This window comes from Pseudogemmobacter lacusdianii (assembly GCF_030848395.1).
GTDB lineage: Bacteria > Pseudomonadota > Alphaproteobacteria > Rhodobacterales > Rhodobacteraceae > Pseudogemmobacter > Pseudogemmobacter lacusdianii.
Genome location: NZ_JAVDBT010000009.1, coordinates 1 through 185,766 on the forward strand (window position 1 = coordinate 1; position 185,766 = coordinate 185,766).

The 185,766-nt window shown below is 62.2% G+C and carries 158 protein-coding genes, 2 tRNA genes and 1 other RNA gene; 66 read left to right on the top strand and 95 right to left on the bottom strand.

Going from position 1 to position 185,766, the window contains the following annotated elements:
* The first annotated feature begins 38 nt into the window (after window positions 1–38).
* The 5 genes from Q9295_RS17980 to Q9295_RS10465 all read left to right on the top strand — a co-directional run bounded on the left by Q9295_RS17980 (window position 39) and on the right by Q9295_RS10465 (window position 3,214).
* Window positions 39–242 carry a Com family DNA-binding transcriptional regulator gene (locus Q9295_RS17980; protein WP_373457452.1) on the top strand — a complete coding sequence of 68 codons (204 nt, stop codon included), beginning with the start codon at window positions 39–41 and terminating at the stop codon, window positions 240–242.
* Between the two features lie 286 nt (window positions 243–528).
* The gene (locus Q9295_RS10450) at window positions 529–1,032 is read left to right on the top strand and encodes a type III secretion system chaperone family protein (RefSeq protein WP_306680511.1); all 504 of its coding nucleotides are present in this window, start codon (window positions 529–531) and stop codon (window positions 1,030–1,032) included.
* A 90-nt stretch (window positions 1,033–1,122) separates the two neighbouring features.
* The gene (proC, locus tag Q9295_RS10455; RefSeq protein ID WP_306680512.1) at window positions 1,123–1,935 is read left to right on the top strand and encodes a pyrroline-5-carboxylate reductase; all 813 of its coding nucleotides are present in this window, start codon (window positions 1,123–1,125) and stop codon (window positions 1,933–1,935) included.
* Window positions 1,932–2,264 carry a tRNA-binding protein gene (locus Q9295_RS10460; protein ID WP_306680513.1) on the top strand — a complete coding sequence of 111 codons (333 nt, stop codon included), beginning with the start codon at window positions 1,932–1,934 and terminating at the stop codon, window positions 2,262–2,264. The genes proC and Q9295_RS10460 overlap by 4 nt, the downstream gene beginning before the upstream one ends.
* Window positions 2,264–3,214 (top strand): 2-hydroxyacid dehydrogenase, encoded by a 951-nt coding sequence (locus tag Q9295_RS10465; RefSeq protein ID WP_306680514.1) that lies wholly within the window; start codon window positions 2,264–2,266, stop codon window positions 3,212–3,214. The genes Q9295_RS10460 and Q9295_RS10465 overlap by 1 nt, the downstream gene beginning before the upstream one ends.
* Before the next feature lie 313 nt (window positions 3,215–3,527).
* On the opposite strand, the gene Q9295_RS10470 is transcribed toward Q9295_RS10465, so the two are convergent.
* From Q9295_RS10470 to Q9295_RS10505, 8 genes are all read right to left on the bottom strand, one after another.
* On the bottom strand, window positions 3,528–5,711 hold the full coding sequence (locus Q9295_RS10470; RefSeq protein ID WP_306680515.1) for a 3-hydroxyacyl-CoA dehydrogenase NAD-binding domain-containing protein: 2,184 nt from the start codon (window positions 5,709–5,711) through the stop codon (window positions 3,528–3,530).
* Window positions 5,704–6,186 carry a cupin domain-containing protein gene (locus Q9295_RS10475; protein WP_306680516.1) on the bottom strand — a complete coding sequence of 161 codons (483 nt, stop codon included), beginning with the start codon at window positions 6,184–6,186 and terminating at the stop codon, window positions 5,704–5,706. Before Q9295_RS10475 ends, Q9295_RS10470 begins: the two co-directional genes overlap by 8 nt.
* A complete protein-coding gene (locus Q9295_RS10480; RefSeq protein WP_306680517.1) occupies window positions 6,186–7,397 on the bottom strand; it encodes an acetyl-CoA C-acetyltransferase in 1,212 nt (403 codons plus the stop codon). The genes Q9295_RS10475 and Q9295_RS10480 overlap by 1 nt, the downstream gene beginning before the upstream one ends.
* A 247-nt stretch (window positions 7,398–7,644) precedes the next feature.
* Window positions 7,645–8,277 carry a glutathione S-transferase family protein gene (locus tag Q9295_RS10485; protein WP_306680518.1) on the bottom strand — a complete coding sequence of 211 codons (633 nt, stop codon included), beginning with the start codon at window positions 8,275–8,277 and terminating at the stop codon, window positions 7,645–7,647.
* A 303-nt stretch (window positions 8,278–8,580) separates the two neighbouring features.
* Window positions 8,581–8,793, bottom strand: coding sequence for a hypothetical protein (locus Q9295_RS10490; protein ID WP_306680519.1), 213 nt, complete (start codon window positions 8,791–8,793; stop codon window positions 8,581–8,583).
* A 69-nt stretch (window positions 8,794–8,862) separates the two neighbouring features.
* The gene (locus Q9295_RS10495) at window positions 8,863–10,635 is read right to left on the bottom strand and encodes an acyl-CoA dehydrogenase C-terminal domain-containing protein (RefSeq protein ID WP_306680520.1); all 1,773 of its coding nucleotides are present in this window, start codon (window positions 10,633–10,635) and stop codon (window positions 8,863–8,865) included.
* Between the two features lie 73 nt (window positions 10,636–10,708).
* Window positions 10,709–11,119 (bottom strand): MerR family transcriptional regulator, encoded by a 411-nt coding sequence (locus Q9295_RS10500; protein ID WP_306680521.1) that lies wholly within the window; start codon window positions 11,117–11,119, stop codon window positions 10,709–10,711.
* Window positions 11,120–11,382: 263 nt separating this feature from the next.
* On the bottom strand, window positions 11,383–11,763 hold the full coding sequence (locus Q9295_RS10505) for a MerR family transcriptional regulator (RefSeq protein WP_306680522.1): 381 nt from the start codon (window positions 11,761–11,763) through the stop codon (window positions 11,383–11,385).
* Between the two features lie 178 nt (window positions 11,764–11,941).
* On the opposite strand from Q9295_RS10505, the gene Q9295_RS10510 reads away from it, so the two are divergent.
* Genes Q9295_RS10510 through Q9295_RS10520 form a run of 3 tightly spaced genes read left to right on the top strand, consistent with a single transcriptional unit; the run spans window position 11,942 to window position 13,313 of the window.
* A complete protein-coding gene (locus tag Q9295_RS10510; protein WP_306680523.1) occupies window positions 11,942–12,367 on the top strand; it encodes a PaaI family thioesterase in 426 nt (141 codons plus the stop codon).
* The gene (locus Q9295_RS10515; protein WP_306680524.1) at window positions 12,364–12,804 is read left to right on the top strand and encodes a PaaI family thioesterase; all 441 of its coding nucleotides are present in this window, start codon (window positions 12,364–12,366) and stop codon (window positions 12,802–12,804) included. The genes Q9295_RS10510 and Q9295_RS10515 overlap by 4 nt, the downstream gene beginning before the upstream one ends.
* Window positions 12,805–12,857: 53 nt before the next feature.
* Window positions 12,858–13,313, top strand: a complete 456-nt coding sequence (locus Q9295_RS10520; protein ID WP_306680525.1) for a universal stress protein — start codon at window positions 12,858–12,860, stop codon at window positions 13,311–13,313.
* Window positions 13,314–13,326: 13 nt separating this feature from the next.
* Here the strand turns inward: Q9295_RS10520 and Q9295_RS10525 are convergent, their stop codons facing one another.
* The 6 genes from Q9295_RS10525 to Q9295_RS10550 form a co-directional block, all read right to left on the bottom strand.
* Window positions 13,327–14,553 carry a glycosyltransferase family 4 protein gene (locus Q9295_RS10525; protein ID WP_306680526.1) on the bottom strand — a complete coding sequence of 409 codons (1,227 nt, stop codon included), beginning with the start codon at window positions 14,551–14,553 and terminating at the stop codon, window positions 13,327–13,329.
* A 10-nt stretch (window positions 14,554–14,563) separates the two neighbouring features.
* A complete protein-coding gene (locus Q9295_RS10530; protein WP_306680527.1) occupies window positions 14,564–16,174 on the bottom strand; it encodes an ABC transporter ATP-binding protein in 1,611 nt (536 codons plus the stop codon).
* Entirely contained in the window at window positions 16,171–17,280 is a 1,110-nt protein-coding gene (locus Q9295_RS10535; protein WP_306680528.1) for an ABC transporter permease, read from the bottom strand. The genes Q9295_RS10530 and Q9295_RS10535 overlap by 4 nt, the downstream gene beginning before the upstream one ends.
* A gap of 3 nt (window positions 17,281–17,283) precedes the next feature.
* On the bottom strand, window positions 17,284–18,447 hold the full coding sequence (locus Q9295_RS10540) for a microcin C ABC transporter permease YejB (RefSeq protein ID WP_306680529.1): 1,164 nt from the start codon (window positions 18,445–18,447) through the stop codon (window positions 17,284–17,286).
* A gap of 23 nt (window positions 18,448–18,470) precedes the next feature.
* Window positions 18,471–20,444 carry an extracellular solute-binding protein gene (locus Q9295_RS10545; RefSeq protein WP_306680530.1) on the bottom strand — a complete coding sequence of 658 codons (1,974 nt, stop codon included), beginning with the start codon at window positions 20,442–20,444 and terminating at the stop codon, window positions 18,471–18,473.
* Between the two features lie 195 nt (window positions 20,445–20,639).
* The gene (locus Q9295_RS10550; RefSeq protein WP_306680531.1) at window positions 20,640–21,158 is read right to left on the bottom strand and encodes a c-type cytochrome; all 519 of its coding nucleotides are present in this window, start codon (window positions 21,156–21,158) and stop codon (window positions 20,640–20,642) included.
* A gap of 121 nt (window positions 21,159–21,279) precedes the next feature.
* Between Q9295_RS10550 and Q9295_RS10555 the strand changes: the two genes are divergently transcribed.
* Window positions 21,280–22,125: a prephenate dehydratase gene (locus Q9295_RS10555; protein ID WP_306680532.1), complete on the top strand. Its 846-nt coding sequence runs from the start codon at window positions 21,280–21,282 to the stop codon at window positions 22,123–22,125.
* 60 nt (window positions 22,126–22,185) lie between these two features.
* Here the strand turns inward: Q9295_RS10555 and Q9295_RS10560 are convergent, their stop codons facing one another.
* Window positions 22,186–22,659, bottom strand: coding sequence for an SRPBCC family protein (locus Q9295_RS10560; protein ID WP_306680533.1), 474 nt, complete (start codon window positions 22,657–22,659; stop codon window positions 22,186–22,188).
* 95 nt (window positions 22,660–22,754) lie between these two features.
* A complete protein-coding gene (gene nudC / locus Q9295_RS10565; protein ID WP_306680534.1) occupies window positions 22,755–23,705 on the bottom strand; it encodes an NAD(+) diphosphatase in 951 nt (316 codons plus the stop codon).
* A gap of 266 nt (window positions 23,706–23,971) precedes the next feature.
* On the opposite strand from nudC, the gene Q9295_RS10570 reads away from it, so the two are divergent.
* The 3 genes from Q9295_RS10570 (at window position 23,972) to ffs (ending at window position 27,060) form a co-directional block, all read left to right on the top strand.
* On the top strand, window positions 23,972–26,038 hold the full coding sequence (locus tag Q9295_RS10570; RefSeq protein ID WP_306680535.1) for a 5'-nucleotidase C-terminal domain-containing protein: 2,067 nt from the start codon (window positions 23,972–23,974) through the stop codon (window positions 26,036–26,038).
* 194 nt (window positions 26,039–26,232) lie between these two features.
* Window positions 26,233–26,859: an HAD family hydrolase gene (locus tag Q9295_RS10575; RefSeq protein WP_306680536.1), complete on the top strand. Its 627-nt coding sequence runs from the start codon at window positions 26,233–26,235 to the stop codon at window positions 26,857–26,859.
* Window positions 26,860–26,963: 104 nt separating this feature from the next.
* Window positions 26,964–27,060, top strand: an RNA gene (gene ffs / locus Q9295_RS10580) — signal recognition particle sRNA small type.
* Window positions 27,061–27,071: 11 nt separating this feature from the next.
* Here the strand turns inward: ffs and Q9295_RS10585 are convergent.
* Window positions 27,072–27,563 (bottom strand): protein-tyrosine phosphatase family protein, encoded by a 492-nt coding sequence (locus Q9295_RS10585; protein WP_306680537.1) that lies wholly within the window; start codon window positions 27,561–27,563, stop codon window positions 27,072–27,074.
* Window positions 27,564–27,655: 92 nt separating this feature from the next.
* On the opposite strand from Q9295_RS10585, the gene Q9295_RS10590 reads away from it, so the two are divergent.
* From Q9295_RS10590 to Q9295_RS10615, 6 genes are all read left to right on the top strand, one after another.
* Entirely contained in the window at window positions 27,656–29,419 is a 1,764-nt protein-coding gene (locus Q9295_RS10590; RefSeq protein WP_373457453.1) for a DNA polymerase III subunit gamma/tau, read from the top strand.
* 3 nt (window positions 29,420–29,422) lie between these two features.
* On the top strand, window positions 29,423–29,917 hold the full coding sequence (locus tag Q9295_RS10595) for a GNAT family N-acetyltransferase (protein WP_306680539.1): 495 nt from the start codon (window positions 29,423–29,425) through the stop codon (window positions 29,915–29,917).
* A gap of 72 nt (window positions 29,918–29,989) precedes the next feature.
* Window positions 29,990–30,343 carry a YbaB/EbfC family nucleoid-associated protein gene (locus Q9295_RS10600; RefSeq protein WP_306680540.1) on the top strand — a complete coding sequence of 118 codons (354 nt, stop codon included), beginning with the start codon at window positions 29,990–29,992 and terminating at the stop codon, window positions 30,341–30,343.
* 38 nt (window positions 30,344–30,381) lie between these two features.
* Entirely contained in the window at window positions 30,382–30,984 is a 603-nt protein-coding gene (gene recR, locus Q9295_RS10605) for a recombination mediator RecR (RefSeq protein WP_306680541.1), read from the top strand.
* A 233-nt stretch (window positions 30,985–31,217) separates the two neighbouring features.
* The gene (gene accD / locus Q9295_RS10610) at window positions 31,218–32,138 is read left to right on the top strand and encodes an acetyl-CoA carboxylase, carboxyltransferase subunit beta (protein ID WP_306680542.1); all 921 of its coding nucleotides are present in this window, start codon (window positions 31,218–31,220) and stop codon (window positions 32,136–32,138) included.
* Between the two features lie 44 nt (window positions 32,139–32,182).
* The gene (locus tag Q9295_RS10615; protein ID WP_306680662.1) at window positions 32,183–33,421 is read left to right on the top strand and encodes a bifunctional folylpolyglutamate synthase/dihydrofolate synthase; all 1,239 of its coding nucleotides are present in this window, start codon (window positions 32,183–32,185) and stop codon (window positions 33,419–33,421) included.
* Window positions 33,422–33,432: 11 nt separating this feature from the next.
* Here Q9295_RS10615 and Q9295_RS10620 read toward each other — a convergent pair whose 3' ends face one another.
* Together Q9295_RS10620 and Q9295_RS10625 are read right to left on the bottom strand one after the other, a co-directional pair.
* A complete protein-coding gene (locus tag Q9295_RS10620) occupies window positions 33,433–34,044 on the bottom strand; it encodes a TetR/AcrR family transcriptional regulator (RefSeq protein WP_306680543.1) in 612 nt (203 codons plus the stop codon).
* Between the two features lie 61 nt (window positions 34,045–34,105).
* The gene (locus Q9295_RS10625) at window positions 34,106–34,261 is read right to left on the bottom strand and encodes a hypothetical protein (RefSeq protein WP_306680544.1); all 156 of its coding nucleotides are present in this window, start codon (window positions 34,259–34,261) and stop codon (window positions 34,106–34,108) included.
* Window positions 34,262–34,430: 169 nt separating this feature from the next.
* On the opposite strand from Q9295_RS10625, the gene mbfA reads away from it, so the two are divergent.
* The 6 genes from mbfA (at window position 34,431) to Q9295_RS10655 (ending at window position 39,729) form a co-directional block, all read left to right on the top strand.
* Complete coding sequence (gene mbfA / locus Q9295_RS10630) at window positions 34,431–35,408, top strand: iron exporter MbfA (RefSeq protein ID WP_306680545.1); 978 nt, start codon at window positions 34,431–34,433, stop codon at window positions 35,406–35,408.
* A 312-nt stretch (window positions 35,409–35,720) separates the two neighbouring features.
* Window positions 35,721–36,551, top strand: coding sequence for an S-formylglutathione hydrolase (gene fghA / locus Q9295_RS10635; RefSeq protein WP_306680546.1), 831 nt, complete (start codon window positions 35,721–35,723; stop codon window positions 36,549–36,551).
* 157 nt (window positions 36,552–36,708) lie between these two features.
* Window positions 36,709–37,155: a YaiI/YqxD family protein gene (locus Q9295_RS10640; protein WP_306680548.1), complete on the top strand. Its 447-nt coding sequence runs from the start codon at window positions 36,709–36,711 to the stop codon at window positions 37,153–37,155.
* 90 nt (window positions 37,156–37,245) lie between these two features.
* Window positions 37,246–38,229 carry a DMT family transporter gene (locus Q9295_RS10645; RefSeq protein ID WP_306680549.1) on the top strand — a complete coding sequence of 328 codons (984 nt, stop codon included), beginning with the start codon at window positions 37,246–37,248 and terminating at the stop codon, window positions 38,227–38,229.
* On the top strand, window positions 38,201–38,827 hold the full coding sequence (locus Q9295_RS10650; protein WP_373457454.1) for an HAD family hydrolase: 627 nt from the start codon (window positions 38,201–38,203) through the stop codon (window positions 38,825–38,827). The genes Q9295_RS10645 and Q9295_RS10650 overlap by 29 nt, the downstream gene beginning before the upstream one ends.
* Window positions 38,824–39,729 carry an ornithine cyclodeaminase family protein gene (locus Q9295_RS10655; RefSeq protein ID WP_306680550.1) on the top strand — a complete coding sequence of 302 codons (906 nt, stop codon included), beginning with the start codon at window positions 38,824–38,826 and terminating at the stop codon, window positions 39,727–39,729. The genes Q9295_RS10650 and Q9295_RS10655 overlap by 4 nt, the downstream gene beginning before the upstream one ends.
* A 41-nt stretch (window positions 39,730–39,770) precedes the next feature.
* Here Q9295_RS10655 and Q9295_RS10660 read toward each other — a convergent pair whose 3' ends face one another.
* The 12 genes from Q9295_RS10660 to leuC all read right to left on the bottom strand — a co-directional run bounded on the left by Q9295_RS10660 (window position 39,771) and on the right by leuC (window position 64,834).
* Window positions 39,771–40,064, bottom strand: a complete 294-nt coding sequence (locus Q9295_RS10660) for an SH3 domain-containing protein (protein ID WP_306680551.1) — start codon at window positions 40,062–40,064, stop codon at window positions 39,771–39,773.
* A gap of 228 nt (window positions 40,065–40,292) precedes the next feature.
* Window positions 40,293–43,898, bottom strand: a complete 3,606-nt coding sequence (locus Q9295_RS10665) for a TonB-dependent receptor (protein WP_306680552.1) — start codon at window positions 43,896–43,898, stop codon at window positions 40,293–40,295.
* A 3-nt stretch (window positions 43,899–43,901) separates the two neighbouring features.
* Window positions 43,902–50,663, bottom strand: coding sequence for a CLIPPER-2 domain-containing protein (locus Q9295_RS10670; protein WP_306680553.1), 6,762 nt, complete (start codon window positions 50,661–50,663; stop codon window positions 43,902–43,904).
* Window positions 50,660–56,437: a DUF11 domain-containing protein gene (locus tag Q9295_RS10675; RefSeq protein WP_306680554.1), complete on the bottom strand. Its 5,778-nt coding sequence runs from the start codon at window positions 56,435–56,437 to the stop codon at window positions 50,660–50,662. Before Q9295_RS10675 ends, Q9295_RS10670 begins: the two co-directional genes overlap by 4 nt.
* 817 nt (window positions 56,438–57,254) lie before the next feature.
* Window positions 57,255–57,331: transfer RNA gene (locus Q9295_RS10680), tRNA-Pro, on the bottom strand.
* Between the two features lie 176 nt (window positions 57,332–57,507).
* Window positions 57,508–58,377, bottom strand: a complete 870-nt coding sequence (locus Q9295_RS10685; protein ID WP_306680555.1) for a DMT family transporter — start codon at window positions 58,375–58,377, stop codon at window positions 57,508–57,510.
* Between the two features lie 112 nt (window positions 58,378–58,489).
* Window positions 58,490–59,596 carry a 3-isopropylmalate dehydrogenase gene (leuB, locus tag Q9295_RS10690; RefSeq protein ID WP_306680556.1) on the bottom strand — a complete coding sequence of 369 codons (1,107 nt, stop codon included), beginning with the start codon at window positions 59,594–59,596 and terminating at the stop codon, window positions 58,490–58,492.
* A 115-nt stretch (window positions 59,597–59,711) separates the two neighbouring features.
* Window positions 59,712–60,707 (bottom strand): endonuclease/exonuclease/phosphatase family protein, encoded by a 996-nt coding sequence (locus Q9295_RS10695; protein WP_306680557.1) that lies wholly within the window; start codon window positions 60,705–60,707, stop codon window positions 59,712–59,714.
* Between the two features lie 50 nt (window positions 60,708–60,757).
* Complete coding sequence (locus Q9295_RS10700) at window positions 60,758–61,594, bottom strand: hypothetical protein (RefSeq protein WP_306680558.1); 837 nt, start codon at window positions 61,592–61,594, stop codon at window positions 60,758–60,760.
* Window positions 61,595–62,203: 609 nt separating this feature from the next.
* Window positions 62,204–62,809: a 3-isopropylmalate dehydratase small subunit gene (leuD, locus tag Q9295_RS10705; RefSeq protein ID WP_306680559.1), complete on the bottom strand. Its 606-nt coding sequence runs from the start codon at window positions 62,807–62,809 to the stop codon at window positions 62,204–62,206.
* A 12-nt stretch (window positions 62,810–62,821) separates the two neighbouring features.
* The gene (locus Q9295_RS10710; RefSeq protein WP_306680560.1) at window positions 62,822–63,337 is read right to left on the bottom strand and encodes an HdeD family acid-resistance protein; all 516 of its coding nucleotides are present in this window, start codon (window positions 63,335–63,337) and stop codon (window positions 62,822–62,824) included.
* Between the two features lie 75 nt (window positions 63,338–63,412).
* Window positions 63,413–64,834: a 3-isopropylmalate dehydratase large subunit gene (leuC, locus tag Q9295_RS10715; protein ID WP_306680561.1), complete on the bottom strand. Its 1,422-nt coding sequence runs from the start codon at window positions 64,832–64,834 to the stop codon at window positions 63,413–63,415.
* A gap of 669 nt (window positions 64,835–65,503) precedes the next feature.
* On the opposite strand from leuC, the gene rsfS reads away from it, so the two are divergent.
* Window positions 65,504–65,899, top strand: coding sequence for a ribosome silencing factor (gene rsfS / locus Q9295_RS10720; protein WP_306680664.1), 396 nt, complete (start codon window positions 65,504–65,506; stop codon window positions 65,897–65,899).
* The gene (rlmH, locus tag Q9295_RS10725; RefSeq protein WP_306680562.1) at window positions 65,899–66,369 is read left to right on the top strand and encodes a 23S rRNA (pseudouridine(1915)-N(3))-methyltransferase RlmH; all 471 of its coding nucleotides are present in this window, start codon (window positions 65,899–65,901) and stop codon (window positions 66,367–66,369) included. Before rsfS ends, rlmH begins: the two co-directional genes overlap by 1 nt.
* Window positions 66,370–66,371: 2 nt before the next feature.
* On the opposite strand, the gene Q9295_RS10730 is transcribed toward rlmH, so the two are convergent.
* Window positions 66,372–68,306, bottom strand: a complete 1,935-nt coding sequence (locus Q9295_RS10730) for a lytic transglycosylase domain-containing protein (RefSeq protein ID WP_306680563.1) — start codon at window positions 68,304–68,306, stop codon at window positions 66,372–66,374.
* 184 nt (window positions 68,307–68,490) lie between these two features.
* Here Q9295_RS10730 and dapA point away from each other — a divergent pair, with 184 nt between their 5' ends.
* The 8 genes from dapA (at window position 68,491) to gdhA (ending at window position 76,335) form a co-directional block, all read left to right on the top strand.
* A complete protein-coding gene (dapA, locus tag Q9295_RS10735; protein WP_306680564.1) occupies window positions 68,491–69,366 on the top strand; it encodes a 4-hydroxy-tetrahydrodipicolinate synthase in 876 nt (291 codons plus the stop codon).
* A gap of 53 nt (window positions 69,367–69,419) precedes the next feature.
* Window positions 69,420–70,262: a DMT family transporter gene (locus Q9295_RS10740; RefSeq protein ID WP_306680565.1), complete on the top strand. Its 843-nt coding sequence runs from the start codon at window positions 69,420–69,422 to the stop codon at window positions 70,260–70,262.
* Window positions 70,263–70,545: 283 nt separating this feature from the next.
* The gene (locus Q9295_RS10745) at window positions 70,546–71,142 is read left to right on the top strand and encodes a Hint domain-containing protein (RefSeq protein ID WP_306680566.1); all 597 of its coding nucleotides are present in this window, start codon (window positions 70,546–70,548) and stop codon (window positions 71,140–71,142) included.
* Between the two features lie 86 nt (window positions 71,143–71,228).
* Window positions 71,229–71,711, top strand: a complete 483-nt coding sequence (smpB, locus tag Q9295_RS10750) for an SsrA-binding protein SmpB (protein ID WP_306680567.1) — start codon at window positions 71,229–71,231, stop codon at window positions 71,709–71,711.
* Between the two features lie 107 nt (window positions 71,712–71,818).
* Window positions 71,819–72,685: a 3-mercaptopyruvate sulfurtransferase gene (gene sseA / locus Q9295_RS10755; RefSeq protein WP_306680568.1), complete on the top strand. Its 867-nt coding sequence runs from the start codon at window positions 71,819–71,821 to the stop codon at window positions 72,683–72,685.
* 18 nt (window positions 72,686–72,703) lie between these two features.
* Window positions 72,704–73,882, top strand: a complete 1,179-nt coding sequence (locus Q9295_RS10760; protein WP_306680569.1) for an amino acid aminotransferase — start codon at window positions 72,704–72,706, stop codon at window positions 73,880–73,882.
* Window positions 73,883–73,888: 6 nt separating this feature from the next.
* The gene (locus Q9295_RS10765) at window positions 73,889–74,767 is read left to right on the top strand and encodes an EamA family transporter (protein WP_306680570.1); all 879 of its coding nucleotides are present in this window, start codon (window positions 73,889–73,891) and stop codon (window positions 74,765–74,767) included.
* Window positions 74,768–74,976: 209 nt separating this feature from the next.
* Complete coding sequence (gene gdhA, locus Q9295_RS10770) at window positions 74,977–76,335, top strand: NADP-specific glutamate dehydrogenase (RefSeq protein ID WP_306680571.1); 1,359 nt, start codon at window positions 74,977–74,979, stop codon at window positions 76,333–76,335.
* Between the two features lie 166 nt (window positions 76,336–76,501).
* Here the strand turns inward: gdhA and Q9295_RS10775 are convergent, their stop codons facing one another.
* Complete coding sequence (locus Q9295_RS10775; protein WP_373457458.1) at window positions 76,502–77,857, bottom strand: ammonium transporter; 1,356 nt, start codon at window positions 77,855–77,857, stop codon at window positions 76,502–76,504.
* A 25-nt stretch (window positions 77,858–77,882) separates the two neighbouring features.
* The gene (locus Q9295_RS10780; RefSeq protein ID WP_306680573.1) at window positions 77,883–78,221 is read right to left on the bottom strand and encodes a P-II family nitrogen regulator; all 339 of its coding nucleotides are present in this window, start codon (window positions 78,219–78,221) and stop codon (window positions 77,883–77,885) included.
* Window positions 78,222–78,623: 402 nt separating this feature from the next.
* On the opposite strand from Q9295_RS10780, the gene Q9295_RS10785 reads away from it, so the two are divergent.
* Window positions 78,624–80,900, top strand: coding sequence for a transglycosylase domain-containing protein (locus Q9295_RS10785; RefSeq protein WP_373457455.1), 2,277 nt, complete (start codon window positions 78,624–78,626; stop codon window positions 80,898–80,900).
* A 102-nt stretch (window positions 80,901–81,002) separates the two neighbouring features.
* On the opposite strand, the gene Q9295_RS10790 is transcribed toward Q9295_RS10785, so the two are convergent.
* Together Q9295_RS10790 and Q9295_RS10795 are read right to left on the bottom strand one after the other, a co-directional pair.
* A complete protein-coding gene (locus tag Q9295_RS10790; protein WP_306680575.1) occupies window positions 81,003–81,605 on the bottom strand; it encodes an MlaC/ttg2D family ABC transporter substrate-binding protein in 603 nt (200 codons plus the stop codon).
* Window positions 81,605–82,372 carry an MlaA family lipoprotein gene (locus tag Q9295_RS10795; RefSeq protein ID WP_306680576.1) on the bottom strand — a complete coding sequence of 256 codons (768 nt, stop codon included), beginning with the start codon at window positions 82,370–82,372 and terminating at the stop codon, window positions 81,605–81,607. Before Q9295_RS10795 ends, Q9295_RS10790 begins: the two co-directional genes overlap by 1 nt.
* 248 nt (window positions 82,373–82,620) lie before the next feature.
* Here Q9295_RS10795 and Q9295_RS10800 point away from each other — a divergent pair, with 248 nt between their 5' ends.
* From Q9295_RS10800 to Q9295_RS10830, 7 genes are all read left to right on the top strand, one after another.
* Window positions 82,621–84,357, top strand: coding sequence for a type I secretion system permease/ATPase (locus Q9295_RS10800; protein ID WP_306680577.1), 1,737 nt, complete (start codon window positions 82,621–82,623; stop codon window positions 84,355–84,357).
* On the top strand, window positions 84,354–85,652 hold the full coding sequence (locus tag Q9295_RS10805; RefSeq protein WP_306680578.1) for an HlyD family type I secretion periplasmic adaptor subunit: 1,299 nt from the start codon (window positions 84,354–84,356) through the stop codon (window positions 85,650–85,652). The genes Q9295_RS10800 and Q9295_RS10805 overlap by 4 nt, the downstream gene beginning before the upstream one ends.
* A 266-nt stretch (window positions 85,653–85,918) precedes the next feature.
* A complete protein-coding gene (locus Q9295_RS10810) occupies window positions 85,919–86,953 on the top strand; it encodes a fatty acid desaturase (protein ID WP_306680579.1) in 1,035 nt (344 codons plus the stop codon).
* 136 nt (window positions 86,954–87,089) lie between these two features.
* The gene (locus Q9295_RS10815) at window positions 87,090–87,551 is read left to right on the top strand and encodes a RidA family protein (protein ID WP_306680580.1); all 462 of its coding nucleotides are present in this window, start codon (window positions 87,090–87,092) and stop codon (window positions 87,549–87,551) included.
* Entirely contained in the window at window positions 87,548–88,333 is a 786-nt protein-coding gene (locus Q9295_RS10820; protein ID WP_306680581.1) for a glycerophosphodiester phosphodiesterase family protein, read from the top strand. The genes Q9295_RS10815 and Q9295_RS10820 overlap by 4 nt, the downstream gene beginning before the upstream one ends.
* 111 nt (window positions 88,334–88,444) lie before the next feature.
* A complete protein-coding gene (locus Q9295_RS10825; protein WP_306680582.1) occupies window positions 88,445–89,602 on the top strand; it encodes a GNAT family N-acetyltransferase in 1,158 nt (385 codons plus the stop codon).
* Window positions 89,603–89,618: 16 nt separating this feature from the next.
* A complete protein-coding gene (locus tag Q9295_RS10830; RefSeq protein ID WP_306680583.1) occupies window positions 89,619–89,993 on the top strand; it encodes a 4a-hydroxytetrahydrobiopterin dehydratase in 375 nt (124 codons plus the stop codon).
* Window positions 89,994–90,086: 93 nt separating this feature from the next.
* Here Q9295_RS10830 and Q9295_RS10835 read toward each other — a convergent pair whose 3' ends face one another.
* Window positions 90,087–90,575, bottom strand: a complete 489-nt coding sequence (locus Q9295_RS10835) for a peroxiredoxin (RefSeq protein WP_306680584.1) — start codon at window positions 90,573–90,575, stop codon at window positions 90,087–90,089.
* An 88-nt stretch (window positions 90,576–90,663) separates the two neighbouring features.
* Between Q9295_RS10835 and Q9295_RS10840 the strand changes: the two genes are divergently transcribed.
* From Q9295_RS10840 to Q9295_RS10855, 4 genes are all read left to right on the top strand, one after another.
* Window positions 90,664–91,866: an NAD(P)/FAD-dependent oxidoreductase gene (locus tag Q9295_RS10840; RefSeq protein WP_373457456.1), complete on the top strand. Its 1,203-nt coding sequence runs from the start codon at window positions 90,664–90,666 to the stop codon at window positions 91,864–91,866.
* Entirely contained in the window at window positions 91,863–92,441 is a 579-nt protein-coding gene (gene rsmD / locus Q9295_RS10845) for a 16S rRNA (guanine(966)-N(2))-methyltransferase RsmD (protein ID WP_306680585.1), read from the top strand. Before Q9295_RS10840 ends, rsmD begins: the two co-directional genes overlap by 4 nt.
* 26 nt (window positions 92,442–92,467) lie before the next feature.
* Entirely contained in the window at window positions 92,468–93,133 is a 666-nt protein-coding gene (locus Q9295_RS10850; RefSeq protein ID WP_306680586.1) for an HAD family hydrolase, read from the top strand.
* A 135-nt stretch (window positions 93,134–93,268) separates the two neighbouring features.
* Window positions 93,269–95,296: an NADPH-dependent 2,4-dienoyl-CoA reductase gene (locus Q9295_RS10855; protein ID WP_306680587.1), complete on the top strand. Its 2,028-nt coding sequence runs from the start codon at window positions 93,269–93,271 to the stop codon at window positions 95,294–95,296.
* 65 nt (window positions 95,297–95,361) lie between these two features.
* Here Q9295_RS10855 and Q9295_RS10860 read toward each other — a convergent pair whose 3' ends face one another.
* On the bottom strand, window positions 95,362–95,676 hold the full coding sequence (locus tag Q9295_RS10860; protein WP_306680588.1) for an EF-hand domain-containing protein: 315 nt from the start codon (window positions 95,674–95,676) through the stop codon (window positions 95,362–95,364).
* A gap of 310 nt (window positions 95,677–95,986) precedes the next feature.
* On the opposite strand from Q9295_RS10860, the gene Q9295_RS10865 reads away from it, so the two are divergent.
* Window positions 95,987–96,892: a LysR family transcriptional regulator gene (locus tag Q9295_RS10865; protein WP_306680589.1), complete on the top strand. Its 906-nt coding sequence runs from the start codon at window positions 95,987–95,989 to the stop codon at window positions 96,890–96,892.
* 89 nt (window positions 96,893–96,981) lie between these two features.
* Here Q9295_RS10865 and Q9295_RS10870 read toward each other — a convergent pair whose 3' ends face one another.
* Genes Q9295_RS10870 through Q9295_RS10880 form a run of 3 tightly spaced genes read right to left on the bottom strand, consistent with a single transcriptional unit; the run spans window position 96,982 to window position 99,414 of the window.
* Window positions 96,982–97,974 (bottom strand): OmpA family protein, encoded by a 993-nt coding sequence (locus Q9295_RS10870; protein WP_306680590.1) that lies wholly within the window; start codon window positions 97,972–97,974, stop codon window positions 96,982–96,984.
* A 4-nt stretch (window positions 97,975–97,978) separates the two neighbouring features.
* Entirely contained in the window at window positions 97,979–98,686 is a 708-nt protein-coding gene (locus Q9295_RS10875) for a GNAT family N-acetyltransferase (protein ID WP_306680666.1), read from the bottom strand.
* Window positions 98,687–98,694: 8 nt separating this feature from the next.
* Entirely contained in the window at window positions 98,695–99,414 is a 720-nt protein-coding gene (locus Q9295_RS10880; protein WP_306680591.1) for a competence/damage-inducible protein A, read from the bottom strand.
* 126 nt (window positions 99,415–99,540) lie between these two features.
* Between Q9295_RS10880 and map the strand changes: the two genes are divergently transcribed.
* Window positions 99,541–100,350, top strand: a complete 810-nt coding sequence (gene map / locus Q9295_RS10885) for a type I methionyl aminopeptidase (RefSeq protein ID WP_306680592.1) — start codon at window positions 99,541–99,543, stop codon at window positions 100,348–100,350.
* A 46-nt stretch (window positions 100,351–100,396) separates the two neighbouring features.
* On the opposite strand, the gene Q9295_RS10890 is transcribed toward map, so the two are convergent.
* The 3 genes from Q9295_RS10890 to Q9295_RS10900 all read right to left on the bottom strand — a co-directional run bounded on the left by Q9295_RS10890 (window position 100,397) and on the right by Q9295_RS10900 (window position 102,329).
* Complete coding sequence (locus Q9295_RS10890; RefSeq protein WP_306680593.1) at window positions 100,397–100,771, bottom strand: hypothetical protein; 375 nt, start codon at window positions 100,769–100,771, stop codon at window positions 100,397–100,399.
* Between the two features lie 3 nt (window positions 100,772–100,774).
* Complete coding sequence (locus Q9295_RS10895; RefSeq protein ID WP_306680594.1) at window positions 100,775–101,548, bottom strand: DUF6478 family protein; 774 nt, start codon at window positions 101,546–101,548, stop codon at window positions 100,775–100,777.
* A gap of 139 nt (window positions 101,549–101,687) precedes the next feature.
* A complete protein-coding gene (locus Q9295_RS10900) occupies window positions 101,688–102,329 on the bottom strand; it encodes a hypothetical protein (RefSeq protein ID WP_306680595.1) in 642 nt (213 codons plus the stop codon).
* Between the two features lie 380 nt (window positions 102,330–102,709).
* On the opposite strand from Q9295_RS10900, the gene pheT reads away from it, so the two are divergent.
* A complete protein-coding gene (pheT, locus tag Q9295_RS10905) occupies window positions 102,710–105,127 on the top strand; it encodes a phenylalanine--tRNA ligase subunit beta (protein ID WP_306680596.1) in 2,418 nt (805 codons plus the stop codon).
* 64 nt (window positions 105,128–105,191) lie between these two features.
* Here the strand turns inward: pheT and Q9295_RS10910 are convergent, their stop codons facing one another.
* From Q9295_RS10910 to panB, 11 genes are all read right to left on the bottom strand, one after another.
* Window positions 105,192–107,321, bottom strand: a complete 2,130-nt coding sequence (locus tag Q9295_RS10910) for a Hint domain-containing protein (protein WP_306680597.1) — start codon at window positions 107,319–107,321, stop codon at window positions 105,192–105,194.
* 213 nt (window positions 107,322–107,534) lie between these two features.
* Window positions 107,535–108,206: a DUF1523 family protein gene (locus tag Q9295_RS10915; RefSeq protein ID WP_306680598.1), complete on the bottom strand. Its 672-nt coding sequence runs from the start codon at window positions 108,204–108,206 to the stop codon at window positions 107,535–107,537.
* 4 nt (window positions 108,207–108,210) lie between these two features.
* Window positions 108,211–108,483, bottom strand: coding sequence for a hypothetical protein (locus tag Q9295_RS10920; RefSeq protein ID WP_306680599.1), 273 nt, complete (start codon window positions 108,481–108,483; stop codon window positions 108,211–108,213).
* Window positions 108,484–109,857, bottom strand: coding sequence for a DUF6638 family protein (locus tag Q9295_RS10925; RefSeq protein ID WP_306680600.1), 1,374 nt, complete (start codon window positions 109,855–109,857; stop codon window positions 108,484–108,486). It abuts the gene before it with no gap.
* Entirely contained in the window at window positions 109,854–110,564 is a 711-nt protein-coding gene (locus Q9295_RS10930) for a hypothetical protein (RefSeq protein WP_306680601.1), read from the bottom strand. Before Q9295_RS10930 ends, Q9295_RS10925 begins: the two co-directional genes overlap by 4 nt.
* A 122-nt stretch (window positions 110,565–110,686) precedes the next feature.
* Entirely contained in the window at window positions 110,687–112,627 is a 1,941-nt protein-coding gene (locus Q9295_RS10935; protein ID WP_306680602.1) for an AAA family ATPase, read from the bottom strand.
* Between the two features lie 103 nt (window positions 112,628–112,730).
* A complete protein-coding gene (locus tag Q9295_RS10940) occupies window positions 112,731–113,858 on the bottom strand; it encodes a hypothetical protein (RefSeq protein ID WP_306680603.1) in 1,128 nt (375 codons plus the stop codon).
* Window positions 113,848–114,207: a hypothetical protein gene (locus Q9295_RS10945; protein WP_306680604.1), complete on the bottom strand. Its 360-nt coding sequence runs from the start codon at window positions 114,205–114,207 to the stop codon at window positions 113,848–113,850. The genes Q9295_RS10940 and Q9295_RS10945 overlap by 11 nt, the downstream gene beginning before the upstream one ends.
* A gap of 4 nt (window positions 114,208–114,211) precedes the next feature.
* Window positions 114,212–115,282 carry a coiled-coil domain-containing protein gene (locus Q9295_RS10950; RefSeq protein WP_306680605.1) on the bottom strand — a complete coding sequence of 357 codons (1,071 nt, stop codon included), beginning with the start codon at window positions 115,280–115,282 and terminating at the stop codon, window positions 114,212–114,214.
* A gap of 268 nt (window positions 115,283–115,550) precedes the next feature.
* Window positions 115,551–116,390 carry a pantoate--beta-alanine ligase gene (gene panC / locus Q9295_RS10955; RefSeq protein WP_306680606.1) on the bottom strand — a complete coding sequence of 280 codons (840 nt, stop codon included), beginning with the start codon at window positions 116,388–116,390 and terminating at the stop codon, window positions 115,551–115,553.
* Window positions 116,387–117,217 (bottom strand): 3-methyl-2-oxobutanoate hydroxymethyltransferase, encoded by an 831-nt coding sequence (panB, locus tag Q9295_RS10960; RefSeq protein ID WP_306680607.1) that lies wholly within the window; start codon window positions 117,215–117,217, stop codon window positions 116,387–116,389. The genes panC and panB overlap by 4 nt, the downstream gene beginning before the upstream one ends.
* 157 nt (window positions 117,218–117,374) lie before the next feature.
* Here panB and Q9295_RS10965 point away from each other — a divergent pair, with 157 nt between their 5' ends.
* Window positions 117,375–117,716, top strand: a complete 342-nt coding sequence (locus Q9295_RS10965) for a cupin domain-containing protein (RefSeq protein WP_306680608.1) — start codon at window positions 117,375–117,377, stop codon at window positions 117,714–117,716.
* 68 nt (window positions 117,717–117,784) lie between these two features.
* Here Q9295_RS10965 and Q9295_RS10970 read toward each other — a convergent pair whose 3' ends face one another.
* The 5 genes from Q9295_RS10970 to Q9295_RS10990 all read right to left on the bottom strand — a co-directional run bounded on the left by Q9295_RS10970 (window position 117,785) and on the right by Q9295_RS10990 (window position 123,865).
* A complete protein-coding gene (locus tag Q9295_RS10970) occupies window positions 117,785–118,681 on the bottom strand; it encodes a L,D-transpeptidase (protein ID WP_306680609.1) in 897 nt (298 codons plus the stop codon).
* Between the two features lie 326 nt (window positions 118,682–119,007).
* Entirely contained in the window at window positions 119,008–121,506 is a 2,499-nt protein-coding gene (locus Q9295_RS10975; protein WP_306680610.1) for a GcvT family protein, read from the bottom strand.
* Window positions 121,507–121,642: 136 nt separating this feature from the next.
* Window positions 121,643–122,434, bottom strand: coding sequence for a metal ABC transporter permease (locus Q9295_RS10980; protein ID WP_306680667.1), 792 nt, complete (start codon window positions 122,432–122,434; stop codon window positions 121,643–121,645).
* Window positions 122,427–123,269: a metal ABC transporter ATP-binding protein gene (locus Q9295_RS10985; protein WP_306680668.1), complete on the bottom strand. Its 843-nt coding sequence runs from the start codon at window positions 123,267–123,269 to the stop codon at window positions 122,427–122,429. The genes Q9295_RS10980 and Q9295_RS10985 overlap by 8 nt, the downstream gene beginning before the upstream one ends.
* A gap of 71 nt (window positions 123,270–123,340) precedes the next feature.
* Entirely contained in the window at window positions 123,341–123,865 is a 525-nt protein-coding gene (locus Q9295_RS10990; RefSeq protein ID WP_306680611.1) for a transcriptional repressor, read from the bottom strand.
* Between the two features lie 66 nt (window positions 123,866–123,931).
* Between Q9295_RS10990 and Q9295_RS10995 the strand changes: the two genes are divergently transcribed.
* A complete protein-coding gene (locus Q9295_RS10995; protein ID WP_306680612.1) occupies window positions 123,932–124,891 on the top strand; it encodes a zinc ABC transporter substrate-binding protein in 960 nt (319 codons plus the stop codon).
* A 163-nt stretch (window positions 124,892–125,054) separates the two neighbouring features.
* Window positions 125,055–125,468, top strand: coding sequence for a CopD family protein (locus tag Q9295_RS11000; RefSeq protein ID WP_306680613.1), 414 nt, complete (start codon window positions 125,055–125,057; stop codon window positions 125,466–125,468).
* A gap of 159 nt (window positions 125,469–125,627) precedes the next feature.
* Here Q9295_RS11000 and Q9295_RS11005 read toward each other — a convergent pair whose 3' ends face one another.
* Genes Q9295_RS11005 through Q9295_RS11020 form a run of 4 tightly spaced genes read right to left on the bottom strand, consistent with a single transcriptional unit; the run spans window position 125,628 to window position 132,366 of the window.
* Complete coding sequence (locus Q9295_RS11005; RefSeq protein ID WP_306680614.1) at window positions 125,628–127,706, bottom strand: hypothetical protein; 2,079 nt, start codon at window positions 127,704–127,706, stop codon at window positions 125,628–125,630.
* On the bottom strand, window positions 127,703–130,486 hold the full coding sequence (locus tag Q9295_RS11010; protein ID WP_306680615.1) for a DUF4159 domain-containing protein: 2,784 nt from the start codon (window positions 130,484–130,486) through the stop codon (window positions 127,703–127,705). Before Q9295_RS11010 ends, Q9295_RS11005 begins: the two co-directional genes overlap by 4 nt.
* Window positions 130,487–131,365 (bottom strand): DUF58 domain-containing protein, encoded by an 879-nt coding sequence (locus tag Q9295_RS11015; protein WP_306680616.1) that lies wholly within the window; start codon window positions 131,363–131,365, stop codon window positions 130,487–130,489.
* Entirely contained in the window at window positions 131,362–132,366 is a 1,005-nt protein-coding gene (locus Q9295_RS11020; RefSeq protein ID WP_306680617.1) for an AAA family ATPase, read from the bottom strand. Before Q9295_RS11020 ends, Q9295_RS11015 begins: the two co-directional genes overlap by 4 nt.
* 256 nt (window positions 132,367–132,622) lie before the next feature.
* On the opposite strand from Q9295_RS11020, the gene Q9295_RS11025 reads away from it, so the two are divergent.
* The 4 genes from Q9295_RS11025 to polA all read left to right on the top strand — a co-directional run bounded on the left by Q9295_RS11025 (window position 132,623) and on the right by polA (window position 137,483).
* Window positions 132,623–133,198, top strand: a complete 576-nt coding sequence (locus Q9295_RS11025) for a DUF1285 domain-containing protein (RefSeq protein WP_306680618.1) — start codon at window positions 132,623–132,625, stop codon at window positions 133,196–133,198.
* Between the two features lie 60 nt (window positions 133,199–133,258).
* Window positions 133,259–134,032 (top strand): hydroxypyruvate isomerase family protein, encoded by a 774-nt coding sequence (locus tag Q9295_RS11030; RefSeq protein WP_306680619.1) that lies wholly within the window; start codon window positions 133,259–133,261, stop codon window positions 134,030–134,032.
* Between the two features lie 241 nt (window positions 134,033–134,273).
* The gene (locus Q9295_RS11035; protein WP_306680620.1) at window positions 134,274–134,459 is read left to right on the top strand and encodes a zinc-finger domain-containing protein; all 186 of its coding nucleotides are present in this window, start codon (window positions 134,274–134,276) and stop codon (window positions 134,457–134,459) included.
* A 198-nt stretch (window positions 134,460–134,657) separates the two neighbouring features.
* The gene (gene polA, locus Q9295_RS11040; protein ID WP_306680621.1) at window positions 134,658–137,483 is read left to right on the top strand and encodes a DNA polymerase I; all 2,826 of its coding nucleotides are present in this window, start codon (window positions 134,658–134,660) and stop codon (window positions 137,481–137,483) included.
* 86 nt (window positions 137,484–137,569) lie between these two features.
* On the opposite strand, the gene Q9295_RS11045 is transcribed toward polA, so the two are convergent.
* A complete protein-coding gene (locus Q9295_RS11045; protein WP_306680622.1) occupies window positions 137,570–137,953 on the bottom strand; it encodes a histidine triad nucleotide-binding protein in 384 nt (127 codons plus the stop codon).
* A gap of 3 nt (window positions 137,954–137,956) precedes the next feature.
* Entirely contained in the window at window positions 137,957–139,534 is a 1,578-nt protein-coding gene (locus Q9295_RS11050) for a DUF5928 domain-containing protein (RefSeq protein WP_306680623.1), read from the bottom strand.
* A gap of 150 nt (window positions 139,535–139,684) precedes the next feature.
* On the opposite strand from Q9295_RS11050, the gene Q9295_RS11055 reads away from it, so the two are divergent.
* Window positions 139,685–140,503, top strand: coding sequence for a sulfotransferase family protein (locus Q9295_RS11055; protein WP_306680624.1), 819 nt, complete (start codon window positions 139,685–139,687; stop codon window positions 140,501–140,503).
* A gap of 66 nt (window positions 140,504–140,569) precedes the next feature.
* On the opposite strand, the gene ilvD is transcribed toward Q9295_RS11055, so the two are convergent.
* A complete protein-coding gene (ilvD, locus tag Q9295_RS11060; protein ID WP_306680625.1) occupies window positions 140,570–142,414 on the bottom strand; it encodes a dihydroxy-acid dehydratase in 1,845 nt (614 codons plus the stop codon).
* A gap of 162 nt (window positions 142,415–142,576) precedes the next feature.
* Window positions 142,577–143,803 (bottom strand): urate hydroxylase PuuD, encoded by a 1,227-nt coding sequence (locus Q9295_RS11065; protein ID WP_306680626.1) that lies wholly within the window; start codon window positions 143,801–143,803, stop codon window positions 142,577–142,579.
* 139 nt (window positions 143,804–143,942) lie between these two features.
* Between Q9295_RS11065 and Q9295_RS11070 the strand changes: the two genes are divergently transcribed.
* Window positions 143,943–144,860 carry a LysR family transcriptional regulator gene (locus Q9295_RS11070; RefSeq protein ID WP_306680627.1) on the top strand — a complete coding sequence of 306 codons (918 nt, stop codon included), beginning with the start codon at window positions 143,943–143,945 and terminating at the stop codon, window positions 144,858–144,860.
* Window positions 144,861–144,966: 106 nt separating this feature from the next.
* On the opposite strand, the gene Q9295_RS11075 is transcribed toward Q9295_RS11070, so the two are convergent.
* Entirely contained in the window at window positions 144,967–146,472 is a 1,506-nt protein-coding gene (locus Q9295_RS11075; protein ID WP_306680628.1) for a DUF2125 domain-containing protein, read from the bottom strand.
* Window positions 146,473–146,584: 112 nt separating this feature from the next.
* On the opposite strand from Q9295_RS11075, the gene Q9295_RS11080 reads away from it, so the two are divergent.
* On the top strand, window positions 146,585–147,352 hold the full coding sequence (locus Q9295_RS11080) for an alpha/beta hydrolase family protein (protein WP_306680629.1): 768 nt from the start codon (window positions 146,585–146,587) through the stop codon (window positions 147,350–147,352).
* Here the strand turns inward: Q9295_RS11080 and uraH are convergent.
* Window positions 147,349–147,717 (bottom strand): hydroxyisourate hydrolase, encoded by a 369-nt coding sequence (gene uraH / locus Q9295_RS11085; protein WP_306680630.1) that lies wholly within the window; start codon window positions 147,715–147,717, stop codon window positions 147,349–147,351. The genes Q9295_RS11080 and uraH overlap by 4 nt on opposite strands.
* A gap of 179 nt (window positions 147,718–147,896) precedes the next feature.
* Here uraH and puuE point away from each other — a divergent pair, with 179 nt between their 5' ends.
* The 4 genes from puuE (at window position 147,897) to Q9295_RS11105 (ending at window position 152,322) form a co-directional block, all read left to right on the top strand.
* Window positions 147,897–149,312 carry an allantoinase PuuE gene (puuE, locus tag Q9295_RS11090; protein ID WP_306680631.1) on the top strand — a complete coding sequence of 472 codons (1,416 nt, stop codon included), beginning with the start codon at window positions 147,897–147,899 and terminating at the stop codon, window positions 149,310–149,312.
* On the top strand, window positions 149,309–150,163 hold the full coding sequence (locus Q9295_RS11095) for a bifunctional allantoicase/(S)-ureidoglycine aminohydrolase (protein WP_306680632.1): 855 nt from the start codon (window positions 149,309–149,311) through the stop codon (window positions 150,161–150,163). The genes puuE and Q9295_RS11095 overlap by 4 nt, the downstream gene beginning before the upstream one ends.
* 82 nt (window positions 150,164–150,245) lie before the next feature.
* Complete coding sequence (locus tag Q9295_RS11100; protein ID WP_306680633.1) at window positions 150,246–150,722, top strand: ureidoglycolate lyase; 477 nt, start codon at window positions 150,246–150,248, stop codon at window positions 150,720–150,722.
* A 112-nt stretch (window positions 150,723–150,834) separates the two neighbouring features.
* Window positions 150,835–152,322: a nucleobase:cation symporter-2 family protein gene (locus tag Q9295_RS11105; protein ID WP_306680634.1), complete on the top strand. Its 1,488-nt coding sequence runs from the start codon at window positions 150,835–150,837 to the stop codon at window positions 152,320–152,322.
* Between the two features lie 135 nt (window positions 152,323–152,457).
* On the opposite strand, the gene Q9295_RS11110 is transcribed toward Q9295_RS11105, so the two are convergent.
* Together Q9295_RS11110 and Q9295_RS11115 are read right to left on the bottom strand one after the other, a co-directional pair.
* The gene (locus Q9295_RS11110; protein WP_306680635.1) at window positions 152,458–152,664 is read right to left on the bottom strand and encodes a cold-shock protein; all 207 of its coding nucleotides are present in this window, start codon (window positions 152,662–152,664) and stop codon (window positions 152,458–152,460) included.
* Window positions 152,665–152,984: 320 nt separating this feature from the next.
* Window positions 152,985–155,261 (bottom strand): adenosylcobalamin-dependent ribonucleoside-diphosphate reductase, encoded by a 2,277-nt coding sequence (locus Q9295_RS11115; RefSeq protein WP_306680636.1) that lies wholly within the window; start codon window positions 155,259–155,261, stop codon window positions 152,985–152,987.
* A 190-nt stretch (window positions 155,262–155,451) separates the two neighbouring features.
* Here Q9295_RS11115 and Q9295_RS11120 point away from each other — a divergent pair, with 190 nt between their 5' ends.
* Window positions 155,452–155,877, top strand: coding sequence for a DUF1489 family protein (locus tag Q9295_RS11120; RefSeq protein WP_306680637.1), 426 nt, complete (start codon window positions 155,452–155,454; stop codon window positions 155,875–155,877).
* A 6-nt stretch (window positions 155,878–155,883) separates the two neighbouring features.
* Here the strand turns inward: Q9295_RS11120 and Q9295_RS11125 are convergent, their stop codons facing one another.
* From Q9295_RS11125 to xdhA, 10 genes are all read right to left on the bottom strand, one after another.
* Entirely contained in the window at window positions 155,884–156,702 is an 819-nt protein-coding gene (locus tag Q9295_RS11125) for a glycoside hydrolase family 25 protein (RefSeq protein ID WP_306680638.1), read from the bottom strand.
* Between the two features lie 78 nt (window positions 156,703–156,780).
* Complete coding sequence (locus Q9295_RS11130; protein ID WP_306680639.1) at window positions 156,781–157,404, bottom strand: DUF938 domain-containing protein; 624 nt, start codon at window positions 157,402–157,404, stop codon at window positions 156,781–156,783.
* Window positions 157,401–158,498, bottom strand: a complete 1,098-nt coding sequence (locus tag Q9295_RS11135; protein WP_306680640.1) for an NAD(P)/FAD-dependent oxidoreductase — start codon at window positions 158,496–158,498, stop codon at window positions 157,401–157,403. The genes Q9295_RS11130 and Q9295_RS11135 overlap by 4 nt, the downstream gene beginning before the upstream one ends.
* 197 nt (window positions 158,499–158,695) lie before the next feature.
* Window positions 158,696–159,787: a BMP family ABC transporter substrate-binding protein gene (locus Q9295_RS11140; RefSeq protein ID WP_306680641.1), complete on the bottom strand. Its 1,092-nt coding sequence runs from the start codon at window positions 159,785–159,787 to the stop codon at window positions 158,696–158,698.
* 52 nt (window positions 159,788–159,839) lie between these two features.
* Complete coding sequence (locus tag Q9295_RS11145; protein ID WP_306680642.1) at window positions 159,840–160,772, bottom strand: ABC transporter permease; 933 nt, start codon at window positions 160,770–160,772, stop codon at window positions 159,840–159,842.
* Window positions 160,772–161,866 carry an ABC transporter permease gene (locus Q9295_RS11150; RefSeq protein WP_306680643.1) on the bottom strand — a complete coding sequence of 365 codons (1,095 nt, stop codon included), beginning with the start codon at window positions 161,864–161,866 and terminating at the stop codon, window positions 160,772–160,774. The genes Q9295_RS11145 and Q9295_RS11150 overlap by 1 nt, the downstream gene beginning before the upstream one ends.
* A 140-nt stretch (window positions 161,867–162,006) precedes the next feature.
* Window positions 162,007–163,566, bottom strand: coding sequence for an ABC transporter ATP-binding protein (locus Q9295_RS11155; RefSeq protein WP_306680644.1), 1,560 nt, complete (start codon window positions 163,564–163,566; stop codon window positions 162,007–162,009).
* Complete coding sequence (gene xdhC / locus Q9295_RS11160; RefSeq protein WP_306680645.1) at window positions 163,520–164,494, bottom strand: xanthine dehydrogenase accessory protein XdhC; 975 nt, start codon at window positions 164,492–164,494, stop codon at window positions 163,520–163,522. The genes Q9295_RS11155 and xdhC overlap by 47 nt, the downstream gene beginning before the upstream one ends.
* Window positions 164,494–166,878, bottom strand: a complete 2,385-nt coding sequence (gene xdhB, locus Q9295_RS11165; protein WP_306680646.1) for a xanthine dehydrogenase molybdopterin binding subunit — start codon at window positions 166,876–166,878, stop codon at window positions 164,494–164,496. The genes xdhC and xdhB overlap by 1 nt, the downstream gene beginning before the upstream one ends.
* A complete protein-coding gene (gene xdhA, locus Q9295_RS11170) occupies window positions 166,875–168,293 on the bottom strand; it encodes a xanthine dehydrogenase small subunit (protein WP_306680647.1) in 1,419 nt (472 codons plus the stop codon). Before xdhA ends, xdhB begins: the two co-directional genes overlap by 4 nt.
* A gap of 292 nt (window positions 168,294–168,585) precedes the next feature.
* On the opposite strand from xdhA, the gene dnaE reads away from it, so the two are divergent.
* Window positions 168,586–172,089, top strand: a complete 3,504-nt coding sequence (dnaE, locus tag Q9295_RS11175) for a DNA polymerase III subunit alpha (protein ID WP_306680648.1) — start codon at window positions 168,586–168,588, stop codon at window positions 172,087–172,089.
* A 3-nt stretch (window positions 172,090–172,092) separates the two neighbouring features.
* Here the strand turns inward: dnaE and Q9295_RS11180 are convergent, their stop codons facing one another.
* The 10 genes from Q9295_RS11180 to Q9295_RS11225 all read right to left on the bottom strand — a co-directional run bounded on the left by Q9295_RS11180 (window position 172,093) and on the right by Q9295_RS11225 (window position 183,395).
* Window positions 172,093–172,827, bottom strand: coding sequence for a pseudouridine synthase (locus Q9295_RS11180; RefSeq protein ID WP_306680649.1), 735 nt, complete (start codon window positions 172,825–172,827; stop codon window positions 172,093–172,095).
* A 136-nt stretch (window positions 172,828–172,963) separates the two neighbouring features.
* Window positions 172,964–174,271: a type III glutamate--ammonia ligase gene (gene glnT / locus Q9295_RS11185; RefSeq protein WP_306680650.1), complete on the bottom strand. Its 1,308-nt coding sequence runs from the start codon at window positions 174,269–174,271 to the stop codon at window positions 172,964–172,966.
* Between the two features lie 44 nt (window positions 174,272–174,315).
* Window positions 174,316–175,641, bottom strand: a complete 1,326-nt coding sequence (locus Q9295_RS11190; protein WP_306680651.1) for an FMN-binding glutamate synthase family protein — start codon at window positions 175,639–175,641, stop codon at window positions 174,316–174,318.
* Window positions 175,642–175,648: 7 nt separating this feature from the next.
* Complete coding sequence (locus Q9295_RS11195) at window positions 175,649–176,338, bottom strand: GXGXG domain-containing protein (RefSeq protein ID WP_306680652.1); 690 nt, start codon at window positions 176,336–176,338, stop codon at window positions 175,649–175,651.
* 4 nt (window positions 176,339–176,342) lie between these two features.
* Complete coding sequence (locus tag Q9295_RS11200) at window positions 176,343–177,239, bottom strand: class II glutamine amidotransferase (RefSeq protein WP_306680653.1); 897 nt, start codon at window positions 177,237–177,239, stop codon at window positions 176,343–176,345.
* 293 nt (window positions 177,240–177,532) lie between these two features.
* Window positions 177,533–178,192, bottom strand: a complete 660-nt coding sequence (locus Q9295_RS11205; protein WP_306680654.1) for a helix-turn-helix domain-containing protein — start codon at window positions 178,190–178,192, stop codon at window positions 177,533–177,535.
* A 192-nt stretch (window positions 178,193–178,384) separates the two neighbouring features.
* Window positions 178,385–178,948 (bottom strand): sarcosine oxidase subunit gamma, encoded by a 564-nt coding sequence (locus Q9295_RS11210; protein WP_306680655.1) that lies wholly within the window; start codon window positions 178,946–178,948, stop codon window positions 178,385–178,387.
* A complete protein-coding gene (locus Q9295_RS11215) occupies window positions 178,941–181,853 on the bottom strand; it encodes a sarcosine oxidase subunit alpha family protein (protein ID WP_306680656.1) in 2,913 nt (970 codons plus the stop codon). Before Q9295_RS11215 ends, Q9295_RS11210 begins: the two co-directional genes overlap by 8 nt.
* The gene (locus Q9295_RS11220) at window positions 181,850–182,134 is read right to left on the bottom strand and encodes a sarcosine oxidase subunit delta (protein WP_306680657.1); all 285 of its coding nucleotides are present in this window, start codon (window positions 182,132–182,134) and stop codon (window positions 181,850–181,852) included. Before Q9295_RS11220 ends, Q9295_RS11215 begins: the two co-directional genes overlap by 4 nt.
* 10 nt (window positions 182,135–182,144) lie before the next feature.
* Entirely contained in the window at window positions 182,145–183,395 is a 1,251-nt protein-coding gene (locus Q9295_RS11225) for a sarcosine oxidase subunit beta family protein (RefSeq protein WP_306680658.1), read from the bottom strand.
* Window positions 183,396–183,609: 214 nt separating this feature from the next.
* Here Q9295_RS11225 and Q9295_RS11230 point away from each other — a divergent pair, with 214 nt between their 5' ends.
* Window positions 183,610–184,341: a hypothetical protein gene (locus tag Q9295_RS11230; protein WP_306680659.1), complete on the top strand. Its 732-nt coding sequence runs from the start codon at window positions 183,610–183,612 to the stop codon at window positions 184,339–184,341.
* 114 nt (window positions 184,342–184,455) lie between these two features.
* Here Q9295_RS11230 and Q9295_RS11235 read toward each other — a convergent pair.
* The 3 genes from Q9295_RS11235 to Q9295_RS11245 form a co-directional block, all read right to left on the bottom strand.
* Window positions 184,456–184,531 (bottom strand) — tRNA-Trp (locus tag Q9295_RS11235).
* 160 nt (window positions 184,532–184,691) lie between these two features.
* Window positions 184,692–184,931, bottom strand: coding sequence for a hypothetical protein (locus Q9295_RS11240; protein WP_306680660.1), 240 nt, complete (start codon window positions 184,929–184,931; stop codon window positions 184,692–184,694).
* 178 nt (window positions 184,932–185,109) lie between these two features.
* Window positions 185,110–185,325, bottom strand: coding sequence for a hypothetical protein (locus tag Q9295_RS11245; protein WP_306680661.1), 216 nt, complete (start codon window positions 185,323–185,325; stop codon window positions 185,110–185,112).
* Window positions 185,326–185,766 lie beyond the last annotated feature (441 nt).

A 185,766-nucleotide genomic window follows, 5' to 3' on the forward strand; every position in this document is an offset into this window, starting at 1 on the left:
TCTGTCAGTCTCCTCGCGGAGCCTGAATCACGCCGCGAGTGGATAATCAATGGGTCCTGACCCTAGAAGCTCGCTGTTGCGAATGTCGGCGTTTGCTATTCAAAGTGACAGTGGGCGCCTTACGGGGCTTAGTGCAGATCAAATGCCCGCGGTGTAACGCCTGCAATGATGTGAGGCCCGATGGCCCTAACCAGCCGCGGCAAGCTAGCAACGGAACTGGTGCCGCGTGTGGCCTTCGTTGAATGAGCTTTAAAGGGGGGCCTAACGGCCCCCTTTACACTCCCGCCCCCGCGAGCTTAGAAAACGCCCTGCTGCAGACTCTAGTGTCAAAATGTGCAAACTCTGGTGGCGAGCCACAAGTAATACATGGCTTTTCCACAGAAGATTTGCCGCGAAAGAGCTTTACAGGCTTCCCCGACCCCCTCACTATATCTAGTAAGGTCACAGTCCGGCACACGCTGCACCTTGCCAGACACCCTGCCTATAGCGGTCCCTAACTCCGCTCAGGCACCATAGTGAGGCCGGGCAATGTCGTTTTCTGAAGATTTCCTGTTCAATGAAGATCTGCACCCGATCGACATCGTCGAGACGCTGGCGGCAGAGCATGATTGGGAGTTCGATCGGGTCACGGATGACCAGATTGCGATGGCGGTTGAGGGCCAGTGGCGGACCTATTCGCTGACCCTGGCTTGGAGCGCCTCGGATGAGACGCTGCGGCTGATCTGCACCTTCGAGATGGAGCCGCCGGATGCGCGGGTTCCGGCGATCTACGATGTGCTAAACCGTTGCAACGACATGGTTTGGAACGGCGCTTTCACCTGGTGGGCTGAGCAGAAGCTGATGGTGTGGCGCTATGGCCTGTGCCTTGCGGGGGGCCAGATGGCCAGTTCCGAGCAGATCAACCGGCTGATTGCAGGGGCTGTCAATGCCTCCGAACGGTTCTACCCCGCCTTCCAAATGGCTGCTTGGGGCGAGAAAACCCCCGTTGACGCGATGAAAGTCGCCATGGCCGAGCCCTACGGGCGCTGCTAACCGCTCCAAGAAACGCCGCTTTTTGCGGGGCTTGGGCTTTATTACCATCCCTTGCCGGTCTAACCTCTCCCTCAGAATATGGGGGTGTGCATGACACTGGACGTAGTGGCCCGCGACGGGCTTGTGCTCTTGGGTTGCGGCAAGATGGGCTCGGCTTTGCTGGCCGGATGGCTGAAAGCGGGGCTGCCGGCGGCTTCGGTCTGGGTGATTGAGCCGCATCCGAGCGACTGGCTGCAAGCCAGCGGCGTGCATTTGAATGCCGGTGTGCCCCCTGCCCCTGCGGTGGCTTTGCTGGCTGTGAAGCCCCAGATGATGGGGGACGCGCTGCCCGCCCTACAAGCACTGGGCAATGGATCAACCCTCTTCATCTCGATTGCGGCGGGCACTTCGATCGCGACCTTTGAGGCTGTCTTGGGCGCGCAGACCCCGATCGTGCGCAGCATGCCCAACACTCCAGCGATGGTGGGGCGCGGGATCACCGCGATCATTGGCAATGCCAATACCGGTGCGGCTGATCTGTCTTTGGCGCGTGAGCTGATGGCGGCGGTGGGCCAAGTTGTTGAATTGCAAAGCGAAGATCAGATCGATTCCGTGACCGCTGTCTCGGGCTCGGGCCCGGCTTATGTGTTTCACCTGATCGAAGCGATGGCCGATGCGGGTGTCGCTTTAGGGCTGACGCCTGAGGTGGCGATGCAATTGGCCCGCGCAACCGTCTCGGGCGCTGGGGAGTTGGCACATCAATCCCATGATTCCGCTGCACAATTGCGGATCAACGTCACCTCTCCGGGCGGGACCACGGCGGCGGCTTTGGGGGTCTTGATGGATGCGGCGTCAGGCTTCCCGCCCCTGCTGAAGCGCGCGGCACAGGCGGCCTCGGACCGTGGCAAGGAGTTGGGCAAATGATCACTTACGGCGATTTTGAGAAGGTCGATATCCGCGTTGGCGTGATCGTTAAAGCCGAGCCTTTCCCGGAAGCGCGCAAGCCTGCCTTCAAGCTTTGGGTGGATTTTGGCGGTGATTTGGGGGTGAAACGCTCTTCGGCGCAGATCACAAAACACTATACGATTGAAGGGCTTATCGGGCGTCAGGTCATGGCGGTGGTCAATTTCCCGCCCCGGCAAATTGGCCCGGTGAAGTCCGAGGTTTTGGTGCTGGGCGTGCCGGATGAGGCGGGCGAAGTGGTGCTCTTGGCCCCCGGCCATGAAGTGCCTTTGGGCGGGCGGATGTTCTGATGCGGCTTCTCATCACCCGCTCGATGCCCGAGGCGGTTGTGGCGGCTGCCGCAGCGCGGTTTGATCTGGTGCTACGCGACAAGACCAGCGTGATGTCTGGCGAGGAATTCCGCGAGAGCCTTCGGGATTTTGATGTTATTCTTCCGACACTTGGCGATCTTTACCGGGCGGATGTTTTTGCCGATGTGCCAGCCCCTCGGGCCAAGCTTTTGGCCAATTTCGGGGTGGGCTATAACCATATCGACGTTGCTGCCGCTGCGAAGGCCGGGGTGCAGGTCACCAACACCCCCGGCGCGGTGACGGATGCCACGGCGGATATCGCTATCTCTTTGATTCTTATGGCCGCCCGGCGGCTTGGAGAGGGCGAGCGGCTGGTGCGGTCTGGAAACTGGGCAGGCTGGGCGCCGACGCAGATGCTGGGCACGCATGTCTCGGGGAAAACCGTTGGTATCTTGGGCTTTGGCCGCATTGGCCAAGCCATTGCGCGGCGTTGCCATTTTGGTTTTGGCATGAAGGTGGTGTTCCACAACCGGTCAAAAGTTGAGGTGGATTTCCCGGCAAGCCAAGTGGAAATGGCCGAGGTGATGGCGGCGGATTTTGTCGTGGCAGCGGTGCCCGGTGGGCCTGCGACCCGGCATCTGGTAGATGCCAAGGCTTTGGCTGGCATGAAGAAATCCGGGATCTTGGTGAATATCTCGCGCGGGGATGTGGTGGATGAGGCGGCCCTGATCGCCGCCCTGCAAAGCCACCGGATCGCCGGGGCTGGCTTGGATGTCTACGAGCAAGAACCCGTCGTGCCAGAGGCCTTGCGGACCTTGGAGAATGTCACCCTGCTGCCGCATCTTGGCACCGCCTGTTTGGAGGTGCGTGAGGCGATGGGGATGATGGCGGTGGAGAATTTGATCGCCTTTGCCGAAGGGCGCGCGCTGCCGAACCTGATTGCGGTCTAAGCCGCTTAAAAGGTTCAAAATTCTGGGTATGGTTTTGCGCTGGTTTACGTATGGCTTTGATATGGTTTGCGTGGGGCTGTTTGTTTGATCTGGTCGCCGGGGGGCTTTGCGCCCCCCGGGCCCCCCGCAGGATATTTAAAGACAGAAAATGAGGGAGGGCGCGGTCTGGTTCGGGCCGCGTTTTTGAGTATTTGGGTCAAGGTGAAATGAGAAAGGCGCGCCCCTTGGGGGACGCGCCTTTTTAGTTTGGGGTGGGCGGCTCTTGAGGGGGCCGCGCCGGGGATGGTTTGGGCCTTGAGTTTGGCCCTGCCGTTTAAGCGGCTTTTTGGCTGGCGAAGCGGGTGTAGAAGGTCTCGCCCTTCTCGGCCATCTCGCGCAGGAGGTTCGGCGCTTGGAAGCGGGGGCCGAATTGTGCAGTGAGGCCGCGGCAGATTTCGACCGCGCGCGGCGCGCCGATGATGTCGAGCCAACTGAAGGGGCCGCCCGACCAAGGCGCAAAGCCCCAGCCGAGGATGGCGCCGACATCGCCTTCGCGGATGTCGGTGAGCACGCCCTCTTCCAACGCGCGGACGGCCTCCAGCACTTGCGCCATCAAAAGGCGGTGCTGCACATCCGAAAGGCTCAGCTGCATCTTATCGGTCGGGTATTTCGTGGCGAGCCCGTCCCAAAGGCCGAGGCGTTCGCCGCGATCGGAATAGGCGTAGAAGCCTGCATTGGCTTTGCGGCCCATCCGGCCCTGATCGGCCATCCAGAAGAGCACATCATCCACCGCGCCATCGGGGTAATCGGCACCCATCGCCGCCTTGGTCGCCTTGGCGATTTTGACGCCGAGGTCGATTGAGGTCTCATCAACCAGTTGCAAGGGGCCAAGCGGCATGCCGACAAGGCGGGCGGCGTTTTCCACCAGCGCCGGTTCGACCCCTTCGGCGACCATGCGGATGCCTTCGTTGATGTAAGGGATGATGCAGCGGTTGGCGTAGAAGAAGCGCGCGTCATTGACCACGATCGGCGTCTTGCGGATCTGGCGCACGAAGTCGAGCGCTTTGGCCACGGCTTTTTCGCCGGTCTCTTTGCCGCGGATGATTTCCACCAGCATCATCTTATCGACGGGCGAGAAGAAATGGATGCCGATGAAGTTTTCCGACGCCGAGGAGGCGGCGGAGAGCGCGGTGATCGGCAGGGTCGAGGTGTTAGTGGCATAGATCACGCCGGGGGCGGCGGCTTCGGCCTTCTTGGTGACCTCGGCCTTGACCTTGGGATCCTCGAACACGGCCTCGACGATCAGATCGACGCCTTTGAGGGCGGCGTAATCGATGGTGGCGCTGATGCGGGCAAGGGTCTCGGCTTTCTTCTCAGCCGTGACTTTGCCGCGTTTCATGCCTTTGTCGAGGATGGACTCGGCATGGGCTTTGCCGCGGTCGGATGCCTCTTGGGTGGCGTCGATCAGCACGACCTCAATCCCCGCATTGGCGGCGACATAGGCGATGCCTGCGCCCATCATGCCCGCACCAAGCACGCCGAGTTTCTTGACCGATTGGTCTTCGACTTTCGGGCGGTTGGCACCTTTCTCAAGCGCTTCTTTGTTGATGAAAAGCGAGCGGATCATCGAGGAAGACGAGGGGTTGAGAAGGACCGAGGTGAAGTGGCGTGCCTCGATCTTCAGCGCGGTGTCGAAGGGGACGAGCGCGCCTTCATAGACGGCGGCGAGGAGCGCTTTGGCGGCCGGGAAGACGCCTTGGGTCTTGCCGTTGACCATGGCCGAGGCGCCGACGAAGGTCATGAAGCCTGCGGGGTGATAGGGCGCGCCGCCGGGCATTTTGAAGCCCTTCTCGTCCCAAGGTTTGACAAGATCGGCCTCTTTGGCGCTGAGGACCCATTCCTTGGCGCGGGTGAGGAGCTCCTCGGCGGGCACGACCTCATCGATCAACCCGGCGGCTTTGGCGGCTTTGGGGTCGGAGAGTTTGCCTTCCAAGAGGAAGGGTGCGGCCATCATCGCGCCGAGTTTGCGGGCAAGGCGGGTGGTGCCGCCCGCGCCGGGGAAGATGCCGACCATGATTTCGGGCAGGCCGATCTTGGCCTTGGGATTGTCGGCGGCGATGATGCGGTGGCAGGAGAGCGGCAGCTCAAGCCCGATGCCAAGCGCGGTGCCGGGGAGTGCTGCCACAATCGGCTTGCCGCCCTTTTTGGTCTTGGGGTCCATGCCCGCGCGTTCGATCTTGCGCAGCACATTATGCATCATCATGACGCCATCGAAAATCGCCTCGGCGCCGCCTTTGCGCATCTCGGCGATGACATTCAGGTCCATGCCGCCGGCGAAATCTTTCTTGGCGGAGGTGATGATGATGCCCTTGCAGGCGGCATCCGCCAGCCCCTGATCGACGAGATCAGAGAGCAGTTGGAATCCGTCGGTGGACATGACGTTCATCGATTTGGCAGCGACATCCCAAGTGATGGTTGCCACGCCATCGGCGTCAAGCGCATAGGTGAAATCAGCCATTGTTCTCTCCCTCGGGCTGGTAGGGCCGCCCGTCTTTATGGGTAAATGTCGTGACGCCGTCCGTGCTGCGCAGCAGGAGGTCAACATCCGTATAGGTGACGGTTTCCTCGGCAGCTTTGGAGCCGATGACGAGGAAGACGGCGGGTGTATCGCCGCGATTGATCAGGTGGTGGCCATCGGGCTGGCCTGCGGGGAAGCCCACGCAATCGCCCTGCCGCATGGTCTCTTCCCCGGCATCGGTGACAAGCACGCATTCGCCAGCCATGACCATGATGAACTCATCCTCGGCCTTGTGCCAATGGCGCAGCGAGGACAAAGCGCCGGGCTTCAGCGTCACCAGATTGACGCCGAACTGCGTCAGCCCTGCGGCTTGGCCCAGACGCAGCGACGAGCGGCCCTGCATCATCTCGGCATAAGGCTCGGGATAGAGCGAGCCTGCCTTCAGCGGCACCTTGGTAAGGTCAAGCTTGCGCATCAGAGCCGCTCGATGATGGTGGCGGCCCCCATGCCCGAGGCGATGCAGAGCGTGGCAAGGCCGGTGCCTTTGCCGGTCCGCTCCAACTCATCAAGGAGGGTGCCGATGATGATCGCGCCGGTGGCGCCAAGGGGGTGGCCCATGGCGATGGAGCCGCCGTTGACGTTGACCTTTGAGGCATCAACTTCAAAGGCCTGCATGAAGCGCAGCACCACGGAAGCGAAGGCCTCGTTCACTTCGAAAAGGTCGATGTCCGAAATGTGCATGCCGGCGTCTTTGAGGATCTTCTCGGTCACCGGGACGGGGCCCGTGAGCATGATTGTCGGATCCGTACCAATCTTAGCGGTGGCGCGGATGCGGGCGCGGGGTTTTAGCCCATGGGCTTTCCCAAATTCTGCATTTCCGATCAGAACCGCAGCGGCGCCATCGACGATGCCCGAGGAGTTGCCAGCGTGGTGGATATGTTCGATCCGTTCAAGATGCGGGTATTTCATCAGCGCGATCTTGTCGAAACCGGGCATCACCTCGCCCATGGCTTTGAAGCTGGGATCAAGCTTGGCCAGCGCCGCCATATCGGTGCCGGGGCGCATGAATTCGTCATGGGCAAGGATGGTCAGACCGTTGCGGTCTTTGACCGGGACGATGGATTTGGCAAAGCGATTGTCGGCCCAAGCGGCGGCGGCGCGGCGTTGGCTTTCCACCGCCAAAGCATCGGCATCGGCGCGGCTGAAGCCATATTCGGTGGCGATGATATCGGCCGAAATGCCTTGCGGCACGAAATAGGTCTTCATCGCAAGGGTCGGATCAACGGCGATCGCCGCCCCGTCCGAGCCCATAGCGACGCGGCCCATCATCTCGACCCCGCCAGCGATATAAGCCTGACCTGCACCGCCTTTGACTTGGTTGGCGGCCAGGTTCACCGCCTCCATCCCAGAGGCGCAGAAGCGGTTGATCGCAAGGCCGGGGATCGACTCGTCAAGGTCTGACAGAAGCACCGCCGAGCGCGCAAGGCAGCCGCCCTGCTCACCCACTTGGGTGACATTGCCCCAGATCACATCCTCGACCGCATGGCCTGTGAGACCGTTGCGCTCTTTCACCGCGTTGAGGATGCCTGCCGAAAGGGCGACCGAGGTCACCTCATGCAATGAGCCATCCGCGCGGCCCTTGCCGCGAGGGGTGCGACAGGCGTCGTAGATGAAGGCTTCGGTCATGGGTCTTTCCTCCGTCATGCTTTGAGACTGCGGCGGGTCGGCCAAGGCAGTCCCTATCTTTTGCGCGCCGCCTTGGGGCTTTGGTCAGCTCTCCAACCCTTGGCCGTTTCAGGCAGCGTCCTTTCATCTCTTTCTCACCCCGCGCTGGGGCGTCGTGCAATTCTTCCGCTGCGTCACAGGCTGCAGCGGCAAGGCTGGCAGGCTGCTTGCAGCGATGGCCTGGCCAAGTCCGGGGGCTAAGCCTTTGTCAGCTGGGCGGAAATGCCCGGGGCATCAAGTCGTAAGGCGGGCGCCAGCCGGGCAGCATTGCGATCCGGTCCAGCCAGCGGTCGATCCCGGGATAGGCGTCTCGGCTGAAGCCAAAGGGCTCATCATAATAAAGATAGGAGCAGCAGGAGAGGTCGGCAATGGTCGCCCCCTGCCCCACGATCCAGTCGCGGCTTGCAAGGTGCTCTTCTAAGGTTTGGTATGCGGCTTTGAGGCGGTTTTGCAGGAAGGGGACCACGCCCTCGGGGCGCTTTTCCGGGGCAAGGAAGTTCATCAAAAAGCGGCAGGCGCCGATTTGGGTGGAGAGTTTGTGGTTGTCCCAAAGGATCCAGCGCCAGATTTCCTTGCGCTCAGCCTCATTCGTGCCGCCGAGCTGGCCGGTTTTCGCGGCGATATGCTGTAAGATGAGGCCGGATTGGCTGAGGGTCTCGGCGCCATCGATGAGCACCGGAATTTCGGCCATTGGGTTGATGGCGCGAAAGGCGGGGCTGCGCGCCTCGCCCTTGAAGAAATCGACAAAGCGCAGCTCCCAAGCTTGGCCGGTCAGCTCGAGCGCCAGCGCGCATTTATAGGCATTGCCGGATTCGCCGAAGCCGTAAAGTTGCACTGCCATTCCTGCGCCTTTCTCTTGGCTGGGGTCGAGGGCGGGGGTTTCACACCCCCGCACCCCCGTGGAGTATTTTCCTCAAGATGAATAACGAAGTTTTAACCTATCTCATGCGACACAGGGTTTGCGGTACAGGCTGGAGAGCCGATGACCGCTCAAGGTGAAGAAGCCTCCCGATCCGCGAGAGCGACAGCGCCAATCGGCCGGATGCCCTAGGGCCAGTGCCGCCGGATCGGGACGCCCTTGGTTTTTCATCTTGATCTAAATACTCCCCCGCCGGAGGCGTCCGCAGCTTGCCCCTGCGCGCGCTTAGCGTTTGCGCGCTTCAAGCTCGGCGTTGAAGAGGCGCATGCGGTGGGTGAGGTTTTCGGTATCAGTGACGGAATCGAAGTTCTCGAACAGGAAGGAGAGAGCCTCGCCCTCATCAAGGCCCGCTTCATTGGCAAAGCGCCGCAGCCGGCGGTAGCCGTCTTCGGTCATGGCCACGGGAAAGCGGCGGGTAAGGCGAAAGCGTTTGGGCATGGGCGGCTCCGGTGCGAGGGGGCCGCCGGCCTTTTGGATCGGCAGACGGCCCCGCAGGTTTGCGCCAGATTAGAAGGCTTCGGCGTCCAATGCCATGACGGTATCAGCGCCGCTTTCGATCCGCGCCAGATGCGCACCGCAAAGCGGCAATTGGCGCGCCATATAGAACCGGCCGGTGGCGACTTTGGTCTCGAGATAGGACTTGTCGCCGCGGCCTTCATCCAAGCAAACCAGTGCGGCTTTGGCCATGCGGGTCCACATCAGGCCAAGGCAGACATGGCCCATGAGATGCATGAAGTCATAAGAGCCGGCCAGCGCTGCATTGGGGTTTTTCATGCCGTTTTGCATGAAGAACATGCCGGCGGCCTGCATCTGCTTGGAGGCGGTCTTGAGCGGCTCGACAAAGGCTGTCATGCGCGCGTCGCCGTCATGGGCTTTGCATTCGGCCTTCACCATCTCGAAGAAGGCCATCACATGCTTGCCGCCATCGGAGGCGAGTTTGCGGCCCACGAGGTCCAAAGCCTGCACGCCATTGGCGCCTTCATAGATCTGGGCAATGCGGGCGTCGCGGGCAAATTGCGACATGCCTTGCTCTTCGATATAGCCGTGGCCGCCGTAGATTTGCTGGGCGTTCACCGCCGTCTCAAAGCCCTTGTCGGTCTGGAAGCCTTTGATCACCGGGGTCAAAAGCCCGATCAGACCATCGGCGTCTTTGTCGCCATTATGGGCAGCGTCGATCAAGGAGGCGCCCCAGAAGGTCAGCGCGCGCGCACCTTCGACGAAGCTTTTCTGCTCCATCAGGTTGCGGCGGATGTCGGGGTGGACGATCAGCGGATCGGCGGGGCCGGTGGGGTTCTTGGCCCCGGTGACATCGCGGCCTTGCAGACGGTCTTTGGCGTAAATCACCGCATTCTGATAGGCGGCTTCGGCCACGGCATAGCCTTGCAGGCCCACACCCAGACGCGCTTCGTTCATCATGGTGAACATGGCGCGCATGCCTTTGTGCAGGTCTCCGAGCAGCCAGCCGGTGGCGCCGTCATAATTCATCACGCAGGTGGCATTGCCGTGAATGCCCATCTTCTCTTCGATCTTGCCAACCGAGACCGCGTTGCGCGCGCCAAGCGAGCCGTCGTCATTCACCATGACTTTCGGCACGATGAAGAGCGAGATGCCCTTGGTGCCTTCGCCGCCACCGGGGGCTTTGGCGAGCACGAGATGGATGATGTTTTCCGCCAGATCATGGTCGCCGGCCGAGATGAAGATCTTTTGGCCGGTGATCTTATAGCTGCCGTCGTCCTGCGGCTCGGCCTTGGTGCGCATCAGGCCAAGGTCCGTGCCGCAATGCGGCTCGGTCAGGTTCATCGTGCCGGTCCAGTCGCAGGTGACCATTTTCGGCAGATATTTGGCCTTTTGCTCGGCCGTGCCATGGGCATGGATCGCCGAATAGGCGCCGTGGGTCAGGCCTTGATACATGTTGAAGGCCATATTGGCCGAGACGAAGATCTCACCCACCGCCGATTGCATCAGATACGGCAGGCCTTGGCCGCCATAGTCTGGGTCGCAATCCAAAGCGGTCCAGCCGCCCTCTTTCATCGCATCAAAGGCGGCTTTGAAGCCGGTCGGCGTGCGCACGGTGCCGTTTTCCAACACGCAGCCTTCGCGGTCGCCAACGGCGTTCAGCGGCGCGAGCACATCCGTTGCCAGCTTGCCCGCCTCTTCCAGCACCGCTGCGGTGAAGGAGGGTTCCAGGTCGCCGTAACCCGGCAAAGCACTGGCGGGGGCTTTCAGCACCTCATGCAGCAGGAATTGCATATCGGCGATTGGGGCTTTGTAGCTGGGCATCGGTCTCTCCCTCCGGTGGTCTTATTGGAACCCCGGCGCGGCAGAACAACCGCGCCGGTCGTTGCTGCAATCTCTACTCAGCGGCCTTGGCCACGGCGGCCAGAAGGGGCGTGCTGGCCTCAAGCTCGCGCTGTAATTCGTCGATGGCAATGTCGAGTTCGGCCCGCTGGGCGCGCATCGCCTCAAGCCGTTCCTGCGCCAAGATCCAAGTGCGTTGCAGCTGCACCACATTGCCACTTTCGCGGTCGTAAAGATCCAGCGTTTGGCGGATGTCTTCGAGGCTGAAGCCAAAGCGTTTGCCGCGCAGGATCAGCGCCAGACGGGCGCGGTCCCGGCGGGTGTAAAGCCGCCGCGTGCCTTGGCGAATTGGCATAAGCAGTTCTTTTGCTTCGTAAAATCGCAACGTGCGTGGCGTTACATCATAGGCATCACACATCTCGCGGATGGTCATGACGTCTTGATGGGAGGGATCCTTAAAGGTCATCTCGGTCTCGCTTCAGCTCAACTCGTAAAAGGCGCAGGTGGGGTTTGATGGCCCGAATACTAGCGTGCTTGACGTTAAGGTAAGCGTAACGTCACGTCACGCGGGCCGGGAACGCAGGGTCGCTTTGACGCAAAGCACCGCGCGGTGAGGGGACTGCGCGGTGAGGGCCGCCCGGTCAAGGCTGTGCTGCGCGCAGCACGCATGCGCCCAGTCCCGCCGAGGCGGGTGGCAGGGCCGCAATCAAGGGTTGCACGTCTAAAGTGTTATTCTGGCAAGCGGGCCATTTCGGCCACGGCCGTAGCACGCAGAGCTTTAAGGTCGGCAATGCTGACATCAAGCTCAGCCCGCTGACGCTCCAACTCGACCAATTGGCGGTCGGCCAGCACCAGCCATTCATCCAGCTGATGCTTCTCGCCCGCTTGGCCATAGACGAGGAGCCATTGCCGAATCTCTTCAAGGCTGAAGCCGAAGCGGCGGCCCCGCAAAATCAGCTTCATCCGGGCCACTTCGCGCGGGCCATAGAAGCGCGAGCGGCCCTCTTTTTCAGGAGAGAGCAGCTCAATATACTCGTAATAACGCAAGGTGCGCGGCGTTACGTCAAATTTGGCGCACATTTCTTTGAAGGTCAGCCGTTCGGTTGTCATTCAATCCTGCCACTCACCAGAGCCAACGTTCCCCGAAAGTTAAGCACCCGCGAGGGCAATCTCAACCGCTTTACGCTAAGTTAGCGGCGCAATGCTGCCTTGCACCAGCCGCAACGGGGTTGCAGAGCGCGCGCGATGCGCAAATAACCGAGGCGCATCTGTCAGAAGGGGTTGTGCGATGGCCGGACCGGAGCTGAGTGCCGCGCAGGCGTTCATCATGGCTTTGCCACAGGCGCAGGCCCTGGGGCTGCAGATCGAGGCGCTGGGCGATGGCCGCGCCGAGATTGTGATGCCGTATCATCCCCAGTTGATTGGCGATCCGGCGACGGGGGTGATCGCGGGGGGCGCGGTCTCGACATTGATGGACACCGCTTCGGGCGCGGCAGTGATGAGCCATCCGCAGGCCAGTGGTGTCACCGCGACCTTGGATTTGCGGATCGATTACATGCGCCCGGCAACGCCCGGTCAGGCGATCCGCGCGCGGGCGGAATGCCATCACGTCACGCGCTCAGTCGCTTTCGTGCGGGTGACGGCGAGCGATGAGGATGAGGCGCGCCCGGTGGCAATGGCCACAGGCGCCTTCACGGTGGAGGGCAAGAAATGAGCCACCGGGGCGAGATTTTGAACCAGATGGCGCAGCGGATTCCCTATCTGCATTTTCTGGGCCTGCGGTTCGAGACGGCGGGAGAGCGGCTGACGGCGGTGCTGCCCTTCTCGCCGATGCTGATCGGCAATCCGGCGATCCCGGCCTTGCACGGCGGGGTGACGGCGGCATTTTTAGAGACCACGGCGATCGTGGGGCTTCTCTGGACCGGCCTGCCGGAAGGCGAGGCCGTCGCCCTGCCCGCTTTGCCGAAAACCATTGATCTGACGGTGGATTACCTGCGGCCCGGACTGTCGCGCGACAGCTTTGCCGAAGCGCGGGTGGTTCGGCAGGGGCGGCGCTATGCCTCGGTGCATGTCGAGGCATGGCAAGACGACCGCAGCCGGCTTTTCGCGCAAGGCACCGGGCATTTCCTGATGCCCGAGGGCGTGCGCTAACGCTTGCGTTTCGGACGCGTCGCGGGAATGATCCGGCCAAAGGGGAGAGAAGAATGCGGAAGTTTCTCGTCGTTCTGGACGACAGCCGCGAATGCCTGAATGCCATGCGTTACGCGGCTTTGCGGGCGGCCCATACCTCGGCCGGGGTGGTGATCTTGTCGATCATCCCGCCCGAGGAATACCAGCATTGGATGGGGGTCTCGGATCTGATGCGCGCCGAGGCGCGCGAGCGGATCGAGGCGCATTTTGAGGTTTTTGCCAAATGGATGCGCGACAAGCAGGGGGTGAACCCTGAGCTTGTGGTGCGTGAGGGCGATCCGGTGACCGAGATTTTGGCGCAGGTGCAAGAAGACCCTTCGATCGGGATTCTGGTCTTGGGCGCTTCGACGGAAAAGCACGGGCCGGGGCCTTTGGTCACCGCGATGAGCCGCAACTCGGGCTCTTTGCCGATCCCGATCACGATTGTGCCGGGCGATATTCCCAAAGAGCGGCTGGAGAAGATCACCTAAACCTGCCGACGGCTTAGGCTCTGGGGCCAAGGCTTTCGACAAGCTCGATGAGCTTCGGCAGGCAGATGCGGTTGAGATCATAGCGCTCTTGCACGGTGCGGCGGGCGGCTGCACGCAGAGGCGCATGGGCCTTGGGGTTGGCCAGCGCCTCGATCAAAGCCGCGTTCCAGCCTTGGACATCGAAGAAATCCACCAGCTTGCCGTTGTCGCCATCGCGCAGAACCTCGGCCACCGGGGGGACGTTGGAGCCCACCACCATGCAGCCCGCCGCCATCGCCTCGAGCATCGACCATGACAAGACGAAGGGATAGGTGAGATAGGCGTGGACCCGCGAGATCTGCAAAGCGGCGGTGAATTGCGGATAGGGCACGCGGCCAAGGAAATGCACGCGGGCGGGGTCGATCTGGTCGCGGACCTCGGCCAAGAACTGCTCTTTCCAGTTGCCCGATTTCGGGGCCGGGCCGTAAGAGACCTCATCGCCGCCGATGATCACCACCTGCGCATTGGGCCGCGCGGCGAGGACAGCGGGCAATGCGCGCATGAAGATGTGATAGCCGCGATAGGGTTCAAGGTTGCGGTTGACGAAGGTTAAGACCTCATCCCCGGCGCGGAGGGTCTGGCCGTTGGGCAGGGTCAGTTGCGCCTCTGGGTTGGGCGCCATTGCATCGGTGTCAACGCCGTCGAAGATCACATCAATCATCGCGCGCAAAGCGGGTGGATAGGTCGAGGCCTGCCAGAGGGTCGGCGAAAGGCCTTTGTCGGCATGGGCCAAAGCTTGGCCGAGATGCGCGGTGCGGCCTTGGGCGATCATCACCTGATCGAAATTTGGCGCGCCAAACTCGGGGTCAAAGCCGACATCGGCCCCCCGCCCGCGATAGTAGAACTCGGCATAGACCAGCAGCTTGGCCTCGGGCCAGACCTCTTTGAGAAAGAGCGTCTCGCCCCAGCCGGAATGGCCAAGGATCACATCCGGCACATAACCCTCGCGCTGGCGCAGTTGCAGCGCGGCGCGGGCGGTGGTGACGCCGCGGTCGGACATGGTGGTGTAATTCCGCCCGAGCCTTGTGGCGGCGGGGTCGACCTTTTCGGGGCTGTGCTTGTAGCGCCAGACCGGGATTGGCGAGGATCTGGTGTTGCCGCTGTCCGTCAGCGCGCGACACTCATGGCCGCGCGCCTCAAGCGCGGGGGCAAGGCGCAGGAATTGGCCGGGGAAGTTTTGGTGAACGAAGAGGATCTTCATGCCGCGGCCCTCATGCCGGTTTGGTGCCACCCAAGGAATGATCGGTCAAAGCCGCCGCCAAAAGTTTGCGGGTATAGTCCTCGCGCGGCGCATCATAGATCTGATCGGCCGTTCCAGCCTCGATCACATCGCCGTCTTTCATCACCATGACCTGATGCGACATGGCGCGGACGACGCGCAGATCGTGGCTGATGAAGATATAGGCCAGCCCATATTTGCGTTGCAGCGCGCGCAAAAGCTCAACGATTTGCACCTGCACGGTCATGTCGAGGGCCGAGGTCGGCTCGTCCAACACCACAAGTTTCGGGCGCAGGATCATGGCGCGGGCGATGGCGATGCGCTGGCGCTGGCCGCCGGAGAACTCATGCGGGTAGCGGTGCATATGGCTGGGGTTAAGCCCCACTTCGGTGAGGATTTCTTCGACCATCTCGCGGCGGTTGCGGCCCTCGGGCGTGCCGTGGACGCCAAGGCCCTCGGCGATGATTTCCTCGACCGTCATGCGCGGGGAAAGGCTGCCGTAGGGGTCTTGGAAGACGATTTGCATGTCTGATCGCAGGGCGCGCAAGGCATTGCCGCGCAAGCCATCAATGCGTTGGCCTTGGAAGTGGATTTGGCCTTCGGAAGCGATCAGCCGCATCAAGGCCAGCGCCAAAGTGGTCTTGCCCGAGCCACTTTCGCCAACGATGCCAAGGGTTTCCCCGGCACGCACGGTCAGGCTGGCGCTGTTGACCGCCTTCACATGGCCCACGGTGCGCTTCAAAAGGCCCTTTTGGATCGGGAACCAGACGCGCAGATCCTTGGCGCTCAGGATCTCGGGCGCGCCGGGGGCGATGGGTTCGGCCCGGCCCGTAGGCTCGGCCGCGAGGAGCTTTTGGGTATAGGGGTGCTGGGGATTGGCGAAGATCGTTTCCGCAGGCCCCTGCTCAACGATCTCGCCGCCTTGCATGACGCAGACCCGGTCGGCGATGCGGCGCACGATGCCAAGGTCATGGGTGATGATCAGAAGGCTAAGGCCTTCGGAGCGTTTCAGCTCGGCCAGAAGGTCAAGGATCTGCGCTTGGATGGTGACATCAAGCGCGGTGGTGGGCTCATCGGCGATCAGGAGTTCGGGGCCATTGGCAAGGGCCATGGCGATCATCACGCGCTGACGCTGGCCGCCAGAGAGCTGATGCGGATAGGCGTTAAGGCGGCTTTCCGGGTCGCGGATGCCGACTTTGGTCAAAAGCTCGATGATGCGGGCGCGGGCGGCTTCGCCCTTTAGCCCTTGGTGCAAGGCAAGGCTTTCCCCCAATTGCCGCGCGATGGTGTGCAGTGGGTTCAGCGAGGTCATCGGCTCTTGGAAGATGAAGCTGATGTCATTGCCCCGGATGCGGCGCAGCACGGCTTCGGGCGCGCCCAGCATCTCTTGATCGCGCCAAAGGACCGAGCCTTCGGTCAGCGCATTGTCGGACAAAAGCCCCACGGTCGACAGAGCCGTCACCGATTTGCCCGAGCCGCTTTCGCCGACCAAAGCGACGGTCTCCCCCTTCTCCACCGCAAAGGAGACGCCCTTCACGGCATGGATCAACTGGCCCTCTTGGGAAAAGCGGATGCCCAGATCTTTGACGGTCAAAAGGCTCATTTGAACGTCTTTCGCGGATCAAAAGCATCGCGGACGCCTTCGAAGATGAAGACGATCAGCGTGAGCATGATGGCATAGGTGAAGAAGGCCACGAAGGCGAGCGAGGGCATTTGCAAGTTCTGCTGCGCTTGCCGCGCCAGTTGGCCAAGCGAGGGGGCCGAGGCGGGTAGGCCGAAGCCCAAGTAATCAAGCCCCGCCAGCGCCGAGATGGTGCCGACGATGATGAAGGGCAGGAAGGTCAGCGTGGCGACCATCGCATTGGGCAGCACATGGCGGAACATAATCGCGGTATTGCTGACGCCCAAGGCCTTGGCGGCGCGGACATATTCGAAATTGCGCGCCCGTAGGAATTCAGCCCGGACAAGGGCGACGAGGCCCGTCCAGCCGAACATCACCATCAAGACCACCATCAGCCCGACCGATCTTGTGAAGACGGCGGAGAGGATGATGATGACGTAAAGCGAGGGGATCGAGGACCAAATCTCGATCACGCGCTGGAAGATGAGGTCGGTGAGACCACCGAAATAGCCTTGGATCGCGCCGGCGATGATGCCGATGACGGAGGAGACCAGCGTGACGACCAAGGCAAAGGTGATCGACAGGCGGAAACCGTAGATCACCCGGGCCAGAACGTCGCGGCTGGCATCATCGGTGCCGAGCCAGTTTTGCGCGGTGATCGGCCCCGGCGCGACGGTGCCGGTGTTGACGATGGTGGTGTAGCTGTAGGGAATGGGCGCCCAGAGGATATAGCCTTTGTCGACCGGCTCTCCCAGCACGGTGCCTGTGGAATTGACCTCGGCCAGAATGCCCTCGGGGTCGTCCCAGCAATCAAGCGCGCCTGCGGACATGATCAGGCATTGCACTTCGGGCAAGGAATATTCGGCTTCGGTCCGCAGATCGCCGCCGAATTTTTGCTCGGGGTAGAACTGCAAGAAAGGTGCGTGCCATTCGCCTTGGTAACGCACCGCGAGGGGGCGATCATTGGCCAAAAGCTCGGCGAAAAGTGACAGGCCGTAAAGCAGGCCCATCAGGATCAACGACCACATCGCGCGGCGATTGGCTTTGAAATTGCGCCAGCGGCGCTGGTTCAGGGGAGAGAGCGCCATCACTTAGCCCTCTCGATTGGCGAAATCGATGCGGGGATCGACCAGCACATACATCAGGTCCGACAAAAGCCCGATCACGAGGCCCACGAGGCCAAAGGCGAAGAGCGTGCCGAACATCACCGGGTAGTCGCGTTCAACCGCGGATTTGAAGGCCAACTGGCCAAGGCCATCCAGCGAGAAGATCGTCTCGATCAAAAGCGAAGAGCCGAAGAAGACGCCCATGAAGACCGCCGGGAAGCCAGCGATCACCAGCATCATCGCATTGCGGAAGACATGGCCGTAAAGCACGCGGGTCTCAGAAAGGCCCTTGGCGCGGGCGGTCAGCACATATTGCTTTTTGATCTCGTCCAAGAAGCTGTTTTTGGTCAGCAAAGTCAGCGTGGCAAAGCCCGAGATCATCTGCGCGGTGACGGGCAGGATGATGTGCCAAAGGTAGTCTTTGACCTTGCCGAAGACCGAAAGCTGCGCCCAGTTCTCGGAAGTGAGCCCGCGCAAGGGGAACCATTGGAAATAGCTGCCGCCGGCAAAGACCACCATCAAAAGGATCGCGAAGAGGAAGGAGGGGATCGAATAGGCGGCGATCACGATGCCGCTGGTCCAAGTGTCAAAGCTGCTGCCGTCGCGCATCGCCTTGCGGATGCCAAGGGGGATCGAGATCAGATAGGCGAGCAGCGTCGACCACAGGCCAAGCGTGATCGAGACCGGCATTTTCTCAAGGATCAGATCCGTCACCGAGATCGAGCGGAAGTAGCTTTGGCCGAAATCGAAGGTCAGATATTTGCCCATCATGATCAGGAAACGCTCGGTCCCCGAGATCATTTCCTTCTCGCATTGCTCGGACCGCGCCATGACACGGACAGCGGTCGAGCCGGTGTAATCAGGCTCGCAAATGAAGCGGGCAAAGCCGAATTCAACCTCCAACTCGGCCAGAAACTCGGGCGGCAGGCCGCGGGCGCCGGAATAGCTGGAGCCGCCGCTGTCTGTGGGCATACCGTCAGAATTGGCGCCTGTCAGGTTGCCAAGGCTGTCGCCGCCGCCTTCAAGCTGGGCGGCGACCTGTTCGATCGGGCCGCCGGGCACGAATTGCGTGAGGGCAAAGTTGACCAGCATCACCCCGAACAGGGTCGGGATGACCAGCAAAAGCCGTCTTAGAATATAGGCGCCCAAGTATCCTGTCCGCTTTCACTTCGTTACTTTAGCACGCCCTTGGCCTTTAATGCCGCGGCTTTGTCGGCGTTATACCACCACAGAGAGGTCTCGCCCAGAACATAGAGCGGAAGTTCCGCAGGATGCTCATACATATTGTAATAGGCCACCCAATGCTTGTTGTTAAACCATTGCGGAATCCAGAAAGATTCAGCGCGCAGCACCCGATCCAGCGCGCGGGTGGCGGTTTCCATCTCATCGCGGGTGGTGGCGGCGATCACCGTCTCGATCAGACGATCCACGGCGGGTGAGCGCAGACCCATGGCGTTGAACACCGAGATATCGGCGGTTTCGCCGCCGAAATACTGCTTCAACTCGGTCCCCGGTATGTAGCTGGTTTGCATGTGATCGGTGATCAGATCGAAGTTATATTCGGGGTTGCGAACCCGAACCTCCATCTCGGCGCCGTCGATATTGACCAGTTTGGCATCGACGCCCAAGGCAACAAGGTTTTCCACGAAGGGCGAGATCAGCCGGTCGAATTGCGAATTGTCGTTCAGGATCTCAAGCGTCAGGAGCTTGCCTTCGGCATTGCGGCGCTTGCCATCACTGCCAACCTCCCAACCCGCAGCATCAAGAAGGTCCGAGGCGGCGCGCAGGTTGCGCCGGTCGAGCTGGCGGTCGGGCGAGGATTGCGCGGGCAGCACCGCCGGGGCGGTCAAGATCGTGGCGGGCAGCAGGCCTTCGTCAACCAAGGGCTGCAAGAGTGCGGCTTCGCCTGCGCTGGGCGCGCCTTTAGCGGCCATTTCGGTATTGTCCCAAAAGCTGGTGACGCGAGCATAAAGCCCGTAGAACAAGGTCTTATTGCTCCATTCAAAATTGAACATCATGCCGATGGCTTGGCGCACGCGCGCATCCTGCCACGCGCCGCGCCGCAGGTTGAAGACGAAAGCCTGCCCCGGCGCCTTGGCGCCCGAAGTGAGCTCGGCCTTGACCACATCGCCCTCTTTCAGCGCTGGGAAGTCATATTGCGTTGCCCATGCTTTGGACGAGCTTTCGCGGCGGAACGTATAGGCCCCGGCCTTGAACGCCTCGAATGCGGCATTGGAATCGGAGAAGAATTCGTAGCGGATGGCGTCGAAATTGTTCTGCCCGATGTTCATCGGCAGCTTTTCGCCCCAATAATCGGGGTTGCGCCGGTAGGTGACACTTCTGCCGGGCTTCACATCCTTTGGATCGGCCGAATAAGCGCCCGAGCCGAGATAGGGCGTCAGCGTGCTTTCGGCGAGATCAAGGCCATTGGCCTCATAATGCGCTTTGGAAAAGACCGAGAGCCCCCCCACCATCTCGGGCAAATCGCGGGTTGGCACGCCTTCGACAAAGGTGAACTTGATCCGGTGCGGGTCCAAAACCTCGGCATCGGCGACATATTGGTTAAAGACGACGCGGAAGTCGTTCAGCCCCTTGGTGCGCAGGGTGTCAAAGCTGAAGAGCACGTCTTCGGCGGTGAGCGGCGTGCCGTCTGAGAAGCGCACATCCTCGCGCAGATTGAAGATCACCCAAGAGCGGTCTTCGGGATATTCCATCGTGGTGCACAAAAGGCAGTAAGCCGCGCCGATCTCATCCGCCGTGCCCGTCAGGATGCTTTCAAGCATGATGGTCGAGCCAAGCGCGGCGCGGCCTTTCACGGTGAAAGGGTTCATCGAATCAAACCCGCCAAGCCAAGCTTGGCTCATCTCGCCGCCCTTGGGGGCTTCGGGGTTGACGTAAGGCAGGTGTTTGAAATCGGCGGGAAGTTTCAGATCGCCAAAGGTCGAGATGCCATGCGAGGTGATCACGGGTGAAGCGGCGGCAGGATCGGCGGTCTCAGCCCGTAGGCTGCTGGCCAAGACTGTGGCACAAAGGGCGGCACCGATGGTCAGGCCCAGCGCTTTAAGGCCCAGCGCCGCAACCTGCTGCCCCTGCCCCACGGTGGCAACCTTGGCTTGCGCCGCTTTTCGCGCTTTCGGTGCTGGCATGTTTGTAGATCCTCCGCCCTTTTGGTCGATATTGACCATGCTAGGGCGCGTCTTGCCAAGGGCAAAGGGGGCGAATGGCCCACCCGCGAGACTGTGATCTGCCGCGCGTAGAAAATCCGCCCCGAAAAAGCAAAAGGCCGCCCGGATGGGGCGGCCTTTGGTCTTGTGAAACCCTGTCCTAGCCTGCGGCCTGGATCACTTGGTGGCGAGGAAGGCCACGAGGTTCGAAATTTCTTCCGGCTTCGGGATACCGCCGAAGGCCATTTTGGTGCCCGGCATGTAGCCTTTCGGGCTTTGGATGAAGTGGTAGAGATTCTCGGGCGTCCAAGTCTCTGCCGACATCGCTTTCAGCGCTTCGGAGTAGTTGTAGCCAGCAACCGCGCCTTTGCCACGGTTCACAACACCGTCCAGATGCGGGCCGGTGCCGTTCGAGCCGTCGAGCTTGTGGCAGGCTTTGCACTTGCCAAAAGCTTTCTCGCCAGCAACCGCGTCGCCAGCGGCGAGCAGAGCTGCCACGTCAACTGCGGGGGCCTCTTCGCCGCTCGGAGCCGCAGCACCGGTATCGATCGCATAGGCTTGGGTCAGTTCACCCTCAGCCCCATGACCACCGCCCATAGCGTAGAGGTCGGTTGCAGCCCATTTACCCAGCAGGAAGACGAGCAGAGCGCCACAGACACCCGCCGTTGCCTTGGTCATCGTCATCGTGTCGAACATCACGCGCATCCCTTGGTCGTCAGTTGTCGGTGGTTCTACCCGCTTCCCACAGGTCTGCGCAAGGTGTAGGAGCGCGACCGATTGACCCTTATCACGGCAATTTCGGCCGAAGGAGACGGAAATGGCAAAGCGCATCGCGTTTCAAGGCGAATTGGGAGCCTATTCGCACCAAGCCTGCTCTCAGGCGCGGCCGGATTTTACCCCGGTGCCAGCCCAGACCTTCGAGGATGTCGTCGAGATGACCCGCTCGGGCGAGGTTGAGCTGGGGATGCTGGCGGTCGAGAACTCGACCTATGGACGGGTGGCGGATGTGCATTCGCTGCTGCCAAAGGCCGGGCTGAAGATCGTCGATGAGGCTTTCGTGCGGGTGCATGTGAACCTGTTGGGCGTGAAGGGCGCGAAAGTGGCAGATATCCGCGAGGCGCATGGCCATGTGGTGATCATCCCGCAATGCGCGACCTATCTAAAAGCGCATAGAATCAAGGGTGTGGTCAGCAGCGACAACGCCCGCGCCGCGCGTGAGGCGGCCGAGGCGAATGACCCGGCGCATGGCGCTTTGGCCAGCGAATTGGCGGCCGAGATCTACGGTTTGGATGTGCTTGACCGCCATATCGAGGACCACAAGAACAACACCACACGGTTCTTGGTGATGGCGCGCGAGGCCGATCACAGCCGCCGCGCCGAGCATATGATCACCACCTTCACCTTCCGGGTGCGCAACATTCCGGCCGCGCTTTATAAAGCGATGGGGGGATTCGCGACCAATGGCGTGAACATGACCAAGCTGGAAAGCTATATGGTCGGCGGCAGCTTCACCGCGACCGAGTTCTATGCCGATATCGAGGGCCATCCCGAAGACCCCGCCGTGGCGCGGGCTTTGGAAGAGCTGCGGTTTTTCACCACGCATATCAACATGTTGGGCGTTTACCCCGCCGACCGCCCGCGCCTGCGGGTGGATGGGGTTTAAGCCAGCCGATCAAAGGCTGAGGATGAAAAGCGGGGGGCAGCCCCCGCTTTTTTTTTCGCTTTAGCGGCTTGCAGGCGCGCGATGCTGTTGCTCGATCAAGCCAGCCAACTTGCCGCTCGATTGATCCAGTTTTTTCTGCACCCGGCCCTTGGCCAGTCGCAAAGATTGGAAAAAGAGCCGCGCGGGCAGCGTTTTGGGCCGCAACTCGCTTTGGATCGTCAAGCGGGTGCGCCGAGGCGAGAGCGCCAAGAGTTCGATCCGTGCCTCACCCGCAACCGAGGGGCTGTCCAACTCAAATTGCATCGCCCCGCTCGGGTCCGCCCCGATCAGCCGCACCAACAGTTTGCGCGGCTTGCCGCGATAGGCAAAGCGCAAGCGCCACCCCATGCCGGGGCCGGGTGCGGAAAGCCGATCGGTGCGCTCGATCTCGGCGCCGCGCCGCATCACCATCCGCTCAAACTGTTCGTAATCGGTCAGCCAATCATAAACGGCTTGCAGCGGTGCCTCGACATCTTGTCGCGTTGTGAACTTCATCCAAGCCCTCTGCCCTTTGTTTTCACCCAAGTTTCTTTCGCAGGCCCCGCTTTCGCGCCATCAGGCGAGATGCCGCAGATAGGGGCAGAGTTGCCTCAATCCAAGCGATCGGCAAGCCATGCGTTCAGGATAAATTGCGCGATGGAGCCACGCCGCGCCGGCATCACTTGTGGGTGATCGCCAGCAAAGGCCTGAGCAAGCTCCTCGCGGCTTAACCAGAGCGCATCTTCCAACTCTAAAGGATCAAGGGTGATATCGTCGTTCAACGCCTCGGCGCGGCATCCGATCATCAAGCTTGCCGGGAAGGGCCAAGGCTGGCTGGCAAGGTAAGAAACTGCGCCCAATTGAATGCCGCTTTCCTCATGCACCTCACGCCGGGCGGCGGCTTCGACCGACTCGCCGGGTTCGATGAAACCGGCAAGCAGCGAATACATCCGCTCGGGCCAGCCGGGGCTGCGGCCCAAAAGCACCCGATTGCCATGCGTCACCAGCACGATCACCACCGGATCGGTGCGCGGGAAATGCGGCGCCGCGCAGGCCGGGCAATCGCGCTGCCAGCCGGCATGGGTCATCACGCTGGCGGTGCCACAAGCGGCGCAAAAGCCGTGGATCCGGTGCCATTCGATCAGCGCTTTGCCGATGATCGCCAGCTCGGCCTGCCGGGGCGTGAGCTGCGTCATCAGGCTGCGCAGATCGGCAAAGCCCAAATCGTCCGGCAGGTCGGGATGGGATTGGCGGTCGGTGTCAAACGGCCCCGAGCTGATCGTGCCCGCGGCCATCGAGGTCGAGACATCGGCGGCGAAATGGAGCTGCCCCTCGTCGCGGCCCAGAAGCACCGGATCAGCTTTGGCCACCAAAGGATGGCTGCCGCGCAGCCAGATCAAATGCGCCGCATCCGCCGGGCCTCCGACCAAGGGGCGACCGCGCCAAAAAGCCAGAACCGGCGCATCGGGATAGGCCAAGGCCAGCGCCTCGGTCTCTTTGCGCATAAGCTGCGCGCGGTCGAGGCCCGAGCCTCCGAAAGTCACTTGTTCCGCGTTGCGCATCGCTGTTTCATCCCGCTTCGCGCCCGGATCGGCGCCTTGACCTGTGCCCTAGCGGCAACAGGCCGCGCTGGCACCACTCTGATGCCATGCCTGAACCGCTCGCGCAAACCCTTGAGATGGCAATGCGCTTGGCGGCAAGCTGCACGTTGTCTGACACCACTATACTACAATCTTAGGTTGAAATTTCTCGCCCCACTCCCGCTAAAGTCTATTCGCTTGGGGACTTTGCTGCCAGATTGCCGCTCCGAGATATCTGACAGGTTTGCATGGTGCAGGCACAAGATCCGTTTCGCATGGGCGAAGGCTCGGCTTCATTAACAGAACTCCAAGACAACACCTCGGCCACAGGGGAGGCCGTCACACGCGCGCATGGCGCCTTGCAGCGCAGCATCTTGCAGCTGCGGATCATGGCGACCAGCGATGTGCATGCCAATCTTCTGTCTTATGACTACGCCGCGAACCGGTCGCTACATGGGGTGGGGCTGGCAACGATGACGGCATTGATGGCCAAAGCCCGTGCCGAGGCGAAGGCGGCTTGGGGCGATGAGGCGGTCCTCTTGCTCGACAATGGGGATTTCCTGCAAGGCACAGCGCTGGCCGATCTGCGCGCGCAAGAGCAAAGGCGGCGCGGTCATCCGGTGATCGCCGCGATGAACGCGCTTGGCTATGATGCCGCCACTTTGGGCAATCACGAGTTTAACTACGGCCTTGCTGCGCTAGAGCGGGCGCTGGCCGAGGCGCGGTTCCCGGTGGTCTCGGCCAATGTCTTGCGCAAGGGCGGGCCGCTTTCGCCGATAGAGGCGCGCGGGCTGGTGCCGCCCTATACCCTCCTGACGCGCCAGTTGCGCGATGCCGGCGGTCTGACGCATCAGCTGTCTATTGGCGTACTGGGGCTTACCCCGCCCGAAACCGCGCTTTGGGACAAGATGCATCTGAGCGGTCGCATCGAGATCCGCCCGATGCTTGAGACAGCGCAGGAATGGTTGCCCAAGCTGCGCGCGGCAGGGGCAGATCTCGTGATCTGTCTGGCGCATATTGGGCTGGACCGCTGCGGGATGAACCCGGCCAATGATGGGCTGATTGCCGATCTTGCGGCGCTGCCGGGGATGGATGCCTTGGTACTGGGGCACAGCCACGCCACCTTTCCCAAACGCAACGCCGCAGCGCATTCTGACCGGCGGATCGATGCGCAGGCGGGGCGGATTTCCGGCATCCCTGTGGTGCAGCCGGGCTATTTCGGCTCGCACCTAGGGATCATCGATCTGAAACTGGCGGTCGAGAGCGGGCCTGCCTTGGCCCATGCCGATGGCCTCCCCTGCCCGCGCCCCAAGGCGCGCTACAAAGTGTTGGATGCGCAGGTGCAGGCGCAAAACGTGTCGGAGGTCGCGGCGGGCCTTAGCTCTGCGGAGCTGCGCCGCCATGCCGCGCCTTTGCGTCGGGCGCTGTCGCAAGATCACCGCATGGCACTGGACTGGGCGCGGCGCAGCCTTGGGCAAACCGAAGTACCGCTGGCCTCGGCCTTCTCACAGGTGGCCGATACGGCGGCGATGCGGCTCTTGGGTTTGGCAAATCTGGACCATCTGGAAGGGATCGTTGCCGGCACCCACCTAGCCGATCTGCCGCGCATCGCCGCCGTCACCCCGCATCGCAGCGGCGGCGCGGGCGGGCCGCTCAACTTTACCGAGATTGCAGCCGGACGGCTTTCGATCCGGCATATCCTTGATCTGCACCCCTTCCCCAACACCTTTTGCGCCCAGCTCATCACCGGCGCGGAGCTGCGCGAAGAGTTGGAACGTGCGGTCTCGATTTTTCAGCAGATCAAGCCCGGCGGGTTGGACCAAAGGCTGATGGATCCGGGGTTTCCAAGCTACGCCTTCGCCTCGATCGTCGGGGTCAGTTACGGCGTCGATCTCAGCCAGCCTGCCCGCTACAATGCCCATGGCCAGCTGATCCGGCCGAGAGCCCATCGGGTGACAAAACTGCAGCGCGGCGGCCGACCCGTTCAGAACGACGACCGCTTCATCATGGCCACTGACAGCTTTCGCGCCAGCGGCGGTCTGGGCGGGGTGCCTCCAGCAGCTGATCGGCTGATCGGCGATGGCACCCAGCTCTGCAGCGAGATCTTGCGCCTTTACCTGCAGCGCATCGGCCTTTTGCGTGCCGAGGCTCTGGAGTTGAACGAGCGTTGGCAGCTTTGCCAACTGCCCGGTGCCTCTGTCCTTTATGAGGCGGGGCCGAATGCGCTGCTGTACAAATCCGAGGCGGCGCATCTGAGACCCGAAGCTGCGGGCCTGAATGAAGACGGCTTTCATCTGGTGCGACTGCATCTCTAGCCGCCGCAACTGGTGCGCTTCTTCCGCGCAGGCCCCAGTCAAAACAGGCCCCAGTCAAAACAGGCACCTGTCAAAAGCTGCACCATTTTTGAGCAGGTGTCGCATGAACGCCGCCCACGGCTCGGCTTGGGGTTTTACCGGGCGGCCGGGCGTGGCAGGAAGGGCTTGCCCCTTTGTAAAGCCGGATGTTTGCTATGTATGATGCCTTGTTCTTCGACCTTGACGGCACTTTGGTGGATACCGAAGCTTTGGCCATCGCATCCGGTCTGGAAGCTTTCCGCGCCCACGGCCATCCAGTGGAGGAACGCTTCTTGCATGATTTGATCGGCAAGGACGCCCCCACTTCAGAGGCGATCATCCGCGCGAAGATGCCCGGCGCCGATCTTGAGGCGGTGCAGCGCGATTGGCAGGCGGGCTTTGTCGCGGCGGTCGAGGCGGGGCTGACCCTAAAACCCGGCGCGGCCGAGCTTCTGAGCGCACGGGTGGCGCCGATGGTTCTGGTGACCTCCTCAGGACGTGAAGGCGCGCATCGCAAGCTGAAGATCGCCGGGATCGCCGAGCATTTCGCCCATGTGGTGAGCTTGGATGATGTGACGGCGGCCAAACCCGACCCGGCACCCTATCTTTTGGCGGCCAAGCTTCTGGGCGTCGATCCGAAGCGCTGCTTGGCTTTTGAAGACAGCGAGACCGGCGCCGAATCAGCGCATCGTGCCGGCTGCACCGTGGTGCAGGTGCCCGACATCCTGCCCTCCGAAGGGCAATGGGCGGATCATCTGGCACCAGATCTGATCGCAGGGGCGCGGATGGCAGGGCTTTTGTGACCGGCCCTGCGGCGGGGCAATGCCCCATCGCAGCCCAGACAGCGAAGCTTTGGCCTTAACCCAAAGACTTGCGCATCACAAAGCTGCCGCCTATATGCAGCCTTGAGAGGTTGGCGCGGGCGAACGCCTTGCCAACTCGGTCAGGTCCGGAAGGAAGCAGCCGTAACAAGATCCGTTTGGGTCGCTGTCCAGCCTCTCACCCTCCCCCCATTTTACCAACCCCGGCCCAGCGCGGCCCAGTTGAATTGCGCGTCGGTCTCTACCGCGCAAGGACGGGCTTGGCGCAGGCGGCGAAGTGCCTCGTCGGCGGGCTCTCCGGCCTCGACCATCAGCCGCAAAACCGCCATGCCCGAGCGGCCACAGCCCCCCATGCAATGGACCAAGACCCGCTCGCCTTCCGCCAAAATCTCATGAATCTCGGCCGAAATTTTGGGCCATGCGCCGCCTTTCGGCCCGCCCGCAGGCACAGAGTAATCTTGCACCGGGCAATGCCGCCACAGGATGCCGTGATCGGAAAGGTCACTCTCCAGCCGCTCGGCGCCCTTGGCCTGTAGCTCGCCCAAAGTGGTCATGCTTAGCACCAAAGCCGGGCCAAAGCGCAGGATCTCGCGCAGATCGGCGTCATAAACGCCGCCGCGCCCCGGCATGGCAGAGATCGCCAGCATCCCCGCCCCGACCTTTAGCTTCGCAATCGTGAAAGCCATCGCCCTGCCCTTCCCTTCGCGGTGGACCTTGGCCGCCCGTGGCCCTAGTCTGGCGCCCGAACCAAAGCCCCCCAACAAGCCGCCGAGTCACAATGTCCGAGACGCCCGAGAAAGCCTATCAGGTTCTGGCCCGAAAATATCGGCCGGAAACCTTTGCCGATCTGGTGGGCCAAGATGCGATGGTGCGCACGTTGCGCAATGCTTTTGCCGCCGACCGCATCGCGCAAGCCTTTGTGATGACGGGGATTCGCGGCACCGGCAAGACCACCACGGCGCGGATCATCGCCAAAGGGCTGAACTGCATTGGCCCCGATGGCACCGGCGGCCCCACGACCGAGCCTTGCGGCAAATGCGAGCATTGCGTGGCGATCATGGAAGGCCGCCATGTCGATGTGATGGAGATGGACGCCGCCTCGCACACCGGCGTTGGCGATATCCGCGAGATCATCGATTCGGTGCATTATCGCGCCGCCTCGGCCCGCTATAAGATCTATATCATCGACGAAGTGCATATGCTCTCGACCTCGGCTTTCAACGCTTTGTTGAAGACGCTGGAAGAGCCGCCGGCGCATGTGAAGTTTATCTTCGCCACGACCGAGATTCGCAAAGTGCCGGTGACGGTGCTGTCACGTTGCCAACGCTTTGATCTCAAACGCATTGAGCCTGAAGTGATGATCGCGCTTTTGCGCAAGATCGCCACGGCGGAAGGCGCTGAGATCAACGATGACGCTTTGGCCTTGATCACCCGGGCGGCGGAAGGCTCGGCCCGGGATGCGACCTCGATCTTGGACCAAGCCATCAGCCATGGCGCGGGTGAGACGACGGTGGATCAGGTCCGCGCCATGCTGGGGCTGGCCGATCGCGGCCGGGTCTTGGACCTTTTCGATATGGTGATGCGCGGCGATGCGGCGCAGGCCTTGTCGGAACTGGCATCGCAATATGCCGATGGGGCCGATCCGATGGCGGTTCTGCGCGATCTGGCCGAGGTGACGCATTGGATCTCGGTCCTGAAAATCACGCCCGAGGCTGCCGAAGACCCGACCGTGCCGCCGGATGAGCGCGCGCGGGGCCTCGATATGGCGGGGCGGCTGCAAATGCGCTCGCTGACGCGGATGTGGCAGATGCTTTTGAAAGCGATGGAGGAGGTGGGCCAAGCCCCCAATGCCATGATGGCCGCCGAGATGGCGGTGATCCGGCTGACCCATGTCGCCGATCTGCCCGACCCCGAGACGCTGATCAAACGGCTGAATGACGGCCCGCGCCCGCCCTCGGGCGGCGGCATGCCGGGCGGTGCGCCTGCGGGCGGCCAAGGCTCGGGCATGGTCCATAGCGCGATGCGGGCGCCGATGCGGGGGCCGTCCTCTGGGCCGACGATGACAGCGGCGGCTCCGGTGTTGGCCGAGGGGCAGTTGCAGGTCTATGCGACGTTTGAGGCGCTGATTGAACTCATTCGCGACAAGCGCGACATGCTCTTCCTTAAAGAAATCGAGGATTGCCTGCGGCTGGTGCGCTATTCCCCCGGCCGGATCGAGTTCGAGCCGACGCCGGATGCCAAGCCCGACCTTGCCGCCCGTTTGGGGCAGCGCTTGCAGGGCTGGACCGGCTCACGCTGGGCGATCTCGGTCACCAAATCGGGCGGGGCGCCGACCATTGCCGAGGCCCGCACTGCCGCCGAAGCCGCCGAGCGCGCCGAGGCCGAGGCCAATCCTTTGGTGCAAGCCGTGATGGCCGCCTTCCCGGGCGCCGAGATCGCCGAGATTCGCGCTGCCGAGGATATGGCCGCCCGCGCCGCCGCCGAGGCTTTGCCCGAGGTCGATCCCGAGATCGACGACGATTGGGATCCGTTCGAGGAGTAAGGCGTGCATAAGCCGCTTTTGCGCCGCGCCACGCCGGGCGATGCCGCCACTTTGGCGCGGCTGCATCACCATCTGCAAAGCTGGCATGCCGCGACCTATCCGCAGGTCTTCTTCGCCTCGCCCGATCCGACGGCTTTGACCGCGCATTTCGAAAAGCGTCTGCGTGAGCCTTCGACCACCTGCTTTCTCGCCGGTGAGACCGAGGGTGACCCGGCTATGGGCTATGCGCTTTGCACCCTGCAACAGCGGCCCCTGTCGCTCTTCTCTCCGCCAATCAGACGCATCTTGATCGAGCATATCGCCGTCGCCCCAGAAGCCCGCCGCCAAGGCCTTGGCGCTGCCCTACTGCAAGAAGCGCGCAGGCTTGCGCATGACCTTTCTTGCGATGAGATCCTGCTCGACACTTGGGAGGGCAACATTGAGGCGCATGCCTTCTTTGCCGCCAATGGCTTTGCGCCGCGCCGGATGCTGTTCCGCGCTGTGCCGCTTGAAGCCTGATCCGCAGGGCGGACCCTTGCGCCACGCCCGCGCGGATCGTATCTCAGACCAAAGAACAAATGGAGATTGCGGATGCTGAAAGGTCTTGGAGGCCTCGCCGGTCTGGGCGACATGGGCAAGATGATGAAAGCGGCGCAGGAGATGCAGTCGAAACTGGCCGAGTTGCAAGAGGAACTCGCCCGCACCGTGGTGGTGGGTGAGGCCGGTGCAGGGCTGGTGAAAGCGCGCGTCACCGCCAAGGGCGAAGTCACCGGGCTCGACATCGACCCGACCATCCTTGTGCCTTCGGAAAAGGAAGTGATCGAGGATCTGATCCTTGCCGCGATCAAGGATGCGCAAGGCAAAGCCACCGCCCGCCATGCCGAGGAAATGCGCAAGATGACCGAAGGCCTTGGCCTGCCGGCCGATATGAAGCTGCCCTTCTGAAAATGGCTGCTTTCGCCGCTAAGGCCGGGGTTTAACGCATGGCACGGGCCGATGATCCGGGCATCGAGGCGCTGATCGAGCTGATGGCGCGACTGCCCGGGCTTGGGCCGCGCTCGGCCCGGCGTGCGGTGCTGGCGCTTTTGGGCCGACGGGGCCAGCTGATGGCCCCCTTGGCCCAAGCCATGGCGCATGTGGCGCTGACGGCGAAGGATTGCCGGGTCTGCGGCAATATCTCGACCGAAGAGCTTTGCCCGATCTGCGCCGATCCCGCCCGTGCCAATGGCGAGGTCTGCGTGGTGGAAGATGTCGCCGATCTCTGGGCGATGGAGCGCGCCAACGCCTTCCAAGGCCGCTATCATGTGCTGGGCGGCACACTCTCGGCACTCGACGGCGTCGGCCCGGTCGAGCTTGGCATCCCGCGCCTTGTGCGCCGCGTGGGCGAAGAGGGGCTGACGGAAGTCATCCTCGCCCTCGCCGCCACCGTCGATGGCCAGACCACCGCGCATTACCTTGCCGATGCTTTGGCCGAGACCCCGGCGCAAATCACCTCGCTCGCCCAAGGCGTTCCGGTGGGGGGGGAACTCGACTACCTTGACGATGGCACCATCGGCGCCGCCCTGCGCGCCCGGCGCCGCTTCTAACCCGCCCGCCTCTGGCCAAGCGCGGAGCCTCCGGCGGGGATATTTTCATTCTGAAAGAGCCCCCTCTTTCAGAACCTAAATATCCCGGGGGAGCGGCTGCGCAGCAGCTTCGGGGGCAGCGCCCCCTCTTCTTCTCCCCATATAACCCCCGAAGCGACGCCTGCCGATTGCAATTGCCCCCCCAGCGGACTATCTCGGAGGCTCTAAAAAGCGACCGGAAGGGCCGAAGCGGCATGAACTGGATCACCAACTACGTCCGCCCCAAGATCAACTCGCTGTTCTCACGCCGCGAGGTGCCTGAGAATCTGTGGACCAAATGCCCCGAATGCGGGACCATGCTGTTCCACCGCGAGCTGAGCGCGAACCTCAATGTCTGCTCGAATTGCGATCATCATATGATGATCACCCCGCGCGAGCGCTTTGGGGCTTTGTTCGATGGCGGCATCTTCACCGAGGTGAAAGTGCCCGAGGCGCCCGTGGACCCCTTGGGCTTCCGCGACCAAAAGAAATACCCTGACCGGATCAAAGCCGCGCAGAAATCCACCGGCGAGAAAGACGCGATGCTGGTGGGTGAAGGCGAGATCGGCCGCACCGGCGTGGTCGCCGCGGCGCAAGATTTCAGCTTCATGGCGGGCTCGATGGGGATGAATGTTGGCAATGCCATCATCGCCGGGGCCGAGCGTGCGGTGCAGATGAAAAAGCCCTTCGTGCTCTTCTCCGCCTCGGGCGGGGCGCGGATGCAAGAAGGTATGCTCTCTTTGATGCAAATGCCGCGCACCACGGTGGCGTTGCAGATGCTGAAGGAAGCGGGCCTGCCTTATGTGGTCGTGCTGACCCATCCGACCACCGGCGGCGTCACCGCCAGCTATGCGATGCTGGGCGATGTGCAGATTGCCGAACCCAATGCGTTGATCGGCTTTGCTGGCGCCCGCGTGATCGAGCAAACCATCCGTGAAAAGCTGCCCGAGGGCTTCCAGCGTTCGGAATATCTCTTGGATCACGGCATGTTGGACCGGGTCATCCACCGCAAGGATATGCGCGATGAGTTGGTGACCATCCTGCGGATGCTGACCGGCCTGCCGCCTGCGGTGCGCGCTGATCTGGCTGCCCCCGCACCGGAAGCGGCCGCTTCCAGCGAGGAGACCTCGGCTTGACCACCACGCCTACGCCCGCCGGATCTGACGCCATCCTCGCCCGGATGATGGCCTTCCATCCCAAGATCATCGACCTGACCTTGGACCGCTCGCACCGGCTGTTGGCCGCTTTGGGCAATCCCGAGCGGCGCTTGCCGCCCGTGATCCACCTTGCCGGCACCAATGGCAAAGGCAGCACGCAGGCGATGATCCGGGCCGGGCTTGAGGCTTCGGGCGCCAGTGTCCACGCCTATACCTCGCCGCATCTGGCGCGGTTCCATGAGCGGATCCGGCTGGCGGGTGAGTTGATCTCGGAAGAGGCGCTGACCGCGCTTTTGGATGAATGCGTGGCGGCCAATGGCGGCGCCTCGATCACCTTCTTCGAGATCACCACGATTGCGGCCTTCTTGGCCTTCTCGCGGGTGCCGGCGGATTACACCTTGCTTGAGGTGGGGCTTGGCGGGCGGCTTGATGCGACCAATGTTGTCGATCATCCAGCGCTGACCATCATCACCCCGGTTTCGGTCGACCATCAGCAATATCTGGGTGAGACCTTGCCCGAGATTGCTGGCGAGAAAGCCGGGATCATCAAGCGTGGCGTGCCTTGTGTGGTGGGCCCGCAAAGCCCCGAAGGCCTTGAAGTCATTGAGGCGCGTGCCGCCAAGCTGGGTGCACCGCTTTGGGTGCATGGCCAGCATTGGAACGCTTGGGAAGAGGCCGGTCGGCTGATTTACCAAGACGAGAACGGCCTTCTCGACCTGCCGCTACCGAACCTTCCCGGTCCGCATCAGGTGCAAAACGCCGGGGCGGCAGTGGCGGCCTTGCGGCTTTTGGGCAAAAGCGCCGAGGCATGTGAGGCGGCTGTCTCGAAAGCCTATTGGCCCGCCCGGATGCAGCGTTTGCGCCAAGGCCCGCTGGTCGAAAGCGCGCCCGAGGTCGAGCTTTGGCTGGACGGTGGCCACAACCCGGCAGGCGGCGAAGCGGTCGCAGCGACGCTGGCACGGATGCCCAAGCGTGAAACGCATCTCATCTGCGGCATGCTCAACACCAAGGATGTCACCGGCTATATGCGCCCGATGGCAGAGCATGTTACTAAGCTCTGGGCGGTGTCGATCCCCAATGAGCCCAACACCTTACCGGCCGAGGTCACCCGAGATTCCGCGCTTGCCGTGGCGATCCCGGCTGAAGCTGCCGCTTCGGTGGATGCGGCTTTGCGCCAGATTGCCGCGCAAAGCCCCAGCGCGCGGGTGCTGATTTGCGGCTCGCTCTATCTGGCGGGACAGGTGCTGAAAGAGAACGGTTAACGCCGTTCTTTTCACACGCCGTAACGGGCCAAGAACATCTCAACCGCACCGCGGATGGTGCGGTCGACATCCGCGGGCGTGATCTCATCGGCAAGGCCGAAGAGCAGCCTTTCGTGGATATGCGCCTTGCAGAGCTGGGCAAATTGCTCGGCGGCCAGATCGGGATCGTCCAGCCGCAGCATGCCCTTTTCCACCATATGGCCCAGATGGTGGCTCAGACGGGCGTGGATGAACCCCGGCCCGTTGAGGAAAAACACCCGGCCGATTTCGGGAAAGCGGCTGGCTTCGGCCACCACCAAACGGAACATATTGCGGCCGAAATCCGACATCAGAAAGCCGGTGATCCGCGTGGCCGCGAGGGTCAGGATCTCTTCCGCCGAGGCGTCTTCGGCGATCTCCAGCTCGGCCTGCTCGACCTGACGGCGGCATTCGTCATTGCAGATCTCGGTGAAAAGCAGCCGTTTATCAGCGAAGTAGCTGTAAAGCGTGGCCTTGCTGACCCCGGCCTCACGGGCGATCTCATCGACCGAGGCGCCGTCAAAGCCGTCGCGCAAAAAGACGCGCCGCGCCCCTTGCAGCACCTGATCGAATTTGCGGCCCTTGCGGATCTCTGGCTCTGACATTCTGCCCCCGGTTTGAGCGGTGAGCATAAGCGAGGCAGGCAAGGCGGGCAATGCGAGCCGCTTAAGGGGCGGTCTTCGTCGCCGGACCTTGGGTCGAGACCGTGACGCCATCCGCGGGCCAAGTCAGCCGTGGCAGCGTGGTGTCGACCGAAAAAGCCAATGCGGGCAAGGCGGTAAGGGTAAGCACGGCAAAAGCAGAGGCAAGCATCTTGGTCATCGTCAGCTCCTGATCCTGTGGGTTACAGGCCCACAACTAAACTGAACGGTTCAGTTCGTCAATCGGGTCATTCTGTCACAGAAATGACGTGCGTTGATGCCCCCTTGCACTTGGTTTGCGGATGATTAGTTTGGAATCATTCTAAACTAATCATCCTCGCAGGTCAGATATGTCGCTTGCCCTCGCCTCCCGCCGCCGCTTTGACGAGCTGTCAGAGCAAGAGATTTTGGCTTTGGCCATCTCATCAGAAGAAGATGACGCGCGGATTTACCGCTCGTACGCTGGGCGTTTGCAGCAAGATTACCCCGGCACAGCGGCGGTTTTTAGCGGCATGGCGGCCGAGGAAGACACCCACCGCCAGCAGCTGATTGCTTTGCACCAAGCCCGGTTTGGTGAGGTTATCCCCTTGATAAGGCGCGAACATGTCGCGGGCTATTATGCCCGCCGCCCGGTCTGGCTGGCGGCGAATTTGCCGCTGGAAACCGTGCGGGCTGAGGTGGCGGGGATGGAGCAGCAGGCGGCGGATTTCTATGCGCGGGCGGCGGCGCGCAGCACCGATGCGGCGACGCGCAAGCTGTTGGGTGATCTGGCGGCGGCAGAGGCTGGGCATGGGGTGACGGCTGAGGGGCTACAAAATACCCATTTGCCGCAAGGGGTTAAGGGTGAGGAAGATGCCACGGCGCGGCGGCAGTTCATTCTGACTTGGGTGCAGCCGGGGTTGGCGGGGCTGATGGATGGCTCGGTCTCAACCCTCGCGCCGATCTTCGCCACCGCCTTTGCCACGCAAGACACTTGGACCACCTTTCTGGTGGGGCTTGCGGCCTCGGTTGGCGCGGGGATTTCGATGGGCTTCACCGAAGCCGCGCATGATGACGGCGTTCTCTCGGGTCGCGGAAGCCCTTGGAAACGCGGCATTTCCTCGGGCGTGATGACGACATTGGGCGGGCTTGGCCATGCCCTGCCCTATCTCATTCCGGACTTTTGGCTGGCGACCTCGATCGCGATTGCGGTGGTCTTTGTCGAGCTTTGGGCCATCGCTTGGATCCAAAACCGCTATATGGAGACGCCCTTCCTACGGGCCGCTTTGCAGGTGGTTTTGGGTGGGGCTTTGGTTTTTGCAGCCGGGGTGCTGATCGGCGGTGGATGAGGGGTAAGCGGCTGAAAACCCCGCAAAAACCGCGTATGGTTTGCGTATGATCTACGTCTGGTTTGCGTATGGCTTTGGTATGGCTGTCGGCATCTGCCAATTAGAACCCAGCTAAAGCCACCCCCTCACCGCGACTGGCATCGACCGACGGGCAGAATGCGCGCCGCTGCGCCTTGCCGGGGGCGGGGAATGCGTCCATTCTGGCACAAGCCAACGGCGTGGCCCCTGCAACGGGTGCCGACCGCCCCTTTCGATTTCCACCACCCTCTCCGTCCTGACGGGCTGGGCGGTGATTGCCTGACTGGAGATGACATGAAGACGATTTCAGAGAACCGCTGTTTTGGGGGCGTGCAGGGGGTGTATTCGCATCCTTCCCAAGCCACTGGGACAGAGATGACCTTTGGCCTGTTCCTGCCCGAGGGCGCGGAAGAGGGCCCGGTTCCGGTGCTTTGGTATCTCTCGGGCCTGACCTGCACGCATGAAAATGCGATGACCAAGGCGGGCGCGCAAGCTTGGGCGGCAGAAGCGGGCATCGCTTTGGTCTTCCCCGACACCAGCCCGCGCGGCGAGGGTGTGGCCAATGATGACGCCTATGATCTGGGCCAAGGTGCTGGCTTTTATGTGAACGCCACGCAGAACCCTTGGGCGCCGCATTTCCGCATGTGGGATTATGTGACGGATGAGCTGCCGTCGCTGCTGTTCGGTGCCTTCCCCCTGGCCGAGGGCGCGCAGGCGATCACCGGCCATTCGATGGGCGGCCACGGCGCTTTGACGATTGCGATGAGCTTCCCGGGCCGGTTCCGCTCGGTCTCGGCCTTCGCACCGATCTGCAACCCGACCGGCAGCGATTGGGGCCGCAAGCAGTTCAGCGCCTATCTGGGGCCGGATGAGGCGGCTTGGGCGGCGCATGATTCGAGCCTTTTGATGAAGAAATACGGCTTTGACGGGCCGATGCTGATCGATCAGGGCACGGCGGATCAATTCATCGATCTTCTGAAGCCCGAGGCTTTGGCGAGCGCCATGGCCGAGCGGCGTCAGGGCGGCACCTTGCGGATGCAGAAGGGTTACGATCATTCGTATTACTTCGTGCAGACCTTCATGCCCGACCATATCGCCTTCCACTCCGAGGCTTTGCGGGGCTGAGGTGGTTTAAGAAGTCTGAGAAGGCGTCAGGGGAAACTCTGGCGCCTTTTGCTTGCTAAGGATTTAACGAAGCGCGACCCACGGCCAAAGGGCTTGCGCTCTGGCCTTGTGGGGCCTGTCGGGTTAGTCGGAGATCTGTGTCCCGCCGGAGGTTGCCATGACGCTTTACATCGATGCCGATGCCTGCCCGGTGAAGGAAGAAGCCGAGCGGGTGACGACGCGGCTGAAGGTGCGGATGGTGCTGGTGTCGAATGGCGGCATTCGCCCCTCGGCCAACCCATTGGTGGAAAGCCATTATGTCGGCGCGGGGCTGGATGAGGCGGATCGCTGGATCGCCGATCATGCCGGGCCGGGCGATGTGGTGGTGACCTCGGACATCCCGCTGGCGGCGCGGGTGATCGAGGGCGGCGCTGCCGTGGTGAAGCCCGACGGCACGGAGTTGACCGCGACCAATATCGGCCAAGTGCTGGCGACGCGCGATCTGATGAGCGATTTGCGCAGCGCCGATCCTTTCCGGCAAGGCGGCGGGCGGCCGTTTTCAAAGGCAGATCGGTCGCGGTTTTTGGATGTGCTGGACCGGGTGATGCGGCGGGTGGCGCGGTAGGATCGCAGGCCCATTGCAGGGCATTATACGACGCCTCATGTCGCGGATAAGCGCGCCATATAGCAGAAGTTTTGGTCTCTTAGCCCTATCATGACGGCCCCAGTTTCCTCATCCGGCGGCAGCGCCTCGGCACAGAGTGGCATTTTCTTGGCCCTAGGCGGAGGCATTATCCTTTCGCTGAATGATCTTGCGATCAAAGCCTTAGCGGCGACGGGCTATCCTTTGCATCAAATCGTGCTGGTCCGGGCTTTGATCGGGATCACTCTGGTGTTGCTCGTGATGGCGGTCTCGGCGCGGGGGCTGGCGCAGATCTACTCGCGGCGCAAAAAAGCGCATCTTTTGCGGGTCTGCATCGTCGTTGTGTCGAATATGACCTATTTCGTCGGCCTGTCGCTGATGCCCTTGGCCGATGCGGTGGCGATTGCCTTTGTCTCGCCGCTGATCGTGACCGCGCTTTCAGCGCTGATCTTGGGCGAAGCGGTGGGGCCGCGCCGTTGGGCGGCGGTGGCTGTGGGGCTTTTGGGCGTGGTGGTGATGACGCGGCCGGGTTCGGGGATGATCCAGCCGGCGGCGGTGCTCGTGCTGATTTCGGCGGTTTGCTACGCCTCGAGCCACATCATGACACGCCAAATGCGCGACACGGAATCGGCGGCCACGTTAAGCTTTTACGTGCAGCTGGGCTTTCTGGCGGTCAGCTCGATCATGGGATTGATGTTTGGCGATGGCCAGATGGCGCTGGCCCCCGACAGCACCTTTGAGTTCCTGTTCCGGCCTTGGGTTTTGCCGCCGTTGGCCGATTGGTGGGCCTTCCTGGCCACCGGGCTGTCGGTTGGCATTGGCGGGCTGATGATGAGTCAAGCTTACCGCACCACCGAGGCGGCCTTGGTGGCGCCTTTCGAATATATCGCGATTCCAATGGCGATCCTGTGGGGCGTGTTGGTCTTTGGCACTTGGCCCGATCATATCGCTTGGCTCGGGATTGCGCTTATCTGCGGCGCGGGTCTTTATACGCTCTGGCGCGAGACGGTACGCAGAAAGGTTTCCGATGTTGCAACCCCAGGCAGTGATCTTTGACATCGGCAATGTGCTGATCGGTTGGCAGCCCGAGGCCTATTACGATGCCCAGATTGGCCCCACGCGGCGGCAGGCGTTTTTCGATGCGGTGCCGATCCATGCGGTGAACCTTGAGATTGACCGCGGCGCGCCGTTTCTGGGCAGTTTGCAAGAGCTGGCAGGCGATTACCCCGATTGGCGCGATGAGATCCTAGGCTGGCACAAGGGCTGGCTGCAGATGGTGCAACCGGTGATTGAGGAATCCGTCGCCACTTTGCTGGCGCTGAAGGCCAAGGGCGTGCCGGTCTTTGCGCTGACGAATTTCGGCGATGAGACCTTTGAGATCGCGCTGAAGGCCTTTCCCTTTTTGCATACCTTCGACCGGGCTTTCGTCTCGGCCCGGTTGCGGTTGATCAAACCCGACCCGGCGATCTATGCCCATGTTGAGGCCGTGACCGGGCTCAAGGGCGATCAGATCCTCTTCACCGATGATCGGCCCGAGAATATCGCGGCGGCGGCCGAGCGGGGCTGGCAGACACATCTCTTCACCGGCTGGCGCGCTTGGGCGCAACAGCTTGTGGCAACAGGTTTACTGACGGAAAAGGAGGCCGGGCTGTGAGTTTGCGTATCATCGGGCCAGAGGCGGAAGCGAAACTGACATGGGGCGGGCTGTTGCAGGCCTTTGAGGCGGGCCACCGGCTGGCGCAACCCGATATCAAGGATCTCTTCGTCTATCGCGGCGGCGATACTGTGCTGGACCGTGCGACGTGGATCGACGGGATTGGCGCTTTGGTCAAAGTGGCAACCATCGTGCCGGGCAATGCGCAGCGCGGGTTGCCGACGATCAATGGCATCGTGACTTTGTATGACGATGTCACGGGTGAGCTGACAGCTTTGGTCGATTTCCATCTGGTGACGAAATACAAAACCGCCGGTGACAGCCTTCTGTCGGCGAGCCGTTTGGCGCGCAAAGACAGCCGCAAGTTCTTGCTGGTCGGCGCGGGCAATGTGGCGCGCTCGATGGTTGAAGCCTATCGTTCGATCTTCCCCGATGCCGAATTCACCATCTGGTCGCGCAGCCTTGCCTCGGCCGAGGCGATGGCCGGGCCTTTGGGGCTGAAGGCGACGGCGGATCTTGAGGCGGCGGTGGCCGAGGCGGATGTGATCTGCACCTGCACCATGGCGACCGCTCCTTTGATAAAGGGCGAATGGCTGCGCCCCGGCCAGCATTTGGACCTCATTGGCGCCTACCGCCCCGATATGCGCGAGTTGGACGATGCGGCGATCGCGCGGGGGCGGCTTTTCGTCGATGCGCGCGCCACCACGGTGCATCATATCGGCGAGATCATGGCGCCGCTGAAATCGGGTGCGATCACCGAAGGCCATATCTTGGCCGATTTCTACGATGATCCGGCGCTGTTCACCCGCCGTTCCGACGATGAGATCACCATCGCCAAGAACGGTGGCGGCGCGCATCTCGATTTGATGACGGCCGATTACATCGTGAAGGCCAGCGCCTAAGGCGTTCAAGGTGGGCGTTCGCGCCCGCCCTTCCCCCCGGCTTATTTCTTGCGCAGATAGGCGCTGGAGACATAGCCTTTCAGCCCGCGCGCGGCCTTCAGCGACACCTTACACCAGCTGGTGTTGCCCGAACGCTCGCAGCTTTGCACCCAAACCTCGGCGCCATTGGGCAGACCCACGATCACGGTATAGCCGACGCCGGGTCCGCTGCGCAGTTTCAGCATATCTTCGCCTTTGACGCCCACGACCTCATGGATGCCGCGTTGATCGGCTAGGGCGGTTTGGGGGCCAAGCGAGAGGAGCCCAAGGGAGAGGGCCAGAAGGGTGTTGCGCATCTTTGTGTCGCCTGTGTTTGAACTGCTCGGCGATCATTTACGCCCCCCCGCCCCTGCCATGCAACCGCGCCGCAGTCGCGGTGCGGCGGGCATCGGCGAAAGCCTGCGAAGGGGGGCGTTTGGAAGGTGCAAAGGAATGCGCTTGCGCAATGGAATGACGGGTCGCATGAAAAACCCCGCCACAATGGGCGGGGTTTCGTCATTTTCTATGCTTGGACTTGGGCGGTTTTAGAACTTGGCCAAGAGGTTGATATGCATGCCCTCACGCTCGCCCTCGATCAGGCGCAGGTCGTCCGAGACTTCGCCCCAAAGATAGCCCACGCCCAGCTTCACGTTTGAACCGAGGTGACGATAGACCGAGATCAACCCGGCATTCTCGGTCACCTCATGCTCATGCAGGCGCATGCTGCGCAGTTCGGCCATCACATCCCAATTGTGCACGAAGTTGTAATCGGCGCGCAGGATGGCGAGCGTCGCGGCATTGTCGACCAATTCGCCGGTGCCACGGGTCTCGACCGTGCCAGAGCGGTGACCAAGCTTGGCGCCGATCGTCCATTGCGTGTTCAGATCGTAATTGGCGTCGATGCTGAAAATATGGCTGCGCTGGCGCGGACCTTCGATATCGCCGGCGACGTTGACCTGATCGGGACCCGGCAGGTCTTCAAGCCAAGTGTAGCGCAGCAGAAGGTTCAGCCGGTCGTCCATCACCGGGCGGAAGGCATAGCCGATGTTGGCCTCGATATAGCGGCCATCGCGCAGGCTATCTTGGCTTGAGGTCGAGACGGCGGCGGCGAGATCAAAGAGCAAGCGTTGCTCTTCGTCAATCTTCCACGTCACGCCAGCGTCGATCAGCCAGTTTTCGCGGTCAAGCTTGCCATCGGTCGAGCGGTCCACACGGTATTCGCTGCGCAAAGCGGCATCGATCCCATCCTTCTCGGCGTAATGCACGCCAGCGGAATAGCCCAAACGGCGATAGGTGCCGTTCTGCTCGGTCTCGGTCGAGCCGTAGTCGATGCCGCCGGTCCATGTCCAAAGATCGCTGGGGCGATAGGAGACGCCGTAGGTGTTGGTCAGCGCCGGATTGGCGCCCAGACGGTCGAAACGCGCTTCGGTTTGCAGGCTGACAGCCTCGCTTAGCTTTTGCGAGGCGCCGGTGACGAAGGTGCCGCCGTCACGGCCGGTGAGCGTTTGGTCATAGCGGCGCAGCGGATCAAGCGCATAGCCGATGTGGTAGGACGAACCCGCGCCATTGTCTTGGGTAAGCGCCAGTCGCCCTGCCCCGCCAAGGCTGCCGGTCGAGACCTCGCCTTCGACGCCGTAACGTTCAGACAGCTGCCAAGCGCCGCCAAGGCCGAAGCGGTCATTGGTCTCCATCGTGCCGGTTTTGCGCAACGTGCCTTGGGCAAAGGCCCATAGCGCGTGATCCTCATCGCGCTCCCACACCAGACGCATGCCGCCATCGGTGCGCAGCCCGCTTTCTTCGCGGGTGCTGCCGCTGTCGATGCGGCGGCTGTGGGCGATGCCGGCTTCAAGCCGCCATTGCTCGGTCAACTGGGTGATGAAGCGCAGATCGGCGCTGTCATCGCGTTGGCCGTCGGCGTCGCTGAAGGCTTCAAGGTTGAAGCCAAGGCTGTAGCGGTCGGAGAAGGCGATCTTGCCCGAGAGGCCGTAGTTCGATTGCGTGGCGGCCACGTCATGATCGGCCGAGACAAAGCCGCGCTCGCGGCGTTCGGCGAAGCCTGCGATCTCGCCCGAAAGGCGGGAGTTGCTGAGCTCTGCCAGATCGGCGGCAAAGTTCAGCCCATAGGCGCGGCCCTTCAGGCCAAGCGCACCGTTCGAGGGCTTGCCGCTGGTTTCAGCGGCACGAGGGTCATTGTCCAAGCCGCCGTTGAGCGAATGGCTGGCGCCAAAGCCCGGCCCTTCGCTTTGCGCCAGATCGAGCCGCAGCCAAGTGGCCTCGGACTGGCGCAAGAGAAGATCGCCGCCCGCAGCGGTATTGTCGGACACGCCCGAGGTGTCGCGCTGGCCGCTGACGCCAAGGCGCAGGTGCTCGCCGATCCATGCCTCGGCCCGTCCGCCGGTGGAGTAACCATCCACATCGCCAATCGTCGGCACATATTCATATTGCACCACCAGATTGGCCTCGGCGCCGCCCAAGGGACGGTCGGTCAGGAAGCCGTCGCCGACCGACGAACTGAGCGGGCGGCGCAGGATCACGACGCCTTGGTAGAAGTCGATCTCGTAATCGGTGTCTTCGGCCAGTTGGCGCCGCTCAATCACCCGGCCCGAGATTGGGTCGCGCATCTCGACCCAGATGGTTTCCGTGCCCGGCAAGATGTCTTGGCGGCGCAGGAAATAGGCCGAACCGCCGGTGCCGCGCAGCACATCGCGCTGGCTGAGGCGATCGGGGTTGGCGGCATGCAGCGTCACCATCGCGGCGGCTTCACCGGATGGGGTCACCTGCGGCGAGACCCATTTGCCTTGCGCGCCATAAAGCGTGCGGTCCGAGCGGATCAGCGGCGAAGACCCGGGCGTGGCTTGGAAATCGCCCCACATCAGATGCGAATTGCCGTGATCGACGCGGGCATAAAGCTTGCCCGAGGTCGGCGCGTCATCGATCATCTGGCTGTCATCGCCAAAGGTCGGATAGACATCATCGCCGGCGATGCGGGCCTGCACGCGGTCGGGGTTCTTTTCGTCCAGATCGCGGATCAGATCGCGCAGCTCACCCTCGCGGGTGTCAGCCGACAGCCGGAACGTATAGCCCCCCGCCGTGACGCCTTTGGCATAGCCAGCAAGGCGACCCAAAGCGTAGGACCCTTCGGTCTTATCGGTGCCGTAAGTCAGGTCGGCTTGGCCGACGTAGAACCAATCGCTGACCGGGATTTCCACCCGGCGTGCGGGGCCGTTTGCTCCGGCGCGGATGGTGTGGACGCCGGGCGGCAAGATCCGCTCGATGACAAAGCGCCCCGAGCCATCAAGTGCCACACGCTCGCCCATCACCTCGATGCTGGACGCACCCTCCGGGCCGCTGCCCGAAACGGTGACGGTGCCACCCCGCACCGGAATGGCGCGGCGGCGGGTCATGTCTTCCCCGTCATCGCTTGCATAAAGCGGGGCATTCTTCGGCTCGGTCGGTTGGTCCTTGGCAAGGCGGCTGAGCGTGACGGGCGTGGTCTCATCAAAGCGACCGGCGGCGTCATAGACGCGCAGCACGACGACATAGTCGCGCACCTCAGCGGTGTCGGGCATCACCCATGCCGCCTCGTGGTTCAGCGTCACCGGCAGTTTGGCCAAGGGCACATGCGGGCGGGCGGCATCGGCGATGCGCAGCTCGGCCGAGGTGACCCAAGCGGGATAGTTCGCAGCAGGGCGCAGGCCGATGCGGCTGCCCGCCACATAGCCCGCGCGACCATCCGAGGTCACCAAAGACAGACGGCGCGGCGTCTCGAGCCCGCTGAAGCTGACTTGGATGTCATCACTGGCCAGCAAAAGATCGGCCTTACGCTCGGTCGCACCGTCAAGGCTGGGCGCGGGGCGCTTGGGCTCTTCGATGGTGATGCGGAAGCCTTCGGGCGCCGCGATCGGGGCGACGCCGTCTTTCTCGGTGTTTTTGCCGGGCGCGAGCGGGATGATATGCCCCGCATCGGGCCGCGCGCAATTGTCAGGCAATTGGCCGCCAATCAGCGGGCAGCCGTGGATGCCTCCGGTTTTCACCGAAGGCGTCTCGGCCCAGCTGGGCGCTTGCAGGAGGCAGAGGAGGCTGCCTCCTGTCATCAACGCAGCGATGGATCTACGGGCGAAAGCACGGGTCGTCATAGAAAACGCAGTCATCGCTTAGTTCTTCTTCTCGTCGGGCTTTTGGATCATGGTTTCAAGCAAGAGGCCGTAACGGCCGCTGCCTCTCCAGATCTGCTTCAGCTCACGCTCAATCAGCTTGAGACGGGATTTCACCACACGCTCACGCTCGCCGGTTTGGAGGTAGACGATCCGCATCACCGAAGGCGTGTTGCGGATCTGGCGGGCCACATCCTTGAGGCTGTCGCGCAAAGCGTCATTCAGGGTCTCTTCGCCGTCTTCGAGCGCGAAGGCACGGGCATCGATGTCCAGCCGCACAAGGCGGGCCATCGAGGCACCGAAGTTCAGCTCGACCATCTTGCCGGCGGTCAGACGCACATCACCGGGGTTCTCGGTGGTGATGCGGTAGCCGGTCGGCAGGCTGCGATCATCCAGCTTCAGCACATAGTTGGTGCCGATATCGCGCGGCAGATCGGCACAAGGCACATGGTAGCGCCCGTGGCGGTCTGTCGTGATGATCGTGCCGCGCACCGTCACCAGTCGGGCGCCCGCAATCCCCGGCTCGCCGGGGTTTTGGTAGCCGTCAAGGTTGTAGTCGTCAAAGACGGTGCCGATGACGGTGCCGCAGTCGAAGACCGGATCGGCATCGACCATGATCGTCGCGGTTGCCTCACGCGAGTTCGGCCGCCCGGTGACCGGGTTGAAGCTTTGCGCGCGGTTGACTTGCGGACCGGGTTGGACCGCGCCCGAGACCAAGACTTGCAGTTCGATGATGGTCGAGGCGCCGGGGGCAAGCTCGATATCGCGGAACCACAGGGTTTGGCCCTTGCGTTCAGGCTCTTGCATCAGGCTGCCGACGCGGCCGGTGCCTTTGCGGTAGATCAGCCCATCCGGCAGGCGGTCACGCACATCAACGCGCACCGTCAGCTGGTTCGAGGCGTTCTGCACACGGATGCTATAAGGCACCAGCTGGCCCGAACGCACGGTGCCAAGCCCAGCGGTCTTCTCAACGAAGATGCCTTCGGCTGCACTGAGCGAGGTGACGGTGGTGCTTTCGTTGGACTGCGCCGTTTCCGGTCCGAAGATCGCCTCGGCCGAAGCTTGCGCGTTCAACTGCACCTCACCCGCCTCGACATCGGCTTTGGTGACGATGTGGCTGGTGCCGGTGCAGCTGATCACCGCGCTTTCGCCCGGCATCAGCGTCAGCGGCGCGCAGACCATACCCGGCAGCATCGCACCATTCACGGGCGAGGTGAGCAGCGGCAGCGTGACATTCTCAACCGGCACCGGACCATCATTGGTCACGGTGAAGCGGTAGTGAATCTCATCGCCCTCGCCCGTCAGCCCGTCACCGTCGCGATCGTCGATCCTTGTGATCTCGGTCTTCAACAAGATCGATGGCGGCGCGGAATAGTCGAGCGAGACCGTAGCCTCGTTCGAGATATTCCCGTCATTGTCTTTGACGGTGTATTGGATCGGGGTTGGGCTGCCGTAATAGCCAGGGTTGGGTGTGAAGGTGATGGCCCCAGTTTCGGGATCCACCGTCCAACGGCCCTCGCCTGCGACAACCTTCACGCGGCCAAAGTTGTCGCCGCCAACGATCTGAACCGAGGTCGGATCCAGCCAGCCATCCGCATCCCCGTCTTTGCCGACGGGATCTGCGCTGCCTTCGACTTTGGTGCCGCCCAAGACATCGACCGTGATGGGGCGGGTCACCTCGGCTTTAAGGCCAAGGTCATCCTGCGCCACCGGCGGGACCGGAGTATAACCGATCGTCACCTTGGCCGCGTTCGAGACGTTTCCGTCGTTATCTTCCACGGTGTAGCGGATCGGCTCGGGGCTGCCGGTGAAGAGCAGACGGTCCGAACTGTCGCGCAGAGGGTCAAAGGAGATGTAAGTCTCATCCCCTTCGATCTCGACACGCCAAGTGCCTTGGCCCGGGATCACCAGCTCTTTGCCATTGCCCGGCGCGCCGATGATCTTGACGCTTTCGGGATCCAGCGAGCCATCCGGGTCATAGTCCTTCAGCGCCGGATCGCCCGGCGGGTTCAGCACCGGCACCGAAACTTTCTCACCGGTTTTCTGGCCCGTAACGCTGTCGTCCTGCGCCACCGGCGGAACCGGGGTGAATTTCAGCGTGATCGTGCCGGGCTCGGAGACCGCTTTTTGGTCTTCGGGCGCGTCTGCCGGGCCGTCTTTGATGACATATTCCACCACTTTAGGATCAGCGGTGAAGCCGTCTTCGGGGGTGAATTCGATATAGGTCTCGCCGGTCGCGTCATTGACTTCGACCGTCCAGACCCCCTCGCCCGGAACCACGAGCCGGTCGGTTTCTTGGCCGTTGTCGTCCAAGAGTTTGACCGAAGCGGGGTCAAGCTTGCGCAGATCATCTTTGTCGGGATCGCTGTCATTGCGGGCGACATAGATGCTGACGGGCGTGCCGGTGGTCAGATCTTCCAAAAGATCATCCTCGGCCACGGGGCGGCGATTGAGATCGCTGACCGTGGGCGTGCCGGGGGTGCCGTCGGCGCTGGAGGTGGTGCTGATCTCGCCGCCACCGGGCACGCGGCCCTTCACAGTGGCGGTGTTCTCAACCCGGCCCTCGGCCAGCATATCGGCGGTCGGTGCAAAGGAGACCGGGCCGATCGATTGCTGTGCGCCGGGCGCCAGAGTGGCGATATGGCCGATGTTCGAGGCCCCAAGCATCGGGTCAGTGAGGCGCAGATCGCTCAGCGTCACATTGCCGGTGTTCTCGACCACGAAGCTATATTCGATGTGGTCGCCCGCATCCATGAACTGGTTGGCGTTCACATCCACAACAAGCGCGGTTTTGAGCAGCGTCAGACCGGGCGTGAGTGTGATCTTCAGCTCTTCATCATCGGCGTCATTGACCCGTTGGCCGCTGGCCGCATTGCCGGTGACGAGGGCGGTGTTGAGCACACGGCCTGCGTCGATCTGGCTTTGCGTCAGCGTCAAGGTCAGCGGCGCTTGCACGACATTATCGGCATCGCTTTGGCCTTTGACCGGCTGGAAGACCTGCGAGGCCCCCGGCGCGAGCGTGTCGATCTGGTTGCTCCAACCGATCAAAGCATCGCTGACCGTCAGCGCGGTAAGCGTGACATTGCCGGTGTTGCGCACGACGATGGTGTAATGCGCCACATCCCCCGCTTTCAGCGCATAGCCAGAAGCGCTGCCCGCAAGGCTTGCCCCGTTCCGCTCAACCTTTTGCAAGGTCTTCTCGATCTCGACTGAGGGTTCGCGGTTCAAAGGCTCGGTCGTGGGGCCGAAGGTTTCGGGCGAGGGTTGCGAGGGCAGTTCCGGCAAGGGGCCCGAGGGCGTGTTCGCCGTCACGAAGGCTTGGTTGGGCAAAAGCGACAGCGTGTTGATGTCGTCTTGCGTCACCACATAATCCCGCTCGATGCTGATGGTCTGCGGGACCACTTTGCCATCCGCGCCGTAGCGCGGCGTCAGCGTGAGGTTGCTGACGATCGGATCAGCGCTGATCAGCGGATCGCTGAGCGAGACATTCGTCAAGGTGACGTTGCCGCTGAACCGCAGATCGAACTGATAGGTGATGCGATCGCCGACTTCGGTCGGGCGTTCGGTCGAAAGACCGGCTTTCACCGATTTGATCAGCCGCAAGCCCGCATCCTGCGGCTCAAGATCCGTGCTGACTTGCGCGGTCTTGGGCCCAACCGGCGTGCCTTGCGGCGTCACGGCCTGCCCCGAGGCGGTGTTCGTCAGCTCACCGCGGTTGAGATCGGCTTGGGTGACAAGATAGCTGCCGGTGCAGATCAGCGCCGCTTGCGGCGCAAGCGTGGCGGCGGTGCTCGAGACTTGGCTTTGCGGCGCAGGCACCACCTCACACAGCAGAGCCGAGAGCATCGGATCGCTGATCGTTGCATTGTTCAGCGAGACATTGCCGGTGTTGGTGAGCGTGATCGTATAGAGCAGCTCATTGCCCACCCCGATGTCTTGGGCTGCAACCAGCCCAGCATCGGTCTTCAGCTCGACAGATTTTGCCAAGGTGAAGGCGGGGGTCTGCACAGCCTCGGCCCGAGCGGTTGCATAGGGGCTATCCACCGTGGTGGTGGCGTAGCTGCCCTGCGCATAGGCCGGGGTCTCGACATAGCCGCGATCGATATCGGCTTGGGTCACGGTGCTGGTGTAAAGGCAAACCATCGTCGCAACGGTTGCATCCACGCCGGGCTCGGCATCCAGATCCACCGAAGCTTGCGGGGACAAGACCGGGGCCTCGACCTCGCAGGTCAGCGCACCTGCCGTGATTTGATTGAGCGGATCGGCTTCGATCAGCGCATCATAAATCGTGACCGAGTTGCTCAGATCGCGCCAGCCGCTGTTGGTGATGCGGTATTCCCACACCAGCGTATCGCCGACTTCCGCATAGCCATCGCCTTCCACCAGCGTTTTGACGAGCGAAAGCTCGGCCGGCAGATCACCCGGCACCGTGGTCGAGGAAGGCGTGGTCACGACCGAGCCAATCGCGGCGGTCGCGGTGTTGGTCAACCGCGCGCCACTTTCTTCGCCCGTCGTATCCTCTGGGGTCAGAAGATAGGGGATTTCGCAGACCACGGCCCGGCCCGGAGCCAGCGCGATGCTTTCCGAGGAGGAGAAGCTGCGCTCGATCAGTTCTGCCGGGATGTCCCCATGCCGCTCGGTCGGGAGCGAAGCGCCGGAATTGAGCGCATGGCATTGGAAGGCCGAAGTGACGGCGCCATCTGGGGCAGTGCTGAGCTTGCGGTCATAGATCGTGACCGGGCCTTCCAGCGTGGTGTTGCCGGTGTTTTCCACCCAGAAGCGGTAAAGCACTTCGGTTCCAGCCGTGAAGACGGTCGGCGCACGCTCGGGGGTGAGGTCGTCCTCATCGCGCGGGCTATAGCCAAGATCCCAGTTCGAGAATTTGGTCAGCGCCAAGCCGGGGCGTTGCACTGCCGGCACCGACGCCGCCGCATTGCTTTGCGCGGTCAGCGGCGTGTCAGAGCCCGCCGGCGTCAGCGTGACCGAAGCGGTCGCGGTGTTGAAGACGCCGCCTGCGTTCACGTCATCTTGCGTCGTGGTGTAGCTCACATCGCAGATCATGCTTTCACCCGGCGCAAGATTGCGCGCGGTGCCAGTGTCGTTGCGGCACAGCATTTGCGGCTGCGGCGCATCATCTGGGCGCGGCTGGTTGTCCGAGGTGACAAGCACATCGGCCAGCGTAAAGCCGTTGCGATAGGTCACGTTGCCCGTGTTGGTGACGGTGAGCTGGAAGCTGAGCGCCGCGCCCGGACCCGAGAAGGACAAGGGGGCCTTGGCCTCTTTCACCAGCGAGATCGCCAGTTTCGGCGCGATGGGCGCGGTGACGGTCGAAGCTTCGCTCGTGAGCGGGGTGCTGGTGGTCACATCGCGGCCCGAGACGGTCGCGGTATTGGCCAAAACGCCCGAGTCGATATCGGCTTGCGTGACCTTATAGACGGCGGGCGCCGAGGTCGTGCTTTCGCCGGGGTTCAGCTGGCGGACCTCAAAGAGCGGCGCGACGGCCAGTTTGGGGTCGTTGATCTGCAAGCTGTCGACCGGAACGTTGCCGGTGTTGGTGACGGTGAAGGTATAGCTCACTTCGAACCCGGCCTTGATATCGTCCAAGGACGGCGCGGGATCGGTGGCGAAGGCTTTGAGCAACGACAGACTTGGCGCGCGCGGCAGCGCGGTCGTGGTCGGGTCGTTGGTCTGATCGGTGCTGCCCGAGACATCGGTGGTCACAGCGCCTTGCGGCGTCTTGCCCTGCCCTGTCGCCGAGTTGACGACGCGTCCGGCGTTGATGTCGGCTTGAGTGACCGTATAGCCAAGGCGCGACGCAAGCTCTGGCCGATCCGCCGGGATATCGATGCTTTCGCCCGGCAAAAGGCTGACACCTTCAAGCACGATCGGTCCTCCCGCCAAAAGCGGGTCGGTGATCTCAAGCTGGTTGAGCGTGACATTGCCAGCGTTGGTCAGGGTGAAGCTGTAGCTGATCACCTCGCCCAATGCGGCTGCCTCGCCCTCCATCTGCGGGTCGCGGCTGGCCGATTTGACCAAGGTCAGTTTCGGCAACTGCGGGATTTGGGTCACCGTGGGTGTGTCATTGCCCGTGGTCGTGCCCGAGGTATCGGTCACAGGCGTGCCACCGGGGGTTTGGCCGCTCACCGAGGCTTGGTTGCGCACGCTACCTGCATCGATATTGGCTTGGCTGAGCGGATAGTCGCGGCTGATCGTGGCGGTTTGGCCCGGAGCCAGCCCGGCAAGCTCTCCCTCGGCCGGTTCGGCCAGCGGGACGATGATCGCCGTATCGCTGAGCATCGCATCAAGGATCGCGACCGAGGTCAGCGTCTGCGTGCCGGTGTTGGTGACGGTGAACGTATAGGTCAGCCCGTTCTCGCCGCTGAGTGCGGCCTCTTTGACCAGCGCAATGCCAGCGCGGCCCGAGATGGTTTCGGTGACCGCATCTTTGGCCGTAACTGGGTCTTGGCCGTTGGCGGGCGTGGCGGCGGCAGTGGCCTCATTGGTCACAAAGCCTGCATCCGCATTGGCCTGCGTTACGACATAGACAAGCTGCGGGTAGCTGCTGGCGCGCAGCACTTGGGTTGCACCCGGTGCAAGTGTTGGGATGGTGACAAGGCGACCGCCGAGCAGCGGATCGTCCACCGTGATGCTGTTCAGCGTCACGCCGCCAAGGTTCTTCACCGTCAGGCGATATTCGATCTCATCGCCCTTGTCGGTGACGCCATTGCCGTTGCGATCGCGCACCGCGACGGCCTCTTTCACCAAGCTGTTGCGGGCTTGGGGTCAAAGGTGGCGCGGGTGGGATCGTCATCATCGGGGCTGTTGCCCGAGGTGTCGCGGACCGGCGTGTTGTTGGGATCAACGGCCGTGGCGGTGGCCGAGTTGTCAAAGACTTGCAGCCCTTCGCTGTCTGCAGGGATCTGCGCATCGATATGGGCTTGGGTCAAAGGCATCAGACGGCTGAAGCTTTGGCTTTGGCCCGGTGCCAACGTCAGGTTCTGCGCCACGATACTGGGCGAGAGCTTGACGTCGCTGACCGTGACCTGGCCCAGCGTCACGTTGCCGGTGTTCTCGACCGTGAAGCCAAAGAGGATCTGGTCGCCCACATCGGCAAAGCCGTTGGAATTGCTGTCGATATAGCGCGAGGTTTTCACCAAGGTCAGCGCCGGGGCGGGTGCTTCCGGTTTGTAAGTCTCGGTCGCGGTGCCATGCACTGCGCTGCCGCTTGGCGTGGTCGCGCTGGTGTTGGCGGTGTTCGACACCAAGCTTTGGTCGACATGCGATTGCAAAATCACTTCCGAGCCGATGCAGACAAGGCTGGCCTTCGGCGCAAGCTCGGTCGTGTTGGCAGGCTCACAGGTCAAATCAGCAAGCTGCGGATCGGTGACACGCAGATTGCGCAAGGTCACATTGCCGGAATTGGTGGCAACGATCTTCCAGCTGAGCCGCTCGCCCACGCCTTTGGCGACGGACGTGTCTTCGCCCTCTTCGACAAAGACCTCTTTGGTCAGGCTGATCGCGCCGCGCTGGACCGCTTCGGCCTCATCTTGGGCCGAGGGCGATTCCACGAAGATCGGATCGCTGCCGCGCGGGGCGAAGATCGAGCTGGCATAGGCCGTGTTAAGCACTTTGCCGGCGTCAAGATCTGCTTGGGTGACCTCATAGACCGCCTCACAGACGGCGCGGCCTTTCAGCGGCACCAAGGAGAACGGGTCAAGCGAAACCGTGCCGTTGCGGCTGTCATGGCAGACCAGATCGCCACCCAAGAGCGGGTCATGGATGATGACATCCGAAGCAAAGCTGACGTTGCCGGTGTTGGTGACGGTGAATTTCCAGACCAAGCGATCGCCGACTTCGTCAAAACCATCGCCCTCGATCAGCTCTTTGATAAGGCTGAGCGCTGGTTTTGCATTCGGCGGCACCACATAGGAAGACGGGATGGAGGTCGCCGTCTCGCCCGTTTCGGGGTTCTCGAAATGGGCGGTGGCGTTGTTGGTGACGCTGCCGACGGCCACGTCGCCAACGTTCAACAGATAAAGTCCCTCACAGACAAGAGTTGCACCCGGGGCAAGGCCCTCGGCCGGCAAGGCCGGGCAGCTGACGGTCGGGATCAAATTGTCGCGGATCGACATCACACCGTTCAGCGTGACGTTGCCGGTGTTGGTAACCGTGAAGGTATAGGGCACTTCGGTGCCCGGCGCGAAGTAAGAGGTCTCGGTCCAAACGGCGGCCTTTTCCAGCGCCAAGGCGGGGCGCCGGATCACCGGCACGCTGGCTTCGCCCGGCTCAGACGTGACGGTGGTGCCGGTCGGGGCGCCGCCGATGGGGGCGGTCGTGCCTTTAGCGGTGGCGATGTTCACCATCGCCTCGGCGTTGAGATCGGCCTGCGTCGCCGCTTGAGTGGCAAGGCAGTTGACCGAGGCACCGGGGGCCAAACGGCCCAGCGGCAGCGCCGGGCAGCTGACCGAAGTGGCGGTCGGATCGTCGATGGTGATCGCACCCACAAAGCTGGTGTTGCCACTGTTGGTGACTTTGAGATCAAAGGTCACCACCTCGCCCAGCTCTTGCACCGTCAGCGGCGAAACTGCGGTTTTCTCCAGCGTCAGTTTGGGCCGTTGGGGCACCGAGACGGTGGTGCTGCCTTCGGCCGGGGGTACAGCACTGCCGCCGGGGCGGGTGCCGCTGACGCGGGCGGTGTTGAGGATCTGACCTGCATCGATCTGCGCCTGCGTCAGGACGGTTTCGGCCGTCACATTAACGCTTTCGCCCGGTTGCAAAGTCGCGATGACGCCGACGAGTTGCGGCACAAACATCGGGTCTTCCACCCGCAGACCGGTCAGGGTGAGGTTGCCGATATTGGTGACCTTCAGGGTGAAGACGACCGGATCGCCGGCTTTGGTCTCATGCGCGGGGTTTGCCACCACGCGCGGCAGGGTGCCGGTTTTCACCAGCTCATATTTCGCGATCTGCGGCAGCTCTGAGATGGTGGGCAGGTTGTCGTTATTGGTCAGACCGGAGATGTCGGTGACCACAATGCCGCTGGGAGACTGGCCCGTTGCGGTGGCGGTATTGCTGACCGTGCCCCCGTTGAAATCGGCCTGCGTCAGCAGATAGCGCACCAAGGCGCTTTCGCTTTCATTGCGCGGCAAGGTCACGCTTTCGCCGGGTGCCAGCGTCAGACCACCGCCCTGCTCAGGCCGTTCAGGATCGGCCAGAACTTGGATCGGAGCGCTGCCCAGTTTGGCATCGCTGATCGCAAGGTTCGTCAGCGTCTGATTGCCGGTGTTGGTCAGAGTGAAGCGATATTCCAGCACATCCCCGGCTGCGGGCAGCTCCAAAGGCTCGGCCAGATCGAGCAAGGTTGCGGATTTGACCAAGCGCAAAGAGGGACGCGGCGGCAATGGCGTGACAGTGGGGGTGTCATTGTCCATCGCGGTGCCAGAAAGATCTGTCACAACTGGGCCCGGATCTTGCGGATCGTAGCTGCGCGAGAAGGCTTCAACCCGCGCTTGGTTGCGGACCGAGGTCGCGTCGAAATCTTCCACCGTCAGCGGATAGCCGAATTCTTCGGGATCAAGATCGACGGTGACGTTCTGGCCGACGGCCAGCTCGGCAAGGGTCCAAACCGGCGTATCACCGCCCAAGGGAGCGTCGAAGATCTGCAGATTCACCAGCTTGCTGTTGCCGGTGTTGCTCACCTCAAAACTATAGGCGACGCGGTCGCCAAGGCCGATTTGGCCATCATTGTTGTAATCGACAACCCGTGCGGTTTTGACAAGGCTGACGCCAGCCTTCTCTTCGACCGTGCTTTCCACCGTCAGAATATCGCCTTCGGTGTTGGGGTCTTCGTAAAGCGCAGAGCGCGCAGCGGTGGTCACGTTGACGATGGTTTCACCGCCAAGGTTTGCCGGCACCGCGCCACGCAGGGTCAGGGTCGCCGTCGCGCCGGGCGCAAGTTCGGGGATCGACCACAGGCCATCCGCCGCCGCATCATAGGTGCCATAGGTCACAGCACCATTGCCGCCAGCGGGGACAAGCGCAGCCGGAAGGCTGTCGTTCAGCGTGATCAGACGCGCGGTCGCCGGACCTTTGTTCTCGACGGTGATCTTATAGGTGACGACATCATGGTCTTGCAAAAGAGCAGCCGGGTCGCGGCCTTCGATGACCTTTTTGGTCACCAGATCAGCGCTGGGCGCATAGGTGTTGGTGACCGTGCAGTCCAACCTTTGGCCGTAAAGCGGCGTCACAACCCATGCGCGGCGCGATTCGGGCGGGGTGGGCACATCGCCCGCGGCGGGCGTTTGGCCGACCAGCGTTTCGCCTTCATAGACCAAGCAAGAGATATCGCTGAGGTAGTTGTTGGGGTTCGCACCGCCGCCAAATTGTTCAGCGATGGTATAGGGGACGGCGGCAGGCACGTTGCGCGACAGAACGCTGTCGCCCAAGGGGCTTTCGGCGCCCGGCGTCACCACCGAAGCATTGACGCCCGCGCCGGTGATGCTGAGCATGAATTGATCGCTGGCGCTGTCGCGGAAAAGCAGCAGATCTTCGGTCTGACCTTCGCCCAGCTCTGCCGCCGGCACGATGAAGGGCAGCAGCACTTTCTTGACGTTGATCTGCGGCAAAGCGACCGGGATGGCGCGCTTTGCCGCGTTATTGGCTTTGGTGGGAGCGGTCTCGGTTACAGAGCTGGTGACACCGGTCAGCGTTTCTTGCGTCTTATTGGCTTGCTGCGCCTCGGCAGCGGTCAGCCGATAGGTGAAGCCGCAAGTGATCGCCGCATCCTTGGCCAGCGAATAGCCGGGCTGAGCGGCGAGATCCGGCGTACAGGTCAGCCCTTCGATCGTGCCGATCGCAGCCGTCACCGAGCAAGTCGGGTCAAGCGCGGCACCCGGACCTTTGTTGGTGCAAGTGACCGTGCCGTTATAAACAATCCCCTCGGGCGTGATCTGAGGCGACGCGGTGCCGTCAAGCGTCAAGGGCCCCACAACCGGAACCATGTCGGCGTCGTTTTGCTGATAGGGAACAGCCCAATCCTCAACCTCGCCCATGACGTTCCAATTGGTGCCAGTTGGTGCGACCGTGACGCCTTCCGGAGCGATCATCAGGCGAAGGAAGGTGTTGCCGCCAAGATCCGCAGCGACTTGCGCGGCCTTCTCGGTGCTGATGAGCGGAGCCGTCCAAGCGTCGGTTAGCGTGAAGGTGCCGCGGCCGTAGCGGCGGGTCACCGTGGTCGACCCGCCCTGCCCCGGCACGGTTTCAACAACTTGACCAAGGCTTGCATCGGCCTGGGTCACCACACAAACGGCGGTGCGATATTCGGATGCGGGGTCAAACTGGCCGTCGGCGTTGACGTCGAGCCAAGCATGCACAACAGCGTTGCCGTTCACCGGCCCGGTGCAGGTGCCATTGACGCTGTAAAGGCTATCCGCTGCACCCAGAGCCGGCAGGGCACTGGAGAAGGCATCATCGGCATCTTGGTCGATCACCAGCGGGCGCGACTCGTAGGTGGCGTTGCGACCCAGCGCCAAACGAGGCGCGCTGAGCCCAGCATAAACGCCGCTTGCCGTTGCACCGTCTTGGCGGGTGTCTTTGGGCAGCGCCCTAGCGGAGGAGCTTTGCGGCAACCGCTCACCAACGACCTGACGGTCAAAAACAAAGCCCGAAGACCCGTACACGCTGGGCGCATCGCTGAAATCAGACGAAGGCATCAAGACGCCGATGGCAATGGCTTGATAGCCATAGCCCCACAGGTCAAAGCCGACCGATGTCGCATCGGTGAAGCCGACAAAGACGGGGTTGCCGTGCTTGCCTATCTCTGAGACCGCGTTGCCTGAAGGCTTACAGTCGCGCGTGCCGCTGATGTAGGAAAACTCATAGGATTGCGCGTTGGCGGATTTCCAACCCGTTTGGGTATTACAGACGTCGTTCTTATAAGATTCGATCAGGTAAAAGCTTTTGTTCGCGCCAATACGAACGCCGATCTTTTCCTCAGCGTAGCTAAACGTTTCCGCATCAGCGAGCACCAAGCCAGCCAAGGGGAAGTTGCTGCCATCCGCGCGCTTTGCCGCGCATTTCACATCGAAAGAGACGCGCTGGCGATCCAACACCGTCACGATGCCGTGGTTCAGGCTGTTGTTGCTGTTTGCCGAACCCTGACCATACAAGAAGGGCAGAGAGTCAGCCGTCCACGCGCCCGGACGATAGCTGGAAATTCGCGGTGTAGCGCTGGTTGGGAGCGACGGATCTCGGTCCGCACCTTTGGTAAGATTGCTAATGCCGCATTCGGCTGTGACGCGATCACCGGCAACGTCAAAATTCCCACGGAACGTGTAGCCGTTGGTGATCGACACCCCTGACGATTTCCAAGAAAACCACGCGATCTCGTTTCTATATTTCCCAACCCCAGTGGTCGCGAAGCTCAGCTGATCCGTCAGGGCTGGCTGGGCGGCTCCGACCAAGGTTGCAAGCGCGACCAGCGGCACTTTCACAGAGTTACGAAGGCTGACAAGACGGCTCGAGATCGGTTTAGTCACGACAAACGCCCTTAGACCGCTGGCCATAGGGTCAACGGATTGCGATTTAGAACAATGATTTACGAGGGGTGAGCGGGTGGGAAAGAATCGTAAACCAGATTTGCGCGCTATCAATCATAGGCCTTTACAAAAGGCCAGAGAGACCGCTGCGATGGAATGCAGCGCCCTTGTGCGGGCGGCTTGTGGCGCGGGCCTTTAGGGGCGTTTGATGCCCATTGAGGGCGCTACAAGCTGGGACCGATCGCAGGTCAGTCTGCGTGATAACGCGATAGGCTGGGAACGAAAGCGATACAATCCTGGATTGCACTTCATGCCATTGCCGCTGAAGCCCGCGCAACCCGCGACTTAGCACATTGCGCAACGCCAGTTGGCGCCGCATCGATTGCAACCCTGAGGAGCACACTACCCAGAGATGTATGCAAGCTTTACGACTCTAAACCCAAGGCAGGACTTGGCCGCTTCTTGTCGCGGCTGTCCAGTGGCGGCTTGGCTGCGATCAAATCGCGGAGTTAATCGACATGCAGCACGGGCTTTGGGCCGTGATGTTTTTACATCAGTCGCCTGCAGGACGCCCATTCAGCATTGCAAGGCGACACCTCCGCGTCATGAAGTTCAGCTACGATACTTATTTAGAATTTCTAAATGAAATACAACTTATCCCGCACGCAGTTGCCAGTGCATGAGAAAGCCCCCCCTCCCCTCTCGCCTCAACCATGACGCTGAATTGACGACAAGACCTGCGATGGGAAAGGCGCAGAGGACTGGCTTGTCGGAAATGAAAAAAGCGCCCAAGGGCGCTTTCTTTTCATCGGGAATATGGTCGGAGCGAGAGGATTCGAACCTCCGACCCCCTGCTCCCGAAGCAGGTGCGCTACCAGGCTGCGCTACGCTCCGACCGTGAGCCGGGGATTAAACGGGGCGCGCGGGTTTGGCAAGGGGGGCTTGCGAAGATTCCGTGTAAAGAGCGTGAGATAACTGCGCAAAATCTGGCGGCCCAAAACGCTGAAGGCGAAATGGCGACACCTGTCAGAGCGCGTTGCCGCCTTTTACGCTTGCCGTCGCGCCTGCCCTTAGGCCTTGGCTGCGCTTCGGTTTTGCCGGGTTACCACCAGCACCCCCGCAAGCGCCACCAGCGCCGCACCAAGGAAGATACGGCTGCTTTGCGGCTCATTAAAGAGCAAGGCACCGCCGAGCGCGCCCCAGACGATTTGCGAGTAATGCATCGGGGCGACCACGACCGCTGCCGCCTTACGATAAGCAGCCAAAAGCGCCATCGTGCCAAGGATATAGGCCAAGGCCATGCCAAGCCCGATGCCAAGATCGCCAAGCTGCATCGGCTGATAGTAAAGCGGCATGGTGGCAGAGATCACAGCAAGAAGCGTGAGTTGCGGCCAAAGAAGCATCACCGACATCCGCTCAACCGAGCCGGTCTTGCGGACCAAGACGAAATTCACCGCCCCGGCCAAAGAACCAACAAGCGCGCAGGCATGGCCCAGACCCGGCGAGGTGGTGGTGGGATCAAGCGCATAGATCACGCCCCCAAGACCAAGCAGCACGGCGACGATCCGAACGCCGTCAAGCTTTTCGCCCAAGACCGGCACGGCGATCAGCGCGATCATCAGCGGCGTCGAGAAGAGGATGACATAAGCCTCGGACATCGGCAGAAGCGTGAAGGTAGAAACGCCACCGGTGAAATTGATCACCGTCATCACGCAGCGCAAAGCCATCAGACCGGGACGATTGGGTCGCAAACTGCCGGGCTCACGGTCGAGCATGGCGTAAAGCATCATCATCGGAAGCACGAAAAGCGAGGTCATCGCGATGATCTGGAACGGGTGGTAGCTCCAACCCAGCACCTTCGCGCCCACGTCATAGACCGAGTAAAATGCAAAGCCGAGGATGCCAAGCAGCGCGCCTGACACGGTGGGAGAAAGCGCCATAACGGCCCCGGATGATCAGAAAAGAACGGGGCGGCGCGGGATTGCGCCGCCAAAATGGCCAGCCGCATGGGCTGGCCTTAGGCCGGGGCCGGGACCCCAGATCCGTGGCGGATCAGAGGCTTGCGTCCAAAGCTGCGAGGATCGCATCGCCCATGGCCGAGGTGCCAACCGGGGTGCCGCCTTCCGGGCCCAAAAGATCGCCGGTGCGCACGCCATCGGCGAGCACTTTTTCAACGGCTTTCTCGACGCGGGTTGCCTCATCGCCCATATCGAAGCTGTAGCGCAAAGCCATTGCGAACGACAGGATGCAAGCGATCGGGTTGGCTTTGCCTTGGCCCGCGATATCGGGGGCCGAACCGTGCACCGGCTCATACATGGCTTTCGGGCGACCATTGGCCATCGGCGCGCCGAGGCTGGCCGAGGGCAGCATCCCAAGCGAGCCGGTCAGCATGGCAGCGGCATCCGACAAGAGGTCGCCGAACAGGTTGTCGGTGACGATCACGTCGAACTGCTTGGGCCAACGGCAAAGCTGCATGGCGCCAGCGTCGGCATACATATGGCTCAGCTCAACGTCCTGATATTCGGCTTGGTGCACTTCGGTGACGACATCACGCCACAGGATGCCCGATTCCATGACGTTGGCCTTCTCCATCGAGCAGACCTTATTGCCACGGCGACGGGCCAGTTCGAAGGCCGAGCGGGCGACGCGGGCGATCTCAGACTCGGTGTAGCGCTGGGTGTTGATGCCGACGCGCTCACCGCCTTCGGTGAAGATGCCGCGCGGCTCACCGAAATAGACGCCCGAGGTCAGCTCGCGCACGATCATGATGTCGAGACCGGCAACGACGTCTTTCTTCAGCGAGGAGAAATCGGCCAGAGCGTCAAAGCATTGCGCGGGGCGCAGGTTGGAGAAGAGGTCCATCTCTTTGCGCAGGCGCAGGAGGCCGCGCTCGGGCTTTACCGAGAAGTCCAGCTTGTCGTATTTCGGGCCGCCCACGGCGCCCAAAAGCACAGCATCCACTTCTTGGGCGCGGGCCATCGTGGCATCGGTCAAAGGCGTGCCATGCGCATCATAGGCGGCGCCGCCCACCAGATCCTCGGAGACATCAAAAGTGATGCCGCGTTTGTCGCCCATCCAAGTGATGATCTTCTTCACCTCGGCCATAACTTCGGGGCCGATGCCGTCGCCGGCGAGGATCAAGAGGGAGGGATTTGCCATGTCCAAGTCCTTGGAAAAAAGGGGTCCGGGCTGGCGTAGCCAATGCGTGCTGTGCGGTCAAGTTCGGGTCGTGGCGCGGCGTCACTTTCCCAAGCGCTGAGCGGAAATTTGTGCGTTAGGGCAGCGTGAGGTCCACCCAAACTGGCGCATGACGCGAGGCTCTTTGCAGGGTGGCGGCGAACGGGTCCTCGGGTGGCGGCCAGAGGGTGCCTGCGGCGGTGACAGTTAGGTCAGCCGAGGGCAGAACGTAATCGACCCGGAGCCCTCCGAAATCGTAAAGCGCAGTGTCTAGAGCGGGATCGCCGAACTGGTGCGGCTCATTGGGCCGGTTGTGGGTGCCGCGCGGGCGCGGGTCTTGCAAGGCGGGGTCGGCCAGCAGGCTGCGAATGGCGGCGGTGCGGCCATCGCCGTCTTCGGGATCAAGATTGGCATCACCGAGGATGACGAAAGGATCGACGGGTGGCGAGAAGGGCAAAGCCCCTTGCAAGAGAAGCTGCCAGAAGCGCGTCTCATCATGGTTGCGACGGCCGTTGAAATCCTCGGCCCCGTCGAAAACCGGAGGCGTCGCGTGAAAGGCAAGGAGGGTCAGCGGCCCTTGCGGCGTGGTGACGGCGACTTGCCAATGGCCGGTGGTGGAAAGGCGCAAGGCCTGACGCGTGGCCTCGGGGGTGTCGGGCGGCATCAGATGCCCCGGCAGATCGGCCCAGAGAAAGCTTGAGTAATCTTGGGCCATCGCGGCTTCGATCGGCAGGCGGGAGAGCAGCGCCATGCCTGCCTCACCGGCAAAGCGCCCCCAGCCGATGGCATCCTCGGGCTCGCCAAGGCGACCGTCTTGGTCAAGGTCGAGCCCGATTTGCCAGCCGGTGTTGGGGCGCAAAGCAAAGAGATGCGGATAGGGGTGACCTGCCTTGGTCAGCTCGGCTTGCAGCAGCTGCAAGGCCACAAGCCCGTGATCATAATCGACCGAGGTCAGCAGCAAGATATCGGCATCGACGGCAGCGATCACCACCAAAGCCGCCTGCACTTGGGGATCATCGCCCCGCGCAATGTCACGGGCCAAAAGGCCGGGACCTTCGCGCGACAGGTCTGCATTCCAAGTGGCAATGCGCAAGCTCTCGGCCCCTGCCCCGCTGGCAAGGCCAAGGCTCAGCGCGGCGGCGCTTAATGCGCGGCGGCAACCGCGCCGGAGATTGCCTCGTTGTGGGCGCGCTTTTCGCGGATCATCGAGGCGATGCGCCCCATCGCAATGCCGCGCATCAATAGGCTGACCGGCAGGAAGGCCCATGCTGTCATCGTCCAGATCAGGGTTTGCGGCGAGGTAAGCGTTAGCGGGCGGAACCCCATCGAGCCAAAGCTGACCACGGCGGGGATGAGGAAGGACAAAAGCACGCCCAAGGCAAGGTTGGCGCGGGCGTCGCGCTCCAGCCGGTCGACCACATCGCCGCCGGCGGTCGGCTCAAAGGTCGGCAGATTGACCCATACGTTGAACGCCTGATGACGACCGGGCCAGCCGTGCAGCTTGAAGATCAGCACGAAGAAAGCCAGCGCGATCAGCGACAGGATATAGGCGGTGCCGGCGGCGGTGCGCACGGCAAGCATCTGCTCGGGCGAGGCGCCTTCGGCCATCATCAGCGTGGCCAAGCGCACCGGCGAATAGGGAAAGTCCAACGCATGGCCGATCAGCACGGCCAGCGCCTCGAACAAACGGGGCAAAGCGGCATCGCTGGTCTTTGCCGAAGCCACCATCGACAGGGTGAAGACAATGGCGAAAAGCGTGGCGTAACGGATGCGATTGAAGGGCGGCGCATCACGGAATTCGACGAGACCGGGGAAGGTGGCGTTATATTCGGCAAAGGTGAGGGCAGCAGCAAACAGAGCCACCAAAGCGACCATTTGCTTGGTATCCGTACCGATCCCCGGCAGGATCGCCGAGGGGACCGCCACAAGAACCATCACCAAAAACGCGCGCGTTGCCGCACCGGCCAACCGGGTCACCACTGCCTTTGCACCTTCGAAATGGACGGATGCGATACGATGCCGCGCCCTTGTTCCAACGAGCTCCCGCACGTTATGGCGGATTGCCTCAATCTTGCCCAATTTGTGCCTTCTTTCTCACCGGGTCGCAACCGTTGGGCTGGTCGAACGGCAAAACGAGATGCTTTCCCTACGGTAGTGTTGCAGGATTGATCCAATGCGACTCTCCTATTGCGATAGGATTCGGGCCAAAGAATGGCGTGCAGCGCATCGCAAGAATTCCGCATTTAATCTAATGAGTTGAGTGGCATACCTCATCTGGTCGCTGACACAAATCCCCCCTCATTTGCCCCTGAATGGCGCGGAATCGCCCCGAGTCGCTCCAAAGTGTTGCAGCTCTGCCATCTCGGCTGATCTGACGCGAAACCCCGCTCTGATCCATCCAGGACGGAGCGTCATTTGGCGCGACTCGGGCATATATCGACGGCCCGGCCGTAAAGTGCGGCCGACAAATGACAAACGCCCAGTCCAATTGGACCGGGCGTTTGAGAATTGATTGCAGCCAAAGCCTGTGCCTTCAGCCCCGGCGCTTCCGCACTCTGCACCAAGGTGCCGGAGTGACCCCCCTTGGGCTTATGCCCAAGGACGCAGAGCGGCGTTCTTGGCTTCGAAGCTGGAGATCGAGCTGGCTTTCTCCAACGTCAGGCCGATGTCGTCGAGACCGTTCAGCAGGCAATGCTTGCGGTGCGGGTCGATCTCGAAGCCAAAGCTTTCGCCATCCGAGGTGGTGATGGTTTGCGCTTCCAGATCCACCGTCATCCGCGCATTGGCGCCTTTGCGGGCATCGGCCATCAACACATCGATCTGCTCTTGCGGCAGCACGATCGGCAAGATGCCGTTCTTGAAGCAGTTGTTGAAGAAGATATCGGCAAAGCTGGTCGAGACGACGCAGCGGATACCGAAATCCAACAGCGCCCAAGGCGCGTGTTCGCGCGACGAGCCGCAGCCGAAGTTATCGCCAGCGACGATGATCTCGGCCGAACGATAGGCGGGCTGGTTCAGCACGAATTCGGGGATCTCTTCGCCTTCCAGCGTGTAGCGCATCTCGTCAAAGAGGTTCTTGCCAAGGCCCGAACGCTGGATCGTCTTCAGGAACTGCTTGGGGATGATCATATCGGTGTCGATATTGACCAGCGGCATCGGGGCCGCGATCCCGGTCAGGGTGGTGAATTTTTGCATCAGTTTCCCTCCTCAGGGAGTGTTTCGAGCCTTGAGGCCAAGCGCGATCAGCGCGGCACCCTCGGCAATAAGTTCAATGCCCAACAGAAGGCCCAGCAAGGAGCTGGCCGCTTCGGGAAGCCAGATCAGGATCAAAACGCCCAAAACCGCCGAGGCCGCGCCTGACAAAAGCAGCAGCCAGAAGAGCGGGCTGCCCTTCAGGGCAAAGGCGCCGATGATCCGGGCAATGCCGGTCACCAAGAACAGGATCGCCAGAAGGATCGTCAGAGAGACAAGCCCTCCCAAAGGGTTGGCCAGCAGGAAGACCCCCGCCAACACGCCCATCAGCCCGACGATGCCGTTCCACAGCCGATGCGGCTGGGCGGCATCGCGGAAGGCGAACCACAGCTGCAAGACGCCGCCGATCAAGAAAACCACGCCGGTGAGCGAGGCCACCGCCAGTGAGGCCGCGAAAGGGTTGGCCAAGGCCAAAATCCCACCAAGGGCGAAAAAGCCCCCCAGCAGCATCAGGATGGTCGAGGTCTTCATAGCCGCACTCCTGCTTTGCATCACGTTTCGATCTGGAGACAAAGGGCGGGGGTTGCCCCCCTGCCCTTTGCAGGCTCAGGCGTTCTCCACCATCAACTCACGCACATCCGTGAGGTGCCCGGTGATCGCAGCAGCGGCCGCCATGCCGGGGCTGACGAGATGGGTGCGACCGCCGCGGCCCTGACGGCCCTCAAAGTTGCGGTTCGAGGTCGCGGCACAGCGCTCACCCGGTTGCAACTGGTCGGGGTTCATCGCCAGGCACATCGAGCAGCCGGCCAGACGCCATTCAAAGCCCGCATCGATGAAGATCTGGGCGAGGCCCTCTTCCTCGGCTTGCGCGCGCACAAGGCCCGAGCCCGGCACGACCATGGCCCGCATACCGTCCTTGATCTTCTTGCCCTTCAAGATCGCCGCCGCAGCGCGGAGGTCTTCGATCCGGCCATTGGTGCACGAGCCGATGAAGACGGTGTCGATCTTGATATCGGTGAGCTTTTGACCCGGCGTCAGGCCCATATAGTCCAGCGAGCGTTGCGCCGCTTCGACTTTGCCGCCAGTGAAATCGCTGGGCGAAGGCACAACGCCGGTGATCGGCAGCACGTCTTCGGGGCTGGTGCCCCAAGTCACGACCGGAGCGATATCCTCGCCTTTCAGCGTGACGACTTTATCCCAATGCGCGCCCTCATCCGAGAAGAGCGTCTGCCAATAGGCAACAGCGGCCTCCCATTTGGCCCCTTTCGGCGCATGCGGGCGGCCCATGCAATAGGCAAAGGTCTTCTCATCCGGCGCGATCAGGCCAGCGCGGGCGCCGCCTTCGATGGCCATATTGCAAACCGTCATCCGGCCTTCCATCGAAAGCTCACGGATGGCTTGGCCACAATATTCGATAACATAGCCGGTGCCGCCCGCGGTGCCGGTGGCGCCGATGACGGAAAGGGTGATGTCCTTAGCGGTGACACCGGGGCGCAAGGAACCGGTGATCTCCACTTTCATATTCTTGGCCTTGCGCTGGATCAGCGTCTGAGTGGCCAGAACATGCTCAACTTCCGAGGTGCCGATGCCATGGGCAAGGCTGCCGAAAGCGCCATGCGTTGCGGTGTGGCTGTCGCCACAGACGACGGTCATGCCGGGAAGGGTCCAGCCCTGCTCGGGGCCAACAATATGCACGATGCCTTGGCGAACGTCCGAGACCGGGTAGTAGTTGATCCCGAAATCCTTGGCGTTCTTGTCCAAGGCGGCCACTTGGATGCGGCTGTCCTCGGTCATCGTCGCGGCGTTTTCGCGATCGAGCGTGGTCGGCACGTTATGATCCGGCACCGCAATGGTCTTTTCCGGCGCGCGCACTTGGCGACCCGTCATGCGCAGGCCTTCAAAGGCTTGCGGGCTGGTCACCTCATGCACGAGGTGACGGTCGATATAGAGCAGGCAGGTGCCGTCATCGGCCTGATGGACGACGTGGTCGTCCCAGATCTTGTCGTAAAGCGTGCGGGGAGCGGACATGGCTCTGGTCCTTGGCTGCGGCCTTGCGGCCTATGGGCTTGGATTGGGAATGCGCAACAAAAGCGCCCGCGCAGGGGCGACAGACCGAGACTTAAAGTCGGGCCAGAACGGTGCGGGTCATGCCGAAAAAGCGTGCCGGAAGGCGCGCATGATCGGTGATGTTGAAATAGATGAACCCTTGCATGGCCCTTCAGATACGCCTTTCCGCCCTTTGGATCAAGCGGGGAACCTCACCAGCTGCGCCGCGCAATGCCCCGATCCGCGCCCAGCGCTTTGCGGCCCGTCTTGGGGGCGCTTCGCCCCCCAAACCCCCAGAGGATATTTAGAGACAGATGAATAAACTCCGCTCTAGCGCTTTCATCTGCCCCACAATATCCCCGCCGGAGGCCGCCCGAGCCGGTTGCGCCGCAGGCGCAGAGGCGAGAGAAAAAGAATGCGCCGCGAGGCGCTCCACTGGATCTTTTCTGCCTTGTCACGCAGCGGCGCGCAGGAAAGCGGGCGGCGGCGCTTGCATCTGCGCCGAATCGTCGCTATTCGCCCCCGCTTTCCGGAGCGTGTTGAGATTGACCGCATTGAGGGTTACCCTTGCCGGATCACCCAGCGCCGGGGCCGGATCGGCGCGACTTTCGGAGGACCCACGTCCTGTCTCACTCAGACCCCACGACCGGACTGCCGGTCGCCCCGCGCGAAGAGCGTCCCGCTCCCGCCAAATACACCGCCCAACAGGTTCTCGAAACCGTGTTGGCCTCGCTTGATGACGACAAAGCCGAAGAGATCGTCGAGATCGACCTGCGCGGTCGTTCGGACGTGGCCGATTACATGGTGATCTGCTCGGGCCGTTCGTCGCGCCAAGTGGCGTCGATCGCAGAAAAGCTCACCGAGAAGTTGAAGGAGCACTTCAACATCTATGCCCGCATGGAAGGCAAAGAGACCGGTGACTGGGTGCTGATCGACAGCGGCGATGTCATCATCCACGTCTTCCGCCCGGAAGTCCGCGACTTCTACCAGCTTGAGAAGATGTGGCTGCCCGGCGGCCACACCGGCACGCGTCCGCTGGAAGGCTGATGCGGCTGCACCTGTGCACCGTGGGCCGCCTGCGGGCTGGCCCAGAGCGGGCATTGGTCTCAGACTATCTGGACCGATTGGGCAAAACCGGGCGGGCGTTAAGCCTCGGCCCGGTTTTTGAGCATGAGGTTGAAGATAAGCGCGGCGGCGGCATGGCGGCGGAGGGCGAGTTGCTCTCGCGCGCCGTGCCGGCGGGTGCGGTGCTTTGCGTGCTGGATGAGCGCGGCAAGGTGATGTCCTCACCCGATTTCGCAGCACAGCTGGCGAAATGGCGTGATGGCGGGCGGCAGGATGCGGCCTTTGTCATCGGCGGCGCGGATGGGATTGATCCTGCCTTGCGGGCGCGGGCCGATCTGGCGATCAGCTTTGGCGCGATGGTTTGGCCGCATATGCTGGTGCGCGTGATGCTGGCCGAGCAGCTGTACCGCGCGGCCACGATTCTCTCCGGCTCACCCTATCACCGGGTCTGAGGTCAGCCCTTCAGCTCGGAGGTGATGCGCACCGGACCCACCTGCCCTTTCAGCTTGGCGCGGTAGATCACCACGCCTTCGACCACCCGCATCACATAAGTGCGGGTCTCGGCAAAGGGCACGGTTTCGACCCAATCGACCACATCGGTATTGGCAAGGCGGGGATCGCCAAACTCCTCGATCCAGCGTTTGGGGCGGTTCGGCCCGGCGTTATAGCCGCTGGCGACCAGCGCGATCGAGGGGCCGAATTGGTCCACCATTTTCGCCAGATACCCGGCCCCCATGATGACGTTAAAGGCCGGATCACTGATCAGCTTGCCCGCTTCATAGTCCAGCCCCAGCTCTTTGGCGACGATCTGGGCGGTGCCGGGCAGCACCTGCATCAGCCCGCGCGCATCGGCATGCGAGCGCGCGGCGGGGTCAAACTCGCTTTCGCGGCGCGAGATCGCCAGCGCCAAGGCCCGGCTGACCGCCAACCCATCGGGCACCATGCCCGGCACCGGGTAATAGGCGCTGGGCAGGATGATGCCACGCTCGGCCGCAGCTTTGCCGATCAGCACCGCGATATGCGGCTCATCCAGTTCCAGGGCAAGATCGGCAAGCTGGGCCAGACCCGTGGCATCCAAGCTTTCCCCCACCTGCAAGAAGAAGCGCTTCGACAGCGCCAGATCACCGGCCTTTTGCAACAAAAGCGCGGCTTGCAGCACGGAAGATTTGGCAAAGCCTGCTTGCCGCCAATCCGATGGGCGGCTGGTGTCGAGCAGCGCAGCATCCAGCGACAGGCCCAGCTTTTCCGCCGCCAAAAGCCCGTAATAGGCGGTCTGATGCCGCGCGGCGGCCTTGTAATGCTGGTTTGCGGTCTCGGCCTTATTCTGCGCCTCGGCGGCGCGGCCAAGCCAATATTCGGCGCGGGAAAGCGAGATCGGGGTCGAGACCCCGGCCTTCAATGCCGCAAAATGCTTTTGCGCGGTGGCCGCATCATTGAGTTTGCGCAAGGCAATGAAGCCCGCGACGAATTCAAGATCGGCAAAGCCGCTGCCCGAGGTCAGCCCATGCCGGGCGGCCACGCGGTAGGCGTCTTGCGGGCGGCTGTTGCGCATCAACCAGCGCGCCATCAAAGCGCGGCGATCGGCCCAGAGCTCGGGCTTGCCAAGGTTTTCAGCCGGGGTGTCCAAGAGAAGCTGCACCGCATCATCATAGGCGTCGCGGCGCATCCGCCACAGAAACCGCTCATAATTGAGGCCCGGATCGGCTTTCAGCGCCGTTGGCACGGCATCGATCAAAGCGGTGGTGCCCGATTGATCGGCGCGCAGCCCTATGCGGGCGGCGGCCAGCCTTTGCCAATCGGCGCTGACGCGGGGCAGCATCCGCAAGGCCTCGGCCCGGCGGCCCGCCCAGAGGAGCGTGTCGAGCCGCAACTGGTGGACGCGGGCGACCGCATCGGGGGCAAGGCTGAGGAGCGCCGCCTCTTCCTCGGCGGTAAACTCAAGATCGACCCAAGCGCGCATCGCCTCGGTCTCGGCCAGATCGCGTTGACCATTGGCTTGCAAGGCCGCGACCAAGGAGATCGCGCCCTTAGCGGTCTGGGGCAGATCCTTGCCGAAATAGCCGATGATCCGCGACGGCGTGGTGGAACGGGCCACCGCCTCTTCGCCCTTTTCTTTCAGCAACGGGAGCCCCGGCCAATCGGGGCGGCGGGCGAGGAAATCCTCATATTCCCCCAAAGACCCGGTCCCCGCGCGCAGCTGCTGCCACAGCACCAGATCGCGCCCCACCCCTGCCGGAGCGGCGGCCAAAGCGCCCGTCCAATCTCGGCTGGCGGCCAGCCTTTGCGCGGTTTTGAGAGAGGCAACCTCATCCGCAAAAGCCACGCCCGCAAGCGGGGTGAGCAGCGAAAGGCAAAGCAGGACACGGGGGAACAAGGAACGGCTGATCATGGTGCTGAATCTGCCAAAGCCTGCTGCCCGCGACAAGCCACGTTGGCGTCATCGGCGCCGCATAAGGGCTTGCACAAGATACCCCCCTTGCCCTTAAGCGGCGCTTGGCAAGGGCCAGCGCGGGCGTTAAGGGTGGCGCGTTTCCAACCGGCCGAGTCTCGGCCCTGCGACAGGAGTGCGCGCCATGTTTAAGGGATCTCTCCCTGCCCTGGTCACGCCGTTTAAAGACGGCAAAGTGGACATGGACGCGCTCAAGAAGCTGGTCGATTGGCATGTGGAAGAGGGTTCCGCAGGTCTGGTGCCGGTGGGCACGACCGGGGAAAGCCCGACGCTGAGCCATGAAGAGCATCGCGCCGTGGTTGAGGCCGTGGTGAAATTCGCCGCAGGCCGGGTGCCGGTGATCGCGGGCGCTGGATCGAACAGCACCATGGAAGCGATCGAGCTGATCCAGCATGCCGAACGTGCCGGTGCCGATGCCGCTTTGGTGGTGACGCCCTATTACAACAAGCCGACCCAAGCCGGGCTGATCGCGCATTTCACGGCTGTGCATGACGCCTCGAACCTGCCGATCATCATCTACAACATCCCCGGCCGCTCGGTCGTGGATATGTCGCCTGCGACGATGGGTGAGCTGGCCAAGCTGCCGCGCATCATTGGCGTCAAAGATGCCACCGGCGATCTGGCGCGCGTGCCGCGCACCCGCATCACCTGCGGTGAGGATTTCGTCCAATTGTCGGGAGAGGATGCCACGGCTTTGGGCTTCAATGCCCATGGCGGTGTGGGCTGCATCTCGGTGACGGCAAACGTGGCGCCTCGGCTTTGCGCCGAGCTGCAAGCGGCGACGCTGCAAGGCGATTACCGCCAAGCTTTGGCGTTGCAAGATCGCTTGATGCCGCTGCATGATGCGATCTTCATCGAGCCGGGTCTTGTCGGCGCGAAATACGGTCTGTCGCTTTTGGGCCGGGTCGCCGATGATGTGCGGCTGCCGCATGTTGGCCTGACCGAGGGCACCAAAGAGAAAATCCGCGCGGCCATGCGCCATGCGGGGCTTTTGAACTGACACCGACCCCCACCAGTTTTGCAGATCCCCGTGCCGGAAACCGGCGCGGGGCTTTGTTTATGGTGGCTTCGATGGCGGGCTTTGCCGTCGAGGATATGCTGCTGAAGACCGCCGCGCAGCATATGCCTGTGGGCCAAGCGATGATGATGATCGGGCTGTGCGGCATGGCAGTTTTTGCGCTGATGTCGCGGCGCATGGGCGAGCCGATCCTGCCCCGGCTGATCGCCTCACGCGCGATGGCGATCCGCTCGGTGCTTGAGGTCGCGGGGCGGCTGTTCCACGCTTTGGCGATTGCTTTGACCACGCTTTCGGCAACCTCGGCGATCCTGCAAGCCTCGCCCTTGTTGGTGCTGGCCGGAGCGGCGGTGCTCTTTGGGGAAAAGGTGCCGCTCTCGCGTTGGATCGCGGTGGCGGTGGGGTTCTTGGGGGTCTTGCTGATCTTGCAGCCGGGCTCGGCGGGGTTCTCGGCTTTGTCGCTGCTGGCCGTGGCCGGGACCATCGGCTTTGCCGGACGGGATCTGGCAACGCGGGCGGCACCTAAGGGGCTGTCGAACCGTCAGCTCGGGACTTTGGGCTTTGCCATGCTGGCCGTGGCGGGCGGGCTGATCTTGTCGGTCACCGGCGGGGCGCAGATGCCCGATGCGGCGGGCTTTGCGCTGGTGGCGGCAACGGCGGTCTTTGCCGTCCTTGGCTATCACGCTTTGACGGCGGCGATGCGCACGGGCGAGGTCTCGGCTGTCACGCCCTTCCGTTACACGCGGCTCGTGTTCGCGCTGATCTTGGGCGCGGTGATCTTTGGCGAGCGGCCCGATCTGCCGATGCTTTTGGGCGCGGTGCTGGTGGTGGGCGCAGGGCTTTCGGGGCTGCGGGTCGGAGCGCGGCGAATCGCCCGCTGAAGCGCCGAAAGATGCGGCGCTCGATCTGGCTGAGTCCTTGGAATGTCACAGAAAATCGGTTGATGAAATCTTAACGACGGCAGGTCTTACGGACAATGCGGGGCTTGGGCTTTCGGCGTTTCCGCTGGCCCGCCAATGCCGGGAATTCGCCTTTTGCACGGCGTAAAAAGGGCATGAATGGCCTGCGAATTGGGCGGCAGGCGGTCCGGGCAGCCACAAGGCTTAACGCCATTCCAAAGCCTTGGACCGCAAGTGCAACCGCAACCGAAGCGAGGATCTGACCATGTTCATGCAAGATATCAGCCGCCTTTCCGCCGAGCCTGTCAGTGCTGAACCGATCGCAAGCCCAGCCCTGCCCCGCCCCACCGCGCCACATACCCGTGCCGCGCTGGCGATGGGGATGTTTGGCCCGACTTTGGTCGAAACCGAGAAGGGCTGGACGCCGGCCTCTGAGCTGCGGATTGGGGATCGGCTCCATACTTTAGACGGAGGTTTGCAGCACATCGCCGCCCTGTCGCGCCGCGCGGTGCTGCCGGCCGAGCGCGCGGTGAAGATCAAGGGCGGGCATTTCGATGCCTGCGATGACCTGATGCTGTTGCCGGGCCAGCCGGTGCTGTTGCAAACGGTCAGCCTCATGGCGGCCCCTTACGCAAGGCTGAAGGCCAGCGCCTTGACCTCCACCATCGGCGCAACCATTACGCTTGCCCCACAGAAAGCCGAGATCATCACCCCGATCTTTGCCGAGGAAGAGGCGATCTGGGCGCAATCAGGGGTGCTGCTTCTTTGCCCCGGCATCCGCGACAGCCTCAGCGCCTATCCGGCCGTGGATGACACCCTTGCAAGCTTTTTCCTGACCGAGCGCCAGCGCCGCTTTGGGTGAGGCTTGCGGTTTTCGCATCCCAAGACGCCGGTTCCAACGGCGGGCATCTGGACAGCGCGCCCGCCGCCGCCTATCTGGTGGGGATCATGGCAGAGAAATCCGATCCCAATTCCAAGCTGATCGCCGAAAACCGGCGCGCGAGATTCGATTACCATATCGAATCTGACCTTGAGGCCGGGATCATGCTTCTGGGCTCTGAGGTCAAAAGCCTGCGCAAAGGTGGCTCGAACATTGCCGAGAGCTATGCCTCGGTCGAGAATGGCGAGCTGTGGCTGATCAACGGCTATATCGCGCCCTATTTGCAGGCCAACAACTGGGGCCATGAAGAGCGCCGCCGCCGTAAGCTCTTGGTGAGCCGTAAGGAACTGTCGCGACTGTGGAATGCCACCGCACGCGAAGGCATGACCATCGTGCCGCTGCGGATGTATTTCAACGAACGCGGCATGGTGAAGCTGAAGCTGGGCATCGCCAAGGGTAAGAAGCTTGCAGATAAGCGCGAAACCTCGGCCAAGCGCGACTGGAACCGCCAAAAGGCGCGGATCATGAAACAGGGCCATCAAGGCAACTGACGGCTTTAGGCCTCGGACCGGGCCTCTGACGGCACTTCCCTCCTGTCGCCCTTGCGCCCCTGCCCCGCGCCGCGCTATGGGCGGATCAGTTGCAGAAGGACCGATCCATGCCCCCTTCCCCCGCTGACGATCCCAAGACGCTTGTCTCGACCGAGTGGCTGGCCAAACATCTGAAAGATCCCGATCTGCGGATCTTGGATGCAAGCTGGTTCCTGCCCGCCGCTGGCCGCGATGGCCGCGCGGAATATGAGGCCGGTCATATCCCCGGCGCGCGCTTCTTCGACATTGAGGAGATCTCGGATCAGCGGTCCGAACTGCCGCATATGGCGCCGCCGATCGAGAAATTCATGGCGCGGATGCGGGCGATGGGTGTGGGCGATGGCCATCAGGTCGTGGTCTATGACGGCTCGGGCCTGTTCTCGGCTGCGCGGGTCTGGTGGACCTTCCGGCTGATGGGCAAGACGGATGTGGCGGTGCTCGACGGTGGCTTGCCGAAGTGGAAAGCCGAAGGCCGTGAGCTGGAAGACATGCCGCCGATCGTGCGCGACCGGCACATGACCGTCTCGCGTCAGGCGGGGCTGGTTAAGGATGTGACGCAGGTCGCCCATGCCGCCAAGCTGGGGCTGGCCGAGGTGATCGACGCGCGCGGGCCTGCGCGCTTTGCCGGCGCCGAGCCTGAGCCGCGCCCCGGTCTGCGCGCGGGCCATATTCCCGGCTCGAAGAATGTGCCCTTTGGCACGCTTCTGAACGCCGACGGCACCGTGAAAGATCCCGCCGCTTTGCGTGCGCTTTTCGAAGCCGCAGGCGTCGACCTTCGCAAACCCGCCATCACCTCCTGTGGTTCGGGCGTCACGGCTGCCATTCTGGCGCTGGCGCTGGAGCGGATGGGCCACCGGGACTGGGCGCTCTATGACGGCTCTTGGGCCGAATGGGGCATGTATGAAGACCTTCCGGTTGCGACCGGCGCTGCCTGAAGACAGAGGACGAAGAAGATGCTTGAGACGCTGAACCCGCAGCCGCAGGATAAGATCCTGGCCCTGATCGCTATGTTCCGTGAGGACAAGCGCACCGATAAGATCGACCTTGGCGTCGGCGTCTATAAAGACCCGACCGGGCTCACCCCGGTGATGCGCGCGGTGAAAGCCGCCGAGCAGAAGATCTGGGCGGATCAGACCACCAAGGCCTATACGGGTCTGGCCGGTGAGCCTGCGTTCAGCGCCGCGATGATCGAGATGATCCTTGGCGCAGGCTACGAAGACCGCGCCGCCGCGATCTCGACCCCGGGTGGCACGGGCGCCATCCGTCAGGCTTTGGAGCTGATCCGGATTGCCAATCCGAAGGCAAAAGTCTGGCTCTCGAACCCGACTTGGCCGAACCATCCCTCGATCATCAAATTCCTTGGCATGACCTCGGTCGAATATCGCTATTTCGACGTGGCCACCTCAGGCATCGATTTCGATGGGCTGATGGCGGATCTTGACGGCGTGGCCGAGGGCGATGCGGTCTTGCTGCATGGCTGCTGCCACAATCCGACCGGGGCCAACCTGACCTCGGAACAATGGGATCAAGTGATCGCACTGCTGCAAGCCAAAAAGGCCGTGCCCTTTGTTGACCTCGCCTATCAAGGCTTTGGCGACGGGCTTGAGGCGGATGCCGAAGCCACGCGCAAAGTGGTTGCGGCCTTCCCCGAAGTGCTGCTGGCGGCCTCTTGCTCGAAGAATTTCGGCATCTACCGTGAGCGGACCGGCATTCTGGTGGCGATCACCTCGGCGGATCGCAAAGCCGTGGTGCAGGCGAACCTGAACTTCCTGAACCGCCAAAACTACAGCTTCCCGCCCGATCACGGCGCGCGGATCGTCAGCACCATCCTTGAGGATGCCGCGCTGACCGCCGATTGGAAGGCCGAGTTGGAAGAGGTGCGGCTCAACATGCTGGGTCTGCGCACCCAACTGGCAGAAGAGCTGCGCCGCGCCACCAATTCGGATCGTTTTGACTTCGTGGCCGATCACCGTGGCATGTTCAGCCGTCTTGGCCTGACCGAAGCGCAAGTGACCACCCTGCGCGAAGATCACGGGATCTATATAGTCAGCGACAGCCGGATCAATATTGCCGGTCTGAACACCAAGACCGTGCCGGTTCTGGCGGCAGCCATCGCCAAGGTGATCAGCTAAGTCCCAATGATGTTGGCCGTCTTTCTGTCTCTGGCAGCGGCGGCCACCTTCGCCGCTTCGGGCCTGTTTATTGACCGGGTCAGCCCGAAAGTCAGCGCGCTCCAAATGGCGCGCTGGCAAAATTCCATCGGTTTTGCCTTTACCGTCAGCGCGATGCTGGCCTTGGGCAGCTGGCGCAGCCTGACGGCCGAGCAAATGCTTTGGCTGGCCGCCTCCTCGGTCACCGGGATCATGCTGGCCACCACCACCTTCATTGCCACCATTCAGCTGGTGGGCGCGCGGCTGAATGCGCTGCTTTTCACGCTTGCTGTGCCTTTCGCGGTCGTCTTGGGCTATATGTTCCGAGGCGAGACCATCGGCGCGCTGCAAAGCGCGGGCGTGGCGCTGATCCTTACGGGTATCGCCTGCGCCATCCTTGGCCCCGGCGGGACCGAGGGGCTGCGCAAGCCCAAGGCCCTGCTGCCCGGCCTTGCGCTTGGTCTGCTGACGGCGCTTGGTCAAGCCACCGGCAACCTGCTTGCCCGCCCTGCAATGGAATCCGGGGCCGAGCCCTTTGCAGCGATGGCGCTGCGCTCCGGCCTTGGCGCGGTCTTCTTCGTGCTGCTGCTGGCCATTCCCCGCTTGCGCCCAGATGCGCGGCCCTCGGCGCGGGATTTAGGGCTGATCGGCGGCTCTGCCGTCGTGGGGATCTTCTTTGGCATGTCGCTTTTGATGGCGGCTTTGGCAGTGGGCGATCTGGGCATCGTCACCACACTATCCTCGACCGCGCCGATCCTGATCCTACCGATGCTTTGGGCGATCAGCCGCGAGCCACCCCGCGCAGCGGCTTGGACGGGGGCTGCCTTGGCTGTGGCGGGCACGGCGCTCATCACGCTGGGGGCGTAAGGGCGCGGGGGCCTCCCGCCCTTCGCAACGCCCCAAACGCCCCCGAATTGATCAAAATGACCAAAAATTATGCGGTATTTTGCGTCATATTGCCGAAACCAGCGGCAGAATTCGCCTTTTCTGTCGCTTTGGCCCTTCAATTTGCGCAAGAATTACCCTAGTCCCGCGACCGACGCCTAGTCATTGGGCGAAATGCGAAGGTCGTAACAATGCAATTGACTGAGAAACTTGAGGCCATTTTGGCCGAGGTCACCCGTCGCAATGCCGGCGAAGCCGAGTTCCATCAAGCCGTCCGCGAAGTGTTGGAAAGTCTTGGCCGTGTGATCGCCAAACGCCCCGACTTCGCCGATGACGCGCTGATCGAACGGATCTGTGAGCCGGAGCGTCAGATCATTTTCCGCGTGCCGTGGATTGATGACAACAATCAGGTGCGCATCAACCGCGCCTTCCGCGTCCAGTTCAACTCGGCGCTTGGCCCCTATAAGGGCGGCATCCGCTTCCACCCTTCGGTGAACGTGGGCATCATCAAATTCCTCGGCTTTGAGCAGACCTTCAAGAACGCTTTGACCGGCATGCCGATCGGCGGCGGCAAGGGTGGCTCGGACTTCGACCCCAAGGGCAAGTCTGACCGTGAGATCATGCGCTTCTGCCAGTCCTTCATGCTGGAACTGCACCGCCACATTGGTGAATACACCGACGTGCCGGCGGGCGACATCGGCGTGGGCGGCCGCGAAATTGGCTATATGTTCGGCCAATATAAGCGCCTGTCGAACCGCTATGAGGCAGGCGTGCTGACCGGCAAGGCTTTGTTCTACGGCGGCTCGCGTGCGCGGACCGAGGCCACCGGCTACGGCAATACCTATTTCGTGCAATCGATGCTTGGCACCAAAGGCACCAGCTTTGACGGCAAAAAAGTCGTCGTCTCCGGCTCGGGCAATGTCGCGATCTATACCGTGGCCAAGGTGCATTCCTTCGGCGGCAAGGTCATCGCGATGTCCGACAGCTCGGGCTATATCGTCGATGAGAACGGCATCGATCTGAAGCTGATGAAAGAGCTGAAAGAAGTGCGCCGCGCCCGGATCTCGGAATATCTGCGCATCAAAGGCGAAGGCAAAGGCGTCTATTTCATCAAGGCCGGCGAAGGCTCGATCTGGGATGTGGCTTGCGATGTGGCCATGCCCTCGGCCACGCAGAACGAGCTGACCGGCAAGGATGCCAAATCGCTGGTGAAGAACGGCGTGATGGCGGTGGGCGAAGGCGCCAACATGCCGACCACCCCCGATGCCGTGCGGATCTTCCAAGAGGCGGGCGTGCTCTTTGCGCCGGGCAAAGCCGCGAATGCGGGCGGCGTGGCCACCTCGGCTTTGGAGATGCAGCAAAACGCCAGCCGCGACAGCTGGACCTTTGAGCAGACCGAAGGCCGTCTGGCGACGATCATGCGCAACATCCATGACACCTGCGCCGCCACCGCCGACGAATACGGCGCACCGGGCGATTATGTCATGGGCGCCAATATCGCAGGTTTCGTGAAAGTGGCCGAAGCGATGCGCGCACTTGGCGTGATCTAAGCCCTTACGTTCAGACCATGAAAAAAGGCCCGTACTTTGCGCGGGCCTTTTTTCATGCCCAATCTCTGGGGCAAAAAAGACCCACAAGACAAGCTTGTGGGCCTTGAGGTGACACGGCAGACCGGAAGGAGGGCCCGCCGTGGTGGTAAGCCAGAATGCAGACCGCTCAGCTGTGGTAAGCGCGCTCACCATGCGAGGTCAGGTCCAGCCCTTCCCGCTCGGCATCCACCGAGACGCGCAGGCCCATGACCTTATCGATCAGCTTGAACAGGACGTACGAGACCAGAGCGCACCAGATGATGGTGATGATCACGGCCAGCGCCTGTACATAGACCTGCGAGGCCATCGTGTGCTCACCGCCGAAGCCTTGGCCTCCGAAGGAGGGCGACGCCAAGATGCCAGTGCCGATCGCGCCAAGGATGCCCGCAACGCCGTGGATGCCGAAGACATCAAGGCTGTCGTCGTAGCCGGCTTTCACCTTCACCACCGAGACGAAGTAGTAAGCCACAGCCGAGCCAGCCGCGCCAAGGATGATCGCACCCACCGGGCCAACAGCGCCCGCTGCCGGGGTCACGGCGACAAGACCTGCGATGATGCCCGAAGCCGCACCCAAAGCCGAGGATTTGCTGCGGAAGAGTTTTTCCAGCACCAGCCACGCCACGGTCGCACCCGCCGTCGCGGTGAAGGTGTTGAGCATCGCCAAAGTGGCCGAGGTTGAAGCGCCCAAAGCCGAACCGGCGTTGAAGCCAAACCAGCCAACCCAAAGCATCCCTGCCCCAGTGATTGCCAGCGGCAGCGAATGCGGCGCCATATTGTCTTTGCCATAGCCAGTGCGCTTGCCCAAGACGAGCGCGCCCACGAGACCCGCAACGCCAGCATTGATGTGCACAACCGTGCCGCCCGCAAAATCAAGCACTTCCCAGCCGAAGAAGAGGCCGTTCGGATCCCAAGCCATATGGGCGATCGGGAAGTAGACCAGCGTCGCCCAAAGCACCGAGAAGACCATCAACGCCCCGAATTTGATGCGCTCGGCAAAGGCGCCGACGATCAGCGCAGGCGTCAGGGCCGCGAAGGTCATCTGGAAGGCGATAAAGAGATATTCCGGGATCGTGCCCGATTCCGATTGCGCGGTGACGCCCTTGAGGAAGATCTTGTCGAAGCCGCCAAAATAGGCGCTGTCCGAGCCGCCAAAGGCAAACGAATAGCCGTAAAACACCCAGATGATCATCATCATCGCGGCGATTGCGGTCACTTGGACCAGCACCGAGAGCATGTTCTTGGCGCGCACAAGCCCGCCGTAAAAGAGCGCCAGACCCGGCAGGATCATGAACATCACCAGCGCGGTGGCGGTGATCATCCAAGCGGTATCGCCGGTGTCGAGACCCGAGACCGGAGCGGCCTCAACCACTTCAGCGGCAGCCTCAGTCACAGCCTCGGTCGCCTCTTGTGCCCATGCGGGCAGGGCCGTGAGCAGAGCTGTAGGCAGCGCCGCCAGGCCAGAGAGTTTCCATTTGCTTTGCATCATTTTCTTCCCTCTTATCCGACCGTTACAGCGCGTCATCATCGGTTTCACCGGTGCGCACCCGCACGGCATGTTCGACATCGAGAACAAAGATCTTGCCGTCACCGATCTTGTCGGTGCGGGCGGTGCTGCGGATCGCCTCGACCACTTGATCGGACAAGGCGTCGGCCACCACGACCTCGAGCCGCACTTTCGGCACGAAGTTCACGGCATATTCGGCGCCGCGATAGATCTCGGTATGGCCAGATTGCAGGCCGAAGCCTTTGATTTCAGTGACCATCATCCCGCGCACGCCGATCTCGGTCAGCGCCTCGCGAACTTCGTCCAGTTTGAACGGCTTGATCGCCGCAATAATCAGTTTCACGTCCCAATCCCCTTCACTTGCAGATGCGTTGATTGGGGCCCGGGGTTGGGCCCTTGCTGGAAAAAAAGCCGCATTTCGCAGGTGCAGCACAAGGAAGCGGCCTGCGATTGCGAGCCCATCCAGAGCGGATGCGCAAAATTCTTGCATCCCACTGAAGCGGTGGTGAAATTATGTGCGCTCGGCAGAAGCGGGGCAGCGCCGCAACGCAGCGACTGCCGCTGAACGCAGCCATGCGCGGGACTGCACCTCTCGCCGGGCCGCGACATAAGGCTGGCACGGCTACCACGCTTCGGCGCAATCCCGCCGGTCCCCTTCGCTTCTTATCCGTTCCGCGTTATGGTCCGGCTCAACCGGGCACCCAAAGGGTGCCGTGCAGCGAACAGGCAAAAAGCAGGCGGGTCTATGGTAAGTGGTAAGGGTGGCGGCGGGCGTCTTGTGGCCGATAGGCGGTATCCGCCTGCGGGGGCAGCACCACCTGCCGCTGGTCGCAGCGGCCCGCAATCTGGCGCGGCAAAGCAACCGCCCCGGCAGCCACCAAAGCAGCCCCCCTCTCAGCCACCCCGCAAAGGCCAGCCGCCGCGCGGCCCGTCAAAACCGCCGCGCAAACGGGGCTTCTTTGCCTCGATTCTCCTCTTCTTCTGGCGGATCATCTGGGGCGTCATGTGGCGGGTGACGGCGGTGACCTCGTTGGTGGTTGGCGCCATCGTGCTTTACTTCTACGCGCATCTGCCGCCAGTGACAGATCTGCTGGATGGCCGCGCGCGCGGCTCTGTCACCATGCTGGACGAGAACGGCGCGGTCTTTGCGTGGCGGGGCGAGACCTTCGGCGGCCAGATCACCCCCGACAATGTCTCGGTCGATTTGCATGATGCGGTGATCGCCACCGAGGATAAGCGGTTCTACTACCACTTCGGCATCTCGCCGCGCGGCATCGCCAGCGCGATTCGGATCAACTTGTCCGAAGGGCGCGGCGCGTTTTCGGGCAACGGCGGCTCGACCATCACCCAGCAGGTGGCCAAGCTTCTTTGCCTTGGTCAAAGCTACGACCCGGCGGTCTGGAAATCCGAAGCTGAATATGAGCGCGACTGCCGCTCGGGCGGGATGGTGCGCAAGCTGAAGGAAGTGCCCTTCTCGATCGCGATGGAACTGAAATACTCCAAGAAAGACATCCTGACGATCTACTTCAACCGTGCCTATCTGGGTGCGGGCGCGCGCGGCTTTGAAGCCGCCTCGCAGCGCTATTTCGGCAAATCGGCGGCCAATGTCGGCCCGGCTGAGGCAGCGATGCTGGCGGGGCTGTTGAAAGCCCCCTCGACCTATGCGCCCACTGGCAACATCAACCGCGCCCGCGACCGGGCGGCGGTGGTGATTGGCTTGATGGAAGAGCAAGGCTATCTCACCAAAGCCGAGGCCGATGAGGCCCGCGCCAATCCGGCCGAGTTGTCGGAAGCCGCACGGCAAAAGATGGGTGGCTTCTTTGCCGATTGGGTGATGGAGACCACGCCCGATTATCTGGCAAGCGCCACCACCGAGGATGTGGTTATCCAGACCACCTTGAACCAAAAGATCCAAAACCAAGCGCAAGAGGCGCTGAAATGGGTCTTCGACAATAAGGTCAAAGCGGGTTCTAAAGCCCAAGCCGCGATTGTGGTGATGAGTGCCGATGGTGCGGTGCGTGGCATGGTCGGCGGGCGTGATCTGCCGCAAGCGGGCGATTTCAACCGCGCGACGCAAGCTTTGCGGCAGACCGGCTCGGCCTTTAAGCCCTTCATCTATGCCGTGGCGATGGATCTGGGCTACAGCCCGATGGATCTGGTCGACGACGCGCCTTGGTCGATCAACGTGCCCGGATCAGGCATCTATGCGCCGAAGAACTATGACAACAAGTTCAAGGGCCTCATCAGCCTGACCCAAGCTTTGGCCGAAAGCCGCAACATCCCGGCGGTGAAAATCCAAGAGATGGTGGGCCGCGATCTGGTGAAGCAGGTCGCCACCGATTTCGGCATTGCCACCAACCTTGCCGATGGCCCTGCACTGGCCTTGGGTGCCTCAGAATCGACGCTGATTGAGATGACGGGCGCTTATGCGGGCATTCTCAACGGCGGCTCTGCAGTGACGCCTTACGGCCTCGTCTCGCTGAAATTGCAGCATGAGGATGAAGAGCTGTTCGGCCAAGGCGGCGGTATCGGCGAACGGGTGATCTCAGAGACGGCGGCGCATGCGCTGATCTACATGATGACGCAGGTGATTGAGAATGGCACCGGCGGACGGGCGCGGCTGCCGGGATTTGAGGTGGCGGGCAAGACCGGCACCACCAACTCGGCCCGCGATGCGTGGTTTGTGGGCTTTACGGCGGATTATGTCGTGGGGGTTTGGATCGGCTATGACGACAACAAGCCCCTGACCGGCGTTACCGGTGGCGGGCTTCCGGCCGAGATCTTCCATGAGGTGATGGTGCGGATCAACGAAGGCGTGACGCCCAAGCCCTTGCCGCAAGAGATCCCGATGAACACGGTCACTTTGCCCGAGGGCACCCAGCCCTATAACCCCGATGACTTCGTCCAGCCCGAGGATGTGCCCTATTTCGACGGTTCCAATCCCAATCAGCCCGGCATGACCGAGGATGATCTGGCGCAGCAGATCTTGAATGAGCTGCTGGGGGTCAATCGCAACAACTGAACTGGGCTTTAAGCCAAAGGAAAAGCCCGCCCCTCACTGGGGCGGGCCTTTTTATGCCGCTTGGATCAGGTTGCATCAGAGGGCCAAAGGCCCCCGCCCAGCTTAGGACTTTTGCAGATCGGCGATCAGCGCATCAAGGTTGCCCTTGCGCTTATCGAGCATGGCGCCAATCTCGGTGCGCTCAGAGGCGAGCATGTTCACACCTTCGATGATGATATTGAAGAACTGGCTGCGCCCGCCTTTGTCCGTGACATGCCACCGCACCTCAAAGGGGCTTTCGCCCTTCAGATAAGCGGTCGAGATCACCTCGAAATAGCTTTTCAGCGGACGTGCGCTTTCCACCTCGATCCGGCCGCCAATGAACTCGCGGAAACGACGGCCATATTTGCGGCTGATGTAGACTTGGAACGCTTTGGTGAAAGCGCTCATCTGCGCGGCGCTTGCCGATTTCGCGGTCACACCCAAAGCCGAGCGCGCGATCGTCGGAACATCGGCATATTTGGCGAAGATCTGCTCGAACTGGCCAAGCATCGCGCTTTCCGAGCGGCCCGAATTGATCACCGCATTGATATCGCCGACGGCTTTATCGATCAGCGCCTTGGCCTGATCGGTGTTCAAAGCCGCAGCAGGCAGAGCCGCGGCGACAAGACCGCCGCCGAGAACAAGGCCAAAGCCACGGCGCGTCAGAGTGGTGTCACTGGTCATTACTGATCCTCGTAAGGGTCGATGAAGCCTTCGTCTTCCGCAGCGCCATCGGCCGAAGCCGCCCCGCCGCGTGTCAACTCAAACCGGCGGCTTTGCAGGTAAAGCAACCGCGCCTGAGCATAGCTGTCGGCACTGTCATATAGGATCGAGTCGAAGGTGTTTGAATAGCGCGCACGATCATTCAACCGCGCTAGGAGCTTTGCCGCCGTCGCTGCCGTCGCCGCATCACCCGAGGTGGCGCGGCTTACCGGGTTCATCACCAGATCGACCACCGTCCCCACCGCATCCCGCGCGGTCGAGGGGCCAAAGCCCGGCATCTCGACATAAGGCCCCTCGCCAATGCCCCAGACATGTAGGGTCTCGCCGAAATCGGTGCTGTCGCGCGGCATACCGGCAGCGGTGGCAACATCCATCACCCCGCCAAGTCCGAAGACCACATTCACGCCAAAGCGCAAGAAATTCGTCGTCGCCTCACCGATCCGGCCTTGCAGCAGGTGGTTGGCCATATCGCCGGGCAGATCCAGCGTATCGGCGACATTGTTCACTCCTTGGCGCACCGGCTCGGGCACAAAGCCGTAGGCTTTGGCGCCGGGACGCAGCAAGACCGAATCAAGCCCCTTGTTGACGCTGTGAATGCCGCGGTTCATCGGCTCCAGCGGATCATTCACGCCGCTGGGCTGCGCTGCAGGACCACACCCCGCCAAAAAGGCCGAGGTTGTTAAGGCAAGCGCAACACCATGCCGTGTAAAAAGGAATGGAAAACGCACGCCCTACTCCCTAACGTCACCAAAATTGGCCAGCAGTTGAGGCCGCCGCAAAGGGCAGCCTAAGACCATATTTCTTTAGGCGCAGCACCGCGCCAAGACAACCACCCCGTGCCTAATTTGATGCGCCTGTGGCAGGAAGCAGCCCGCTTCTCGCATAGGATCGACCAGCAAATCTGTCACCGAAGGCCGCTTGGCCGGAAGAAGGGGCCTGCCATGCCGATGCAGCAGCTGAACCAAGGCGCCGCGCCATGAAAAGCGCCGAGACGAACCGCGGCGTCTTGGAGATTCGCGCCCTGCGACGGCGCTCTCACCGCGCCCTGTTCGCGGTGATGATCTTCTCCATTTTCGTCAATTTGCTGATGCTGACCGCACCGCTTTACATGCTGCAGGTCTATGATCGGGTGCTGATCTCGCGCTCGGAAGAAACCCTGCTGGCGCTTTCGGGACTGGTGGCCTTTCTCTTTCTGGCGATGGGGCTCCTGGACCATGCGCGCAGCCGGGTGGCGGTGCGGGTCGGTGCGCGGTTGCAAGATGAGCTGGATCACCGCGTCCTCTCGGCCGCCTTCCGCAAGCTTGCTGTCACCCCGCAAGACGTGGCCGCGCATTCGGCCCAGCGCGATCTTGAGGCGATGGCCCGCATCTGGTCCTCTCCTGCCCTGATGGCGCTTTTCGATCTGCCTTGGACGCCGATTTTTGCGGCTGTGATCTTCATTTTTCACCCGATCTTAGGCTGGACGGCTGTGGCAGGCATGGTCGTGCTGGTGGGCACCACGCTTCTCAGTCAAAGCCTAACGGAAGCCCCGGTGGCCGAAGCTGTTGCCTCGGGTCAGCAGGCGGACCGACAGGCCGATAATCTCAAATCCGAATCCGAGCTGATCCGCGCCCTTGGTATGACCCGCGCCGCCTTTCAGCGCTGGCAGACCCTGCGCAATAGGGCAGCGCGGCAATCGCTGGCGGTGGCCGATACCGCAGGCGCCTTCGCCACCGGCACGCGCAGCTTTCGACTTTTCCTGCAATCGGCAATCCTTGGCATCGGCGCTTGGCTTGTCTTACGCAATGAGCTTTCCGCAGGCGCGATGATCGCGGGATCGATCTTGATGGGCCGCGCGCTGCAACCCATTGAAATCTTGGCCAGCCAATGGCCCAGCCTCACCTCGGCCCGCCAAGCCCAGCGCCGGGTTGAGGGGCTTTTGGCCCAAGTTCCAGCGGAGAAACAGCGCACCCCCCTGCCCCGTCCCGCCGCCAAGCTTGAGCTGCGCAACGTGATGCTCACCGCTCCGGGGGAGCCCAGACCCGTCCTGCGCGGGTTAAACCTCACGCTCGAACCGGGGCAGGCTTTAGGGGTGATCGGCCCCTCAGGCTCGGGCAAGTCCTCGCTGGCGCGGGCGCTGATTGGCGCATGGGCACCGGCCTCGGGCACGATTCGGCTCGATGGTGCGACTTTGGACCAGTATGATCCCGACACCCTTGGCCGCTACATCGGCTATTTGCCCCAAAGGGTGACGCTTTTTGACGGCACGATCGCCGAGAATATCGCAAGGCTTGATGCCCAAGCCGACCCCGCCGCCATCGTCGCCGCCGCCGAAGCCGCCGCCGCTCATGAACTGATCAAGGCGCTGCCGCAGGGCTATGACACACAAGTCGCCAGCATGGGATCACGGCTTTCGGGCGGGCAAGTGCAGCGCATTGGGCTGGCGCGGGCGCTTTACGGCGATCCGGTGTTTTTGGTGCTCGATGAGCCAAATTCCAACCTCGACAATGATGGCTCCAACGCGCTCAACACCGCGATCCGCACCGCGAAAGCCAAGGGTCATTCGGTGCTGATCATGGCGCATCGCCCTGCCGCCATTCAGGAATGTGACCTGCTGATGGTGCTGCATGACGGCGCCGCCGTGGCTTTTGGCCCGCGCGATCAGGTGTTGCGCGGCATGGTCAGCAACGCGCAAGAAATCACGCGCAGCGCCACCAAAGGGGGGGTGGTATGAGCACGCCTTACTGGTCAATGCGCCGCCCGCTGCTTTTGGGCGCCGTCACCTTGCTCCTCCTCTTGGGCGGCTTTGGCCTTTGGGCCACCACGACAGAGCTTTCTGGCGCCATCGTCTCGCCCGGCCGCATTGAGGTGGAGCTGAACCGACAGATCGTCCAGCACCCCGATGGCGGCGTTGTCGCTGCGATCGAGGTGGTCGAAGGGGCCAGCGTCCGCGCAGGCGATGTGCTGATCCAGCTGGACGGCACGCTGCTGCAATCTGACCACGCGCTCTTACGCGATCAGATGCAAGAGCTTGCCGCCCGCCGCGCCCGGCTTTTGGCCGAACGCGATGGGCTGGACGCCCCGAGCTTTCCGGCTGAGCTGCAGGCCCTTGCCGCGGAACTGCCCGCGATGGCCGATCTGATCGACGGCCAGACCCGGCTTTTTGCGGCCCGCCGCGCCACCTTTACCACCACCAATGACCAGCTGGGTCGCCGCATCGACCAGATCACCGCGCAGATCGGCGGCATCGATGCCCAGATCACCGCCTTGGACAGCCAGCTGCGGCTGATCCGTGATGAGCTGACCGCCCAGCGCGCGCTTTTGGCCAAGGGTTTGGCGCAGGCCTCTGCCGTGCTGGCGCTGGAACGCGAAGAGGCGCGGCTGCAAGGCCAAGCGGGTGAACAACACGCCGCCCGCGCCCAAGCCGAAGGCCGCGTCACCGAGATTGAGCTTGAGATCGTTCGCCTCACCGGCGCCCGCATCGAAGAGGCCGAGCGTGAGTTGCGCGAGATCGGCCCCTTACTGATGGAACGGGCCGAAAAACTGGCCGTGGTGCAAGAGCGCATCGCCCGGCTCGACCTCCGCGCCCCGGTCTCGGGCGTGGTGCTGGGGCTGGCCGTCACCACCCCCCGCGCGGTGATCCGCCCCGCCGATGCGGTGCTTTACATCGTGCCGCAAGACCGCCCCTTGCTGATCACCACCCAAATCCCGCCAATCCATGTTGACCAAATCTACATCGGCCAGCCGGTCGAGCTGGTCTTCTCGGCCTTCAGCGCCCGCGATACCCCGCATCTTAAGGGAAAAGTCTCGGTCGTCTCGGCCGATGCCTTCACCGATCCCGCCACCCATGCCGCCTTTTACCGGGCCGAGATCCTGCTTGATCCCGGTGAAATCGCCAAATTGGGTGGTCAATCCCTGCTTCCCGGCATGCCGGTTGAGGCCTTCATCCAGACCGAGGCGCGCACGCCACTCGCCTATCTCATCAAGCCCTTCACCGATTACTTTGCGCGCGCTTTTCGCGAAAGCTAGGCCTGCCCCTACGGCATCATCCGCAAGGATCACGCGATGCGTCCAAATCCCTGCGGCATAACGCAGCGGAACAAGTCAAATCCGGCTTTTAGAATGGATTTCCCACGCACAATCACCCAATCTAAACCCCTTAGTTCTGTTGAAGATTTCGTGGGTTCCCCCATCGCTCCCCCGCCTAGAAAGCTCTGCTTGCTCATTCGGGGCGCAGATGATCCAAGGCAGGCGCAACGACAACGGGCCGACCCGGCTCTGATCAACAGGCTTACATGACTGATTCCTCTGCTTTGAATTCCGCCCAAAAATCGGCCCGCGAATGGCTCAGCACGCTGGCCCGCTACCGTGAACCCTCGACCCGCCGCAGCCTGTTCGAGCTGGCTGCCACCTTGGTGCCCTTCTTGGCACTTTGGGTACTGGCTTGGATGGCACTTTCGGTCAGCCCTTGGCTGGCACTCGCAGTCGCGGTGCTGAACGGCGGCTTTTTGGTGCGGATTTTCATCATCCAGCATGATTGCGGCCACGGCTCTTTTCTGGCCAACCGTCGCGCGCAAGATTGGGTTGGGCGCATCCTTGGCGTGCTGACGCTGACGCCCTATGCCGTCTGGCGCCGCTGCCATTCGATCCACCACGCCACCCATGGCAACCTTGACCAGCGCGGCATCGGCGATGTGCTGACCCTCACGGTCGAGGAATACCGCGCGCGCTCACGCTTTGGTCGGCTGATGTACCGGATCTACCGCCACCCGGTGGTGCTCTTCGTGCTGGGGCCAAGCTACCTCTTCATCTTGCAAAACCGCCTGCCGATGGGGCTGATGAAATCGGGCTGGCGCTATTGGACCTCGGCTATGGGCACCAATGCGATGATCGGCATCGCGGTCGGGCTGATCATCTGGTTCGGCGGGCTCGCGCCGGTGCTCTTGATCCTGCTGCCGACCTCGGTGATCGCCGCCACCATCGGCGTCTGGCTCTTCTACGTCCAGCACCAGTTCGAAGACACCCATTGGGCCAAGGCAGAGGATTGGCAGCTGCACCATGCCGCACTTGAGGGCAGCTCGCATTACGTCCTGCCGCAACCTCTGCGCTGGCTGTCGGGCAATATCGGCATCCACCATGTGCACCACCTTTACTCTCGCATCCCCTTCTACCGGCTGTCGGAAGTTTTGCGCGATCACCGCGAGCTGGCCGAGGCCAAGCGCCTCACCATCCTGGAAAGCATCCGCAATGCGCGCCTGCATCTCTGGGATGAGGCCGAGGGCCGCCTGACCTCTTTCGCCGAGGCACGCCAACGCTATGGCATCGCCTAAGCCTTTGAGAGGCATCACAATCTGACAAGGGCCGCCGCAAAACCTGCGCGCGGCCCTTCTTCTTTGCCGCCGCGCCTTTGCCCCGCTTGCCCGGACCCGCCGCCCTCGCTAGGGTCAGGGCCATAGGAGAACCCATATGTCCGATATCGAATCCCGCTTGGCCGAGCTTGGCGTCACTTTGCCCGACGCTCCGGCCCCCGCCGCCAACTATGTGCCCTTCGTCACCGTGGGCAATCTGGTCCATATTTCGGGCCAAATCTCGCAAGATGAAAACGGCATGATCAAAGGCCGCCTCGGCGATGATATGAGCATCGAAGACGGCGCTGCCGCCGCCAAACGCTGCGCCATCTCGCTGCTCGCCCAGCTGAAAAAAGCTGCCGGAGGCGATCTGTCGCGCGTCTCCCGCGCCGTCAAACTGACCGCATTTGTCAATTCGACCCCGGATTTCCTGGACCAGCCGAAAGTGGTCAATGGTGCGTCGGACTTCCTCGTCGCCGCTTTGGGCGATGCGGGCCGTCACGCCCGCTCCGCCGTCTCGGCAGCCTCGCTGCCCTTCGGCGTTGCCGTTGAAATCGAAGGCATTTTTGAGCTGAAATGATGCAAGAACCCCGGAGAACCCCGCTTCCCTCCGGGTTTCTGACCCGGCCCATCGCCCATCGCGCTTTGCATGATCGGGCGGCGGGCCGGATTGAAAATTCCCCCGCCGCGATCCGCGCCGCCATCGCGCATGGCTACGCGATCGAGATCGACCTACAGCTCAGCCGCGACGGCGTGGCGATGGTCTTTCATGATGAAACGCTTGAGCGGCTGACGGATGAGACCGGCTTCGTCTCCGAACGCAGCGCGACGGAGCTCGGCCAAATCCGCCTCAAAGACAGCAGCGAGAACATCCCAACGCTCACCGAAGTGCTCAAGATCGTCGCGGGCCAAGTGCCGCTTCTTATTGAAATCAAAGACCAAAGCCTTGTGATGGGCCCGACCGATGGCAGGCTTGAGGCCGCCACCGCCAAGGCGCTCGCAGCTTACACGGGCGAAGTCGCGCTCATGTCCTTCAACCCCGCCTGCATCTACCATCTGGCCAAACTCGCGCCCAATCTGCCGCGCGGCCTCACCACCGCCGCCTATGACGAAGAAAGCTGGGCGCCGCTGCCGCCTGAGGCTTGCGAGCATTTCCGCGCCATCCCGGATTACGACGCCACCCTCTCCAGCTTCATCAGCCATGAAGCCGCCGATCTCGCTTCCCCCCGCGTGGCCGAACTCAAAGCCAGCGGTGCCGATATCCTATGCTGGACCATCCGCTCCGCCGCCGAGGAAACCAAAGCCCGGGCCGTTGCGCAAAACGTCACCTTCGAAGGCTACCTCTCGCCCCTTCCCGCCTAATCCGCCAAGCCGCCCCCATTTTCTGTCTGCCAAATATCCTGCGGGGGTGCGGGGGCGCAAAGCCCCCGCCGAAAACAACCGCCTCCGGCTCCCCAAAGGACCACGCCCGGAATGAGTGACCCAGCCGCGCAAATCACCCTCCTCGACAGCCTGACCGAGATCTCAGCCGCCGAATGGGACGCGATGGCCGCACCAGAACAGACGAGCGGCCGCCCCGAAGACCCTTTCACCACCCACCGTTTCCTCCTCGCCCTCGAGACCTCCGGCTCCACCGGCAAAGGCACCGGCTGGCTGCCGAAACCCTTGATCTTGCAGCAAAACGGCAAACCCTCCGCCGCCTTGCCAATGTTCGTGAAAACCCACAGCCAAGGCGAATATATCTTCGACCACTCTTGGGCGGACGCCTATAGCCGCGCCGGCGGGCAATATTACCCCAAACTGCAGGTCGCCGCCCCCTTCACCCCGGTCCCCGGCCGCCGCTTCCTTGGACCAGACGCTTTCCGCAAGCCCCTCGCCTCCGCCGCCGTGGCCCTGACGGAGGGCAACGGCCTCTCCTCACTGCACATCACCTTCTGCACCCCCGAAGAGGCCCGCGACCTTGCCGGCCACGAAACCCTTCTTCACCGCATAACTCACCAATATCACTGGCAAAACAACGGCTACGCCTCTTACGAAGACTTCCTCTCCGACCTCTCCAGCCGCAAACGCAAAGCCCTGCGCAAAGAGCGCCAAAGCGCCACCTCTGCCGGCCTCACCATCCGCGCCCTCACCGGCGACGCGATCGAGCCGCAGCATTGGGACGCCTTCTGGGCTTTCTACCAAGACACCGGCGCGCGCAAATGGGGCCGGCCCTATCTCACCCGCACCGCTTTTGACGCTCTCCACGCCACGATGCGGCAAGACATGCTCTTGGTCCTCGCCTTTGACGGCGAACGCCCCATCGCCGGCGCCCTCAATTTCATCGGCAGATCGGCGCTTTACGGCCGCTATTGGGGCGCCATCGAAGACCACCCAGCACTGCATTTCGAACTTTGCTACCATCAGGCCATCGACTGGGCCATCGCCCATGGCCTGCAACGGGTCGAAGCCGGCGCGCAGGGCGATCACAAACTCGCCCGCGGCTATCTGCCGGTTGAGACCCATTCGCTGCACTACATCACCGACCCGGGTTTCCGCCGCGCCGTGGCCGACTACCTCACGCAAGAATCCCGCGCCGTCACCGAAGAGATCGCCGCCCTCGCCAGCTACGGCCCCTTCCGCCAATCCTAAATGTCCCGGAGCCCCAATGCCCGCATCTAAACTCACCGAGGCCGAACGCCAAACCGCCCTGCCCCCCTTGGCCGAAACTGGCTGGGCCGCGATCCCAAACCAAGATGCAATTCGCAAGATCCTGAAATTCAAAAGCTTCTCCGAGGCTTGGGCCTTCATGACCCGCACAGCCCTCCGCGCCGAAAAGACCAACCACCACCCCGAATGGTCCAACAGCTACAATGTCGTCGACATCACCCTGACCACGCATTCCTGCCAAGGCCTCAGCCAACTCGACATCGACCTCGCCACATTCATCGACAAGATCACCCCCCAAGCCGAGGTCCAGCGCAACCACGGCGAGCCGGTCTCCTCGCTCTGCCAAGCCCGTTACGCCACCCGCCAAGCCTAAAAAAGCCGCGCCCATAGACGCGGCCTTTCTCATTTTCTGCCCCTAAATATCCTCAGGGGGTCTGGGGGCAGAATGCCCCCAGCGCCGGCCAGCTCAAAGCTGCGCCAACAGTGCTTCACCGCCCGAAATCTCACAAACCCCAGCCGATTCTTCCAAGTTCAAGAACTTGACCACACCATCCTCGGCATAAAGCGAATAGCGCTTGGAGCGGTCGATGAAGCCAATCGCCGGCACGGAAAATTCCATCCCCACAGCCTTGGTGAAAGACGAATCCGCATCCGCCAGCATCGTGATCCCAGCCGCCGCAGCGCCGGTATCCTTGCCCCAAGCCTGCATCACAAACGCATCATTGACCGAAACGCAGATCACCTCATCCACGCCTTTTTCGGCCAAAGCCGCGCGCACCCGCATGAAGCTTGGCACATGCGCGGTCGAGCAGGTGCCGGTATAGGCCCCCGGCAGACCGAAAATCACCACTTTGCGCCCGGCCAGCTTATCGGCCAGCGCCACCGCCTCGGGACCATTTGCCCCCACTTGCGACAGGGTGGCCGCGGGCAGCTTCTCTCCGACTGCAATCGTCATTTTCGTCTTCCTTTCCTCAGGGCCCGCATTGCGCGGGATGCCCCACGGTTATAGGGTCAGCCCCGCGCTTTGCCAGAGGGGGAATGTGATGCGGGTGGTGATCGTCGGTGCCGGTCAAGCAGGGGCCGCGCTCGCGGCAAAACTGCGGGCCTTGGGCCATACGGGTGAGATCGTGATGATCGGCGATGAGCCCTCTCCCCCCTATCAGCGCCCGCCTTTGTCCAAGGCCTATCTCCTTGGCGAGATGGAAGAAGAGCGTCTCTGGCTGCGCTCGGCCGAGTTCTATGCCGAGAACAATATCACTCTGCGCCTGGGCCAAAAGGTCACCGCCATCTCACCCGCCGCGAAGACCGTGACCTTGGGCGATGAGGTCCTCTCTTACGACCATCTTGCCCTCACCACCGGCTCCACCCCGCGCATTCTGCCCGCTGCCATGGGCGGCACTCTGCAAGGCGTCTATGCCGTGCGCACTTTGGCGGATGTCGATGCGATGCGGGGCGAGTTCCAGCCCGGTCGCCGCGCCGTCATCGTCGGCGGCGGCTATATCGGGCTTGAGGCGGCTGCTGTCGCCGCGAAACTCGGCGTCCATGCCACCGTGTTGGAGATGGCCCCTCGCATCTTGCAACGCGTGGCCGCACCCGAAACCTCGGCCTATGTCGCCGCCCTCCACCGCAGCCACGGCGTTGAAATCTTGGAAGAAACCGGCCTCGACCGGCTCTTGGGTGAAACCCGCGTCACCGGCGTGCTGCTCGCCAATGGCACCGAACTTCCAGCCGATTTCGTCATCACCGGCGTTGGCATCCTACCCAACGACCAACTCGCCGCCGCAGCCGGCCTTACCATCAACAACGGCATCGAGACCGACGCCCAAGGCCGCACCTCTGACCCTGCGATCTGGTCGGCCGGCGATTGCGCCTCCTTCCCCTATCGCGGCAGCCGCATCCGGCTGGAATCCGTCGGCAATGCCATAGATCAGGCTGAGACCGTCGCCGCCAATATCCTCGGGCAAGGCAAAGACTACCAAGCCAAACCTTGGTTCTGGTCCGACCAGTTTGACCTCAAACTGCAAATCGCCGGGCTCAACTCCGGTTATGACCGCATCGTGACCCGCCCGAGCGAAGGCGCCTCGGTCTCTTTCTGGTACTATCGTGGCGACGAACTCCTCGCCGTCGATGCAATGAATGACCCGCGCGCCTATATGGTCGGCAAGCGCTTGATCGAGGCTGGAAAATCCCCCTCGCCAGAGCTGCTCGCCCAGACCCCCGAACTTAAGGATCTCTTGAAAGCATGAGGATCATCGGCGGTGCCAGACGCGGGCTGATCTTGGCCGATGTGGGAGCCGGAGACGCCGCCGCACATTTGCGGCCCACCTCAGACCGGGTGCGCGAATCCATCTTCAACCTCTTGATTAACGGCGGCCACACCGGCCCATCGGGCGGCAATCCCGTCACCGGTGCGCGGGTCTTGGACCTTTTCGCCGGCACCGGCGCCTTGGGGCTTGAGGCTTTGTCACGCGGTGCCAGCCGCATCGCTTTCGTCGATGACGGCACCGCCGCCCGCGCCCTCCTGCGCAGCAATATCGAGAAGATGCAGGCGATGGGCAGCACCGATGTCTGGCGCCGCGATGCCACCAAGCTCGGCCCCAATCGCGGCCCGGGCTATGACCTCATCTTCCTCGACCCGCCTTACGGCAAAGCCTTGGGCGAGGCCGCTTTGGCCTCGGCCATAGCCGGAAACTGGCTCAGCCCCGGCGCGCTTGTGGTCTGGGAGGAAGGCACGCCCCCCCTGCCCCCCGAAGGCTTCGCCCAACTCGACCAGCGCAAATACGGCGACACTTTCGTCACGCTTCTGCGCGCCCCCGGCTGACCCGCAAAGTCTCGAAGGATCCCGCCATGCCCCTGCCCCAGCCGCCGAAAGCGGTGATCTTCGATTGCGACGGCGTGCTCGTGGACAGCGAGGGCCCGACCTTCGCGCTGCTCCTCACGAACCTCGCCCAACACGGCCTGCCACTGACGCTCCACGCACTTGAGACCGACTACATCGGCGGCACGATTGAGACCGTCGCCACCCGCGCCCGCGCCGCCGGCGCCAATCTGCCAACAACTTGGGTCGCCGATTTCTACACCGAGATGTATGCGATGCTCGCCAATGGCACCCCGCTGATGGCAGGCGTGCCCGGCCTTCTAGACCGGCTCGACGCGGCCAAGATCCCCTTTGCCGTCGCCTCCAACGGCTCTTCACAAAAGATGCAGATCACCCTTGGCCAGCACGGGCTCTTGCCGCGCTTCCGCGCCGCGCTCTCCGGCCCCGAGATCGGCGCCCCAAAGCCCGCCCCCGATGTGTTCCTTGCCGCCGCAAAGGCGTGCGGAGCCGCCCCGGCTGAGTGCGTGGTGATCGAAGACAGCCCCACCGGCGCCCGTGCCGCCCTCGCCGCCCATATCCCCTGCCTCGGCTACGCCCCGCATGGCCCCGACACTGCCACCGCCAAAGCCCTCACAGACCTCAACATCCCGCTTTTCCACAGCATGGATGACCTCCCCCGCCTCCTCACCCTCTGACCCATTTTCTGTCCAAAAATATCCCACGGGGGTCCGGGGGTGTGAAACCCCCGGCCGCCATCCGCCCCCTGACGCCGCGTCCCAGATGACAGCCCCCGCGCCCTTCGCCATGCTCATCCGCAAGGGAGATCGCCAATGACCAGCCATCCAAACCTGCTCAGACCACTGCAGATCGGCAGCCGCACCTTGCGCAATCGCAGCCTGATGGGGTCGATGCATACCGGGCTTGAGGAGACCGGCGACTGGTCCCGCGTCGCCGCTTTCTATGCCGCCCGCGCCAAGGGCGGCGCTGGCCTGATCGTCACCGGCGGCATGGCGCCCAATGCCGAAGGCGGCGTCTTCCCCGGGGCGGCTGGACTTTTCTCCGACCAAGACATCGCCAATCATCGCCGCGTCACCGATGCCGTCCATGCCGAAGGCGGGCTCATCGCCATGCAAATCCTGCATGCGGGCCGCTACGCCTATTCGCCGCATTGCGTCGCCCCTTCGGCGATCAAATCGCCAATCTCGCCCTTCCCGCCGCAAGAGCTGGATGAGGACGGCATCGAGAAACAGATCCAAGACATCGCCACCGCCGCCGCCCGCGCCATCATCGCCGGCTATGACGGGGTCGAGATCATGGGCTCCGAGGGCTATTTCCTCAATCAATTCCTCGTCACCCATACCAACCGTCGCCAAGACCGCTGGGGTGGGAGTTTCGAGAACCGCATGCGGCTTCCCCTTGAAGTGGTGCGCCGCGCCCGCGCCGCCAGCGGCCCCGATCCGATCCTGATCTTTCGGCTCTCGCTCATCGACCTCATCCCCGATGGCTCTACATGGAACGAAGTGATCCAACTCGCCAAAGCCGTCGAAGCGGCCGGCGCCAGCCTCATCAACACCGGCATCGGCTGGCATGAGGCGCGGGTGCCCACCATCGCCACCTCGGTCCCGCGCGCCGCTTTCGCCGATCTCACCGCCAAACTCCGCGCTGAGGTGAGCCTCCCGGTCATCACCTCCAACCGCATCAACACCCCCGATGTGGCCGAAGAGATCCTCAGCGCGGGCCAAGCCGATATGGTCTCGATGGCGCGGCCTTGGCTGGCCGATCCCGATTTCATCGCCAAGACCATGGCCGGACGCAGCGCCGATATCGCGCCCTGCATCGCCTGCAATCAGGCCTGCCTTGACCATACGTTCTCGGGCAAGCTCACCTCTTGTCTCGTGAACCCGCGCGCCTGCCATGAGACCGAACTGCGGCTTGCCCCCACCGACCAGCCCAAACGCATCGCCATTGTCGGCGCAGGCCCCGCCGGCATGGCCGCCGCCATCGCCTGCGCCGAGCGCGGCCACAAAGTCTCGCTCTTTGAGGCCTCAGACAAGCCCGGAGGCCAGTTGCATCTGGCCGCAACCATCCCCGGCAAAGAGGAATTCAAGGGCTTGATCGACTGGTTCACGGGCCAGCTTGCCCATCCCAACATCACCCTGCACCTCAACACCAAAGCCACTCCGGCCCTTCTTGCAGGCTTTGACGAGAGGATCATCGCCACCGGCGTCACCCCGCGCGATCCCGCGATCCCTACGGAAACCGTCCCCGATGCCCCGCAAGTGCTTTCTTATATTGATGTGCTAAAGGGCGCAGCCGTTGGGGAGAGAGTTGCAATCATCGGCGCGGGCGGCATCGGTTTTGACGTCGCCGAATACCTTGTGCATCACGGCACCAGCCCCAGCCTCGACAACGCCCTTTGGCGCCGCGAATGGGGTGTGGTGCCAAGCTGGCAGGCGCGCGGCGGCCTTACCACCCCCGCCCCCGAAGCCCCCGCCCGGCAGGTCTGGCTCTTGCAACGCAAGCCCGAGAAACCCGGCCGCCGCCTGGGCAAAACCACCGGCTGGATCCACCGCGCCACCCTTGCCGCCAAGGATGTGCAGATGATCGGCGGGGTGAATTACGAGCGCATCGACGCCCAAGGCCTCCATCTCAGCCACGGCCCGGCGCGCGAGCGTCCCGAGATCCTTGCCGTCGACACCGTGGTGCTTTGCACGGGCCAAAACCCCGCCCGTGATCTGGCGGAAAGCCTCAGCGCGCAAGGGCTGACCCTGCATCTCATCGGCGGCGCAGATGTTGCGGCCGAATTGGATGCCAAACGCGCCATCGATCAGGCGACCCGCCTCGCAACCACGCTCTGAAACGCGAAAAGGGGCCGGGCGAGACGCCCGACCCCTTCCACAAGGCAAAGACGAGATCCCGAGCCTTAGCCCGCGTTGCCGGCTTCGCCGTCTTTCTTCTCGTCAGCATTGCCGTTCTTGTTCTCTTTCAGAACGCTTTGCTGCTCCCATGCCGACTTCAGCTCATCTTCGCTGACGAAACCATCGGCATCGACATCGATGACCTTATAGTCGTCATCGCTCAGCTCGACCCAGACCACCCGCAGATCTTCGACGGTGTAGCGACCATCGCCGTCGCTATCGACAACCACCGGCATGGTGTTCACCACCACGGTTTCCTGAGCCAAAGCCGGGCCAGCCAACAAAGCCACAGCGGTCAAGGTCAATGAAAGGCGCTTCATGATATCTTCCTTATCTTATCCAGTAGGGAGGAACGGCTTGGCCCAATGCGGGCCGCCCCGTCGGTGACGCGCCGTTCCCATGCAGAGCTTGCCGATTGCGCACCGGCAGGCTTTGCGTGGAAATTGCAGGAGGATGAACTGGAGGCGACGCAGAACGTTCCCAATAGATCACATGTTCAAACCTTCATCGGCGTTTCCTTGCCTTCAACGATCCGCCGAATTACCCCGGATAGGTCGCGTGTCTGCCGCGATCCCGCCTGATTCCGGCGGCAAAAGGGGCCGACGCCGACCAGAATGCTTGGGGAGACCGATGGACCGACTGACCGAAATGGAAGCCTTCGCCACCGTGGTGGATCAAGGCGGCTTCACGGACGCGGCCAAAAAGATGGGCATCTCGAAATCTGCGGTTTCGAAACATGTCTCGGCCCTTGAGGCCCGGCTCGGCGCACGGCTTTTGAACCGGACCACCCGGCGGGTCAGCCCGACCGAGATTGGACTGGCCTATTACGACCGCGCCCGCCGGGTTTTGAACGATGCAGGCGAGGCGGATGCCTTGGTGACATCGATGCAATCGGCGCCTTCGGGCCTTTTGCGGATTTCCGTGGCCACAGATTTTGGGGTGAACCTGCTGTCGCCAATCTTGGGCGAGTTTTTGCTGGAATATCCGGACATTACGGTGAACATGGTCCTCAACAACCGCTATGTTGAGCTGATCAGCGAAGGGTTCGACATGGCGATCCGGGTTGGAGACCTGGAAGATTCCAGCCTGCGCGCCCGCAAGCTGACCGAGACCAGCAAGCGCATGATCGCCAGCCCCGCCTATTTCCAGAAATACGGCCGGCCTGTCAAAATCGACGATCTGAACGAACATAAGCTTTTGCACTATTCCAACCAAGCCAATGGCAATGTGTGGAAAGTGACCGCGCCCTCGGGCGAAAAGCGGCAGGTGCGCTCGAATGGCTGGCTGACGGTGAATGACGGCCAAAGCCTTCTGAATGCGGCGATCTCCGGCCTTGGAATCGCCTATCTGCCCAGCTTCCTTTTCGCCGATGCTTTGCGCCAAGAGCTGATTGAAGAGGCCATTCCCGGCCTTCCGGCTGAAATCCTTGGCATCTATGCCGTCTACCCGCCGGGTCGCTTCACCCAGCCGAAAGTGCGCGCCTTCATCGACTTTCTGGCCCGTCGTTTCATCGACAAAGGGCCGGACAATTGGTGAGCGGCCAAGCCTAATTTTGCGTGCCTAACGCCTGCATCCAACCTTGACCGGCCGCCTTCGCGCGCCGGTCTTTTTTTGAATTATAGGGGTTAGCGCGGCAGAACCGCCACGGCCTCAACCCGGCGATTGGCCGTGCGCCCGGCTTCCGTTTGGTTGCTCTGGCGCGGCGCCAAGGGGCCGACGCCCTCGGCCGAGACCTGCCCCGCCGCCACGCCATGCGCTTTCAGCAAAGCCTGCCGCACCGCCTGCGCGCGCTTTTTCGACAAAGCGATATTGCTCTCAAGCCCGCCGGAAATATCGGTATGGCCCACCAAGATCACCCCACGCGCCGGATCCTCGGCCAGCCATGCCGCCACTTCAGCAAGCGAGGCATAATCCCCCGCCTCCAAGGCCCCCGCGCCCGAGCCGAAGACCAAATCTTCAAGCACGGCCGAGCCTTTGCCCGACAAGGCCGCCGCGACATCGGCTGTCGGCGGCACAGGCGCCTCAACCGGCGCAGGCATTGGCACCAAGGGGACGGCACGGTCAGTCTCAGCCTCATCAGGCGCAGCCGCAACGGGGCCTTCTGCCAGCGGAGCGGGTGCCACCCTCGTCAGCTGGACAAAGCCATAGCCCTGCGAGCGGCTGATCAGAAGGTTGACCACCTCAGGCCCCTTGCGCGCCGCGATAAAGCGGAAATCGCCCAAGTCCACATGCATCCCTGGCTCGGGCATCACCTCGATGCCAAAGCGGAAATCAAAGCCGCCACAGGCGCGGCTTTCACAATCGAAAACCAGCGTGAAGCCTTGCGCTTCCAGCTGCGCCCGCAAAGGTTCGGCCAATTCGGTCAGCGCCATGCGCGGCGCATCCAGCTGCCAAGCCCGACGGTCCAATGCGCCCGTCACCCGCTCCACCGGCAACGCGCCGCCCGCAAAAACCCCCACCGGCAGCGCAAGACTGGCCGGGGCTTGGCTCAGGCTTTCTTGCCCTACAACCCGCGCCGGCATCGTCAGATCCAGCGCAAAAGTGGGACTGCCCAGCGCCATTAGCCCAGAGATGGCAAAAGAAAACAAAGGGTTCAAAGACACTGCCAGCCTGCGCATTGGATCAGCCTTTGCGATAATGATAGCGGCCCACCTCGACCATGCCCGCCTGCTCATAAAGTGCCCGCGCGGCAGAATTTCGCTCGGTCACCACCAAGGACAGGCTCTTGGCCCCCGCCTCTGCCGCCCAATTCGCCGCCGCCCGCAGCAGATGCCGCGCCAATCCGCGCCGACGATATGCGGGCCGCACCTCCAAAGCATGCAGCATCGCCACCCCGTCATGCAGCGCCACGAAAGCCGCGCCTGAGGGCCGATCCTCGATCCGCCCCAGCAAAGCCGCATGCGGCCCCTGCACCCGCGCCATCACCGCAACCCGCCCGGGGCCAATGCCCCCCTCGGCCCAAAGGCCCCGCGCCGCCTCCAAGGGCGGCCAATGCGGAAAGGCCGTCAGATAAGGCAACTCCCCGGTCAGGGCCGAGACCGGTGCCGCATAGGCCACCACCGGATCATGCAGCACAAAGCCCTCAGCCGCCAAAGCCGCATCCAAGGCCTGATCCACCGCCCCCCGCTCGGGGTAGATGGCAAACAAAGGCGCATCCATCGCCGCAATCGCCGCCTGCAATTCAGCCGCTGAAAACCCGGCCTCAGCCGTCGCCGCCGAGACCCGCTGCCCGCCGCCCGCGCCTTCGCGCAAGGTGAACGGCCCCAAAGCCACGCGCTTTTCAGCCGGCCAAGTGGCCTCCATCACCGCAGCCAAAGCGGCAGGCGACAGCCTGTCGCTCATCCGAAAAGCCGGTTCAGCTGCACCATCGCCTGCGAGATCATCGCCGGATCGGTGCCACGAATCACCAGATTGGTGCCATGCGCACCGTTCAGGTTGAACGGATAAGACCCCATCGAGAGGTCCGGATATTCCGCCGCCAACCGGCCAAACTCGGCGGCAATCTCCCCCTCGCCCCGCAGCACCCGCAGGGTCTGCGACAGCAATGGTGCGCCCCCGGTCAAGGTCGGCAGAACGCTGGCCAGCATCGCCTCAAAGATCTTCGGCACCCCGGCCATCACATGCACATTGCCGATCGAAAACCCCGGCGCGATCGAGACTGGATTGTCGATCAAAACCGCCCCATCTGGGATCCGCGCCATGCGTTGGCGTGCGGCGTTGAACTCTTGCCCTTGGCGGTCGTAATGCGCCTGCAACAAGGCCGCCGCATCGGCGCGCACCCCAATCGCCGCCCCCATCGCCTCGGCCACCGCATCGGCGGTGATGTCGTCATGGGTGGGGCCAATGCCGCCGCTGGTGAAGACATGGTCATGGCTTGCCGAAAAGGCCCGCACCGCCGCCACGATCTCGGCATGGGTATCGCCCACCACCCGCGCCTCGCGCAGATCAATGCCCACGCGGGTCAGCTCTTGCGCCAGATAATAAAGGTTGGAATCGCGGGTCCGCCCCGAAAGGATCTCATCCCCGATCACCAGCATTGCGCCCGTTGGATTGCCCATCACCTGCCCCTATCGCTCATTGGTCTCAGCTATAATCCTGCCGGGGCGTCAATCCAACCGCCCTCTGGCCATTCACCGCCTTTCTGCCTATGTAAGCCCCGTTCTAAGGCCCGAAAGGATCCTGCCATGAATGAGTCCCGCGCCCAAACCACCAAAGACGGCATCCGCATCTACCAAGAGGTGGATTTTGCCGGCATGGCCAAGGCGGGCCAATGCGCAGCCGAGATCCTTGATCTGGTCGCCCCCTTGGTCAAACCCGGCGTGACCACCGCCGTTCTGGATGATTTCATCCGAGACGAGATCGAGCGGCGCGGCGTGACCTCGGCCACCATTGGCTACAAGGGCTATCAGCACGCCTCCTGCATCTCGGTGAACCATGTGGTCTGCCACGGAATTCCGGGCGGCAAGGTGCTGCAAGACGGCGATATTCTCAACATCGACGTGACGGTGATCGTCGATGGCTGGTTCGGCGACACCTCGCGGATGTATGTGGCAGGCAGCCTACCGCGCAAGGCCGAGCGGCTGATCGAAGTCACCCATGAGGCGCTGATGCGCGGCATTGCCGCCGTGAAGCCGGGCAATACCTTTGGCGATATTGGCCATGCGATCCAAGAATACGTCGAGGCCAACCGCATGTCGGTGGTCCGTGATTTCTGCGGCCATGGCTTGGGGCTGGTGTTCCACGCCCCGCCGAACGTGCTGCACTACGGGCGCAAAGGCTCGGGCCCTGTCTTGGAAGAGGGCATGTTCTTCACCATCGAGCCGATGGTGAACCTTGGCCGGCCCGAGACCAAGGTCTTGGCCGATGACTGGACCGCCGTGACCCGCGACAAATCGCTCTCGGCGCAATATGAGCATTCGGTCGGCGTGACCGCCACGGGTTGCGAGATCTTCACCCTCTCGCCCAGCGGCAAGTTTTTCCGCACTTGGGAGTGACGATCAGGGGCCTGCGGGCCCCTTTTTGCTGTCCTCGCTGCGAAACCTAGCCCGCCGTCTCCAGACAATGCCGCCGGAACGCGCGTTTCAGCATGTCCAGCTCGGCCCGCAGCAGGTCAATCTCGGCACGCAGATCATCTTCCATCGGCACCCCGGTGATGATGGTGAAATGCGCCAAAGTTAGTTCGCCCTGACGGATCAAGAAGGTCTGCACCCCCTCGCTAAGAAGCTCCACCGGGATCGGCAGCTTCACCTCATAATCGCCCGACTGCCCCGGCACCGGGGTCACGACCAGCCCGGGCAGGCTGCGCTCCAGATGCAGCACCTGCAACTGAGGCACCACGGCTCCGGCTCCGGTCAGCACCCCCTGCCAGACCCCAGCGCGGATCCGCGTCTGCACCAGCTTTAGATTGTCTGGCATCGGTTACAACTCCGCTCTCGGCCTGCGGCTGACGGTCACGTCGCGCAGGATGATCTGGTTCATCTCGGGGCCCTCAAAGATCAAATCGAGCCAGAGCTTCTCGACCCGCTTTTCATTGACCTTGGTATAGGCAAGGTCAAATTCGACCATCACCTCGGCTTCATTCAAGGGCAACTCGCGGACGATCTGCTCCACGTTAGGGCCGTGTTTGATGTTTAATCTGGCAAAGATTTCAAGGGGTTTCTCCATCTCTACAATGGCCTCAACCCGGATAAGGTGCCGCAGCTTTAGCCCCTCAGCCGCCTCGGCGGGCAGGTCCAAAACCAAAGACAGAAAGCTGCCGTCAAAGCGAAAGACATCCATCCGAAAGCCGAAAGGTGCGATGTCTTGCTCTTGGGTATTGCGCATCTGCCGCACTGTCAGCTCGGACCGGCGGCAGTCGTGGAAGATGGTCACGCCCTCGCTGATCGCCGCCCGTCCCGGCACAGTCGAGAAGCCCGGCACCGGGATTTGCCCGCGCCAAAGCGGCGGTCGCCAAGCCCAGTCGGTGCCCATTGGTTTACGGATCGCGGTGACGCCGATCACCGGCAGTGCCAAGCGATATTCCGCAGTATGGATCACCCGATCCAACTCACGCCGCAGCTGGCGCGCGCGGCTGCGCAGGGTGCGCAAGGCCGACAGGCTCATCGCGGGAGCCCGGTCCGCAGACTTGCGCCAACGCGCCAGTGCACGCCGGAAAACCAGCAGGTCCAACAGCTTATCAAACCGCCCCGGCATTGTTTTCCTTGACCTGCACCTTCACCAATCGGCCCCATGCCTGCGACCGGATGGAACCTTGCGCCATATCACCGAAAAACCCTTAACAAGCCAAGTCCTTCCCTAGAGAGCGGGCGCAAATCATTGCGCCAGCGCCCGGTTAGGGTGCGGCATTGACCCGCCGCAGGACCGTGATTGCGCGCTCCAAGATCCCGCGCCCCTCGGCCGGCTGCAATCCGCCCTGCCCCGGCGGCGTGACCGAGATCATCACCAAACGCCCCTTCACCCCGAAAGCGCCGCGCCAATAGCCGCCGCTCCGACGATCCTCCAGCCGCATCAAGAAGGCGCCGTCCCAGACCAAGGTCTCGCGCACCGCGACCGAGCTGGCCCGGCCGTCACGCGCCAATGCCGCCCGACCTGCCGGGCTGCGCGCCCATTCCGACAGCGCCCGCGCGCCCGATTGCAGCACCGACGAAGAGCCCTCGGTGCCAAAACTGATCGTCAGCACCGCCGGCGGCACCGGCCTGTCACTGGCGCAGCGCCCGGCAATGATCAGTGCCGCGTCGCCGCCGCCTTGGCTGGCCTTGGGGTCAATGCAATAGCCCGCGGGCACGGCGACCTTCGCAGCCCCTCCCAAGACCGAGCTGACGCCGGACGAGCCGCCTCCCTGCACGCATGCCGCCAAAAGCAGCACCGCCACAAGCGCTTTGCGCGGGGTCAAAATCGGCCATGATCTGGGCACAAGAGGCGCGGCAGTCCGGCGGCTCCAGAGCGCCACCTTAGAAAGCACGGCAATCGCCATGTCACATCTCCCGACAGGCTATCCTTACGCCTCTGGGGATAATCCCCACGCCGCGCCGCCGCAAGACGTTGCAGAGCCGCTAAAGCGCCTACGGCAAAAATGTCTGAGAATAATGGACCCAAAGCGCCAGAAAGCTGCCCCCCATCAAAAGGCAGCGCAGCCACAGCGACATGCCGCGCGGGTGGTCTGGAAGGGCAAGCCATTGGTCCATCCCGAAGGCTTACCACAACATAGGCGACGGAATCGCCCCTCACGACCAAAACAGAACGTTTCCCCAGCCGCACCAATGGCCATATCCCGTCCCGGAACGCCGCGCCGCCCTTTTCCTTTTGCCGCCCATGCGCTATGGGCTTTTGCGTTAGATTCAAGGACCGCCGCAGATGAAATTCACCCTTTCCTGGCTTCACGATCACCTTGAGACCGAGGCCTCTGTCGAGACGCTGACCGAGACGCTGACCGATCTGGGGCTTGAGGTCGAAGGTGTTGCGGATCCCGCCGCCACTTTGGGCGCCTTCCGCATCTGCAAAGTGATCGAAGCCGTGCAGCACCCCAATGCCGATCGGCTGCGGGTTTGCCGCGTGGCAACCTATCCGGGCGGCCCCGGCTCGACGATGGTCGAAGTGCAGGTGGTCTGCGGCGCGCCCAATGCCCGCACCGGCCTTGTCGGCGTTTTCGCCCCCGTCGGCACCCATGTGCCCGGCACGGGCGTTGATCTGAAACCGGGCAATCTGCGCGGCGTGGACTCGAACGGCATGCTCTGCTCTGAGCGTGAGCTGCTCTTGTCCGACGACCATGACGGCATCATCGATCTGCCCGAAGATGCGCCGCTTGGCGCGCGCTTCATCGATTATAAGGGCCTCAACGACCCGGTGATCGAGATCAAGATCACCCCGAACCGCCCCGATGCGCTTGGCATCCACGGCATCGCGCGCGATCTTGCCGCACGCGGCCTTGGCAAGCTGAAGGCTCCGCAACTGCCCGAGATTGCAGGCCACTTCCCCTCGCCCATCAAGGTGGAAATCTCCGATGAGCTGAAGGCCAAAGGCTGCCCGCATTTCGCTGGCCGTCTGATCCGTGGCGTCAAGAACGGCCCCTCGCCCGAGTGGTTGCAGACCCGGCTGAAATCCATCGGTCTGCGCCCGATCTCGACGCTGGTCGACATCACCAACTACTTCACCTTCGCCTATAACCGCCCGCTGCACGTCTTTGACGCCGATAAAGTCGCAGGCGGCGTGCTGCGGATCGCAGCGGCCAAGGGTGGCGAAGAGTTCCTTGCCCTCGACGGCAAGACCTACACCCTCTCCGCCGGTCAAATGGTCATCAGCGATGACAATGGCGTGGAATCCCTCGCCGGCATCATGGGCGGTGAGGCCTCGGGCTGCACCGATGACACTGTCAATGTCTTCTTGGAATCGGCCTTCTGGGATCCGATCACCATCGCCACCACGGGCCGCGCGCTGAAGATCAACTCGGATGCCCGCTACCGGTTTGAGCGCGGCGTCGATCCGGCCTTCACCCTGCCCGGCCTTGATATGGCCGCACAAATGATCGTCGATCTTTGCGGTGGTGAGGCTTCGGCCGTGGTGCAAGACGGTGCCGCCTTGGACACCAAACGCGCCTATAAGCTGAACCCGGCCCGCGTGATCAGCCTTGTCGGCATGGAAATCCCCGAGGCCGAGCAGCGCCAAACGCTGACCGCGCTTGGCTTCCAGATGAACGGCCTCATGGCCACCCCGCCCAGCTGGCGCCCCGATGTGCTGGGCGAGGCAGATCTGGTGGAAGAGGTCGCCCGCATCGCCTCGCTCGCCAAGCTCAAAGGCGCGCCGATGGCCCGCGTGGTGCCGGGCGTGCCGCGCCCGATCCTCACGCCCTTGCAGCAGCGCGAGAAGGCTGCGCGCCGCCAGATCGCGGCTTTGGGCTACAACGAATGCGTGACCTATAGCTTCATCGACAGCAAATCCGCCGCGCTCTTCGGTGGCGGCTCGGATGCGGTGCGGATCGAAAACCCGATCTCGTCGGAGATGAGCCACCTGCGCCCGGACCTCCTGCCCGGCCTTCTGGCCGCTGCCGCCCGCAACCAAGCGCGTGGTTTCATGGATCTGGCCTTGTTCGAGGTTGGCCCGGTCTTCACCGGCGGTGAGCCCGGCGATCAACAGCTGCAAGCCACCGGCATTCTGGTCGGCTCCGCAGCACCGCGCGACACGCATGGCTCGCGCCGCTTGGTCGATGTCTTCGACGCCAAGGCCGATGTCGAGGCGGTGCTCGCCACGCTCGGCGCGCCTGCCAAGGTGCAGATCAGCCGCAAGGTCGCGGGCTGGTGGCATCCCGGCCGCTCGGGCGCGATTGGTCTGGGGCCGAACACCATGGCGACCTTCGGCGAGGTGCACCCCCGCATTCTGGCCGAGATGGATGTCAAAGGCCCGGTCGTGGCCTTCACCGTCCTTATCGCCAATGTGCCGCAGCCCAAGGTGAAAACCCCGACCCGCCCGGCCTTGGCGATTTCGGCCCTGCAAGCGGTGGAGCGTGACTTTGCCTTCGTCGTTGGCGCCGAGGTCGAAAGTCTGACGGCGGTGAATGCCGCCCAAGGTGCCGATAAGGCGCTGATCGAAAGCGTGCGCGTCTTCGACCAATTCACCGGCCCGAAAGCCGAGGCGCAGATGGGTGAGGGCAAGAAGTCCATCGCTTTGACCGTGCGCCTGCAGCCCGGCGAGAAGACCCTCACAGACGCCGAGATCGAGGCCGTATCGGCCAAGATCGTCGAGAAAGTCACCAAGGCGACCGGCGGCACTTTGCGCTAAGCCTGACAGATAAAACGAACAAAGGCCGCCCCAAGGGGCGGCCTTTTGCTTTGCGGCAGATCACTCAGTGCGCCGGTGCAGCTTCGGCGACCAGCAAAAGTTTTGCTTCAAAACTTTTGAGCGTCGGACGGGCGGCCGGGTAGTGCCTCTGTTCGGCAAGCTCGGGGAAAAGCCGCAAGACCTCCTCCCGCGTCGCCTCGCCCATGCCGGCCAAAGTGCGCTCACCAGGCTGGAAGCTCTCGCTCCAAGCGCCATCTGACAGAACCACTTCATGGCGGTCAAAGAGCAAGTGGATGTAGCAAATCTCCTCGGCCGCCAGATCGACCACACCGGGCAGATGCAAAAGATGCTCGGCCTGCACCAACACCTCTTCCGAGCCGAACATCAACGCCGCGCGCGGATCGCAAATCAGCATCCGGTGCTGGCGGCTGACCTTCATATCCCGCTCGGGCAGGCCCTGCCCCAAGGCCCCGGCGCGGATCAAGATCGGATGCAACCGTGGATCTGCCTGCATCTCGGCCAGCCCCAGCTGCTTACGCCCGACCCAGCGCAGCTCTTGCAGCCCGTGATCGCGCGTCATCACCCGGTCGCCAGCCCGCAGGTTCTCCACCCGACGCTCACCACGCTCGCATAGGATTCTGGTGCCACGCGTGAAGCAAGGAATGACCTTCTCGATGTTGCGGAAGGTCATGCTGCCCGAGATTTGACCCTTATCGTCATAGAAGGTCACCGTGCCATTCTCGGGGTTCGTCGGATCATAGGCGACCTTCAACGGGCCAAGCCCGCTCAGATCCAGCACGTCCCATTCGGTCTTGCTTTCCCCGCCATCGATGTACCCACCCGGAGCCCCAAGGAAGGTATCAGTGCCACCGCCGCCATAGATCGCCGCCGCGCCCGAACCGGTGTAGAGGTTGTCGCCCTCACCGCCATAGATCGTATCGCCCGCGCCTGCGGTGATGCTGTCATCGCCCGCACCGGCATAGATCAGATCCGCGCCCTCGCCGCCGATGATGATATCGTCACCCTCGTCAGCATAGATCGTATCTGCGCCGGCCCCGCCATAGATCGTGTCACTGCCCGCACCGGCATAGATCAGATCGCGCCCCTCGCCGCCGCTGATCCAATCCTCACCATCCTCGGCAAGGATCTTGTCATCGCCCGCACCGCCGTCGATGCTGTCATTGCCGGCACCGCCGTAGATCAGATCGTTGCCGGCGCCGCCGTCCAGAGTGTCATCGCCCGCGCCGCCGAAAAGCTGGTCATGCCCCTCGCCGCCGAACAAGAGATCCTCACCGGTCTCGCCAAAGAGGATATCGTTGCCCGCGCCGCCATAGATGGTGTCACGCCCATCGCCCCCAGCCAGCCAATCATTGCCAGCACCGCCGTCAATGCTGTCGTTACCCTCGCCGCCCTCGGCCGTGTCATCGCCTGCGCCTGCGATCAGCGTGTCATTGCCGGTGCCGCCATAAAGGCTGTCATTGCCGTCTTTGGCGTCGATGTAGTCATTGCCGCCGCCGCCATAGAAAAGGTTGGTATAGGCATCGCTGCCAGACCCCATCTGATCAAAGCCAATCAGCGTGTCATCGAAAGCCGAGCCGATGACCCCATCGACCCCGCTTAAGACATCGCCCGCCGCATGGCCGCCGCTGGCGGTCATGTTGCTTAGATTGATCGAAACACCGGCGTCGGAGTCGGTGTAATCCGCAAGATCAAGGCCTTCCGCACCGGTCAGCGTGTCCGCCCCGGACCCGCCCCGCAATGTGTCATCGCCAACACCGCCGTAAAGCGCATCATTGCCGGTGCCGCCGCTTAGAAAGTTGTCTGCGGCATCGCCGGTCAAGGTATCGGCAAAATCCGAACCAATGACATTCTCAACCCCCGAGAGCGTGTCGCTGGCCGCATCGCCACCACTGCCGCGCCCGGTGCTGAGGTTGACATTCACCCCCGCGCCCGAGCTGGAATAATCCGCCGTATCAATGCCATCGCCGCCGAAAAGCCGGTCTGCGCCCGCGCCACCAATCAGCGTGTCATCGCCCGCGCCACCGTAAAGCTGGTCATTGCCGGTGCCGCCATCGAGCACATCATTGCCCGCGCCGCCGTAAAGCGTGTCGCGCCCAGACAGGCCCGAGATGACATCGTTTTCATCCCCACCGTTAAGGGTGTTGTTGCCGCTCGTCCCCGTAATCGTCGTCACTGCCAGACCGCCTCATCCGCAGCGGGTTAATCCCGCCTGCTTCGCTTGCTATTGGTGAATAGATTCTGCCCAAATTATCTTGATATTTAGACATTTAGCGCAGCGCAAGCGAGCGAAACGTCACATTTTTGCGCGCCCCTTGGCAGCGCGTGGATGAGCCTCGTCGCCCAGCCGCCGCATTGCAGAGCGGCCGGGCGCAGATGCCTGCCGCGCTTAACGGCGCGGCTTGCTTTTCCAGCTGCCAAGCCAGCCCGTGAAGCGCCCCCAAGCGCCCCGCGCGCCCGCCGCCGCCTCATCGGCCCGCGCATCCACCCGGTCCCACGCATCACCAGCCCGGTCAAAAGCCGGATCAATCGTGCGCTCTCGGAACTGCAGCCACATGCGGCGGATGAGCAGCAAAATAAAGCCCAGCATCACGAAGAAGAAGATGTTGAACCACGGGATGATCGTCACATCCGGCCCTTCAACTTGCTTCACCCCCACCGCGTTGGGGAAGATGGTGAAAAGCTTGTTGCGCCAGCCGTAATGCGTGATCGACACCCAAACCGGCGCCTGCGCGGTCGAGACCATATCCTTGGCCTTGGTCATCAGCCCCGCGCTATCGACCTTGAAATAGGGCGGCCAGCCCCAGCCGGTATCCTCATTGCGAAACTCCATGGTCTTGCCATCGGGGTAGCGCGCATTGATGAAATAGACATCGCGGCTGGTCGAGTTGACCATGCCAACCTCGGCCCGGCTCCAGAAGATCGAGTTCTCGCCCACATCCACCCGACGGTTCTCGGTGCCGACGATCCGCACGATATCGTGCTGCGGCAAGGTGTAATGCAGAAAGCCGCCCACCAGCAAAAACACCAGCAGCCAGAGGGTCCATTTCACATAACGCATCCGGTCAATCCCAGTTCACATAAAAGAAAATCAGCGAGAAGCCGATCATGGGCAGGATATAGATAAGCCAAAGCAGGCGCTTTTTCAGCCCCCCTTCATAGGCTTTCATCCCCGCCTCGATCCAAGCATCCCGGTCGCCCTGCATCGCATCATGGGCCCAACGCTTCTCCAGCGCTTCGCGTTGCAAGGACCGCCAATAAATGCCGATCAAGACATAGACCACCGTCAGCACCACCATCGCCACCAAAGCAAGCCGCAGCCAGCCAAGGATCATCATCTACCGCCCTCCCCAAGGTCCAACCGCAGCGCCCCGGTTCAACGGCCCGGTGCCGCGCAAGGCCCAGGAAGCCGCACCGCCCGAGGTTGGAGCCAAGTCATCCATCCCCGGCTCCGCCCCAAACAACGCCTGCCGCGCGCCTTCTCGGTCCAGCTGATACTCGCGGGCAAGGAAATCCGCCACATAGGTCTTTTTGGCCTCATTCCAGCCCGCGTAATCTTCGTAAAACCGCTCCTTATGGGTGATGAACAACTGCCGCACATCCATCGGCGCCAGCTCAGCCAGCAGCATATTCACCAAATCCCGGTCCCGACCCGGCCTTGCCCGCAACGTATAGAAATAGGCCGGATGCTCGCTGGAAATTCGCGGCCAATCGCCCGCGCCTTCCACCCAGCGCAGCATCTCGGCCAGCCCGAGGAACTCGGCGGGCAGGCCCGCGCCCAAGCGGTAAGCCAATTTCCGCAGCTCCCCCCGTCGCGCATCGCCCATCGCAAGGCCCAGCCGGTCCGCCGCATCGACAAGGATGAAATCCATCTTCTGGCGCAAGATCGCGCCCGCATCCGCGCCCCGCGCCTGCACGATCGGCTCGACCAGCTGATTGCGCGCCAGCCAATCGGCAATCTGGTTGCGATGGCTGAAATCCATCACCTCCGCCGCGGGCATCGCCCCAAGACTGCCAAGGCTTTGCCGCGCGATCACCGCCGGCTTCGGCATATCACGAAACACATAGATGCCGCCGAAATGGCTGGTCCAGAAATTGCCCTGCTCAAAGCTCATCGCCGGCAGGCTGATCGGCACCCGCGTCACATCGCCCGTCTTGCGGGCCAGAGCAATCATCTCAGCAATCAGCGCCTCATCGCGCCAGCCCTCGGGCTCGCCGCGAAACCGCTCGATCAGCTTGGCCAGCTTGCCCGCATCGGCCACATGGCCGCCAATCGTATCGGCCTCGACCGTGACCTGCCGAATGTCAAAAAGCCGCGCCGGACTGTCGACCGTATAGACCGAGCCTTGCAGCTCTCCCGCCACCACATCCCGCGCGGTCAGCGCAAAAAGCTGCGCCTCATTGCGGGCGATGAATTGGTTCAGGATCCCACGCGAGGTGGAGAATTTGATATTGAGCAGCGGCGCATCCTTCTGCGCCGTCGAGAGCAAAATAAACTGCCGATTGGCCCCGGTCGGGTTAAGGTAAAACCGATCCCCCAACTCATCCCCAATCTCCGGCGAAAACCCCGAAAGATCGATATGGAAATCGCTAAGCGTGGTTTCCCTGCCCGTGAGATGCCTCAGCGCCCGATTATACCGCGCAACGAGTTGCGGCGAGGAAACTTCGATGAGATTGCCAAACATAAGGCCGCGGGAGATGAGGTGTTTCATGTGTTACCCTCACTCGGACGCCAATAATCTCCATCTATAATCTTACCAATCTCAGAAATAGCCTCTTCAATAGGAACTCTTGAGAAAAACTCACGACCACTCGGAGACAAAAACTCTTTTAGCTCTGCGATACCAACCATCATCGCTTTAAGTTGATCGAAACCAAAATCCCTTTTTGGATAGGATGTTATGTGACCGCTCGACTTCAGGCCTGCCAACTCGCGACAATTTTCAATAATGACCTGACAAACGAAAGAGTAAAGTGCGTCCCCTGTTTTCCGTGTGTTCTGGTGATAGTAAAGCTCTTGCCGTCCTTTGGTTCGACCGCCAGAGCTGTTTGGAACACTAAATGGCCACGTTTCGAAATTATACGACGCTAGGAAATCAACCATTGCTTCCGCTCTTTGTGCGAGCAGAATCGCATTCTCTTTTTGAAGCTCCGCCGCTTCGTCTCGCTCAGACCGGTCAGCCTGCACCTTCATCGACCTCGCCATATCTTGGGTGGCCTGTCGTTGCTGCCGGATTTCTTCCCGCGTCGCCTGAAGTTCTTCGCGCTGGTACCTAAGCTGCGTTGCTTGGAGAGAAACCGTCACAATCACCCAAATGAATGCCAGACTTCCCGCCAAACCAGCGAGGGCGTCCCCGATTTCATTGGGCCGGGCCGCAATAAAATCGTGCCATTTGACAACGCAGTTCTCGCCGAACATCAGCGATGTCTCGCAGACAGGCGTTAGAGACAAGAGGACCACCGGAACTACGACGAGTGCGGAAGCGACCCACCCCCAAACCACTGGATTTTTCCAGAACGAAGTTTTCGGCTGTTCCTCCCTCACCCCCGCCCCTCCAAATACCGCTTCTTCGCCGCTTCCATCCGCTGCATATCCCGCACGGCGGCCTCAATCGCCACCTCATCCGATTTATCGCCATAGCGGAACTCGGAATCGGCGTAGCGGTTGATCTCTTGCACCACCATCTCCACCGTGATCGGCTGCATCAAGCCTTTGATCATCGCCAGTTTCTCGTCATAGTCCTTAAAAAGGAACAGATCCGGCTCCTCCATCCACGCATCCGGCAGCTCAAAATCCATCGCCCGCACCTTCACCGCATCGGTGATGTTCTTGATCGCCCGCCCGGTGAAGCGCTCATCCGCCTGCTGGATCGCCTTCAGATAGGTGCCGATCTTGGCGATCGTATCCAAAGGCCCAAGCTCTGCCGCGACCTTTTCCCAGACCCGCATCAGCCCCGCTTCCTGAGGCCGCGCATGGCCCTCAAAGCTGGCCGCCACCGCCTTTTTAATCTCTTGCGCGGCGAAAAGATCATGGCTTCCCAAGGGGATCGCATGGTTCTTGCCTAAGAGAAGCGAGAGGATATCGATGTAATCCTCGCGGCTTTGCGGCCCATCGACCAAGAACCGCGCCCCAGCCCGCTGACGCAAAGCGTCATCCACATTCTCCGGGTAGTTCGAGAACATCCCGAAGGTGCAATTGCCGCGCACCACCGTCCCCGCCCCGGCAAAGGCCTGCATGAAAACCGCCGTCACCTCTTGCTGCCCCGCGCTGGACTGTCGGTCGCCGCGCTTGCCCGCCACTTGGTCGATGTCATCGATGGTGCCAAAGCCGATCACCGAAGGGTCCAGCACCGCATCGATAAAGGCCTTCGCATTCTGCCCCGACTTGCCCTGATAGCTATCTATCTGATCAATCGAGAAATTCTGATAGCGGAACGGATAGCCCGCGACCTTGCAATAACCATCCAGCAAGCCCGCCATCATCTGGATCAGCGTGGTCTTCCCTGTCCCCGGCTTGCCATCCCCCATAAAGGTAAAGATGAAACCACCCAGCTCGGCAAAGGGATTGAGCTTACGCTCAAAATCATAGGCCATCAGCATCTTCGCCAACCGCAGGCTTTGATATTTGGCGATATGGTTGCCCACCACCTCATGCGGTTTTTTGAAAGCCATGGCGATCTGGCCGCCCTTCGCCGCCTTCGCAGGTTTAAAGCCCGCGATCACCAGCCCATCCGCCTCAACCTTCCAAGTGCCTGAGGTAAAAGACGACAGCCAAGCCCCCCCGGCTGTCCCCGCCTCCGCCCGCAACTGCACCTGCGCCATCAAAGCCTCGGCAAAGGCGGAAATCGCCGCCACCAGCCGCGCATCATCCGAAGCTAAGGCGGCAATGTCTTGGTCCAACTCCCAAAGCGCGCCTTGCAAAGCCAAGGGCGCGTTGTCGGTCAAAACCTCCTCCACCGCACCCAGCTCAACCGATTGCGCCCCCAGATGCGGTGCGATCAAATAGGCCGTGGCATTGGCAAAGGTGAAAAGCACCACCAAAGCCTCGGCCTGTAACAAAGCGCCAAATTCCGCCCGCCGCGCCTCGGCCAAGCGGCCCTCAAGATTGGCCCGCTTCAACTCGGCCAATCCCGATTGCGCGGCAAATGTCTCGCCCATCGCCAAAGCAATCGCCAAAGCCCGCCGCAACGCATTCAGCGCCGCCGCCTGCTCGGGCGACAAAAGCCCATCCGACAGGCCCTCCACCCGCTCGGCAATCCGCACCCCACCCGGCCGCGCCGTCGATCGCGCCGCCATCCCCGGCACAGTCGAGCGGAACCGCGGCCGCGCCCCCAGCCCCGGCGAGCGCTCCGCCCCCCCCACAACCTCCAAAGGCCTCGCCAGCCGCGGCGCGTGATCAAAGCCCGAGATCAGAGCCAAAGCCGCCTCATACTGGCCCCGGATCGCCTCTTCCTTCAGCTCCATCATATCGCGCGCAACCATCGCCTCACCCTTTCATCTTGATCTAAATACTCTGGGGGGCGCGGGGGGCTGCCCCCCCGCCTTAAAACCGTGGTGCGGGGGGCTGCCCCCCCGCCCTTCACACTCACCGCCCCGGGATCAACCGCCCCCCAGCCCCCACGATAAACTTGCGAAGCCCCTGAAATCCCACGGGATCTTGCTCCACCATCACCTGATAGGGCCGCTCGGGCAGGATGATCATCCGCTCCAGCGCCGTCACCCCGGTCTCTGCCCCGGTAAACTCATCCAGCTTGAACACCTGCCGCAGGCGCGAGGAAAACCAGCCCTCTTTCACCACCTCTTCCCGGTCCGAGAGCAAATCCTCGACCGTCCAAACCAACGCCCAATCCTGCCCATCGGGCGCGCGCGCATCGATCAACACCTGACTGATCGGGCCCGATTGCAGGGTGAAGCTTGATGAATACATCGGCCCCAAGGTGATCCGCCGCAGGCGTTTGGGGTGCAGAGCGTCGAAATCAGCGTCAAAGCCGGTGGCGATGGTCAAAAGCTTCAACCCCGCCACCGATTGCGCCAAGATCTTCTGCTGCACCGCAGGCCAACGGTCTTCATCCGTCGGCAAAGGCTTTTTGCCGGAATCTTCCACATCCAGCAGATAAACCACCGGCAGATTGGTGCCCGAATCCCAAACCGCCCAATGGATCAGATACTTACGCCGCGCGCCCGCCTGGCCCAGCCATTGCGCATCCGGATCATTACGCAGCCAGAAAAGCCCACCGGCCTGCAAAGCCTCATAATACAGCCGCTGCGACAAAGCGTATTGCAGCCCCACCGGCAGCTTCAGATCACTAAGGATCACCCGCAGCATCCGGTCCTTCAGCTCCGCCTCCGAGCCGATGCCGCCCAGATGCTTCGCCGCCTGCTGCGCATCCACCGCCATCAGCATCAACTCTTGCGCCACCGGAAAGCCGCTCTCATGCCGGTCGATGGTCAGCCGCGAGGCCGCTTCGGCCTTGCCGGTCATCAAATATTTGTGGTTCAGCGCCCGAAAAGTCGCCACCACCCCCGCGACATAGCCGCCCAAAATGCGCGCCTCGACGCGAGAAAGCGTGCCCTCCTGCTCCAATTCGGCGGCAACCTTGGCAAGATAGCCGCCAATGGTCTGGAATTTGGCGAAATAGCGTCGCGCGACGATGGCGTCGTAAAGCTCTGTATGGTCCGAGGTCAGGGCCTCTTTGACGCTGCTATCTTGCATCCCTGCTTAGGCCTTCTTCATCCACCCAAAACCACCAGCGCAACCAAGCCCGGCGCAAGGCAAACTGCCGCAAAGCACCGCCGGGAATGCCGGCATGAAACATCGCTGCATGCCACGGCCGCATCAGCCCGAAGACCAAGGCCCCCATGGCGCCAAAGCCGATCAGCCCCATCGAGGCCCAAGCCATCAGCGCCTCAAACCCGCCGCCCCGATCCGCCCCGCCGCTCATCGCGCCCGAGACGGCAGCGGTGATAACCGCCAAAACCATGCCAAGCGCGAAGGCGCCAAGGCCCAGCCGCCAAGCCTTGGCCCTTTGCGCTTGCAGCCCGGCCGATGGCACCCGAGCCATGGCCTCAGCCGCCGTAAGAGTTGCGGTCGTGCTTTTCCACGATCGCGGCAAAACGGCGGGCAAAGCGCTCATCTGCCTTGGCTTTGTCCTCCAAGATCTTGCGGGCAAAGACCATCTGGCCCTCATGCGCCTCTAGCATATCGGCCATTTTGGCATTGGTCGCGGCACCGATCCCGGCCATCGCGGCCTGCGCCTCTTGGTCGGTCTTCACGCCGATCTCGTTGATCCGGTGCGCCACATCTTGCTGCTGCGCCGTCTTCAAAGACGAGGTCAAAGCGTCATACAGCACCACGCGCTGCTTAGTGTCGGTTTGCAGTTTGTTGATCAGCACCAACTGGGTCGCGGCTTGGTTGGTCAAGGAATCCACCCAAGTCTTGCCCTTCTCAATATAGCGCTCCAGCGTCTGGCTGCGGGCCAGCTTCACCTGCTCATCCTGCACGAGTGCATTGTGTTTGGCGTTCTCCAAAGCCAACTCGGTCTCAAGCTTGGTGCGCGCCGCCGCATCGGTTTCCACCGCGATCTTATTTTCCAACTCAATCAGCTTTGGGTCCATCGCCGCGATCTGGTCGCGCACCGATTGCAGCGCGCCAACCGTTGCCTCTCGGTCGGTCAGAGTGCCGGAAAGATTGGCCTCAACCTTGGCCTTTTGGCCATTCAGCAGATCCAACTGGCCCTGCAACAGCCTGACGATCACATCCGATTTCGCGATCAGATCTTGCAGCTTGTCATCGATCGAAGCATCGCGCAGCCGCTCTTGCCGCAGGCTTTCGGACTTGCCGCGCGAGAAAATCCCGATGAAGCTTTCCCAGCCGGTTTTCGACCGCATCTCGTCGAAATCTTTGGAAAATCCGGCCGTTACATCATCAAGCCCCATGATCAGCTCGGCGATATTGGCGTTCATCACCTCGGTGTGCTTATGCACATCCTCCAGCGTGGCATTCTCGACATCCAATGAGGCCGCCGCATCCAAATTGACCCGCGAGCGTTCAATCGTCTCGGTGATGGCGGTGATTTTGGCCTGCGCCTCGGCCACTTGGGCTTGGCTTTGCTTAATCTGAGTCTCGAAATCGGCCATCGCGCACTCCGTTGTTCAATCATCAAGAGATATGAATGTAATGACCCATTACATCCCCCGTCAGCGGGAATTTTTAACGCCCTGCGTCACAAACAAAGGGCAAAATCCCCAAGGCACAGCCCGATCCTGCCGCAGCACGGCCTTTGCGCCAAGCGACAAATGCAGTCATGTCAAAAGACCCCTGCGGCCAGCAGATCGCAAAAAGGCCCCGCGCGAGCAGGGCCTTGCTTCCTCTTTCAAACGCCGTAGCGCGCCAAAGCGCTCCCGGTCAGACCGGAATATTATCGATCAGCCGCACGCCATCGATCCAAGCCGCCGCCAACATCCGCCGAGGCCGCGCCGGATCGTCCGAGGGCATCAGCGTGCCGGCATCGCGCAGTTCGATATATTCCACCCGCTCAAAGCCCGCATTGCGCATCGCTTCGGCCGCCTCGCGGATCGCCATCCGGTCCGATTGCCCGGCGCGAATGTCAGCCGCCGAGGCCGTCAAAGCGCTATAGAAGACCGGAGCCTTCGCCCGCCCTTCCGGCGTCAGCCGCACATTGCGCGACGACATCGCCAGACCATCCGCCTCGCGCACCGTCTCGCAACCGATGATCTCAATTGGCAGGTTCAAATCGCGCACCAGTGCCAGAACCACTTGCAATTGCTGCCAATCTTTCTGGCCGAAGTAACCGCGATCGGCCAAGGTCATGCCGAAAAGCTTGGTCACCACCGTGGCCACGCCATCGAAATGCCCGGGCCGCATCCGGCCCTCCAAAGGCTCGGCCACGCCCGAGACCGAGACCTTCGACACAAAGCCCTCGGGGTAGACCTCAGCCGGGGTTGGCGCGAAAAGCAGATCCGCTGGCACCGTCGCCAGCAAAGCCGCATCGGCCTCTTCGCTGCGCGGATATTTCTTCAGATCCTCGGGATTGTTGAACTGCATCGGGTTCACGAAGATCGTGGTGATCACCCGGTCACATTCTGCCCGCGCGCGCCGCACAAGGCTTAGATGCCCTTCATGCAAAGCGCCCATGGTCGGCACCACGCCGATGGTTTCGCCCGCCGCTTTCCAGCCGCGCGCAAGGGCGCGCAACTCGGCAACCGTCCGAAGGATAGGAGTCATTTCTTTACCGGCAGTTCATCAGGGAAGGAATGTTCCGCCGCCGGGAAGGCGCGGGCACGCACATCGGCGGCATAGGCGGCAATCGCCTCATCGGCGGCTTTGCCCAGCTCGGCATAGCGTTTGACGAATTTCGGGCGGAAGTCGGTGAAAAGCCCCAGCATGTCATCGACAACCAAGACCTGCCCATCGCAATGCACCCCGGCGCCGATGCCGATGGTGGGGATGCTGAGGCGTTCGGTGACGCGGCGCGACAGCCCCTCGGGCACCTTCTCCAATACCACCGAGAAGGCACCGGCGGCTTCCACCGCCAAAGCATCCGCCATGACCTTTTCGGCCTCAGCCGCGCGGCCCACGACTTTATAACCGCCAAGCGTGTTCACCGCCTGCGGGGTCAGGCCGATATGCGCCATCACCGGCACACCGCGCGCCGTCAAAAACGCAATGGTTTCGGCCATATGTTGGCCGCCTTCCAGCTTCACACAAGGCGCGCCGGTCTCGGCCATCAGCCGCGCCGCATTGCGGTAGGCCTGCTGCGGACTTTCTTCATATGAGCCAAAGGGCATATCGATGATCGGCATCGCCTTTTGCGTGCCGCGCACCACCGCTTGGCCGTGCAGGATCATCATCTCCATCGTCACGCCAAGGGTCGAGGGCAGGCCGTGGATCACCATGCCGACCGAATCCCCCACCAGAACCATGTCACAATGGGCATCGACCAGCCGGGCCACCGGCGTCGAATAGGCGGTCAGCACCACCAAAGGTGCGCCGCCTTTGCGGGCCAAAATATCAGGCGGCAGCACCGGCCTGACGGGAGAGGTGGCGCTCATGGCAGGCCCTTCCATACGAAAACTGCGTATAATTAGTGCATAGCACAGGGGGGCTTGCAAGGCGATAGCGCCGCAGTGCAGCACAGATGCGCCTGCGGTGAGCCCTTGACGCTGCGGCCTGACTTCGCGGTAATAGCTGCGAATGAAAGGAAATCTCATGTCGCTGCTGCAACGCGTTGCCCAAGAGGGCGTCACCCCTGAAGTCACCCGCCCCGCTGCCGAGCTGGTCATCTCGGGCGATTCCGTCCACACCACTTGGAGCCTTGAAGAGACCGATGGGCTTTACTCGGGCATGTGGCAGGCCACCCCCGGCAAGTGGAAGGTCGATTACGCCGAATGGGAATATGTCTATATTCACAAAGGCCATTCGATCATCACTGATGAGGCGGGCAAAGAAACCCATCTGCGCGCGGGTGACAGCTATATCATCCGGCCCGGCCTGAAAGGCACTTGGGAGGTGGTTGAGACCACGCTGAAGGATTATGTCATCCGCGAGTGATCGCCGCGATGATCGCATAAAAAAGGCCGCCCAAGGGCGGCCTTTTTTACTTTGGAATGGCGACAGGCTCAGCCCGCAACGTCGCTGGCCTCTCCGGCCAGAACGATCTCTTCCAACTCCAGCGCCGGGCAATCTTCTTCCAAAATGCCCTGACGGCGGCATTTGCGCAGATGCTTTTCCTTGGCAGCCTCGGCAGCCACCCGGTCGCTCTCGAACTTGGCGGCGATCTTGGCCTCATCCTCGGCGCGCTTGCGCTCGTTCTCGGGGGTGGCAGGGACCACGCGGCCGAAAGCGTCATCCATATAGGGACCTTCGATGGCCAGGCTCTCCGCCTCGGTGCGCACCTTCACCTTGGTGCCATTGCTGGCCTTCTCAAAGAGATCGATGGCATCTTGGTTGAAGAGCCGGATGCAGCCGGCGCTGGTGGCGCGACCGACGCTGGCATTGTCGATGGTACCGTGGATGCGGAACATCGTGTCACGACCACCGCGATAAAGATAAAGCGCCCGCGCGCCCAAGGGATTCTCCAACCCGCCCGGCAGACCACCGGCGTATTGGGCATACATATCGGGCTGGGTGCGGATCATATTCTGCGTCGGGGTCCAGCTTGGCCATTGCGCCTTGCGGCCCAGATAGCCGTTGCCGCGGAAGTTGATGCCTTCACGGCCCACGGCAATGCCGTAGCGGGTTGCGGTGCCATCGCCATGCACCCAGTAAAGCTTGCGCGCATAGGTATCGACCACGATCGAATTGGCCGGATCATCGGCCGTATAGGGCACGACGGTCTTCACATTGCCTTCGATCAGATAGCGCGGATCGACCGCCGGGATCAGATATTCGCCATCCTGCACCGCTTCATAGCCGGCGACAGAGGTGGGCGGAGCCTCTTGCGTGGTCCGAGGGCCGCAGGCCGCAAGGACAGGAAGCACGAAAAGCGCGGCAAGGCGCAGGGCAAAGCTGTTCACGATAGGACTCGATGCTTGCAACGGGAATGACGAAGGCACCTTGGCCCCGAGCGCCCCCCCTGCGTCAAGACCAGTTTTGCAGTTTTCCCCATGATGCGCCGCGGAATCCCCGCAATTGCCCCGCCTGACGCGGCTTGCTTGCAAAATGACGCCGAAGTGATGCAGGCGCGATGACAGGAAATCGCCGAAACCCGGGAGAACTTGGCGCCAACGAATCCCCCCGCCTCCAATAAAAAGAGCCCACCGCTGCCGGGAGGCCCAAAAATCTTGCAAGATTTTTGAACGGAGCCTTTGCAGGCTCCGTCCGATCTTTTCACAAAGATCGGTCAGCCGTCGATGCGGATGCGCGCGTTTGACGGGTCGAAGGGGCTGTCTTCCACCACCACCGCATCCCATTCCTCGCGCAGCATCTTCACCTTCAGCTTGGTGCCGACCTCGGCCAGATCGGGGCGCACATAGCCCATGCCGATCTGCTTGCCGAAAGCCACCGAATAGCCGCCCGAGGTCAAACGCCCAACCTTCTCGCCATTGACCAGCAGCGCCTCCTTGCCCCAAGGATCGGCATCCGCCGGACCGTCGATCAGCACGGTGACGCATTTCGACCGGATGCCGGTCTCCAGCATCTTGGCCTTGCCGCGGAAGTCTTTGTTCAGGTCCACAAAGCGGTCCAAAGCGGCTTCCAGCGGGGTCGCATCACGCCCCAACTCATTGCCAAAGGCGCGGTAGCTCTTTTCTTGACGCAACCAGTTCTGCGCCCGCGCGCCCACGCCCTTCAGCCCATGCTTCTCACCCACGGACCACAGAAGATCCCACAGGTAGCGGCCAAATTCGATCGGGTAGTGCAGCTCCCAACCGAGTTCCCCGGTATAAGCCACCCGGATCGCGCGCACCGGGCACATCCCGAGCTCAATGTCGCGATAGCTGAGCCAGGGGAAGCGCTTGTTGCCCAGAACCGTCGCCGGATCGGCATCTTTGACGAGATCCTTCAGCAAAGCCCGCGCATTCGGGCCTGCCAAGGCAAAGACACCCCATTGCGTGGTCACATCATGGATATCGAGATAGCCGCCGCCATCCGCCATCCAATCATCCGCGCATTTTTGCAAGAAATCATAGTCATAGGCGGTCCAAGCCCCGGCCGAGATGAGGTAATACTCATTCTCCTTCAACCGCACGATGGTATATTCCGTGCGCGTCGTCCCGGCTTCCGTCAATGCATAGGTCAGGTTGATCCGACCGACATTCGGCAGCTTGTTGCAGGTGAAGTGATCCAAGAAGGCCGTCGCCCCCGGCCCACGCAGCAAATGCTTGGTGAAGGCCGAGGCATCAATTACCCCAACCGTATTGCGCACCGCCTCGGCTTCCGCCTTGGCATAGGGCCACCAAGTGCCACGGCGGAAGGACCGCCCGTCATGGTCAAAGCCTTGCGGCGCGTCTTTCGGGCCGTAATAGTTCGGGCGCTCCCAACCATTCACTTGGCCCATCTGCGCGCCCATCTCTATCTGGCGATCATAGGCCGGAGCGGTCCGGAGCGGGCGGCAATCTTCGCGCTCTTCATCGGGGTGGTGCAGGATGAAGACGTGGTTGTAGCACTCTTCATTCTTGCGCGCGGCATATTCCGTGGTCATCCACGCGCCGTAGCGCTTGGGATCAAGCGAGGCCATGTCGATCTCGGCCTCGCCTTCGGTCATCAGCTGCGCCAGATAATGCCCGGTGCCGCCGGCGGCGGTGATGCCAAAGCTGAAACCTTCCGCCAGCCACATATTGCGCAGACCCGGCGCCGGGCCCACCAGTGGGTTGCCATCCGGCGTATAGCAGATCGGGCCGTTGAAATCGTCCTTCAGACCCACGGTCTCGGACGAGGGCAGACGGTGGATCATCGACATATATTCCGCCTCGATCCGCTCCAGATCCAGCGGGAAGAGGTCCGCCCGGAAGCTGTCCGGCACGCCATATTCGAACCGCGCCGGGGCGCCATATTCATAAGGCCCAAGGATCCAGCCGCCGCGCTCTTCGCGCACATACCATTTGGCATCGGCATCGCGCAAAACCGGGTGCTCGCCATGGGTCTTGCGGTATTCCACCAGCATCGGATCGGGCTCGGTCACGATATATTGGTGCTCGACCGGGATCGCCGGGATCTTGATGCCCAAAAGCTTCGCCGTGCGCTGCGAATGGTTGCCCGTCGCGGTCACCACATGCTCGGCATGAATCTCATATTTCTCTTCCGAAGGCAGCAGCATGCCGCCGCGCTCTTCCATCCGGGTGACCGAAACGATCCATTCCGAGCCGGTCCAGCGATAAGAATCCACTTGGATCTTCCGCTCAATCGTCACGCCATGCTGGCGCGCGCCTTTGGCCATCGCTTGGGTCACATCGGCGGGGTTGATGTAGCCATCCTGCGGGTGGAACAAGGCGCCCTTCAGATCATCGGTGCGCAGAAGCGGCCAACGCTCTTTCATCTCAGCCGGGGTCAGGAACTCATGATAGACCCCGGCGGTTTCCGCCACCGAGGAATAGAGCATATATTCATCCATCCGGTCTTGGGTCTGCGCCATCCGCAGGTTGCCCACCACCGCGAAACCAGCGTTCAAGCCGGTCTCTGCCTCCAGCGATTTGTAAAAATCGACCGAGTATTTGTGGATATGGGTCGTCGCATAAGACATGTTGAACAGCGGCAAAAGCCCCGCCGCATGCCAAGTCGAGCCGCTCGTCAACTCATCGCGCTCGACCAGCATCGTGTCCCAGCCGGCCTTGGCAAGGTGATAGGCAATGCCCGTCCCCACTGCGCCACCGCCCACCACAAGCGCCTTCACATGCGTCTTCATTGTCCGACTCCCGGGAAAATCTTTGGCTCATATCTGACAGAGCGCCAGTTATGAGGCAAAGCTCACCCGACTTATCGCGTCCGAAAACGACATAGCGCACATGTCGTGGCCAGACCAAAGCGCGGCAGAAGGCGCCTCAGGCCCCGCGCACCCGGCCCATCAGCGCTGAGACGGCAAAAGCTGCCGCCGCCGCAACCACAATCGAAGGCCCGGCGGGCGTGTCTTGCCACAAGGAAAGCGCCAATCCCGCCAGCGCCGCCAAAGCGCCAATGCCAATCGCGCCCGCCGCCATCCCCTCGGGGCTGCGCGCCAGCCCGCGCGCCGCCGCTGCCGGGATGATCAACATGGCCGAGATCAGCAAAGCCCCCACCACTTTCAGCGCCACGGCCACAACCACTGCCAAAGCGATGACCAGAACCAAGCGTTCCCGCTCGGGCCGGATGCCGGTGGAATGCGCCAGATCTTCGTTCAAAGTCGCGGTCAACAGCGCCTGCCAACGCCAGGCCAGCAAGCCCAGAACCAAAGCCGCCCCGCCCCAAATCAGCGCCAGATCGCCTTTCGACACTGCAAGGATATCGCCGAAAAGCCATGCCGAAAGATCGGTGCGCACGCCGGGCAGAAAGCTCACCGCCACCAGGCCAAAGGCCAAAGCTGAATGCGCCATCACCCCCAAGGTGGTGTCCAAAGCCCAGCCCCGCGCCGCCAGCCCGGCAACCGAGATCGCCATTGCCAAGGCCACCACCAAAGTGCCCGCCACGATCGGCAGATCCGTCGCCAAAGCCAAAGCCACGCCCAAAATCGCCGCATGGGCGGTGGCATCGCCGAAATAGGCCATCCGCCGCCAGACCACGAAGGCCCCCAAAGGCCCGGTGGCCAAAGCCACCCCCACCCCCGCCAAAGCCGCGCGGATCAGGAAATCATCAAGCATCATGCCGCTCGTCTTTTAGAGGTGTCGAATGGGTATCTGCATGGTCATGGTTATGCCCATGATTATGCCCGTGCCCATCGCTATGCGTATGGCCATGAGAATGCCCGCAAACATGGTCATGCGGGGCCGTGTGATCGTGGTCATGCTCATGGCGATAAAGCGCCAAAGCGCCTTGCGTCCCCAGACCAAAGAGCGCGCGATATTCCGGCGCGCTCGACACCACCTGGGGCGAGCCTTCGCAGCAGACATGCCCATTCAGGCAAATCACCCGGTCGCTCGCCGCCATCACCACATGCAGATCATGGCTGACCATCAAGACAGCCACGCCCGTCTCAACCCGAACCTCTTCAATCAGCCGGTAGAACGCCGCCTCACCCGGTTGGTCCAAGCCTTGCGTCGGCTCATCCAGCATCAAAAGATGCGGCTGCCCCAGCAGCGCCCGCGCCAGCAGCACGCGCTGCAATTGCCCGCCCGACAGCCCCGCCATCGGCAAAGCCTCACTCCCCGCCATGCCAACCCGCGCCAGCACCGCCTGCGCTTCGGCATCGCTCACGCGCTTTGGCAAAGACAAGAACCGCCGTACCGAGATTGGCATCGTCCGGTCGATCTGAAGCCGTTGCGGCACATAACCAATCCGCAAGCCCGGCGCATGAACCACCGCCCCTTCAGCCGCTGGCAAAATCCCCAAAAGCGCGCGCAAAAGCGTCGACTTGCCCGAGCCATTGGGCCCGACCAAAGTGACAATCTCGCAAGGCTTCAAGCTCAGCGTGATATTGTGCAAAATCTCCGTGCCGCCCAAACGCACGCAAAGATGCCGCGCCTCGATCAGCGGCAAAGCCGCATCCCCTGCACCAGCACTGACAAATGCCTGCCGCGACGACAGCCGCGGTGAAAGCTGCCCCTTGTTCATTTTCCGGCCTCGCGGCAGGCGGTGCACAGCCCCAAAGCCTCGATGTTTGAGCGCTCAACCGTGAAGCCCAAAGCCGCGCCCGCCCCCTCAAGCGCGGCCCGCACCTTGTCCGCAGGCGCTTCTGCCACCGCATCGCAGCCGCGGCAAATCAGGAAGGCCGGCGCATGCGCCTCTCCGGGATGCATGCAAGCGGTAAAGGCATTCAGCCGCTGCACGCGGTGCACAAAGCCTTGCTCCACAAGGAATTCCAACGCCCGGTACGCCACGGGCGGCTGATGGCCAAACCCCTCGGCTGCCAAGCGTTGCAGCACATCATAAGCGCCCAGCGCCTTATGCTCTTCCAGCAAGATCTCCAGCACACGCTTTCTCACGGGCGTGAAGCGCGCGCCCTGCTCGGCCGCCAAAGCCTCGGCCCGTGCCAAGACATCTGCGGCACAATGCCCATGGTCATGGCTGGCAAAAGCCGCGCCGGGATCGGCACAGCCAGCGCAACTGTCGGCGGACGAATGCTTATGGGCCATGATCTTCCCTTGACACGTTATGGTATAACATACATAGACCTCTCCCAGTGCAGATCGAGGCTCTTCATGCGTTATATCATATCATTTCTTTTGACCAGTGCCGCCAGCCCCGCTTTGGCCGAGGTGCCCCATGTCGTCACCGACCTGCCGCCCGTGCATGCGCTGGTGGCTGCCGTGATGGGCGATCTCGGCACCCCTGATCTTTTGCTGCAACAAGGCGCCTCGCCGCATGGCTTCCAACTGCGCCCGAGCCAGATGCAGGCCGTGACCTCGGCCGATCTGGTGCTGTGGATCGGCCCCGAAATCTCGCCTTGGCTGGAAAAGGCTCTCGCCAATCGCCCCGACACCAGCCCCGCACTGGCGCTCTTGGCGACCAAGGGCACCCAGCTGCGCAGCTATGCGACAACGCATGAGGACGAGGCCGACCACTCTGGCCACGACCATACCAGTCACGACCACGACCACGACCATACCGGTCACGATCATGACCACCATGACCATGCCCATACCGGCACCGACCCGCATGCTTGGCTGGACCCGAACAACGCGCTGCATTGGACGCAAGTCATCGCCGAGGAACTCGCCAGCCTTGACCCGGCAAATGCCGAGATCTACCGCCAGAACGCCGCAGCCACCGCCACTCGCATCCGCGCCGCAGATGAGGAAGCCAAAGCCCTCCTCGCCCCGGTGCAGGCCCGCCCCTTCGTCACTTTGCATGACGCTTACGGCTATTTCACCGCGCATTACGGCCTCACTTTCGCCGGTGCGGTCTCTTCTGGCGATGCCGCCTCCCCCGGCGCGCGCCACCTTAAGGAGCTGCAAGCCAGCCTTGGCCCCGATGCCCAGACCTGCCTCTTCCCCGAGGCGCAGCTCGACCCCGCCCATCTGCAACAATTGGCCGAGGCGACCGGCGCCAAAATCGGCGGCGCGCTCGATCCCGAAGGCTCAACCCTGCCGCCGGGCCCTGATCTCTACCCTGCGCTGATCACCAATCTGGCGAAGACCTTGGCCGCCTGCCAAGCCTAACCCAAAGCGGCGCCGCTCCAAGTTTCCACCTGCAACGTGCCTTTCCATTTCTGTCCCCAAGACAGCTCCGCCTTAGTGTTAACGAGTTGCCTTCTTATCCCGGCGGCGGGTGCGGCCAACCGGCCCCTTGCATCCGCCGCCGATTTACAGTCAGCCTCTCGGCATGGACTGGATCAAAATCATACATCTTCTTTGCGTGATGGGCTGGATGACCTCCATCTTCGCCGTGCCGCGCGCCCTGATCTTCTGGCGCCGCGAATGGGAGCGTTTGGGCGAATTCGGCCCGCTCGGCGACCTCACCATCCGGCTTTACCGCTTCTCGGCGGGCCTCGGCGTCATCGCTGCGATCACCGGCTTTTGGCTCGCCATCGCCTATTGGGGCTTCCAGCCTTGGCTGCACCTCAAACTGACGCTCGTCGCAGTCCTTGCGGCGCATTATATCTGGACAGGCATCCTCGTCGTCCGGGCGAAACGCGGTGAGTTCGGCAAATCCGACACCTATCTGCGCATCTTCAATGAGCTCAGCGTGCTGGCCGTGGTCGCCATCCTCTGGGCCGTCGTCGTCAAACCCTTCTAAAGACAAAGGCGGCAGCCCCCTAAGGGACGACGCCGCCTTTTCATCTTGACCAAAATACTCCCGCCGGAGGCTCCCAGCGCTGCCAGAGGCGCGCCCTCCGGCCCTCCTCTCCCCGGCTTTCATCTTGATAAAAATACTCCCGCCGGAGGCTCTTCTCTTTTAAACCTTCGCCCCCTTGCGCCCCTCGATCAGCCAAGCAGCCACCGCCAATCCGGCGGCAAACAACAGCCACAGCCAGCCCGGCAGCAAAGCCGCCACCTGCACCTCTTGCGTGGCATAGGCGCCGCGCGGCGTGATCCCGATCCAACCCCGCCCTGCGGCCGGGCGCCCCTCGGCCACCTGCCGCAGGTCCGGCAGGCCCGCCTCAATCCGCACCACCCCTCCACCAACGCCAGCCACCACCGGCGCCACCAAATCGCCCGAGGCCAAGGTCTCGACAAACTCACGCGGCGCCGATGGGCCAATGCCAATCACCCGCGTCAGATCCTCTTGCTCCAGCCGGTAAAGCCCCAAAGACGGAGCGGCCCAAGTGACCTCATAGCGCCCCGGCAGGGTCTGGCGCATCTCCAGCGTGACCTCCGCCCCATCCGGCCCGGTCACCGTCAAAGGCCCCGGCGCCACATCGGAAATCGTGCGCCGCACAATGGTTAGATCCTGACCATTGGCGGTTGCCGTCAGCGTCTCCTCTTCCAACTCCGGCTCTTTCAGCATCCAATGCGCGAGCCGCCGCAGAAGCTCAAGTTGCGGCCCGCCGCCCTCATAGCCGCGTCCCCAAAGCCAAGCCTGATCGCTGGACAGAACCGCGATCCGGCCCTGATCCACCCGGTCCAGAACCAGCAAAGGCAGGCCCCCCGGCCCCTCCATCACCGTCTGACCGCTCAGCTTTTGCACCTCGGCAATGCGGAACCAGCGGCCCCAACCGGGCTGGCCGTCCTCGCCTGCCGGCGCAAAGCGCTCCAAACCTTCCGTCACCGGATGGCGTTTGCCCAGATCGGTGATCGTCGGGCGGAAGCCGCCCTCCACCACCTGCGCCGTCGGCGCCACCGGCAAGATCTCGGCCAAGGGCGAGCGGTAAAGCGAATCCACCACGCCAAATTCCGGCCCAGCGGCGACCAAAACCGTCCCGCCATTGCGCACATATTGCACCACATTGTCGATGTAAGACATCGGCAGGATGCCCCGCATCCGGTAGCGGTCAAAGATGATCAGATCGAATTCTTCAATCTTCTCAACGAACAATTCCCGCGTCGGGAAGGCGATCAGGCTCAGCTCATCCACCGGCACGCCATCTTGCTTTTCCGGCGGGCGCAGAATGGTGAAATGCACCAGATCCACCGAGGCATCCGACTTCAGCAAATTCCGCCAAACCCGCTCGCCCGCATGCGGCTCGCCCGAGACCAACAGCACCCGCAAGCGATCCCGCACCCCGTTGATCTGCACCACTTGCGCATTGTTGCGATCGGTCAGCTCACCCTCGACCGGGGACACGGAGAACTGCAACACATTCATCCCGCCATGCGGCAGCACCACCGGCAGATCCAGCTCCACGCCAAGGGGGATGCGGTAAACCTGCGGCGGCTCGGCATCGACCGACATCGTAAGATCGACCTCCGCCCCGGCCAAGGCTGGCACCGCGCCAATATCCTCAACCATCAGTTTCATCACGAATTCTTCGCCGATGATCGCAAAGGCCGGGGCGTTTTTGATCACCAAACGCCGGTCCCAATCCGCCGCTTTCCCGGTCAAAAGCACATGCAAAGGCGCGGGCAAAGCCGGCGTCATCTCCATATCATGCAGCCGCCCGTCGCTGACCAACAGCACCCCCGCCACCCGCGCACGCGGCTCTTCGGCCAAAGCTTCCGCCATCGCGGTCATCGCCAGCGTGCCTGCGTCTTCCTCGCCATCCGAAAAGCGCCGGATCCGCAACTCTGTCCCCGGCATGGCGGCAATCTCCGCCTCCACCTGCGCCACCGCTTGCGCCACTTGCGCGGGCCGCCCGCCCAAAGACTGGCTCGCCGTATCGTCAACGATCAAGAGCACAATATCATTCAGCGACGCGCGCTCTTCTTCTTGCAAAGACGGGTTCGCCAAAGCGCCCAGCAGCGCCAAGGCCGACAGCCCCCGCAAGGCCCAACCCGCCAGCCCCCGCCAGAGGCCCAGCGCCAGCATCAAAAGCGCAACCCCGGCCAAAGCCCAAATCAGCGGCCAGTCCAGCAGCGGATCAAAGACCAAACTCATTGGCCCAACCTTTCCAGCAACGCCGGCACATGCACTTGATCCGACTTATAATTCCCGGTCAGCACATGCATGATCAGGTTGATCCCAAAGCGATAAGCAATCTCGCGCTGCCGCTCTCCGGTGAAGCCGCGCCCCACCGGCAGCATCGGCACGCCCGCGGCATCCGTGGCCCAAGCCGAGGCCCAATCATTGCCGCCAATCACCACCGGCGTGACGCCATCGTTGAGGTTGCGAAACGGCATGCCCTCTTCCAGCGCCGCATCGGCGGGCGCGGCTTCCACCCAAAGCGCGCCCTCCTGCCAACGGCCCGGAAACTCTTGCAGCAGGTAAAATGTCCGCGTCAAAACATGGTCCTGCGGGATCTGCTCCAGTGCCGGAATATCCAGACCCAAGGCGATGCGCTGCAAAGCCTCGCCCTCCGGCGTCGCGCCACCAAAGCCCGCCACATCGCCGTCGCGGGTGTCGAAAAGGATCATCCCGCCGGTGCGCAAAAATTGGTTCAACTTGTCATAAGCCGCAGCCGAAGGCGTCGGCGCTTCCGCCGTCACTGGCCAATAAAGAAACGGGAAGAACCCCAATTCATCGGCCTCAAGATCCACCCCCATCGGCTCGGCAGGCTCAATCGAAGTGCGCTGCCACAGCCGATCGCCAAGCCCGCGCAACCCCGCCTCCGCCATCTCGTCCAGCGCATCATCCCCGGTCAAAACATGCGCCAAAACCACCGCCGAGGTCGCCTCAATCGCGAAATCATCCCCCGGCAAAGGCTCGTCTTGCGCAAGAGCGCGCTCCGGAGCCGCGCCCAAAGCCAAACCCGCCAAGGCCAAAGCCGCCGCCCCGCGCCGCCAACCCGAGAGACGCCCCGCCACGAACAAAGCCGCCAGAATGTCCAAGAGCAACAACCCCAAAGCCCCGCCCAACAGCGGCCCTTTCAAAGACTGCTCCGCCGCTTCCTCCAGCGCCGTCACCGAAACCCCCGCAGGCCAAACCGCAGGCTTCAGCTCCGTCTCGGCCCCGATCACATTCAAGGCCACACGGCGATCGAGACCGGCATAAAGCCCCGGCGGCTGGTCCGGGTTCGGCCCTGCCTTCAAGGCTTGCGCCAAGACCGTGCCCTCAACCCCGGCAATCTCACCGGCATTGCGCGCCGCCCCCCAAGCGTCCAACACCTCTTCCGGCACCCAGATTTGCCCCGCCAAATCAGAGGCTTCCGGCATCGCGGGCCGGGTCGACACCGCCAACCGCTCCAGCATCTGCACGAAAAGCCCCGACAAAGGCAGGCTCGACCATTCCGCATTGGCGGTCACATGCACCAAAACCACCTGCCCCTGCCCCAGCACCTTACGGGTCACCAAAGGCGTGCCATCGTCCAAAGCCGCAATGGTGCGCTCGGCCAAACTGGGGTCGGGCTGGGCCAAAACCTGCTCTTTCACCGCCACATCATCGGGCAAAGCCAGCCCGAAGAAGGGCGAGCCTTCGGGGAAAGGCGCCAGCGCCTTCGGCTCCCCCCAGCTCATCGCCCCCCCGACCGTGCGGCCGCCCTCGCGCAGGCGCACCGGCAGCAAAGGGTCTTCCTCGAACCGGCTCACATCGCTGGCCGCCATCCGCGGCCCGGCAAAGCGCAGCAAAAGCCCGCCCGCCTCCAGCCATTCCAACATCGCCGCCTGATCGCCGCCCGAGATCCGCGCCACATCGGCCAGAATGATCACATCGGGCTTGGCAACCAGAACCTCCGACAGCGCGCCCTCCACGAGATCGGCCACCGGCGTCAAAGCTTGCCGCAGGTAATGCGTCGGCGACAGAAGTTGCAGCCCCTCATCATCGCCGCCCGAACCAAGGATCGCCACCTTGCGCCGCTTCAAACTGTCATCCGTCAGGCTCACCGCCCCGGCCGAACGCAGGCCCGGAATCTCAAAGCGAGTCACCCGGTTGCGCAGCTCGGGCGGCAGATCCATCTCCACCTCGGCCCGTGTCGCAGCGCCCTCAAAGCTGACCGGGACCCGCGCCAATTCGCGGTCAATCCCGGCCGGATCGGGGCCTCGCGCGGCGATCTCCACCGCCATGCCGCCCTCACCGCCAATGCGTGAGATCGCCAGCACCACCTTGCCATCGCGGAAGCCTGCGGGGTGCAAAGCCAGCACCGGACGCGGGCTTTCCACCACCGTCACAGCGCCGCGCGCCCGCAAAGCCTGCGCCAAAGCCTCGCGCCCCGGATGCGCCAAGCCATCCGCCAGCCAAAGAGTGTCAAAATCACCTTCCGGCAGGGCCGCGGCCCAAGCCTCAAGGTCTGATGGCGCCCAAGCCGCAGGCTCCATCCCGATCAACCGCCCCGACCAAGCCTCGGCACTTTGGAACACCACCTCCGAAGGCCGATCCGTCAGCCGAATGACCGAAACCGTGCGCCCAGCGCCCCCGGCCTCTTCCACCAAAGCCTCGGCCCGGTTCATCCGCCGCGCCCAATCGCGCGCCTCGGCCCAGCCGCCGTCCAAGACCACCAGCAAAGGCCCCGAGCCCGCCTGCCGCTCTTCGGGATGCAGCACCGGCCCGGCAAAGCCGATGATCGCCGCCGCCACCGCCAAGATCCGCAGCAACAACAGCCACCACGGCGTCTTATCCGCCTCCGCCGCCTCATCCTTCAGGCCCAAAAGCAAAGCCACGCCCGGAAAGCGCCGCCGGATCGGTGCCGGAGGCACCGCGCGCAGCAAAAGCCACAGGATCGGCAGCGCGATCAGCGCCGCCAGCAGCATCGGGTTGAGAAAGCCAATCGGCCCCAGCGTGAACATTTACCGCCCGGCCTCCAAAGCCCGATAGAGCCACAACAAAGCCATCTGCGCCGGTTGCCCGGTGTGATGGGTGGAAAAATGCCAACCCACAGCGCGGGTTAGGCTTTGCAGCCGGTCTTTCCGCTCGGCCAAACGCGCCAGATACCGCTCACGCAGATCGCCCGCCTTGCGGGTTTCATAGCGCAAAGCCCCGCCCATCGATTCAAAGATCGTGCGGCCGTCGAAGGGAAATTCTTCCTCCGCCGGGTCCAGCACCATCACCGCCGCCCCCAGCACGCCCCGGTCCGAGGCTTTGGCCAAAACCGCCTCAACCGCCGCCAGATCGCCCATGAAATCCGACAAAAACACCGCCCGCCCGTGAGAGACCATGCCCTCCACCTGCGGCGCACCGTAATCGCCCGCCTCAGCACTGCCCGCCAGTTCCGCCGCCAAGCGCACCAGTTGCGTCCGGCCCGCACGCGGCGGCAGCCCTCCGGCCAAGCCCACCCGCTCGCCCCCGCGCAACAGCAAAACCGCCATGGCCAAAGCCAACAGTTGCGCGCGATCCGCCTTGCTCGCCCGCCCCTTGGCGCCCGAGAACCCCATGCTCTTGGCCGGGTCCACCCAAAGCGTCACCGATTGCGCCGCCTGCCATTCGCGCTCGCGCACGAAATGCGCATCCGACCGGGCCGAGCGGCGCCAGTCGATCAGCCGCGCCGCATCGCCCTGATGCGCCGGACGATATTGCCAAAACTCATCGCCCAGACCCGCGCGCCTGCGGCCATGCTCGCCCAGCATCACCGTATGCGCCAGCATCTCGGCCTGCGCCAACAAAGGCGGCAGGGCCTGGCCCAAAGCCTCGGCCCTTGCGCGCAGCCCTTGGGAAAGCGTCTCGCTCACGCCGCCGCCTCAAACCCCAAAACGCGGGTGGAGGTGCGGGCGATGATCCCGGCCAAAGTCTCACCCCTTGCCCTTGCGGCAAAGGACAAAGCCATCCGATGCCCAAGGCATGCCGGCGCCAAAGCCGCCACATCCTCGACCGAGGGCGCCAGCCGTCCTTGCAACAAGGCCCGCGCCCGCACCGTCAGCATCAAAGCCTGCGCCGCCCGCGGCCCCGGACCCCAAGCCAAAGCATCCGCCAAATCGCGGCCCTCCGGCTCTCCCGGACGGCAGGCGCGCACCAGATCCAAGATCGCCTCAACCACCTTCTCGCCCACCGGCATCCGCCGCACCACGGCTTGCGCCGCAATCAACTGCTCGGCCGAGAACACCTGATGCGCCACATCCTCCGCCGCCCCGGTGGTCGCGATCAGAATATCGCGCTCCACCGCGCGTGTCGGATAGTCCACATCCACCTGCACCAAGAAGCGGTCGAGCTGCGCCTCGGGCAAAGGATAAGTCCCCTCTTGCTCAATCGGGTTCTGCGTCGCCAAAACATGGAACGGCCGCCCCAAGGCCCGATGCGCCCCGGCGATCGTCACCTCTTTCTCCTGCATCGCCTGCAGCAAAGCCGATTGCGTCCGTGGGCTCGCCCGGTTGATCTCATCCGCCATCAACAGCTGGCAAAACACCGGCCCCTCGATGAACCGAAACGCCCGAGACCCATCCGCCGCCGTCTCCAGCACCTCCGAGCCCAAAATATCCGCCGGCATCAAATCCGGGGTGAACTGAATGCGGCCCGTATCCAGCCCCATCACCACGCCCAAAGTCTCCACCAGCCGCGTCTTGCCCAAGCCCGGCAGACCCACCAACAGCGCATGCCCGCCGCACAACAGTGAGGCCAGCACCAGATCCACCACCTTCTCTTGGCCAATGAACCGACGGTTGATCGAGGCCTTCGCGCGCCCCAAAACTTCACCCAGGGCCTCAATCTCAGCCACCAGAGCCTCTTCACCCGCCATGACAAACCCTCAAAGATGCTTTTGCCGCATTAGAGCGAAAACCCCGCCCCGGCACAAATGGCAAACGCGCCCCCGGCACAAATCCTCGTGACGCAAGCGCGAGGCCAAATTCCACAACTTCCCCCTTCATCTTGACTGAAATACTCCCGCCGGAGGCGTCCCAAGCCTGCCAAAATCCCTGCACAAACCCCTTAAGAGCCGCTTAAATCCCCAACGCCCCTTGCAGATCCCCCCCCGCTGCACGACATTCCCCCCCATGACCGGACCCACCGCAGATACCCTCGCCGCCGCCGCAAAAGCCGCTTCCAAAGCCTCTGGCCTGCCGCCCGTGCACCTTTGGAACCCCGATTTCTGCGGCGATATTGATATGCGCATCGCCCGCGACGGCACCTGGTATTACCTCGGCACGCCGATCGGTCGCGCACCTTTGGTCAAACTCTTCTCCTCGATCCTGAAGCGTGAGGGCGACAGCTACTTCCTCGTCACCCCGGTCGAGAAAGTCGGCATCAAAGTCGATGACGCCCCCCTCCTCGCCATCGATTTCGAAGCCGAAGGCACAGGCGAAGCGCAAAACCTGCATTTCGTCACCAAGACCGAGGACCGCGCCATGGCCGGCCCCGATCACCCGATCCGGGTTGAGCGGGATGACAAGGGCGAACCCTCGCCCTACGTCCTTATCCGCAGCAATCTTTGGGCGCTGATTGACCGGAAATCCTTCTACCGCCTTGTCGAACTGGGTTGCCACGCGCCGCATGATGGCGCTAGCTGGTTTGGCCTTTGGTCCGGCGGGCAGTTCTTCCCGGTCATTCCTTCGGCTGAATTGCCTGCCTAACGCCGCTCAATTCCTGCCCAAGCCCATTCCCCGCTCCAAACGATAGTGTCCGCTCAATAGATGCCCCTTTTTGCCGCCAACCTGACCCTGCTCTTCACCGAGGTGCCGATGCTCGACCGGCCCGATTGGGCCCAGCGCACCGGCTTTGACGGCGTTGAGGTGCTGTTTCCCTATGACCACCCGGTGGCCGATTGGGAGCGTGCCTTGGCGGGCCAACCCTTGGCGCTCATCAACACGCCCCCCGGCGATTGGGCGAGTGGCGACCGGGGCTTCGCCGCCCGTCCGGGGCATGAGACCGCCTTCCGCGACAGCTTTCTGCGCGCCGCCGATTACGCCACGCGGCTGAACTGCCCGCGCATCCATGTGATGGCTGGGGTCGCCAAAGGCCCGCAGGCCGAAAGCACCTATGTCGCAAATCTGACTTGGGCCTTGGCGCAAGCCCCGGATCTGTCGCTCGTGGTTGAGCCTTTGAACCCCGAGGATATGCCCGGCTATTTCCTCAACGATTACGATCAGGCCGCCCGGATCATCGACGACATCAATGACCCGCGTTTGGCGCTGCAATTCGACCTCTGGCATGCCGCCCGCCTGCACGGAAACCCCGAGTTCGTCTGGGACGACCACAAAGCCCGCGTCGGCCATGTGCAGATCGCCGGTTTCCCCTCGCGCAATGAACCGGGCGGTGGCGGCTTCTCGCTGCCCGCCCTTTGCGATGCGGTGGATCAGCTCTCCGGCGTCTGGATTTCGGCTGAGTATCGCCCCGCGCGCGGCACCGCCCAAGGCCTCGGCTGGCTGCAAGCGCTGAAATCTCGCGGCACGCCGATCGGCAGTTGAACCGCTGCCGCGCCGATTCGGTGCTGACGTCTTAACGGGCGAAGGCGCGCAGATGTCATGCGCAAAGCCATACGTGAGCCATATCAAAAGCAGCTGTAAAACAGACGTTGATTTTTGCGGCATTTCAACAGCTTAACCCGCCGAACGCGGGGTTTCGCGCCGCCCTTGTCGCGCAGCCACCCTTGCCCAAATCCGCCCCATCCGTAATATGCGCCGCAAGCCCCATCCAAGGATCGCAGCCATGCCCGTCAACGCCCCCGAGACTCAGATCGTGACCCGCTGGAAAGTGGCCTGCGATGGCGGTGAGGGCGCTTTGGGCCATCCCCGCGTCTGGCTCTCGATCCCGGCCGAGACCGGCTTTGTCGAATGCGGCTATTGCGACAAGAAATTCGTGATCGACCGCGATCACGCGCATGACGACCACTAAAAAGTTCGGCGCTTTTCGCCCCCGCAAACCCCGCTCCGGCGGGGTTTTCTTATGGGGTGCTATAGGGTTAGCCCAGAAGCCCCTTAACCAGCGTGCGGCCTTCCCCTTGCGGCAGCGCAGCGCCGCGAGGGTGTCCAAAGGCTGGCAGAGCCCCCCTCTTCATGCCATATAAAACCCCAGCATAAAGGGGAAAGCGGCATGGCATTCGGCAAGGGTCACCACCTGCATCTGATCGATGGATCGGCCTATATCTTCCGCGCCTATCACGCGCTGCCGCCGCTCACCCGGCAGTCTGACGGCCTGCCGATTGGCGCCGTTGCAGGCTTCTGCAACATCCTCTGGAATGAGATTTCCAGCGAGAAACGTGCCTCCGGTGCCACCCATATCGCGGTGATTTTCGATCATTCCGCCACCACATTCCGCAATGCTATCTACCCGGAATATAAAGCAAATCGCCCGCCCCTGCCGGAAGATCTGCGCCCGCAATTCCCGCTCACCCGCGAAGCCACCCGCGCCTTCAATGTCTCGTGCATCGAGATTGAAGGCTATGAGGCCGACGACATCATCGCCACGCTGGCCACCCAAGCCGCCGAGGCCGGTGGCAGCTGCACCATCATCTCCTCCGACAAAGACCTGATGCAACTGGTGCGCCCCGGCATCGACATGTTCGACCCGATGAAAAGCCGCACCATCGGCCCGGACGAAGTCTTTGAAAAGTTTGGCGTATCACCCGACCGCGTGGTCGATGTGCAGGCGCTTGCCGGGGACAGCACCGACAACGTCCCCGGCGCGCCCGGCATCGGTTTGAAGACCGCCGCCCTTTTGATCCAAGAATACGGCGACCTCTCCACCCTGCTGGAACGCGCCGGTGAGATCAAACAACCCAAGCGCCGCGAGACCTTGGTCAACAACGCCGAACTGATCCGCATCTCCGAAAAGCTGGTTCGTCTCGACGACAAAGTCCCGCTCGACATCCCACTTGAGACGATGGAGATCACCGCGCCCGAGCCCGAGAAGCTGCTGAAATTCCTCACGGATATGGAGTTCCGCACCCTCACCCGCCGTGTGGCCGAGCGACTGAAGGTCGAGGTTCCGGCCATCGAAGCCGCCCCTGCCAAAGCCGCCGCCGCAGCCCCTGCTGCCGTGGAACAAGACCGCCTGCCCTTCGACCCCAGCACCTATGTCGCCATCCGCGACCGCGCGACTTTGGACCAATGGCTCGCCCGCATCGCCGAGATCGGCCATGTCGCCATCGACACCGAAACCACCAGCCTCGATGAGATGCAGGCCGAGTTGGTCGGCATTTCCCTCGCCATCGACCCCGGCCAAGCCGCCTATATCCCCTTGGGCCACAAACAAGGCGGCGGCGACCTCTTCGGCAGCGCCAGCCTCGTCGAAGGACAGCTCAACCTCTCTGAGACCCTCGCCGCCCTAAAGCCCATCTTGGAGGATCCAGCCATCCTCAAGATCGGCCAGAATATGAAATACGACTATAAGATCCTCGCCCGCCACGGTATCCGCATGGCCCCCATCGATGACACGATGCTGATGAGCTATGCCATGCAAGCAGGGCTCAATCAGCACGGCATGGATCTGCTGTCGGAAAAATACCTCGGCCACCAACCGATCCCGATCAAGTCCTTGCTGGGCACCGGAAAATCGCAAATCACCTTTGATCAGGTCGGCGTGGATGATGCGGTGAAATATGGCGCTGAAGACGCCGATATCACCCTGCGGCTCTGGCAGCTCTTCAAGCCACAACTGCACCAAAACCGCGTCACCACGGTCTATGAAACGCTCGAGCGCCCGCTGGTTCCGGTGCTTGCCGATATGGAAATGGCCGGCATCGCGGTGAACCGCGACACGCTTTCGCGCATGTCCAACGCCTTCGCGCAAAAGCTCGCCCAGCTCGAAGACGAGATCGCCGAAACCGCAGGCGAGAAGTTCAACGTGGGCTCGCCCAAACAGCTGGGCGAAGTGCTCTTTGACCGGATGGAGATCCCCGGCGGCACCAAGGGCAAAACCGGCGCTTACGGCACCGGGGCGGATGTGCTGGAAGACATCACCACGATGAAAGACAGCCACCCGCAAGGCGCGCAGCTTGCGTCCTTGGTGCTCGATTGGCGCAGCATCGCCAAGCTGAAGTCGACCTATACCGACGCGCTGCAACAGGCGATCAACCCCGAGACCGCTCGCGTCCACACCTCTTATTCGATCGCAGGCGCCAGCACCGGTCGGCTCTCCTCAACCGACCCCAACCTGCAAAACATTCCCGTGCGCACCGAAGAAGGCCGCCGCATCCGCGAGGCCTTTGTGGCACCACCCGGCAAGCTTTTGGTCTCGCTCGACTATTCGCAGATCGAACTGCGGATTCTGGCCCATATCGCCAATATCCCTTCCCTTCAGCAGGCCTTCCAACAGGGCATCGACATCCACGCCATGACCGCGTCCGAGATGTTCAACGTGCCCTTGGACCAGATGACCTCGGACGTGCGCCGCAAGGCCAAGGCGATCAACTTCGGGGTGATCTACGGCATCTCGGGCTTTGGTCTGGCGCGCAACCTGCGCATACCGCGGGCCGAGGCGCAGGGCTTCATCGACCGCTATTTTGAGCGCTTCCCCGGCATCAAAGAATACATGGCCCAGACGGTGAAATTCGCCCAAGAACACGGCTATGTGCAGACGCTTTTCGGGCGCAAAATCCACACGCCCGAGATCAATGCCAAAGGCCCCGGCGCCGGCTTTGCCAAACGCGCCGCGATCAACGCGCCGATCCAAGGCACCGCCGCCGATGTGATCCGGCGCGCCATGATCCGCATGCCCGAGGCGATCAAAGACCTGCCCGCGCGCATGCTCTTGCAGGTGCATGACGAACTGCTGTTCGAGGTCGAAGAAGCCGCCGCCCCCGCGCTGATCGAGGTCGCGCGCAAGGTGATGGAGGGCGCCAACGCGCCCATCGTCTCGCTCAAGGTCCCACTGACCGTTGAGGCTGGCCAAGGCCGCAACTGGGCCGAGGCACATTAACGAAAAGGCGGCCCCAAAAGACCGCCTTTCCATTCATCTTGATGAAAATACTCCGGGGGTGCGGGGGCTGGCCCCCGCCCTGCTGGTCAGCCTTTGCTGAGCAAAGGCCCCAAAGCCCGCCCGCCCAAAAGGTGCAGGTGGTAATGCGGCACTTCTTGGTGGCCATGCGCGCCGGAATTGGTGATGCCGCGATAGCCGCCCGCATTCAGCCCCAGCTCTGCGCAAACCTGCGCTGCCACGCGGTGGAAGTCGACAATCTCCGCCTCGGAAGCCTCGGCGGCAAAATGTGCGAAATCCACATAGGCGCCTTTGGGGATCACCAGCACATGCACCGGGGCCTGCGGGTAAAGATCGTGGAAGACCAAGGTGTTCTCGGTCTCAATCACGGTCTTATTCGGGATCTCGCCGCGCAAGATGCGGGCAAAAATGTTCGAGCTGTCATAGCTCCACGGGCTTTTGGCGTCAGTCATGTCTCAATCCACAAACAGGTGTTCAGAACCCATAATCTCCCGCGCCGTCTTGGCCGGGATGTCGAGGAACGCGGCCAAAGCCTGCGCATTCTCCTCCACAGTCGCCGATTGGCGGATGCGATGGAAGCCCGGAAAGTCGAACTCGCGGATCCGGTCGGATTCAAAACGCAAATCGTAGCGGATCGTCGGCATCAGCCGGTCGATGGTTGCCTGAGGTGAGCCCTCTGCAGCCAGCCCAACCCGGCGAGCATGGCCGATCAGATAGTCATCGGTGAACTCACATTCGATTTCCAGAAGCCGCACCTGCGCGCGGTCATTGTAAAAATCCTGCATCAGATCGGTCGAAGCGGGGTCAATACAGAAGATCAGACGTTCGGTTTTCCAATAATCGAACAACATCCGCACCAGCGCCCGCCGATGCCTTGTGCGCTTATCCAGATTGCTCTCAATGCCACCGAGATCCGGCAAATTGGCCTCGCCCTCATTGAAAAGGTAGTGGATTGCCGGGGTGTCATTGACGCTGCGGATCCGCTCCACCAGCCGCTTGGCAATGTGCCATTTCTTGCAGGTGATCATCATCAGCGTACGCTCACGCCCGATCGAGGTTTCGGTCTCCCAAAACCGCGGCGCAAAACGGCGGCCAATCCGGCCCCGTCCAGTGATGAAAGCGAAAAGCGCCCGCCCCTCGTTCGAGATGGTGAAGCTGCGCCCGGTGGCGGAATATAGCTCTCCGAGCCGGGCTTTCAGCTCTTTCGCCTCGGGGCTGATCTTGCGGGCAAAGAGGTAATCTTGGCTCAGCAGCAGATCGTATTGGTCGTTATAAAAGCTGACGGGCATGCCGTAATCGGTGAACATTAAGAAAGTCAGCGGCCGGGTGCGGATCTCGGATTCGCTCACCAAATGCCGGACGATGGTTTGGAAAAACGTCTCATCCGGGATCCAAGTCCGGCGAAAGAACCGCAGAACGTCCCGCCGCTTCTTGATGAAGCTCAGCACGAATTCCACGGTACGGCGGCGCAGGCACCACCATTGGCTGCCGATCTGCATCACCAGATCGCTGGGCACTTTCCGCGCCAGTCCCAGCCGCTTTTGCCAGTCCATTGACCGGTAAAACCAAGCCTTTTGCGTGCGCTCATTAAAGTGGTGCCGGTAGATCAGCCGCTCTTCTTTGATGCCGGTCTTGATCCAATCGGAATTGTAGAAATCGAAGGATTCGATGTAATCGACATCCTCACGTTCCAAAAACGCCCGCGCATATTCGGCCGATTTGATCGGCATGCAATCGCCCGAGAGCATGTAGAAATGCGTCGCGCGCGGGAAGGCCTCGACCGCGGCGCGCACCGCGCCCAAAGTCGCCTCGACCAGCGACCAAGCGCCCCAGCCGCATTTCACCCGCCGCCGCGCAAAGACCACCGAGGCGTTCCCATCCAACTCCTTGCGGATACGCTCATAATCCTCGCGGCGCGCATTGCCGTCAAAGTGGATCGCGATGAAATCTCCGGCCGCCGTCAGGCGCTGCGCCTGAGCGATGACCCCCTCGGGGTCTTTGTGACACAGAAGAATATAGGCGATCTTGGCCATGCGGATGCGTTGAAAGAGCCTGTCTGAGGTCTTGATTGCATAATGGTCTTTGTGCTTGCTTGAAAAGACAAACTTTCTTTGGTTCTTTCGCTTCCAATCGTTCCCCGGCCCGCCTAAGGCCGATAGAAGCCGAAAGCAGGAGAGGCGTTGATGGGGTTTCCCGGCACTTGGATGACCGAAAGCCAAAGCGTGGTTTACCGCGTGGTTCCGAAATGCGCCTGCTCGACCATTGGGCAGATCCTTTATTACTCGGATCAAGGGCAGTTCTTTGACGGCGACATTCATGATTCCACGACGGGCCTGCACAAATGGGCGCAAGAGGCGAGCCAGCCGCTGATCGAGAAAACGGTAAAGCAACGCAACGCCTATGCTTTTACCTGCGTGCGCAATCCTTACACGCGGATCCTGTCGTCCTTCTTCGACAAGATTTGCGGCATCCAGCGCAATGGCCGGCGCTATCGCGGCAATCTGGTGCCGCTTTTGGTGCAGAAATACGGGATCGAGGTCGGCGGCGAGGACGGCAAGCAAGAGTTCGACCAGATCGCCTCGTTCCGGCGGTTCTTGCTGTTCGCGCGCGACACCATCCGGTTCAAAAAGCCGATGGAGCCGGACATCCATTGGTCGGCAATGTCGGGCCATATCAGCACCTTCATCGTCAACGGCGGCCGCTACGATCAGATCTTCTTCACCGAGGATTTCAACACCGGCATGCAGAAGGTTTTGGACAGAATCCCAACCCGCCATGCGGTGGATCTAAAGACCATCCCGCGTTTCAATGAAAGCGAGGGGCATGGGCCGAAGCGGCTGCATCCGGTGGAGGATTACTTTGACGATCTGTCAAAGCATCTGGTCTGGGAGATCTACAAGCGCGACTTCCAGCTCTTCAAATATGACTTCGACAATCCCGGCAATAAGATGCCCTTGGGCGAGGTCGATCTGGACGAGGTCCATGCCAAGCTGGGCGACTAAGCCGCGCCAATGAAAAAGCCCCGGAGCCTTTGCAGGTTCCGGGGCTTTTTCTTTGCCAAACGAGGCTCAGAGACCTTCGGGCAGCACCCGAACAGCACCCTTGTCTGCCGAAGAGGCAAAGGCCGCATAGGCCTTCAGCGCAGTGGTCACATTGCGCTTGCGCGGGGCGGCGGGCTTCCAGCCAAGCTTGTCTTGCTCGGCCCGGCGCACGGCCAGTTCTTCTTCCGAGACTTTCAGATTGATCGTGCGGTTCGGAATGTCGATCTCGATGATATCGCCGTCCCGCACCAAACCAATCGCCCCACCTTGCGCCGCTTCCGGCGAGGCATGGCCGATCGACAGACCCGAGGTGCCGCCCGAGAAGCGGCCATCGGTGATCAAAGCACAGGCTTTGCCCAAGCCGCGCGATTTCAGATAGCTGGTCGGGTAGAGCATTTCCTGCATCCCCGGACCGCCTTTCGGGCCTTCGTAGCGGATCACCACCACGTCACCCTCGACCACCTTTTTGTTCAAGATCCCCAGGACCGCATCGTCTTGGCTTTCGTAAACTACGGCTTTGCCGGTGAATTTCAGGATCGACTCGTCCACACCGGCGGTTTTCACGATGCAACCGTCCAGCGCGATATTGCCCTTGAGGATCGCCAGACCGCCGTCTTTCGAGAAAGCATGCTCGGCCGAGCGGATCACCCCACCCTCACGGTCGGTATCAAGGCTGGGGTAGAGCGAGCTTTGCGAAAACGCGGTCTGTGTCGGCACGCCACCCGGCGCGGCAAGGAAAAGCTCGCGCGCTTCGGGGTTATTGGTGACGGCGATGTCCCAAGCCGCCAAAGCCTCGCCCATGGTCGAGCTGTGCACGGTCGGGCAATCGCGGTTGATCAACCCGGCGCGGTCCAACTCACCCAAGAGCGACATGATCCCGCCCGCGCGGTGCACGTCTTCCATATGGATGCCCGCGATATTGGGCGCCACTTTGCACAGGCAAGGCACCTTGCGCGACAGATTGTCGATGTCATCCATACCGAAATCGACCTCACCCTCACGGGCGATGGCCAGCAGGTGCAGCACGGTGTTGGTCGAGCCACCCATAGCGATATCCAGCGCCATGGCGTTGTCGAAAGCGGCACGGCTGGCAATGGTGCGCGGCAGCACGGTGGCGTCGTTCTGCTCATACCAGCGGCGCGCCAGATCCACGATCATCCGGCCCGACTTCAGGAACAGGTTCTTGCGGAAGCCATGCGTCGCAAGGGTCGAGCCATTGCCGGGCAGTGCCAGTCCCAAAGCCTCGGCCAAGCAGTTCATCGAATTCGCCGTGAACATGCCCGAGCACGAGCCGCAGGTCGGGCAAGCGTTTTGCTCAATCGCCTCGACATCGGCGTCCGAGATATTCTCGTTCGCGGCGGCAACCATCGCATCTACAAGGTCCAGCTTCACGATGCGGCCATCGCCCAGCGTTGCCTTGCCAGCCTCCATCGGCCCGCCCGAGACGAAGATCGCCGGGATGTTCAGCCGCATCGCGGCCATCAGCATGCCGGGGGTGATCTTGTCGCAGTTCGAGATGCAGACCATCGCATCGGCGCAATGCGCGTTGACCATATATTCGACCGAATCGGCGATGATCTCACGCGAGGGCAGCGAGTAAAGCATGCCATCATGGCCCATCGCGATGCCGTCATCGACCGCGATGGTGTTGAATTCCTTAGCGACACCGCCCGCAGCCTCGATCTCGCGCGCCACCATCTGACCAAGGTCTTTCAGGTGGACGTGACCCGGCACAAACTGGGTGAAGCTGTTCACAACGGCGATGATCGGCTTGCCGAAATCGCCATCCTTCATACCTGTGGCACGCCACAATCCGCGGGCGCCGGCCATATTACGGCCATGGGTGGTGGTGCGGGAACGATAAGCGGGCATAGGGGATCCTCCGGCGAATGGCTGCCTTTGGGTAGCCCTGACAAGGTGCAGAGACAATGCCCGTCGCGCGGGATTGATTAAAAACAGAGGCAAAAACGCAATAAAAAAAGCCCCGTCGCCCTTTGGACGAACGGAGCTTACTTTTTGGCCGGGGGCTGTGGCTTAGCTTTGCCCGGCAGAGCGGAACCACGCGACAATCGCGGCGCGCTCTTGCGGCTCCATATAGGACAGGTTGCCCGGCGGCATGGCATGCGAATAACCCGATTGCATCGCGATCCGGCGTGCCTCAACCGCGATCTGCGCCTCGGTTTCCAAGACCACGCCTTTCGGCGCCCAATGCATCCCCTCCCACGAGGGTTCAGCCGCGTGGCACATTGAGCAACGGCCCTGCACGATACTGACCACCTCATCAAAGCCTTGGGCTTGGGCGTAAACCAGCGAGGTGCCGTGCAATTGCGCCTCGGCCTGCGGCGTGGTGCGCAAAGGCGCGGTCGAGAGCCATGCGATCAGAAGGAACAGGATCACCGTGGCAAACCATGTCCAATGCGGGCTGCCTTTGCGGGCATGCTGGGTGTTGAACCAATGCCGGATGGTGACGCCCATCAAGAAGACCAAGCTGGCGATGATCCAGTTATACTCGGTGGCGAAGACCAACGGATAATGGTTCGACAGCATCAAGAAGATCACAGGCAGCGTCAGATAATTGTTATGCGTGCTGCGCTGCTTGGCGATCTTGCCGTATTTCGGGTCGGGCTTCTTGCCCGCCTTCAGATCCGCCACCACCACGCGCTGGTTGGGCATGATGATGAAGAACACGTTGGCCGACATGATCGTGGCGGTGAACGCGCCCAGATGCAGCATGGCGGCGCGGCCCGAGAAGACTTGGGTGTAGAACCAGCTCATCGCCACCAAGACGGCGAACAGCGCCAGCATCAAGATGTTCTGGTCGGCGTTCACAAAGACCTTGCAGAGCGTGTTGTAAGCGATCCAGCCAAAGGCCAGCGAGGCCATCGAGATCGCAACCGCCTGCCAGACCGTCAGCTCCATCACGGTGGGATCGATCAGGTAAAGCTCGGCGCCAAGGTAATAGACCAGGATCAGCATGGTGAACCCGGAGATCCAGGTCATGTAGCTTTCCCATTTGAACCAGATCAGATGGTCCGGCATCTCGGCTGGGGCGACGAGATATTTCTGGATATGGTAGAAACCACCGCCATGCACCTGCCATTCATCGCCATCCGCGCCCGAGGGCAGATTGCGGTCGCGGTGCAAGCCAAGGTCCAGCGCGATGAAGTAAAAGCTTGAACCAATCCAAGCGATTGCCGTGATCACATGTAGCCAGCGGACGGCCACTTCGACCCATTCCCAAAGAACCACCCAGTCGTACATGTGCTGCCTCTCCCCCCAATTGGATGCGAAACGCTATACCGCAGCGGGTTTTGCTGTTAATCCCGAGAAATACCGGATCACTTTCAAGCTGACCCAGATAATCGCCGGATGTTCATCCAGCCAATCGGAAACGCGACTGATGAGCTACGTCAATAATATCCGCATGTTTGTGCGCGTCTATGAGCTTGGCAATATGTCAGCGGCGGCGCGCGACCAGCGCACCTCGCCCGCCGTCGCCTCGGCGCGGATATCTGAGCTGGAAAAGCACCTTGGCGTGCGGCTGTTCAACCGCACCACCCGCAGCTTGCAGGCCACCGAGAACGGCCGGATCTTCTTTGATGGCGCGCGCAAGATCCTTGATTCCATCGATGAGGCGGAAGCCGCCGTGATGGATGTGACGCAAAACCCGCGCGGCACGATCTTTGTGGCGGCCCCCTTGGGCATTGGTCGGCGGCTGATCGCGCCGCATGTGCCGATGTTCAAAGACCTTTACCCGCAGATCGAGGTGCGGTTGCGGCTTTCAGACCGCTCGATCGATGTGGTCAGCGAAGGCATCGATGTGGCCTTTCACCTTGGGCTTTTGGACGACAGCACGCTGAAGGTGCAGCTGATTGCCGATTGCCCAAGGCTCCTCTGCGCCGCGCCCTCTTATATAGAGCGGCGCGGGATGCCGCTGGATGGCGCGCAGCTGGTGGCCGAGCGCCATGATTGTCTGAACCTGCGCTTTCCCGGGGCCAAAGAGTTCCAGTGGACCCTTGAGACGCCCGAGGGCCCGCGTCGGTTTGAGATCTCGGGGCCCTACGAATCCGATGACGGTGATGTGCTGACCGGTTGGGCGCTGGATGGGCGCGGCATCGTGATGAAGCCGATCTTCGATGTGGCAGATCACTTGCGCGCAGGCCGCCTTGTGCCTGTCGCCACTGCAACGCCGCCTTTGCCGACGCAGCTTTCCAGCCTGTCGCAGCATCGTCGCTTGAAAGACCCCAAAGTGCGGCTTTTCACCGAGTTCATGGCCGGCAAGATCAAAGAAGAGATGCGCCGCGCCACTTTGGGCTGACCCTCGCCAGCAAATAGGGCCACGGCAAAGCGCGAAAGCAGACTTTGTACAGCAAAAAGGCGCGAGGTTTCCCTCGCGCCTTTTCCTTTTGGCGATAGCGCCAAGATTACATCGGCAGCGGTTGGCCGTTCACCAGCACTTCCATGCCATCCTTGACCTCGATTTCCGAGACAAGGCTGTCATCGCCATTGCCCGAAGGCTTCATGAACATCGCCATCATCATCCGCGCGCCAGCAGCATCGCTTTCTTCCAGCAAGCCGACTTTGATCAGCCCGTCGATCAGCGCATTGGCACCGTCAACATTGATGGTTGCGTTGCCCTTCGGCATCGGGAAGCCCATCGAATTGTCGAAGGTGAAGGCGCCGGTCGAGACCAGTGCCGCGCCAGCGACTTTCAGCGAGATATCCGCGATATCAAGGTTTTCCAGCTGCGGGATTTGCGGCTCGCCGCCCATATCTTCCGCCTCGGCCAAGCTGATGAGGTCCAGCGCGCCGCGGCCGGTGATGTCGATGTTCAGATCGGCTGCATCGCGCTTCAGCTCTGCGCCTGGGTCAAACATCGACCATACGCCCTCGCTCAGCTCCAGCTGGGCCAGCTTCAGACGGAAGATGATGTCTTGCGGCGTGGAGGCCATCACCGGGAATTTCAGATCCATCGAGGACTGAGCGATGGACACATCCATCGGCGGCATTCCCTCGCTCACCACGTTGAAGGCCATTTTGCCGTTGCTCGAGGTCAGCGTGAAGGCGTCTTTGTTAAGGCTCATCTCGGCAGAAGCCGGCTCGCTGTCCATCGACATCGAATAGGGGAAATACGGGCTTTCGAGCGCGCTGGTGCCTTTGCCATTGCCTTGAGCAAAGCTGCCTGCAATGGCGAAGCCTTCGTCCAAAGCCTTACGCATGCCCGCGGTGCCGTCCAGATCCGCCAAGGGCGAGCTCGGCAGCGTCACATCCAGTGCGATCTTCACATCCGAGGTTTCGCTGGTCGAGGTCGTCTTCATTTCCATGCCCGGGTCATCCGCCAGGCTGTCGAAGATGAATTTGGCGGCAGCCAGATCCAAACCGAAGACACGGTTGGCGCCGGGGGTATCCGAATAAGAGCCGCTCAGCGTTTCAAAGCCGATCTTGCCGGTGTTCTTGACCGCAGGTGCTTCGGTGGTCTCGTCGAAGGAATAGCCCTCGGTCGTGACATCAAAAGTGACGTTCAGGCTGTCGGCTTCAAAGTCATAGACCAGAGCGCCCGATTTTTCGGAAGCCACGATCGACAGACCATCATGGACCAGATCAATCTTGGTGACATCCGTGCCATCGGTCTCATCAATGCCAATCGTCGCACCCGGAGCGATCTTGACCGTACCGTCCGATTGCTCGGTCATCGTGATGTCCGAGATGGTCAGCGCCTCGGTTTCACCCTCAGCCGTGACCGAGACGCCATTCAAGGTCAGCACGCCGCCTGCATTCGATTCGGTCGCAGCCGAGATTTTCAACCCGGCCTGCGCTGCACCATCTTTCCACGATTGCCAGACTTGGTCAGCGGTCAGTGCGGCATGGGCGGTGCCCCCCATAAGAAGGACCAATGCAGGGACGGCAGCGAAAGTCTTGAAATGAAACATCTCGTTCTCCTCGGTCAAGTTCACTAATCTGGGCGGGACAGAACTCTTTTTACCCTTGCGGCGCAAGGCTTGGATTCTTCACTCATGCGGCATCGGCGGAAGGGCTCTGCACGTGCAAAACGGCTTGGAAAAGAGCCTGCCATTCGGCGGGAATTCCGGCAAGTCACGGCTTGAAGACCGCGCCTTGCTGCCGCTTGCCGCGCCGCCCCCTTGGTTTGTGCATGGGATGCCGGGGGCAGGGTCAGATTTGGTCATCGCCTTTGCGTCGATTGGCCATGACCCAAGCCGCCCGCCCTCGCCCGAATTTGTCGCCTCGGCCAGCGCCAAGGGGCGGCCCGCACTGTTCATCGCAGATGCCAGCCGCAGCTGGTGCAACGCACCCGGCTTGACCGAATTGCTTGAGGAGGCCGTCGCTGCGATCCGCCAGCGCCAAGAGATCCGCCGCATTCTGACCGTCGGCCAATCGATGGGCGGTTTTACCGCTTTGGTCGCGGCAAGCTTGATCAAGGTGGATGCCGTCTTGGCGATCGGCCCACAGTTTTCAGTGGACCCTTCCCTGATGGCGGAAGAGCGCTGGTCCGATTGGACCCGCCGGATCGTGCGGTTCACGCACCCCACCGCGCCCTTGCCGCCGGACACTGCGATCACCCTCCTGCATGGCTTGGCGGATGACTATGCCCAAGCCATGCAGTTCCCCGCGCAAAACGGCGTGGATCACATCTTCTTCCCCGCGCTCAGCCATTCCGCCTTGGCCCCGCATTTGAAGGCCAAAGGCTGCCTGCAAGGGCTGATCGAGGCCGCGCTCTCAACAGATCGCCGCCGCCTTCTGCGCCTGACCGCCAACGCTGGCGGCATCAGGCGCGAGCGCTGGTCCGCTTAGCTGCCGCGATAGGTGGAATAGGCAAAGGGCGAGATCAAGAGCGGCACATGGTAGTGCTGGCCTGCATCCGGCACGCCAAAGCGGATCGGGATCTGATCCAAAAAGAGCACCTCTCCCTGCGCCTGCCCCGAGGCGCGCAGATAATCTCCTGCCGCGAAGACCAGCTCATAAACGCCCGCCTTCAGCGCATCCCCGGTCAGCATCGGCGCGTCGGTGCGGCCGTCCGCATTGGTTTCGGTCTCAACCAGAAGCTGCCGCGCCGCGCCCTCGATCCGGTAAAGCGCAATCTTTACGCCCGCCGCAGGCTTACCGCGCGCCGTGTCCAGCACATGGGTCGAAAGTCGCCCGATCTTGCCGTCAGCCATCTTCTAAACTCCCCTTCAGCGCCTTGCGCTTTCATCTGCCCCCATCCTAGCCCTGAATGGTCGTCTCAGGCGAGCATAGCTGCGGAAGAAAGGTCTTTCTGCGATTTCTTGAAAGAATATTCCTGCGATCCCGACTAATCTTTCATCCAAAGGCTGTAATGCCGAAAAGGAGCACCCCTATGACCCGTTATCCCCGCGACTTTCGTGGCCACGGCCCGACCCCGCCGGATGCGGCTTGGCCGGGCGGCGCCAAAATCGCGATCTCTTTGGTGCTGAATTACGAAGAAGGTGGCGAGAACAACCTTCTGCACGGCGATGCTCAATCCGAGGCCTTCCTGTCGGACATCGCAGGTGCGGCGCCTTGGCCGGGGATGCGGCATTGGAACATGGAATCGATCTATGACTACGGCGCCCGCGCCGGGTTCTGGCGGCTCCATAAGCTCTTCACCGAGCGCGATATTCCGGTCACGATTTACGGTGTCACCTCGGCTTTGGCGCGCAACCCTGAACAGGTCGCCGCGATGAAAGCCGCCGGTTGGGAGATCGCCAGCCACGGCCTTAAGTGGGTCGATCACCGCGACATGCCGGCCGAGGAAGAGGCGCGCCAGATCGCTGAAAGCTTCCGCCTGCACGAAGAAGTCGTCGGTGAGCCGCCCTTGGGCTGGTATACGGGCCGCTGCTCGATGAACACCGTGGCGCTGACCGCCCAGACCCATAAGCTCGCATGGATCTCGGACACTTATGACGATGACCTGCCCTATTGGCTTGAGGTCGGCGATCATGACCAGCTGGTCATTCCCTATACGCTCGAAGCCAATGATATGCGCTTTGCCACCGCTCCGGGCTATATCACCGGCGAGCAGTTCTTCACCTATCTCAAGGATAGCTTCGACACGCTCTATGCCGAGGGTCAGGCCGGAGCGGCCAAGATGTTCTCGATCGGCCTGCACAACCGGCTGATCGGCCGTCCGGGCAAATTCGCGGGTCTGAAGAAATTCCTCGACTATGTGCAAGGGTTTGAGGGCGTCTGGTTCCCCCGCCGCATCGACATTGCCCGCCATTGGGCGGCGCAGCATCCGCACAAACGGATCGAGCGGCCAAGCCAAATGAGCCGCGAACGGCTGGTGCAAGTCTATGGCTCGATCTTCGAGCATTCGCCTTGGATCGCCGAACGCGCCTATGAGCTTGAGCTTGGCCCCGCGCATGATTCTGCCACGGGCCTGCACAATGCGCTCGCCCGCATCTTCCGCTCGGCCTCTCAGGCCGAACGCCTTGGCGTGCTGCAAGCCCACCCCGATCTGGCCGGAAAATTGGCCGCCGCCAAGCGCCTTACCGCGGAAAGCACCGCCGAACAGGCCAGCGCCGCTTTGGATGCGCTCACCGATGAGGAGCGCGCCACGTTCCAACGCCTCAACACGGACTATGTGGCCAAGCACGGCTTCCCCTTCATCATCGCCGTGCGCGACAACGACAAAGCCTCGATCCTTGCGGCCTTCCATGCGCGGATCGGCAATGACACTGCGACAGAATTCGCCACCGCCTGCCGTCAGGTTGAGCGGATTGCCGAGCTGCGTTTGAAGGATCTCTTGCCATGAGCCAAAAGCCCGCCCCCTATTTCGCGCCCAAAGGTGGCCTGCCGCCGCAAACCGCGCTGATGACGCAACGCGCGGTCTTCACCTCGGCCTATGCCCTCATCCCGCAGGGCTGCTTTTCTGACATCGTCACCAGCTTCCTGCCCGGCTGGACCGGCACGCGGCTTTGGGTGATCGCCCGCCCGATGTCGGGCTTTTCGGAAACCTTCAGCCAATATGTGATGGAGGTCTCTCCGGGTGGCGGGTCAGACGCGCCCGACGCGGAAACCGGGGCCGAGCATTGGATCTTCTTCACCGAAGGCCTTGCCACCCTCACCATCAACGGCACCGGCTATGAGATGGAGGCGGGATCTTACGCCTATATCCCCCCCGCCACAGCTTGGCGCCTGCATGCCGCGGGCTCCAGCCCTGCGCGCTTCCACTGGCTGCGCAAGCTTTACGAACATGCCCCCGGAACGCCGGTGCCCGAAGCCATTGTGATCAACGAGCGCGATGTGCCGGTGCGCTGGATGCCCGACACCAATGAACATTGGGGCACCACCCGCTTTGTCGAGCCCGACGACGTGCGTCATGACGCCCATGTCAACATCGTCACCTTTAAGCCGGGCGGGATCATTCCGTTTGAGGAAACCCATGTCATGGAGCACGGGCTTTACGTGCTGCAAGGCAAAGCGGTCTACAAGCTCAACCAAGATTGGGTCGAGGTCGAGGCTGGTGATTTCATGTGGTTGCGCGCCTATTGCCCGCAAGCCTGCTATGCGGGCGGGTCGGAAAACTTCCGTTACCTGCTTTACAAAGACGTGAACCGCCACGCCAAACTCCGCGGCCCCGGGGCCTTCGGCGCCTTGGCCTAAGCCCATTTTCTGTCCTTAAATATCCCACGGGGAGCGCGAGGGGTGTGAAACCCCTCGCCCTTTTCAGCCAAAGGGCACTGACATGCGCAATATCACCCCCCTCCCCCTCACCGATGCTGCCTTTGCCCCTTACGGCGAAGTGCTTGATGCTGAAGGGGATTTCCGGCTTATCAATGAAGGCCTCTGCAAACGTCACCATGACCGCGCGGTCATGGACTTTGGCGAGGGTGGCCGCGCCGGCATCTCGGTCTTCAACGCCGAGCCCCGCCAGCTGCCCTATCGCTTCTCGCTGATCGAGCGGCACCCCGAGGGCAGCCAGGCCTTCATCCCAATGACGCCCGCCCCCTTCTTGGTGATTGTTGCCAAAGACACCGCCAGCCGCCCCTTGGCCTTCCTCACCAATGGCGCCCAAGGCATCAACTTGCACCGCGGCACCTGGCATGGCGTTCTGACGCCGCTTTCCGCACCCGGACTTTTTGCAGTGGTCGACCGCATCGGCACGACCAGCAATCTGGAAGAGTTTCGCTACGACGAAGCCTGGACGGTGACCGCGCCCTAAGCGGTCACCCAAACAACCAAAGGCCAGACAAATGGCTTTCTAACCGGAGCGTGCCACGGGGCGGCGCGAAGTCGGCGCTCAATCAACAGCCCCTAGGGAAAGGAACAGATGGATGACTGCACGCATACATCCCGTGGATGAAATACTCCCGACACCCAAACTTTTCACCCTCGGCCTGCAACACGTTTTAGTTATGTATGCTGGCGCCGTGGCCGTTCCGCTGATCGTGGGCCGTGCGCTTAACCTTTCACCCGAAGATGTGGCCTTTCTGATCTCGGCAGACCTTTTCGTCTGCGGCATCGTCACGCTGATCCAATCGCTGGGTGCCACGCAATGGTTCGGCATCAAGCTGCCGGTGATGATGGGCGTGACCTTCGCGGCCGTCGGCCCGATGGTCGCAATGGCCGCCTCAAACCCCGGCCCCGAGGGCGCACGCGCGATCTTTGGCGCCATCATCGCCGCCGGTTTGATCTCAATCTTCATCGCCCCTGCGGTGAGCCGAATGCTGCGCTTCTTCCCGCCCGTCGTCACCGGCACGATCATTCTGGTGATCGGCGTCAGCTTGATGCGGATCGGGATCAACTGGATCTTCGGCACTCCCGTCGGCCCAACCGCCCCCACGATCGTTGACCCGGCCCATGCCGAATGGCTGAAAGCGGTGTCCGAGGCGACAGCCTCAGGCGCAATCGCCGGCTTGCCTGAAATGCCGCAAGGCCTTGGCCTTGCACCGCGCATTGACAACCCTGCCTATGCGCCCTTGTCGAGCATCTTTGTCTCGGCCGTGGTGCTGGGCTCGATCCTGCTGATCGCCCGTTTTGGCAAAGGCTTCATCGCCAATATCTCGGTGCTCTTGGGCATCGTTCTTGGCGCCGTGATCGCCATTTTCATGGGCACGATGAACTTTGACAAAGTCGGCCATGCCGCTTGGTTCGACTTCATCACCCCCTTCCACTTCGGCACGCCCACCTTCGAGCTGGTGCCGATCATCACCATGACCCTTGTGATGATCGTGACGATGATCGAATCGACGGGCATGTTTCTGGCCTTGGGAGAAATGACCGAGCGTAAGATCGACCGGCCCTCGCTCTCTGCTGGCTTGCGCACTGACGGCCTCGGCACGCTGATCGGCGGGATTTTCAACACCTTCCCCTACACCTCTTTCAGCCAAAACGTTGGGCTGGTCGGCGTCACCGGCATCCGCTCGCGCTATGTTTGCGTGGCGGGCGGGGTGATCCTGATCGTGCTGGGGCTGATCCCGAAGATGGGCGCTTTGGTCGAATCGATCCCGACCATGGTGCTGGGTGGCGCAGGTCTGGTGATGTTCGGCATGGTCGCCGCGACCGGCATCCGCATCCTCGCGGGCGTGGATTTCGCCAAGAACCGCAACAACCTGTTCATCGTCGCTGTATCGCTGGGCATGGGGATGATCCCGCTGATCGCGCCCAACTTCAAACAGTGGATCTGGCATGACATCCACCCGCTGATCGAATCGGGCATCCTCTTGGCCTCGATCGCTGCCGTGGCTTTGAATGCCTTCTTCAACGGTGCCTCGGGCTCTTTGGATGAGATCAAGGCAGCCGCCTCGAAGGCCGATCACTAAGACGCGCTTGGGGCCTGCGTTCGCGCGGGCCCTTCTAGTCGACCGTATGAGGTGAAAGCGCCTTCGCCCCCCAATCCACCAACAAAAAAGGCCCCGCAAATGCGGGGCCTTTTCCATTCGCCGAAGCGAAGAAACTTATGCGAGCGACAGGTTGATTGCCGATTCGCGGCCGTCACGGCCTTTTTCAACGTCGAAGGAAACGGCTTGCCCATCGGGAAGCTCACGGATGCCTGCGCGTTCCAGAGCCGAGATGTGCACGAAAACGTCTTTGGAACCGCCTTCAGGGGCGATGAAACCAAAACCTTTGGTGCTGTTGAACCATTTCACGGTGCCCTTGGCCATCGTGTGTACTCCTGTCATGTGCCACCCGCGTTGTGCGGTGGCCCGGCTTCGTCACGTGAGATCGAGAGTGCTGAAGCCGTAAGGAGACAGTTTTTTCGATGATCGAGTGGGTCGCGTTTCCAACATGGAGAGGAACCGGAAGAAAAGCAAGCCCGACCAACCGATTCGCTGATGAATCGGCGCCGCTCCGCTTCACGGATTGGTGTGTAAGATCGCCGACGATCACTCCCCATCCCTCGCCATTCCTGTAATGAAAAACGCCACCAAACCTAAGGCTTGGCGGCGTTCCTCTTAGCTTTTGCTCAGACGACTTGCGGCACTCAGCCGCATTTCGAATGGCCACACGAGGCGCAGGTCATGCAGCCTTCGACTTTGCGCATCTCGAACCCACCGCAGGACGGGCAGGACTGGCCTTTCGGCGCGCCGCCGATCGCCACAACCACGGCTTTCGGGTCGGTCTTCAGGCCCAGGCCTTCGCCTTCGATGAAGCCGATCGAGATCAGGTGCCGCTCGATCACGCCGCCAATCGCCGCGAGGATCGAGGGGATGTATTTGCCTTCCATCCAAGCGCCACCGCGCGGATCGAACACGGCTTTCAGCTCTTCCACCACGAAGGAGATATCGCCACCGCGACGGAACACTGCCGAGATCATCCGGGTCAAAGCCACGGTCCAGGCGAAATGCTCCATGTTTTTGGAGTTGATGAAGACCTCAAACGGACGCGGGCGACCGTTGATCACCACATCGTTGATCGTGATGTAGAGCGCATGCTCCGAGCCCGGCCATTTCACCTTATAGGTCTGGCCATCCAGCGCCGCCGGACGGTCCAGCGGCTCGGTCAGATAGACCACTTCGGTTTCGGTCGCGGTTTCGGCCTTGGCAGGCGCTGCGGCCGGAGCCGGGGCCGAGACGGTCAGAACCGAGCCGGTCACATCGTTCGGACGGTAGGTGGTGCAGCCTTTGCAGCCTTGGTCCCAAGCGGCCATATAGACCTCTTGGAAGGCATCAAAGCTGATGTCTTCCGGGCAGTTGATCGTCTTCGAGATTGAGCTGTCGATCCACTTTTGCGCTGCCGCCTGCATGCGCACATGCTCGAGCGGTGCCAGAGTTTGTGCGTTCACGAAATAATCGGGCAGCGGCGCATCGCCGAATTTGTCGCGCCACAGTTTCACGGCGTAATCGACAACTTCCTCTTCGGTGCGCGAGCCGTCTTTTTGCAGCACTTTGCGGCTATAGGCATAGGCAAAGACCGGCTCGATGCCCGAGCTGACGTTGCCTGCGTAAAGCGAAATGGTGCCGGTCGGTGCGACCGAGGTCAGCAGAGCGTTGCGGATGCCATGCGCAGCCACAGCCTCGCGCACATCCTCATCCATCTGCATCATATTGCCGCTGGCCAGATAGCCTTCCGCGTCAAAGAGCGGGAAAGCGCCCTTCTCTTTCGCCAGATCCACCGAAGCAAGGTAAGCCGAGCGCGCGATGGCTTTCATCCAGCCTTCGGTCACTTGCGCAGCCTCTTCGCTGCCATAGCGCTGGCCCAGCATCAGCAAAGCATCCGCGAGACCCGTCACACCCAGACCGATGCGGCGCTTGGCGATGGCTTCGGCTTCCTGCTCGGGCAGCGGGAAGTTCGAGGCATCAACCACGTTGTCCATCATCCGCACCGCGGTGCGGACCAGCTTGTCCAAAGCCTCCATGTCCATCGCGGCATTGGCCGTGAAAGGCTCGGGCACCAGACGGGCCAGGTTGATCGAGCCCAAAAGGCAAGCGCCATAGGGCGGCAGCGGCTGCTCACCGCAAGGGTTGGTGGCGGCGATGGTCTCGGCGTAGCCGAGGTTGTTCATCTTGTTGATGCGGTCGATGAAGATCACGCCCGGCTCGGCGTAATCATAGGTCGAGCGCATGATCTTGTTCCACAGATCGCGGGCCTGCACGGTGTTATAAACCTTGCCGCCGAAGACCAGATCCCAAGGCGCATCAGCTTTGACCGCTTCCATGAAGGGATCGGTGACCAGAACCGAAAGGTTGAACATCCGCAGCCGCGCCGGATCGCGTTTGGCTTCGATGAAGCTCAAGACATCGGGGTGGTCGCAACGCATCACCGCCATCATCGCGCCGCGGCGCGACCCGGCCGACATGATGGTGCGGCACATCGCATCCCAAACGTCCATGAAGGACAGCGGCCCCGAGGCATCTGCAGCGACGCCCTTCACCTCGGCCCCGCGCGGGCGGATGGTCGAGAAGTCGTAGCCGATTCCCCCGCCCTGCTGCATGGTCAGCGCGGCTTCTTTCAGCGCCTCGAAGATGCCCGACATGGTGTCCGGCACGGTGCCCATGACGAAGCAGTTGAACAAAGTCACCGCCCGGCCGGTGCCAGCGCCGGCCGCAATCCGGCCCGCGGGAAGGAACTTAAAGTCCTCAAGCGCTTGATAGAATTCACCTTCCCACTTGGCTTTGTCGCCTTCGACCTCGGCCAAAGAGCGGGCCACGCGGCGCCAGCTGTCCTCGACCGACCCATCGATCGCCACGCCATCGCCATCCTTGAAGCGATACTTCATGTCCCAGATTTGTTCAGCAATTGGGGCATGGAAGCGCGACATGGGGTCGTCCCTTTAGTTGTGTATGGCGGAGGAGGAAGCCACTAGATAGCGGGGGGTGACTGACGCGTCAACGACTCGTGGCCGCTTATGTTGGTCAGATGTTGCGGTCTCGCCAAGGCCGTCACGGCACTTCAGAAAAGACCGTGCCGGGTGGCCTTGAAGAGCCTTAACAGAAAGTTAATCTTAGCACATGGCCCTCAATATCCTAAAGCTTTGCGTCGGTGCCGAGAGCATCGAAGACCTTGAACACTGGCAGCAGCAGCATGCCGCTGTTTGGCCGGCGGGCCGGGCGGCGCATGTCACCCGCATGTGGCCCAAGCGCGAGGCCGAGTTGTTGGACGGCGGCTCGCTTTACTGGGTGATCAAAGGCATCATCCTTTGCCGCCAGCGCCTTTTGGGCTTTGAGGAACGGGTCGGCGGGGATGGCATCACCCGCTGCGCGCTGATCATGGACCGTGAGATCATCCGCACCGAACCAGCCCCCCGCCGCGCTTTCCAAGGCTGGCGCTATATTGAAAGCCAAGACGCGCCAGCGGATTTGGCCGCTGCGCGCGCGGGCGATGATTCGATCCCGCTCGATCTGGCGCGCGCCTTAGCCGAGATCGGCCTGCGCTAAGACATCTTAGCGCAGCCGCGCCGCCAGCCATTGCTGCCAAGCCGCCTCGGACCCCGCAAAGACGTTGATATCGACCTTCCCCGCGACCCCGGGCACCAGCCCGGTCGAGGTATATTGCCAGAAGGTCCAAGCATGGCCGTCGTAAAGATCGGCCGGATGCTTGGCCACGGCGCGCAGCCAGAAATCGGCGCCGTTCACCTTCCACATCTGATTGTCTTCAAAGAAATCGATCGAGGTGTAAAGGATCGGCCTTTGCCCGTAATGCTGCGTCACCGCTTGCAGGAAGATCGCAGCATCGCGGCGGATTTCCTCGGGCGTGCGGCGGATGGTGCAGGTTGGCGAGAACGGCGTCCATTCCATATCCAGCACCGGAGGCAGCATTCCCGGCGCGCGCGGCACAGTGCGGATGAACCACTGCGCTTGTTCGATCGCGGGGCGGCAATGGTAAAAGAAGTGATAAGCGCCGCGCAGAACCCCGGCACGATGCGCGCCGCGCCAATGTTCCTTGAACATCTCATCGACCCGGTCGCCGCCCTCGGTCGCTTTGATGAAGGCAAAGTTGACGCCATTGGCCCGCGCCTCGGCCCAATCGACTTGGGTCTGATAACGGGCCACATCGATGCCATGCACCGGATAGGCGCGCGGCGGTTTGCCGCCATGATCGACCGGCTTGGCATCTCCAAAATTGGCGCTGACCACGCGGCCTTCGGGAACCGCAGCAGCCGGACGGCCCTGAGGCGCATCATGGCTTGTGCGAGAGCCGCCACAAGCCGCAAGCGCCAGTGTCAAAAGCAAAGGGATAACTGGGAAAAATTTGTGTTTCATACCCGCAGCATGGCGGCAGTTGCGGGGTCTGTCATCCCCCTCTGTGCAGGCTAAGCGGGCTTTGCACGCCAAGCGCGCCTAAAGCCGAAAGGCCAAAAGCATCAGGTTATTGGCGGGCATCGGCACCAGCTCAGCTCCAAGTCCGGCCTTGCCCATTTGCCCCATCACCCAGCCAAGATCCTTGTAGCCAAGCAAAGGATCTTGGCGGCGGATATCGGCGTCAAAGGCGGCGTCGCCGACCGAGGTCGCCTTGCCCTCGCGCAAAAACGGGCCGTAGATCACCAAACGCCCCTGCGGGCGCAGCGCCTTTGCAGCCTCAGCCAGCAAGACCTCGGCCCCGGCTTGCGGGATCAGATGCAAAAGGTTCACCGCCAGAACAGCATCCCATTCCGGCCCTGCGCCCCATCCCGGCGCGCAGGCGTCCAGAAGTATAGGCGCGCGCGCCACATCGCCCGACCATGCCGTGATCGAGGCGAAATTGGCGGCATTCACATCGCTCGGTTGCCAATCCGCCTGCAAAGCGGGCGCGAATTGCGCCGCATGTTGGCCGCTGCCCGAGGCCAGCTCCAGCACCTTGGCGCCCGGCCGGATCACCCGCCGCAGCACCTGAAGGATCGGGCCTGCGTTGCGCGCGGCCGAGGGCGCCATCCGCCGCCCGTCCGCCGCAACCTCGGCGCCGCTGTCGGGCAGGCGCAGGCTCATCCGAAACGGGCCGGGTCCAGCGCCGCCACCAGATCGGCCGACAGCTCGGGCGCGCGGCCCAGCACCAGATCGGCGACCAATTGGCTGGCCCCGGCGCTGGTCTGGAAGCCGTAGCCCCCCTGCCCGCCCAGCCAGAAGAAGCCGGGCTCACGCCTGTCGCGGCCGATCACCAGCACCCGGTCGGGCGCAAAGGTCCGTAGACCCGCCCAGCTGGAGATAAGCCGGGTTACCGGCTCGGTCACATATTCCTCATAGCGCGCCAGTCCTTCGGCCAAGACCATATCATCGGCCCAAGCGTCATGTGGCTCCATCGGATCCTCTTCCGCCGGAGAGACGATCAGCGCCCCCGCATCAGGCTTGGCATACCAAGATTCGCCGGGCCCGAACATGATCGGCCAACGCGACACATCATGCCCACCCGGCGCCGGAATGCGCGCCATCGAGCGGCGGTTGGGCTGGAAGCCCAAGGGCTGCACCCCGGCCATTTGCGCCACCTGATCGACCCAAGCGCCGCCGGCATTGATGAGCAAAGCCGCTTCGGCCTCACCGCCCGGCCAAGTGACCCGCCAGCCGCTGGCGGTGCGCACGATCGCAGTGACCCGTGCATTGGTGACGATCTTGCCACCTTGCGCGCGGATATCGCGGGCAAAACCCTGCAGCAGCAAATCGGTGTCGATATCCTCGGCGTGCAAAGCATGCGCCGCCATCGTCACCACTTCGGGGTTCACGATCGGCACGATGGCCAAGGCTTCATCCACGGTGATCGCATCAAACTTCATCGCCGCGCGATCACTCTCGAACACCGCCCCCTCATGGGCTTTGCCGACCAAAAGCATACCCCGCGGCGACAAAAGCCCCGGGATCGAACGGAAATGCGCCTCAGACGCCCAAGAGAGCTCAACCACCGCTGGCGCGCCATATTGCGGCTCGTACAAAGCGGCCGAGCGGCCCGAGGCATGGTGGCCAAGCGCGGCTTCGGCCTCAAGCACCACCACGCGGGCATGCGGCGCCAAGCGCGCCGCGGCAGAGATCCCCGCTATACCGCCGCCAATGACAATAATATCGGCAGTTTCAGCGACATGTTCGGCAGTCATCATCTATCTTTCGTCAGGTCAAAAGAGCCAAGGCCACGGCCGCTAAGCCAGCCCAACTGCGCCTTTAAAGCACAGAGACTTCCCGCAAGGAAAACAATTTCAAAGCCGATACGGGCGACGCCTGCCAATCATCACTTGGCACAGAATGAAAAAGGCCCGCCACAAGGGGCGGGCCTTTCTCGCAAACCTGGCTCAGATCACTTCGGCACTTCGGCGGTGATGCCTTCGACGAAGAAATCCATGCCCAGCAGGTCGCCATCCGGCGCGGTCACGCCATCAGCCAGCCATTCCGAGCCGTCTTGCTTCTTGATCGGGCCGGTGAAGGCATGCAGCGTGCCAGCGGCGATATCGTCGCGCACCTTCTCGGCAGCGGCCTTCACCTCGGCCGGAACCGCATCAGTGATCTCACCGATTTCCACTTCGCCATCGACGATACCGGCCCAGATATCGGCCTGCTCATAGCTGCCATCCAGCAAAGCACCCACGCGCTTCACATAGTAGGGCGCCCAGTTGTCGATGATCGAGGACACCCGCGGCGAAGGCTTATAGGCGGTCATATCCGAAGCCTGACCGAAGCCGATCACAGCGCCATTGGTCTTGGCAGCTTCCGCCAAAGGTGCGGTCGAATCGGTGTGGGCTGCGATGACATCGACGCCTTGGTCGATCAAAGCTTTGGCCGAATCGGCCTCTTTTGCCGGGTCAAACCAGGTGAAGGCCCAAACCACCGACAGCTCAACCTCGGGGTTCACCTTCTTGGCGGCCAGATAATAGGCGTTGATGCCATTCATCACTTCCGGGATCGGGAAAGAGCCGATGTAGCCGATTTTGTTCGACTTGGTCATCATGCCCGCAATGGTGCCTTGCACCGCACGGCCTTCGTAGAAGCGTGCGTTATAGGTCGAGACGTTGGCATGGTCGCGCTTGAAGCCGGTGGCATGCTCGAACTTCACATTCGGGAATTTGCCCGCGATCGCATTGACCGGGTCCATATAGCCGAAGGAGGTTGCAAAGATGATATTGCAGCCGCCCAGAGCCATTTGGGTCAAGACGCGCTCAGCATCGGCGCCTTCCGGCACGCTTTCTTGGTACTGGATCTCGACCTTGTCACCGTATTCGGCTTGCAGCGCCAAAGCGCCTTCATGGTGCTGGTAGGTCCAGCCGCCATCGCCGATCGGGCCAACATAGACGAAGCAGGCTTTCACCTTGTCCAGACCTTGCGCAAAGGCGCTGCCGCCAAAGGCCATTCCCAAAGCCAGCGAGGCGCTGGCAAGCAGATGTCTGCGTTTCATTCCGGTCTCTCCCCGTAGTGGCGGCTGGTTTGCGCCGCGTTTTGCAAAAGCCTCAGCGCGAGGCATGGAAGTTCTGTCCAAGGCTGGCAGGAGCGCCGACGGCAGCCTTGCGCCGCCCCGAGGACATGATCACCAACACGATGATGGTTAGCACATAAGGGGCCATCGACAAGTACTCGACAGGGATCGCAGAGCCTGCCGCTTGCAAGTTCAGCTGCAAGACCGAGATGCCGCCGAAAAGATAGGCCCCTGCAAGCACACGCCACGGTTTCCAGCTGGCAAAGACCACGATCGCAAGCGCGATCCAGCCCGCACCGGCAGTGATCCCGTCCACCCATTGCGGCACCCGCACAAGGCTGACGTAAGCCCCACCGATTCCGGCCATCGCACCACCGAACATGATGCACATCAGCCGGATGCGGTTGACCTTATAGCCCAAAGCATGGGCCGCATCATGGCTTTCGCCCACGGCCCGAATGATCAGGCCAATGCGGGTGAATTTCAGCACATACCAAGTGGCGGCCGTCATCAAGATGCTGAAATAAACCACCGCATCATGACCAAAAAGGATCGGTCCCGCGACCGGGATCTGCGCCAAAGCATCCGGCAAAAGCCCGGTCGTCGCCGGCGGCTTGATGCCGTTATAGCCCTGCCCCCCCAGCGAGCTGACCCCAAGGCCGAACAGCGTCAGCGCAAGCCCCGTTGCCACCTGATTGGCCAGAAAGACTTGGGTCAAAGCCGCGAAGATCATGCTGAGCACGGCCCCCGCGATGGCGCCTCCGACAAAGCCCATAAAGGGGCTCCCGGTGTGCACGGCCACGACAAAGCCGCCCAAAGCGCCGATGATCATCATGCCTTCGACGCCCAGATTCAGCACGCCCGAGCGCTCGACCACCGCCTCGCCCAAGGCCGCCAAAAGGATCGGCACCGAGGTCGCCATCAGCCCCGCGATCAAAATGACCGGATTGATACCGCCAAAATCCATCACTTCGCCCCCGCCACTGCAGCCCCGCCCGACAGGCGGAAGCGGTAATTGGTCAGCACATCAACGCCCAAAAGGAAGAACAGCAACATGCCTTGGAACACCTGCACCGCCGCTGCCGGCAGGCCGAGATTGGTCGAGGCCATCTCGCCGCCCACATAGGTCAGCGCCATCAAAAAGCCCGCCAGCACGATCCCCAGCGGGTTCAACCGGCCAAGGAAGGCCACGATGATCGCGGTGAAGCCATAACCGGTGTTGAAATCGATGGTGATCTGCCCCGCAGGCCCGGTGACCTCGAAAAGCCCCGCCAGCCCCGCCAGCGCGCCCGAGATCCCCATGCACAAAACCACCAATCGCGTCGGATTGACGCCGTGGAATCGGGCCGCCCGTGGCGCTTGCCCCGCCAGCCGGATCTGGAAGCCCGCGATATGGCGGGTGAGCAAGATATAGATCAGCACCGCCGTCACCAGCGCCGCCACCCCGCCCCAATGCAGCCCAAGCCCTTCAATCAAATAGCCATTCTGCGCCGCCGGATAGCTCGAGAAGTTGCGGCTGCCCGGGAACCCCATACCTTCGGGATTCTTCAAGAATGAGGTCGAGGCCTTGGCCAAGATGGTCTGCGCCACATAGACCAGCATCAAAGAGACCAAGATCTCATTGGTGTTGAACCGCGTTTTCAAGATCGCCGGGATCATCGCCCAAGCCCAGCCGCCAAAGGCGCCCGCCAGCACCATCACCGGAAAGATCAGCCGGTTTTCCGTCGGAAACACCGCCAAACCGACCGAGGCGCCAATGATCGCGCCCATGATATATTGCCCCTCGGCACCGATATTCCAGATCCCGGCCCGGAAGCCCAAGGCCAGACCAATGGCGATCAGGATCAGCGGCCCGGCTTTCACCAAAAGTTGGCCGCGCAGATAGAAGGCGAACTCGCCAAAGAGCGGATCCCAAAAGATCGTGCGGATCACCTCAACCGGGTTCTTGCCCATCACCGCAAAGAGAATCCCCCCCACGATCATGGTCAGCAAAACCGCAACCGGAGGTGTCGCATAAAGCCAGAACCGGCTGGGCGTTGGTCGCTTTTCAAGCCTGATCATCACGCCCCTCCCACTTTCTCAAATCCGCTAAGCCCTTCATCTTGACGAAAATACTCCGGGGGTCGCCCATTGTGTTCGCCATTGGTTCAAGAACCAATGGGCGACGGGGCTGGCCCCCGCCGCCGGCAACTCTCAGACGCTCAGCTTGCATGATGCGCCACCTCCATCCCATGCGCGCCGCCCATCATCAGACCGATCTGATCCATGGTCAGCCCCTGCACCGGAACGGGCTTCGTCAGCCGCCCCTCGTTCAGCACCGCAAAGGAATCCGAGACCTCCAACAGCTCATCAAGGTCTTGGCTGATCACCACCACCGCCGCCCCAGAGGCCGCACGGTCCAAGATTGCCTGACGGATCGCCGCAGCTGCCGCCGCATCGACGCCCCAAGTCGGCTGGTTGATCACGATCACGCTCGGGCTCTGGTTCAGCTCACGCCCGACCAGAAACTTCTGCAAATTCCCGCCCGACAAGGCCCGCGCCGCGACATCCGGCCCCGGGGTGCGCACATCATATTCCGCGATCACCTCTTCGGCGAAGGCGCGGGTCTTTGCCCAATCGATGAAGCCCTTCTTCACCAAACCTCGCCGCTGCGAGCCGGTCAGAAACGCGTTCTCGATCAAGCTCATATCCGGTGCTGCCGCATGGCCATAGCGGTCCTCGGGGGCCGAGACCAAACCCTTGGCGCGCCGCTCCACCGGGCCCAAATCGCCCGCCGGCTGGCTCAGGATCCGCAGCCGGTCCGCGGCCACTTTCAGCTCTCCCGACAAAGCCAGAAGCAGCTCATCCTGGCCATTGCCAGCGACGCCCGCGATGCCCAGAACCTCGCCCTTGGCGACGGTAAAAGAGACATCCTTCAGGCTGGTGCCAAAGGGAATCGGGCTCTTGACGGAAAGCCCCGAGACGCCCAAAGCCACCTCGCCCTTCTCTCCGGGATGCCGCTCGGGCGGGGTCAAACTCGTGCCCACCATCATCTCAGCCAGTTCACGCGCACTGCGCTCGCGTGGGGTGCAGGTGCCCACCACCTTACCGCGCCGCAGGATCGTTGCCTCATCGCAAAGCGCGCGAATCTCTTCGAGCTTATGGCTGATATAAAGGATCGCCGTGCCTTCCGCCGAAAGCTGGCGCAGGGTGCGGAACAGGATCTCCACCTCTTGCGGCGTCAGAACAGAGGTCGGCTCATCCATGATGAGAAGCTTCGGATCTTGCAGCAGACAGCGGATGATCTCGACCCGCTGCCGCTCACCTGCCGAGAGATCACCGACCATCCGGTCGGGGTCCAAAGGCAGCCCGTATTCTTCCGAGACCGCGCGGATCTTGCTGGCCAGCTCGCGCATTGGCGGCGGGCTTTCCATGCCAAGCGCGACGTTCTCGGCCACATTCAGCGCCTCGAACAGGCTGAAGTGCTGAAACACCATCGCCACGCCCAAGCGCCGCGCCTCGGCGGGCTTCATCGGCGCATAGGCCTGCCCACGAAACCGCATTGAGCCGCTGTCGGGCCGCACAAGGCCATAGATCATTTTGACCAGCGTGGACTTGCCCGCGCCGTTCTCGCCCAGCAAAGCATGCACCTCACCCTCGCCCACGGTGAAGCCAACATCGCTGTTGGCAACCACCCCGGGATAGGCTTTCGTCACGCCGGTGATTTTAAGCAGCTCAGGCCGGCTGGCCCCGCTGTTTTCGTCCCGTACTGTCCCTGTCACCCGTGATCTCCGTCTCGGATTTCTGTGTGATATTCATCAGTTGGACCGCCACGCCGATGGCAATGGCTTGTGGATGCTTGCCCAAACTCCGATCGCCGATAGGGCATGTGATGCGATCAATGGCAAGAGCTTGGTGCCCCAAACCACGCAGACGCGACCGGAACCGCGCCCATTTTGTCGCCGAGCCAATCAGGCCCAGCCAGTCAAACCCCCGCCCCAGAAGCCGATGACACAGCTCCAAATCCAAGGCATGAGAATAGGTGAGAATCAGATGCTCGGCATTGGGCGGCGCATGCGCGGCCAAGGCCTCTGGCCGCTCCGACCAGATCGGCGTCACGCTCTCCGGGATCGCCTCGGGAAAGCGCGCGCGGCTGGTGTCGATCCAAGTGATCTCAAAATCGGGCAGTGGCTCAAAGACCGCAACCATCGCGCGGCCCACATGACCGGCCCCCCAAATCCAAAGCTGCCGCTTGGGCAAAGTGACGGGCTCCACCAGCCAGCCTTCGACCAGTCGCGCCAGGCTAGACTGCCCTTGCCCGCGCGCCGCGCTCAGCAATCGGCGCACCGCCAGAGGCATCTCGCCCTGCCCGGTGGCGACCAAAGCCTGCCCCTCCATCGCAGCCAGCGCCGCCGCGTCCAGCAGATGTGAGACCAAGCTGACCGAGCCGCCACAGCATTGACCCAAAGCCGGGCCCAAGGGGATGCGCGTCAAAACCGGCGCACCGCTGCGCTCAAGCAAGGCCCTTGCCCGCGCCACCGCCTCAAACTCAAGCGTGCCGCCGCCGATGGTGCCGCTTTGGCCGTCCTGCCAGACCAACATCTCGGCCCCCGCCTCGCGCGGGGATGAGCCTTCGTGGCCTGCCACAACCACGCGCACCAGCGGGCCATGCGCCACTACTGCTGCGCGCAGCTGCGCCAGATCTAGCATCAGATGCCCCCCCGAACCCGGTCAACCGCTGCCAAAACGGCCTCGGCCGTGGCAGGGGCGCGCAGGTCGGGATAGATCTGACCCGTGCCGCAGGCTTCCACCGCATGCGACAAAGCCAAGAAGGCCGAGATGCCAAGGTTGAACGGCGGCTCGCCCACAGCTTTGGATTTCCCAACCGAATCCTCGGGGTTGGGCCGCTCCCAAAGGGCGACATTGAAGGTCCGCGGCCGGTCCGAACAGGCCGGGATCTTATAGGTCGAGGGCGCATGGGTCGCCAAACGGCCTTTGGCATCCCAGACCAGCTCTTCCGTGGTCAGCCAGCCCGCGCCTTGCACATAAGCGCCTTCGACCTGACCAATGTCCAATGCCGGGTTCAAGCTTGATCCGGTGTCATGCAGGATATCCGCCCGCAAAATGCGGTTCTCGCCGGTCAAAGTGTCGATCACCACCTCAGAGATCGCCACCCCGTAAGCGAAATAGTAAAACGGCCGGCCTTGGCCGCGCACCCGGTCCCAAGTGATCTTGGGCGTGGCGTAATAGCCCGTCGACGACAGGGACACCCGCGCCTGATAGGCCGAGGCGGCGACCTCTTCAAACGTGTAGCTCTCGCCTGCCACGCTCACCCGCCCCTCCGCAAAGCGCACCTGATCGGTCGCGCTTTGGTGCTTTTCGGCCAAATGCGCCGCCATCCGGTCGCGGATCTTCTCGGCCGCATCGCGCGAGGCCATGCCATTGAGATCCGAGCCAGACGAGGCCGCTGTGGCCGAAGTATTAGGCACCTTGCCCGTGTCGGTGGGGGTGATCCGCACCTGTTCGGCCTCCAGACCAAAGACCGAGGCCACAACCTGCGCCACCTTTTGGTTCAGCCCCTGCCCCATCTCGGTGCCGCCGTGGTTCAGGTGCACCGAGCCATCTTGATAGACATGCACCAAAGCCCCGGCTTGGTTCAGCCAAGTCAGTGTGAAAGAGATCCCGAACTTCACCGGGCTAAAGCCGATGCCGCGCTTCAAGATCGGGCTTTTGGCGTTCCAAGCCGCAATCTCTTCCTTGCGGCGGGCGTAATCCGACGTCGCCAACAGCTCTTCGGTCATCGCGCCGCCGATGAAATCCTCGACCGGCATGTTGTAATGTGTGGTCTGGACCTCAGGCACATGACCTTTCGGCGAATGTGCGCCGCCAAAGGGCTTGCCGGTGCCGGGACCCGCCTTCTCCGCCCCCGCAGCGCCCGCCATATCGCGGTAGTAATTCCGCCGCCGCACCTCAACCGGATCCAATTTCAGCGCGAAGGCGATGTGATCCATCACCCGCTCGGCCCCGATGATCCCCTGCGGGCCACCAAAGCCACGATAGGCCGTGCCCGAGGCGGTGTTGGTCTTCAGCCGGTGGCTTTCGATGCGGATATTCGGCATCCAATAGCAGTTCTCGGCATGCAGCATGGCCCGGTCAGCCACCGGCAGCGACAGATCCTGAGACCAGCCGCAACGCAGAAGGTGGGTGAAATCCACCCCCAGCACATAGCCCTGCTCATCATAGCCCACCTTATAGCGGATCTTGATGTCATGGCGCTTGCCGGTCACCACCATATCATCGTCGCGGTCGTAGCGCATTTTGCAGGCGCGCCCGGTCAGCCGAGCCGCCACCGCACAGGCAATCGCCGGCCAGTTGCCTTGGCTTTCCTTGCCGCCAAAGCCGCCGCCCATCCGCCGCGTCTCCACCCGCACCGCCGACATCGGCAGATGCAAAGCATGGGCGATCTTATGCTGCACCTCGGTCGGGTGCTGGGTCGAGGAATAGATATGCATCCCGCCGTCATCGCCGGGGATTGCCGCCGCGATATGGCCCTCAAGATAGAAATGCTCTTGGCCACCAACCTCAAGATCGCCTTCCAGCACATGCGGAGCCGCCGCAATCGCCGCAGCCGCATCGCCCCGCGCCCAGATCGAGGGTCCATCCTCAAAGCGCGAATTGGCCGCCAGCGCCTCTTCCGGGGTCAGCAAAGCCGGTTCTTCGGCATAGCTGATCTGCGCCTTACGCGCCGCTTTGCGCGCCGCCAAATGGCTGTCGGCCACCACGATGAACATGGGCCGGGCGTGAAACTCGATCCGGGTCGAGGTCAAAAGCGGCTCATCCCCCAATGAGGGCGAGCAGTCGGGGATCTCGTGGAAAGCTTCGACCAGATCCTCGGCGGTGATGACCTGACGCACGCCGGGAGCCGAACGCACCGCCGAGAGGTCCATCGAGGTGATCTGCCCACAGGCAATGGTCGAAAGCCCAAAGGCCAGATGCAAAGTGCCGCTTGGCAGCGGAATATCATCCAGATAGCGCGCTTGACCGGTCACATGCAGCGGCGCGGAATCGTGGGGAAGCGGTTTACCGACGCTCATGCTTCGACCTCCAGCACCGAGACAGGCAGGCCTGCAAGATCGTGGAAATAGCGCAACATCATGTTTTGCGCGGCTTTCATGCGGTAAGCGGCAGAGGCGCGCATATCCGTCATCGGCTGGTAATCCTGCGCCATCGCTTGCATCGCGGCCTGCACCGTCTCAAGGTTCCACGCCTGACCCATCAGCGCCGCCTCAGCCATCGCGGCACGTTTCGGCGTTCCCGCCATGCCGCCAAAGGCGATGCGGGCCTCGGTCACGCGACCCGCTTCAACGGTGACATTGAAGCAACCGCAGACCGCCGAGATGTCCTGATCGAAACGTTTCGAAAGCTTGTAGCAGCGCAAAGCGGGTGCGCTGGCGGGCATCGTCACCGCTTCGACAAACTCGCCCGGCTGGCGGTCTTGCTTGCGGTATTCCAAGAAGAAATCTTCCAGCGGCATCTGCCGCCGCGCATCGCCCTTGCGCAGATGCAAGGTCGCCCCCAAAGCGATCAAAGCCGGAGGGCCGTCGCCGATGGGCGAGCCATTGGCAATATTGCCGCCGATCGTCGCGGCATTGCGCACCTGCGTGCTGGAATAGCGCCGCAGCATCTCGGCCAAGGAAGGATGCAAATCCTCAACTGCCGCGCGCAGATCGGTGATGGTGACGCCCGCGCCAATGCGCAAAGTCTCGCCCTCGCGCTCGATCTTTTGCAAATCCGCCGCGCCGTTCAAAAACGCCACTGGCGTCAGATCACGCAGCTGTTTGGTGACCCAAAGCCCGACATCGGTGGCGCCTGCGATCAGCACCGCCTCGGGGTTGGCCGCATACCATGCCGCCAGCTCATCGCCACTTTGCGGCCGGAACGCCCCCGGCACAGCCGAGGCGCCAAGCTCCGCCAAAGCCGAAGCATCCGAGGTCATCCACTCTGGCACAGGCTCAGCCGCCGCCGCTTCCGCCGCGCGGATGATCGGCGCATAGCCGGTGCAGCGACACAGGTTCCCCGCCAGTTGATCGTCGTGATCGCGCGCGCCATTGGCATGGGCCACCGCCATCGAGACCACAAAGCCCGGCGTGCAGAAGCCGCATTGGCTGCCGTGATGGGTGACCATCGCGCTTTGCACCGGATGCGGCTCACCCTTGGGGCCGGAAATCCCCTCAACCGTGCGCACCGCTTTGCCCTGCAACTGGGGCAAGAGCAGGATGCAAGCGTTCAGCGATTTTGAACCCTGCGCATCGGTGACCATCACCGTGCAGGCCCCGCAATCGCCCTCATTGCAGCCTTCTTTGGTGCCACAAAGCCCGCGCGTCTCGCGCAGCCAATCCAGCAAAGTGCGCGTCGGGCTTTCACCCTCGACACGCACTGCGGATCCATTCAACAGGAACGAGATGCCAGACGGCGCCCCAGACTCTGGCTTCATAGCTGGTCCGGTCATTTGGTCAGTCCGCCGCCTTCTCCCCAGTCAGGGCCCTGCGCATGACCGCCCGATGCGGCGTAAAACGGTCAATGCACCCTTGTCATTGCCTTCTATGAAGGGGCCGAGGGCGATTCAAGGCAAGCAGAATTTTAATTGGTGAATGCGAAGCACCTTTGGGCTTTGGAAGATAATCACGCCGGATTACCCCTGACTTCGCAATAATCAACCAACGGCTTCCGCTGCGCCATGCAGGCCGCGCGCCCTAAGGCCGGGGCTTGCCGCGACAGGCCCCCAGCCCTACCTTGGGCGCATGTCTGGCACGCCTCGATTCATCCACCTTCGCACCCATACCGAACACAGCCTTCTTGAAGGCGCTGTGCCGGTGAAAAAGCTGGTGAAGACCGCCGCTGGTATGAACATGCCCGCCATCGCGGTCACCGATTCCAACAATATGTTCTGTGCCTTGGAGTTTTCCAGCCACGCCAAGGACGCCGGTGTGCAACCGATTGTTGGCTGCCAAATGACGCTGGCCTTTGACCCCGGCCAGCCCGGTGAAAAGCCCCGCGTGCCTGCCCCCTTGGTGCTTTTGGCGCAGACCGAGGCCGGCTACATGAACCTCATGAAGCTGAACTCCTGCCTTTATATGCGGGAAGATGGTCAGCTGCCGCATATCACGCCAGATGAGCTGGAAACCTATGCCGAGGGGCTGATCTGCCTGACCGGCGGTCCGGAAGGCCCCTTGGGCAAGCTTATCCAAGCGGGCCAGACACCAAAGGCCCGCGCTTTGGTCGATCGCCTCGCCGCCGCCTTCCCCGACCGGCTTTATATCGAGCTGCAACGCCACCCGCTGGAAACCGGCCGCCTGCCCCCTGCCGAGGCCGCAACCGAGCGCGCGCAGGTGGAACTGGCCTATGAGCTGGGCCTGCCGCTCGTGGCCACCAATGATGTCTACTTCCCCAAGCCCGATATGTTTGAGGCGCATGATGCGCTCCTCTGCATCGCCGAGGGCGCTTATGTCGACCAGAACGAGCCGCGCCGCCGCCTGACGCCGCAGCATTACTTCAAATCCGAAGCCGAGATGTGCGCGCTTTTCGCCGATCTGCCGGAAGCTTTGGAGAACACCGTCGAGATCGCCAAGCGCTGCGCCTTCATGGCCTATAAGCGCAAACCGATCCTGCCGATCTTCGCCGCCGATGAGGTTGAAGAACTCCGCCGTCAGGCATGGGAAGGGCTTGAGGCCCGCCTCGCCGTGATCCCAATGGCCGCCCCGCGCGAAGAATACGAAGAACGCCTGACCTTCGAGCTGGGCATCATCGAGAGGATGGGCTTCCCCGGCTACTTCCTCATCGTGGCTGACTTCATCAAATGGGGCAAAACCCAAGGCATCCCGGTCGGCCCGGGCCGGGGCTCGGGCGCGGGCTCCTTGGTGGCCTATGTGCTGACCATCACCGACCTTGACCCTTTGCGCTATGCGCTGCTCTTCGAGCGGTTCCTCAACCCCGAGCGGGTCTCGATGCCGGACTTCGATATCGACTTTTGCATGGACCGCCGCGAAGAGGTGATCCGCTACGTGCAAGAGAAATACGGCCGCGACAAGGTGGCCCAGATCATCACCTTCGGCGGCTTGATGTCGAAAGCCGCCGTCCGCGACGTGGGCCGCGTGCTGCAACTCTCCTATGGCCAGGTGGATCGGCTATCGAAGATGATCCCGATGGAAGGGCCGAAGCCCGTCTCCATCACCAAGGCGCTGGCCGATGAGCCGCGCTTGCGCGAAGCCGCCAAGGAAGAGGTGGTGGAACGCCTTCTCAACTATGCCGAGAAGATCGAAGGCCTTTACCGCTCCGCCGGCACCCACGCCGCCGGGGTGGTGATCGGCGACCGCCCCTTGGACGAGCTGGTGCCGCTTTACCGCGACCCGCGCTCGGATATGCCCGCGACCCAGTTCAACATGAAATGGGTCGAAGCCGCCGGTCTGGTGAAGTTCGACTTCCTCGGGCTGAAGACGCTGACCGTCATTCAAGAGGCGATCCGGCTGGTCCTGAAATCGGGCCGCCCCCTGCATGTCGACCAGAACGGCACCCAGCTTTACGAGCCGAAGCCCGGGGCCGAGAATGACATCGGCCATATCCCCTTGGATGACCCGGCCAGCTACAAGCTTTACTCCGAGGCCAAGACCGTCGCCGTCTTCCAGGTGGAAAGCTCGGGCATGATGGATGCGCTGCGGCGCATGAAGCCCACTTGCATCGAAGACATCGTGGCTCTGGTGGCTTTGTATCGCCCCGGCCCTATGGAGAACATCCCCACCTATTGCGAGGTGAAGAACGGGCTGCGCGAGATTGAGCCCCTGCACCCGACCATCGACCATATCCTCAAAGAGACCCAAGGCATCATCGTTTACCAAGAACAGGTGATGCAGATCGCGCAGGTCATGGCGGGCTACTCGCTTGGCGGCGCTGACCTTTTGCGCCGCGCGATGGGTAAAAAAATCGCCGAGGAAATGGCGAAAGAGCGGCCCAAGTTTATCGAAGGCTGCACCAAGACCCACGGCGTTGATGCCAAGAAATCCGGCGAGGTTTTTGACCTGCTGGAGAAATTCGCCAACTACGGCTTCAACAAATCCCACGCCGCCGCCTATGCGGTGGTCAGCTACCAAACCGCATGGATGAAGGCCAACCACCCGGTCGAATTCATGGCCGGGGTGATGAACTGCGACCTTCATCTCACCGAAAAGCTCGCCGTTTATAAGCGCGAATTGGACAAGCTGGGCATCGACACCATCCCACCTTGCCTCAACCGCAGCCTTGAGAAATTCGACACCCGCGAGGGCAAAGTCATCTACGGTCTTGGCGCGCTGAAGAACGTCGGCGTTGATGCGATGTCGCTGATCGTCAATGCGCGCAATGTCGACGGCGTCGAGACGCCCTTTAAATCCATCTTCGATTTCGCCCGCCGGGTGGATCTGAAGCGCGTTGGCAAGCGCCCCTTGGAAATGCTGGCCCGCGCTGGCGCCTTCGACCAGCTCGAGCCCAGCCGCGCGCGGGTGTTTGAGGCTTTGGATTCGCTCGTCGCCTATTCCGCCGCGATCCATGAGGCGAAGAACTCGAACCAAGTCTCGCTCTTTGGCGATTCCGGCTCGGATATCCCCGAGCCGCGGCTGCCGTTCCGTGACGATTGGCTGCCAGTCGAACGCCTCGGCAATGAGCATCTGGCGGTGGGCTTCTACCTCTCGGGCCACCCGCTTGACGATTATATGTCGGCGCTGAAGCGCAAGGGTATTCTCACCCTGACCGAGCTGACCAATAAGGTCGTCGGCAAAGGCAGCCCTTCGGTTGAAAAGATCGCAGGCTCAGTGTCGTCGAAGCAAGAACGCAAATCGGCCAAGGGCAACCGCTTTGCCTTTGTGCAGCTTTCCGACCCGACCGGGCTTTATGAGGTGACGGTCTTCTCCGACACGCTGGAAGCCGCCCGCGATCACCTTGAGCCGGGCAAAAACGTGGTCCTCACCGTCCGCGCCGATCCCGATGGCGATGGCGTCAAGCTTTTGGCCAACTCCGCCGCGCCGATTGATGCGGTGGCCGAACAGGCCGGGGCGCAGCCCATTCGCATCCACCTCAACCGCCCCGAGGCGATCACCTCGCTCGCCTCGCTTTTGTCCTCGGTCAAAGGCCGCAACGCCGCGCAGGTCACGCTTTGCCTGCCCGATGCCGATGGGCGTGAGATTGATGTCTTGTTGCCCAATCGCTACCCGCTCAACCCGCAAATTCGCGGCGCGATCAAGGCGATGACCGGCGTGATGGCGATCGAAGAGCTTTAGCGCTTAAGCAAAGATCAGCGCGATCTCATCGGCATCCAAAAGCTTCGTCTGCCCCGGATCCAGCCCCTCGGGCAGGTGCAAACGCCCCATGCTTTCGCGGTGCAAAGCGGTCACATGATTGCCCACGGCGGCAAACATCCGGCGCACTTGGTGATAGCGCCCCTCGGTCACCGTCAGCCGCGCCTGTCGCTCAGAGATCACCTCCAGCACCGCAGGCTCCAAGGGCTTGGTCTCGCCCTCCAGCATCATCTCTCCGCTGGCAAACATCGCCCCCTCATCGCCGCGCAGATCGCGGTCCAACGTCGCCAGATAGCTTTTCGTCACATGCATCTTGGGGCTGATGACCCGGTGCAACAAAGCCCCGTCATCGGTCATCAACAAAAGCCCCGAGGTCTGCTTATCCAGCCGCCCAATCGTCGAGATCATCGGATCGCGCCGCCGCCACCGCTCGGGCAAAACCTCATAAACCAGCGCGCCCTCTTCTTTATGCGAGCAGGTCATCCCCAAAGGTTTGTTCAGCATCAAAACCAGCCCTTGCAGCGGGTCCAAAGCCTTGCCCGCCACCCGCATCCGCTGCGGCAAATCCGGGTTCAGCGCGATGCGGTCACTGACATCCGCCAAAGCCTGACCATCGAGCTTAATCCCGCCCGCCTTTGCCAATGCCGCCATCTCACGGCGCGAGCCATAGCCCATCGAGGACAAAAGTTTATCAATCCGGGCGGTGGGAAGCTTGGCCATCTTGGCTCCAACATCTTAAGCGGCGCTGGCCTTCCGCTCTAATCCCATCCCTCCCGCAAAGCCAGCCAAAGACAAAAGGCCCCGGGCCACAAGGGTCCGGGGCAGGCATTGACCAAGACTAAGGGGAACCTCTCGGTCAGATATCCAAAGTGTTCTGCAACTCCCAGCTCGACATATGCGAGACGTAGCTTTCCCACTCTTTATGCTTGGTCTTCAGATAGGCAGCCGAGAAATCGTTGCCCATCAGCCCCTTCAGCGTGGTGTCCTTGTCATAAGCCCGCAAAGCGTCCAGCAGGTTCAACGGCAGACGCGGCGCGTTTTTGATCTTATGGCCCTCTTGGTACATATCGATGTCCAAGCGCTTGCCCGGATCGGCCTTGGTGCGAATGCCGTCCAGACCCGCCGCCACGATCACCGCCTGCATCAGATAGGCATTGGCCGCGCCATCGGGCAACCGCAGCTCAATCCGCCCCTTGCCCGGCACCCGCACGAGGTGGGTGCGGTTGTCGCCCGACCAAGTCACGGTATTCGGCGCCCAAGTCGATCCCGAAGAGGTGCGCGGCGCGTTGATGCGCTTATAGCTGTTCACCGTCGGATTGGTGATCGCCGCCAAGGCCGAGGCGTGCTTCATGATGCCGCCCAAGAAATGCTTGCCCTTGGCCGAGAGGCCCAGCTCACCTTCCTTGTCGTAGAAGGCATTGTCTTTGCCATCCAAGCTCCAAGCCGAAATATGCGCATGCATGCCCGAGCCGGTCAGTTGCAAGAAGGGCTTGGGCATGAAAGTCACCCGCAGCCCGTGCTTTTCCGCCACCGAGCGCAGCATGAATTTGAAGAATTGCAGCTTGTCTGCGGTCTTCAGCACATCGTCATATTTCCAGTTCATCTCGAACTGGCCATTGGCGTCCTCGTGGTCGCTTTGGTAGGGCTCCCAGCCCAGATCCAGCATATAATCGCTGACTTCGGCGATCATATCATAGCGGCGCATAATGGCTTGCTGATCGTAGCACGGCTTGGCGGCGCAGTCGAAAGCATCGGCGATTTGGTCGCCTTCAGGGCTTAGAATAAAAAATTCCGGCTCAACGCCGGTTTTCACACGCAATCCTTCTTTCGCGGCTTCGTCGATGACGCGGCGCAGCACGTTCCGCGGGGCCTGCGCAAGCTCATCGCCTTCCATGCTGCAATTGGCCGGAACCCACGCCACTTCGGGTTTCCAAGGCAGCTGAATCACTGCCTCTGGATCGGGCATCCCCAGAGTATCAGGATGCGCCGGCGTCACATCGAAACCGGCGGCAAATCCGGCGAAACCTGCGCCGCCGGAAACCACATCATTGATCGCCTGAGCGGGGACCAGCTTTGCGCGCTGGGCCCCGGCCAGATCGGTGAAAGACACCATGAAGTATTTGACGCCTTTGTCCTTTGCCCATTTGGCAAGGTCGTTCGACATTCGTTTAGCTCCCTGATTATTTTATATTTTTTATTATTATTTACTTAGAAACCGTTGCGGCCGGGGACCCAGTTCGTCCCTGCCAGCGGCACTCCCGACATTGCGGAAGCTTCGATGGTCAAAGCGCACAGATCCTCGGGCTCAAGGTTATGGAGGTGATTCTTGCCGCAGGCGCGGGCAATGGTCTGCGCCTCTAGCGTCATCACCTTCAGATAGTTCTTCAGACGGCGACCGCCCAAAACCGGGTCGAAACGCTTCATCAGCTCGGGGTCTTGCGTGGTGATCCCGGCCGGGTCTTTGCCCTCATGCCAATCGTCATAGGCACCCGCAGTGGTGCCCAGCTTTTGGTATTCAGCCTCCAAAGCCGGGTCGTTGTCGCCCAAAGCGATCAGTGCCGCGGTGCCGATGGCCACAGCATCCGCACCCAAAGCCATTGCCTTGGCCACATCCGCGCCAGACCGGATACCGCCCGAGACGATCAGCTGCACTTTGCGGTGCATGCCAAGGTCTTGCAGCGCCTTCACGGCTTGGCCGATGCAAGCCAGGATCGGCATGCCGACATGTTCGATGAACACGTCTTGCGTCGCCGCCGTGCCACCTTGCATCCCGTCCAGGACCACCACGTCAGCGCCAGCTTTCACCGCCAAAGCGGTGTCGTAATAAGGCCGCGCGCCGCCGACTTTCACATAGATCGGTTTTTCCCAATCGGTGATTTCGCGCAGCTCAAGGATCTTGATCTCAAGATCATCCGGGCCGGTCCAGTCGGGGTGACGGCAGGCCGAGCGCTGGTCGATGCCCTTGGGCAAGTTGCGCATATTGGCCACGCGATCCGAGATCTTTTGGCCCAGAAGCATACCGCCGCCGCCGGGCTTGGCGCCTTGACCGACCACAACCTCGATCGCATCTGCACGGCGCAAATCGTCGGGGTTCATGCCATAACGGCTGGGAAGGTATTGATAGACCAGCGTTTTGGAATGGCCGCGCTCTTCCTCGGTCATGCCGCCGTCACCGGTGGTGGTCGAGGTGCCCGCTTCCGAGGCGCCACGGCCAAGCGCTTCTTTCGCCGGGCCCGACAAAGCGCCAAAGCTCATGCCCGCGATGGTGATCGGGATATCCAGATGGATCGGTTTCTTGGCAAAGCGCGTGCCCAGCCAAACGTCGGTCGCGCATTTCTCGCGGTAGCCTTCCAGCGGATAGCGCGAGATGGAAGCGCCAAGGAACAGCAGATCATCGAAATGCGGCAGATGGCGCTTGGTGCCAGCCCCACGGATATCATAGATGCCCGAGGCCGCAGCACGGCGGATCTCGGCATTCACAGCCGGGGTGAAAGTGGCCGAAAAGCGGGGCGGGGTGGTGGGAAAATCGCTCATATGGACCTCAGTAGGCCGACGCGTTGTCGATGTTGAAATTGTAAAGCTGACGGGCCGAGCCATAGCGACGGAACTCTTCCGGCTTGGCTTTCGCATCCGCCTCGCCGCGCCGCAGCAGGTCTTCCAAAATCTGGTAATGCTCGTCGCGCATCTCTTTTTCGATGCAATCTGCGCCCAAGGATTTCACCTTGCCACGCACGAAGAGCCGCGCTTCATAAAGGCTGTCGCCCAAGGCCTCACCCGCGTCGCCCAGCACCACCAGATTGCCCGATTGGCCCATGAAGGCCGACATATGGCCGATGCTGCCATGCACGACGATGTTGATGCCCTTCATCGACACGCCGCAACGCGACGAGGCATCGCCCTTGATGACCAAGAGCCCGCCGCGCCCGGTGGCCCCGGCATATTGGCTGGCATTGCCGTCGATGATGACGGTGCCCGACATCATGTTTTCGGCCACACCCGGCCCGGCCGAGCCTTTGACACGGATCGTCGCCAGCTTGTTCATCCCGGCGCAGTAATAGCCGGTCGAGCCGCGCACGGTGATATCGACTTCGGCGTCCACACCGGCCGCAATGGCATGAGCGCCTTTGGGATTAACCACTTCCCATTTCGTCATATTGGTCTGGCCCTTCAGGGCATGCAGCGCCGAGTTCAGCGCCCGCAGGCCCTCTTTGCCAAGATCAAAGCTCTGCATCTTCTCAACGCTCCCAGAAATAGACGGTGGCGGGCTCGGGCTCCCAAACACGGGCGTCTTCGATGCCCGGCAGGTTCACCAGCGCGCGATATTCGCTGCCAAAGGCGACATATTGGTCGGTCTCGGCCATAACGGCGGGCTTGCAAGCGATCGGATCCCGCACCACGCCAAAGCCGTTCTTGGTGCCGACGACGAAGGTGTAGAAGCCGTCAAGATCGTCCAGCCCCGAGGTCAAAGCCTCGCCCAAGGATTGGCCCTCTTCCAGCTTTTGGCTGACATAAGCGGCGGCGACTTCGGTGTCGTTCTGCGTCTCAAAGGTCTTGCCCAGACGGATCAGTTCCCGGCGCAGACCGTTGTGGTTCGAGAGCGAGCCATTGTGCACCAAGCATTGATCCGAACCGGTCGAGAACGGATGCGCGCCCATCGTGGTCACCGCCGATTCGGTCGCCATACGGGTGTGGCCAATGCCGTGGGTGCCGTGCATTTTCGACACATCGAACCGGGCCGCCACATCTTTCGGAAGACCCACTTCCTTAAAGATTTCAATGCTGTCCCCCACGCTCATCACTTTGATGCTGGGCCGCAAAGAGGCCAGCGCCGAGCGGGCGGCTGCGATTTGATCTTCGGGCAACTCCAAGACCGCATGGGTGCTTTTCACCAGCATGGTCACCGGCTGGCCCAGCGCCTCATGCAGCGCGCCGTCAAGCCCGTCGAAATCCACCTCAGGCTGCGGCGATTGGATGGTGATCTTGCCAAGGCCATCGCGGGCCCCAGAGTAAATAGCGATACCTGCGGAATCCGGCCCCCGGTCGGTCATGGTGACCAACATCTCGGTCAGCATCTCGCCCAGTTTCGGTTCCAGCTTCGGGTCCTTCAAAAAAAGCCCAACGATGCCACACATGGATTCGTCTCCCTGACGCGTTCTGGATCAAACGCTAGCAGCTAAGATTCACTCCATCAACTCACAAGAAACTTTTTTTCCTGCACATTAAATCAGCACCTTAGTCGGGCCGCTGAACGGGTGTTTTGAGCAGCTCTGAAGGGGTTTTGACTGCTGGACACTCAGCAACCGGCCAGCGCAAAACGCCCCTTGCGGCCAGTTTGGGCCGAGGGGCGCACAGCGTTTGCGTGTCAGTTTAGACGTTAAAAGCCCAAAGTCGGCGCGACGATCCTTAGGAGGCGGAAGCCGCCCGCTTAGCCTTGCGGATAGGCGATCACCGACAGATAGCGCGCTGGCAGTTTGACCAAAACCTCGGGCCCATGCGGCGCATCTGCGTCGAAAAAGAGCGAATCCCCCGGCTTCAGCGCATAAACCTGATCGCCGTGGCGGTAATCCACCTCGCCCTCAAGCATGAACAAAAGCTCCAACCCCTCATGCTGGAAGGCCGGGAAAGTGTCGCTCTCGGTCGTCAGCGTGATCATATAGGGCTCAACCACCACGCCCGAGGAGTTCGACCCGATATGACCGAGAAGGTTATATTGGTGCCCCGCCCGCGTACCGCGCCGCTCGATCTCGATATGCTCGCCCGCCTTCACATGCTGCGCCTCGCGCCGCTCTTCATAGCTTTTGAAGAATGAGGTCACCGGCACCGAAAACGCATGGCTCAGCACCTGCAATGTCGTCAGCGAGGGCGAGGTATTGCCGTTTTCAATCTTCGACAACATGCCAATGGAAAGCCCGGTCACCGCCGCCAGATCAGCCACCGTCATGCCCTGCTGGCGGCGGAAGTTGCGCACCTCACGGCCAATGGCGGCTTCAAGATTGCGCTCTGCCACCTCGCGAACGCGGTGTGGGTCTTGAACAAAGGCGGGCTTGCCGCGCGGCAGGCTAGGCTGGTCGGAAGGGTTATCCATAGGGGCCTCAGCAAGGGCAACGGGGAAATGATACGGCGTCCTCCCTTATAGGGGAACAACCTTGATGAAAATGCACCAGCCGCCGTGGCATTCTTGGCGCGACGACCATCGTTTTCGTCCCCAAAGGCCCAAGCCCGCACCTTTGGCAAAGCCTCTTGTGGCCAAAGGCGCAGGCCCCCGGCCACAAGTTGGTTACAACAGGGACGCCGCCGTCACCTCAAGCGCATGCAAAAGGCTTTGCGCCGAGGAACGCCCCCCATAGATCGTCAGCGCGCCGCTGGTGTGGCGGATCAGATAGCAGCCCATATGCTCAATCACCGTGCGGGTGGCGTAACCATCCGCCGCCCGCGCGAAATCGACATTGCACAGCTTCTCAACCAGCGCCGCCAGATTTGTGCCCAAGACATCGAACCGCACCCAAGCATCGGTCTGCTCGGTGATCGAGGCCGCCTCACCGAAGATCGGCTTCACCACGGCCACGATATCCTCATGGCTGGCGAAAGGTGCCTCCACAAACCACATCTCCGGCGCGACCCAGAAGCCTGCGTAAAGCGGGCCAGCCGTGAAACGGGCCGGGCCGGGCAGCGGGATGCCCGCGGCGGCCGCGGCCGAGGCCACCTCCGCCTCGCGCCCCCGCCGACTGGCGACCGAGGCCAAGGCCACATCAAAGCGCTCTTCGATCCGGTAAGGACCGATCACGCGGGTTTGCGGGGCCGCTTGGCCCAATGCCGTCAAGGCGTGCAAGGTATCAGCCACGGAGCCTCTCCCCTTCGGGATCAAAGAAATGCGGGGACACGATCTCGACCAAGGTCTCTTGGACCGGCTTCGCCAGCAGGTTCACCGCCCGCATCTGCGTGCCGATCTTCTGATCCCCAGCCTTAAGGTAGCCCAGCGCGATGTCGCAGCCCAAATGCGGGCTATAGACTTTCGAGGTCAGCCATCCGCCGTCATTTTCAATGACCGGCGCCGCGCCAATTGCAAGGAAGTGGCTGCCGGCCGTCAGCTTGCCGTCCTTATGGACCGGCTTCACCCCGACCAAACGATAGCCATTGGGGTCCAGCAAAGCCTCGCGCTGGCTCAGCACCATGCCGATGGAGTCCTTCTTCTTCGACACCATCTTGCCAAGGCCCATGTTCAGCGCCGAGGACTGACCGTTCAGTTCATTGCCCGCCACATGGCCCTTCTCAACCCGCATGACGCCCAAAGCCTCGGTGCCGTAAACGATGGCATCGAACTCGCGCCCCGCTTCCATCAGCTTGCGCACCAAAGCATCGCCGTAGCGCGTCGGCACCGCGATCTCATAGGCCAACTCGCCCGAGAAGGAGATGCGGAACAGACGCCCACGGATGCCACCCACGGTGATCGCCCCTGCCCCCATATAGGGGAAGGCCGCATCCGAGATGTCCTGATCGACGACCTTTTCCAACAACTTCCGCGCATTCGGTCCTGCGACCGAGAATTGCGCCCAAGCCTCGGTGGTCGAGATCAGTTGCACATCCATATCCGGCCAAAGCACTTGGCGCGCATATTCCAGATTGCGGAACACCAGCACGGCATTGGCCGTGGTCGTGGTCATCACATATTCATTCTCGCCCAGACGTGCGGTGGTGCCATCGTCATAGACCATGCCATCTTCGCGCAGCATCAGCCCGTAGCGGCATTTGCCAACCGCCAGCGAGGCGAAGTTATTGGCATAGACCTTATCCAAGAATGCAGCCGCATCGGTGCCTTGGATGTCGATCTTGCCAAGCGTGGTCACATCGCAAATGCCAACCGACTTCCGCGTCGCCAAGACCTCACGATCCACGCTTTCGCGCCAATGCGTCTCACCGGCTTTCGGCAGCCATTGGCTGCGCAGCCACATGCCGACCTCGACAAAGACCGCACCCTGCTCTTCGGCCCATTTGTGGCTGGGCGTCAGACGGAAGGGTTTGAACTCTTTGCCACGCGAGCGACCCGCAAGCGTCCCCATCGCCACCGGCGTATAGGGCGGCCGGTAGATCGTGGTGCCGGTCTCGGGGATGGTCTTGCCGGTCAGGCCCGCCATCACCGCAAGACCCAAGACGTTGCCGGTCTTGCCCTGATCGGTCGCCATGCCAAGCGTGGTGTAGCGCTTCAAATGCTCAACAGAGGTGAAGTTCTCTTGCTGGGCAAGCTTTACATCTTTCAGCGTCACATCGTTTTGCTGATCGATCCAAGCCCGGCCCTTGCCGCCCGCGACATACCATTTCGGCGAGATCGCAACCGGCGCATCCTCGGCCTGCGGCAATGCATCCGCCTTGGCCGCAATCCCCAGATCAGCCAGCGCCGCAATCGCCTGCGCTTGGCCCGTCGCCAAAGCGCCATGGGTCGAGAGCGCACCCGCCGCAGCACCCGCCGCCGTCAGCCCAACCGGCCCATCTTCCCCCGGCACGAAGGCGGCAATCGCCTCCTCCCAAACGGGGCGCGAGCGGTGGTGCGAGGTGATATTGACGTTGGGGTTCCAACCACCCGAGACACCAAGCGCGTCGCAAGCAATGGTCTCAACCTTGCCATTGCTGCGAATGGTCACCGACTTCAGCCCCAAACGGCCCGAGGTATCAATCACCTCTTCGCCCTTGCGGGCATCGATGACGCGGACCTCAAGCCCTTTGGCACGCAGATCGCTTGCCGTGCGCAAGCCATCGTCATTATTGGTGAAAACCGCAACCTTGCGGCCCACCGCCACGCCCCAACGGTTGGCATAGGCGCGCAAGGCACCCGCCAGCATCACGCCGGGACGGTCGTTGTTTTCAAAGGCGATCGGACGCTCGGTCGCCCCGCCCGCCAGCACCGCGCGGCGCGAATAGATCCGCCACAGGGTCTGCCGCACTTTGCCCTTCATCGGCACCGCCAGATGGTCCGAGACCCGCTCCACCGCGCCATAGATGCCGTGGTCAAACGCGCCGATAATCGTGGTGCGCGGCATCAGCCGCACATTCGGCATCGCGGCCAGTTCCAGCACCTGCGCCGCCGCCCAATCGGCCCCCGCCTGCCCGCCGACTTCCAGCGTCTCGGCCTTCAAACGGCCACCCATGCGAAAATCTTCATCCGCCAGAATAACTTGCGCACCTGCGCGGCCAGCAGTCAAAGCCGCCGACAGACCCGCCGGACCCGCACCGATGATCAGAAGATCGCAGTGCAAAAAGCCCTTGTCGTAAGAATCGGGGTCTTCCTGCCGCGTCAGCGCGCCCAGACCTGCGGCTTTGCGGATGATCGGCTCATAGAGCTTTTCCCAAAACGCCGCCGGCCACATGAAGGTCTTGTAGTAAAAGCCCGCCGTCAGGAAGGTGTTCAACCGGTCATTGATCGCCAAAGCATCGAACTTCAGGCTCGGCCAAGCGTTCTGGCTCCTCGCCTCCAGCCCGTCGAAGAGTTCAGCCACCGTTGCCCGCGTGTTCGGCTCTTGCCGCGCGCCCGAGCGCAGATGGACCAAAGCATTGGGCTCTTCCGAACCCGCCGACAAAGGCCCGCGCGGGCGGTGATATTTGAAGCTGCGGCCCATAAGGCGCACGCCATTGGCCAAGAGAGCCGAGGCCAAAGTGTCCCCCGCATGGCCTTGATAGCTTTTGCCATCAAAACGGAAGCTCAGGGTCTTGGAGCGGTCGATCTGGCCGCCAGAGATACGGTTTGATTGGCTCATTTGCTGCGCCCCATGGCTTTGGCGACATCGCGGGCCAGTTCAACCCGGGAAATCTCATGCGTCAGGGTGTTGCGCGTCACCACCAGCCAAGAGCGGTCGCCCTGCTCGTGATACCACAGCTCGCGATGCTCCCCGGCGGGGTTGTCGCGATGATAGAGCCACTCATGAAACTCTTCGATGCCCGCGCTCATACCGTCGGGGCGGTTCATCATCTCGGCCGCGCCCAGATAGACAAACTCTTGGCTGTCCCGCGGCCCAAGGATGGGATGGTTGATGATCATCTTTTTGCCCTCAGTGCAGGTTCGGCTGGGCGCCTTGGCCCTTTTCGTCGATCATCTTCCCCTTCAGGAAGCGGTCGAGGCGGTAGGCCGTCGCCACTTTATGCGGCGCGTCCTTGGCCATCAGATGCGCAAAGCACCAGCCAGAGGCCGGGGTCGCCTTGAAGCCGCCGTAGCACCAGCCGCCGTTGAAATAGAGCCCGTCGACAGGGGTCTTATCGATGAAGGGAGAGCCATCCATCGACATATCCATCACCCCGCCCCAAGTGCGCAGCAGGCGCGCGCGACCGATGGCGGGCATCAGGGCCATACCGCCCTCGGCCACATCCTCGATCACCGGCAAATTGCCGCGTTGGGCATAGGTGTTGTAGCCGTCGATATCGCCGCCGAAGACCAGACCACCTTTGTCGGATTGGCTGACGTAGAAATGCCCGGCGCCAAAGGTGATGACACCATCGATCAACGGCTTCAGCCCTTCAGAAACAAAGGCTTGCAGAACATGGCTTTCAATCGGCAGGCGCATGCCCGCATGGGCCATCACCCGGCTGGAAGAGCCCGCAACCGCCACGCCAACCTTCTTAGCACCGATGAACCCGCGCGAGGTCTCAACCCCAAGGATCTTGCCGTTTTCAATCCGCATCCCCGTCACTTCGCAGTTCTGGATCAGATCGACGCCCCGGCTGTCAGCCCCGCGCGCATAGCCCCAAGCCACCGCATCATGCCGCACCGTGCCACCGCGCCGCTGCGCCAGACCGCCCTTGATCGGGAAGCGCGCATCGTCAAAGTTCAGCCAAGGATACATCGCCCGGATCTGCTCACGGTCCAGCAAATCGGCATCCGCGCCGTTCAGGATCATCGCATTGCCGCGCCGGGTGAACGCATCGCGCTGCGCATCCGAATGGATCAGGTTCAAAATCCCGCGCTGGCTGACCATGGCGTTATAGTTGAAATCCTGCTCCAGCCCTTCCCAAAGCTTCAGCGAGAATTCGTAGAACGGCTCATTGCCATCCAGAAGGTAGTTCGAGCGGATGATCGTGGTGTTGCGGCCCACGTTGCCGCCGCCGAGATAGCCCTTCTCGATCACCGCGATGCGCTTCTGGCCAAACTCCTTGGCCAGATAATAAGCCGTGGCAAGACCATGCCCGCCGCCGCCCACGATGATATAATCATATTCAGCCTGCGGAGCAGGATCGCGCCACACGGGCTTCCACCCTTTGTGGCCGGTCAGCGCCTCGGCGATCACCCGGAAACCGGAATAGCGCATCTGCGCCCCCTTCTGTCTGTTCGGGCCATTTCTACTGCTGCCCCGGCGCGACAGGCGCTGGTTTTCGACAGCGGCTTGCTGATTTTCGCCATCGAGGCTTCGCGCGATGGTGCTCTGCCTTGGATGTAGACCAAAGCCGCCACAATAACGCCGGGTTGCAGCGGCAAAGCCCAAGACAACACCAGCGCGAGACGGCCCGCCCATGCAGATCCCTATGAACCAGCAACAAGAATTCCACGCCCGCCTTGAGCGAATCAAGAAAAGCGCCCGCAAAGCGCCTGACCCGCAGCAAAACTACGGTCGCTCCTTGCGCAGCGCGGCCCCTATGGCGGCACCGCGCCGGGGGTCCTGGCTCAGCCGCATCCTTGGCGGGCTGTTGGGCATGGTCATCGGCGTTGTCGCGGTTCTGCCTGCCCGCTGGCTGATTGAAAGCTATCTGCCGCCAGATGCCACCGTCTCACCCGAGATGATGATGCTGGCGACCGGCATTTTGGGCCTCGTCATCGCGCTCTTCTTGGCAATGGTGCTGCGGATCAGCTCGCTGACCGGCGCTGCCTTGCAGTTTGTCACCGTGGCGCTGGCCAGCAGCGGCTTTCACAACTTCGCCCATTACGCGCCCGAGCCGATGGCGAAGATCTTCTCGGCCGAGCAAGTGGCGGCTTGGCGCGAGGCTGAACCGGCTGGCAGTCTGGTCTTCCTCAACCACCGAATCACGTTGGCCTCCCTCCTGCCCGCCTCTGATCTCTTAGAGGCACCAGCCACCGCCGCCGCAGAGCCCGAGGTGCCCACAGCCGAACCAGCCCCGGCTGGAACGACCTCGGTCGAACCGATGGCAACCGAAACGACCGCCGCCGCCGCAACCGAAGCTGCCCCAACCGAAGCTGCCACAACCGTGCCGGAACTGCCGCAAAGGCTTAAGCTCGACAGCGAAAAGCCGCAGCCCTAAGGCGCGCACAAAAGCCGAAGCCCGCCGCAGCGACTCGCGGGCTTCGGCGCAAAGCATCATGCCAAGACCCAAGGCCAAGCTTGGATGCGGCGGATCATTTTCAATGGAAGGAAATGGCAGGGGCAGCAGGGCTTGAACCCGCGACCTACGGTTTTGGAGACCGTCGCTCTACCAACTGAGCTATACCCCTACGTTGGGGCCCCGTTTAGGTTTTTGCACCAACCCCGTCAAGACGTTATCATGCAAAGATGCGCATTCGGCAGCGCCTTCTTAGCCCCCGCGCGCCGAAGCCCCGCCTGGGCCTCCGGCCAAAGCCGCCGCCTTGCCCAAAGATGGCAATGGCGGCGTTTTCACCTATAGGGGTTCAGGATCGCATAGATCTGCGCTGGGATGTCGAAACCATCACCGCTGTGCAGCGCATTGGACAGCGCCCCCACCTGTGCGGGCGTCAGATTGCTCAGATCGGCATTGGGCGCATAGGTCCGAATCTCAGCCTGCTCGACAGCGCTCAGCCCCGGCGCGGTTGGCGCACAGGCGCCAAGCCCGCAAACCAGCATCAGACAAACGGAAAGACGAAAGCTTGGCAGCATAATCAAAGGCCTCTGGCGCAAAGAGATTCGGCGCCAAACCTTGCAGAGCGCCGCTGCCGCCACCCTAGCCCGCCGCCCCTTCATTGCAAGCCAAGGCCGAAATGTTTTGCGCCCGCCCCTGATCTCAGGGACGGGCGCTCAGTCTTGGGGAGGTTGGCCGCCAGAGCGGCCCAGAGGATTAGTTCAGGATCGAGTAGATTTGCGCGGCGATGTTGCCGTCGCCGCTGGCGATCGCTGCGGTGATGGCATTGGCTTGCGCGGCGGTCACGTTGGTCAGGTCAGCGTTCGGGGCATATTGCTTGACCTCGAAAGTCTCCGTCGCGGTCAGGCCAGCGGCAAAAGCGGCCGGAGCGAATGCGGTCAAAGCTGCTGCGAAAAGAGCGATACGTTTCATCATCATAGTCCTTGTACTTGGGCCAATCCGTGGCCCCGGGTTCAGGGCGTCACCGCCTCTGCACGACAGGAGATGGACCCAACCGCGCGGGAAGGGAAATCACAGCTCCCTCACAGGAAGATCACAGCTTTATGTCACCCTCGTGAGTTGCGCGCCGCTTCCGCGCAACGCCAAAGCAAAACCGACAAGAACCGGCCAGAACCGCCTCACGCCAGCGTGAGACTTGGTGATATCCCCCCTCCGCACCCCCTCTTGCACGAGGCCCTGTGCAACCTTGCACAGATCGCCACTTCCGCCTTGCACCAAGCAAAAAGGCCGCCCCAAGGGGCGGCCTTTCGCAAGATGAGCGGGGGCCAAGGCCCCGCGCTTTATCGTCAGATCAGGCGATGATCTTGGACACAACACCTGCGCCGACAGTGCGGCCACCTTCGCGGATCGCGA

Bases quoted from the DNA above. Each gene is read 5' to 3' on its own strand.
- Q9295_RS10450 (WP_306680511.1), top strand. From the start codon at position 529: ATGTCGTTTTCTGAAGATTTCCTGTTCAATGAAGATCTGCACCCGATC.
- proC (WP_306680512.1), top strand. From the start codon at position 1,123: ATGACACTGGACGTAGTGGCCCGCGACGGGCTTGTGCTCTTGGGTTGC.
- Q9295_RS10460 (WP_306680513.1), top strand. From the start codon at position 1,932: ATGATCACTTACGGCGATTTTGAGAAGGTCGATATCCGCGTTGGCGTG.
- Q9295_RS10465 (WP_306680514.1), top strand. From the start codon at position 2,264: ATGCGGCTTCTCATCACCCGCTCGATGCCCGAGGCGGTTGTGGCGGCT.
- Q9295_RS10470 (WP_306680515.1), bottom strand. From the start codon at position 5,711: ATGGCTGATTTCACCTATGCGCTTGACGCCGATGGCGTGGCAACCATC.
- Q9295_RS10475 (WP_306680516.1), bottom strand. From the start codon at position 6,186: ATGCGCAAGCTTGACCTTACCAAGGTGCCGCTGAAGGCAGGCTCGCTC.
- Q9295_RS10480 (WP_306680517.1), bottom strand. From the start codon at position 7,397: ATGACCGAAGCCTTCATCTACGACGCCTGTCGCACCCCTCGCGGCAAG.
- Q9295_RS10485 (WP_306680518.1), bottom strand. From the start codon at position 8,277: ATGGCAGTGCAACTTTACGGCTTCGGCGAATCCGGCAATGCCTATAAA.
- Q9295_RS10490 (WP_306680519.1), bottom strand. From the start codon at position 8,793: ATGCCCAAACGCTTTCGCCTTACCCGCCGCTTTCCCGTGGCCATGACC.
- Q9295_RS10495 (WP_306680520.1), bottom strand. From the start codon at position 10,635: ATGCCCAGCTACAAAGCCCCAATCGCCGATATGCAATTCCTGCTGCAT.
- Q9295_RS10500 (WP_306680521.1), bottom strand. From the start codon at position 11,119: ATGACCTTTAAGGATCCCTCCCATCAAGACGTCATGACCATCCGCGAG.
- Q9295_RS10505 (WP_306680522.1), bottom strand. From the start codon at position 11,763: ATGACAACCGAACGGCTGACCTTCAAAGAAATGTGCGCCAAATTTGAC.
- Q9295_RS10510 (WP_306680523.1), top strand. From the start codon at position 11,942: ATGGCCGGACCGGAGCTGAGTGCCGCGCAGGCGTTCATCATGGCTTTG.
- Q9295_RS10515 (WP_306680524.1), top strand. From the start codon at position 12,364: ATGAGCCACCGGGGCGAGATTTTGAACCAGATGGCGCAGCGGATTCCC.
- Q9295_RS10520 (WP_306680525.1), top strand. From the start codon at position 12,858: ATGCGGAAGTTTCTCGTCGTTCTGGACGACAGCCGCGAATGCCTGAAT.
- Q9295_RS10525 (WP_306680526.1), bottom strand. From the start codon at position 14,553: ATGAAGATCCTCTTCGTTCACCAAAACTTCCCCGGCCAATTCCTGCGC.
- Q9295_RS10530 (WP_306680527.1), bottom strand. From the start codon at position 16,174: ATGAGCCTTTTGACCGTCAAAGATCTGGGCATCCGCTTTTCCCAAGAG.
- Q9295_RS10535 (WP_306680528.1), bottom strand. From the start codon at position 17,280: ATGGCGCTCTCTCCCCTGAACCAGCGCCGCTGGCGCAATTTCAAAGCC.
- Q9295_RS10545 (WP_306680530.1), bottom strand. From the start codon at position 20,444: ATGCCAGCACCGAAAGCGCGAAAAGCGGCGCAAGCCAAGGTTGCCACC.
- Q9295_RS10550 (WP_306680531.1), bottom strand. From the start codon at position 21,158: ATGTTCGACACGATGACGATGACCAAGGCAACGGCGGGTGTCTGTGGC.
- Q9295_RS10555 (WP_306680532.1), top strand. From the start codon at position 21,280: ATGGCAAAGCGCATCGCGTTTCAAGGCGAATTGGGAGCCTATTCGCAC.
- Q9295_RS10560 (WP_306680533.1), bottom strand. From the start codon at position 22,659: ATGAAGTTCACAACGCGACAAGATGTCGAGGCACCGCTGCAAGCCGTT.
- nudC (WP_306680534.1), bottom strand. From the start codon at position 23,705: ATGCGCAACGCGGAACAAGTGACTTTCGGAGGCTCGGGCCTCGACCGC.
- Q9295_RS10570 (WP_306680535.1), top strand. From the start codon at position 23,972: ATGGTGCAGGCACAAGATCCGTTTCGCATGGGCGAAGGCTCGGCTTCA.
- Q9295_RS10575 (WP_306680536.1), top strand. From the start codon at position 26,233: ATGTATGATGCCTTGTTCTTCGACCTTGACGGCACTTTGGTGGATACC.
- Q9295_RS10585 (WP_306680537.1), bottom strand. From the start codon at position 27,563: ATGGCTTTCACGATTGCGAAGCTAAAGGTCGGGGCGGGGATGCTGGCG.
- Q9295_RS10590 (WP_373457453.1), top strand. From the start codon at position 27,656: ATGTCCGAGACGCCCGAGAAAGCCTATCAGGTTCTGGCCCGAAAATAT.
- Q9295_RS10600 (WP_306680540.1), top strand. From the start codon at position 29,990: ATGCTGAAAGGTCTTGGAGGCCTCGCCGGTCTGGGCGACATGGGCAAG.
- recR (WP_306680541.1), top strand. From the start codon at position 30,382: ATGGCACGGGCCGATGATCCGGGCATCGAGGCGCTGATCGAGCTGATG.
- accD (WP_306680542.1), top strand. From the start codon at position 31,218: ATGAACTGGATCACCAACTACGTCCGCCCCAAGATCAACTCGCTGTTC.
- Q9295_RS10615 (WP_306680662.1), top strand. From the start codon at position 32,183: ATGATGGCCTTCCATCCCAAGATCATCGACCTGACCTTGGACCGCTCG.
- Q9295_RS10620 (WP_306680543.1), bottom strand. From the start codon at position 34,044: ATGTCAGAGCCAGAGATCCGCAAGGGCCGCAAATTCGATCAGGTGCTG.
- Q9295_RS10625 (WP_306680544.1), bottom strand. From the start codon at position 34,261: ATGACCAAGATGCTTGCCTCTGCTTTTGCCGTGCTTACCCTTACCGCC.
- mbfA (WP_306680545.1), top strand. From the start codon at position 34,431: ATGTCGCTTGCCCTCGCCTCCCGCCGCCGCTTTGACGAGCTGTCAGAG.
- fghA (WP_306680546.1), top strand. From the start codon at position 35,721: ATGAAGACGATTTCAGAGAACCGCTGTTTTGGGGGCGTGCAGGGGGTG.
- Q9295_RS10640 (WP_306680548.1), top strand. From the start codon at position 36,709: ATGACGCTTTACATCGATGCCGATGCCTGCCCGGTGAAGGAAGAAGCC.
- Q9295_RS10645 (WP_306680549.1), top strand. From the start codon at position 37,246: ATGACGGCCCCAGTTTCCTCATCCGGCGGCAGCGCCTCGGCACAGAGT.
- Q9295_RS10650 (WP_373457454.1), top strand. From the start codon at position 38,201: ATGTTGCAACCCCAGGCAGTGATCTTTGACATCGGCAATGTGCTGATC.
- Q9295_RS10660 (WP_306680551.1), bottom strand. From the start codon at position 40,064: ATGCGCAACACCCTTCTGGCCCTCTCCCTTGGGCTCCTCTCGCTTGGC.
- Q9295_RS10665 (WP_306680552.1), bottom strand. From the start codon at position 43,898: ATGACTGCGTTTTCTATGACGACCCGTGCTTTCGCCCGTAGATCCATC.
- Q9295_RS10685 (WP_306680555.1), bottom strand. From the start codon at position 58,377: ATGGCGCTTTCTCCCACCGTGTCAGGCGCGCTGCTTGGCATCCTCGGC.
- leuB (WP_306680556.1), bottom strand. From the start codon at position 59,596: ATGGCAAATCCCTCCCTCTTGATCCTCGCCGGCGACGGCATCGGCCCC.
- leuD (WP_306680559.1), bottom strand. From the start codon at position 62,809: ATGCAAAAATTCACCACCCTGACCGGGATCGCGGCCCCGATGCCGCTG.
- Q9295_RS10710 (WP_306680560.1), bottom strand. From the start codon at position 63,337: ATGAAGACCTCGACCATCCTGATGCTGCTGGGGGGCTTTTTCGCCCTT.
- leuC (WP_306680561.1), bottom strand. From the start codon at position 64,834: ATGTCCGCTCCCCGCACGCTTTACGACAAGATCTGGGACGACCACGTC.
- rlmH (WP_306680562.1), top strand. From the start codon at position 65,899: ATGCGGCTGCACCTGTGCACCGTGGGCCGCCTGCGGGCTGGCCCAGAG.
- Q9295_RS10730 (WP_306680563.1), bottom strand. From the start codon at position 68,306: ATGATCAGCCGTTCCTTGTTCCCCCGTGTCCTGCTTTGCCTTTCGCTG.
- dapA (WP_306680564.1), top strand. From the start codon at position 68,491: ATGTTTAAGGGATCTCTCCCTGCCCTGGTCACGCCGTTTAAAGACGGC.
- Q9295_RS10745 (WP_306680566.1), top strand. From the start codon at position 70,546: ATGTTCATGCAAGATATCAGCCGCCTTTCCGCCGAGCCTGTCAGTGCT.
- smpB (WP_306680567.1), top strand. From the start codon at position 71,229: ATGGCAGAGAAATCCGATCCCAATTCCAAGCTGATCGCCGAAAACCGG.
- sseA (WP_306680568.1), top strand. From the start codon at position 71,819: ATGCCCCCTTCCCCCGCTGACGATCCCAAGACGCTTGTCTCGACCGAG.
- Q9295_RS10760 (WP_306680569.1), top strand. From the start codon at position 72,704: ATGCTTGAGACGCTGAACCCGCAGCCGCAGGATAAGATCCTGGCCCTG.
- Q9295_RS10765 (WP_306680570.1), top strand. From the start codon at position 73,889: ATGATGTTGGCCGTCTTTCTGTCTCTGGCAGCGGCGGCCACCTTCGCC.
- gdhA (WP_306680571.1), top strand. From the start codon at position 74,977: ATGCAATTGACTGAGAAACTTGAGGCCATTTTGGCCGAGGTCACCCGT.
- Q9295_RS10775 (WP_373457458.1), bottom strand. From the start codon at position 77,857: ATGCAAAGCAAATGGAAACTCTCTGGCCTGGCGGCGCTGCCTACAGCT.
- Q9295_RS10785 (WP_373457455.1), top strand. From the start codon at position 78,624: ATGGTAAGTGGTAAGGGTGGCGGCGGGCGTCTTGTGGCCGATAGGCGG.
- Q9295_RS10790 (WP_306680575.1), bottom strand. From the start codon at position 81,605: ATGACCAGTGACACCACTCTGACGCGCCGTGGCTTTGGCCTTGTTCTC.
- Q9295_RS10800 (WP_306680577.1), top strand. From the start codon at position 82,621: ATGAAAAGCGCCGAGACGAACCGCGGCGTCTTGGAGATTCGCGCCCTG.
- Q9295_RS10805 (WP_306680578.1), top strand. From the start codon at position 84,354: ATGAGCACGCCTTACTGGTCAATGCGCCGCCCGCTGCTTTTGGGCGCC.
- Q9295_RS10810 (WP_306680579.1), top strand. From the start codon at position 85,919: ATGACTGATTCCTCTGCTTTGAATTCCGCCCAAAAATCGGCCCGCGAA.
- Q9295_RS10815 (WP_306680580.1), top strand. From the start codon at position 87,090: ATGTCCGATATCGAATCCCGCTTGGCCGAGCTTGGCGTCACTTTGCCC.
- Q9295_RS10820 (WP_306680581.1), top strand. From the start codon at position 87,548: ATGATGCAAGAACCCCGGAGAACCCCGCTTCCCTCCGGGTTTCTGACC.
- Q9295_RS10825 (WP_306680582.1), top strand. From the start codon at position 88,445: ATGAGTGACCCAGCCGCGCAAATCACCCTCCTCGACAGCCTGACCGAG.
- Q9295_RS10830 (WP_306680583.1), top strand. From the start codon at position 89,619: ATGCCCGCATCTAAACTCACCGAGGCCGAACGCCAAACCGCCCTGCCC.
- Q9295_RS10835 (WP_306680584.1), bottom strand. From the start codon at position 90,575: ATGACGATTGCAGTCGGAGAGAAGCTGCCCGCGGCCACCCTGTCGCAA.
- Q9295_RS10840 (WP_373457456.1), top strand. From the start codon at position 90,664: ATGCGGGTGGTGATCGTCGGTGCCGGTCAAGCAGGGGCCGCGCTCGCG.
- rsmD (WP_306680585.1), top strand. From the start codon at position 91,863: ATGAGGATCATCGGCGGTGCCAGACGCGGGCTGATCTTGGCCGATGTG.
- Q9295_RS10850 (WP_306680586.1), top strand. From the start codon at position 92,468: ATGCCCCTGCCCCAGCCGCCGAAAGCGGTGATCTTCGATTGCGACGGC.
- Q9295_RS10855 (WP_306680587.1), top strand. From the start codon at position 93,269: ATGACCAGCCATCCAAACCTGCTCAGACCACTGCAGATCGGCAGCCGC.
- Q9295_RS10860 (WP_306680588.1), bottom strand. From the start codon at position 95,676: ATGAAGCGCCTTTCATTGACCTTGACCGCTGTGGCTTTGTTGGCTGGC.
- Q9295_RS10865 (WP_306680589.1), top strand. From the start codon at position 95,987: ATGGACCGACTGACCGAAATGGAAGCCTTCGCCACCGTGGTGGATCAA.
- Q9295_RS10870 (WP_306680590.1), bottom strand. From the start codon at position 97,974: ATGCGCAGGCTGGCAGTGTCTTTGAACCCTTTGTTTTCTTTTGCCATC.
- Q9295_RS10880 (WP_306680591.1), bottom strand. From the start codon at position 99,414: ATGGGCAATCCAACGGGCGCAATGCTGGTGATCGGGGATGAGATCCTT.
- map (WP_306680592.1), top strand. From the start codon at position 99,541: ATGAATGAGTCCCGCGCCCAAACCACCAAAGACGGCATCCGCATCTAC.
- Q9295_RS10890 (WP_306680593.1), bottom strand. From the start codon at position 100,771: ATGCCAGACAATCTAAAGCTGGTGCAGACGCGGATCCGCGCTGGGGTC.
- Q9295_RS10895 (WP_306680594.1), bottom strand. From the start codon at position 101,548: ATGCCGGGGCGGTTTGATAAGCTGTTGGACCTGCTGGTTTTCCGGCGT.
- Q9295_RS10900 (WP_306680595.1), bottom strand. From the start codon at position 102,329: ATGGCGATTGCCGTGCTTTCTAAGGTGGCGCTCTGGAGCCGCCGGACT.
- pheT (WP_306680596.1), top strand. From the start codon at position 102,710: ATGAAATTCACCCTTTCCTGGCTTCACGATCACCTTGAGACCGAGGCC.
- Q9295_RS10915 (WP_306680598.1), bottom strand. From the start codon at position 108,206: ATGCGTTATGTGAAATGGACCCTCTGGCTGCTGGTGTTTTTGCTGGTG.
- Q9295_RS10920 (WP_306680599.1), bottom strand. From the start codon at position 108,483: ATGATGATCCTTGGCTGGCTGCGGCTTGCTTTGGTGGCGATGGTGGTG.
- Q9295_RS10925 (WP_306680600.1), bottom strand. From the start codon at position 109,857: ATGAAACACCTCATCTCCCGCGGCCTTATGTTTGGCAATCTCATCGAA.
- Q9295_RS10930 (WP_306680601.1), bottom strand. From the start codon at position 110,564: ATGTTCGGCGAGAACTGCGTTGTCAAATGGCACGATTTTATTGCGGCC.
- Q9295_RS10935 (WP_306680602.1), bottom strand. From the start codon at position 112,627: ATGGTTGCGCGCGATATGATGGAGCTGAAGGAAGAGGCGATCCGGGGC.
- Q9295_RS10940 (WP_306680603.1), bottom strand. From the start codon at position 113,858: ATGCAAGATAGCAGCGTCAAAGAGGCCCTGACCTCGGACCATACAGAG.
- Q9295_RS10945 (WP_306680604.1), bottom strand. From the start codon at position 114,207: ATGGCTCGGGTGCCATCGGCCGGGCTGCAAGCGCAAAGGGCCAAGGCT.
- Q9295_RS10950 (WP_306680605.1), bottom strand. From the start codon at position 115,282: ATGGCCGATTTCGAGACTCAGATTAAGCAAAGCCAAGCCCAAGTGGCC.
- panC (WP_306680606.1), bottom strand. From the start codon at position 116,390: ATGACTCCTATCCTTCGGACGGTTGCCGAGTTGCGCGCCCTTGCGCGC.
- panB (WP_306680607.1), bottom strand. From the start codon at position 117,217: ATGAGCGCCACCTCTCCCGTCAGGCCGGTGCTGCCGCCTGATATTTTG.
- Q9295_RS10965 (WP_306680608.1), top strand. From the start codon at position 117,375: ATGTCGCTGCTGCAACGCGTTGCCCAAGAGGGCGTCACCCCTGAAGTC.
- Q9295_RS10975 (WP_306680610.1), bottom strand. From the start codon at position 121,506: ATGAAGACGCATGTGAAGGCGCTTGTGGTGGGCGGTGGCGCAGTGGGG.
- Q9295_RS10980 (WP_306680667.1), bottom strand. From the start codon at position 122,434: ATGCTTGATGATTTCCTGATCCGCGCGGCTTTGGCGGGGGTGGGGGTG.
- Q9295_RS10990 (WP_306680611.1), bottom strand. From the start codon at position 123,865: ATGGCCCATAAGCATTCGTCCGCCGACAGTTGCGCTGGCTGTGCCGAT.
- Q9295_RS10995 (WP_306680612.1), top strand. From the start codon at position 123,932: ATGCGTTATATCATATCATTTCTTTTGACCAGTGCCGCCAGCCCCGCT.
- Q9295_RS11000 (WP_306680613.1), top strand. From the start codon at position 125,055: ATGGACTGGATCAAAATCATACATCTTCTTTGCGTGATGGGCTGGATG.
- Q9295_RS11005 (WP_306680614.1), bottom strand. From the start codon at position 127,706: ATGAGTTTGGTCTTTGATCCGCTGCTGGACTGGCCGCTGATTTGGGCT.
- Q9295_RS11010 (WP_306680615.1), bottom strand. From the start codon at position 130,486: ATGTTCACGCTGGGGCCGATTGGCTTTCTCAACCCGATGCTGCTGGCG.
- Q9295_RS11020 (WP_306680617.1), bottom strand. From the start codon at position 132,366: ATGGCGGGTGAAGAGGCTCTGGTGGCTGAGATTGAGGCCCTGGGTGAA.
- Q9295_RS11025 (WP_306680618.1), top strand. From the start codon at position 132,623: ATGACCGGACCCACCGCAGATACCCTCGCCGCCGCCGCAAAAGCCGCT.
- Q9295_RS11030 (WP_306680619.1), top strand. From the start codon at position 133,259: ATGCCCCTTTTTGCCGCCAACCTGACCCTGCTCTTCACCGAGGTGCCG.
- Q9295_RS11035 (WP_306680620.1), top strand. From the start codon at position 134,274: ATGCCCGTCAACGCCCCCGAGACTCAGATCGTGACCCGCTGGAAAGTG.
- polA (WP_306680621.1), top strand. From the start codon at position 134,658: ATGGCATTCGGCAAGGGTCACCACCTGCATCTGATCGATGGATCGGCC.
- Q9295_RS11045 (WP_306680622.1), bottom strand. From the start codon at position 137,953: ATGACTGACGCCAAAAGCCCGTGGAGCTATGACAGCTCGAACATTTTT.
- Q9295_RS11050 (WP_306680623.1), bottom strand. From the start codon at position 139,534: ATGGCCAAGATCGCCTATATTCTTCTGTGTCACAAAGACCCCGAGGGG.
- Q9295_RS11055 (WP_306680624.1), top strand. From the start codon at position 139,685: ATGGGGTTTCCCGGCACTTGGATGACCGAAAGCCAAAGCGTGGTTTAC.
- ilvD (WP_306680625.1), bottom strand. From the start codon at position 142,414: ATGCCCGCTTATCGTTCCCGCACCACCACCCATGGCCGTAATATGGCC.
- Q9295_RS11065 (WP_306680626.1), bottom strand. From the start codon at position 143,803: ATGTACGACTGGGTGGTTCTTTGGGAATGGGTCGAAGTGGCCGTCCGC.
- Q9295_RS11070 (WP_306680627.1), top strand. From the start codon at position 143,943: ATGAGCTACGTCAATAATATCCGCATGTTTGTGCGCGTCTATGAGCTT.
- Q9295_RS11075 (WP_306680628.1), bottom strand. From the start codon at position 146,472: ATGTTTCATTTCAAGACTTTCGCTGCCGTCCCTGCATTGGTCCTTCTT.
- uraH (WP_306680630.1), bottom strand. From the start codon at position 147,717: ATGGCTGACGGCAAGATCGGGCGACTTTCGACCCATGTGCTGGACACG.
- puuE (WP_306680631.1), top strand. From the start codon at position 147,897: ATGACCCGTTATCCCCGCGACTTTCGTGGCCACGGCCCGACCCCGCCG.
- Q9295_RS11095 (WP_306680632.1), top strand. From the start codon at position 149,309: ATGAGCCAAAAGCCCGCCCCCTATTTCGCGCCCAAAGGTGGCCTGCCG.
- Q9295_RS11100 (WP_306680633.1), top strand. From the start codon at position 150,246: ATGCGCAATATCACCCCCCTCCCCCTCACCGATGCTGCCTTTGCCCCT.
- Q9295_RS11105 (WP_306680634.1), top strand. From the start codon at position 150,835: ATGACTGCACGCATACATCCCGTGGATGAAATACTCCCGACACCCAAA.
- Q9295_RS11110 (WP_306680635.1), bottom strand. From the start codon at position 152,664: ATGGCCAAGGGCACCGTGAAATGGTTCAACAGCACCAAAGGTTTTGGT.
- Q9295_RS11115 (WP_306680636.1), bottom strand. From the start codon at position 155,261: ATGTCGCGCTTCCATGCCCCAATTGCTGAACAAATCTGGGACATGAAG.
- Q9295_RS11120 (WP_306680637.1), top strand. From the start codon at position 155,452: ATGGCCCTCAATATCCTAAAGCTTTGCGTCGGTGCCGAGAGCATCGAA.
- Q9295_RS11125 (WP_306680638.1), bottom strand. From the start codon at position 156,702: ATGAAACACAAATTTTTCCCAGTTATCCCTTTGCTTTTGACACTGGCG.
- Q9295_RS11130 (WP_306680639.1), bottom strand. From the start codon at position 157,404: ATGAGCCTGCGCCTGCCCGACAGCGGCGCCGAGGTTGCGGCGGACGGG.
- Q9295_RS11135 (WP_306680640.1), bottom strand. From the start codon at position 158,498: ATGACTGCCGAACATGTCGCTGAAACTGCCGATATTATTGTCATTGGC.
- Q9295_RS11140 (WP_306680641.1), bottom strand. From the start codon at position 159,787: ATGAAACGCAGACATCTGCTTGCCAGCGCCTCGCTGGCTTTGGGAATG.
- Q9295_RS11145 (WP_306680642.1), bottom strand. From the start codon at position 160,772: ATGGATTTTGGCGGTATCAATCCGGTCATTTTGATCGCGGGGCTGATG.
- Q9295_RS11150 (WP_306680643.1), bottom strand. From the start codon at position 161,866: ATGATCAGGCTTGAAAAGCGACCAACGCCCAGCCGGTTCTGGCTTTAT.
- xdhC (WP_306680645.1), bottom strand. From the start codon at position 164,494: ATGCTAGATCTGGCGCAGCTGCGCGCAGCAGTAGTGGCGCATGGCCCG.
- xdhB (WP_306680646.1), bottom strand. From the start codon at position 166,878: ATGAGCGTCGGTAAACCGCTTCCCCACGATTCCGCGCCGCTGCATGTG.
- xdhA (WP_306680647.1), bottom strand. From the start codon at position 168,293: ATGACCGGACCAGCTATGAAGCCAGAGTCTGGGGCGCCGTCTGGCATC.
- dnaE (WP_306680648.1), top strand. From the start codon at position 168,586: ATGTCTGGCACGCCTCGATTCATCCACCTTCGCACCCATACCGAACAC.
- Q9295_RS11180 (WP_306680649.1), bottom strand. From the start codon at position 172,827: ATGGCCAAGCTTCCCACCGCCCGGATTGATAAACTTTTGTCCTCGATG.
- glnT (WP_306680650.1), bottom strand. From the start codon at position 174,271: ATGTCGAACGACCTTGCCAAATGGGCAAAGGACAAAGGCGTCAAATAC.
- Q9295_RS11190 (WP_306680651.1), bottom strand. From the start codon at position 175,641: ATGAGCGATTTTCCCACCACCCCGCCCCGCTTTTCGGCCACTTTCACC.
- Q9295_RS11195 (WP_306680652.1), bottom strand. From the start codon at position 176,338: ATGCAGAGCTTTGATCTTGGCAAAGAGGGCCTGCGGGCGCTGAACTCG.
- Q9295_RS11200 (WP_306680653.1), bottom strand. From the start codon at position 177,239: ATGTGTGGCATCGTTGGGCTTTTTTTGAAGGACCCGAAGCTGGAACCG.
- Q9295_RS11205 (WP_306680654.1), bottom strand. From the start codon at position 178,192: ATGGATAACCCTTCCGACCAGCCTAGCCTGCCGCGCGGCAAGCCCGCC.
- Q9295_RS11215 (WP_306680656.1), bottom strand. From the start codon at position 181,853: ATGAGCCAATCAAACCGTATCTCTGGCGGCCAGATCGACCGCTCCAAG.
- Q9295_RS11220 (WP_306680657.1), bottom strand. From the start codon at position 182,134: ATGATCATCAACCATCCCATCCTTGGGCCGCGGGACAGCCAAGAGTTT.
- Q9295_RS11225 (WP_306680658.1), bottom strand. From the start codon at position 183,395: ATGCGCTATTCCGGTTTCCGGGTGATCGCCGAGGCGCTGACCGGCCAC.
- Q9295_RS11230 (WP_306680659.1), top strand. From the start codon at position 183,610: ATGAACCAGCAACAAGAATTCCACGCCCGCCTTGAGCGAATCAAGAAA.
- Q9295_RS11240 (WP_306680660.1), bottom strand. From the start codon at position 184,931: ATGCTGCCAAGCTTTCGTCTTTCCGTTTGTCTGATGCTGGTTTGCGGG.
- Q9295_RS11245 (WP_306680661.1), bottom strand. From the start codon at position 185,325: ATGAAACGTATCGCTCTTTTCGCAGCAGCTTTGACCGCATTCGCTCCG.